General features: G+C 58.1%; 218 protein-coding genes, 7 tRNA genes and 1 pseudogene (1 of these 226 running past the window's edge). 119 read left to right on the top strand and 107 right to left on the bottom strand.

The features are described from left to right. Nucleotides 1–86 precede the first annotated feature (86 nt). The gene (locus tag ACR0IP_RS03640) at nucleotides 87–986 is read right to left on the bottom strand and encodes a MurR/RpiR family transcriptional regulator (protein WP_170373567.1); all 900 of its coding nucleotides are present in this window, start codon (nucleotides 984–986) and stop codon (nucleotides 87–89) included. An 89-nt stretch (nucleotides 987–1,075) separates the two neighbouring features. Here ACR0IP_RS03640 and ACR0IP_RS03635 point away from each other — a divergent pair, with 89 nt between their 5' ends. From ACR0IP_RS03635 to ACR0IP_RS03625, 3 genes are all read left to right on the top strand, one after another. Then, nucleotides 1,076–1,828, top strand: coding sequence for a beta-keto acid cleavage family enzyme (locus ACR0IP_RS03635; protein ID WP_170373568.1), 753 nt, complete (start codon nucleotides 1,076–1,078; stop codon nucleotides 1,826–1,828). Continuing rightward, nucleotides 1,825–3,141 carry an aspartate aminotransferase family protein gene (locus tag ACR0IP_RS03630; RefSeq protein WP_170659444.1) on the top strand — a complete coding sequence of 439 codons (1,317 nt, stop codon included), beginning with the start codon at nucleotides 1,825–1,827 and terminating at the stop codon, nucleotides 3,139–3,141. Before ACR0IP_RS03635 ends, ACR0IP_RS03630 begins: the two co-directional genes overlap by 4 nt. Nucleotides 3,142–3,214: 73 nt before the next feature. Next, nucleotides 3,215–3,604, top strand: coding sequence for a hypothetical protein (locus tag ACR0IP_RS03625; RefSeq protein ID WP_480523841.1), 390 nt, complete (start codon nucleotides 3,215–3,217; stop codon nucleotides 3,602–3,604). 54 nt (nucleotides 3,605–3,658) lie between these two features. On the opposite strand, the gene infC is transcribed toward ACR0IP_RS03625, so the two are convergent. The 7 genes and pseudogenes from infC to cobA all read right to left on the bottom strand — a co-directional run. After that, nucleotides 3,659–4,120: a translation initiation factor IF-3 gene (infC, locus tag ACR0IP_RS03620; protein WP_475216281.1), complete on the bottom strand. Its 462-nt coding sequence runs from the start codon at nucleotides 4,118–4,120 to the stop codon at nucleotides 3,659–3,661. Nucleotides 4,121–4,365: 245 nt separating this feature from the next. Beyond that, nucleotides 4,366–5,217, bottom strand: coding sequence for a ferredoxin--NADP reductase (locus ACR0IP_RS03615; protein ID WP_480523839.1), 852 nt, complete (start codon nucleotides 5,215–5,217; stop codon nucleotides 4,366–4,368). 105 nt (nucleotides 5,218–5,322) lie between these two features. Then, nucleotides 5,323–5,730 carry a DUF934 domain-containing protein gene (locus tag ACR0IP_RS03610; RefSeq protein WP_170373572.1) on the bottom strand — a complete coding sequence of 136 codons (408 nt, stop codon included), beginning with the start codon at nucleotides 5,728–5,730 and terminating at the stop codon, nucleotides 5,323–5,325. Beyond that, the gene (locus tag ACR0IP_RS03605) at nucleotides 5,727–6,488 is read right to left on the bottom strand and encodes a phosphoadenylyl-sulfate reductase (RefSeq protein ID WP_480523837.1); all 762 of its coding nucleotides are present in this window, start codon (nucleotides 6,486–6,488) and stop codon (nucleotides 5,727–5,729) included. The genes ACR0IP_RS03610 and ACR0IP_RS03605 overlap by 4 nt, the downstream gene beginning before the upstream one ends. Continuing rightward, a complete protein-coding gene (locus tag ACR0IP_RS03600; RefSeq protein WP_480523835.1) occupies nucleotides 6,478–8,142 on the bottom strand; it encodes a nitrite/sulfite reductase in 1,665 nt (554 codons plus the stop codon). Before ACR0IP_RS03600 ends, ACR0IP_RS03605 begins: the two co-directional genes overlap by 11 nt. Before the next feature lie 65 nt (nucleotides 8,143–8,207). Beyond that, complete coding sequence (locus ACR0IP_RS03595) at nucleotides 8,208–8,522, bottom strand: DUF2849 domain-containing protein (RefSeq protein ID WP_480523834.1); 315 nt, start codon at nucleotides 8,520–8,522, stop codon at nucleotides 8,208–8,210. Then, nucleotides 8,522–9,268: pseudogene (gene cobA / locus ACR0IP_RS03590) on the bottom strand (uroporphyrinogen-III C-methyltransferase); the annotation flags it as partial. The gene ACR0IP_RS03595 and the pseudogene cobA, both read right to left, overlap by 1 nt. 171 nt (nucleotides 9,269–9,439) lie before the next feature. Here cobA and ACR0IP_RS03585 point away from each other — a divergent pair. The 7 genes from ACR0IP_RS03585 (at nucleotide 9,440) to ACR0IP_RS03555 (ending at nucleotide 17,139) form a co-directional block, all read left to right on the top strand. Then, nucleotides 9,440–9,919, top strand: coding sequence for an Lrp/AsnC family transcriptional regulator (locus ACR0IP_RS03585; RefSeq protein ID WP_480523832.1), 480 nt, complete (start codon nucleotides 9,440–9,442; stop codon nucleotides 9,917–9,919). A gap of 268 nt (nucleotides 9,920–10,187) precedes the next feature. Then, nucleotides 10,188–11,921 (top strand): sensor histidine kinase, encoded by a 1,734-nt coding sequence (locus ACR0IP_RS03580; protein ID WP_480523830.1) that lies wholly within the window; start codon nucleotides 10,188–10,190, stop codon nucleotides 11,919–11,921. Then, nucleotides 11,918–13,147, top strand: a complete 1,230-nt coding sequence (locus ACR0IP_RS03575; RefSeq protein ID WP_170373579.1) for a sigma-54-dependent transcriptional regulator — start codon at nucleotides 11,918–11,920, stop codon at nucleotides 13,145–13,147. The genes ACR0IP_RS03580 and ACR0IP_RS03575 overlap by 4 nt, the downstream gene beginning before the upstream one ends. A 355-nt stretch (nucleotides 13,148–13,502) precedes the next feature. Then, nucleotides 13,503–14,504, top strand: coding sequence for a DctP family TRAP transporter solute-binding subunit (locus tag ACR0IP_RS03570; RefSeq protein WP_170641417.1), 1,002 nt, complete (start codon nucleotides 13,503–13,505; stop codon nucleotides 14,502–14,504). A gap of 115 nt (nucleotides 14,505–14,619) precedes the next feature. After that, the gene (locus ACR0IP_RS03565) at nucleotides 14,620–15,297 is read left to right on the top strand and encodes a TRAP transporter small permease (RefSeq protein ID WP_170659452.1); all 678 of its coding nucleotides are present in this window, start codon (nucleotides 14,620–14,622) and stop codon (nucleotides 15,295–15,297) included. Further along, the gene (locus ACR0IP_RS03560) at nucleotides 15,297–16,673 is read left to right on the top strand and encodes a TRAP transporter large permease (protein WP_170549035.1); all 1,377 of its coding nucleotides are present in this window, start codon (nucleotides 15,297–15,299) and stop codon (nucleotides 16,671–16,673) included. Before ACR0IP_RS03565 ends, ACR0IP_RS03560 begins: the two co-directional genes overlap by 1 nt. A gap of 154 nt (nucleotides 16,674–16,827) precedes the next feature. Continuing rightward, nucleotides 16,828–17,139, top strand: a complete 312-nt coding sequence (locus ACR0IP_RS03555) for a DMT family transporter (protein WP_480523827.1) — start codon at nucleotides 16,828–16,830, stop codon at nucleotides 17,137–17,139. A gap of 6 nt (nucleotides 17,140–17,145) precedes the next feature. On the opposite strand, the gene tpiA is transcribed toward ACR0IP_RS03555, so the two are convergent. Continuing rightward, a complete protein-coding gene (gene tpiA, locus ACR0IP_RS03550; RefSeq protein WP_480523864.1) occupies nucleotides 17,146–17,895 on the bottom strand; it encodes a triose-phosphate isomerase in 750 nt (249 codons plus the stop codon). 127 nt (nucleotides 17,896–18,022) lie between these two features. Between tpiA and ACR0IP_RS03545 the strand changes: the two genes are divergently transcribed. Next, entirely contained in the window at nucleotides 18,023–18,934 is a 912-nt protein-coding gene (locus tag ACR0IP_RS03545; protein WP_480523825.1) for an isopenicillin N synthase family dioxygenase, read from the top strand. On the opposite strand, the gene ACR0IP_RS03540 is transcribed toward ACR0IP_RS03545, so the two are convergent. Beyond that, nucleotides 18,931–19,296 carry a HesB/IscA family protein gene (locus tag ACR0IP_RS03540; protein WP_170467154.1) on the bottom strand — a complete coding sequence of 122 codons (366 nt, stop codon included), beginning with the start codon at nucleotides 19,294–19,296 and terminating at the stop codon, nucleotides 18,931–18,933. The genes ACR0IP_RS03545 and ACR0IP_RS03540 overlap by 4 nt on opposite strands. 147 nt (nucleotides 19,297–19,443) lie before the next feature. Between ACR0IP_RS03540 and ACR0IP_RS03535 the strand changes: the two genes are divergently transcribed. Continuing rightward, nucleotides 19,444–19,842 carry a hypothetical protein gene (locus tag ACR0IP_RS03535; protein WP_480523822.1) on the top strand — a complete coding sequence of 133 codons (399 nt, stop codon included), beginning with the start codon at nucleotides 19,444–19,446 and terminating at the stop codon, nucleotides 19,840–19,842. 212 nt (nucleotides 19,843–20,054) lie between these two features. Here ACR0IP_RS03535 and ACR0IP_RS03530 read toward each other — a convergent pair whose 3' ends face one another. The 3 genes from ACR0IP_RS03530 to ACR0IP_RS03520 all read right to left on the bottom strand — a co-directional run bounded on the left by ACR0IP_RS03530 (nucleotide 20,055) and on the right by ACR0IP_RS03520 (nucleotide 21,676). Continuing rightward, complete coding sequence (locus tag ACR0IP_RS03530; RefSeq protein WP_170458085.1) at nucleotides 20,055–20,417, bottom strand: SUF system Fe-S cluster assembly protein; 363 nt, start codon at nucleotides 20,415–20,417, stop codon at nucleotides 20,055–20,057. Nucleotides 20,418–20,507: 90 nt separating this feature from the next. After that, nucleotides 20,508–20,786, bottom strand: coding sequence for an NfeD family protein (locus tag ACR0IP_RS03525; RefSeq protein ID WP_480523820.1), 279 nt, complete (start codon nucleotides 20,784–20,786; stop codon nucleotides 20,508–20,510). Next, the gene (locus ACR0IP_RS03520) at nucleotides 20,786–21,676 is read right to left on the bottom strand and encodes an SPFH domain-containing protein (protein WP_170373587.1); all 891 of its coding nucleotides are present in this window, start codon (nucleotides 21,674–21,676) and stop codon (nucleotides 20,786–20,788) included. Before ACR0IP_RS03520 ends, ACR0IP_RS03525 begins: the two co-directional genes overlap by 1 nt. Nucleotides 21,677–21,851: 175 nt before the next feature. Here ACR0IP_RS03520 and ACR0IP_RS03515 point away from each other — a divergent pair, with 175 nt between their 5' ends. The 3 genes from ACR0IP_RS03515 (at nucleotide 21,852) to lon (ending at nucleotide 26,569) form a co-directional block, all read left to right on the top strand. Continuing rightward, the gene (locus tag ACR0IP_RS03515; protein ID WP_480523818.1) at nucleotides 21,852–22,763 is read left to right on the top strand and encodes a nucleoside hydrolase; all 912 of its coding nucleotides are present in this window, start codon (nucleotides 21,852–21,854) and stop codon (nucleotides 22,761–22,763) included. Between the two features lie 63 nt (nucleotides 22,764–22,826). Then, nucleotides 22,827–23,957 carry a tRNA guanosine(34) transglycosylase Tgt gene (gene tgt, locus ACR0IP_RS03510; RefSeq protein ID WP_480523816.1) on the top strand — a complete coding sequence of 377 codons (1,131 nt, stop codon included), beginning with the start codon at nucleotides 22,827–22,829 and terminating at the stop codon, nucleotides 23,955–23,957. A 203-nt stretch (nucleotides 23,958–24,160) separates the two neighbouring features. After that, complete coding sequence (lon, locus tag ACR0IP_RS03505; protein ID WP_170373590.1) at nucleotides 24,161–26,569, top strand: endopeptidase La; 2,409 nt, start codon at nucleotides 24,161–24,163, stop codon at nucleotides 26,567–26,569. A gap of 38 nt (nucleotides 26,570–26,607) precedes the next feature. Here lon and ACR0IP_RS03500 read toward each other — a convergent pair whose 3' ends face one another. From ACR0IP_RS03500 to ACR0IP_RS03490, 3 genes are all read right to left on the bottom strand, one after another. Then, nucleotides 26,608–28,194 carry an APC family permease gene (locus tag ACR0IP_RS03500; protein WP_480523814.1) on the bottom strand — a complete coding sequence of 529 codons (1,587 nt, stop codon included), beginning with the start codon at nucleotides 28,192–28,194 and terminating at the stop codon, nucleotides 26,608–26,610. Nucleotides 28,195–28,283: 89 nt separating this feature from the next. Beyond that, a tRNA-Val gene (locus ACR0IP_RS03495) sits at nucleotides 28,284–28,358 on the bottom strand. Between the two features lie 89 nt (nucleotides 28,359–28,447). Next, a complete protein-coding gene (locus ACR0IP_RS03490; protein WP_480523812.1) occupies nucleotides 28,448–29,167 on the bottom strand; it encodes a porin in 720 nt (239 codons plus the stop codon). Nucleotides 29,168–29,456: 289 nt separating this feature from the next. On the opposite strand from ACR0IP_RS03490, the gene ACR0IP_RS03485 reads away from it, so the two are divergent. From ACR0IP_RS03485 to uvrA, 3 genes are all read left to right on the top strand, one after another. Further along, nucleotides 29,457–29,533 (top strand) — tRNA-Asp (locus ACR0IP_RS03485). A 45-nt stretch (nucleotides 29,534–29,578) separates the two neighbouring features. Beyond that, nucleotides 29,579–29,655: transfer RNA gene (locus tag ACR0IP_RS03480), tRNA-Asp, on the top strand. A gap of 174 nt (nucleotides 29,656–29,829) precedes the next feature. Continuing rightward, nucleotides 29,830–32,688, top strand: a complete 2,859-nt coding sequence (gene uvrA / locus ACR0IP_RS03475; RefSeq protein WP_480523810.1) for an excinuclease ABC subunit UvrA — start codon at nucleotides 29,830–29,832, stop codon at nucleotides 32,686–32,688. 79 nt (nucleotides 32,689–32,767) lie between these two features. Here uvrA and mmsB read toward each other — a convergent pair whose 3' ends face one another. The 4 genes from mmsB to ACR0IP_RS03455 form a co-directional block, all read right to left on the bottom strand. Next, complete coding sequence (gene mmsB, locus ACR0IP_RS03470) at nucleotides 32,768–33,640, bottom strand: 3-hydroxyisobutyrate dehydrogenase (RefSeq protein ID WP_480523808.1); 873 nt, start codon at nucleotides 33,638–33,640, stop codon at nucleotides 32,768–32,770. 3 nt (nucleotides 33,641–33,643) lie between these two features. Next, the gene (locus ACR0IP_RS03465; protein WP_480523806.1) at nucleotides 33,644–34,684 is read right to left on the bottom strand and encodes an enoyl-CoA hydratase/isomerase family protein; all 1,041 of its coding nucleotides are present in this window, start codon (nucleotides 34,682–34,684) and stop codon (nucleotides 33,644–33,646) included. Nucleotides 34,685–34,691: 7 nt separating this feature from the next. Then, entirely contained in the window at nucleotides 34,692–35,834 is a 1,143-nt protein-coding gene (locus ACR0IP_RS03460) for an acyl-CoA dehydrogenase family protein (protein ID WP_480523804.1), read from the bottom strand. A 106-nt stretch (nucleotides 35,835–35,940) separates the two neighbouring features. Beyond that, nucleotides 35,941–37,056: a carboxylate-amine ligase gene (locus ACR0IP_RS03455; RefSeq protein WP_480523802.1), complete on the bottom strand. Its 1,116-nt coding sequence runs from the start codon at nucleotides 37,054–37,056 to the stop codon at nucleotides 35,941–35,943. Nucleotides 37,057–37,195: 139 nt separating this feature from the next. On the opposite strand from ACR0IP_RS03455, the gene ACR0IP_RS03450 reads away from it, so the two are divergent. Then, complete coding sequence (locus ACR0IP_RS03450; protein WP_480523800.1) at nucleotides 37,196–38,047, top strand: class I SAM-dependent methyltransferase; 852 nt, start codon at nucleotides 37,196–37,198, stop codon at nucleotides 38,045–38,047. Between the two features lie 71 nt (nucleotides 38,048–38,118). Then, nucleotides 38,119–38,595, top strand: a complete 477-nt coding sequence (locus tag ACR0IP_RS03445) for a fasciclin domain-containing protein (protein WP_480523799.1) — start codon at nucleotides 38,119–38,121, stop codon at nucleotides 38,593–38,595. A 71-nt stretch (nucleotides 38,596–38,666) separates the two neighbouring features. On the opposite strand, the gene ACR0IP_RS03440 is transcribed toward ACR0IP_RS03445, so the two are convergent. Together ACR0IP_RS03440 and ACR0IP_RS03435 are read right to left on the bottom strand one after the other, a co-directional pair. After that, nucleotides 38,667–39,251 carry a L,D-transpeptidase gene (locus tag ACR0IP_RS03440; protein WP_170641445.1) on the bottom strand — a complete coding sequence of 195 codons (585 nt, stop codon included), beginning with the start codon at nucleotides 39,249–39,251 and terminating at the stop codon, nucleotides 38,667–38,669. 202 nt (nucleotides 39,252–39,453) lie between these two features. Further along, a complete protein-coding gene (locus ACR0IP_RS03435; protein ID WP_170467131.1) occupies nucleotides 39,454–40,953 on the bottom strand; it encodes a CoA-acylating methylmalonate-semialdehyde dehydrogenase in 1,500 nt (499 codons plus the stop codon). A gap of 103 nt (nucleotides 40,954–41,056) precedes the next feature. On the opposite strand from ACR0IP_RS03435, the gene ACR0IP_RS03430 reads away from it, so the two are divergent. The 3 genes from ACR0IP_RS03430 (at nucleotide 41,057) to coaD (ending at nucleotide 43,125) form a co-directional block, all read left to right on the top strand. Continuing rightward, nucleotides 41,057–41,959, top strand: a complete 903-nt coding sequence (locus tag ACR0IP_RS03430) for a LysR family transcriptional regulator (protein ID WP_480523796.1) — start codon at nucleotides 41,057–41,059, stop codon at nucleotides 41,957–41,959. Nucleotides 41,960–42,019: 60 nt separating this feature from the next. Further along, on the top strand, nucleotides 42,020–42,457 hold the full coding sequence (locus ACR0IP_RS03425; protein WP_480523794.1) for a CBS domain-containing protein: 438 nt from the start codon (nucleotides 42,020–42,022) through the stop codon (nucleotides 42,455–42,457). Nucleotides 42,458–42,633: 176 nt separating this feature from the next. Continuing rightward, nucleotides 42,634–43,125: a pantetheine-phosphate adenylyltransferase gene (coaD, locus tag ACR0IP_RS03420; protein WP_170548987.1), complete on the top strand. Its 492-nt coding sequence runs from the start codon at nucleotides 42,634–42,636 to the stop codon at nucleotides 43,123–43,125. Here coaD and gap (ACR0IP_RS03415) read toward each other — a convergent pair. The 3 genes from gap (ACR0IP_RS03415) to gap (ACR0IP_RS03405) all read right to left on the bottom strand — a co-directional run bounded on the left by gap (ACR0IP_RS03415) (nucleotide 43,117) and on the right by gap (ACR0IP_RS03405) (nucleotide 45,420). After that, a complete protein-coding gene (gene gap, locus ACR0IP_RS03415) occupies nucleotides 43,117–44,121 on the bottom strand; it encodes a type I glyceraldehyde-3-phosphate dehydrogenase (protein ID WP_480523792.1) in 1,005 nt (334 codons plus the stop codon). The genes coaD and gap (ACR0IP_RS03415) overlap by 9 nt on opposite strands. Nucleotides 44,122–44,203: 82 nt before the next feature. Next, entirely contained in the window at nucleotides 44,204–44,347 is a 144-nt protein-coding gene (locus tag ACR0IP_RS03410; protein WP_170458101.1) for a hypothetical protein, read from the bottom strand. Between the two features lie 71 nt (nucleotides 44,348–44,418). Next, nucleotides 44,419–45,420 (bottom strand): type I glyceraldehyde-3-phosphate dehydrogenase, encoded by a 1,002-nt coding sequence (gap, locus tag ACR0IP_RS03405; RefSeq protein ID WP_170467120.1) that lies wholly within the window; start codon nucleotides 45,418–45,420, stop codon nucleotides 44,419–44,421. A gap of 181 nt (nucleotides 45,421–45,601) precedes the next feature. On the opposite strand from gap (ACR0IP_RS03405), the gene ACR0IP_RS03400 reads away from it, so the two are divergent. Together ACR0IP_RS03400 and ACR0IP_RS03395 are read left to right on the top strand one after the other, a co-directional pair. Beyond that, complete coding sequence (locus ACR0IP_RS03400) at nucleotides 45,602–46,573, top strand: DUF808 domain-containing protein (RefSeq protein ID WP_170373605.1); 972 nt, start codon at nucleotides 45,602–45,604, stop codon at nucleotides 46,571–46,573. A gap of 77 nt (nucleotides 46,574–46,650) precedes the next feature. Beyond that, entirely contained in the window at nucleotides 46,651–47,451 is an 801-nt protein-coding gene (locus ACR0IP_RS03395) for a thioesterase family protein (protein WP_480523790.1), read from the top strand. 50 nt (nucleotides 47,452–47,501) lie between these two features. Here ACR0IP_RS03395 and tkt read toward each other — a convergent pair whose 3' ends face one another. After that, nucleotides 47,502–49,523, bottom strand: a complete 2,022-nt coding sequence (gene tkt / locus ACR0IP_RS03390; RefSeq protein ID WP_480523788.1) for a transketolase — start codon at nucleotides 49,521–49,523, stop codon at nucleotides 47,502–47,504. 236 nt (nucleotides 49,524–49,759) lie between these two features. Here tkt and ACR0IP_RS03385 point away from each other — a divergent pair, with 236 nt between their 5' ends. From ACR0IP_RS03385 to ACR0IP_RS03375, 3 genes are read left to right on the top strand one after another with little or no spacing between them, the layout of a single operon-like run. Then, a complete protein-coding gene (locus ACR0IP_RS03385) occupies nucleotides 49,760–50,611 on the top strand; it encodes a hypothetical protein (protein WP_480523786.1) in 852 nt (283 codons plus the stop codon). Continuing rightward, complete coding sequence (locus ACR0IP_RS03380; protein ID WP_170638781.1) at nucleotides 50,611–51,003, top strand: cell division protein ZapA; 393 nt, start codon at nucleotides 50,611–50,613, stop codon at nucleotides 51,001–51,003. Before ACR0IP_RS03385 ends, ACR0IP_RS03380 begins: the two co-directional genes overlap by 1 nt. Continuing rightward, nucleotides 51,000–51,347, top strand: coding sequence for an MliC family protein (locus ACR0IP_RS03375; RefSeq protein ID WP_480523783.1), 348 nt, complete (start codon nucleotides 51,000–51,002; stop codon nucleotides 51,345–51,347). Before ACR0IP_RS03380 ends, ACR0IP_RS03375 begins: the two co-directional genes overlap by 4 nt. A 7-nt stretch (nucleotides 51,348–51,354) precedes the next feature. Here ACR0IP_RS03375 and grxD read toward each other — a convergent pair whose 3' ends face one another. From grxD to ACR0IP_RS03350, 5 genes are all read right to left on the bottom strand, one after another. After that, the gene (gene grxD, locus ACR0IP_RS03370) at nucleotides 51,355–51,717 is read right to left on the bottom strand and encodes a Grx4 family monothiol glutaredoxin (RefSeq protein WP_170467108.1); all 363 of its coding nucleotides are present in this window, start codon (nucleotides 51,715–51,717) and stop codon (nucleotides 51,355–51,357) included. A gap of 249 nt (nucleotides 51,718–51,966) precedes the next feature. Continuing rightward, on the bottom strand, nucleotides 51,967–52,203 hold the full coding sequence (locus tag ACR0IP_RS03365; protein ID WP_170373612.1) for a BolA/IbaG family iron-sulfur metabolism protein: 237 nt from the start codon (nucleotides 52,201–52,203) through the stop codon (nucleotides 51,967–51,969). Between the two features lie 138 nt (nucleotides 52,204–52,341). Next, nucleotides 52,342–54,501: a phosphoribosylformylglycinamidine synthase subunit PurL gene (gene purL / locus ACR0IP_RS03360; RefSeq protein WP_480523781.1), complete on the bottom strand. Its 2,160-nt coding sequence runs from the start codon at nucleotides 54,499–54,501 to the stop codon at nucleotides 52,342–52,344. Between the two features lie 188 nt (nucleotides 54,502–54,689). After that, a complete protein-coding gene (locus ACR0IP_RS03355; RefSeq protein ID WP_170688601.1) occupies nucleotides 54,690–56,951 on the bottom strand; it encodes a mechanosensitive ion channel family protein in 2,262 nt (753 codons plus the stop codon). A 299-nt stretch (nucleotides 56,952–57,250) separates the two neighbouring features. Continuing rightward, entirely contained in the window at nucleotides 57,251–58,159 is a 909-nt protein-coding gene (locus tag ACR0IP_RS03350; protein WP_170373615.1) for a LysR family transcriptional regulator, read from the bottom strand. Nucleotides 58,160–58,328: 169 nt separating this feature from the next. Between ACR0IP_RS03350 and ACR0IP_RS03345 the strand changes: the two genes are divergently transcribed. From ACR0IP_RS03345 to ACR0IP_RS03300, 10 genes are all read left to right on the top strand, one after another. After that, the gene (locus ACR0IP_RS03345) at nucleotides 58,329–61,748 is read left to right on the top strand and encodes an indolepyruvate ferredoxin oxidoreductase family protein (RefSeq protein ID WP_480523778.1); all 3,420 of its coding nucleotides are present in this window, start codon (nucleotides 58,329–58,331) and stop codon (nucleotides 61,746–61,748) included. 80 nt (nucleotides 61,749–61,828) lie between these two features. After that, on the top strand, nucleotides 61,829–62,707 hold the full coding sequence (locus ACR0IP_RS03340) for a lysophospholipid acyltransferase family protein (RefSeq protein WP_170373617.1): 879 nt from the start codon (nucleotides 61,829–61,831) through the stop codon (nucleotides 62,705–62,707). 8 nt (nucleotides 62,708–62,715) lie between these two features. Next, the gene (locus ACR0IP_RS03335) at nucleotides 62,716–63,525 is read left to right on the top strand and encodes a glutamate racemase (protein WP_170373618.1); all 810 of its coding nucleotides are present in this window, start codon (nucleotides 62,716–62,718) and stop codon (nucleotides 63,523–63,525) included. 94 nt (nucleotides 63,526–63,619) lie between these two features. Next, nucleotides 63,620–64,648: an N-acetyl-gamma-glutamyl-phosphate reductase gene (argC, locus tag ACR0IP_RS03330; protein ID WP_170688604.1), complete on the top strand. Its 1,029-nt coding sequence runs from the start codon at nucleotides 63,620–63,622 to the stop codon at nucleotides 64,646–64,648. A gap of 7 nt (nucleotides 64,649–64,655) precedes the next feature. Further along, a complete protein-coding gene (ccmE, locus tag ACR0IP_RS03325) occupies nucleotides 64,656–65,102 on the top strand; it encodes a cytochrome c maturation protein CcmE (protein ID WP_170458116.1) in 447 nt (148 codons plus the stop codon). 151 nt (nucleotides 65,103–65,253) lie between these two features. After that, nucleotides 65,254–65,865 (top strand): holin-associated N-acetylmuramidase, encoded by a 612-nt coding sequence (locus tag ACR0IP_RS03320; protein WP_480523776.1) that lies wholly within the window; start codon nucleotides 65,254–65,256, stop codon nucleotides 65,863–65,865. Then, on the top strand, nucleotides 65,856–66,431 hold the full coding sequence (locus ACR0IP_RS03315) for a holin family protein (RefSeq protein ID WP_170548935.1): 576 nt from the start codon (nucleotides 65,856–65,858) through the stop codon (nucleotides 66,429–66,431). Before ACR0IP_RS03320 ends, ACR0IP_RS03315 begins: the two co-directional genes overlap by 10 nt. A gap of 75 nt (nucleotides 66,432–66,506) precedes the next feature. Next, a complete protein-coding gene (locus tag ACR0IP_RS03310; protein ID WP_170467087.1) occupies nucleotides 66,507–68,471 on the top strand; it encodes a heme lyase CcmF/NrfE family subunit in 1,965 nt (654 codons plus the stop codon). Continuing rightward, nucleotides 68,468–68,923, top strand: coding sequence for a cytochrome c-type biogenesis protein (locus tag ACR0IP_RS03305; protein ID WP_170467085.1), 456 nt, complete (start codon nucleotides 68,468–68,470; stop codon nucleotides 68,921–68,923). The genes ACR0IP_RS03310 and ACR0IP_RS03305 overlap by 4 nt, the downstream gene beginning before the upstream one ends. 74 nt (nucleotides 68,924–68,997) lie before the next feature. After that, a complete protein-coding gene (locus ACR0IP_RS03300; protein WP_170373625.1) occupies nucleotides 68,998–69,774 on the top strand; it encodes an enoyl-CoA hydratase-related protein in 777 nt (258 codons plus the stop codon). A 1-nt stretch (nucleotide 69,775) separates the two neighbouring features. Here ACR0IP_RS03300 and bmt read toward each other — a convergent pair whose 3' ends face one another. Together bmt and ACR0IP_RS03290 are read right to left on the bottom strand one after the other, a co-directional pair. Then, nucleotides 69,776–70,789: a betaine--homocysteine S-methyltransferase gene (gene bmt, locus ACR0IP_RS03295; RefSeq protein WP_480523773.1), complete on the bottom strand. Its 1,014-nt coding sequence runs from the start codon at nucleotides 70,787–70,789 to the stop codon at nucleotides 69,776–69,778. Between the two features lie 121 nt (nucleotides 70,790–70,910). After that, the gene (locus tag ACR0IP_RS03290) at nucleotides 70,911–71,228 is read right to left on the bottom strand and encodes a DUF1476 domain-containing protein (protein WP_170373627.1); all 318 of its coding nucleotides are present in this window, start codon (nucleotides 71,226–71,228) and stop codon (nucleotides 70,911–70,913) included. A 276-nt stretch (nucleotides 71,229–71,504) separates the two neighbouring features. Here ACR0IP_RS03290 and purC point away from each other — a divergent pair, with 276 nt between their 5' ends. The 7 genes from purC (at nucleotide 71,505) to ACR0IP_RS03255 (ending at nucleotide 78,389) form a co-directional block, all read left to right on the top strand. Further along, nucleotides 71,505–72,260, top strand: a complete 756-nt coding sequence (purC, locus tag ACR0IP_RS03285; protein ID WP_170467720.1) for a phosphoribosylaminoimidazolesuccinocarboxamide synthase — start codon at nucleotides 71,505–71,507, stop codon at nucleotides 72,258–72,260. Between the two features lie 235 nt (nucleotides 72,261–72,495). Continuing rightward, entirely contained in the window at nucleotides 72,496–72,726 is a 231-nt protein-coding gene (purS, locus tag ACR0IP_RS03280) for a phosphoribosylformylglycinamidine synthase subunit PurS (protein ID WP_170374301.1), read from the top strand. Nucleotides 72,727–72,730: 4 nt separating this feature from the next. After that, a complete protein-coding gene (locus ACR0IP_RS03275; protein WP_480523770.1) occupies nucleotides 72,731–73,774 on the top strand; it encodes a zinc-dependent alcohol dehydrogenase family protein in 1,044 nt (347 codons plus the stop codon). Between the two features lie 11 nt (nucleotides 73,775–73,785). Next, on the top strand, nucleotides 73,786–74,454 hold the full coding sequence (purQ, locus tag ACR0IP_RS03270) for a phosphoribosylformylglycinamidine synthase subunit PurQ (protein WP_170467079.1): 669 nt from the start codon (nucleotides 73,786–73,788) through the stop codon (nucleotides 74,452–74,454). A gap of 69 nt (nucleotides 74,455–74,523) precedes the next feature. Next, nucleotides 74,524–76,266, top strand: coding sequence for a sensor histidine kinase (locus ACR0IP_RS03265; RefSeq protein WP_170373630.1), 1,743 nt, complete (start codon nucleotides 74,524–74,526; stop codon nucleotides 76,264–76,266). Between the two features lie 14 nt (nucleotides 76,267–76,280). After that, nucleotides 76,281–77,615, top strand: a complete 1,335-nt coding sequence (locus ACR0IP_RS03260; protein ID WP_170373631.1) for a sigma-54-dependent transcriptional regulator — start codon at nucleotides 76,281–76,283, stop codon at nucleotides 77,613–77,615. 255 nt (nucleotides 77,616–77,870) lie between these two features. Continuing rightward, on the top strand, nucleotides 77,871–78,389 hold the full coding sequence (locus tag ACR0IP_RS03255; protein WP_170373632.1) for an outer membrane beta-barrel protein: 519 nt from the start codon (nucleotides 77,871–77,873) through the stop codon (nucleotides 78,387–78,389). A gap of 6 nt (nucleotides 78,390–78,395) precedes the next feature. On the opposite strand, the gene ACR0IP_RS03250 is transcribed toward ACR0IP_RS03255, so the two are convergent. Together ACR0IP_RS03250 and ACR0IP_RS03245 are read right to left on the bottom strand one after the other, a co-directional pair. Beyond that, a complete protein-coding gene (locus ACR0IP_RS03250; RefSeq protein WP_480523767.1) occupies nucleotides 78,396–79,583 on the bottom strand; it encodes a pyridoxal phosphate-dependent aminotransferase in 1,188 nt (395 codons plus the stop codon). A 57-nt stretch (nucleotides 79,584–79,640) separates the two neighbouring features. Further along, nucleotides 79,641–79,985: an MmcQ/YjbR family DNA-binding protein gene (locus ACR0IP_RS03245; RefSeq protein ID WP_170688614.1), complete on the bottom strand. Its 345-nt coding sequence runs from the start codon at nucleotides 79,983–79,985 to the stop codon at nucleotides 79,641–79,643. A gap of 206 nt (nucleotides 79,986–80,191) precedes the next feature. Here ACR0IP_RS03245 and cysS point away from each other — a divergent pair, with 206 nt between their 5' ends. The 3 genes from cysS to ACR0IP_RS03230 are packed head-to-tail and all read left to right on the top strand — an operon-like array spanning nucleotide 80,192 to nucleotide 84,054. Further along, nucleotides 80,192–81,583 (top strand): cysteine--tRNA ligase, encoded by a 1,392-nt coding sequence (cysS, locus tag ACR0IP_RS03240; protein ID WP_480523765.1) that lies wholly within the window; start codon nucleotides 80,192–80,194, stop codon nucleotides 81,581–81,583. 57 nt (nucleotides 81,584–81,640) lie between these two features. Continuing rightward, nucleotides 81,641–83,275: a citramalate synthase gene (gene cimA, locus ACR0IP_RS03235; RefSeq protein WP_480523763.1), complete on the top strand. Its 1,635-nt coding sequence runs from the start codon at nucleotides 81,641–81,643 to the stop codon at nucleotides 83,273–83,275. Further along, nucleotides 83,272–84,054, top strand: coding sequence for a squalene/phytoene synthase family protein (locus ACR0IP_RS03230; protein ID WP_480523761.1), 783 nt, complete (start codon nucleotides 83,272–83,274; stop codon nucleotides 84,052–84,054). The genes cimA and ACR0IP_RS03230 overlap by 4 nt, the downstream gene beginning before the upstream one ends. Here ACR0IP_RS03230 and ACR0IP_RS03225 read toward each other — a convergent pair whose 3' ends face one another. Beyond that, a complete protein-coding gene (locus tag ACR0IP_RS03225; protein WP_170688618.1) occupies nucleotides 84,055–85,281 on the bottom strand; it encodes an MFS transporter in 1,227 nt (408 codons plus the stop codon). A gap of 97 nt (nucleotides 85,282–85,378) precedes the next feature. Between ACR0IP_RS03225 and ACR0IP_RS03220 the strand changes: the two genes are divergently transcribed. From ACR0IP_RS03220 to ACR0IP_RS03205, 4 genes are read left to right on the top strand one after another with little or no spacing between them, the layout of a single operon-like run. Further along, nucleotides 85,379–86,011, top strand: a complete 633-nt coding sequence (locus ACR0IP_RS03220) for a DNA glycosylase family protein (protein WP_170688619.1) — start codon at nucleotides 85,379–85,381, stop codon at nucleotides 86,009–86,011. After that, on the top strand, nucleotides 86,008–86,673 hold the full coding sequence (locus tag ACR0IP_RS03215; RefSeq protein ID WP_170688620.1) for an alpha/beta fold hydrolase: 666 nt from the start codon (nucleotides 86,008–86,010) through the stop codon (nucleotides 86,671–86,673). Before ACR0IP_RS03220 ends, ACR0IP_RS03215 begins: the two co-directional genes overlap by 4 nt. Nucleotides 86,674–86,675: 2 nt before the next feature. Further along, entirely contained in the window at nucleotides 86,676–87,179 is a 504-nt protein-coding gene (locus ACR0IP_RS03210) for an N-acetyltransferase family protein (RefSeq protein WP_480523759.1), read from the top strand. Then, a complete protein-coding gene (locus ACR0IP_RS03205; RefSeq protein ID WP_480523757.1) occupies nucleotides 87,173–87,475 on the top strand; it encodes a putative quinol monooxygenase in 303 nt (100 codons plus the stop codon). Before ACR0IP_RS03210 ends, ACR0IP_RS03205 begins: the two co-directional genes overlap by 7 nt. A gap of 5 nt (nucleotides 87,476–87,480) precedes the next feature. On the opposite strand, the gene ACR0IP_RS03200 is transcribed toward ACR0IP_RS03205, so the two are convergent. Both ACR0IP_RS03200 and ACR0IP_RS03195 read right to left on the bottom strand, forming a co-directional pair. After that, on the bottom strand, nucleotides 87,481–87,906 hold the full coding sequence (locus tag ACR0IP_RS03200) for a VOC family protein (RefSeq protein WP_480523862.1): 426 nt from the start codon (nucleotides 87,904–87,906) through the stop codon (nucleotides 87,481–87,483). 32 nt (nucleotides 87,907–87,938) lie between these two features. Then, nucleotides 87,939–88,544, bottom strand: a complete 606-nt coding sequence (locus ACR0IP_RS03195) for an rRNA large subunit pseudouridine synthase E (protein WP_170548882.1) — start codon at nucleotides 88,542–88,544, stop codon at nucleotides 87,939–87,941. Between the two features lie 213 nt (nucleotides 88,545–88,757). Between ACR0IP_RS03195 and ACR0IP_RS03190 the strand changes: the two genes are divergently transcribed. Then, the gene (locus tag ACR0IP_RS03190) at nucleotides 88,758–89,345 is read left to right on the top strand and encodes an HNH endonuclease (RefSeq protein WP_170458136.1); all 588 of its coding nucleotides are present in this window, start codon (nucleotides 88,758–88,760) and stop codon (nucleotides 89,343–89,345) included. Here ACR0IP_RS03190 and ACR0IP_RS03185 read toward each other — a convergent pair. Next, nucleotides 89,342–89,809: a disulfide bond formation protein B gene (locus tag ACR0IP_RS03185; protein ID WP_480523755.1), complete on the bottom strand. Its 468-nt coding sequence runs from the start codon at nucleotides 89,807–89,809 to the stop codon at nucleotides 89,342–89,344. The genes ACR0IP_RS03190 and ACR0IP_RS03185 overlap by 4 nt on opposite strands. Next, complete coding sequence (locus ACR0IP_RS03180; RefSeq protein ID WP_170373645.1) at nucleotides 89,806–90,384, bottom strand: YqaA family protein; 579 nt, start codon at nucleotides 90,382–90,384, stop codon at nucleotides 89,806–89,808. Before ACR0IP_RS03180 ends, ACR0IP_RS03185 begins: the two co-directional genes overlap by 4 nt. A 145-nt stretch (nucleotides 90,385–90,529) precedes the next feature. On the opposite strand from ACR0IP_RS03180, the gene ACR0IP_RS03175 reads away from it, so the two are divergent. The 4 genes from ACR0IP_RS03175 (at nucleotide 90,530) to ACR0IP_RS03160 (ending at nucleotide 95,130) form a co-directional block, all read left to right on the top strand. After that, nucleotides 90,530–90,615 (top strand) — tRNA-Leu (locus tag ACR0IP_RS03175). Nucleotides 90,616–91,018: 403 nt separating this feature from the next. Beyond that, on the top strand, nucleotides 91,019–91,987 hold the full coding sequence (locus tag ACR0IP_RS03170; RefSeq protein ID WP_480523753.1) for a TAXI family TRAP transporter solute-binding subunit: 969 nt from the start codon (nucleotides 91,019–91,021) through the stop codon (nucleotides 91,985–91,987). A gap of 102 nt (nucleotides 91,988–92,089) precedes the next feature. Further along, the gene (locus ACR0IP_RS03165) at nucleotides 92,090–94,702 is read left to right on the top strand and encodes a TRAP transporter permease (RefSeq protein WP_480523751.1); all 2,613 of its coding nucleotides are present in this window, start codon (nucleotides 92,090–92,092) and stop codon (nucleotides 94,700–94,702) included. Next, nucleotides 94,699–95,130 (top strand): universal stress protein, encoded by a 432-nt coding sequence (locus ACR0IP_RS03160; RefSeq protein WP_170641507.1) that lies wholly within the window; start codon nucleotides 94,699–94,701, stop codon nucleotides 95,128–95,130. The genes ACR0IP_RS03165 and ACR0IP_RS03160 overlap by 4 nt, the downstream gene beginning before the upstream one ends. Before the next feature lies 1 nt (nucleotide 95,131). Here the strand turns inward: ACR0IP_RS03160 and ACR0IP_RS03155 are convergent, their stop codons facing one another. Genes ACR0IP_RS03155 through ACR0IP_RS03145 form a run of 3 tightly spaced genes read right to left on the bottom strand, consistent with a single transcriptional unit; the run spans nucleotide 95,132 to nucleotide 99,211 of the window. Continuing rightward, the gene (locus tag ACR0IP_RS03155) at nucleotides 95,132–96,172 is read right to left on the bottom strand and encodes a lipocalin-like domain-containing protein (protein WP_480523749.1); all 1,041 of its coding nucleotides are present in this window, start codon (nucleotides 96,170–96,172) and stop codon (nucleotides 95,132–95,134) included. Continuing rightward, entirely contained in the window at nucleotides 96,162–98,567 is a 2,406-nt protein-coding gene (locus ACR0IP_RS03150; protein WP_480523747.1) for an FtsX-like permease family protein, read from the bottom strand. The genes ACR0IP_RS03155 and ACR0IP_RS03150 overlap by 11 nt, the downstream gene beginning before the upstream one ends. Further along, a complete protein-coding gene (locus tag ACR0IP_RS03145) occupies nucleotides 98,564–99,211 on the bottom strand; it encodes an ABC transporter ATP-binding protein (RefSeq protein WP_480523745.1) in 648 nt (215 codons plus the stop codon). Before ACR0IP_RS03145 ends, ACR0IP_RS03150 begins: the two co-directional genes overlap by 4 nt. 159 nt (nucleotides 99,212–99,370) lie before the next feature. On the opposite strand from ACR0IP_RS03145, the gene ACR0IP_RS03140 reads away from it, so the two are divergent. After that, on the top strand, nucleotides 99,371–99,805 hold the full coding sequence (locus tag ACR0IP_RS03140; RefSeq protein WP_170373652.1) for a potassium channel family protein: 435 nt from the start codon (nucleotides 99,371–99,373) through the stop codon (nucleotides 99,803–99,805). Here the strand turns inward: ACR0IP_RS03140 and cls are convergent. The 3 genes from cls to ACR0IP_RS03125 form a co-directional block, all read right to left on the bottom strand. Next, nucleotides 99,802–101,214 (bottom strand): cardiolipin synthase, encoded by a 1,413-nt coding sequence (gene cls, locus ACR0IP_RS03135; protein WP_480523743.1) that lies wholly within the window; start codon nucleotides 101,212–101,214, stop codon nucleotides 99,802–99,804. The two genes, ACR0IP_RS03140 and cls, sit on opposite strands and share 4 nt — an antisense overlap. A gap of 24 nt (nucleotides 101,215–101,238) precedes the next feature. Beyond that, complete coding sequence (locus tag ACR0IP_RS03130; RefSeq protein ID WP_480523741.1) at nucleotides 101,239–102,213, bottom strand: HAD family hydrolase; 975 nt, start codon at nucleotides 102,211–102,213, stop codon at nucleotides 101,239–101,241. A gap of 72 nt (nucleotides 102,214–102,285) precedes the next feature. Continuing rightward, entirely contained in the window at nucleotides 102,286–103,896 is a 1,611-nt protein-coding gene (locus ACR0IP_RS03125) for an arylsulfatase (RefSeq protein WP_480523739.1), read from the bottom strand. 198 nt (nucleotides 103,897–104,094) lie between these two features. On the opposite strand from ACR0IP_RS03125, the gene ACR0IP_RS03120 reads away from it, so the two are divergent. Further along, on the top strand, nucleotides 104,095–104,775 hold the full coding sequence (locus ACR0IP_RS03120) for a Crp/Fnr family transcriptional regulator (protein ID WP_170373655.1): 681 nt from the start codon (nucleotides 104,095–104,097) through the stop codon (nucleotides 104,773–104,775). A gap of 1 nt (nucleotide 104,776) precedes the next feature. On the opposite strand, the gene ACR0IP_RS03115 is transcribed toward ACR0IP_RS03120, so the two are convergent. From ACR0IP_RS03115 to ACR0IP_RS03085, 7 genes are all read right to left on the bottom strand, one after another. Further along, on the bottom strand, nucleotides 104,777–106,000 hold the full coding sequence (locus tag ACR0IP_RS03115) for a hypothetical protein (protein WP_480523737.1): 1,224 nt from the start codon (nucleotides 105,998–106,000) through the stop codon (nucleotides 104,777–104,779). Then, nucleotides 105,997–107,493 carry a VWA domain-containing protein gene (locus tag ACR0IP_RS03110; protein WP_480523735.1) on the bottom strand — a complete coding sequence of 499 codons (1,497 nt, stop codon included), beginning with the start codon at nucleotides 107,491–107,493 and terminating at the stop codon, nucleotides 105,997–105,999. The genes ACR0IP_RS03115 and ACR0IP_RS03110 overlap by 4 nt, the downstream gene beginning before the upstream one ends. Nucleotides 107,494–107,495: 2 nt before the next feature. Further along, nucleotides 107,496–108,479 carry a vWA domain-containing protein gene (locus ACR0IP_RS03105; RefSeq protein ID WP_480523733.1) on the bottom strand — a complete coding sequence of 328 codons (984 nt, stop codon included), beginning with the start codon at nucleotides 108,477–108,479 and terminating at the stop codon, nucleotides 107,496–107,498. Then, nucleotides 108,479–108,952: a DUF4381 domain-containing protein gene (locus ACR0IP_RS03100; protein WP_170373659.1), complete on the bottom strand. Its 474-nt coding sequence runs from the start codon at nucleotides 108,950–108,952 to the stop codon at nucleotides 108,479–108,481. Before ACR0IP_RS03100 ends, ACR0IP_RS03105 begins: the two co-directional genes overlap by 1 nt. After that, a complete protein-coding gene (locus ACR0IP_RS03095) occupies nucleotides 108,949–109,896 on the bottom strand; it encodes a DUF58 domain-containing protein (protein WP_480523730.1) in 948 nt (315 codons plus the stop codon). The genes ACR0IP_RS03100 and ACR0IP_RS03095 overlap by 4 nt, the downstream gene beginning before the upstream one ends. 20 nt (nucleotides 109,897–109,916) lie before the next feature. After that, nucleotides 109,917–110,894, bottom strand: a complete 978-nt coding sequence (locus ACR0IP_RS03090; protein WP_480523729.1) for an AAA family ATPase — start codon at nucleotides 110,892–110,894, stop codon at nucleotides 109,917–109,919. Nucleotides 110,895–111,060: 166 nt separating this feature from the next. Further along, on the bottom strand, nucleotides 111,061–112,167 hold the full coding sequence (locus tag ACR0IP_RS03085; RefSeq protein ID WP_480523727.1) for an AI-2E family transporter: 1,107 nt from the start codon (nucleotides 112,165–112,167) through the stop codon (nucleotides 111,061–111,063). A 118-nt stretch (nucleotides 112,168–112,285) separates the two neighbouring features. Between ACR0IP_RS03085 and ACR0IP_RS03080 the strand changes: the two genes are divergently transcribed. The 3 genes from ACR0IP_RS03080 to ACR0IP_RS03070 all read left to right on the top strand — a co-directional run bounded on the left by ACR0IP_RS03080 (nucleotide 112,286) and on the right by ACR0IP_RS03070 (nucleotide 115,328). After that, entirely contained in the window at nucleotides 112,286–113,152 is an 867-nt protein-coding gene (locus ACR0IP_RS03080; RefSeq protein ID WP_170373662.1) for a YihY/virulence factor BrkB family protein, read from the top strand. After that, a complete protein-coding gene (locus ACR0IP_RS03075) occupies nucleotides 113,149–115,038 on the top strand; it encodes a cytochrome c3 family protein (RefSeq protein ID WP_480523725.1) in 1,890 nt (629 codons plus the stop codon). Before ACR0IP_RS03080 ends, ACR0IP_RS03075 begins: the two co-directional genes overlap by 4 nt. A gap of 152 nt (nucleotides 115,039–115,190) precedes the next feature. Then, entirely contained in the window at nucleotides 115,191–115,328 is a 138-nt protein-coding gene (locus tag ACR0IP_RS03070) for a hypothetical protein (protein WP_170373664.1), read from the top strand. On the opposite strand, the gene ACR0IP_RS03065 is transcribed toward ACR0IP_RS03070, so the two are convergent. Both ACR0IP_RS03065 and ACR0IP_RS03060 read right to left on the bottom strand, forming a co-directional pair. Next, nucleotides 115,325–116,047: an RlmE family RNA methyltransferase gene (locus ACR0IP_RS03065; RefSeq protein ID WP_170373665.1), complete on the bottom strand. Its 723-nt coding sequence runs from the start codon at nucleotides 116,045–116,047 to the stop codon at nucleotides 115,325–115,327. The genes ACR0IP_RS03070 and ACR0IP_RS03065 overlap by 4 nt on opposite strands. After that, on the bottom strand, nucleotides 116,047–117,159 hold the full coding sequence (locus ACR0IP_RS03060; protein WP_170373666.1) for a Ppx/GppA phosphatase family protein: 1,113 nt from the start codon (nucleotides 117,157–117,159) through the stop codon (nucleotides 116,047–116,049). The genes ACR0IP_RS03065 and ACR0IP_RS03060 overlap by 1 nt, the downstream gene beginning before the upstream one ends. A 180-nt stretch (nucleotides 117,160–117,339) precedes the next feature. Here ACR0IP_RS03060 and ACR0IP_RS03055 point away from each other — a divergent pair, with 180 nt between their 5' ends. From ACR0IP_RS03055 to ACR0IP_RS03030, 6 genes are all read left to right on the top strand, one after another. After that, nucleotides 117,340–119,226 carry a PhoX family protein gene (locus ACR0IP_RS03055; RefSeq protein ID WP_480523722.1) on the top strand — a complete coding sequence of 629 codons (1,887 nt, stop codon included), beginning with the start codon at nucleotides 117,340–117,342 and terminating at the stop codon, nucleotides 119,224–119,226. Between the two features lie 246 nt (nucleotides 119,227–119,472). Beyond that, nucleotides 119,473–119,769, top strand: a complete 297-nt coding sequence (locus ACR0IP_RS03050) for a virulence factor (RefSeq protein WP_170373668.1) — start codon at nucleotides 119,473–119,475, stop codon at nucleotides 119,767–119,769. A 26-nt stretch (nucleotides 119,770–119,795) separates the two neighbouring features. Further along, nucleotides 119,796–120,722: a methylenetetrahydrofolate reductase gene (locus ACR0IP_RS03045; RefSeq protein ID WP_480523720.1), complete on the top strand. Its 927-nt coding sequence runs from the start codon at nucleotides 119,796–119,798 to the stop codon at nucleotides 120,720–120,722. Between the two features lie 9 nt (nucleotides 120,723–120,731). Next, entirely contained in the window at nucleotides 120,732–121,793 is a 1,062-nt protein-coding gene (locus tag ACR0IP_RS03040) for a methyltetrahydrofolate cobalamin methyltransferase (protein ID WP_170373670.1), read from the top strand. A gap of 177 nt (nucleotides 121,794–121,970) precedes the next feature. Next, complete coding sequence (locus ACR0IP_RS03035; protein WP_480523718.1) at nucleotides 121,971–122,747, top strand: polyphosphate kinase 2 family protein; 777 nt, start codon at nucleotides 121,971–121,973, stop codon at nucleotides 122,745–122,747. Nucleotides 122,748–122,811: 64 nt separating this feature from the next. Further along, nucleotides 122,812–122,885, top strand: a tRNA-Gly gene (locus tag ACR0IP_RS03030). Between the two features lie 10 nt (nucleotides 122,886–122,895). Here ACR0IP_RS03030 and ACR0IP_RS03025 read toward each other — a convergent pair. Both ACR0IP_RS03025 and ACR0IP_RS03020 read right to left on the bottom strand, forming a co-directional pair. Then, nucleotides 122,896–123,753: a class I SAM-dependent methyltransferase gene (locus ACR0IP_RS03025; RefSeq protein ID WP_480523716.1), complete on the bottom strand. Its 858-nt coding sequence runs from the start codon at nucleotides 123,751–123,753 to the stop codon at nucleotides 122,896–122,898. Between the two features lie 22 nt (nucleotides 123,754–123,775). After that, nucleotides 123,776–125,821, bottom strand: coding sequence for an ASKHA domain-containing protein (locus ACR0IP_RS03020; protein WP_480523714.1), 2,046 nt, complete (start codon nucleotides 125,819–125,821; stop codon nucleotides 123,776–123,778). 219 nt (nucleotides 125,822–126,040) lie between these two features. On the opposite strand from ACR0IP_RS03020, the gene guaB reads away from it, so the two are divergent. The 3 genes from guaB (at nucleotide 126,041) to ACR0IP_RS03005 (ending at nucleotide 131,123) form a co-directional block, all read left to right on the top strand. Next, nucleotides 126,041–127,489 (top strand): IMP dehydrogenase, encoded by a 1,449-nt coding sequence (gene guaB / locus ACR0IP_RS03015; protein WP_170659772.1) that lies wholly within the window; start codon nucleotides 126,041–126,043, stop codon nucleotides 127,487–127,489. Between the two features lie 75 nt (nucleotides 127,490–127,564). After that, a complete protein-coding gene (locus tag ACR0IP_RS03010; RefSeq protein ID WP_480523712.1) occupies nucleotides 127,565–128,722 on the top strand; it encodes an RsmB/NOP family class I SAM-dependent RNA methyltransferase in 1,158 nt (385 codons plus the stop codon). Between the two features lie 109 nt (nucleotides 128,723–128,831). Continuing rightward, nucleotides 128,832–131,123 (top strand): ATP-binding response regulator, encoded by a 2,292-nt coding sequence (locus tag ACR0IP_RS03005; protein WP_480523710.1) that lies wholly within the window; start codon nucleotides 128,832–128,834, stop codon nucleotides 131,121–131,123. Nucleotides 131,124–131,126: 3 nt separating this feature from the next. Here ACR0IP_RS03005 and ACR0IP_RS03000 read toward each other — a convergent pair whose 3' ends face one another. Beyond that, complete coding sequence (locus ACR0IP_RS03000; protein ID WP_480523709.1) at nucleotides 131,127–131,720, bottom strand: sulfotransferase family protein; 594 nt, start codon at nucleotides 131,718–131,720, stop codon at nucleotides 131,127–131,129. A gap of 192 nt (nucleotides 131,721–131,912) precedes the next feature. On the opposite strand from ACR0IP_RS03000, the gene recA reads away from it, so the two are divergent. The 4 genes from recA to ACR0IP_RS02980 all read left to right on the top strand — a co-directional run bounded on the left by recA (nucleotide 131,913) and on the right by ACR0IP_RS02980 (nucleotide 137,085). After that, nucleotides 131,913–132,980 carry a recombinase RecA gene (gene recA, locus ACR0IP_RS02995; RefSeq protein ID WP_170373677.1) on the top strand — a complete coding sequence of 356 codons (1,068 nt, stop codon included), beginning with the start codon at nucleotides 131,913–131,915 and terminating at the stop codon, nucleotides 132,978–132,980. A gap of 179 nt (nucleotides 132,981–133,159) precedes the next feature. Then, entirely contained in the window at nucleotides 133,160–135,832 is a 2,673-nt protein-coding gene (gene alaS, locus ACR0IP_RS02990) for an alanine--tRNA ligase (RefSeq protein WP_480523707.1), read from the top strand. Nucleotide 135,833: 1 nt separating this feature from the next. Continuing rightward, nucleotides 135,834–136,121: a DUF1330 domain-containing protein gene (locus tag ACR0IP_RS02985; protein ID WP_170638730.1), complete on the top strand. Its 288-nt coding sequence runs from the start codon at nucleotides 135,834–135,836 to the stop codon at nucleotides 136,119–136,121. A gap of 340 nt (nucleotides 136,122–136,461) precedes the next feature. Next, a complete protein-coding gene (locus ACR0IP_RS02980) occupies nucleotides 136,462–137,085 on the top strand; it encodes a transglutaminase-like cysteine peptidase (protein ID WP_170688642.1) in 624 nt (207 codons plus the stop codon). Between the two features lie 122 nt (nucleotides 137,086–137,207). On the opposite strand, the gene ACR0IP_RS02975 is transcribed toward ACR0IP_RS02980, so the two are convergent. The 6 genes from ACR0IP_RS02975 to ACR0IP_RS02950 all read right to left on the bottom strand — a co-directional run bounded on the left by ACR0IP_RS02975 (nucleotide 137,208) and on the right by ACR0IP_RS02950 (nucleotide 142,693). Further along, nucleotides 137,208–137,747, bottom strand: a complete 540-nt coding sequence (locus tag ACR0IP_RS02975) for a hypothetical protein (protein WP_480523704.1) — start codon at nucleotides 137,745–137,747, stop codon at nucleotides 137,208–137,210. A gap of 289 nt (nucleotides 137,748–138,036) precedes the next feature. Beyond that, entirely contained in the window at nucleotides 138,037–139,854 is a 1,818-nt protein-coding gene (gene typA / locus ACR0IP_RS02970; protein WP_480523702.1) for a translational GTPase TypA, read from the bottom strand. A gap of 76 nt (nucleotides 139,855–139,930) precedes the next feature. Next, entirely contained in the window at nucleotides 139,931–140,266 is a 336-nt protein-coding gene (locus tag ACR0IP_RS02965) for a DMT family transporter (protein WP_480523700.1), read from the bottom strand. A 374-nt stretch (nucleotides 140,267–140,640) separates the two neighbouring features. Continuing rightward, on the bottom strand, nucleotides 140,641–141,798 hold the full coding sequence (locus ACR0IP_RS02960; RefSeq protein ID WP_480523698.1) for an HD domain-containing protein: 1,158 nt from the start codon (nucleotides 141,796–141,798) through the stop codon (nucleotides 140,641–140,643). Next, the gene (locus ACR0IP_RS02955) at nucleotides 141,795–142,040 is read right to left on the bottom strand and encodes a hypothetical protein (protein ID WP_170373684.1); all 246 of its coding nucleotides are present in this window, start codon (nucleotides 142,038–142,040) and stop codon (nucleotides 141,795–141,797) included. Before ACR0IP_RS02955 ends, ACR0IP_RS02960 begins: the two co-directional genes overlap by 4 nt. Next, nucleotides 142,040–142,693 (bottom strand): alpha/beta hydrolase, encoded by a 654-nt coding sequence (locus ACR0IP_RS02950; protein ID WP_170373685.1) that lies wholly within the window; start codon nucleotides 142,691–142,693, stop codon nucleotides 142,040–142,042. Before ACR0IP_RS02950 ends, ACR0IP_RS02955 begins: the two co-directional genes overlap by 1 nt. 175 nt (nucleotides 142,694–142,868) lie before the next feature. Between ACR0IP_RS02950 and iscR the strand changes: the two genes are divergently transcribed. The 9 genes from iscR (at nucleotide 142,869) to ACR0IP_RS02905 (ending at nucleotide 150,488) form a co-directional block, all read left to right on the top strand. After that, complete coding sequence (iscR, locus tag ACR0IP_RS02945) at nucleotides 142,869–143,327, top strand: Fe-S cluster assembly transcriptional regulator IscR (protein ID WP_170373686.1); 459 nt, start codon at nucleotides 142,869–142,871, stop codon at nucleotides 143,325–143,327. A 51-nt stretch (nucleotides 143,328–143,378) separates the two neighbouring features. Continuing rightward, nucleotides 143,379–144,422, top strand: coding sequence for a cysteine desulfurase family protein (locus tag ACR0IP_RS02940; protein ID WP_170373687.1), 1,044 nt, complete (start codon nucleotides 143,379–143,381; stop codon nucleotides 144,420–144,422). 18 nt (nucleotides 144,423–144,440) lie between these two features. Next, on the top strand, nucleotides 144,441–145,961 hold the full coding sequence (gene sufB / locus ACR0IP_RS02935) for a Fe-S cluster assembly protein SufB (RefSeq protein ID WP_170764253.1): 1,521 nt from the start codon (nucleotides 144,441–144,443) through the stop codon (nucleotides 145,959–145,961). Nucleotides 145,962–146,033: 72 nt separating this feature from the next. Then, nucleotides 146,034–146,789 (top strand): Fe-S cluster assembly ATPase SufC, encoded by a 756-nt coding sequence (sufC, locus tag ACR0IP_RS02930; RefSeq protein WP_480523695.1) that lies wholly within the window; start codon nucleotides 146,034–146,036, stop codon nucleotides 146,787–146,789. Beyond that, nucleotides 146,789–148,069 (top strand): Fe-S cluster assembly protein SufD, encoded by a 1,281-nt coding sequence (gene sufD, locus ACR0IP_RS02925; protein ID WP_480523693.1) that lies wholly within the window; start codon nucleotides 146,789–146,791, stop codon nucleotides 148,067–148,069. The genes sufC and sufD overlap by 1 nt, the downstream gene beginning before the upstream one ends. A 1-nt stretch (nucleotide 148,070) precedes the next feature. Continuing rightward, entirely contained in the window at nucleotides 148,071–148,556 is a 486-nt protein-coding gene (locus ACR0IP_RS02920; protein ID WP_480523691.1) for a YIP1 family protein, read from the top strand. Beyond that, the gene (locus tag ACR0IP_RS02915; protein WP_480523689.1) at nucleotides 148,553–149,113 is read left to right on the top strand and encodes a Yip1 family protein; all 561 of its coding nucleotides are present in this window, start codon (nucleotides 148,553–148,555) and stop codon (nucleotides 149,111–149,113) included. The genes ACR0IP_RS02920 and ACR0IP_RS02915 overlap by 4 nt, the downstream gene beginning before the upstream one ends. Nucleotides 149,114–149,124: 11 nt before the next feature. Continuing rightward, complete coding sequence (locus ACR0IP_RS02910) at nucleotides 149,125–150,345, top strand: cysteine desulfurase (protein WP_480523687.1); 1,221 nt, start codon at nucleotides 149,125–149,127, stop codon at nucleotides 150,343–150,345. 66 nt (nucleotides 150,346–150,411) lie between these two features. Then, a tRNA-Arg gene (locus ACR0IP_RS02905) sits at nucleotides 150,412–150,488 on the top strand. 238 nt (nucleotides 150,489–150,726) lie between these two features. On the opposite strand, the gene mepK is transcribed toward ACR0IP_RS02905, so the two are convergent. Continuing rightward, nucleotides 150,727–151,296 carry a peptidoglycan L,D-endopeptidase MepK gene (gene mepK / locus ACR0IP_RS02900; protein ID WP_170688652.1) on the bottom strand — a complete coding sequence of 190 codons (570 nt, stop codon included), beginning with the start codon at nucleotides 151,294–151,296 and terminating at the stop codon, nucleotides 150,727–150,729. Between the two features lie 357 nt (nucleotides 151,297–151,653). Here mepK and ACR0IP_RS02895 point away from each other — a divergent pair, with 357 nt between their 5' ends. The 4 genes from ACR0IP_RS02895 to ACR0IP_RS02880 are packed head-to-tail and all read left to right on the top strand — an operon-like array spanning nucleotide 151,654 to nucleotide 155,895. Next, nucleotides 151,654–153,258, top strand: coding sequence for a L,D-transpeptidase family protein (locus ACR0IP_RS02895; protein WP_480523685.1), 1,605 nt, complete (start codon nucleotides 151,654–151,656; stop codon nucleotides 153,256–153,258). A gap of 37 nt (nucleotides 153,259–153,295) precedes the next feature. Continuing rightward, entirely contained in the window at nucleotides 153,296–154,387 is a 1,092-nt protein-coding gene (gene lpxD, locus ACR0IP_RS02890) for a UDP-3-O-(3-hydroxymyristoyl)glucosamine N-acyltransferase (protein WP_170548759.1), read from the top strand. A gap of 32 nt (nucleotides 154,388–154,419) precedes the next feature. After that, nucleotides 154,420–154,677, top strand: a complete 258-nt coding sequence (locus ACR0IP_RS02885; protein ID WP_170373697.1) for an acyl carrier protein — start codon at nucleotides 154,420–154,422, stop codon at nucleotides 154,675–154,677. A gap of 9 nt (nucleotides 154,678–154,686) precedes the next feature. After that, nucleotides 154,687–155,895 (top strand): beta-ketoacyl-[acyl-carrier-protein] synthase family protein, encoded by a 1,209-nt coding sequence (locus ACR0IP_RS02880; RefSeq protein WP_170479505.1) that lies wholly within the window; start codon nucleotides 154,687–154,689, stop codon nucleotides 155,893–155,895. Nucleotides 155,896–155,952: 57 nt separating this feature from the next. Here ACR0IP_RS02880 and ACR0IP_RS02875 read toward each other — a convergent pair whose 3' ends face one another. Beyond that, a complete protein-coding gene (locus ACR0IP_RS02875) occupies nucleotides 155,953–156,591 on the bottom strand; it encodes an invasion associated locus B family protein (protein ID WP_480523682.1) in 639 nt (212 codons plus the stop codon). 414 nt (nucleotides 156,592–157,005) lie between these two features. Here ACR0IP_RS02875 and ACR0IP_RS02870 point away from each other — a divergent pair, with 414 nt between their 5' ends. Next, nucleotides 157,006–158,553, top strand: a complete 1,548-nt coding sequence (locus ACR0IP_RS02870) for a helicase HerA-like domain-containing protein (RefSeq protein WP_480523681.1) — start codon at nucleotides 157,006–157,008, stop codon at nucleotides 158,551–158,553. Nucleotides 158,554–158,585: 32 nt separating this feature from the next. On the opposite strand, the gene ACR0IP_RS02865 is transcribed toward ACR0IP_RS02870, so the two are convergent. The 7 genes from ACR0IP_RS02865 to ACR0IP_RS02835 form a co-directional block, all read right to left on the bottom strand. Beyond that, a complete protein-coding gene (locus tag ACR0IP_RS02865) occupies nucleotides 158,586–158,843 on the bottom strand; it encodes a hypothetical protein (RefSeq protein ID WP_425082780.1) in 258 nt (85 codons plus the stop codon). Between the two features lie 184 nt (nucleotides 158,844–159,027). Then, nucleotides 159,028–160,341, bottom strand: a complete 1,314-nt coding sequence (locus tag ACR0IP_RS02860; RefSeq protein ID WP_170548748.1) for a branched-chain amino acid ABC transporter permease — start codon at nucleotides 160,339–160,341, stop codon at nucleotides 159,028–159,030. Then, nucleotides 160,338–161,348, bottom strand: a complete 1,011-nt coding sequence (locus ACR0IP_RS02855) for a branched-chain amino acid ABC transporter permease (protein WP_170458185.1) — start codon at nucleotides 161,346–161,348, stop codon at nucleotides 160,338–160,340. Before ACR0IP_RS02855 ends, ACR0IP_RS02860 begins: the two co-directional genes overlap by 4 nt. Then, complete coding sequence (locus ACR0IP_RS02850; RefSeq protein ID WP_480523678.1) at nucleotides 161,348–161,620, bottom strand: hypothetical protein; 273 nt, start codon at nucleotides 161,618–161,620, stop codon at nucleotides 161,348–161,350. The genes ACR0IP_RS02855 and ACR0IP_RS02850 overlap by 1 nt, the downstream gene beginning before the upstream one ends. A gap of 2 nt (nucleotides 161,621–161,622) precedes the next feature. Then, nucleotides 161,623–162,453, bottom strand: a complete 831-nt coding sequence (locus ACR0IP_RS02845) for an ABC transporter ATP-binding protein (RefSeq protein WP_480523676.1) — start codon at nucleotides 162,451–162,453, stop codon at nucleotides 161,623–161,625. Continuing rightward, entirely contained in the window at nucleotides 162,450–163,238 is a 789-nt protein-coding gene (locus ACR0IP_RS02840; RefSeq protein WP_170373705.1) for an ABC transporter ATP-binding protein, read from the bottom strand. Before ACR0IP_RS02840 ends, ACR0IP_RS02845 begins: the two co-directional genes overlap by 4 nt. Before the next feature lie 127 nt (nucleotides 163,239–163,365). After that, nucleotides 163,366–164,547, bottom strand: a complete 1,182-nt coding sequence (locus ACR0IP_RS02835) for an ABC transporter substrate-binding protein (protein ID WP_170458188.1) — start codon at nucleotides 164,545–164,547, stop codon at nucleotides 163,366–163,368. Nucleotides 164,548–164,698: 151 nt separating this feature from the next. On the opposite strand from ACR0IP_RS02835, the gene ACR0IP_RS02830 reads away from it, so the two are divergent. Further along, nucleotides 164,699–165,799 carry a PQQ-dependent sugar dehydrogenase gene (locus tag ACR0IP_RS02830; protein WP_480523673.1) on the top strand — a complete coding sequence of 367 codons (1,101 nt, stop codon included), beginning with the start codon at nucleotides 164,699–164,701 and terminating at the stop codon, nucleotides 165,797–165,799. 80 nt (nucleotides 165,800–165,879) lie between these two features. Beyond that, nucleotides 165,880–166,407: a GNAT family N-acetyltransferase gene (locus ACR0IP_RS02825; RefSeq protein WP_480523671.1), complete on the top strand. Its 528-nt coding sequence runs from the start codon at nucleotides 165,880–165,882 to the stop codon at nucleotides 166,405–166,407. Between the two features lie 6 nt (nucleotides 166,408–166,413). On the opposite strand, the gene ACR0IP_RS02820 is transcribed toward ACR0IP_RS02825, so the two are convergent. Then, entirely contained in the window at nucleotides 166,414–167,418 is a 1,005-nt protein-coding gene (locus tag ACR0IP_RS02820) for a GlxA family transcriptional regulator (protein ID WP_170548735.1), read from the bottom strand. Between the two features lie 168 nt (nucleotides 167,419–167,586). Here ACR0IP_RS02820 and ACR0IP_RS02815 point away from each other — a divergent pair, with 168 nt between their 5' ends. Then, complete coding sequence (locus ACR0IP_RS02815) at nucleotides 167,587–168,957, top strand: class II 3-deoxy-7-phosphoheptulonate synthase (RefSeq protein WP_170373710.1); 1,371 nt, start codon at nucleotides 167,587–167,589, stop codon at nucleotides 168,955–168,957. 54 nt (nucleotides 168,958–169,011) lie between these two features. Here ACR0IP_RS02815 and ACR0IP_RS02810 read toward each other — a convergent pair whose 3' ends face one another. Continuing rightward, nucleotides 169,012–169,698, bottom strand: coding sequence for a PAS domain-containing protein (locus ACR0IP_RS02810; protein WP_480523669.1), 687 nt, complete (start codon nucleotides 169,696–169,698; stop codon nucleotides 169,012–169,014). Between the two features lie 242 nt (nucleotides 169,699–169,940). Between ACR0IP_RS02810 and ACR0IP_RS02805 the strand changes: the two genes are divergently transcribed. The 12 genes from ACR0IP_RS02805 to ACR0IP_RS02750 all read left to right on the top strand — a co-directional run bounded on the left by ACR0IP_RS02805 (nucleotide 169,941) and on the right by ACR0IP_RS02750 (nucleotide 181,670). Then, nucleotides 169,941–170,831, top strand: a complete 891-nt coding sequence (locus ACR0IP_RS02805; protein WP_480523667.1) for a YicC/YloC family endoribonuclease — start codon at nucleotides 169,941–169,943, stop codon at nucleotides 170,829–170,831. A gap of 17 nt (nucleotides 170,832–170,848) precedes the next feature. Beyond that, nucleotides 170,849–171,490 carry a guanylate kinase gene (gene gmk / locus ACR0IP_RS02800; RefSeq protein ID WP_425082787.1) on the top strand — a complete coding sequence of 214 codons (642 nt, stop codon included), beginning with the start codon at nucleotides 170,849–170,851 and terminating at the stop codon, nucleotides 171,488–171,490. Beyond that, nucleotides 171,487–172,011, top strand: a complete 525-nt coding sequence (locus tag ACR0IP_RS02795) for a gamma carbonic anhydrase family protein (protein WP_170688660.1) — start codon at nucleotides 171,487–171,489, stop codon at nucleotides 172,009–172,011. Before gmk ends, ACR0IP_RS02795 begins: the two co-directional genes overlap by 4 nt. Nucleotides 172,012–172,032: 21 nt before the next feature. Continuing rightward, entirely contained in the window at nucleotides 172,033–173,079 is a 1,047-nt protein-coding gene (locus ACR0IP_RS02790; protein WP_480523664.1) for a sensor histidine kinase, read from the top strand. A 184-nt stretch (nucleotides 173,080–173,263) separates the two neighbouring features. Beyond that, complete coding sequence (locus tag ACR0IP_RS02785) at nucleotides 173,264–174,304, top strand: substrate-binding domain-containing protein (protein ID WP_170676049.1); 1,041 nt, start codon at nucleotides 173,264–173,266, stop codon at nucleotides 174,302–174,304. An 85-nt stretch (nucleotides 174,305–174,389) separates the two neighbouring features. After that, nucleotides 174,390–175,862 carry a phosphate ABC transporter permease subunit PstC gene (pstC, locus tag ACR0IP_RS02780; protein WP_480523860.1) on the top strand — a complete coding sequence of 491 codons (1,473 nt, stop codon included), beginning with the start codon at nucleotides 174,390–174,392 and terminating at the stop codon, nucleotides 175,860–175,862. Then, a complete protein-coding gene (gene pstA, locus ACR0IP_RS02775; protein WP_480523662.1) occupies nucleotides 175,859–177,190 on the top strand; it encodes a phosphate ABC transporter permease PstA in 1,332 nt (443 codons plus the stop codon). Before pstC ends, pstA begins: the two co-directional genes overlap by 4 nt. A gap of 13 nt (nucleotides 177,191–177,203) precedes the next feature. After that, complete coding sequence (gene pstB / locus ACR0IP_RS02770) at nucleotides 177,204–178,001, top strand: phosphate ABC transporter ATP-binding protein PstB (protein WP_170373719.1); 798 nt, start codon at nucleotides 177,204–177,206, stop codon at nucleotides 177,999–178,001. 16 nt (nucleotides 178,002–178,017) lie between these two features. After that, a complete protein-coding gene (gene phoU, locus ACR0IP_RS02765; protein ID WP_170373720.1) occupies nucleotides 178,018–178,725 on the top strand; it encodes a phosphate signaling complex protein PhoU in 708 nt (235 codons plus the stop codon). Nucleotides 178,726–178,737: 12 nt separating this feature from the next. Beyond that, nucleotides 178,738–179,427: a phosphate regulon transcriptional regulator PhoB gene (gene phoB / locus ACR0IP_RS02760; RefSeq protein ID WP_170458202.1), complete on the top strand. Its 690-nt coding sequence runs from the start codon at nucleotides 178,738–178,740 to the stop codon at nucleotides 179,425–179,427. Between the two features lie 125 nt (nucleotides 179,428–179,552). Then, nucleotides 179,553–180,782: an acyl-CoA dehydrogenase gene (locus ACR0IP_RS02755; RefSeq protein WP_480523659.1), complete on the top strand. Its 1,230-nt coding sequence runs from the start codon at nucleotides 179,553–179,555 to the stop codon at nucleotides 180,780–180,782. A gap of 120 nt (nucleotides 180,783–180,902) precedes the next feature. Further along, entirely contained in the window at nucleotides 180,903–181,670 is a 768-nt protein-coding gene (locus ACR0IP_RS02750) for an SDR family oxidoreductase (RefSeq protein ID WP_480523657.1), read from the top strand. On the opposite strand, the gene ACR0IP_RS02745 is transcribed toward ACR0IP_RS02750, so the two are convergent. The 4 genes from ACR0IP_RS02745 to ACR0IP_RS02730 are packed head-to-tail and all read right to left on the bottom strand — an operon-like array spanning nucleotide 181,667 to nucleotide 185,676. After that, nucleotides 181,667–182,536, bottom strand: coding sequence for an acyl-CoA thioesterase (locus ACR0IP_RS02745; RefSeq protein ID WP_480523655.1), 870 nt, complete (start codon nucleotides 182,534–182,536; stop codon nucleotides 181,667–181,669). The two genes, ACR0IP_RS02750 and ACR0IP_RS02745, sit on opposite strands and share 4 nt — an antisense overlap. A 51-nt stretch (nucleotides 182,537–182,587) precedes the next feature. After that, nucleotides 182,588–183,811 carry a serine hydrolase domain-containing protein gene (locus ACR0IP_RS02740; protein ID WP_480523653.1) on the bottom strand — a complete coding sequence of 408 codons (1,224 nt, stop codon included), beginning with the start codon at nucleotides 183,809–183,811 and terminating at the stop codon, nucleotides 182,588–182,590. A gap of 18 nt (nucleotides 183,812–183,829) precedes the next feature. Beyond that, a complete protein-coding gene (locus ACR0IP_RS02735; RefSeq protein WP_480523651.1) occupies nucleotides 183,830–184,855 on the bottom strand; it encodes a phosphotransferase family protein in 1,026 nt (341 codons plus the stop codon). Between the two features lie 2 nt (nucleotides 184,856–184,857). Further along, nucleotides 184,858–185,676 carry an SDR family NAD(P)-dependent oxidoreductase gene (locus ACR0IP_RS02730; RefSeq protein WP_480523649.1) on the bottom strand — a complete coding sequence of 273 codons (819 nt, stop codon included), beginning with the start codon at nucleotides 185,674–185,676 and terminating at the stop codon, nucleotides 184,858–184,860. 105 nt (nucleotides 185,677–185,781) lie between these two features. Between ACR0IP_RS02730 and ACR0IP_RS02725 the strand changes: the two genes are divergently transcribed. The 3 genes from ACR0IP_RS02725 (at nucleotide 185,782) to ACR0IP_RS02715 (ending at nucleotide 188,100) form a co-directional block, all read left to right on the top strand. Next, nucleotides 185,782–186,783, top strand: coding sequence for an NADPH:quinone oxidoreductase family protein (locus tag ACR0IP_RS02725; RefSeq protein ID WP_480523647.1), 1,002 nt, complete (start codon nucleotides 185,782–185,784; stop codon nucleotides 186,781–186,783). 115 nt (nucleotides 186,784–186,898) lie between these two features. After that, nucleotides 186,899–187,348 carry a type II 3-dehydroquinate dehydratase gene (gene aroQ / locus ACR0IP_RS02720; protein ID WP_170659561.1) on the top strand — a complete coding sequence of 150 codons (450 nt, stop codon included), beginning with the start codon at nucleotides 186,899–186,901 and terminating at the stop codon, nucleotides 187,346–187,348. Beyond that, nucleotides 187,345–188,100, top strand: a complete 756-nt coding sequence (locus ACR0IP_RS02715; RefSeq protein WP_480523645.1) for a LuxR family transcriptional regulator — start codon at nucleotides 187,345–187,347, stop codon at nucleotides 188,098–188,100. The genes aroQ and ACR0IP_RS02715 overlap by 4 nt, the downstream gene beginning before the upstream one ends. A 362-nt stretch (nucleotides 188,101–188,462) precedes the next feature. Here the strand turns inward: ACR0IP_RS02715 and tsf are convergent, their stop codons facing one another. From tsf to ACR0IP_RS02690, 5 genes are all read right to left on the bottom strand, one after another. Further along, complete coding sequence (gene tsf / locus ACR0IP_RS02710) at nucleotides 188,463–189,338, bottom strand: translation elongation factor Ts (protein ID WP_170373730.1); 876 nt, start codon at nucleotides 189,336–189,338, stop codon at nucleotides 188,463–188,465. Nucleotides 189,339–189,415: 77 nt separating this feature from the next. After that, the gene (gene rpsB / locus ACR0IP_RS02705) at nucleotides 189,416–190,198 is read right to left on the bottom strand and encodes a 30S ribosomal protein S2 (protein ID WP_170373731.1); all 783 of its coding nucleotides are present in this window, start codon (nucleotides 190,196–190,198) and stop codon (nucleotides 189,416–189,418) included. Between the two features lie 166 nt (nucleotides 190,199–190,364). Beyond that, the gene (gene olsA / locus ACR0IP_RS02700) at nucleotides 190,365–191,219 is read right to left on the bottom strand and encodes a lyso-ornithine lipid O-acyltransferase (protein WP_480523642.1); all 855 of its coding nucleotides are present in this window, start codon (nucleotides 191,217–191,219) and stop codon (nucleotides 190,365–190,367) included. Then, a complete protein-coding gene (olsB, locus tag ACR0IP_RS02695) occupies nucleotides 191,206–191,961 on the bottom strand; it encodes an L-ornithine N(alpha)-acyltransferase (RefSeq protein ID WP_170659564.1) in 756 nt (251 codons plus the stop codon). Before olsB ends, olsA begins: the two co-directional genes overlap by 14 nt. A 100-nt stretch (nucleotides 191,962–192,061) precedes the next feature. Continuing rightward, on the bottom strand, nucleotides 192,062–192,244 hold the full coding sequence (locus tag ACR0IP_RS02690; protein WP_170373734.1) for a DUF3553 domain-containing protein: 183 nt from the start codon (nucleotides 192,242–192,244) through the stop codon (nucleotides 192,062–192,064). 40 nt (nucleotides 192,245–192,284) lie between these two features. Between ACR0IP_RS02690 and ACR0IP_RS02685 the strand changes: the two genes are divergently transcribed. Further along, on the top strand, nucleotides 192,285–192,881 hold the full coding sequence (locus tag ACR0IP_RS02685; protein ID WP_170688672.1) for a histidine phosphotransferase family protein: 597 nt from the start codon (nucleotides 192,285–192,287) through the stop codon (nucleotides 192,879–192,881). On the opposite strand, the gene ACR0IP_RS02680 is transcribed toward ACR0IP_RS02685, so the two are convergent. The 9 genes from ACR0IP_RS02680 to ACR0IP_RS02640 form a co-directional block, all read right to left on the bottom strand. Then, entirely contained in the window at nucleotides 192,878–194,140 is a 1,263-nt protein-coding gene (locus ACR0IP_RS02680; RefSeq protein WP_480523640.1) for a glutamate-5-semialdehyde dehydrogenase, read from the bottom strand. The two genes, ACR0IP_RS02685 and ACR0IP_RS02680, sit on opposite strands and share 4 nt — an antisense overlap. 21 nt (nucleotides 194,141–194,161) lie before the next feature. Further along, nucleotides 194,162–195,268: a glutamate 5-kinase gene (gene proB / locus ACR0IP_RS02675; RefSeq protein WP_480523638.1), complete on the bottom strand. Its 1,107-nt coding sequence runs from the start codon at nucleotides 195,266–195,268 to the stop codon at nucleotides 194,162–194,164. After that, on the bottom strand, nucleotides 195,256–196,290 hold the full coding sequence (gene obgE, locus ACR0IP_RS02670) for a GTPase ObgE (RefSeq protein WP_170458227.1): 1,035 nt from the start codon (nucleotides 196,288–196,290) through the stop codon (nucleotides 195,256–195,258). The genes proB and obgE overlap by 13 nt, the downstream gene beginning before the upstream one ends. Nucleotides 196,291–196,327: 37 nt before the next feature. After that, entirely contained in the window at nucleotides 196,328–196,864 is a 537-nt protein-coding gene (locus tag ACR0IP_RS02665) for a GNAT family N-acetyltransferase (RefSeq protein ID WP_480523636.1), read from the bottom strand. Continuing rightward, nucleotides 196,861–197,469 carry a LysE family translocator gene (locus ACR0IP_RS02660; RefSeq protein ID WP_480523634.1) on the bottom strand — a complete coding sequence of 203 codons (609 nt, stop codon included), beginning with the start codon at nucleotides 197,467–197,469 and terminating at the stop codon, nucleotides 196,861–196,863. Before ACR0IP_RS02660 ends, ACR0IP_RS02665 begins: the two co-directional genes overlap by 4 nt. Nucleotides 197,470–197,565: 96 nt before the next feature. Then, a complete protein-coding gene (gene rpmA / locus ACR0IP_RS02655; RefSeq protein ID WP_039535512.1) occupies nucleotides 197,566–197,835 on the bottom strand; it encodes a 50S ribosomal protein L27 in 270 nt (89 codons plus the stop codon). Between the two features lie 11 nt (nucleotides 197,836–197,846). Next, complete coding sequence (locus ACR0IP_RS02650) at nucleotides 197,847–198,458, bottom strand: 50S ribosomal protein L21 (protein ID WP_480523632.1); 612 nt, start codon at nucleotides 198,456–198,458, stop codon at nucleotides 197,847–197,849. 209 nt (nucleotides 198,459–198,667) lie between these two features. Beyond that, a complete protein-coding gene (locus ACR0IP_RS02645; RefSeq protein ID WP_170764320.1) occupies nucleotides 198,668–199,468 on the bottom strand; it encodes a DUF2059 domain-containing protein in 801 nt (266 codons plus the stop codon). Next, nucleotides 199,468–200,310: a DUF2059 domain-containing protein gene (locus tag ACR0IP_RS02640; RefSeq protein ID WP_480523630.1), complete on the bottom strand. Its 843-nt coding sequence runs from the start codon at nucleotides 200,308–200,310 to the stop codon at nucleotides 199,468–199,470. The genes ACR0IP_RS02645 and ACR0IP_RS02640 overlap by 1 nt, the downstream gene beginning before the upstream one ends. A gap of 123 nt (nucleotides 200,311–200,433) precedes the next feature. Here ACR0IP_RS02640 and ACR0IP_RS02635 point away from each other — a divergent pair. Further along, nucleotides 200,434–200,523 (top strand) — tRNA-Ser (locus ACR0IP_RS02635). A 439-nt stretch (nucleotides 200,524–200,962) separates the two neighbouring features. Here the strand turns inward: ACR0IP_RS02635 and ACR0IP_RS02630 are convergent. Both ACR0IP_RS02630 and ACR0IP_RS02625 read right to left on the bottom strand, forming a co-directional pair. Beyond that, nucleotides 200,963–202,273 carry a glycosyltransferase family protein gene (locus tag ACR0IP_RS02630; protein ID WP_480523628.1) on the bottom strand — a complete coding sequence of 437 codons (1,311 nt, stop codon included), beginning with the start codon at nucleotides 202,271–202,273 and terminating at the stop codon, nucleotides 200,963–200,965. 212 nt (nucleotides 202,274–202,485) lie between these two features. Continuing rightward, nucleotides 202,486–202,620, bottom strand: a complete 135-nt coding sequence (locus ACR0IP_RS02625) for an Arm DNA-binding domain-containing protein (RefSeq protein ID WP_480523626.1) — start codon at nucleotides 202,618–202,620, stop codon at nucleotides 202,486–202,488. A 763-nt stretch (nucleotides 202,621–203,383) separates the two neighbouring features. On the opposite strand from ACR0IP_RS02625, the gene ACR0IP_RS02620 reads away from it, so the two are divergent. After that, nucleotides 203,384–203,938, top strand: a complete 555-nt coding sequence (locus ACR0IP_RS02620; protein ID WP_170548657.1) for a hypothetical protein — start codon at nucleotides 203,384–203,386, stop codon at nucleotides 203,936–203,938. Between the two features lie 175 nt (nucleotides 203,939–204,113). Further along, nucleotides 204,114–205,142 carry an alcohol dehydrogenase catalytic domain-containing protein gene (locus tag ACR0IP_RS02615; protein ID WP_480523624.1) on the top strand — a complete coding sequence of 343 codons (1,029 nt, stop codon included), beginning with the start codon at nucleotides 204,114–204,116 and terminating at the stop codon, nucleotides 205,140–205,142. A 58-nt stretch (nucleotides 205,143–205,200) separates the two neighbouring features. Here ACR0IP_RS02615 and rpsI read toward each other — a convergent pair whose 3' ends face one another. The 3 genes from rpsI to ACR0IP_RS02600 form a co-directional block, all read right to left on the bottom strand. Then, entirely contained in the window at nucleotides 205,201–205,686 is a 486-nt protein-coding gene (rpsI, locus tag ACR0IP_RS02610; RefSeq protein WP_039535473.1) for a 30S ribosomal protein S9, read from the bottom strand. A gap of 6 nt (nucleotides 205,687–205,692) precedes the next feature. Next, nucleotides 205,693–206,151: a 50S ribosomal protein L13 gene (rplM, locus tag ACR0IP_RS02605; RefSeq protein ID WP_170373746.1), complete on the bottom strand. Its 459-nt coding sequence runs from the start codon at nucleotides 206,149–206,151 to the stop codon at nucleotides 205,693–205,695. A gap of 162 nt (nucleotides 206,152–206,313) precedes the next feature. Beyond that, nucleotides 206,314–207,717: an aminotransferase-like domain-containing protein gene (locus ACR0IP_RS02600; protein ID WP_480523622.1), complete on the bottom strand. Its 1,404-nt coding sequence runs from the start codon at nucleotides 207,715–207,717 to the stop codon at nucleotides 206,314–206,316. Between the two features lie 99 nt (nucleotides 207,718–207,816). Between ACR0IP_RS02600 and ACR0IP_RS02595 the strand changes: the two genes are divergently transcribed. After that, nucleotides 207,817–208,044: a DUF1127 domain-containing protein gene (locus ACR0IP_RS02595; RefSeq protein ID WP_170659576.1), complete on the top strand. Its 228-nt coding sequence runs from the start codon at nucleotides 207,817–207,819 to the stop codon at nucleotides 208,042–208,044. Between the two features lie 63 nt (nucleotides 208,045–208,107). Here ACR0IP_RS02595 and ACR0IP_RS02590 read toward each other — a convergent pair whose 3' ends face one another. Further along, nucleotides 208,108–208,551: a PaaI family thioesterase gene (locus ACR0IP_RS02590; protein WP_480523620.1), complete on the bottom strand. Its 444-nt coding sequence runs from the start codon at nucleotides 208,549–208,551 to the stop codon at nucleotides 208,108–208,110. 58 nt (nucleotides 208,552–208,609) lie between these two features. Here ACR0IP_RS02590 and ACR0IP_RS02585 point away from each other — a divergent pair, with 58 nt between their 5' ends. From ACR0IP_RS02585 to gluQRS, 4 genes are all read left to right on the top strand, one after another. Further along, entirely contained in the window at nucleotides 208,610–209,395 is a 786-nt protein-coding gene (locus ACR0IP_RS02585; RefSeq protein ID WP_480523618.1) for an enoyl-CoA hydratase, read from the top strand. A gap of 256 nt (nucleotides 209,396–209,651) precedes the next feature. Then, nucleotides 209,652–210,992, top strand: a complete 1,341-nt coding sequence (gene trmFO, locus ACR0IP_RS02580; RefSeq protein ID WP_480523616.1) for a methylenetetrahydrofolate--tRNA-(uracil(54)-C(5))-methyltransferase (FADH(2)-oxidizing) TrmFO — start codon at nucleotides 209,652–209,654, stop codon at nucleotides 210,990–210,992. A 37-nt stretch (nucleotides 210,993–211,029) separates the two neighbouring features. Beyond that, nucleotides 211,030–211,644 (top strand): class I SAM-dependent DNA methyltransferase, encoded by a 615-nt coding sequence (locus ACR0IP_RS02575; RefSeq protein ID WP_480523614.1) that lies wholly within the window; start codon nucleotides 211,030–211,032, stop codon nucleotides 211,642–211,644. Beyond that, on the top strand, nucleotides 211,641–212,513 hold the full coding sequence (gene gluQRS / locus ACR0IP_RS02570; protein WP_480523612.1) for a tRNA glutamyl-Q(34) synthetase GluQRS: 873 nt from the start codon (nucleotides 211,641–211,643) through the stop codon (nucleotides 212,511–212,513). Before ACR0IP_RS02575 ends, gluQRS begins: the two co-directional genes overlap by 4 nt. Nucleotides 212,514–212,568: 55 nt before the next feature. Here gluQRS and hisI read toward each other — a convergent pair whose 3' ends face one another. Continuing rightward, nucleotides 212,569–212,958 (bottom strand): phosphoribosyl-AMP cyclohydrolase, encoded by a 390-nt coding sequence (gene hisI, locus ACR0IP_RS02565; RefSeq protein WP_170373754.1) that lies wholly within the window; start codon nucleotides 212,956–212,958, stop codon nucleotides 212,569–212,571. Between the two features lie 48 nt (nucleotides 212,959–213,006). Between hisI and ACR0IP_RS02560 the strand changes: the two genes are divergently transcribed. Continuing rightward, a complete protein-coding gene (locus tag ACR0IP_RS02560) occupies nucleotides 213,007–213,459 on the top strand; it encodes an iron-sulfur cluster assembly scaffold protein (RefSeq protein WP_170373755.1) in 453 nt (150 codons plus the stop codon). 59 nt (nucleotides 213,460–213,518) lie between these two features. Further along, a complete protein-coding gene (locus tag ACR0IP_RS02555) occupies nucleotides 213,519–214,157 on the top strand; it encodes a MarC family protein (RefSeq protein ID WP_170373756.1) in 639 nt (212 codons plus the stop codon). Nucleotides 214,158–214,343: 186 nt separating this feature from the next. Here ACR0IP_RS02555 and ACR0IP_RS02550 read toward each other — a convergent pair whose 3' ends face one another. From ACR0IP_RS02550 to sciP, 5 genes are all read right to left on the bottom strand, one after another. Next, nucleotides 214,344–214,466 carry a hypothetical protein gene (locus ACR0IP_RS02550; protein WP_419737977.1) on the bottom strand — a complete coding sequence of 41 codons (123 nt, stop codon included), beginning with the start codon at nucleotides 214,464–214,466 and terminating at the stop codon, nucleotides 214,344–214,346. Nucleotides 214,467–214,579: 113 nt separating this feature from the next. Then, nucleotides 214,580–216,670, bottom strand: coding sequence for an ATP-dependent DNA helicase RecG (gene recG, locus ACR0IP_RS02545; RefSeq protein ID WP_480523609.1), 2,091 nt, complete (start codon nucleotides 216,668–216,670; stop codon nucleotides 214,580–214,582). Beyond that, complete coding sequence (gene ligA / locus ACR0IP_RS02540; RefSeq protein WP_170373758.1) at nucleotides 216,667–218,919, bottom strand: NAD-dependent DNA ligase LigA; 2,253 nt, start codon at nucleotides 218,917–218,919, stop codon at nucleotides 216,667–216,669. The genes recG and ligA overlap by 4 nt, the downstream gene beginning before the upstream one ends. Before the next feature lie 125 nt (nucleotides 218,920–219,044). Beyond that, entirely contained in the window at nucleotides 219,045–219,761 is a 717-nt protein-coding gene (gene ctrA, locus ACR0IP_RS02535; protein ID WP_170373759.1) for a response regulator transcription factor CtrA, read from the bottom strand. Between the two features lie 84 nt (nucleotides 219,762–219,845). Continuing rightward, complete coding sequence (sciP, locus tag ACR0IP_RS02530; protein ID WP_170688687.1) at nucleotides 219,846–220,139, bottom strand: CtrA inhibitor SciP; 294 nt, start codon at nucleotides 220,137–220,139, stop codon at nucleotides 219,846–219,848. 128 nt (nucleotides 220,140–220,267) lie between these two features. On the opposite strand from sciP, the gene mnmA reads away from it, so the two are divergent. Next, complete coding sequence (mnmA, locus tag ACR0IP_RS02525) at nucleotides 220,268–221,413, top strand: tRNA 2-thiouridine(34) synthase MnmA (RefSeq protein WP_480523606.1); 1,146 nt, start codon at nucleotides 220,268–220,270, stop codon at nucleotides 221,411–221,413. A 99-nt stretch (nucleotides 221,414–221,512) separates the two neighbouring features. Here mnmA and ACR0IP_RS02520 read toward each other — a convergent pair whose 3' ends face one another. Next, nucleotides 221,513–222,058, bottom strand: a complete 546-nt coding sequence (locus ACR0IP_RS02520; protein WP_480523605.1) for a carboxymuconolactone decarboxylase family protein — start codon at nucleotides 222,056–222,058, stop codon at nucleotides 221,513–221,515. 80 nt (nucleotides 222,059–222,138) lie between these two features. Further along, on the bottom strand, nucleotides 222,139–222,454 hold the 3' portion of the coding sequence (locus tag ACR0IP_RS02515) for a hypothetical protein (RefSeq protein WP_480523603.1). It continues 260 nt past the right edge of the window; only the last 316 of its 576 coding nucleotides appear in the window; its start codon lies off the right edge, out of view; its stop codon occupies nucleotides 222,139–222,141.

The raw sequence follows: 222,454 nt of genomic DNA, 5'->3' as shown, positions 1-222,454 counted from the left end.
GTGATGACTAAACGCGCCGTCCAAGACTGCTCGTAAACACAGAAACAACAAACCCAAAAGCCCCGGGCAAAACCCCGGGGCTTTTGCTATGTTTTTCTAACTTTTGGGAGCTTTGCAGGCTGCCAATAGGCGCCGGTGTCTTCGCGTGTTTTCTCATAGTCTTCCACGCGGCGCAGGGCGTTTTCTCCACCGGCTGCAAAGAGGTGGCTGAGCAGGCATTCCAGAACGGCCATCGCTCCGGAAAAGCTGGAGAAGTGGTGCATCGATCGCGTGCTGATTTGCAGACTCAGGTCAGGTCGAATACCGGGTGCGATCATATCGCTGTCCGAGATCAGGATGATCTTCAAACCTCGGTCCGCGGCGAAGCGCATGGTTCGGATCGTCTCGGACGAATAGGGTCGAACGGTTATGGCCAGCAGACAATCATCCGGCCCCGCATCCAGCAGATCGTCAGTTGCGGACCCCATGTGACGCGGGATCAGTTGCAAACCCGGATGGGCCATGCGGCCCGCATAGTGGAAGTAATGAGCGAGCGCATAACTTGCGCGCGTCGCTGTTATGAAGCAGCGGTTAGCGTTTAAGATAAGCTGGATCACGGCGCTTGTTTTCTCCGGATCCATCAAACGTAGGGATCTTGCCACGACGTTCATTTCATTGCGTGCAAACCCCGCCTGAGCGGTGTCGAACGAAGGGTCTGTTCGCTCCTCGCTCAACCAATTCTGATCCAAGCGGGTCTCGCCATCCGTGACCAGGGCATGTCGAAAGGGGTTGCGGAAAGCGTTGAAGCTATCAAAGCCCATCCGTTGGGCGAGCCGAACAAGAACGTTTGAGCTGACACCGATCTTCGTCGCGGTCATGCGGATCGGGTCGAGGCCAAAGTCGCCCGGATGGTCTATCACATATTTGGCTGCCGCCTGTAGTTGCGGCGGCATTTGGTCGATTGTTTGCCGGAGGGCAGAGATCAGAGGGCTTAGGGCGTCGGTCATAAAACAGAAGAAAACATATGTTTTTAAGATAACCAATTGAAAACGAACTGTATGGGCGTAGATCGAACCCATACAGAACGGAGAGTTTCATGACGTCCGAAGCAGGAAAACCCTATGTGCTTGTTGCCCCCAATGGGGCGCGGCGCGGGCATGCGGATCATCCTCAGCTGCCGGTGAGCTTGCGGGAAACCCTTCAAACCGCGCATGACTGCCACGCGGCCGGAGCGGACGGGCTGCATCTGCATGTCCGGGATTCGGAGGGGCGGCACTCTTTGGATGCGGGGCTGTATCGTGAAGCCCTGGGCGAGTTGCGCCAGCAGTTGCCGGGTCTGGAGGTGCAGATCACGACCGAGGCCGCGGGGGTCTATGATGCAGAGGCTCAATTCGAATGCTTGCGGCAGGTGCGACCCACTTGGGCCTCGATCTCTGTACGAGAAGTCGCGGAGATAGCGGATTGGGTCTACGGCCTGTGCCATGATCAGGGGACGCGCGTTCAACATATCCTTTACGATGCTGAGGACGCGGCTTTGTTGGCGCGATTACAGGCTGAGGGCGTTGTGAGGGCCGGGCAGGTCGATCGCCTGTTTGTTTTGGGCCGGTATGCGACGGGGCAGGAATCCGCGCCCGAAGACTTGGATCAGTTTCCGCTAGAGGGTGGTCCGTGGATGCTCTGCGCGTTTGGGGCAAAGGAACATGCGTGTTTGCTGAAGGCCACGCGGCAGGGCGGGGATGTACGCGTCGGGTTTGAGAACAGCCTGACGGACTCCTCAGGCCAGACCTGGCCGAACAATGCAGCGTCAGTTGCAGCACTCGTGTCGTTGATCAAGGGAGAACAAGAATGAGCCATGTGTTTCCGCGCCATACCAAAGCCGAGTTGCCTATCGCGGCAGGCGGCGACGGGTGTTACCTGATTGATGCCGACGGCAAACGCTATCTGGATTGTGGCGATGCGGCCGTGTCTTGCTTGGGGCATTCTAATCGCGCTGTGATCGAAGCTGTTCAGCAGCAGGTTGAACAGATCGCCTTTGCACATAGCGGTTTCATGACCTCGGAACCGGCAGAAGAGCTGGCCGATCTGCTGATCCAGCATGCTCCGGGCGATTTGGAGCGAGTGTATTTCGTGTCCGGCGGCTCCGAGGCGACCGAGGCGGCGATCAAACTGGCGCGCCAGTATTTCCTTGAGATTGGTCAGCCTGAACGTCGCCATTTGATCGCGCGTCGTCAAAGCTATCACGGAAATACTCTGGGTGCATTGTCTGCGGGCGGCAATTCTTGGCGGCGGGCGCAATTCTCGCCATTGCTGATCGAGATGACCCATATCGCGGCGTGTTATGAATACGCGGAAAAGCCCGCGGATGAGAGCAGCTTTGACTACGGTCAACGCGTCGCGAATGAGTTGGAGCAGGAGATCCTGCGACTTGGAGCGGAGACCGTCATGGCGTTCATGGCGGAACCAGTAGTCGGGGCAACTCTCGGTGCCGTCCCAGCGGTCGAGGGGTATTTCAAACGCATTCGCGAGATTTGTGACCAATACGGGGTTCTGTTGATCCTCGATGAAGTGATGTGCGGGATGGGCCGAACCGGGCATCTGTTTGCTTGCGATCACGATGGCGTCGCGCCGGATATTCTGTGCATCGCCAAAGGGTTGGGGGCTGGCTATCAACCGATTGGAGCCATGCTCTGCACGGATAAAATCTATGATGCGATCCAACACGGCTCGGGCTTTTTCCAGCATGGTCATACCTATATTGGCCATCCGGTGGCGACGGCTGCGGCCTTGGCGGTGGTTCGTGAGTTGACCAGCCGAGACCTGCCCGCGCGAGCCAGTGTGATGGGGGCTAAACTTCAGTCAGCGCTGGAAGCGGCTTTTGGGCAGCACGCTCATGTGGGCGATATCCGAGGCCGGGGCCTGTTTCGCGGGATTGAACTGGTCGCGGATCGCGAAAGCAAAACTTCGTTCGATCCGAAGTTGGGGGTGGCTGCAAAGATCAAAAAGGCTGCGATGGCCGAGGGGTTAATCTGTTATCCGATGTCGGGGACGCGCGACGGCAAGGCCGGAGATCACATCCTTCTGGCTCCACCATTCATCATCGAAGAGGAGCAGATAGACGAACTTGTCGCTAAGCTGGGCCGGGCGATCGCCGCCGCGATCTGACAATCCCGTGACAGCCCTTTTTGCCCCAACCAAATTCAGTAGGTTTGACGCGAAATGAAAAGAGGGCGCGGCCATGGCGCAGGATATTTGGCATAGTTTCCGAGCGTTACCCCTTTGGGTGCAAATCTGGGTGGCCGTGATTTTGGTTCCGGTCAACCTGATGCCGCTGTTCTTTCTAGACCAGCCGCAGGGGGTATTGATTGCCGCTCTTGCGATCACGGGAATGGCGTTGAACCTGCCGATCATGATGGCCGCGCGCGGGATGAGCGGGGCGATGGCCCTTCCGCATCTCCTGTGCTGGGTTCCGCTGGTGATTGTAGTGGTGGGACTTCTGAGCGCTGCAGAAACGCTCAACCCCAACTATGTTCGGTACCTGTGGCTGCTGTTGATTGTCGATGTCATCTCGTTGGTTTTCGACGTGCGGGATGCGGCCCATTGGATGCGCAGCCGAAAGCCAGGATGAAATAAGCCCCTTCGGAGATCGAAGGGGCTTGGGCATTTGCGGTGATGGACCGAGTTATTTCTGCGGCAGCGGGCCGATCATCATGATCATCTGACGGCCTTCCATCTTGGGCATATTCTCAACTTTGCCCAGTTCCTTGATATCTTCGGCGACGCGCTCCAGCAATTCGCGACCCAGGTTCTGGTGCGCCATCTCACGGCCGCGGAAGCGCAGGGTGACTTTGACCTTGTCGCCCTTTTCCAGAAACTTATAGACGTTCTTCATTTTGACTTCATAGTCATGCGTGTCGGTGTTGGGCCGGAATTTGACCTCTTTCACCTCGATGATCTTTTGTTTCTTGCGGGCTTCGCTTTCGCGTTTCTGCTGTTCGTACTTGAACTTGCCAAAGTCCATGATCTTGCAGACCGGCGGGTTCGCATTGGGCGAGATCTCGACCAGGTCAAGGCCGGCATCGGCGGCAAGTTGCATGGCTTTGGCGGGATGAACCACCCCGACATTTTCACCTTCGGCACCAATCAGGCGGATTTCGGGGGCACGTATCTTTTCATTGACGCGCGGGCCAGTGTCTCTCTGCGGCGGCGCGTTGTGGGGTCTGCGAGCTATGGGTTCATTCCTTTGATGATTGCAGAATTTCGAGGTGGGAATTTAGACGGGTGCGCGCAGTGTTTCAAGCAGCATAAAGGCTTAAAGACTGGAAATTCCCACGATTGATCACTGGAAACTGCTGGCCGGGACCCGACGGACCCGGCCAAACTGGTTGATCAGCCGACAAATGCTTTTTCGATCACAAACTCTTTGGGCTCCGAGTTTGCACCTTCGCGCAGGCCGAATTCCTCAAGGATTTCCTTGATGTCCAAGTTGAATGCAAGCGAACCGCAGACCATCGCACGGTCGGTTTCCGGCTTGATACCGCCTTCGATCCCCAAATCGGCAAACACAGTGCCGTCTTTCAGCAGGTTGGTAATGCGGCCCATCTTCGGGCTCTCTTCCCGAGTCGTTGTTGGGTAGTACCGGATCTTGTCGGCAAAGCCTTCGCCCATCAGCTCGGCCAGCATTTCGTCCTGACGGATTTTCTCGATCAGTTGGCGGCCATATTCCAGCTCGGCCACTTCACGGCAGGTGTGGGTGATGATCACCTGGTCATAGTCCTCATAGGTCTGAGGCTCGCGCAGCAGCGAGGCAAAGGGGGCAAAGCCAGTGCCGGTGGCGAAGAACCACAGGCGTTTGCCGGGCAGCAGGGCGTCATGCACCAGTGTGCCCACGGGCTTGGGCCGCAGGATGATCTGGTCGCCGGGCTGGATGTGCTGCAGCTTCGAGGTCAGCGGGCCGTCCTGCACTTTGATTGAGTAGAACTCCAGCTCTTCGTCCCAAGACGGAGACGCAATCGAATAGGCGCGCAGCAGCGGTTTCTGCCGACCAGTTTTCGGATCAGGATCGCCCATCAGGCCGATCATCACGAACTCACCCGAGCGGAAGCGCAGCGTCGCAGGGCGCGACACCCGGAACGAGAACAGGCTGTCGGTCCAGTGTTTGACCTCGGTCACGGTCTGGGCGTCCGGCAGAACGGGGGCCTTTACGGCGGTTGCTTCACTCACGGGCTTCATCTCTGTCATCGTTTCGCTATCGGTCTGCTAAACCGACATCTCCGTTTAATCTTTGATCCAAGTCAGGAAAAGGGGCGAAATGCCCCTTTAGTTTCACAAGCTGGCGATGTGGGGTCAGCCCCGCAGGCGGGCCTGGTAGTTGTTTTCTTCCCAGTTGGCGCGCGCCAACCATTGATCTTCGGGCTGGCGAGAGGCGAGGGCATCGTCGATCTCGACCTCGTCAAAGCCGCTGCGGCGGGCCATGGCGTATTGATCGGCCAGAACGTGCCCTTTGGCGCGCAAACGGCCCGTATAGCCTTTCAGGCGCAGCACGCGGGCAATGGTGAAACCGCGACCATCTGCCGAGGACGGGAAGTCCACCCGCACCATCTGTGCATTGCCGAGACGCTCGACCAGCTCATCCGGGTCGGTGTCCGAGGCCACATCAAGCGCCACAACATCATTGGCCGCATCCTCAAGCGTGACAAAGCCGTCGGTCCAGTCATCGGGGGAAAACCCCTCATCCGATACAATTACGTTCATGTTTTTTCTCCAGCGCGCACCATTTTGCCGTCGACGAAATGGATGCCGCATTCTTCTTTGTTCTGGTTGCGCCAACGTCCGGCGCGAGGGTCTTCGCCTTCCTTGACCGGCGAGGTGCAGGGCGCACAACCGATGGAGGGATAGCCTTTGGCCACCAGCGGATGGCGGGGCAGGTTGTTTTCATCCATATAGGCGCGCACGTCCTCGGGCGCCCAATGGGCCAGCGGGTTGACCTTGATCCGGCCTGTGCCGTCCTCGACCTCAAAGAACTCGAGCGCAGCGCGGGTGCCCGCCTGAAACCGCTTGCGACCGGTGATCCAACCGCGATAGCCGGTCAGGGCCTGTTGCAGCGGGAAGGTCTTGCGCAGGTTGCAGCACGCATCCGTATCCCGCAGACGCAGCGCGCTATAGGGGTCCTCACGCTGAATGTCCTCATCCTCGGCGTGGATGATCTTGACGTTCTTCAGGCCGAGGCGCTCGCTGACATCCTGTTGATATTCAAGCGTTTCTGCAAACAGCATCATGGTGTCGACAAACAGAACCGGCGTCATCTGGTCGACAACGGCAGCCATGTGCAACAGAACAACCGACTCGGCGCCAAAGCTTGATACCAGAGCCAGATCGTCGATTTCCTCAATCGCTCCGTGCATGACGTCATGCGCCGAGTGATGGCGGAACCGGGCGTTCAACGCGGTGACCTTTTCGGTCAGTTCAGCGCGGTCTTTTCCCAGTTCCGTCTGGATCAGGTCAAGCGGCATTGGCCTGTACCTCGGGGTAGAGTGCAGCCTTGAAGGGCGCCATACCGACACGGCGGTAGGTTTCCAGGAAGGTTTCTTCAGCGCTCTCCCGCTGGTTCAGATAAGTGTCGACGATGCGCTCGACGGCGGGAACGATCTCATCATAGGCAAAGCCCGGGCCTGTGCGGTCGCCAATAGCCGCGGTCTCGGTGCCGTCGCCGCCCAGAGTGATCTGGTAGTTTTCGACACCCGCACGATCCAGACCCAAGATGCCGATATGGCCGACATGGTGGTGACCACAGGCGTTGATGCAGCCCGAGATCTTGATCTTCAGGTGGCCGATATCATGCTCCAGCTTCAACTCGTCAAAGCGGGTCGCGATCTGTTCCGCAACCGGGATCGAGCGGGCTGTGGCCAGCGCGCAATAGTCCATGCCGGGGCAGGCGATGATGTCGCTGATCAGGCCGATATTGGCTGTGGCCAGCTCGTGCTCTTTCAACTTGGCGTGGATCGCGGGCAGGTCCGATTTGTGGACATGCGGCAGGATCACGTTCTGCTCATGGCTGACGCGCAGTTCGTCATAGGCGAACTCTTCGGCCAGATCGGCCATCACACGCATCTGCTCGGCGGTTGCATCGCCCGGCGTTTTCCCGTGCTTCTTGATCGAGATCGTGACGATCGCGTGGTCCGCGTTCTTGTGCGGCGCGATGTTGGTGTCGACCCACGACCGGAAGACCGGATCGTTGGTATAGGCGGACTCAAAAGACGCAACCGAAGCTTCGCGGAAGGCTGGAGCCGCAAAATGGCCCTTGATCTCTTCCAGTAGAGCCATGTCGGCGCCTTTGAACTGCGGGCGAACCTGCAAGAAGCGTTCGTTGACCTTGGCGCGGATGGCGTCGATGCCATGCTCGTGCACTGTGATCTTAATGCGTGCCTTGTATTTGTTGTCACGGCGACCGATCTGGTTCCAAATGGAAACGGTGGCTTCTAGGTAAGCCAACAGGTCGTCGAAAGCGACGAACTCGGACAGTTCCTTGCCGATCATCGGGGTCCGGCCCAGGCCACCGCCCACGATCACGCGGGCGCCCAAAACGCCGTCACGTTCGACCAGTTGCAGGCCGATGTCATGTGCCTTGATCACGGCGCGGTCGTTCTCTGACCCGGTGATGGCGATCTTGAACTTACGCGGCATGAACTGGAATTCCGGGTGGTCAGTCGACCACTGGCGCAGGAGTTCGGCATAGGGGCGCGGGTCGGCGACCTCATCCGCAGCGGCACCGGCGAAATGGTCGGCGGTCACGTTTCGGATGGTATTACCCGACGTCTGGATAGCGTGCATGCCAACTTCGGCGAGCGCGTCCAGCATATCCGGCACGTCTTTCAGTTTCGGCCAGTTGTACTGGATGTTCTGACGGGTGGTGAAATGGCCATAGCCTTTGTCCCACTTCTCAGCCAGCAGGGCCAGTTGGCGTATCTGCGCGCTGGACAGCGTGCCATAGGGAATGGCAACGCGCAGCATATAGGCGTGCAGCTGCAGATACAGGCCGTTCATCAAGCGCAGCGGCTTGAACTCATCTTCAGTCAGTGAGCCGTCGATGCGGCGTTCGACCTGTGCGCGGAACTGACGGTTGCGCTCGGCCAGGAATGCTGTGTCAAACTCGGAGTAGCGATACATGTGTAGCTGTCCTTAAATGCAGCCCCGAAACCTTGGGGCCTTAATGGGGAGAAAGGGGCCGGAGGTCAGGCCCGGGGCTGCGACTGTGTTTCCTGCTTGCCATGGGCATAGTTCGAGGGTCCGGTGCGGCGGAACTCCTCTCGGAAATGGGTGGGTTCGGGGCCGTTTTCAGTTGCAACGGCATCGGCCAGATATGCGCCGACGATCTTGTTCGCTTGACGCGCGGCGTCCAGCAAACGGACCTGTGCATGGGCCTCATCGGTGATCAGCTCGGCCTCGGACAGTTCACGCGACCAGCGGTCATCTTCGGTTTGATAGATCACGTCACCTTCGAGCAGATCGTTGGCAGTGACAACTTTGGGGGTAAAAGCGCGGGCCATCAGGCATGCTCCTTTTTGAATTCAGTCAGGGCCAGGGCCGCTTGGCGCGGAGCGAGACCATAAAACATGAGGGCTGGGCCTTCCATCTCGGCCGCAGACAGATCTTTCGGCAAACGATCCAGATTGGTTTCCAGAATGCGTTGGTCAGGGCGCGAGGCGTTCTCGATCAGCGTCACAGGAGTATGGCGGTCGGCACCGTGCATGATCAGGCGGCCTTGAATGAACCGTGCTGATTTCTTGCCCATATAGACCGCCGCAACCGATCCCTCGCGTGCAAGGGCCGCCCAGTCGTGATCCGCGAACCCCTTCATATCGTGGCCGGTCAGAAACCGAACCGAGGAGTTGCGACCACGACGCGTCAGGCTTTGACCGATCCCAGCCACGGCGGCAGAGGCCGCAGTGATACCCGGCACGATCTGCCACGAGATACCTGCGGCCGCGACCGCCTCAATCTCTTCATCTAGACGCCCAAACACGGTCGGGTCGCCCGATTTCAAACGCACAACACGTTGGCCTTTGAGGGCGTGAGAGACCAACAGCGCGTCGATGTCTTCCTGTTTCCACGAAGGACCGAAACCGGCCTTGCCCACATCGACCAGAACGGCCGATTGACCAGCCAGTTTCAGAACCTCTGCACTGATCAGGCGATCATGCAGAACGACATCCGCCCGCTCAAAGGCTTTGACCGCCTTGAGCGTGAGCAAATCCGGATCACCGGGTCCTGCGCCGACAAAATCGACGTGACCTAGGATATGTTTTGACTCCGACTGCGTCATCTTCTGTTCCAGTTGGTTTGACTTGTCCTGATATATAGGAAATATTCCCGGTATGGCGCCATATGTCGTGCTAAATAAGAACATGCGTTCTAATTGATTTGAAATTTGGAACGCTGGTTTCGAAACGTAAGGAAAATTGGAATGTCGGTGCGAATAGACGACACAGATCGGAAAATTCTGGCTGAGCTGCAGCGTGATGCCAGCCAATCTCTGGACGAAATAGCGGCGCAGGTCGGCAGTTCCAAGACGCCTGTTTGGAATCGAATCCGCAAATTGAAGGGGGCCGGTATCATCGGTCAACAGACCGTTTTGCTTGATGCTGAAACGCTTGGTTTCGAGGCCACGTTCTTTGTCTTAATCCGAACGTCCGAGCATGAGGCCGAATGGCAGCGCAAGTTCCTGAAAGCCCTGCGTGATCAACCCGAAGTTCAAGAAGCCCATCGGCTGGCAGGGGACATCGACTACATCCTGAAAGTGAGGGTTAAGAATGCCCGCGCCTATGATCAGTTCTACCAACAACTGATCTCAGAGGTACGTGTTCACAATGTGACCGCCCTTTTGTCGATGGAAGAGATCAAGTCGACCACGATGCTGCCTCTCAACGCTTTGGTGGAGAGCTAGCAATAGATTGGGGGCGCTGCCCCCGCCGCCCCTGAAGGGGCGACCCCCCCCCGAGGTATTTTTAGCCAGATGAATAAAGCATCCCATGCTTCATCTGGCCCTAAATATCCCCGCCGGAGGCATCGTACGGTAGCGCGGTTTTCTTGAATCTTTTGCCCGCCCGGAGGCTGATTTATTTCGTCTTTGCGGCGGGATGCAGTCTGGCACGAAGCTTTTTGGAAGTTGTGCAGACTTGCCATAAGACGCCGCCAATGCAAGACCGTAGGACATGCAGCGTATTTTGGTCATTGCCGGATTTCTACTAATGGTCGGAGTTTTGTCTTCGACTGTATGGTCCTATGGCTACCGGCAGGCTGTGTTTCAACTCAGCGAGAAGGCCGAGGCGGATCTGGATCTGGCGGCGGATAGGTTGACCACTCAGTTGCAGGTATATCAGGAACTGGCGGTGCTGATGGCGAGCCACCCCGTGCTTGAGGATCTGGATACACTATCCGGACGCGCCACCGCGCAGGCGTTGCTGTTGGAGGTCGCGGATAAAACGGCGGCGGTCGAGGTTCTTTATGCCGACCGGTCCGGGGCGGTTCTGGCGGCGGCGCATGAAAGTGTCGCTGGCTCGGTCCAAGACAATCCAGCTTTCACACGCGCCATGCAAGGCGCGCTAGGGAGCGCGCATGGTATTCTGCCGGGGCCCGGCAATCGGATTTTCACCTATGCTGCGCCCGATTTCGATATCAGCGGAGCGGTGATTGGGGCTTTGATCGTGATTGCCGACGTCGAGGACATTGAGCAAACATGGCGTGGCAGCACCGAAGCGGTGTTTTTTGTTGACCACTCCGGTCTGGTTTTCATTTCGAACCGGTTGGAATTGTTGATGTGGCAACGCGTGGGCGCAGAGATTGGCTTGACCCCTCCGGATGGCCAGACGGTTTCTTTTCAGGCGCGGCGCTTGGGGCCATATGAACTCTGGACACTGGATTGGAGCCCATATCTGCCGCGACGGGCTTTGCATCTTGTCAAGGAATTGCCAGTGATCGGCATGACCGGCGAGGTCTTGATGGATGTCGCTCCGGCCCGGCGATTGGCCGGCTTGCAGGCCGCGACAGTTGCAGCCCTCTGTTTGGCTTTCGGCGCGTTGTTGTTTCTGGCGACCGAGCGTAGGCGCACGCTGACAGAGGCGAATGCCGTCCTGGAAACCCGTGTGGCAAAACGCACCAAAGATCTGACGAAAGCAAACGCCGCGCTGCGCCGCGAGATCACAGAGCGGCAGGAGGCCGAAGCCGCCCTGAAGCGCGCGCAGGCCGATCTTGTGCAAGCTGGTAAGTTAAGTGCACTCGGACAGATGTCCGCCGGGATCAGCCATGAATTGAACCAGCCATTGATGGCGATCCAGCAGTTTGCCGACAATGGCTCAGCTTTCATGGAGAGAGGGAAATCCGAGAAGGCCGCGGAAAATCTGGGTCGAATTTCTCAGATGGCAGCACGTATGGCGCGGATCATCAAGAACCTACGCGCATTTGCCCGCAATGAAAGCGAACCGATGGGGCGCGTGGATCTGGTGCAGGTTCTGAACGCTGCGGTCGAGTTGACCGAAGCACGGCTGCGTTCCGAAAGTGTCTCGCTGGACTGGTTCGCGCCCGAACATCCTGTCTTTGTCTGGGGGGGCGAGGTTCGGTTGGTGCAGGTTTTTGTGAACTTGATCAACAACGCAGCCGATGCAATGAGCCAACAAGAAGACCGCCGCATTCAGATCGCGATTTATCCGGGTGAAAAGCTATCGGTTATTGTGCGGGACATCGGGCCGGGGATCGAGAACACGGAAAAGCTGTTCGAGCCGTTTTATTCGACCAAGGCTGTTGGCTCATCCGAAGGGATGGGGCTTGGGCTTTCGATCTCATACGGTCTGGTCCAGAGCTTCGGTGGCAACATCCGTGGGATCAACACGGAAGAAGGGGCAGAGTTCACAGTCGAACTGGAGCCCTGCGAGAAGGAACAGGCTGCATGACTCGGGTCGTTTTGTTGGTGGATGACGACGCTGCGGTGCGCGAGGCGCTGGCCCAGACCCTCGAACTGGCCGAGTATCAACCGATTGCGGCGGGGTCTTTTGTGGCGGCCAAAGACCACATTCGAGCTGATTTTCCGGGTGTCATCCTCTCAGACATCCGGATGCCGGGGCGGGATGGGTTTCATCTGCTCAGCTACGCGCAAGAAATCGACCCGGAGTTGCCGGTGGTTTTGCTGACGGGTGAGGGTGACATTCCGATGGCGGTTCAGGCCATGGGGCAGGGGGCCTTCGACTTTCTGGAGAAACCCTGTGCCGCGGCGGACCTTCTGGCGGTTCTCGACAAGGCGTTTGATGTCCGTACGCATATCATTCAGCAGCGGGCGTTGAAATCCGAGCTGGAACGCGGAGACCCTGCGGCGCGACTTTTGTTCGGCCTTTCGCCTCTGGCCGAGACCTTGCGTGAGCGGGTGCGTAACGTCGCTCCGACCGGGGCCGAGGTTCTTGTTACCGGTCCGGCGGGCAGCGGGATTTCCAAAGTCGCCGAGGTTGTTCATCTGATGTCGCCCGTTGGGCAGGGACCGTTCGTCAAACGCGCGGCGGCCGGATTGAGCGTTCAGGAATTCGCCCAAGCCTGCGAAGATGCCAAGGGCGGATCCCTGTTTCTGGACGAGATATCGGTGATGCCGCAGGCTACTCAGTATGAAGCGCTGGAAATGATTGAGCGCGGCGCAGGGGCGCGGATTATTGCGGGCACGACCTCGGACCTGTCTGCGATCTCTGCAGAGGGCCGATTCAACGCCGATCTCTACTACCGTCTGGATGTGATGCGGGTGCGTATTCCATCTCTGGCGGAGCGTCCCGAGGATATTCCGACGCTCTTTCGTCACTATGTCGCGCAGGCCGCCGAGCAGGCAGGGATTCCTGAACCAGACGTGTCGTCCGAGCATCTTGCGGCGTTGATGGCCGGCGATTGGCCGGGCAATGCGCGCTCTTTGATGTCGTCGGCCATGCGGTTTGTTTTGGGAATGCCCGAGGAGGTTGCACAGGCGACGGATCTGGGCTTGAACGAGCAGATGGCACGGGTGGAACGATCGTTGCTGATCGCTGCGTTGGGGCGGCACAACGGCAAGGCCTCGGACGCGGCGAAGGCGCTGAAGCTGCCGCGCAAAACGTTCTACGACAAACTGGCGCGGTATCAGATTCGGCCCGAGGATTACCGGCGATAGGAGGCCCTCCCGCCAGCTTTACCCGCATTTGCATGCGGTTAAAGCTGTTGGGCCAAGCAGTCCGCCAAGGCGGACTGCGGGTGGTGCTAGAGCGATTCGGGGGTGATTCGAAAAACTGTGCGGGATTCCGCACAGCGTCGTAGAGAGATGTGCGGGATTTCGCACATGTGCGATCATGGTCAAATTCCGTGTTTTAAATTTAGGTTTTAATACGCTGTTTTAAAAAGATAAATCCTGACATCCCAAAGTCTGTTACAAATTGTTGTTTCACCGTGAAGCAGTCTGTTCACTGCCGTCCATACGGTGCCGAGATGGGGCCGATGAGACAATTCGAGGAAGTCTGGGAGGAAAACAGATGAAATTCCTAACAACAGCAGCCACAGCGCTGGCTTTGACGGTAACGGCGACGGCGGGCATGGCTGCGTGTGACGATGGTGAGATCGTCGTAAAGTTCGCGCATGTGACGAACACAGACAAGCACCCCAAAGGTATCGCTGCCTCGCTGCTGGAACAGCGCGTCAATGACGAGATGCAGGGCGTTATGTGCATGGAGGTCTATCCGAACTCGACGCTCTACAATGATGACAAGGTTCTTGAGGCGATGCTTCAGGGCGACGTCCAGCTGGCCGCACCCTCGCTGTCCAAGTTCGAAAAGTTCACCAAGCAGTTCCGCCTCTTCGACCTGCCGTTCATGTTCAAGAACATTGACGCAGTAGATGCCTTCCAGGCCTCGGATGCCGGTCAGGCAATGAAGGACAGCATGCAACGCCGCGGTCTGCAAGGGCTGGCGTTCTGGCACAATGGCATGAAGCAGATGTCGGCGAACAAACCGCTGGAAACGCCTGCCGATGCAGATGGTCTGAAATTCCGCGTGCAGTCCTCGGACGTGCTGGTCGCGCAGATGGAAGCCATCGGTGGCAGCCCGCAGAAAATGGCGTTCTCTGAAGTCTATGGCGCGCTGCAACAGGGCGTTGTCGACGGGCAGGAGAACACCTGGTCCAACATCTACGGCAAGAAGTTCTTTGAGGTGCAGGACGGCATCACCGAGACCAACCATGGCATCATCGACTATCTGGTCGTGACCTCGGTGGACTGGCTGGACAGCCTCGACCCCGAAGTGCGTGACCAATTCCTGACCATTCTGGCTGAGGTCACCGAGACCCGTAACAAAGAAGCCTTTGCCGTGAACGAAGCCGCCAAGGCCTCGATCACCGAAGCGGGTGGCATCATTCGTCAGCTGACGCCCGAACAGCGTCAGGCCTGGGTCGACACAATGAAACCGGTTTGGGACCAGTTCGCGGATGACGTCGGTCAGGACAAGATCGACGCCGCTCAGGCCATTAACGCTGGGTTCTGATCCCGGTTCAGGCCGCGCGCTGGGGACTGGGGAGTAATCTGCGCGCAGGCCGGGCGGGCCAAACAAAGGCCCGCCCCAACACTCTCATCATCATAAAAAATGTGGGGACAGATAGATGTCTGGTGCGAAATCCGGCCCGACTGGGCTGGTCGACCATATCGAAGAAACCCTGATCGCGGTGTTGCTTGGCCTGATGACGGCCGTGACCTTTGCCAACGTGATCGCGCGGTTCTTCTTCAACTCGAATATCCTGTGGGCGCTTGAGCTTACGGTCTTCCTGTTTGGATGGCTGGTGCTTTTGGGGGCGTCCTACGCCGTCAAGAAACACGCCCATCTGGGCGTTGATGCCATCCTGAACATGCTGGCCCCTGCGCCGCGTCGGATTCTAGCGCTGATCTCGGTAGCCTGTTGTCTGGCGTTTTCGCTGCTGTTGCTGAAGGGGTCATATGACTATTGGGCTGTCTTCGCGGATCTGCCGCCAACCTCGGGACGCTGGTTTCCCACGGGTCTGAACTTCGACGCGCGCAGTCAGAGCTTTTACGAGGTTGACGATATCCCGATAATCGCGCCTTTCCGCTTTCTCGAGGACTTGATCAACTACGGCGAATATTACGAAAAGCTGCCCAAAGTTGTTCCTTACTTCATCCTACCGCTGTCGATGTTGCTGCTGGTGATCCGCTTTGCGCAGGTCGCTGTGCAGATCTGGCGGGGTGAGGCGGACCGTCTGGTCGCCAGTCACGAGGTTGAGGACGAGATCGAAGAGGTTCGTGCGCAGCAAGGAGAGCATGACTAATGGACGTTGTACTTCTATTTTCCATGGTCATCGGCCTGCTACTGATCGGGGTTCCGATTGCGGTGGCACTTGGCCTCAGCTCGACCCTGTTCCTGCTGATCTATTCCGACAGCTCTCTGGCTTCGGTTGCGGGCACATTGTTCGAGGCGTTCGAGGGGCATTTTACCCTGCTGGCAATTCCGTTCTTCATCCTCGCGTCGTCCTTCATGACGACCGGAGGTGTCGCGAGGCGGATCATCCGTTTCTCGATTGCCTGTGTGGGACACCTTCCGGGAGGTCTGGCGATTGCGGGCGTCTTCGCTTGTATGTTGTTCGCAGCGCTTTCAGGGTCGTCCCCTGCGACTGTTGTGGCCATCGGCTCAATTGTCATCGCAGGGATGCGTCAAGTGGGCTACTCAAAGGAATTCGCCGCTGGTGTGATCTGTAACGCCGGTACGCTGGGTATCCTGATCCCGCCTTCGATTGTGATGGTTGTCTATGCGGCCGCCGTTGAGGTCTCGGTCGGGCGTATGTTCCTTGCGGGGGTCATCCCTGGCCTGATGGCTGGTTTGATGTTGATGATCACCATTTACGTCATGGCCAAGGTCAAGAACCTGCCCAAGGGCGATTGGAAGGGCTGGGGTGAGATCTTTGTCTCCGCCCGTGAAGCCGGTTGGGGCCTGTTCCTGATCGTGATCATCCTCGGTGGTATCTATGGGGGCATCTTCACCCCGACGGAGGCTGCTGCAGTGGCGGCTGTCTATGCCTTCTTTATCGCGAGCTTTGTCTACAAGGATATGGGGCCGCTCAGCACCGAGGAAGGCACGCAGAACCTGTCGCTGCTGAAAAAGCCCTATGCGTTGCTCACGGCTTTCTTCCACCCTGATACCAAGCACACGCTGTTCGAGGCCGGCAAGCTGACCGTCACGCTGTTGTTCGTGATCGCCAACGCGCTGATCCTCAAGCACGTGCTGACGGATGAGCAAGTGCCGCAACATATCGCCAGCGCCATGCTGTCCGCAGGGCTGGGTCCGGTGACCTTCCTGATCGTGGTGAACGTGATTTTGCTGATCGGCGGTCAGTTCATGGAGCCTTCGGGCCTGCTGGTGATCGTGGCGCCTCTGGTGTTCCCAATTGCGATCGAGTTGGGCATCGATCCGATCCATCTGGGCATCATCATGGTCGTCAACATGGAGATCGGGATGATCACACCTCCGGTCGGGCTGAACCTGTTCGTGACCTCGGGCGTAGCCGGGATGCCGATGATGGGCGTTGTGAAGGCCGCGCTGCCGTTCCTGGCTGTGCTGTTCGTCTTCCTGATCATGGTGACGTATATCCCGTGGATATCCACCTTCCTGCCCAACACCTTCATGGGGCCGGAAATCATAACCAACTAGGGGTGATAAACGAGTGTGAACCGGGCGAGTTTTCTCGCCCGGTTTTTTCATGTCTTGAAGACGGGTGCAGAGTACTTACCTAAGGCGCCAGAGGACGACCTCCCCATAAAGGGCGATCATTCGGGACGACCCGAAAATCCTAAAGGGGGCCGTGATGTCCTGGATTCTTCTTCTACTTGCCGGCCTGTTGGAAATTGTCTGGGCCGTTGCCATGAAGCAATCGGCTGGTTTCACGCGGCTGTGGCCCACGGCTGTAATGGGCGTGTCAATGATCGGGTCCTTCGCCTTGCTGGCGCTTGCGATGCGAACCCTGCCTCTGGGGACGGCTTATGTGATCTGGACGGGCATTGGCGCGGTGGGCGCGTTTTTGGTTGGCATCATGTTTCTGGGCGAGGCTGTCACCGCCACGCGTATCTGCGCAGCGGTTCTCATTGTCGCAGGCCTAATCACGATGAAACTGGCCTGAGGGTCCTTAGGCGGTTTCCAGCGCTTCAACGATGCCTGAGAAATCGGCCGCTTTCAGGCTGGCCCCACCGACCAACGCGCCATCCACATTGGACACGCCGAAAATCTCGGCCGCGTTGGACGGTTTGACCGAACCACCATAGAGCAGACGCACCGAGCGCCCGACGCCCTCGCCAAAGCGGCGCTCAAGCCTGGCGCGGATGAAGTCATGGACCTCTCCGATCTCATCCAAAGTCGGTACCTTGCCGGTGCCGATGGCCCAGATCGGTTCGTAGGCGACAATCAGGTTCTCACCGGTGGAGCGGTCCGGGATCGACCCCGACATCTGACCTCCGATGATGTCCAGCGTATTGGCGGCCACGCGCTGCTCAAGGCTTTCGCCGACGCAGATGATCGCCTGGAGGCCAGCCTCCATCACGGCGTTGGCCTTGGAGCGCACATCTTCGTTCTGTTCGCCATGGTCTTCGCGCCGTTCGGAATGCCCCAGAATCACGGCCGTTGCTCCGGCGTCTTTCAGCATCTCGGCGCTGGTGTCGCCGGTATGCGCGCCTGAAGTTGCGGCGTGGCAATCCTGTCCACCGACGGTCACGCCCGTGCCTTGGGTGCGTTCCGCGGCCCGGTGCAACAGCGTGGCGGGGGGGCAGATCAGGACATCGACGCTGGGCGAGGGGTGTTTCGCGGCCAAGGCGTCCAACTCGCTCAGCGCCGCGCTGGTTCCGTTCATTTTCCAGTTTCCAGCCGCCAGTTTACGCCGCATCTCCGCGTCTCCCTTGTCGCTATCTTGAGGTTTTTCCATGCGATATCACCCTTGGTCCGGCCTTACAATTCCGGTTGAAGTTCCGGTACCGGAAAGGCAGGGTCCGCGCAGCGATTCCGAGGGCGCCATGATCGACAAACTCAACCTTGAAAAATTGGACAATCAGGACATTGATGAGCTTGCCAGATTGCTACGGGCCGTCGGTCAGGTGGGGTTTCTGACCGTTGGCAACACTGGGCTTGGCGCTGAGCGGGTTCAGGACGTGATTGAGGCCTACAGCGCCTTTTTCCATTTGCCTGAGCAGGAGAAAAAGTCGGTTGATATGGCGTCAACTGGCTCGAACCGGGGTTGGGGCGCGCCGAAATCCGAACAGGTCGATCCAAACGCAAATCCCGATTTCAAGGAAGTGTTCGATTGCGGCTTTGAGTTGCCGCCGGAAAACCCATATCGTGCTGAGAATCTCAGCGTCTATGCGCCCAACCTTTGGCCTGCAAAGCCTGAAGGGTTCCGAGAGGCTGTTCAGTCCTACTACACCGACGCCTGCGATGTAGCGATGCGCGTTCTGCGCGCAATTGCGGTTGCTCTGGGGCGCGGCTCGGACAGTTTCGACGACGCTTTTGACACGCCCATGGCGTTGCTGCGTGGCAACTATTACCCTCAGCGTCCGGATTGGGCTGGGGAGAAGGATTTTGGCATCGGCGCGCATACCGATTATGGCTGCGTGACCCTGTTGGCGACCGATGGCACTGCGGGGCTTGAGGTGCGGATGCCCGATGGCAGCTGGGAAAAGGTCGAGGCCGAACCGGGCGTGTTCATCATCAACTTTGGTGAGATGCTGGAATTCTGGACCGCTGGCCGCGTCAAAGCGACCGAGCATCGGGTGGTTGGTGGCACGAATGAAAGGATCTCGGTCCCGCTATTCTTTAACCCGTCCTACCACACGAACGTGGCCCCTCCGACGTCAGACCAGGTGATCACAGCCGGAGAGCACCTGACACGGCGTTACAACGAGACCTACGTTCACTTGAACGCAAGTTAGGATTGCTGGGCGAGGGTTTCGTCGAACTTGATGGATTCGCCGCAACCGCAGGCGTCGACAACATTGGGGTTCTTGAACTTGAACCCGGATTCCAGCAGCGAAACCTCGTAGTCGATTTCGGTGCCGAACAGGAACATCTGCGCCATTGGAGCAATCATGACGCGTGCACCGTCTTGTTCCACGACCTCGTCATGGGGATCGGCCTCATCCACGTAGTCCATGGTATATTCCATGCCCGCGCAACCACCTTTTTTCACGCCGATGCGCAAACCGGCATGTCCGCCGGACTTCATCAGGCGGGTGATCTGCTCTGCCGCTTTGGGCGTCATGGTCACGGCTTGTTTGCCGGGGATGCCGAACATCTGAGTCTCCGTCGTCGCGCGATAGATTTAATTTAGGGTCGTCTTTCAGCAGGCTCAAGTCAGAGCGCCCTTAGAAAATGAAATTTGATACCTAAAGCACAATTGTGTCCATGTTGCTTTCGCATTGAGGATAGGCTTAGCCTGTTTTTGGGTGATCGCAGCCACGCGCTTGAGATCAGAGATCTCTTTTGGGGAGAATATATTAAAATGAATAGGTTAGAAGGTAAAGTGAAGGTGTGTTTAAGGGCTTTTTTGGTTGGCGGGAGTCTTGTGGCCCTGTCGGTTCCAGCTACTGCCGATGAAACTCTGAAACGACATCCTATCAACTGCGCAACCGCCGAAGGCGATCTGCGTGCGATTGCAGCTGAGAAGAAACATGCTGAGGACAAGCAATTGGAAAGCGTCGCGGCCATCACACCTGCTGGCGCTTTGCTGGGTTTGGTGACCGGGACCGAGGGCAAGCGGTTGCAGATGCTGTCCGGTGACTACATCAAGCAGCTCGATGCGCGATCGGATGAAATCAAGGCCAAGTGCGGGGTAAGCTAGGGCTAAAAAAAAGACCGCCCTCGGGCAAGGGCGGTCCAATTTCGGGGCCGGTACCATGGGGGGCGGTGTCTTCCAGTCAGGCCCATTTGCAAGAGCTTTTGGGAATACAAACACTTGCGCCGCATGTGTCCCGCAGTACTGTGACAGTAGCTCTACACTTTGGTAACAGAAGGGTTAACCTTTTGTGACAAAGGCTTAGCTAGGTGCTGATGTTACATAAAGCCCAGCTCTAGCCGCGCTTCGTCTGACATCATCTCCATGCCCCAGGGCGGTTCCCAGGTCAGTTCGACGTCGACTTCTTTCACGCCAGCGACGGGTTCGATGGCTTCCATGATCCAGCCTGGCATGTCTCCGGCGACGGGGCAGCCCGGGGCGGTCAGAGTCATGATCACCTTGACGGCGTTGTCGTCCTTGATGTCGATCGTATAGATCAAACCCAAGTCGTAGATATTGACCGGAATTTCCGGGTCAAAGACCGTCCGGCACGCTTCGACCACCTGATCATACAGGGGGTGTTCTATGCTCGATGGCGCAATCAAGGGTGTGCCTTCTAACTGTTCACTCGGGTGAGTCATCTTTGCCTCGGGTCAGTTGCCTGAGTGTTTATATAGGGAACAGGTCTGGCAGCGTCCAGTCGTGCAGTGACTCTTGGGCGCTGCCGGTGCTTAGTCGTTGATATCTCGCTCAAAGGTTTTCACCTGCCCATGCGGGTGCGCGAAGGTCTTACGCAGGGCCAGCCATGCGACCAGCGACAGAACCGCGAAGATTAGCATCAGAACCGGCAGAGAGGGCGTAAGACCCGGGATCATAAGCAGCAGGCCAGTGCCCGCTGCCCCGATAGCGAATCCTAGAAAGATGAACCCGGGCAGGACGATCTCGAGAATGCCGAGCGCCAGAGCGCCCGCCATCCAGATCCACCACGTCATCCAAAACGGGTCAGCCATCATTTAACCCCTTTGAGCATTTTAAACGCATCGCCAAAGGCCTCGAGCGCATTGGCCGGCACGACAATCGTTTGCTTACCCGTACCATTACCCAGAGCGTTCAGCGATTCCACCTGTTTCAGAGCAACCTGGTACTGAGCGGCCTCGATGCCGTTGTCCTGAATGGCCTTTGCAACAACGCCGGTTGCGTAGGCTTCGGCTTCGGCCTCAATGCGGCGGGCCTTTGCGGTTTGCTCGGCCGCGTAGAGTTCGGCGTCCGCCTGCAGCTCGACCGCGCGTTTCTGACCTTCAGCCTCAGTGACTTGAGCGCGGCGCGCGCGTTCCGCGTTCAACTGCTGCAGCATCGCATCGCGAGTGGCCTGATCGAGGTTCACATCCAGAATCTCGGCCCGGGTCACTTCGATACCCCAGTCGTCGACAGCGGTTTCTACGCTGGCCTGAATTTGCGCAATCAACTGCGCGCGGTTCGATTGGACCTCATCCAGGTCCATCTTGCCGATTTCAGCCCGCACGATACCCGCGACCGTGGTCGCAATCGCGCCGTCCACATCACGGATACGGTAGACAGTCTTTTCCGGCTCGAGAATGCGATAGAAGACCGAGGTATCGATCTGTACCAGCACGTTATCCTTGGTAATCGCGTCCTGCGTTGCGTTGGGCAACTGGCGCTCAAGAATGGATATCTTGTGACGTGCAACATCCAGAAACGGAACGATAAAGTTGATCCCCGGCCCAAGGACCGAGTGCAGGCGCCCGAACCGCTCCACCACATACTTCTCAGATTGGGGAACGATTTTGATACCTTTGAAAATGACGACCACCACCAGAATGGCGGCCAACAGGTAAATGATATTCGACGAAAGCAATCCGATGATCTGCTCTTCTGTCATAACTGTCCTCTTTTATTGTGTACTATAGTATACATTTGGGGATTGAGTCGCCCGATTTCAACTCTGATATGGCGGGAACCGGGGTGGTTGCAAATCCAGAATACCCGAAATTTACGGCTGAACCTAAAGTCAGTGACCGCTTTGCATCTGTGAATGCTTGCGCTATCGGGTGAGGATGAAACTGATAATCGACACAGACCCCGGCATCGACGATGCAATGGCGATTGCCTACGCTGCGGCCGCACCCGAGATTGACCTGATCGGGCTAACCACCGTTTTCGGAAACACCCATGTCCATCAATCCAGCCGCAACGCGCGCTATCTGGTTGATAAGCTTGGACTAGCTGTCCCGGTGGCACAGGGCGCCCCCTTTGCTCAAGGCGAGGACGACCATCGCCCATCCGAGCATGTGCATGGGCCGGAAGGCTTTGGTGATCTGACCGAAATCCCAGAGATCGGGCAGAACCACGACCTGAGCGCGGCCGCGTTTCTGGTTGAAACGGCACGCCAACATCCGGGTGAGCTTGTCGTGTGCGCGGTCGGCCCCTTGACCAATATCGCGGATGCAATGGCTCTGGATCCCGAATTCGCCTCGAATCTTAAACGCCTGGTGATAATGGGCGGCGCAGTCTATTGCCCCGGCAACATCACGGAACATGCCGAAGCGAATATTTACCACGACGCCAAAGCCGCCGACGCGGTGTTTTCGGCACCGCCTGAGACTGTTCTGGTTGGTTTAGATGTGACGCTGAAAACGCTCTACAAGAGTGCTGATTTCGAGGATTTGGCCCTGAGATCGCCTGATATGGGGGCATTTCTGCGCGATATCTCTCGGTTCTATCTGAAGTTCTACAAAGAGATCGGAGGGTTGGAAGGCTGCGGCCTTCACGACTCGACCGCCGTCATCGCCTGTACCCATGATCATATGTTCGACTCCGTTCAGACCGGATTGAAGGTGGCAACCGAGGGAGAGGCAATCGGAGCCACAGTCCCGGATGAGGGGCGGCCCCCGGTTTGGGTCTGCCGGGACGTTGACGGGGCAGGGGTTGTTGATCTGTTTACGGCCCGCGTGGCCTCTCTGCCCTGACGGGTTGCAAAGACCCGGCGGATCGGGCAAATCCTGCCCGGTTCCGCGATCCGAGATGATGACATGACCCAGCAGTTTTCCTTTGACCTCAAAGCAACCGACGGCAAAGCCCGCACCGGCGTGATTAACACGCCACGCGGCGAGGTTCGTACGCCTGCGTTCATGCCGGTTGGCACTGCAGCAACGGTCAAGGCGATGATGCCCGAAAGTGTGCGCGCCACCGGGGCCGATATCCTGCTGGGCAATACCTACCACCTGATGCTGCGCCCCACGGCCGAACGGATCGACCGTTTGGGAGGGCTGCACAAGTTCATGAATTGGGAACGTCCCATCCTGACCGACTCGGGCGGTTTTCAGGTCATGTCTCTGGCAGGGTTGCGCAAACTGACCGAGAAGGGCGTGACCTTCAAATCTCATATCGACGGCTCCAAGCATGAGCTGACACCGGAACGGTCAATGGAGATTCAACGCCTTCTGGGGTCGGACGTCGTGATGTGTTTCGATGAATGCCCTTCACTGCCTGCGGACCGGAAACGTATAGCCGAGTCGATGCAGCTGTCGATGCGTTGGGCGCAGCGGTCGCGCGATGCGTTTGGGGATCGCCCCGGGCACGCGCTGTTTGGGATCATGCAAGGCGGGTTGGAACAGGACCTGCGCGAAGAAAGCGCCGAGGCACTGAAAGCGATCGGGTTCGAAGGCTACGCTATCGGCGGTCTAGCCGTTGGTGAGGGGCAGGAGGCGATGTTTGACTGCCTTGATTTTGCCCCCGATTTCCTGCCCACCGACAAGCCGCGCTACCTGATGGGCGTGGGGAAACCGGATGATATCGTAGGCGCCGTGGCGCGCGGTGTAGACATGATGGATTGCGTTTTGCCGTCCCGGTCCGGACGCACCGGTCAAGTTTTTACACGCCACGGCGTGGTGAACATCAAGAACGCGCGCCATGCCGATGATCCACGTCCGTTGGATGAAGAGTGCACATGCCCTGCCTGTTCGAACTACTCGCGCGCCTACCTGCACCATGTCTTCCGTTCGAACGAGATGATCTCGGGCATGCTGTTGACCTGGCACAACCTGCATTACTTCCAAGAAATCATGCAGGGCATGCGCGACGCGATCTCCGCTGGAACATTTGAGGCTTGGCAGGCCAATTTCCATGCGCAGCGCGCGCAGGGTGATATTGAGCCGATTTAGCAGGCACCGGCACAATTTCGGTGGATATCTTCCCGGCGTGCCTTGCGGTCCGCAGAACCTTTGGTCATGCTGCGAATTGAGACACGGTGGTGAGGTTGAAATAGGGCGGTAACAGCCCCACCTTAAACCATCCAAGACAGGAGACGGCCAGCGGTTGCCTCAAGCAGGGACCAGAGCCGTCTTGCCAATGATAAGGATAGAGCATGCAAGAGCCTCTGAATTCCTCATACCCCGTCCTGCCGCTGCGCGATATTGTGGTGTTCCCACATATGATCGTGCCGCTCTTCGTGGGCCGAGACAAATCGGTCCGCGCGTTGGAAGAGGTGATGCAGGATGATAAGCAAATTCTGTTGTCCAGCCAGATCGACCCGAGTGTCGATGATCCGGATGTGGATGGTATCTATCAGGCCGGCGTTCTGGCCAATGTGCTGCAACTGCTGAAATTGCCCGATGGCACCGTCAAGGTGCTGGTTGAAGGGCAGGCGCGTGTGCAGATTACGGAATTCCTTGAAAACGATCAGTTTTTCGAAGCCCGTGCCGAGTATCTGACCGAAATCCCCGGCGATGTCACTACGACCGAAGCGCTGCTGCGCACCGTTGCGGATGAGTTCGAGCGCTACGCCAAGGTTCGGAAGAACATCCCCGAGGAAGCCTTGGCTGCTGTGGGTGAAACCACCGAGCCTGCCAAATTGGCCGACCTCGTGTCGGGTCATCTGGGCATTGAAGTCGAGCAAAAGCAGGAACTGCTTGAGACGCTCTCGGTTAGCGAGCGGCTCGAGAAGGTCTATGGCCTGATGCAGGGCGAAATGTCGGTTCTGCAGGTCGAGAAAAAGATCAAGACCCGCGTAAAATCCCAGATGGAGAAGACGCAGCGCGAGTATTATCTGAATGAGCAGATGAAGGCCATTCAGAAGGAGCTTGGCGATGGCGAGGACGGCTCGAACGAAGTCGCCGAGCTGGAAGAAAAGATCAACGAGACCAAGCTGTCGAAAGAGGCGCGTGAAAAGGCTGAAGGCGAGCTGAAGAAGCTGCGCAACATGAGCCCGATGTCGGCTGAGGCCACTGTCGTGCGAAACTATCTCGACTGGATCCTGTCGCTGCCGTGGGGCACCAAATCCCGCGTCAAAAAGGATTTGGGCCGCGCGCAGGATATTCTGGATGCCGATCATTATGGGCTTGAGAAGGTCAAAGAGCGGATCGTTGAGTATCTTGCTGTTCAGCAGCGTTCGAAAAAGCTGAAAGGCCCGATCCTGTGCCTTGTTGGCCCTCCAGGTGTGGGTAAAACTTCCTTGGGTAAGTCGGTTGCCAAAGCCACGGGGCGCGAGTTCATTCGCATCTCGCTGGGCGGCGTACGCGACGAATCCGAGATCAGGGGTCACCGCCGGACTTACATTGGCTCAATGCCCGGTAAGATCATTCAGGCGCTGAAAAAGGCGAAAACCACGAACCCGCTGATCTTGTTGGATGAAATCGACAAGATGGGGCAGGATTTCCGTGGTGACCCGGCCTCGGCGATGCTTGAGGTGCTCGACCCAGAGCAGAACAGCACGTTCATGGATCACTATCTTGAGGTCGAATATGACCTGTCCAACGTGATGTTCCTGACCACGTCGAACAGCTACAACATGCCTGGCCCTCTGCTGGACCGGATGGAGATCATCCCGCTGGCCGGTTACACCGAAGAGGAAAAATCCGAGATCGCCAAGCAGCACCTGATCAGCAAGCAGGTCAAAAACCATGGCCTCAAAGCCAAGGAATTTGAACTGACCGATGAGGCGCTGCAGTCGATCATCCGCACCTACACGCGTGAGGCGGGCGTTCGGAACCTTGAACGTGAAATCGCCAAAGTTGCGCGTAAGTCGCTGACCAAGATCATCAAGAAAGAGGCCGACTCGGTTACCGTGACGCCTGAAAATCTGGATGATTTTCTGGGCGTGCCGAAGTTCCGTTATGGTCTGGCCGAACAGGACGACCAGGTTGGTGTTGTCACCGGACTGGCGTGGACGTCGGTTGGTGGAGACCTGCTACATATCGAGGCGCTGAAACTGCCCGGCAAGGGGCGGATGAAGACCACCGGTAAGCTGGGCGACGTGATGAAGGAATCCATCGACGCGGCCTCGTCCTATGTGCGGTCGATTTCGCCTCAGATCGGGGTGAAGCCGCCGCAATTCGACAAGATCGATATCCACGTGCACGTGCCGGATGGCGCAACGCCCAAGGATGGCCCGTCGGCTGGTTTGGCGATGGTGACTTCGATTGTGTCCGTGCTGACCGGCATTCCGGTGCGGAAGGACATCGCTATGACCGGCGAAGTCTCGCTGCGCGGGAATGCGATGCCGATTGGTGGTTTGAAGGAAAAACTGCTGGCTGCTCTGCGCGGTGGCATCAAAACGGTTCTGATCCCGGAAGAAAACGAAAAGGACCTGGCCGACATTCCGGACAACGTGAAGGAAGGGTTGGAGATCATCCCGGTCAAACACGTCTCGGAAGTGCTGAAACAGGCACTGGTAGAAGAGCCTGAGCCCATCGAATGGGACGAAGCCGCAGAAGAGGCTGCGGCTGCGGCTGCGAAAGCGGCTGAAAGCTCTGGGCCGTCTGCTACGGCACACTAAGACACACCGAAAAAGGCGGGGCTGGTCCCCGCCTTTTTCTATAGCCCGATAACGGGTTGTTTCGGGTCCAAAATTTCCTCTTCTTCGATGTATTTCTGAAACTTTTCGTCTGCTAAGGACGACCGGACAGCGATCATGAAGATTGCCGTCGAGAATAGAATGCAGACCAGAATATCCCAGCCGAACGGGATGAGCTTCAGAGCACCTTCTCCGAACTGGCCGAATAGTGAGATTACACCGATGCCGGCGAAATAGGGCATCAGCCAACGCGCTTCGACTGCATCCATTTCATCCAGGCGATTGCGAAAGCGGATTAGCAACAAGATCATGCCGATGATCAGCGCGATGCCTAAACGCCATACAGTGTCCCATCCGCTCCAATAAACGATCAGTGTGGCGATGGCGAAGGCCAGTGCGCCCACGAAGCGCACTGCGGGAATTCGGATCGAGCGTGGGTGATCTGGCATCAGCTTTCTGAGGCATACGACAGCGATCGGTCCGACCGCGAAGGACAAAACTATGGCCGCCCCGTTCAATGCGATGACCGTGGTAAACGGGACTGTAAGCAGGAACAAAACTCCAATCCCGAAATTCAATGCAAGCGCCCAAAGGGGTACTCCGAACGAGGACAACTGCATGATGCGTTGAGGAAGAAAACCGTTCTTTGACAGGGCCATGGCGATCCGAGCATTCGAACCCGTTGCAACAAGCCCATTGCCGAACGGTCCGATGACAGAGCCGACATTCAATACGCTTAGGAACCAGACAAGGCCGACAGACATAATCACGGCATCCAACGGCCCTTCACCGCCGAAGCTGAGACTGGACCAGCCTTGTGCAAGGGAAGTTGGATCAAGGGCGCCGATGAATGCGATCTGTAGAGCTAGATAGATGGCCGCACACATCACGATTGAAAGGACCAACGCGGCTGGGATTGCGAATTTCGGGTTGCGGACCTCGCCCGCCATATCGACGATGTGGCGAAATCCGATGAATGAAAAGATCACGCCTCCGGTTGATACTGCAGCCATGATGCCTTGCAGACCGTATGGGGCGAACCCGTCGGGTTGTTTGAAGTTCTGAAACTCAAACCTGCTTGCGATCAAGAGTGCTGAGAGAATGACCGGGATCGCTATTTTCGCCCAAGTTAGTGTGGCGTTGACACGCGTGAAGAATTTCACGCCCAAGGCGTTGACGACAACGAATAGCAGCATGAAGGACAGTGCAACCAGCACACCTGCGCTCGTCAGATCTCCGCTCTCGGAAGTGTGCAACCACGGCGCGTAGGGGGCTAAGTACTTCAACATCGCCTCAACCTCGATGGGCGCAGTGGTGTTGTAGCCGATCCAAGCTGTCCAACCCATTGCCATCGCGACGATGTTGCCATGCGAGAATTGGGGAACCCGAGCGATGCCGCCCGGGATAGGCAGCATGGCCGAGATTTCAGCGAAGGTGATGGCCAGAACAAACATGGCCACCGCGCCGATGATCCAGGACAGAACCGCAGCTGGTCCTGCGTGTTGCACAGCCAAGAGCGGGCCGAACAACCATCCAGAGCCTATAATGCCGCCAACGGAAATGAAGGTCAGACCCAGTAGGCCAATGTCACGCTTCAATTTGGCCATCCGCGTCAACCCTTTACACTGCGTATATCAAGGATACGCAGGCGGCTTCTGACCTGACAAGCGTTGTCTGGAGATGAAAAAATTGGAGGTGGTGGGTGATAAGAGATTTGAACTCCTGACATCTTCGATGTGAACGAAGCGCTCTACCACTGAGCTAATCACCCATTGCCCGGCGTCTTATCGCAGCTCATTCCCGGCTGCAAGACTTATAGGGCGGGACCCCGGCCAGTATGCAAACCGGGGTCTGATGTTCTTAGAGGCCGGGCAGCTTGTCCAGAACGCCACGGCGACCGAAGGTTGTGCCGCGCTCGTTGCCCAAATTGATACGGACACCTGCGCCAAGGAAGGGTTCGGTGCTGCTGCCGCTGCCGATAGATAGGTGGGCCGCGCCGAATTCGCCGTAGACCTGTGCGTTGGTGCCAACATTATAGGTCGCGCCAATCGAAAATGCGCTGACGTCTAAAGCACCTTCAATGTCGTTCAGGTAGTCGTATTTACCGATCACAGTCCATTTATCATTAACGGCCCCTCCGGCCGAAAAGCCCAGGATCGCGCCATCCGCGCCAGAGGCTTCTTTCAGGTCTTGAAAGCCCAGGTACCCTTCGATCTGCGCAGGGCCTGCGCCGAAACCGGCCTCAACGCCGTAGAATTGGAACGTCTCGTCTTCGATATGGTCCTGCCCGTAGAACGCGCCGAACGAGGCGGTTTGTGTGTGCAGGATGGCGTGCAGGGTGACGTTTGTGCCGCTATAGTCCTCGTCCTCGAACCGGTAGCCGCCCGCATCCAGTTGCAGGCTAAACGCACGGGAAAACGCCAACTCGCCCGCGCCGTTAAGGTTGTAGACGTCGCCAAGATCGCTGTCTGTGAAGGTGGAATAGCCCAGGTCCACATATCCGCCGGTTACCTCGACGGCATATGCCGTACCGGTCAGTAGAAGGCTGGTCAATGCACTGGTGGCAATGGTTTTTTTCACGTTTCTGCTCCGAATTGTGTTGTAATTGGCGCGGGTCGAAATGAGACTTCAGCGCATGAATGACCCTCTAGTTTTTGTCGCTTCGGATGAGTAGGGGGTCGGCGCGATTTCAATATGCTGTTGCAGGTGGGGCACAAATGCGCGGTCGTATAGGCCGCGCCTCGAAGGATGGCCGAGGAGTGGCTGCAAACAAAAATCAGGCTTCAGGCAAAAAACTTCAAAACGCCGCTTGACGATGCCCGAGCGTAGCCATAATACACCCCAACGTTCAGCAACGAACGGGCAGCGGGCGGTTGTAGCTCAGTTGGTTAGAGTACCGGCCTGTCACGCCGGGGGTCGCGGGTTCGAGCCCCGTCAACCGCGCCATCGCTGCCAGACTTGGTCCAGTTTAAAGGCCACGAAAATAGATGCGCGGTTGTAGCTCAGTTGGTTAGAGTACCGGCCTGTCACGCCGGGGGTCGCGGGTTCGAGCCCCGTCAACCGCGCCATTTTCCCTTAAAAATTAGAAAATCACTGGTTCTTGGCGCAAGGCTGGCGTTGTTTCAGTATGATGTCAGTATGTGTCGGTAATAATCGGTGCGTTCACAGTTTGTTCTAATTTTTCTGTTGGAGACTCAGCGCCGCTCGCCTATCTCTGAGGGACGTGTTTGTTGGGGGCCAGAATGGCTGAGCTGAAGAATATCGAGGTGCGCGGCGCGCGCGAGCATAACCTCAAGAGCATTGACGTGGATATCCCGCGCGACCAGCTGGTGGTGATCACCGGGCTGTCTGGCTCGGGTAAATCCTCGTTGGCCTTCGACACGATCTATGCCGAGGGGCAGCGTCGCTATGTCGAAAGCCTCTCGGCCTATGCGCGGCAATTCCTCGATATGATGGAAAAGCCGGATGTGGACCATATCAGCGGACTGTCTCCGGCGATTTCGATTGAACAAAAGACCACGTCAAAGAACCCGCGTTCGACCGTTGGAACGGTGACCGAGATTTATGACTACCTGCGACTGCTTTTTGCACGTGCGGGGACACCTTACAGCCCTGCGACTGGTCAGCCGATCGAAGCGCAGCAAGTACAGGACATGGTCGATCGGATCATGACAATGGAGGAGGGGACGCGCGGCTACCTGCTGGCCCCCATCGTGCGCGACCGTAAGGGCGAATATAAGAAAGAGTTTCTGGAACTGCGCAAACAGGGCTTCCAGCGCGTCAAGGTGGATGGTGAGTTCTACGAACTGGATGAACCGCCAACGCTGGATAAGAAATTCCGCCACGATATCGACGTGGTCGTGGATCGTCTGGTCGTGCGCGAGGGGATGGAGACGCGGCTGGCCGACAGCCTGCGCACCGCTCTGGATCTGGCCGATGGGATCGCGATTTTGGAAACCGCGCCGCGCGAAGGGGATCCTGAGCGGATTACTTTCAGTGAAAACTTTGCCTGTCCGGTCAGTGGCTTTACGATTCCCGAAATCGAACCGCGCCTCTTTTCATTCAACGCCCCGTTCGGGGCCTGCCCGGATTGTGATGGGCTGGGGGTTGAGCTGTTCTTTGACGAACGCCTTGTGGTGCCGGATCAGACACTGAAGCTGTATGACGGGGCCTTGGCGCCGTGGCGAAAGGGGAAATCTCCGTATTTCCTGCAAACCATCGAAGCCATCGCGCGCCACTATGAGTTCGACAAGAACACGCCGTGGAAAGACCTGCCCAAGAAGGTGCAGCAGGTGTTTCTGCGCGGCTCTGGGGATGAGGAAATCCAGTTCCGCTATGATGAAGGTGGGCGTGTCTATCAGGTGACGCGCAACTTCGAGGGCGTGATTCCGAATATGGAGCGTCGCTACCGCGAGACCGACAGCGCCTGGATTCGGGAAGAGTTTGAGCGCTACCAGAACAACCGTCCGTGCGGCACCTGCGAAGGCTACCGCCTGCGCGCGGAAGCCTTGGCCGTGAAGATCGCCGGCCTCCATGTGGGTCAAGTGGTCGAGATGTCGATCCGTGAAGCTCTGGCTTGGGTCGAGGACGCGCCGAACCATCTGAGCGTTCAGAAAAATGAGATCGCGCGGGCGATTTTGAAGGAGATTCGCGAACGCCTCGGATTCCTGAATAACGTTGGTTTGGAATATCTTACGCTGTCACGTTCAAGTGGTACTTTGTCCGGTGGTGAAAGCCAGCGTATCAGGCTTGCCAGCCAGATCGGATCGGGTCTGACCGGGGTTCTTTATGTTCTGGACGAGCCGTCAATCGGCCTACACCAACGGGACAATGATCGCCTGTTGGGCACGCTGAAAAACCTACGAGATCAGGGTAACACGGTGATCGTTGTCGAACACGATGAGGAAGCGATCCGTGAGGCCGACTATGTGTTCGATATCGGCCCCGGAGCGGGTGTTCATGGCGGGCAGGTCGTCAGCAAGGGAACGCCGGCCGAGATCACGGCCGATGCGGCCTCGGTCACGGGGCAATATCTGGCCGGTACGCGAGAGATTGCGGTGCCGACCGAGCGACGCAAGGGCAACAAAAAAAAGCTGACCGTGGTGAAAGCGACGGGCAACAACCTCAAAAACGTGACCGCCGAGTTCCCTCTGGGCAAATTCGTCTGTGTGACCGGCGTGTCGGGTGGGGGCAAGTCGACGTTGACGATTGAGACGCTGTTCAAAACCGCCTCGATGCGCTTGAACGGCGCGCGCCAAACGCCTGCGCCCTGCGAAACGATCAAAGGGTTGGAGCATCTGGACAAGGTAATCGACATCGACCAACGCCCCATCGGGCGGACTCCGCGTTCGAATCCAGCGACTTACACCGGGGCGTTTACGCCGATCCGGGACTGGTTTGCAGGATTGCCCGAGGCTAAAGCGCGCGGCTACAAGCCCGGGCGGTTCAGTTTCAACGTCAAGGGCGGCCGGTGCGAGGCGTGTCAGGGCGACGGTGTCATCAAGATCGAGATGCACTTTCTGCCCGATGTCTACGTAACCTGCGAAACCTGCAAGGGCGCGCGGTATAACCGCGAGACGCTGGAGATCAAATTCAAAGGCAAGTCCATCGCCGATGTGCTGGATATGACGGTCGAAGACTCGCAGGAGTTCTTCAAGGCCGTGCCGTCGATCCGCGATAAGATGGATGCTCTGGCGCGTGTTGGGCTGGGCTATATAAAGGTAGGCCAACAGGCGACCACGCTGTCTGGAGGTGAGGCGCAGCGGGTCAAACTGTCGAAGGAGTTGTCGAAGCGCTCAACCGGGCGGACGCTGTATATTCTGGATGAGCCGACGACGGGTTTGCATTTCGAAGATGTTCGTAAGTTGTTGGAAGTTCTGCATGAACTGGTCGATCAGGGGAATACGGTTGTCGTGATCGAACACAATCTGGACGTTGTGAAAACCGCGGACCACATCATTGATATCGGCCCGGAAGGTGGCGATGGCGGTGGCGAGATCGTTGCCACCGGAACACCGGAAGAGGTGGCCGAGGTCGAGCGGAGCCACACGGGGCGTTACCTCAAGCCGATGCTTTCAGGCACCCGTGTCGCGGCTGAATAGGCTGCGACACGGTTTTTTGCGAGGCTCTGCCTCGCGCTCCGGGATATTTTTAGCCAGATGAATGAAGGATCATTGTGCCTTATTCTCGGCTGCGTTTTTCAAATCTGGGCAGCATGGCTGAGAAATCCTGGCCCAAACCACCTTCGGCTTCAACGAACTGCTGATAGAGCGCAGTTGCGGCTTGGCCCATCGGGGTGTCGGCATCGGCGCTTTCGGCAGCTTGCTGGCTGAGGCGCAGGTCCTTCAACATCAATTCGGCAGCGAAGCCCGGCTGATAGCCATTATCCGCAGGGCTGGTGGGACCAACACCGGGAGCGGGGCAATAGGCGTTCATAGTCCAGCTATAGCCGGAGGACGTGCTGACCACGTCGAACATCTTTTGCCGGTCCAGACCCAGTTTGTCGGCCAGCGCGAAAGCCTCGCAGGTTGCGATCATGGTGACGCCGAGGATCATGTTGTTGCAGATTTTTGCCGCTTGTCCAGCACCTGCCTCACCGCAATGCACGGCTTTTTGACCCATGATCTCGAACAGGGGGGCGGCTTTGGCAAAGGCGTCGGATGATCCGCCAGCCATAAAGGTCAGGGTACCGGCCGAGGCCCCTCCGATCCCGCCGGAGACTGGCGCGTCCACGGACAGAAGTTGCGCTTCGATGGCTTGCTCGGCCACCGCTCGGGCGCTGTCTACGTCGACGGTCGAACAGTCTACTAACACCGCGCCCTGTTGCATGGCCGGGATGATCTGGTTGGCAACCACGCGCAGGATGTCGCCATTCGGCAGCATGGTGATGACGGCATCAGCGCTTGAGACGGCATCTGTTGCGGATCGCGCTTGCGTCACGCCATCAACGCTTACACCCGCCGTGTCGAAACCTGTCACCTGATGCCCGGCCTTCGCAAGGTTGGCCGCCATTGGCGCGCCCATATTGCCCAAGCCGATAAAACCGATTTGCATCTCTTATTCCTCCTGAAAAGTCAGTGCGTTCGCGCCAAGCGGTTGCAGCATTTTCGAGACCGCAACAGCGGGTACTTTCATATCCGGGTACTGCCAGCTTGGGCTACGATCCCTATCTATGATCAGTGCGCGGATACCTTCGATGAGATCTCCGTGTTCCTGCGCGCGATAAGTGAAGCGATACTCCATATCCAATGCACGGTGCATGGTCAGGGACGGGCCGCGCAGACGGTGGATCATCTCGACCGTGCAGGCCATGGAAAGCGGTGAATGCTGGCCCATCATGTCCATCGCTTTCGACGTGAAATCAGTATCTTCTGAGCGAAGGCTGATGAGGATATCCTCGAGTGTCTCGCCTGCAAAATACTGGTCGATCTCTGGTTGCATCTGTTGCAATTTCCCGTCGGGCGCGGGTTGGGCGTGATCGGTGACCAGTTCGGCATTGCCCGACGCCTCAAGCAATTCGATAAGGTCTGGCCAAGTGGCTTGAGGGATGAAGTGATCGGCGAAACCGGCGTAGATGGCATCCGCTGGCCCCATCCGGAAGGCGGTGAGGCCTAGATATTCGCCAAGCCGCCCAGGCGCCAATGCCAACATCAACGAGCCGCCGACATCCGGAACCAGCCCGATCGCGCATTCCGGCATCGAGATTTTCGAGGTCTCTCCGACTACGCGATGGGTTCCGTGGCAGCCGATGCCGACTCCGCCGCCCATTGTGAAACCCTGCAGAAAGCTGATGATGGGTTTGGGGTACGCGAAGATCAGCGCATTCAGGCGGTATTCATCGCGCCAGAAGGTTTGCCCGTGTGAGAAATCCCCCGCGAGACCGGTTTCATAGAGTTTGGCAATGTCGCCGCCTGCGCAAAAGGCTTTGTCGCCCTCGGCGTCGATGATGATCAGGTCGACCTCGTCGTCTTCGCGCCAGTTGCGCAGGGCGGTGTCGATGGCCAAGCACATCTCATAGCTCAGGGCGTTCAAAGCCTTTGGGCGGGTCAGGGTGATGCGCCCGGCGCGACCGGTCGTGCGAATGTCGATGTCAGGCATGATCCCCTCAGGTTCCGGCCAGCAGGTGGCGCGCCACGATCACGCGCATGATTTCGTTTGTGCCTTCGAGTATCTGATGCACCCGTAGGTCGCGCACAAGCTTTTCGATGCCATAGTCGGCAAGATATCCGTAGCCGCCATGAAGCTGCAGGCATTGATCCACGACATTTGAGCCGGTCTCGGTTACGAATTTCTTCGCCATTGCGCAGAATTTCGACGCATCCGGCGCGCCTTGATCCAGTTTCCAGGCAGCCTGCCTCAGGAAGGTGCGCGCGGCCTGCAATTCGATCTCCATATCGGCAAGGCGGAATTGCAAGGCTTGAAATTGGTCGATGGATTGCCCAAACGCCTTACGCTCGGACATGTATTGCAGGGTCATGTCCAACCCGGCCTGCGCAGCCCCAAGCGAGCAGGAGGCGATGTTCAGACGCCCTCCATCAAGGCCCATCATGGCGTATTTGAAGCCGTCGCCTTCGGAACCGACCAAATTGCCCGCGGGGATGTTGCAATCGTCGAACTGGACCTGCGCGGTGGGTTGGCTTTTCCAGCCCATCTTCTGTTCCAGCGCTCCAAAGCTCAGACCCGGCGTGCCGTCTTCGACATAGACGGTCGAGATTCCTTTTGGACCTTCCGCGCCCGTGCGGACCATGCAGACATAGGCATCCGAGTATCCGCCACCCGAGATGAAGGCCTTGGTACCGTTCAGAGTGTAGCCCTCGTTCGTGCGCTCAGCCCGCGTCTTCAACGCGGCGGCGTCCGAGCCGGAGCCGGGTTCGGTCAGGCAATAGCTCAGCACTGTATTCAGGCTCAGTACATCGGGCATGACCCGTGATTTCAGCTCATCACTGGCGAAACTGTCCAGCATCTTGGCGCACATATTGTGGATCGACAGGAACGCCGCGACCGAGGGGCAGGCCATGGACAGCGCCTCGAACACGAGGGTTGCGTCGAGACGGCTGAGATCGGCTCCGCCGCTGTCTTCCGAGACGTAGAGCGCGCCAAAGCCAAGCTCTCCGATACGGGGCCAAAGCTCTTTGGGGATTGTGCCTTCTGCCTCCCACTGGCGGGCGAATGGGGCAATGTTGTCCTGCCCAAATCCATAGGCCATATCGAAAATGGCCGTTTGTTCCTCGGTCAGCCCGAACTCCATTGCGCACCCTCCCACAGGCAAAGAATTGAACGATTGTTTATTTAGTAATCGTTACAGAACTATTTCAGGATGAGCAATCCTGAGAGCTGTTTGAGTGTAGGGTTCGCTAGAGGTCCGCGTGAAACTCCTCGATCAGATGGCGGACAACGGCCTGGCCGGGGTCTTCGCCCTTCGCGACAGCTTCAGCATGGACGCGCCGCTGGCGGGTGGCCGAGGTGCCTGTTTCTGCGATCTGACGCAGTCGGGCCAGTTCGGTCATGGTTCCCAAAGCCTCGGCATCTTCAGCCAGCATCCCCATGAGTTCGCCGATCAGCTCGGCCATGGGTTTGATCGACCGATCCCCAAAATCAATCAGCCCTTCGCCGACCCCATAGCGTTGCGCACGCCAGCGGTTTTCACCGATCAGGAAGCGGTCATATTGCCGCCAGCGCAGATTGCGGGCCTTCAGGCGACACAGCATACGGGTCAGGGCCTGCACGAGCGCGGCCAGAGATAAGGTGTGCTCAAGCCGCGGCTGGACGTCCATGATGCGCGTTTCCAGCGTCGGGAATCGATGGGAGGGGCGTAGATCCCACCATATTTTCGTGGTGTCCTCGATCACGCCAAGCTCGACCAGGACGCCGGTTGTGCGTTCGTACTCGCTCCAACTGTTGTAGACCGGCGGCAATCCCGTGCGCGGCAGGTTGTCGAACACGGTCAGGCGGTAGGAGGAAAGCCCCGTATCCTCGCCATTCCAGAAAGGGGAGGACGCCGAGAGCGCCAATAGATGTGGTAGGAAATAACTAAGCTGCGGCATCAAGTCCGCCCGTAGGGCCGGATCCTCAACCCCCACATGCACATGCATCCCGCAAATCAGCATCCGCCGTGCAACGCCTCCCAACGCGTGTTGCAGCGCGTCGTAACGTTCTTTCCGTGTGTGGTGCTGTTTTTTCCAATCGGCGAACGGATGGCAGGACACGGCGATCGGGCTGAGGTTATAGTCGGCGGCCCGTTTGGACACACAGGAGCGCAGACGCCTGAGATCTTCGCGCGCGCTTTTGACGGTCGTGTGGGGGCGGGTACCAACTTCGATTTGACACTGCAGAAATTCAGGGCTGACCTGTCCTTCGAAATCGGCCTGGCAGGCTTCCATCAATGCGGATGGGGCTTCGGCCAGATGCAGGCTGTCGCGGTCGACCAGCAGGTATTCTTCTTCAATGCCGATCGTGAAATCTTGTTGCATGGGCCTACCTGCCGTTTTCCAATGCAATCAGTGAATACGTAAATCAACGTTTTGCCAAGGGTTTGCCGCTGCGCTGCTTGCAGAGCGACCGCAAGCAGCGCTAAGGAACGGGCAGCAATGCGATAACGGAGCCGGCCTCGTGAAACCCAGAAAATTCCCGCAGATCAACGCAGCCCTTGATGAGCTAGGGGTGAAGCTGGTCGACAAGGTGACCGAACAGGACGAACGCGCCCGGCTGGAGGCGTTCGAGCGGGCAGGCGGGCTGGAGCGACCCGCTTACGCGCTGTCACCGGGTATGGAAGGTTTCGACATCGCAGAACTGGTCGCCGCATACGGCCAACACAAGGATGCGCTGGAGGCCCTCAAGGACCCGGCCCGGAACCAGACGGGCTACCTGCTGGGCAACGGGTATTATGACAGCCCCGATGCTGACGCTCTGTATTTGATGATCCGCAGGTTCGAACCGAAACGCGTGATCGAGGTCGGCTGCGGCAACTCAACTCGCGTGACGCGGCAAGCCATCCTTGACGGAGGGTTGGACACGCAGATCACAGCCATCGACCCGTACCCGCGGGCGGATATCGCTCATGTGGTCGATGCGTTCGAACAAAAACGGCTGGAGGAGGTCGATCCGGCTCTGTTCGAACAGCTTGAGGCCGGGGATGTTCTGTTCATCGATTCCAGCCATGTTGTTAGGATGAGCAATGACGTCGCACATCTCTTCTGCCGCATCATCCCGACGTTGAAACCGGGAGTTGTCATCCACGTGCATGATGTTTTTTTACCTTACGAATATCCCAAGCGTTTTTTCTACGACTGTCCAGGTTGGGGTGAGCAGTACATGTTGCACGCCCTTCTGCAATCTGGAGCGTTTTCAATGCTTTGGCCGGGGTATTATCTGCAACAGGACCGCCCTGATGCGTGTGAGGCGCTGCCGTTTCTGAACGATGGTCGGGCACAGAGTATCTGGGTTCAGATCAAAGAACAGTGATCCTAAAGTGATCCGGTGGGAAACATGCGCCGTACCTCTTTCCATAACAAGCTGGAGAGGAGAAGACAGCCATGTTTCGTCGCACATTGATGGGCGCTGCCGCCGCCGTTGCACTTGCCATGCCGATCAAGGCCCAGGCTGCTGACATCGTTGACACCGCAGTATCAGCGGGATCGTTCACCACACTGGTCGCAGCCGTTCAGGCCGCCGGTCTGGTCGACACTCTGAAGGGTAGCGGTCCGTTCACCGTTTTCGCACCGACAGATGAGGCATTTGCTGCTCTACCCGAGGGCACAGTCGAAAGCCTGCTGCTGCCGGAAAACAAGGACAAACTGGTTGAGATCCTGACCTACCACGTTGTGCCTGCCAAAGTGATGTCGGGTGATATCGCTGGCAAGCGCGCGAAGGTTCTGACCGTCCAGGGCGATCGCCTGAGCGTCAACGCTAAAAATGGCGTCCGCGTGAATGGAGCTGATGTGGTGCAGGCCGACATCGAAGCCAGCAATGGCGTTATCCATGTAGTCGATGAGGTTATTCTGCCTGAATAACTTTGGCACCCCGCCAAACAAAAAGCCCCGGTCCTGATGGCCGGGGCTTTGCTGTTCCTAGGTTTTGAAACTCAGACCAAACGTACCTGCGTACCGATTTGGACCAGCGGGTACAGCTCTTCCACATGTTGGTTGTAAAGGCCTATACAGCCGGAGGAACTCTGCCGTCCGATCTTGCGGGTGTCGTGGGTTCCATGGACCAGATAAGCTGGCCAGCCCAAATACATCGCGCGCGTGCCCAGCGGGTTGCCGGGGTCACCACCCTCCATCCGAACGGGCAGAGACGGATCACGTTCCCGCATCGAGGCGGTTGGCGTCCATGTCGGGTATTCGGCCTTGCGGACGACCTTGGTGTAGCCGCGCCTAGTCAACTCTTCACTCATCGGAACCGAACTGGGGTACAGTTTGTACGTCCCGTCCGGTCCCCAATAGTGAACCGCGCGGCTGGTGATGTCGGCCAGCAGGCAGCCTGCACCCAGCTGATCAAAATGGTCTTGCCAGTTCTGCTGCGAAAACGACGAGACATTTCGGCGTACCGGCAGTTGCGTGCTGATCGCGTCTTCGCTTTGCGGGAACGCATCGGAACTTTGCGCGCGGACAAGGGCAGGGGTGGCCAGAACGGATGCAGCCCCCAAAAGGGCCGAACGGCGAGTCATATTGGATTTGGACAAGGCGACCTCCGGAGGTTCAATCTGCTCGAATATATAGTTGCGCCGAAAATATTTGCCAGACTCACAAATGGCCAGCCTTTACAGCTTGAATTTATCGTGAGAATCCGGGTTTCGGGGGGTTCTGGCGAAACCCTGCCAATGAAAAACCCGGCCAGGGCGGCCGGGTTTGAACAGAATTGGCTTTGGATCAGTCCATCGCTTTGAAGTTGAACTCGCCACCTTCCTTGATGCCCGACGGCCAGCGGGCCGTGACAGTCTTGGTGCGGGTGTAGAACTTGAAGCTGTCCGGGCCGTGCTGGTTCAGGTCACCGAACATGGATTTTTTCCAGCCACCAAAGGTGTGGTAGGCCAGCGGAACCGGGATCGGGACGTTGATGCCGACCATGCCGATGTTGATCCGGCTCGCGAAGTCGCGTGCAGTGTCACCATCGCGCGTGAAGATCGCTGTGCCGTTGCCGTATTCGTGGTCCATTGCCAGACCGATGGCCTCTTCGTAGGAGCCCGCGCGAACTGTCGACAGGACCGGGCCGAAGATTTCCTGCTTGTAGATATCCATGTCAGGCGTCACGTGGTCGAACAGGTGCGGGCCGACAAAGAAACCGTCCTCATAGCCCTGCAAGCTGAAATCGCGGTTGTCGACGACCAGCTTCGCGCCTTGCTCAACGCCCGAGTTGATCAGGCCGAGGATGCGCTCTTTTGCAGCTCCGGTCACAACGGGGCCCATATCGACGTCGTCTCCGGCCGTGTAGGGGCCGACTTTCAGCTTTTCGACGCGCGGGATCAGCTTCTCGATCAGACGGTCCGCTGTTTCTTCGCCCACAGGAACGGCAACCGAGATGGCCATGCAGCGTTCGCCCGCCGCACCGAAGCCCGCACCGACCAGCGCGTCTGCGGCTTGGTCCAGATCCGCGTCCGGCATGACGATCATGTGGTTCTTGGCACCACCAAAGCACTGCGCGCGTTTGCCGTTGGCCGTTGCGCGGCTGTAGATGTATTGCGCGATCGGGGTCGAGCCGACAAAGCTGACGCCCTGAATGATTTCGCTGTCGAGGATTGTGTCCACGGCCTCTTTGTCGCCATTGACGACCTGGAAGACGCCCTTGGGCAGACCGGCCTCAATGAACAGCTCGGCAAGCATCAGCGGAACTGAGGGGTCACGCTCGGACGGCTTCAGAACCACGGCGTTGCCGCAGGCCAGCGCCGGACCAACGTGCCAAAGAGGCATCATTGCCGGGAAGTTGAACGGCATGATCGAACCGACAACACCCAAAGGCTGGCGCATCGAGTACATGTCGATACCCGGACCTGCGCTGTCGGTGAACTCACCTTTCAGCATTTGCGGTGCGCCGATGCAGTATTCGATCACCTCAAGACCACGCTGCAGGTCGCCCTTAGCGTCGGGGATAGTCTTACCGTGCTCGCGGCTCAGCGCTTCGGCCAGTTTGTCCATGTCGCGGTTCATCAGGCCGACCATGGCCATCATGACGCGCGCGCGCTTCTGCGGGTTGGTCGCGCCCCACGCGGGTTGCGCGGCCGCGGCCGCCTCGATCGCGGCGGTGGTTTCGGCCGCGCTGGCCATTGGGCATTTGTACTGAACTTCACCCGTTGCCGGGTTGAAAACGTCATCGAACCGGCCTGAAGTTCCGGCCACGTTCTCGCCATTGATGAAATGAGTCAGATCTTGCATTGCAAACTCCTCCGATATGTTTGCGCGCAGAATAGGCTTGCAGAAATAACCTGAACAGAGGCAATGTCTCAAAAGAGCTTTGCAAAAATGCAAGAGGGACGGTATGACGCCAAATTGGGATGATATGCGCGTTTTTCTTGCCGTCGCGCGTGAGGAAAGCCTGTCGTCAGCGGGGCGGATCCTCAAGATCGACCCCGCTACGGTTGGCCGAAGGATCGCCCGGTTAGAGGGCAGCCTGGACGCACAGCTGTTCACCAAGTCGCAACAAGGATACATTCTGACAACCGCCGGGGAACGCCTGTTGGATCACGGCCTGCAAGCCGAGGAGGCGATGCGCGCTGCCGCTGGCGCAGTTGTTGGGTCGACCGAGTCGCTGAGTGGTCAGATTCGGATCGGCGCTCCGGATGGTTCGGCGAACTACCTGTTGCCTCAGGTCTGCGCGAAGATCAGCGATGCCAATCCAGATTTGGATATTCAGATCCTAGCGCTGCCCAGGATCATCAACCTGTCGCGGCGTGAGGCGGATATGGCTGTCACCGTTAGTGCTCCAACCGCAGGCAAGCTGCTGGTTCAAAAGGTCAGCGATTACAAACTGCATCTGGTTGCGGCGCAGGATTATCTGGACCGACACACCCCGATCCAGACGGTCGAGGATCTCAAAGCCCACCGTTTGATTGGCTATATTCCGGATATGATTTTTGATCGTGAGTTGGACTACCTCAACGATCTGGGGATCGACCGGGTGGCGCTAGCGTCGAACTCTGTACCGGTTCAGCTACGTCAGGCGGCGCTTGGCGCGGGGATCTGCGTTGCGCATGACTTCACGCTTCCGTTTCATCCGAACCTGCGCAGGTTGTTGACCGATCAGGTCAGTCTGACCCGCAGCTTTCATCTGGTTCGGCATCAAGGCGATCAGCGAAACGAACGCCTCAACCGCTTTGCGCAGGCATTGACCCGTGGGATTCGCGACGAAGTTGCACGGCTTGAGGCGGAAGCCGGAACTTGACACACATGACCATTCCGGCAACGCTTTGGAAAACAGTACGTTATTGCCGGAGGTTTTTTTATGCTCGTTCAAGCCATTCTGACATCCAAAGCCACCGATGAGGTGGTGACCGTCGCTCCAGCCGCGACTGTGTCCGAGGCGGCGAAGATACTGGCGGAAAGACGCATCGGTACAGTTGTTGTCTCAGAGGACGGAGGCAGCACGGCCGTCGGTATCCTGTCCGAACGCGACATCGTCCGAGAGCTGGCGGCCAGCGGCAGCGGCTGCCTGAACCAATCGGTCGATAGCTATATGACCAAGGACCTGATCACTGCGACACGACAGGAATCGGTCGAAGATATTCTGGCACGCATGACCGAAGGCCGGTTCCGCCACATGCCGATTGTCGAGGATGGCAAGCTTGTCGGCATCGTCACCCTTGGGGACGTGGTCAAGGCGCAACTGACCGAGCTAGCAATGGAAAAAGACGCCCTGCAGGGCATGATCATGGGGCATTAAAGCGCTTTGCGTCTCATCGAAAACCCATCGAAATGCGCGTTCGTACGCAGGGAGAGGCAGCATATTTCGATTCACATCAAACGCAAAGCTATACGGGGGCAGGGCATAACGCCCTCTTGCACCTGCAGCATGATTGTGTTTGCTGTCGCCGAGTTTTTTGAACGCAGGAGAGCGTGATGCGGGTTGGCCTTTATCCCGGAACTTTTGACCCGATAACTTTGGGGCATATCGACATCATCCGTCGCGCCTCGGCGCTGGTGGATAAACTGGTGATCGGCGTGGCCATCAACCGCGACAAGGGGCCTTTGTTTTCACTGGAAGAACGCGTTGCCATGATCGAGGCGGAATGCGCGCATTTGTCAGAACAGACCGGGACCCAGATCGTGGCGCATCCGTTCGAGAACCTGCTGATCGACTGCGCGCGGGATGTGGGGGCACAGGTCATCGTGCGCGGGCTGCGGGCTGTTGCGGATTTTGAGTATGAATTCCAGATGGTTGGCATGAACCGGGCTCTGGACGATTCCATCGAGACCGTGTTCCTGATGGCCGAAGCGCGGCATCAGGCCATTGCTTCGAAACTGGTGAAAGAGATCGCGCGTTTAGGCGGGGACGTGTCGAAATTCGTCACGCCCCGCGTGAATGTGGCCCTTAAAGAGCGGTTAGGATAACGCGCCCATCGCGGCGGCTGTGTCCAGCATCCGGTTCGAGAAGCCCCATTCGTTGTCATACCACGCCAGAACGCGGACCAGCGTGCCATCCGTGACCTTAGTCTCCGCCAGCGACACGGTCGAGCTATGGGCATCGTGGTTGAAATCAATCGAGATCAGCGGACGGTTTTCTGCGGCCAGCACGCCAGGGATTTTGGCAGCGGCCTCAACAAACATGGCGTTGACCTCGTCCTCGGTCGTCGGGCGCGAAACCTCGGCCACAAGGTCAACCACCGAGACATTCGGGGTTGGCACGCGGATCGCCTGACCGGTCAGCTTGCCCGCCAGCTGCGGTAGAACCAGCCCAACAGCTGCGGCAGCACCGGTGGTTGTCGGGATCATCGACAGAGCTGCCGCGCGCGACAGGTAGGGGTCTTTGCCTGCGGTGTCGTGCACCGGCTGGCTTGCGGTATAGGCGTGAACGGTGGTCATGTTGCCGTGCACGATCCCCAATCCGGCATCCAGCGCCGCAGCAACAGGCGACAGGCAGTTGGTTGTGCATGAGGCATTCGACACGATCGTGTCGTCGGCGGTCAGTTCGGAATCGTTCACGCCAAACACGATTGTCTTGACGCCGCCGTCTCCACGGGCCGGGGCCGAGATCAGGACTTTCTTGGAGCCGTTCTTCAGGTGACGCACAGCCGCTTCTCGGGTCCGGAATACGCCGGTGCATTCCAGCACGACATCGACATCCGACCAGTCCAACGCTTCGGGATCGCGTTCGCTGGTCAGACGGATCGGACCCGCGCCGACGTCGAGGCCGGCCTCGGACAGTGTGACGGGCTTGGAGTAGCGGCCATGAACACTGTCGAATTCGAACATGTGGGCGTTCATTTCCGGCTTGGCCAGATCGTTGATCGCAACGATTTCTACGTCGGTCCTTCCCGACTCCATAACCGCACGCAAAACTCCGCGCCCGATACGTCCAAATCCGTTAATGGCCAGTTTAAGTGTCATGTCCTGCTCCGTCAGAGTCTCTGCTCGAAATGAGTTAGCGCTAACAAAGCGAGATCGACGAGAAAGTCAAGTAAAACCTTGCTCAGCGCCAGAAGGCGAGCCAGTCGAGAAAGTCGTAAAGTTTCTTGCCGAGGAACAGAAAATGCTCGGTCCCAAACAGGGCATAGTCCAGCATGATTGCGCCAAGGATCAGCAGCGCCAGCCAGATGGCGATTTGATTTGTCATGAGGGCCCCGAACAAAAACGCCCGCTCAGATAACCTGAGCGGGCGAAGCTGTTCAAGCGATCATGGGGAAATCAGTTAAGGCGCCCCATGGCAACGGCGACATCGGCCATACGAACCGAGAAGCCCCATTCGTTGTCATACCACGCCAAAACGCGGACCATGCGGTTGTCGACCACGCGGGTCTGGTCAGGAGCAAAGATCGAGCTTTCCTCGGTATGGTTGAAATCGGTCGAGACCAGCGGCGCGGGCTCATAGCCCAGGACGCGCTGCATCGGGCCTTTTGCGGCCTCTTCAACGATTGCGTTGACCTCTTCGACGGTCACATCGCGCGAAGCGCGGAAGCTCAGGTCTACAGCTGAGACGTTCGGGGTAGGGACGCGGATCGCCGAGCCGTCCAGACGGCCTTTCAAATTGGGCAGAACCTCGCCCAAGGCAGCAGCTGCACCGGTCGAGGTCGGGATCATCGACATCGCCGCCGCGCGAGCGCGGTAAAGGTCGCTGTGGCGACGGTCCAGTGTCGGCTGGTCGCCGGTATAGGCGTGGATGGTGGTCATGATACCGTGTTCGATCCCAACACCTTCGTCCAGAACCTTGGCAAGCGGAGCAAGGCAGTTGGTGGTGCAGGAGCCGTTCGAGACCATGTTGTCATTCGCGGTCAGGGTGTTGTGGTTCACGCCGAACACGATGGTCTTGTCGACATTCTTGCCGGGGGCCGACAGCAGAACCTTTCGCGCGCCGCGATCCAAGTGGGTTTTTGCCTTGGTGCCGTCGTTGAACTTGCCGGTACATTCCAGGACGACATCGCAGCCTTCCCAATCCAGCTCGTTCATGTCGTAGGTCGAGAACATCTGCATCGGGCCTCGGCCCAGATCCATGGTGTCGCCTTCAATCGATACTTCGCGCGGGAAACGGCCGTGAATGCTGTCATATTTCAGCAGATGCGCCGATGTTTCGAGCGGGCCGGTGGCGTTGACTTTGATCACTTCGATGTCGTTGCGGCCCGAGGCGGCAATGTGCGACAGGGTACAGCGGCCAATGCGGCCAAAACCATTGATACCGACCTTGATGGTCATGTGACGTCTCCAAATGCGCTTGCGTTTGAGGCCATATAGCCTTGAAACCGGAAACTCAAAAGGGCAAAAACGGCATATTTTTAAGGTGTTAGCGCAAACCTCGGCAGATTGCGCTAACGCTTGCGCTAGCTGTTGGATCGGGTAGGTTCCGTTTGCGGCAGGTGACAGGAAAGGACACGCGATGAGCGGACTGTTGGCCCTTTTGGATGATGTGGCGGGGATCGCCAAGGTGGCTGCGGCCTCGGTGGATGATGTCGTGGCGGCTGCTGGCAAGGCAGGGGCCAAAACGGCCGGGGTGATTATCGACGACGCTGCGGTTACGCCGAAATACGTACAGGGCTTCGCGCCCGCGCGTGAGTTGCCGATCATTTGGCGCATTGCCCGTGGGTCGGTTTTCAACAAACTCATTCTGCTTCTGCCGGTCGCCTTGTTGCTTGCGAATTTTGCGCCGTGGCTGATCACACCTTTGCTGATGCTGGGTGGGTCATATCTGTGTTTTGAAGGGGCCGAGAAAATTTTCCATGTTCTGTTCCCGCATGGTAGCCACGCCATCGAAAAGGACATGGATGTGCGTGATCCGGGCCATCTTGAAGAACAGAAGGTCAAGGGCGCAATCAAGACGGATTTCATCCTGTCGGCTGAGATCATGACCATTGCGCTGGCCGCGATTGAGGCCCCGAATGTGTGGATGCAAGCGGCGACTCTGGCCGTTGTCGGGCTTGGGGTAACTGTGGCCGTTTATGGCTCGGTCGCCTTGATCGTGAAAATGGACGATGTCGGGTTGTATCTGGCCGGAAACGCTCCGACGCCGGTGGGCCGAGGGTTGGGGCGCGGATTGGTCAAGGCCATGCCCACGGTGATGAAAACCCTTTCGATCGTCGGAACGGCGGCCATGCTGTGGGTGGGCGGATCAATCGTCATCCACGGGATGGAGGTTCTGGGCTTTGGCTGGCTGGGGCATCATATCCATGACTGGGCTTATGCGGTTGGTCATTCGGTCTCGGCACAGTGGGAGGCCGCGGCGGAGTGGATCGCCAAGGCGACCATGGACGGCATCTTTGGTCTGGCCTGGGGGATGGTCTTGATCCCCCTGGCAACCAAAGTCATCGGGCCCGTGATGGGGGCGTTTTCAGGTTCATCCAAAGAACACTAGGCGGTGACGTTAGGTCCTGCTGGCCTCCGTCCGCGGTCAGATTATCCTCGACATGCCAATAGCTAAGTGGAATTCCCATGTCCGAGCCATCCCTGTTCGATGTCCTCAGCGCCGCTGAGGCGCAAGGCGATTGCCTCTGCTACTCGGTGCCGCAGAACTGGAAGCAAGGCCGCACAACATTCGGTGGGTTTTCGTCGGCCCTAATGCTGTCAACGGTTTACAATCGGCACAAAGATTTACCGCCCCTCAGATCAGCTCTGGTAAATTTCACGGCGCCGATCAGTGATCCGCCGCTAGTCAAAACGGAAATCTTGCGCGAGGGGCGCAATGTGAAGACCATCCACGCTCTTGCCGAAATCGGTGGCAGTGTTGCGGCGCAAGCGACATTTTCCTTTGGCCGCGCGCAAGACAGCCATGTCGCGTTCGATTGCCCGGCGAAGCCCGCAGATGCGCCCGAGATGACGGAGTATTATTTCTCTCCAGATTTGCCGCGACCGCCGATACCTTTCCTTACAAACTTTGACGTCAGAAAGGTCGAGGGTGAATTGCCTTTCATGGGGGCAGATCGCGGGTATCTTCGCCTTTGGGCCCGTCATAACGATCCTCGGATGTGGAATAAGACGGAGGGGTTGATTGCAATTGCTGACCTGGCACCGCCAGCTATCTACCCGACGCTAAAGAAACCAGGGCCAAATTCATCAATGAACTGGATTTTCAACGTGTTGTCCGAGGATATTCAAACACGCGACGGTTGGTTTTTACTGGAGCATCAACTGACCGCAGGCCGCGACGGCTATAGTTCGCAGGTCATGCGCGTTTGGAACACAGAAGGCGATTTGATCGTGGATGGAATGCAGTCTGTGATCATCTTTGTCTAGGAAAAATGCCCCGGCGTTGACCGGGGCTTTTCAATTTGTCGCGGGCTGTTTTAGCCCAGAAGTTCTTTGACCTTGGCAACGGTGGCCTCGACGGTAATGCCGAAATGCTTGTAAAGCTCACCAGCCGGAGCAGAGGCACCAAAGCTCGACATGCCGATGAAGCCAGCCTTGGCTTCACGTCCACGCTCACCCAGCAGCCAGCGATCCCAACCACCGGCGCGCACGGCGGCCTCGATTCCGACGCGGACAGCACCGGCAGGCAGCACGCGCTTGCGGTAGGCTTCATCTTGTTCAGCGAACAGCTCCATACATGGCATGGAGACGACACGGGTGCCGATGCCTTCGGCTTCAAGCATCGCTTTGGCTTCCATCGCCAGCGAAACCTCAGAGCCCGTGGCGATCAGGATCGCCTGACGCTTGCTCTCGGCTTCGGCCAGAACGTAAGCACCCTGAGCGGTCAGGTTCTTGGCTTTATGATCCTTGCGCACGGTCGGCACGCCCTGACGGGTCAGCGACAGGACCGAGGGGCTGTCCTTGAAGGTCAGCGCCAGTTCCCAAGCTTCAGCGGTCTCGACGGTGTCGGCGGGGCGGAACACATAGGTGTTCGGCGTCGCGCGGCTGATTGCCAGATGCTCGACCGGCTGGTGGGTCGGACCATCTTCGCCCAGACCGATCGAGTCATGGGTCATCACGAAGACCGACGGGATTTTCATCAGCGCGGCCAGACGCATGGACGGGCGGGCATAGTCGGTGAAGGCCATGAAGGTACCGCCATAGGGGCGGATGCCACCGTGTAGCGCCATACCGTTCATCGCAGCGGCCATGCCGTGCTCACGGATACCGTAGTGGATGTAGCGACCCTTGCGGTTTTCCGGCAGGAACACACCCATATCAGCCGATTTGGTGTTGTTCGAACCGGTCAGGTCAGCCGAGCCGCCCACGGTCTCGGTCATGATCGGGTTCACAACGTTCAGAACCTTTTCGGACGAGGCGCGGGTGGCCAGCTTGGGCTGGTCTTCCGACATCTGCTTCTTGAACGAACGGATCGCACCGGCCAGCTTCTTTGGCGCTTCAAACGCGTAGGCGCGGTTGAACTCGGCCTGTTTGCGCTCTGAGATTTGCGCAAAACGCTCTTCCCATTCCGCTCGTTCAGCGGCGCCACGGGCTCCGATGGCTTCCCAAGCCGATTTCACGTTGGCAGGGATCTCGAACGCGTCATGCGGCCAGCCATAGCCTTCTTTGGCGGCTTTCAGCTGCTCCTGATCTGTCAGCGCGCCGTGACCTTTCGAGGTATCCTGTGCGGCGTGACCCAGAGCGATGTGGCTTTTGCAAGCAATCATCGAAGGCTTTTTCGACTTTTTCGCCTGCGTGATCGCCGCGTCGATAGCCTGAGGATCATGGCCGTCGATCTCGATCACATGCCAGCCCGAGGCCGCGAAACGGCGCACCTGATCGGTACGGTCGGCGATATCCACTGTGCCGTCGATGGTGATGTTGTTGTCGTCCCAGAAAACGATCAGCTTGCCCAGCTCATGGCGGCCGGCCAGAGTGATCGCTTCTTGGCTGACGCCTTCCATCAGGCAGCCGTCGCCGGCGATCACGTAGGTGTAGTGATCAACGATCTTCTTGCCGTAATGCGCGCGCTGGATCTCCTCGGCCATGGCAAAGCCCACAGCGTTTGAGATGCCCTGACCCAGAGGACCAGTTGTTGTTTCAATTCCGTCGACCAGGAAGTTCTCCGGGTGACCCGCAGTTTTCGCGCCCAGTTGACGGAAGCTCTTGATCTCGTCCAGCGTCACATCCGCGTGGCCGGTGAGATAAAGCAGCGAATAGATCAGCATCGAGCCGTGGCCCGCCGACAAAATGAACCGGTCGCGGTCGGGCCAGTTCGGGGCCGAGGCGTCGAATTTCAGGTGCTTTTCGAACAGGACGGTCGCAACATCGGCCATGCCCATTGGCATACCGGAATGGCCGGAATTGGCGGCAGCGACGGCGTCAAGGGTCAGGGTGCGGATGGCCGCAGCTTTGTCCCAGTGTTCGGGGTTTGCATTGCGCAGCGCAGTCAGGTCCACGGGCGTTGTTCCTTTGGGTTTGAAGCAGATTGCGCGCTCAATAGCATTCAGCCCTCAAAGTGCAAGCAGAACCGGGCGAAACAAGGTCGCACCGGTTGAAGAGAGCTGTCCAAGCCTTTGAAACCAAACAGTGGGTATTTTCCGTCACATTCCGTTAGACTGGGGCCAAGCGGGACCGATTCTTGATTCGGACGGTTCGGCAACAGAATGAACCTTGGTTAAGAGGTGACAGGGGCATGAGCCAGATTGAAGAGTTACAGCAACGCATTCTCGCCGCGATGGAGCGTATTGGCACAGGCGTGACCGCACTGCAAAACGCGCCAGCGGGCGATGCAGATCATGGCTTGCAAGCAGCGCTGGATGATGAACGTGTTGCCAACGCACAGCTGCAAGAGCGCCTGACTTCGTTGAAGGAACGCCACGAGCAGGAGGTTGACGGTATGCGCGCCGATATGGAGGCGCTGCGTGCTGCTCCAGAGCCTACGGCCGATGTCGACGCGCTGCGGGCTGAGTTGGCCGAAGCTGCGACCAAGCTTTCAGCGGTCGAGGCTGCGCGCGCTGAACTGGCTGAGGCGAAGGCGGCACTGGAAAACACAGAAGAACTTGACGCTCTGAAAGCCGAAAACGCGCAATTGCGGGCCGATCTGGAAGGTCACGAAGACCCGGCCGCGCTGCGGGCCGAGATTGAAGAGATGAGGGCTGCTATTTTGCGGGCTGGAGACATCGAGGCCGAAAATAGTCGTTTGCGGGCCGAATTGGCCGATAGCGAAAGGGTGGCCGAGCTGAACGCGGAGCTGGAGATGTTGAGGGCCGAGCGCGCCAGCCACGGGGCTGCCATGTCACGTCTGGATGACGATCTGCAGAGGATGCGGCAGGCGAATGAGCAACTACGCAACTCGGTTGATGCCCTGCGCGCTGCGGCGCAAGAGGGAGTTCAGGACGCGGAGCTGTTGAATCAGGCGACTGTGGCGGAGTTGGAAGCAACGCGCGCGGCGCAAGCGACCGATGCGGCCGAGGCACGGGCTGTTCTGGCTCGCCTTGAGCCTCTGCTATCGCAGGCGAAACTGGCAGAAGGTGAGGTTGAGTAATGCCCGAAGTGACCATTCATATCGGCGGGCGCGGGTTTGACGTGTCTTGTCAGGACGGGGAAGAAAGTTTTCTGCAGGCCGCCGCGAAAATGCTGGATGACGAAGCGCAGGTGCTTTCGGATCAGATTGGGCGTATGCCCGAATCCCGCATGTTGTTGATGGCCGGTCTAATGTTGGCGGATAAAACAGCCGCGACCGATGACAAAGTCAAAGCGCTTGAGGCGAAGCTGGCCGAAACCGAGGCCGAGCTTCAAACGCTACGCAGCGCGCCGGCACCTGAACCCGAACGGATCGAAGTCGCTGTCGTGCCGCCTTCGGTTACGGATACACTGGCCGAATTGGCCGCACGGGCCGAAGCCCTGGCATCAGACATCGAGGAAAAAACAAAATGAAACGAGCATGCGGCTTGATCTGTGGGGCCGTGGCCCTTGTGTTTGCATCCAAGGCGATGGCTGAGATCGACATACTGACGGTGACGTTCAACTGCGAGAACGGTATTCCGCTGCCAGTGACGTATTTCAACGCATCGGACGGCTCGGGCGCCGCGGCGACGATGGTCGACAATTCTCTGGTCGCGATGCGACAGGTCGAGAGCGGTTCGGGCATTCGGTACGAATCCGTCGATACGAACGGAACCTATATCCTGCGATCAAAAGGGTGGAATGCCACGGTGAGCTTCCTGGCGACAAACGCCGCCAGTGAGCAGGTCATTTTTAAGGATTGCTCCAGCCGTTAAGGCCGGGTCAGGCGTTGGCCTCACGGATTTTGTCGGCTGCTTCCTTGTTGTAGCCGACATCATTTTCGTCAAACAACGTGTCCAATTCGCCCGACAGGGTCATTTCGGTGATGATATCGCAGCCACCGACAAACTCACCTTTGACATAAAGCTGCGGCACTGTCGGCCAGTCCGAATAGTCCTTGATGCCTTGACGGACTGCTTCGTCGGCCAGAACATTCACATCGGCATAGTCCACGCCCATGTAGTTCAGCACACCTGCCACACGGGATGAGAAACCGCACTGAGGCATCTCTTTGGTGCCTTTCATATACAGCACCACGTCATTGGCTTTGACGGTTTCGTCGATCTGGGTCTTCACGTCGGTCATTTCGCGTTTCCTTTGCTCTTCGGCATCATAGCTTTGGCGTAATCTTGCGTATCCTTGGGGATATGGGGCTCTGCCGAGCTGATTGTACTGTCATGTGATTTATAGGAGGACTGCAGTTGGTGTTTTCTCTGTCACGGCGGCGATCCTCGCCTCGTCTTGCGCTCAGTCTTTGATTTGTTCCGCGCCAACAGAGTGATGAGCAGAACAAAGACGGAAACCGCAATTGAGATTACAATCGCATGTTCCATCCTACTCCGGCACTTTGGTGGTCAGCGCCAGCGCGTGCAGGTCACCGTCCGGGCCGTCCATTTTGCCTTTCAAGGCCGCATAAACAGCGCGCTGTTGCTGGACGCGGTTCTTGCCGCGAAAGCTCTCGTCCACGACCATGGCGGACATGTGAACGCCATCGCTGCCGCCAACCTGAATTTCCGCGTTGGGAAAGCTCTCGCGCAGCAGGGTTTCAATCTCGTGGGCGCTCATCGGCATTTAGGCTTACTCCTGAAGGTCTTTCCCAAGATGTAGAGCGATGGGAAGGCGCGTGCAAGATGTGGAAGGTCTTTCAGATATGCAAATCCCGCACCGATCAGGGCGCGGGACTATTGGTTTGTAGAAAGAGTAGTGTGATCAGGCGACCGCGGTTGCAAAGCTTTGGCGGAAAACCTCAGTCAATTCGGCCAGAGGGGCTTCGGAACTGCCGATCTTTACAGTTTCGCCCGTAAAGCGACCGACTGAGGTCAGGGGAACGCCAGCCTGACCGGCTGCGATCATCAATGCCTCGGCCTGATCAAAGTTGCAGGCGACCAAATAGCGGGCTTGATCTTCGCCGAACAGTACCTCGGTCGAGGCATCGTCGAGGTGAACGCCAACGCCCGCTGCTTCGGCCAGTTCAAACGCTGCAAGCGCCAGGCCACCGTCGCTCAGGTCGGTACAGGCCTTGATCATCTCGCGGTTGGCGCGGATGAAGTCGCCGTTGCGTTTCTCGGCCTCAAGATCCACGTGGGGCGCATCGCCTTCTTCGCGGTTGAACACCTCGACAAGAAGGGCGGACTGGCCCAGGTGGCCTTTGGTTTCGCCGATCACGAGGGCAACGTGACCTTCACGCACCTCGTTTCCGATAATCTCATCGGTGTGGTCGAGCAGGCCAACGGCGCCAATGGTCGGGGTCGGCAAGATCGCCTGACCATCGGTCTCGTTGTAAAGTGAGACGTTGCCGGACACGATGGGCACATCCAGCGCGCCAACGGCGGCTCCGATGCCTTGAATCGCGCCAACGAACTGGCCCATGATCTCGGGCTTTTCAGGGTTGCCGAAATTCAGGTTGTCGGTTGTGGCCAGCGGTTTGGCCCCGACAGCGGTCAGGTTGCGATAAGCCTCTGCCACCGCTTGCTTACCACCTTCAACCGGGTTGGCGCGGACATAGCGCGGCGTCACGTCTGAGGTAAAGGCCAGCACCTTGTCGGTACCGTGAACACGGACCATACCGGCGCCCAGACCCGGGGTGCGGGCGCTGTCGGCCATAACCATGGTGTCATACTGCTCATACACCCACTGCTTGCCCGCATAGTTGGGCGAAGAGAGCAGGGCGCGCAGACCATCAATCGGGTCTATCTGCGGGACGTCGGCTAGTTCCTCAGCCTCAGGCGTCGCGACCCATGGGCGGTCATATTCCGGCGCGGTCGAGGAGAGCTTCGACAGGACCAGATCAGCCTTCACCTCTCCATTGTGCATGATCAGAAAACGGTCTTCGGCGATGGTTTCGCCGACGATGGCAAAGTCAAGGTCCCACTTTTCGAATACGGCGCGGGCTTCGGCCTCCAGCTCGGGCTTCAGAACCATCAGCATGCGTTCCTGTGACTCGGAAAGCATCATTTCATAAGCTGTCATGTTCTCTTCGCGCTGCGGGACGTTTTCGAGGTCCAAACGGACACCCAGACCACCCTTGTCGCCCATCTCAACGGCCGAGCAGGTCAGGCCTGCCGCGCCCATGTCTTGGATCGAGATTACAGCTCCGGTTTTCATCAGCTCCAGCGTCGCCTCCATCAGGCGCTTTTCGGTGAAGGGGTCGCCGACCTGAACGGTGGGGCGTTTCTCTTCGATGGTATCGTCGAACTCAGCCGAGGCCATGGTCGCACCACCAACGCCGTCACGTCCGGTTTTGGCACCGAGGTAAACGACGGGCATGCCGACGCCAGAGGCCGCCGAGTAGAAGATTTTGTCGCTATCAGCCAAACCTGCAGCGAACGCATTCACAAGGCAGTTGCCGTTATAGGCCGGGTGGAAGCGAACCTCACCTCCGACACAGGGCACACCGAAGCAGTTGCCATAGCCGCCGATGCCTTCGACCACGCCGTTGACCAGTTGGCGGGTCTTGTGGTGACCGGGCTCACCAAAGGACAGGGCGTTCATCGAGGCAATCGGGCGCGCGCCCATGGTGAAGACGTCGCGCAGAATGCCGCCAACGCCGGTTGCCGCACCCTGATAAGGTTCGATGTAAGACGGGTGGTTGTGGCTTTCCATCTTGAAAACAACTGCTTGCCCGTCACCGATATCAACAACGCCTGCGTTCTCACCCGGTCCGCAAATGACCTGAGGACCAGACGTTGGCAGGGTGCGCAGCCATTTCTTGGAGGATTTATAAGAGCAATGCTCGTTCCACATGGCCGAGAAAATGCCAAGCTCGGTGAATGTCGGCTCACGCCCGATGATCTCGAGGATCATGTCGTATTCCTCGGGCTTCAACCCGTGGGCGGCAATCAGATCAGGTGTGATGGCTGGCTCTTGCATCCTGTTTCGGTCCCCGAGATGGCAATGTTTGGCGCCTTTTAGGGGAAGGGACCGCCGGGGGGAAGAGAAAAGGCACTTTCCGCGCGCTGTCCTGTTGCAAACCGGACAAAGGTGCAAATTGCGGGGATCGGACAGAGCCACAAATAGGGTTCCGGCACGCGACAGAGACAGCTGCGTGCCGGATGAGTTTACTTCTGCTGGTCCTGTTGCTGCGCCTGCTGCGCGACGGCACCAGCGGCAGCGCCAACGGCTGCTTTTTGGTCTTCACTCAGGTGTTCCGCATCATCCAGACCGGGAATGGCGACACGCACTTCGCGGCGTGCGAAGTCGATGCCGTTTTCTTTGAAGGCGGCTTTGACGCGGTTGAAGATCTCTTTGCGCAGGGTGAACTGCTTGCCGGGTTTGGCCATGAACTTGCCCCGGATGATCATGCCGACATCGTCAAAGTCGAACACACCCTGAGACTTGAACGGCTGCAGGAAGCCATCCTTGTGGGTCTCGTCCTCCATCATCTCGGCGCCGATCTTCTTAAAGATCTTCTTCACCTTGTTGGGATCGGTGTCGAACGGCACGGTGAATTTTAGCTTCATGATGACCCAGTCGCGGCTGTAATTGGTCAGTTTCTGAATCTCACCATATGGAATGGTGTGCACCGGCCCGCGATGGTGACGCAGTTGCATGGAGCGGATCGAGATCTTCTCGACTGTCCCGGTGGTGCCTCCCACATCGACATACTCACCAACGCGGAATGCATCATCGATCAGGAAGAAAATGCCGCCAACGATGTCGGATACCAGCTTTTGCGCGCCGAAACCGATGGCCAGACCCAGGATACCTGCACCAGCCAGAAGTGGCGTGATGTCGAGCCCAAGGGCGCCCAATGCCAGCAAAACGAAGATCACGGCAATCGCCACCTGAGCCGTTACTCGCAGCAGCGGCAGAACCGTTGCCAGACGCGAGCCACCAGCACCGCCGCCTTCGCCAGCTTCTTCGTCCGGGCTTTGCGCGGCGGTCATCTCTTTCGCCAGTCGGCGGTTGATCCAGAGCGAGACGACCTCATTGAGGATGTAGCCAACGGCGATGATGATGAAGAACTGCACCAGTTTGCTACCTGAATCCGCATCCCCACCAGCGATTTCCTGCAGATCGAGATCCCATGCGTTGGCGATCATCAGGATGACCAGAATACCGGCCAGAACCCGACCGATACGGATGTAGCTGCGCTTGGTTGATTTATAGGCGCGTTCGGCCACCGAACCTTCGCCCTGCATCGGAGGTTGCAGATGACGGACAAGTCCTCGGATAAGAGTGTCGAGCGCCGGGGCGATCAACAGCCAGAACATGGTGGTGAAATGCGCCCCCTGAACCAGCAGAGCCAGCGATGCCGGGTTACGCTGCGCCACCAGAAACTCGACCAGAAGCCAAGTCGCAGCCGAGACCGCAATGGCGAAGTAGGGGTAATAATGTGCCACTTCCTCGTCGAACTTGGTGTGGTCCGGGTCCGTTCCCAACATCATCTGCGACAGACCTTCACGCGCATTCCATGCGATCAGGCCGATGTAGATGTGGATGCCTGCGTTCAGCCAGAAGCCGATACGCGTATCATCACCCGTGATGCCGTTTAGGCTGTTGAAATGCAGCAGGAACAGGGTGAAACCGATCAGGATCAGCAACCCGATCAGGTTGCGATGCAGGTATTTGGCCCAGTGATCGTCGATATTTACCAGACGGTAGTGGGGTTTGTTCGGTGCCAGCACAAAGCGTGAGGCGGCGGCACCCAGCCGTGGTATCCAGATCAGGTAGAACACAAACGGCCCGGCATAGGTGATTTGCTCGGGCGTCAGCAGGCCACGCCCAACCGCGCGGATGACCACGTAAAATACCACAAGCCCTGCGATTTCCCGACAGAAACGACCGAAAAGATACCGGGCAGCGCCCCAGAGATCGCCCTCGGCCTCGGCCTCGGTCTGGACATGCCAGCGGCGGGTCAGAATCTCGAATAGTTTTTCGGCGATGAAGCCCACAACCAGAACACTTGCAACCAGCCCCATCAGAACCAAAGCACCGAATGAGGTGAAGGTGGTTGCAAAATTCTTGATGGCGGTGGCTTGCGCGCTGAAGAGATTGGGGACGGTCGTTATGACATGCGTCCACGAGGCGACCATTTCGCTCCAGACTTCATTCAACTCGGTAATCGGATCCTCGCGATCCTCTGCAGCGGCTGCGTTTTTCTCTGCCACCGCGTCCAGACGCTCCAACAGGATTGAGCGGACCTGATCATCCGACATCCGTGCAACCAAGTCGTCAACCTGCTCAGGCGTTAGGTCTTCGGGGATGCTAACAGGGGCAGGCGCACTGGAGGTCGACGTGCCCGCAACTTGGGCATGCAGGGGTCCGACCAATAAAAATAGTGAAAAAATCGCCGCCAGAAGGCGGAGGGGGCTTATCATGGTTCTGTCCTCGAACACGAATTTTTAAACGTTTTTTCGGATCATAGGCAGGTGTCGGAGATTTTCCCAGAAATTTCATCGCTCTGGACGGTGAGTTTGGGGAAAACTAAAAAATGAATTTGGGAGAAGCCAAAAAAAAGGCCGAGCACTAAGCTCGGCCATAGTCCAACAGGGAGGTATGAAGATGATGAGCGTTTCAGCATCACCGCCTTCGAGTGCTCATTTAGGGGTCGGTTTGTGAACGTTCAAGAAGTTTTAATCTGATCGTTCAGCATTGCTGCTATGCTGCGAGTGCATAGCTAGAGTTTACCCATCATTTTCAGCTGTTTGCGTTGCGCGATGATCTCGTCCTGAACGAAGTCGCGGAACGCTCCGACCCGCTTGGAATGGCGCAATTCTTCCGGGTAGGCGAGGTAAACGGGAACGTCCGCGTTTTCGATTTCTGATAAGATCGGAACGAGGTGCGGGAAGTCCTGCGTCACGTAGTCGGGCAGGACGCCAATTCCCAAATTGTGCAACACGCCCTGAAGAACGCCGAAATAGTTGTTCACTGTCAGCAGGGACCCCGGATTGAAGGTCATCAGATGACGCACCATCGCCGCACTTGCGCCCACCTGCGGGGCCGACGGTGTCTGGCTGATCAGGCGGTGTTCCTTGATCTCTTCCAGAGATTTCAGCATCCCGCCATGGGATTCAAGATACTCCTGTGTGGCATATAGCTTCATCTGAACGGTCATCAGGCGTTTGCGGATCAGATCGGCCTGGCTTGGCTCCTTCATGCGTATGGCGACATCGGCCTCACGCATGGGCAGGTCCAGAACACGTTCCTCGAGCATCAGGTCGATGTTCAGATCGGGGTACTGCTCGTACAGTTTGGGCAGACGCGGAGCCAACCATAGCGTGCCGAAGCCGAATGTGGTGGTTACGCGTAGGACGCCGAAGACTTCCTCTTCGCTGTCGCGGATGCGCGCCGCGGCGGCGTCCAGACGTTTGGACATGGCCGAGGTCGCATCAAACAGCAATTCACCCTGTTCGGTCAGAATCAGACCGCGGGCGTGGCGGTGGAACAAGGTTGCATCGAGTGATTCTTCCAGCGCGCGGATCTGACGGCTCACGGCGGATTGAGATAAATTGAGCCTGTCCCCCGCATGGGTCAGGCTGCCGGCATCGGCCACCGCGTGAAATATTCTAAGCTTGTCCCAATCCATCGCCGCAACTTTCGTTATCCTCGTGAAGCCCTATATGAAATAGGTAACAAGTTCCACAATCAAACCATGAAATCCTTGGGATTCAGGGGATAGTGACTATACAGGTCAATATTTATGACCTAAAATGCGTGAATATAAAGCACACTGATCTGACGAGGGGAGACGTCTGATGAGTCAGCCACACATAACGCTGAACGACCGCTTCGATCTTGAAAAATCACCCATTCTGTTGAACGGAACACAGGCGCTTGTTCGCTTGATGCTGATGCAAAAAGCCCGCGATCAACACGCGGGGCTAAACACCGCCGGGCTGGTGACGGGCTATCGTGGCTCACCTCTGGGTGCGGTGGATCAGCAGATGATGCGCGCCCAGCGCTATCTGACCGAAAGCGATGTGACCTTTCAATACGGCTTGAACGAGGATCTGGCGGCAACCGCGCTTTGGGGCAGCCAGCAGGCGGGCCTCCGCGGCGATGGCCGGTATGACGGCGTCTTTGGTCTTTGGTACGGCAAAGGGCCGGGTGTTGACCGATCGGGCGATGTGATGCGTCACGCCAATATGGCAGGAACTGCGCAACACGGCGGTGTGCTGATGGCGATGGGTGATGATCATACCGGCGAAAGCTCAACCGTGTTGCACCAATCGGAGTGGTCTCTGGTCGATATGTATATGCCCGTGGTTAGCCCCGCAGGCGTGCAAGAGATTCTGGACTACGGCATTTACGGCTTTGCGCTCAGCCGGTTCGCGGGTGTCTGGGTTGGTCTGAAAACGATGAAGGACACGATCGAGGTGACCTCGGTCGTCGATGGCAGGCCCGACCGGATGGGCGTCGTGATCCCCGAATTCGACATGCCCGAAGGTGGGTTGAACATCCGTCTTGGCGATACGCCGCACCTGCAAGAGGCCCGCGTGATCGACTACAAGCGTTTCGCGGCTGAGACGTTCTCGCATGCCAACAAGCTGGACAAACGTGTCTGGGGCAAGCTGGGGGCCAAGATCGGCTTTGTTGCGGCGGGTAAAAACTGGCTGGACCTGACCCACGCGCTGTCTTTGCTGAACATTGATGAGGCCGAGGCGGAACGGCTGGGCATCACGACTTACAAGATCGGGCAGACGTTCCCGCTGGATATGGCCGGGTTCCATGATTGGGCTGAAGGACTGGACCTGATTGTGATCGTTGAAGAAAAACGCAAGCTGATCGAGGTGCAGGTCAAAGAGGCAATTTTTGACGACCGCCGGGGTCGCCGCGTTTATGGCTGGTACAAAGGCGGCGCCGGAACGCTGCATCGTGAGGAGTTGTTCCCCACACGCGGCGCATTGGACCCTATCATGATTGCCGAAAAGCTGGGTGACATCCTGATCGAAGAGGGGCGCGAAACGGATGGCATCCGCGCAGGCCTCGCCAAACTGTCTGAGGCGCGAAGGGCTGACAACGCACAAGAAATCGCGACGCGTTTGCCCTATTTCTGCTCGGGCTGTCCCCATAACAGCTCAACCAAAGTGCCCGAGGGCAGCCGCGCCTATGCAGGCATCGGATGCCACTACATGGTGCAGTGGATGGACCGTGAGACGACCGGTTTCACCCAGATGGGCGGTGAGGGTGCGAACTGGATTGGTGAGGCTCCGTTCTCGACCACCAAACATGTGTTCCAGAACCTGGGTGACGGGACGTATAACCACTCGGGCGTGCAAGCGATCCGGGCGGCGCTTTCGGCGGGCACAAACATCACCTTCAAAATCCTGTTCAACGATGCGGTTGCCATGACCGGCGGGCAGGGGAACGAAGGCGATCTGACGGCTGAAAGGATTGTCGCCGAGGTCAAAGCCATGGGCGTGCAGCATTTGGCGCTGGTCTATGATGAGAAGGAAGACGTGAACCTTAGCGCTCTGCCGTCGGGTGTGGAAAGCTTTGAACGTGCCGAGTTGATGAAGGTGCAGGACCGCTTCCGCGAGATCGAGGGCGTCTCGGTCATCGTCTATGTCCAGACCTGCGCGGCTGAGAAACGCCGTCGCCGCAAGCGCGGTGAGTTTCCGGACCCGGACAAGCGTGTCTTCATCAATACCGATATTTGCGAAGGTTGCGGCGATTGCGGGGTGCAGTCAAACTGCGTCTCGATCGTACCCAAGGAGACAGAACTGGGCCGTAAACGCGCGATTGATCAATCCAGCTGCAACAAGGATTTCTCGTGCCTGAACGGGTTCTGTCCGTCCTTTGTCACTTTGGAAGGGGCAAAGATCCGGAAAGAGGCGACCAAACAGCTTGATTTGCCCGATCTTCCTATACCCGATCTGCCGCAGATCAATGGCACGCATAACGTGGTTATCACCGGGATTGGCGGCACAGGCGTCGTGACCCTCGGGGCGATTCTGGCGCAAGCGGCACAGATTGACGGCAAAGGCGCGGGTATGATGGAGATGGCCGGCCTCGCCCAAAAAGGCGGCGCAGTTCACATCCATTGCCGTTTGGCGAACAAGCCAAAAGATATCAGCGCCATTCGCGTCGCAACCGGCGAAGCGCATGCGCTGATTGGCGGCGACCTTGTTGTTTCTGCCGGGGCCAAAACCCTGGGTCTGACACGGGCCGGACAGACCGGCGCAGTGGTCAATAACCACAGCACAGTGACCGGCGATTTTACCCGCGATACCGAATTCCGCATTCCGGGCGACCAGTTGGAGCTGGCGCTGAAAGCGCGGCTGAAAGACGGGGTGAGCCTGTTCGATGCGACCGATCTGGCCAAGATCGTGATGGGCGATTCGATCTACTCCAACATGATGGTTTTTGGCGCGGCATGGCAGCGCGGTACCCTGCCTGTCAGTCATGAGGCGATCATGACCGCGATAGAGCTGAACGGAACCGCCGTAGAGCGCAACAAGCGGGCCTTTGACGTGGGTCGCTGGGCGGTTCTGCACCCGGAGGAGGTAGAGGCGATGCTGGCCCCTTCCGTCTCGGAATTGCCGAAGACCCTGGACCAAATGATCGACTTCCGAGCGCAGCACCTGACCAACTACCAGTCGGCTCGATTGGCGAAACGCTACCGCAAGCTAGTGGACGGTATTGCAGATGAAACGCTGCGCGAGGCAGTGGCAAAAGGCTATCACAAGCTGTTGTCGTACAAAGATGAATACGAAGTCGCGCGCCTGTTGCTCACCAGTCGGGAAAAGGCTGCTGCCGAGTTCGACGGCGATTTCAACATGACCTTCCATTTGGCCCCGCCGATTTTTGGTGGGGAGGGCAGCAATGGCAGACCGCGCAAGCGTGCCTTTGGAGAATGGATGCTTGGGCCTCTTAAGCTGTTGGCCAAGTTGAAAAGTTTGCGTGGCACACCTTTGGACATCTTCGGCTACTCGGCAGAGAGACGGATGGAGCGCGCGCTGATCAAACAGTACGAACAGGATATGAAAGAGGTACTGCCTCTGATAACGGAAGACACGCAGGAGGCGATTGTTGCACTGGCCCGTTTGCCACTGGATATCCGCGGTTTTGGCCCTGTTTTAATGCAAAACGAAGCCAAAGCTGCCAAACGGCGCGAGGAGCTGCTGGCGACGATCCGCAGCGGAGGACCGGAGATGCGCGCTGCGGCGGAATGAGGCGTCACAAACCTGTCACCTTCGCTAGGCAAAATCTCCGCTCAACGTATAATGCAGGCAGTTAGTTCCGGAGTCCTCAGATGCCATCGCGCCGTCACGTCGTTCGAGACATTTCTTATGCCCATTCCGCCGAAACCAAGGGCGGTCGGATGGTCATCAAGCTGATGGAAAACACCACAGGCCGCATGCGCCTGATCAAGCGTGCGGACGGGTACGAACAAGACGTCGCCAAGGGGCGCGATTTCTGGGATGTCATGGTCGAACGCTACGGTTTGACGCTGGATGTTGTGGGCGGGGCGCTGTCGAATATCCCGAAGGACGGCCCTCTGATCCTGATTGCCAATCACCCTTACGGCATTCTGGACGGATTGATGATGGGGCATATCCTGTCTGAAACGCGCGGCGATTTCCGGATTCTGGCCCATCGCGTGTTCCGCAAGGCGGAAGATCTGAACCGCATCATTCTGCCAATCTCGTTTGATGAGACGAAAGAGGCGATGAAGCTGAACCTCGAAACCCGCAAAACCGCCTTGAACTATCTTGGCGACGGTGGGGCGATTGGAATCTTCCCCGGTGGCACCGTCAGCACGGCCCTCACGCCGTTCGACCACCCGATGGACCCCGGCTGGCGCGGATTCACCGCTCGGATGGTCGCCAAATCCCATGCCACAGTGGTGCCGGTTTTCTTTGACGGCCACACGTCTCGTTTGTTCCAGATCGCCAGCCATTTGCACAACACCCTGCGGATGGGATTGCTGATCAAGGAGTTCAAGAAACGCGTCGATACACCTGTGAGAGTGGTGATCGGCGAACCGATTGGCCGTGATGTTCTGGACCCACTCAGCAAGGATACGCGCAAGATGATGGATTTCCTGCGCAAAGCCACGTATGAGCTGTCTCCGACACCGCTGAAGTCATATGACTACGGCTATGAATTTGAGGAACGGCATCGCGCCTGAAGGGGCTAATGGCAGTAGGTATCTTTGATTCCGGTTTGGGCGGTCTGACCGTCCTGAACGCCGCGCAGCAACGGCTGCCTGACGTGGATTTCCTGTATTACGCGGACAGTGCGCATGCGCCTTACGGCGTGCGCGATGCCGAGGATATCTATCAGCTGACCCGCAAGGCGGTCTACGACTTGTGGGATCGCGGCTGCAATCTGGTGATTCTGGCCTGCAATACCGCCAGCGCGGCTGCCCTGCGCCGGATGCAGGAAGAAGGCGTGCCCGAAGGCAAACGGGTTCTTGGGGTCTTTGTCCCTCTGATCGAGGCGCTGACCGAGCGGCAATGGGGCGACAACTCGCCTCCGCGGGAAGTGGCGGTCAAGCATGTGGCCTTGTTTGCAACGCCCGCCACAGTCTCCAGCCGCGCCTTCCAGCGGGAACTGGCGTTTCGCGCGATTGGTGTGGATGTCGAGGCACAGGCCTGCGGCGGCGTGGTGGATGCCATTGAAGACGGTGATTTGATTCTGGCCGAAGCTCTGGTGCGCAGCCATGTGGATGCGTTGAAACGCAAGATGCCCGAACCTCAGGCGGCGATTCTGGGCTGCACGCATTACCCCTTGATGGCCGAGACGTTTCAGGCTGCTCTGGGCGCGGATGTTCAGGTGTTCAGCCAGGGCGATCTGGTGGCTGAAAGCCTGGCCGACTATCTGCAACGCCACCCGACCATGCTCGGTGAGGGAGAAGGCGGCTATCTGACCACCGGCAAGCCCGGTTTTGTCAGTGATCGGGCGACACAGTTCCTCCGACGACAAATCTCGTTTGAGGCGGCCTGATTTAGGTCAAGGACGCCACCCCTCCGATTTTCTAAATCCAAGACCGTCACAGTGGCGGTCATGATATGTGACACATGCAAAGAAGAGGTCTGACATGACCCATAAAATCGCAATTCTGGGCGCCTCAGGCTATACTGGCGCTGAACTGGTGCGGCTGATCGCCGAGCACCCGAACTTGGAGATCGTTGCGCTGGCGGCGGAACGTAAGGCGGGCCTGTCGATGGCTCAGGTCTTCCCGCATCTGCGCCACATGAACCTGCCGGATCTGTGTAAGATTTCTGAAATCGACTTTTCCCAGATCGACCTGTGTTTCTGCGCTTTGCCGCATAAAACCAGTCAGGAAGTAATCCGGGACCTGCCGAAGAATCTGAAGATCATTGATTTGTCTGCTGATTTCCGGCTGCAGGACGCCGATGAGTATGAAAAATGGTACGGCAACCCGCATAGCGCGTTGGAGCAGCAGGAAGAGGCGGTTTATGGCCTTACCGAGTTCTATCGTGACGACATTCGGACCGCACGGCTTGTGGCCGGTACGGGCTGCAACGCGGCAACCGGACAATATGTGCTGCGGCCGCTGATTTCGGCTGGGGTTATTGATCTGGACGACATCATCCTCGACCTGAAATGCGCCGTGTCGGGCGCTGGCCGGTCGTTGAAAGAAAACCTGCTGCATGCCGAGCTGAGCGAAGGCGCAAATGCCTATGCCATCGGTGGTACGCACCGCCATTTGGGTGAGTTCGATCAGGAGTTTTCTAAACTGGCCGGTCGTACGGTGCATATCCAATTCACGCCGCACCTGATCCCGGCAAACAGGGGTATTCTGGCGACCTCCTACGTGAAGGGCGACCCGCAGAGCGTTTTTGATACGCTGGCAAAAGCCTATGCTGACGAGCCTTTTATTGAGGTTCTGCCGACGGGCGAGGCGCCCTCGACCCACCATGTGCGGGGATCGAATTTCTGCCACATAGGTGTTGTTGCGGACCGGATTGAACGGCGCGCGATTGTGATCGCCGCTTTGGATAACCTGACAAAAGGTAGCAGCGGGCAGGCCTTGCAGAATGCCAACCTGATGTTAGGTGAGGATGAAACCCGAGGGCTGATGATGGCCCCCTTGTTCCCGTGAGGACGGTATGAAAACGCTCAAGAAACGTCGTCGAGTTCAGATCATTTTGGTGGCCGTAGCGGCCCTGGCGGTGTCGACGGCGTTGATTGGGTATGCAATGCGCGATGGCATCAACTTCTTCCGCTCGCCCAGCCAAGTGATCGCCGAGCCGCCTTCGCCGACCGAGGTGTTTCGTATTGGTGGTCTGGTCGAAGAGGGCTCGATCGTCCGGGGGCAGGGTGAAACGGTGCGCTTTGTGGTCACTGATGGCGGAGAGAGCGTTCCGGTGGCGTTTACCGGGGTTCTGCCGGATCTGTTTTCGGAAAATGAGGGTATGGTTGGGACGGGTCGCTATGTGAACGGTGTGTTTGAAGCGACTGAAATTCTTGCAAAACACGATGAGACCTATATGCCGAAAGAGGTCATGGACGCCTTGAAGGAACAGGGCGTTTACAAAGATCCCGGCGAAAGCTGAACGCAGCTGCGCTGCGTGCCTCCGGCGGAGGTATTTTTGAACAGAAGAAGAAGGGGCGTTGCGTGCGGATGGCAGGCGGCGCTCTGTTTCGTTTGGGGTTGTTAAGGAGTTTGCAGGATCGTTCCCTCGACTGATGCAGGTGGGGGTCGTGATGCAGACTGTTCAACAGATTGCCGAAGAGATTGTGCGTCGGGAAGCCGGGTTTGTGGATGATCCGGATGATCCGGGAGGAGCCACCAATTTCGGCGTGACCATTCACACGATGCGGCGTTTGGGGCTGGATTTGACACGGGACGGGGTGGTTGATGTCGCCGATGTTCGAGCGCTCAGCAGCGCGCAGGCGGTTGATATCTTTGTGCAGCATTATTTTGAGAAACCGGGGATCGCCGCTTTGCCCGAGGCGCTGCAGGCCAGTGTGTTCGACATGTATGTAAACGCGGGCGCGCAGGCGGTGCGCATTTTGCAATCGCTTTTGGTGAAGATGGGTTTTTCTGTTGTGGTGGACGGGGTTATCGGCCCGCAGACCATCGGCGCCAGTCAGGACGCGGCGCGCCCGAATCCGGTTCAGTTGCGGGACGCCTATGGGGTGGCGCGGCGGAATTATTACTTTCGGCTCGCAGATCGGCGGCCTGCATCGCGAAAGTATGCCCGTACCCGTGCAGGCGGGAAAGGCGGTTGGATCAGGCGGGCGGAAGAATTCCTGTCGGATCGCTATCACCTGAGCAATGAGGCGTTTCAGAGGAGGGTTTCGGGATGGGATTGATCTCGGGCGTTTTGGGGTTCTTGTTCGGTGGCGGGCGCAACGTGGTGCGCGAAACCGCAGAGGTTTTTCGGGAGAACGCCGATGCGGGTGCCCAGCGTCGGTTGGTGGCGCAAACTCAGGCCATGACGCAGTTCGGAGCCGAGTTTCAAAGGCCGCCCAAAGGCATGTTCGACCGGTTTATGGACGGGTTGAACCGTCTTCCGCGTCCGGCCTTGGCGTTGGGAACGTTGGGCTTGTTTGCTGCCGCCATGATCGATCCGATCTGGTTTTCGGCGCGAATGCAGGGGATTGCGCTGGTGCCAGAACCTTTGTGGTGGTTGTTGGGCGTTATTGTCTCGTTCTATTTTGGGGCACGGCATCAGGCGAAATCGCAGGATTTGCAACGCGAGATCTCGGCCGTGATGGCGCGGACTCCGACAGTTCTGGCCAACCTTGATGCGCTTGGAAATATGCGCAGCGACCGACCCGGTGCGGCAGATACGGGGCCGGATGCGCGCTTGTCACAAGAGAGCCTGCTGGCCGACGCGAACCCGGCTTTAGAGGATTGGCGACGCGAAAGGGGCTGAGTTGCGACACTATGTGCCCCGAAATCAAACGAAAGTGGTTGGCGATTACCGTGCCTCCGGCATATATCCTGCCCTATGGTTACAGAGCTAGGTCACTTCGCGCTAATCCTCGCCTTTTTCGTCGCTATCGTGCAAAGCGTGGTGCCCCTGATCGGGGCGTCGAAACGCTGGGCTGGATGGATGGCGTTTGCGGAACCGGCGGCAATCTCCCAATTCCTGCTGACTGCATTCTCCTTCGGAGCGCTGGTTTGGGCGTTCACCACGTCTGATTTCTCGCTGAGGATCGTGGTTGAGAACAGCCATTCGGCGAAGCCGATGATCTACAAGATCAGTGGGACATGGGGGAACCACGAAGGCTCGATGCTGTTGTGGGTGCTGATTGTGACCCTGTTCGGCGCAATGGCCGCGTTTTTTGGCGCTGGCCTGCCGCCCACTTTGAAAGCACGCGTGTTGGCTGTGCAGTCGGCTGTGGCCGTGGCGTTCTTCGCCTTCATCCTGTTTACCTCGAACCCGTTCGACCGGCTGGCGATTGCTCCGTTCGATGGGCGCGACCTGAACCCGCTGCTGCAAGACCCGGGCTTGGCGTTCCATCCGCCGTTTCTGTATCTGGGCTATGTCGGTCTGAGCATGGCGTTCAGCTTTGCCGTGGCCGCGTTGATCGAGGGCCGTATCGATGCGGCCTGGGGCCGGTGGGTGCGACCGTGGACTCTGGCCGCCTGGGTGTTTCTGACCATCGGGATCGCTCTGGGGTCGTGGTGGGCCTATTATGAGCTGGGCTGGGGCGGTTTCTGGTTCTGGGATCCGGTCGAGAATGCCTCGTTCATGCCATGGCTGCTGGCGGCTGCATTGTTGCACTCCGCCATTGTCGTGGAGAAGCGCGAGGCGCTGAAGAGCTGGACAATCCTGCTGGCGATCATTGCCTTTGGGTTCTCGTTGATCGGGACTTTCATTGTGCGCTCGGGGCTTCTGACCTCGGTTCATGCCTTCGCAACAGATCCAGAGCGGGGCGTTTTCATTCTGTTGATTCTTGTGTTCTTTATCGGTGGCGCGCTGACCCTGTTTGCGGCGCGGGCGCAGGCGATGGAGGCGAAGGGCGTCTTTGGCATGGTCAGCCGGGAAAGCGCGCTGGTCGTGAACAACGTGCTGTTGGCCGTCAGCTGCTTTGTTGTATTCGTCGGTACCATGTGGCCGATGGTGGCCGAGATGATGTTTGACCGGAAACTCTCGGTCGGACCTCCGTTCTTTAACGCGGCCTTCACGCCGTTCATGGTGCTGTTGGGGCTGGTCCTGCCGGTTGGCGCAATGTTGCCGTGGAAGCGCGGCAAGCTGGGCAAGACAGCGTGGTCGCTGCGCTATGCGTTTGTGCTGGCCGTCGCCCTTGGCGTACTGGTCTGGGCCATGCAGACAGGGCGTAGCGCTTTGGGGCCTGTGGGTCTGTTTCTGGGCGCATGGATCACCTTCGGCGCCGTTCTCGATTTATGGAGCCGGACTGGACGCAACGGCAGCCTGAAACGTCTATTCCGCCTACCGGGGGCCGATTGGGGCAAGGCGGTTGCCCATACGGGGCTGGGTGTGACCATCTTCGCCATCGCCGGTCTGACCGCGTGGGAGGTTGAGGATATCCGCGTCGCCCAGCCGGGGCAGCCTTTTGAGGTTGGTCAATTCACCTTGACGCTTGAGGATGTCAATCGCGTGCAAGGGCCGAATTATTTCTCGACCATGGCGGATGTGAAGGTGGAGACCAACGGGCGCATGATCGGGACGTTGCATCCCGAAAAACGCGACTATCCGGTTGCTCGTATGCCCACCACCGAGGCGGCGATTGACTACCGGGTCATGCGCGATCTCTATGTGGTGATCGGGGATCAACAGGCGGATGGGGGCTGGGTCTTGCGCACCTATATCAAACCCTTCGCCAACTGGATCTGGGCCGGATGTCTCATGATGGCGTTGGGCGGCGTCCTCAGCCTCTGCGATCGTCGGTTCCGGGTGGCGGCTGGCGCACGCAAAGCCCCTTCCGCCGGAGTACCCGCAGAATGAAACGTCTGATCCTGATCCTCATGCTGTTGGCGGCACCGGGCTTTGCAGTGCAACCGGACGAAGTGCTGGACGATCCGGTGCTGGAACAACGCGCCCGCGACCTCAGCACCGGGTTGCGCTGTCTGGTTTGTCGAAACGAGAGCATCGACGAAAGCAACGCCGATCTGGCGCGCGACTTGCGCTTGCTGGTGCGCGAAAGGCTGGTGGCCGGGGATACAGATGAAGAGGCGATTGCCTTCATCGTCGACCGCTATGGTGAATATGTGCTGCTGAAGCCGACGGTTACGGGCTCGAACCTGATGCTATGGCTGGCCGGGCCGATCATGTTGCTGATTGCCGCCGGTGTGGGCTTGGTCTTTCTGCGCAACCGGGCCAAGGCGCAAGCGCTGGGTGAAAGCGACGGGCTGAGCGACGCTGAAAAAGAGCGCCTGCGCCAAATTCTGAAAGACTGACGCGTGGTTCCGCTTTTCCTCGGCCTGTGAATGCGGCAGTGTCCGCTCACGCACAGGCGCGAGGGAGAGCTTTAATGGACTACGAAACGATCCTGCTGGACATCACGGACGGGCTGGCGGTGCTGACGCTGAACCGCCCTGACAAGATGAACGCGCTGACCACGCAGATGCGGGCTGAGATCACCCATGCGATGAAGCATGCGGCTCGAAATGCGCGGTGCATCGTGTTGACCGGGGCCGGACCGGCCTTTTGTTCCGGTCAGGATCTTGGTGATGCGTCCTCAACCGGAAAGATCGACCTGGAACGCTCGCTGCGCGATGAATACGAGCCGATGCTCGAGACCATCCATGACAGCCCGGTACCTACCATTGCCGCCGTCAATGGACCGGCAGCCGGGGCAGGGGCCAACCTTGCGCTCTGTGCAGATGTGGTGATCGCGACCGAGAGCGCCTATTTCCTGCAGGCCTTTTCCCGCATCGGCTTACTGCCAGATGCTGGTGGCACATGGTTCATGCCGCGTCAGATGGGGCTGGCCAAGGCCATGGGGGCCGCGTTGTTTGCTGACAAGATCACCGCGCGTCAGGCCGATGATTGGGGCCTGATCTGGGAAGCGGTCGCTGATGATGCGTTTGATGCCCATTGGCGCAGCCGGGCCGCACATTTGGCCCAAGGTCCGACGGCGGCCTATGGCGCGATCAAACAGGCGCTCCGCGGTACTTATGAGAAGACCTTGCCACAGCAATTGGCGACCGAGGCACATTTGCAAGGTGAATGTGGACGCTCACGTGACTTCGCCGAAGGCGTGGTGGCCTTCATGGAAAAACGCCCCCCGAAATTCGAGGGGCGCTAACTCAGGCGCGGCGGCGGCGGCGGGTGCGCCGCTCGGGCGCGGCATCGTCGTTGGTGCCGTCCGAGGCGGACGAGAAGGGCCCAAGCGCATCCGTGATCTGATCAAGCGTCGGGCGCGCGCCACGTTCTGTGCTGTCCAGCGCTGCGCGCATTTTTTCAAGATGCGCGGGCATGGTGCCACAGCAGCCACCGATGATTTTTGCACCTGCGTCGCGGGCCATCACGGCATAGTCTGCCATCAGCTCAGGCGTGCCGTCATAGTGGATGTGCCCGTCGACATATTTCGGAATTCCGGCGTTGCCTTTCGAGATCAAGGGCCGCTCGGTCCCTTGCGCGGTGAACCCAAGTACAGTGCGCAGGATGTCCGACGCTCCGGTACCGCAATTCGCTCCAAACGCAATCGGAGGGTTGGGCAGCGTTTCCACCAGTAGGGCCAGATCAGCCGAGGTGACGCCCATCATGGTGCGTCCGGCAGTGTCAAAGCTCATGGTGCCGCACCAGGGCATATCCGCCAATGCGAAGGCCTCGGCTGCGGCGTGGAATTCCTCGGGGGCGCTGATTGTTTCGACCCACAGAACATCTACGCCGCCGTCTTTGAGGGCCTCAGCCTGTTCGTGGAACATCTCGACCGCCTCGGAATGCGACAGGCTTCCGACCGGCTCCATGATCTCACCGGTGGGGCCGACCGAGCCGGCAACCACGATGGTGCGTCTGGATTTGTCCGCGACCTCACGCCCGAGTTCAGCGCCAATGCGGTTCAGCTCACCCACGCGGTTTTGCGCGTCATGCAGCTTGAGCCGGGCCGAGGTGCCGCCGAAGGTGTTGGTCAGAAACAGATCGCTGCCCGCATCGACCGAGCCTTGATAAAGCGCGCGGATCCTATCTGGCGCATCCACATTCCAAAGCTCAGGCGCATCGCCGGATTGCAGACCCATGTTGAAGAGATTGGTTCCGGTAGCACCATCGGCCAGAACGGCCTCTTTGGTCTCGAGAAGCTGGGTCAGCGCGTTTGTCATGGGCTTGGTCCGACGTGTTTGGCGCAAAGCGCCAGTATGAATATGAGACGCCCCGTGTCTCATGACCGGGGCGGCAAATCAAATTCATATTACTCATGAAGATCATGAGGTGACCGGTGGCTTAGTCAGTCTCGCTCATGACCTGAGCTTTGGCTTCGGGCAGAAGCTCGGCCATTTTGGCGCGAATTTCGTCATCCGAGGACAGACCGCCCAGATCGGCAGAAACCTTGCGCACGACATCTTCGTGGCCTGCCTCTTCCATATCGGCGATCACGACGGTTTTGGCGTAGTCGTCCGCGTCAGAGCCGGTTTTCCCAAGCTTTGCCGCCGCCCAAAGGCCCAGCAGTTTGTTGCAGCGGGCCTGGGCCTTGAACTGCATTTCTTCGTCATGGGCAAACTTGGCTTCAAAGGCGTTTTCGCGTTCGTCGAACGTGGTCATTTTATTGGGACCTCATAGCGTGGACATTCCTCATCTAGATAAGAAACGAATTTCGGAATGTATAGCGAAAATGGGCTTTGCGCGACCAAATGCGCTGTGTTGCTGCACGCAGGCTTTCTTGGCAGGTCTTAAGTGTGCTCAATACCGTATGAGGAACCGTTGAAAAGCGGATGCTTCGATGGAATACAACGAGGCAACTTGCGGGTTGGAGCGGGCTGCTCTATGAGGGCCGCAGCCGCGCGAACTGCGCGTATTGCCGATATGGAAGGGGCCCCGATGGCGCGTCGCAAGAAAATCTACGAAGGCAAAGCCAAGATTCTGTATGAAGGCCCCGAGCCGGGCACTATCGTGCAGTACTTCAAGGATGACGCAACCGCGTTCAATGCCGAAAAGAAAGACGTGATCGATGGCAAAGGCGTTCTGAACAACCGCCTGTCCGAGTTCTTCATGAATGGCCTGACCCAGATCGGTGTTCCGAACCACTTCATCCGCCGCCTGAACATGCGCGAGCAGTTGGTGCGGAATTGCGAGATCGTCCCTCTGGAAGTGATCGTGCGCAACTATGCGGCCGGTACGATGTCCAAACGTCTGGGCATTGCCGAGGGCACGCAGTTGCCGCGTCCGATTGTCGAATACTGCTACAAGGACGACTCTCTGGGTGATCCGCTGGTCACCGAAGAGCATATCGCGGCCTTTGGCTGGGCTAGCCAGCAGGACATGGACGATATCCTCAGCCTCGCACTGCGCGTGAACGACTTCATGAGCGGTGTCATGCTGGCCGTGGGCATCCGACTGGTAGATTTCAAAATCGAGATCGGCCGCGTATTCGACGGTGACTACCAGCGTCTGATTGTCGCTGATGAGATCAGCCCCGACAGCTGCCGCTTGTGGGATATCGAAACCGGCCAGAAGCTGGATAAGGATGTCTTCCGCCGCGATCTGGGCAACCTGACCGACGCTTATTCCGAGGTCGCGCGCCGCTTGGGTGTTCTGCCGCAAAGCAATGTGACCAAGCCGACGCTGATCAACTGATCTCGGCCTCCACCTAAGAGATTTGCAAAGCGCCGCCCCGATCTGGGCGGCGTTTTTCGTGCGAGCGCAGGGTATGCCGTTCGACCCGCATCACCCGTCCGGTCCGTTTTGGGTCACGCCCTTTCATAGCTTTTCAATCTTCGCCGCAAACAGGGTTGTCCCAAAGGCACAACCGCGCTATCCCCCGCGCAACGAAATGGGCCTGCGATCGTGGCCCTCAGGTGGAGTTGCGAAGATGAAGGCACGGGTGCATGTGATGCTCAAGAACGGGGTGCTGGACCCTCAGGGTGAGGCGGTCCGCCACGCATTGGGTGCCATGGGCTTTGATCAGGTCGAAGGTGTGCGCCAGGGCAAGGTCATTGATCTGGAACTGGCCGAAGGCGCGACTGAGGCGGACGTGACCGAGATGTGCGAAAAGCTGTTGGCCAACACCGTCATCGAACGCTACGAGATCGAACTGGTCTGATTGGATGCGGGCAGCGCGTCTGATCACCTATCGCCAGCCGCTGGAGCTGACCACCATTCCCGACCCTGAACCGGCCGAGGATGGCGTTGTCGTCCGAGTGTTGGCCTGCGGCGTCTGCCGGTCAGATTGGCATGCGTGGTCGGGGTCGGACCCGGATGTGATCCTCCCGATGACACCCGGCCACGAATATTGCGGCGAGGTGGTTGCGGTGGGCAGCCGCGTCCACCGCTGGAAAATCGGTGATCGGGTGATTGCGCCTTTCATTCTGGCCTGTGGTCATTGCCAGGACTGCGCCCAAGGCAATCAAACCACCTGCGCCGACCAGGTCGTGCCGGGGTTTACCTGTGATGGTGCGTTCGCCGAGTACATCGCGGTTGCGCATGCGGATGCCAATCTGACGGAACTGCCCGAGACACTCGCGCCCGAGATCGCGGCGGCGCTGGGATGTCGGGTTACGACCGCGTGGCAGGCGCTGGTTGGTCGCGCTCAACTGCAGGGCGGAGAATGGCTTGCCGTGTTCGGTGGGGGCGGAGTAGGGATCTCGACCCTGTTGTTGGGCAAAGCGCTTGGCGCACGGGTGGTGGTCGTCGATATCTCGGACGACAAGCTGAGCTACGCTAAGTCTCTGGGCGCGGATGCGGTTGTGAACGCGGCGACATGCGATGCGCCTGAAGCGGTGAAAGATATCACCGGCGGTGGTGCCCATGTGGCGATCGAGGCGCTCGGGATTGAAGCCACGACCGTGGCGTCGATGCGTTCCTTGCGCAAACTCGGCCGGATGGTTCAGATCGGCATGCCTGCGGGCGATCACGCGGCTATGACGCTGCCGATGGATGTGCTCTATTCCGGTCAACTTTCTGTATATGGAACACGAGGGATGCCCAGTTGGCGCTACCCGTCGTTTCTGTCGTTGATCACGGGTTCGGATCTTGATCTCAGCCTGCTCGTGACACGACACGTGTCTTTGAACCAGGTAAGTGAAGAACTTGCCGCTTTCGACGCTCCTGCACCTCCGGGTGTGGCGGTTGTCACTGATTTTACTTGCTAGGAGGGTCCGCCATGCGCGCAGCCGTCATCGTATTCCCCGGATCAAACTGCGACCGGGACCTTGCCGTAGCCTTTGAGCAGGCCGGCTTCGCCGTTGACATGGTCTGGCACAAGGATGCAGCGCTGCCTGAGGGGGTCGACATTGTCGGCGTTCCCGGAGGCTTCTCGTATGGCGACTATCTGCGCTGTGGGGCCATCGCAGCACAATCGCCGATCTGCAAGGCCGTGGTCGATCATACCGAGCGTGGCGGCTATGCCGTTGGTATCTGTAACGGATTCCAGATTCTGACGGAGACCGGAATTCTGCCCGGCGCGCTGCTGCGCAATGCCGGTCTGAAATACATCTGCAAAACGGTTGGCCTGAAGGTCGAAACCAGCGACAGCGCCTTTACCCAAGGCTACAATGCAGGAGACGTGATCGGCATTCCGATCGCCCACCATGACGGCAACTATTTCGCCGATGACGCCACCTTGTCCGCGCTGAAGGATCAGGACCGGATCGCGTTCACCTATACCGAGAATCCAAACGGGTCGGTCGGGGATATCGCGGGCATCTTGTCGGAAAACCGTCGCGTTCTTGGCATGATGCCGCACCCCGAACGCGCAGCGGATGAGGGGCATGGCGGTACCGACGGGACGGCATTGTTCCGCGCATTGTCCGGCGTTCTGGCCCCGGCGTGACTTGAGGTCGCCGCTCAGCCCGCGTAACTTTCGGGAATGAGTTCAGGCCTTCACTCGATCAAGGACAAAATGACCCGTCCATTTCGCGGCGCCCCTTTGGGGTGGCGGCTGCGTGTGGCTGTTATTCTCGTCCTTTTGACCGCCGTTGCGACGATCTGGGTGACGAACCGGTTGCTGACTGACCGGTTCACCGAGTCGACCCGCAACCGTGCTGAGCTGCGCCTTGCCCTGTATTCCGGCAACCTCCTCAGCGAATTGCGACGCAACGCGATTGTGCCGCAGCTTCTGTCACGGGACCCGACCCTGATCTCAGCACTGCAATCCAGTGACTACCTATTGTCCAGCCAGCGTCTGATCTCTTTCGTTGAAGAGATCGGGGCCGCGTCATTGATGCTGATGGACGGGGATGGGGTGACGGTGGCAGCCACTGACCGAAACCGCTTGCTCGAAGGGCATCGCAATGCGCCCTATTTTGTGGACGCAATCCGCTCGAACGCGACGATTTTCACGGTCAGCCCGCGCGAAACTGGCGACTACAGCTTTATCTATTCCCGCAGGATCGAGGCGAATTCCGAGATTCTCGGCGTGATCGTAGTTGAGGTCGACCTGCAGAAATTCGAACGCGCCTGGGCGGGGATTTCTGATGCCGTGCTGGTGCGGGACAGCACCGGCAACATCATTCTGTCGACCGAGCCGCAATGGCGTGGGCTGGACGAAAGCTCGGCCATGCTGCGGCAGACGCCGGAAAGTGCGATCCAGCGCGCGCTGAGGGCGACGGCCGACTGGTCTGCATTGCCGCCGGATGGTTATCTGGAAGGTGAGGCCGTCATTCGGCTTGAGACACGCATACCGTTCCGCGGTTGGCAAATGGCCTCGTTCACCACCTATGACTCAATCCGCGAGAAGGTGAACAGTGTCCTGGCGCTGGAAATCATGGGCTTTGCGATTCTCCTGGCGGCGGCGTTCTATCTGCTCAGTCGCCGCGCCGCTTCGCGCGTGGTTCTGTTCCAGCGCGAGTCGGCAGAGCTTCGCGCATTGAACGCAAGGCTACAGCGGGAAATCGCTGAGCGCGAACGGGTTGAAAAGACGTTGGATTTGGCGGAACAGACGCTTGCGCAAAGCTCGAAACTGGCGGCCTTGGGTGAGATGTCGGCGGCGGTAAGTCACGAGCTTAATCAACCTCTGGCTGCAATGAAAACCTACCTTGCCGGGGCGCGTTTGCTGCTGCGTAGAAACCGACCGGAAGAGGCCCTTGCCAGCTTTGGTCGCATTGATGGTCTGATCGAACGGATGGGCGCTATTACTCGGCAGCTGAAGTCTTACGCGCGTAAGGGGGCGGATGCGTTTTCGCCAGTAAACCTTGGCGAAGCGCTGGCCTCGTCGCTGTCGATGATGGAGCCTCAGCTGCGGCAGCGCCATGTTAAGATCACGCAGATCCTCCCCGAAGACCCTGTCATTGTGATGGGGGACCGGATGCGGATTGAACAGGTGATGGTCAACCTCTTGCGCAACGCGCTGGACGCCACCAAATCTGTAGCAGAGCCGGATGTCGAGATCATCCTGGCGGCGGGCGATATGGCGGTGCTGACCGTGCGCGACAACGGGTATGGTATTAAGGATATCGAGAGCCTGTTTGAGCCCTTCTACACCACCAAGCAACCTGGTGACGGGGTCGGGCTGGGGCTTGCTATCTCGTCGGGGATCGTAAACGACCATGGCGGACGGCTAACCGCACGTAACGGCCAGAAGGGTGGCGCGGTCTTCGAGATGCAACTGCCACTGGGAAGCGACGGCCTCCAGGCCGCTGAATAACACGAGGGAATAATATGGCACAGGCCATGAAAATCGCCATTGTCGATGACGAACAGGACATGCGCCAGTCGATCAGCCAATGGCTGGCACTGTCGGGATATGACACCGAGACCTTTGCCAGCGCAGAAGACGCGCTCAAGGTTCTGGGGCCGGATTATCCGGGGATCGTAATCTCGGACATCAAGATGCCGGGCATGGATGGCATTCAACTGCTGAAAAAACTGATGGGGGCCGATAGCACGCTGCCCGTTATCATGATCACCGGTCACGGCGATGTGCCGATGGCGGTTGAGGCGATGCGCGTTGGCGCATTTGATTTCCTGGAAAAGCCCTTCAACCCAGATCGCATGTCGGAACTGGCCAAACGCGCCAGCAACGCGCGGCGTCTGACGCTGGACAATCGCGCCCTGCGGCGCGAGTTGTCGGGTGGTACGCAGATCATGAACAAACTGATCGGCGCAAGCCCGGTGATGGAGCGTCTGCGTGAAGATATCCTCGATCTGGGACAGGCGGACGGCCATGTGCTGATCGACGGAGAGACGGGCACCGGAAAGACGCTTGTCGCACATGCTCTGCACGCGGTGGGCAGCCGCGCGGGCAAGAAATTCGTTCTGGTGTCCTGCGCGGCGCTTGAAGAAGAAGTGCTGTCGAAACGCCTGTTCGGCCCGATGATGCCCGAGGATGCGCAGCTTCCCGCGATTGAAGAGGCGCGCGGTGGCACGCTGGTGCTGGAAGACGTTGAAGCGTTGAGCGACACGTTGCAGGCCCGCTTGCTAAGCGTGATGAACGAGCAGGGCACCCCTGCGGAAACGCGAATTGTCGCGATCTCGAACTTGCAAGAGGCCGGTAAGACCTCCGAGGACGTACTGCGCCCGGACCTGTTCTACCGTCTGGCCGCCCTTCGGATCACCATGCCGCCGCTGCGACAGCGGGGTGAGGATATCCTGACCCTTTTCACCCGCCTCAGTGAGCAATTCGCCGAGGAATATGGCTGTGATGCCCCGCAGGTCAGTGCGCAGGAAGCGGCGCAGCTGTTGCAAGCCCCGTGGCCGGGCAATGTGCGGCAGTTGATCAACATCGCCGAGCGCGCGGTGCTGCAATCGCGACGTGGTTCCGGTACGATTGCATCCTTGCTGATGTCCGATCATGAGGAAATGCAGCCGGTCATGACCACCGAGGGCAAACCACTGAAGGAATATGTTGAAGCGTTCGAGCGGATGTTGATCGACAACACCATGCGTCGCCACAAGGGCTCAATCGCGTCGGTGATGGATGAGCTTTGCCTGCCGCGCCGGACTCTGAACGAAAAGATGGCCAAATACGGTCTGCAGCGGTCCGACTATCTTTAAGAACCATACAGGCGCTTATTCAACGCTCCGATCACTCAGGTGGTCGGGGCGTTTTTTATGGTGAAAAGGCCCGCGCTGGGTTTTTGAACGTATCTTAAAGAGATTTTAACCCGTTATAGGGGAAATCTGTTATACTGCATTCACTTATCATTGATGCAGATTTGAATTTAGCAGTGGCGTTCCTAGGTTAAACACTCAAATACGTGGGTGTTTGTTTGGCAAAAACCCGGCGGTTCGCCTGATTTGGAGACGTTTATGAAGCCCCTCTCAGCCCTTATTGTCGCTGCGACGATAGCGATAACCAGCCCGGCCTCGGCCGAGGACTGGACGGGGGCCTATGCGGGGTTCAGCTTTGGCTATGCGGATGCGGACGGGTCCGGCGGCGCGGGTGGCAACGATACCGTTTTCGGACCTCATGTCGGGTATGACCGCGATTTCGGCGCCTTCGTTCTGGGCGGTGAGCTGGAGTATAACCGGCTTTCTCTCAATCTTGGTCAGGATCAGGGCAGCGTAGACAGTATAACCCGGCTGAAGTTTCGCGGCGGGTATGATTTTGGCGCGGCAATGGGTTATGTCGTGGTCGGCGCTGCGCGTGTTGAAACCTCGGAAGAGAACGACACAGCGGCGGTTTATGGAATCGGCATTGCCTATCCCATCGGCGACAACTTCGTGATCAGTGGCGAAGCGTTGCGGCAGGATTTTGACGATGTCACACGCTCGGGCGGTGGGTTGGACACGAATATCTTCAACCTGCGGACAACGTTCCGGTTCTAAGCGCCTTCACTCGGCGGCTTGCTGACCTGCCATTTCGGATGCGAAGGTACAGATCGTCTTCAGAGCCGTTTCGAAACGATCGTCATCGACAGTCATGGCAACGCGGACGTGTCCCGCAGCGGCTGTACCGAAGCTCTCTCCGGGCATGACGGCAATCGTGTGTTTATCGAGAAGGGCATTTGCAAACCCCTCACCGGTCAGACCGGTCGCACGGATATCCAACATCAGGTACATCGCGCCATCCGCGGGGACGAGGCCGATGGTATTCTGTTCGGCCAGCACCTCTAGCGCGCGGGCCCGGCGACGACGGAAGGGGGCTGCAATTTCATCTTCGAGCGTTGTGCCCGCGTTCAGGGCAAAGCTTGCGGCATCCTGAATGAAGCCTGGGACGCCATAGGTGGTGTGGGTGGCGAGATTGATGAGGTGGCTGATGACCTCTTCCGGGCCAATAATCCAGCCGCAACGTGATCCGGTCATGGCATGCGATTTGGACATAGAACCGACGACCAGCGTGCGATCGGCCATACCGGGCAGAGCACGCGGAGACAGATGCGCGCCGTTCCATATCTGCGTGTCGTAGACCTCATCTGAGATCAGCCACAGCTCGCGCTTCTGGCACAGCTCAGCGATGTCCTTCAGTGTCTCGGGTGAATAAACCACTCCGGTCGGGTTGTTCGGCGTGTTGATCAGCAATGACACAGCGCCATCGGCCTTGGCCTCGATCTGTTCGGCACGCGGTTGAAAGGCATCTTCAGCCGAGGTCTGAACCGCCCGCGCCACAGCGCCGGTTCCGCGAATGGTGCCGGGATAGGTGGCGTAGTAGGGGTCAAGGAACAGCCCGACATCGCCGGGGTTGCACACAGCCATATGAGCCGCAAACAACCCCGCCTGTCCGCCCGGAGTGATCAGGACATTGTTTCGAGTGGTTGATACTCTGGTCCGGGTCTGAACCCGCGCGGCGACCGTGTCGCGCAGCAGATCGGTGCCGGGCACCATGGCGTAACCGGTGTGGCCATCGCGGGCCGATCGGTTCATCGCATCCAGAATCGAGGCATCGGTGCCGATGTCATGTTCGCCAATTGTCAGCTGCGTTACAGCGTGGCCTTCGGCGACCATGCGGCGCGCGCGATAGAACACTTCCCATCCGTCGCTGCCGCCTCCAATGATCTGCGTGATGCGATCTGACAGTTTCATGATCTTGCCTCGGTTTGTCTTTGTGGCGACAGGGGCAGAGCGATCCGAATTTGTCAATCAGCTTCGCGCAGGAAGGGTGGCCTGAACCTTTTTCGTGAGCGATGCACGCACCAGATCGTAAGAGGCGGCAAGGCGGTAGCGCATTTCATCCTCCTCCGCGTCAAAGGGCAGGCGAACCCAGCTGCGGTGGAAATATGGGGCTTTCACACCGACACCCGCATCAATCAGCATCTGCGCGGTTTCGATATCGGGTGTTTTGACCGACACGCCATCATTGGCGGTCCCGATACAGGCGAACATCTTATCGCCGACCTTCCACGCATCATGCCCGCCGCCCCAGGGGTCCGACCATTCGGCCCCCGGCAGGTCGCGACAAATAGAGTTGACGAAATCCCGGCTCATGCGCGCAGAGTGCTGGAGAAGACGCGCGAACTCAAGCCTTGGCTTGGCGCGTGACGCATGTTATGCCCAGCGGATGGACCGGATGATCTGCACCATTATCTGCTGCATTACCTGCTGAATTCTCAAGCGGGCCGGTTTCTTTCGTTTTCATCCCTGAGACAAGTTGCTAAGCCCGCGCCAACGCGCAAGCTTTAGGAGCCCGAGTGATGACGACAATCAAGCTGCACAATACACGGACGCGGACGAAGGAAGACTTCGTTCCGATCGATTCCGACAACGTGCGGATGTATGTCTGCGGGCCCACTGTCTATGACCGGGCCCATCTGGGAAATGCTAGGCCCGTGGTGGTTTTCGATGTCCTGTACCGGTTGCTGCGCCATGTCTACGGTGCGGATCAGGTTACTTATGTACGCAATTTCACCGACGTGGATGACAAGATCAACGCCACCGCTCTGGCCCGCAAACAGGCTGGCGCCGAGGGGTCCTTGGAGCAGTTGGTGCAGGAACGATCTGATGAGACTATCGGCTGGTATCTGCATGACATGGGCGCGCTTGGGGCGTTGGAGCCGAACGCGATGCCGCGCGCGACCGAGTATATCGCGCAGATGATCGAAATGATCGAGGGGCTGATCGCGAAGGGCCATGCCTACGCCGCGGAAGGTCATGTGCTGTTTGCTGTCGATAGCTGGAAATCGGGGTATGGCAAGCTTTCCGGTCGCTCGGTCGATGACATGATTGCCGGAGCGCGGGTTGAGGTTGCGCCTTACAAAAAGAACCCGATGGATTTTGTGCTGTGGAAGCCCTCGACCGATGAGCTTCCGGGGTGGGATTCGCCTTGGGGTCGGGGCCGTCCGGGGTGGCATATCGAATGCTCGGCCATGAGCCACGAACTGCTTGGGGCAAGTTTTGACATTCACGGCGGCGGTAATGATCTGATGTTCCCGCACCATGAAAACGAGATCGCTCAGAGCTGCTGCGCCCATCCAGAGGGTGAGTTTGCGCGTGTCTGGTTGCACAACGAGATGCTGCAGGTCGAAGGCAAAAAGATGTCCAAGTCTCTAGGCAATTTCTTCACCGTGCATGACTTGCTGGAACAGGGTGTCCCCGGTGAGGTGATCCGCTTTGTTTTCCTGCAGACCCATTATCGCAAACCGATGGACTGGACCGAGAAGAAGGCACGTGAAGCTGAAGCCACCTTGCGAAAGTGGCGGGCGCTGACAGCGGGCATAGAGCCCGCAGCCAGCGCGGCCCCCTCGGTCATTGAGGCGCTGGCGGATGACCTGAACACGGCGGGTGCCATCGCCGAACTGCACCGTTTGGCTGCGGAAGGAGATGCGGCTGCTCTGCTGGCCAGCGCGCGGGTTCTCGGGCTTTTGGGCGACGATATGGGCGCTTGGGCCGAAGCGGCGGATCTGAGCACTTTCGCTGCCCGGTTGGCTGAAGCACGGGCCGAAGCGATGCAAAGCAAGGACTTCTCGGAAGTGGACCGTTTGAAATCCGCTTTTGTTGCCGCAGGTCTGGAAGTGCGCATGAGCAAAGAAGGCGTTGAACTGGTTCCGGCTGCGGGATTTGATGCGTCGAAACTGGAAGATGTTTGAAGGAAATCCGCGCGCCACGTGGAAAGATCGACTACTCTGGGCCAGCGGGAGCAAGCCATGACCAAGGAACGCCTCTATCTTTATGACACGACCCTGCGTGACGGGCAGCAGACGCAGGGTGTGCAGTTCTCGACGGCGGAGAAAGTGCAGATCGCGCAGGCTTTGGACGCGCTTGGGGTGGACTATATCGAAGGCGGGTGGCCCGGGGCGAACCCCACGGACAGCGCGTTTTTCGAGGTCGCTCCGAAGACCTCTGCCCGGTTGACAGCCTTCGGCATGACCAAACGCTCCGGACGGTCGGCCGAGAACGACGATGTCCTGGCGGCCGTTATGAATGCCGGGACGCAGGCCGTTTGTTTGGTGGGCAAATCGCATGACTACCACGTGACCCATGCGCTTGGCATTTCACTGGAGGAGAATGTCGAGAACGTCCGCGCCTCGGTCGCGCATCTTGTGGCGAAGGGGCGTGAGGCGCTGTTCGATGCGGAGCATTTCTTTGACGGCTACAAGGACAACCCGACCTATGCGACCGAGGTCTGCCGGGCCGCTTTGGATGCGGGCGCGCGTTGGGTAGTGTTGTGTGACACGAATGGTGGCGCTTTGCCATCCGAGGTCGGGCGCATTGTGTCCGAGTTGATCTCCGCAGATCTGCCGGGGGATCGGCTGGGTATTCACACCCATAACGACACCGAAAACGCCGTCGCGTGTTCACTGGCGGCTGTCGATGCGGGCGCGCGCCAGATTCAGGGCACTCTGAACGGTTTGGGAGAGCGATGTGGCAATGCCAACCTGACCGCTCTGATCCCGACATTGCTGTTGAAGGAACCCTATGCCTCGGGGTTCGAGATCGGTGTGAACCCGAACGCGCTGGCCGGTTTGACGCGGGTGAGCAGGATGTTGGACGATATCCTGAACCGGGTGCCGAGCAAGCAAGCGGCTTACGTAGGGGCCTCGGCTTTTGCGCACAAGGCGGGGCTTCATGCGAGTGCGATTCTCAAGGACCCATCGACCTACGAACATATCGACCCGGCGACGGTAGGGAACACGCGGATCATCCCGATGTCGAACCAGGCCGGGCAATCGAACCTGCTCAAACGGCTGACCGACGCAGGCCTGATGGTTGAAAAGGGCGATCCCGCCCTTGGCCGTATCCTCGACCGGATCAAACAGCGCGAGGCTGAGGGGTATTCCTACGACACCGCTCAGGCGAGTTTTGAGCTGCTGGCGCGTGATGAGCTGGGGCAGATGCCCGAGTTCTTTGAGGTCAAGCGCTACAAGGTCACCGTTGAACGCCGCAAGAACAAATACAACAAAATGGTCAGCCTGTCCGAGGCCGTGGTTGTGGTGAAAGTGGACGGTGAAAAGAAGCTCTCGGTCAGTGAATCGGTGGATGATCAAGGCAGCGACCGAGGGCCGGTGAACGCGCTCTCCAAGGCGCTGGCTAAGGACCTGGGGCAGTATTCGCAGGTGCTGTCGGATATGCGTCTGGTCGATTTCAAGGTGCGGATCACCCAAGGCGGGACCGAGGCAGTCACGCGCGTCATCATCGACAGCGAAGACGGGCAGGGGCGGCATTGGTCGACCGTAGGTGTAAGTGCCAACATAGTTGACGCCTCGTTCGAGGCGCTGCTGGAGGCGATCCAGTGGAAACTAGTCCGCGATAGTGGGCATCGGAAAGCGGCGGCCGAGTGACTGCCGTCTTTGACGACGACGTAAAGGCTTGCGCGGCCCTTGTACAAAAGGCCGATCCGGACCGGTTTCTTGCCACCATGGCGTCCCCCGTCGAAGCGCGGGCCGTTCTGTTTCCGATCTATGCGCTGAATGCCGAAATCGCGCGCGCACCGTGGGTTACGCAAGAGGCGATGATTGCCGAAATGCGCCTGCAATGGTGGCGCGATGCGCTGCAGGAGATTTCCGAAGGGCAACAGGTGCGGCGGCATGAGGTGGTGACCCCTCTGTCCAGGGTGTTGTCGCCACATCTGGCCGGTTTGCTGGATGAATATGTGGCTGTCAGGCGGTGGGATATCTATCGAGATCCGTTTGAAGATACCGCGCATTTCGAGAATTACATCGACCAAAGCGCGGGCACGCTATTGCTGGTCGCGGCCCAATCCCTCGGGGCTGCGGATGAGGGCGTTTTACGCGATTTCGGCTACGCAGTCGGCGTCGCAAATTGGTTTCGGGCCATTCCGGAACTGGAGACCCGAGGGCGGATTCCCTTGCTTGACGGCACTGAAGACGGAGTACGCGCGTTGGCGGACACTGCGCTGAGGCGGTTGAAATCGGCGCGCAGCAGGCGATCTGAGGTATCCAGCGCCGCTCGCCCGGCGCTCTATGCCGGATGGCAGGCCGAGTGGATTTTGCGGAAGGTTCTGGCCAATCCCGCACGGGTCGCGTGCGGGGATCTGGCGCAGGGGGAACTCGGGAGCAGGATCTCTCTGATGTGGACGGCCAGCACTGGCCGTTGGTGATCAGGCGGTGTCCGGCTCGGCCGGGCGCATGACCAGCCACAACAGTGCGCCTCCTGCCAATGTGAGCAGGGGAACCATGGCAAGGTTCACTGCCGTCCATCCCTCGACCGGGGACCCACCCGAACAGTTCATCAACCCGCCCGAGGCCAGTGAGGCAAAGGTCACGCCGCCAAACAACAGAAGGTCGTTCATGCCCTGCATCCGGCCACGCTCGCTGACGTCATGAGAATCGGCCAGCATCGAAGTCGCACCAATGAAGCCGAAGTTCCAGCCGATCCCAAGCAGGATCAGCGCGATGAAAAAGTTGCCAAGCTCTACCCCTTGGAGGGCGACAACGCCTGCGGCGCCGAGAATGGCAAGGCCGAGCGCTACGATCTTTTCAACGCCGAAACGGGCGATCAGGTGGCCGGTGAAAAAGCTGGGGATATACATGGCAAGCACGTGGCCGGTCACTACATCTGCGGCATCATTGGCCGTGTATCCGCACCCGACCACAGCCAGAGGGGTCGAGGTCATCACGAGGTTCATCAGCGCGTAGGACACCATGGCGCAAATAATGGCGACGGCGATCCGAGGGGTCTTCAACATCTCGATCCGCGACCGGCCTTTGGGGCTGTCTTCGCTCGCGCGTGGCGGCGTGGGGATGTCGAGAAATAAGAACAACGCCGACCCAACGACATTGATTCCGATCACAGCCAGATAAGTGCCCAGGAACGGAATGACATAGGCCGTCGATGTCAACTTGACGATCTGCGGGCCAATAATGGCAGCCGCCAGCCCGCCCGCCATCACGTAAGAAATAGCCTTGGGCCGAAACGCGTCCGATGCCGTATCCGCCGCCGCAAAACGGTAAAATCCGTGCGCGCTCATGTAGATGCCGGTCAACAGGCTGCCGATCAGGAAGACCGGGAAAGAGCCCAGATACAGACCATATGCACCGATCAAACCGCCAAGTGCACCGGCGGTTGTTCCGACCAGAAACCCGGCGCGGCGGCCCCAGCGTTGCATGATCGCAGAGATAGGCGTGGCCGCCAGCATCGATCCCAAAACGATCAGCGAAATGGGCAGCGTCGCAAGGCAGGCGTTTGTGGCCAGCGATTGCCCGGCCAGCCCTCCGACAATGAACATCATCGGCATTTGCGCACCCAGAACAGCTTGTGCTGCCACAAGGACTGCAACGTTGCGCTTGGCCTGATAGTCGTTCGGGGTCTCTGAAATCACAGTCATGACGCCATGCGTATCGGCGATCTGCGGCTTGCACAAGCGGGTTGCATACGCGGCAAAGCGCCCTAACGTGCAAGTGACTAAGAACACCGGAGCGCACATGTCCGTCGGACGCATCATCGAAACCAACGCCTGTGTGTCCGAAGGGGCCGAGTGGCTGGCCCAATCTTGTCCACGTATGGCCTATGCGATGGAACAGACGGGGCCGCTGCCTCTGCGTCGTAAACCGGATGGTTTTGCGCAGTTGTTGAGCGCAATCGTCAGTCAGCAGGTCAGCGTGGCCTCGGCCAATGCGATCTGGAAACGGATGCAGGGCGCGAAATTGACCGGCCCGCGCAAGATCATGTGGGCGACAGATGAGGATTTGCGGGCCGTCGGGCTAAGCCGACAGAAGATCCGCTATGCCCGTGCTCTGGCCGAAGCCCGTATTGATTACAAGGCGTTACGGGACGCGCCTGATGCAGAGGTCATCTCGACCCTGACCGAGGTGTCCGGCATCGGTGTCTGGACCGCCGAGATTTACGCCATGTTCTCGCTGGGCCGCGCCGATGTGATTGCTCCGGGTGATCTGGCCCTGCAAGAGGCGGCGCGGGTTCTCTACGTCTTACCCAAACGTCCAACGGACAAAGAGCTGCGGCAGATGGCCGAGGCATGGTCGCCATGGCGGTCGGTTGCGGCGCGGGTTTTGTGGGCCTATTACCGGGTGGCCAAGCAAAGAGAAGGGATCAGATGACACGGGTTTTGAACGCGCTCAGGAAAGAGCCGGTTTCGGGCGACACACGCTCGGTCGTGGTGTTCGTACACGGCTATGGGGCGAACGGGGCCGATCTGTTGGGCCTTGCCGACCCATTGGGCGAGCATTTGCCCGATACGCTGTTCGTCGCCCCCGATGCGCCGGAACAGATCCCCGGAATGCCAAACGGGTTTCAATGGTTCCCAATCCCGTGGATCGACGGCTCGTCAGAGGAAGAAGCGCGACGCGGCATGGAGATGGCAAGCGACGACTTCAACGCCTTCCTCGACGCGCTGATGGTGGACGAAGACGTACTGCCCGAGCAGGTCGTATTGTTCGGGTTCAGCCAGGGCACGATGATGAGCCTGTACGTCGCCCCGCGCCGTGAGGACCCTGTGGCTGGGATCGTCGCGTTCTCGGGCCGTTTGCTGGAACCTGATTTGTTGCCTGACGAAACCGTCAGCCGGATGCCGATCCTGCTGGTCCATGGGGATGCGGATGACGTGGTGCCTCCGCAATCCCTGCCCGAGGCGGCCGAGGCCCTGCAAGCGGCGGATTTCAAAGAGGTCTACGCCCATGTCATGAAAGGCACCGGCCACGGCATCGCGCCTGATGGCCTGAGCGTTGCGCTGGCCTTCATGCGCGACAAGCTGAGCCTCTAGGCGTGATTGCGGTTCGCGCCATGATGCCCGAGGATGTGGCCGACGCCTGCCGCATCCTCAACGATATCATCGCCGCAGGTGGGACAACCGCACATGAAATTCCGTTTTCGGAGGCGTTGTTCACACAGAGCTATCTGACCGGGGCCGACATGATTTGCTGCCATGTCGCTTTGGACGACCAAGGCGCGGTGGCCGGATTTCAGTGGTTGGGTACTCATGATGCATTGCCTGAGGATTGTGCGGATATCGCCACCTTCACACGGCGCGATCCTCCGTTGCGCGGCGCAGGGCGTACATTGTTTCAAGAAACCTCGAAAACTGCGGCGGCCTTGGGGCTCAAGGCGATCAATGCCACCATACGCGCTGACAATTCGCCGGGCCTTAGCTACTACGGAAAAATGGGGTTCGTAGACTATTCTGTGGACTATGGCCGCCCACTACGGGACGGAACACCGGTCAATCGAATTTCGAAACGCTTTCATCTTGGAAAGGGCAGCGCATGTTGATTGTCACTGGAACCGTCGAAGTCTCGGCCGATCATGTGGAAAAGGCGGCCGAGGCTGCAAAGTTGATGGTCGCAGAAACGGTGAAAGAGCCAGGCTGCCTGATCTATGAGTTCAGCCAGGTTCTCGGCCATGCGAACCTCTTCCGGGTTTATGAAGAATGGCAGGATCAGACCGCGTTAGAGGGGCATTTTGCCACCCCACATATGGCGACGTTCCAAGCCATATTGGCTGAAGTCGGTGTGATCTCAAGCGAGATCTATCGCGTTGTGGGTGGGGAAAAGCAGCCCTTGCTCTGACGGTTTCAGGCCCAAAGGTGCCCTTCGGCAAATTCAACTGAGTTGCCAGAAGGATCGCGCACATAGAGGGATCGCGCGCCGTTTGGCCAATCGAACTCGGCATCCAGGGGGATGTTCCAATCCAGCAGATGCTTTCGCATTGCAGCCATCTCATCCCGCGTCAGGACGAGGCACACATGCCCCGGCCCAAGCGCGCCGTGCGGAGGGACAGGCAGGTCCGGGTCTAGCGGCGGCTGCTGGGTCTTTTCAGGATTGAATATCAGCAGAACAGAGGCTCCGACCCGATAAAACACGTGGCGGTCCTCAATGCGCTGTATCTTTTCCAGCCCCAGAACCTCACCGTAGAACCGTTCAGCGGCGTCCAGATCATGGACATATAGCGCCGCTTCCAAGATGGCAGAGGGGGCCGGTATCTCGGGTGTCACCTTCATGCGGTTCAGTTTAGCCCGGCCCGTGTGGTCTGTCACCGTCGGGGGCGTCGATCCCGTTTGCGCTGAGCCGTGGCCTGTATCTGCGGCATCGGCAGGCTGTCCCATTTGCCCGTCTCTAGCCCTTCAAGCGTCCAGTCTCCGATGCGACAGCGGATCAGGCGCAGGGTCGGCAGACCAACCGCCGCTGTCATCCGGCGCACCTGCCGGTTTTTACCCTCGCGAATAGTCAATTCAATCCAGCTGTCCGGCACGGTCTTGCGTTCGCGGATCGGAGGGGTGCGAGGCCAGAGGTCTTCGGGCTCGTCAATTTCCCGCACCTTGGCGGGGCGGGTCAGGCCATCCTTCAACTCGACCCCATCGCGCAGAGCCTTGAGGGCCGCCATATCCGGCTCGCCTTCGACCTGCACCCAATAGGTTTTGGCCATCTTGTGTTTCGGGTCTGATATCTGCGCCTGCAGCTTGCCATTGTCGGTCAACAACATCAGCCCTTCGCTGTCACGGTCCAACCGACCGGCGGGATAGACGCCGGGCAGATCGATGAAATCCGACAGGGTGCTGCGCGGCGACTCGGCGTTTGCGCGGTCGGTGAACTGCGGCAGCACGTCAAAGGGTTTGTTGAATCGAATGAACCAGCTCATACCTCCGCCATAGCCTGCAAAACACGCTGTGTGCAACCTGTGGATAACTGTCATCTGTCTGTTACGGATTCGGCTTACCCAGTCTGCGACATATTGTGGAAACTCAGGGCTTGTCAGAGTTTTAACACGATATATAGTTATCTTAAGGCCGGGGCGGGTGCTCCCCGCTCTGGTGTCACAAACGGGCAGCTGAGAGCGAGGAGCGATTCTGTGATGGACGGAGACTTCAGGACCGATTTTGTAAGAGAGCCGGGTATGCTCAAACAGCATCCGGCCTTGGTTTTGAATGCCGATTACCGCCCTTTATCCTACTACCCCTTGTCTCTGTGGCCGTGGCAGGAGGCGGTCAAAGCGGCCTGGTTGGACAGGGTCGACATCGTGGCTGAATACGACGAAGTGGTCCGTAGCCCGAGTACCGAGATACGAATACCGTCGGTGGTTGTCCTCAAAGACTATGTAAAACCCAGAAAGCGCGTGGCCTTCACGCGCTTTAATTTATTTCTGAGGGATGAATTCCGCTGCCAGTATTGCGGAAGCCGGGACAACCTGACCTTTGACCATGTGGTGCCGCGCGCCGCTGGAGGGGTAACGAGCTGGCAGAACGTGGTTGCGGCATGCAGCCCGTGCAACCTGCGCAAAGGCTCCAAATCGCTACGTCAGGCAGGAATGAACCTGCGCAAACCACCGCGTCAGCCCGATGCAGAGGCCTTGCGCAATATCGGACGGAAATTCCCGCCGAACCACCTGCATGACAGCTGGATCGACTTCCTCTATTGGGACGCGGAACTGGACGAGGCTTAAGCCTTCGCCCGCCACGCGGCCAGCCAGAGCAGAACCAGAACGGCGGAAATGGCTGCGTTCCAACCGGCCATGGACAAGCCAAACATTTCCCACGGAATCTCATCGCAGCGCACCAGCGGGGCGGCCATGATCTGGTTCATCAGCTCTTCCGCCGACAACCCTCCGATATCGCCCGAGGTGCAGGTTGAGGGACCTTCCCACCATCCTTGCTCGACGCCCGCGTGGAAGAAGCCAATTCCGGCCGTGATCATCGCGGCTAAGGCTCCAATTAGCGGCATAGGGTTGAGTTTTGGCAGCGCCAGGGCCAAAGCGCCGATCACGACCGCAGCAGCATGGGGATAGCGTTGCCAAATGCACATTTTGCAGGGCGCGAGACCGCCAAGATACTGAAATCCCCAGGCGCCAAACAACAGGGCCGCCGACCCTCCGGCTGCGAGGATCACGTAAGTCGACCGTTTTGTCATAGGTATTTAACCGCCAGAAACCCACCAAACAGCAGGATGATGAACAAGGTGAACATAAGCCCGAGGCGCTTTTCGATGAAATCCCGGATCGGCTCTCCGAACTTCCACAGAAGGCCTGCCACTAGGAAGAACCGCAACGCGCGCGCCAGAATGGATGTTGCGATGAAGGTGCCCAGCGGCATGCCGGTCCAGCCGGACATGATGGTGATCACCTTATAGGGGAAGGGGGTCACACCGGCGGCCAGCACGGCCCAGAAGCCGAAATCGTTGAAGCGGGTGTTGAACTCTTCCATCGCGTCGGCCTTGCCCATGGATTCGAGAATGGGTTGTCCGATGCTTTCATAGGCAAAGGCGCCAATCGCATAGCCCAGCATGCCGCCCAGAACCGAGGCCACCAGGGCCACGCCTGCAATCAGCCACGCCTTCGAGGGGCGCGCCAGAATCATCGGGATCATCAGGACATCGGGTGGGATTGGAAAGAATGAGCTTTCGATAAAGGCCACGACGGCAAGCGCCCATAGGGCATGAGGATGCTCGGCCAACCGAATGGTCCAGTCATACAGGGATCGCAGCATCACACTCTCACAGTCGCGTCTCAGGTCGTGACAGGCAAACCACGGGCGTGCGGAAGGGTCAACTGCCGTGCGGCCAACAATCGACGGGGCAGTGTGTTTTTGCCTCTGGACCTTCCCAGTCAGGGACGCTAATCCAATGTCCGTGGCCCAAGTGGCGGAATGGTAGACGCAGGGGATTCAAAATCCCCCGGTAGTGATACCGTGCCGGTTCGAGTCCGGCCTTGGGTACCAAAGTAAAAACAGAGAGTTAGGGGAACCTGCTCTCTGTTTTTTCTTTTTCAGGTGATGTCTTGCTAGGCAAGTGCACCCTAATTGGGCATTTAACCCGCGATCCTCTCAATAAAATGCGTTTTACCTCGCTGCGGGTCCAATGGCTCAGAAGCTGCCGCGCGATGGGGAAAGATTTGAAAACAACCTCATATCTGACGCGAGAGGCGTTCTGTTGACGGGCTGGCCTTGACTTTCAGCGTATCTGAATGAAACCTCGGACCTGTTGGGAGATATCGGAAAATCTATACAGCTGGCCCTGTTGCAATGCGGATTGATCTGACCTATCGGCACAATCCCCAATGCGGGTCCCGAAAGGGAGGCGTCAGCCTTTTCCCGCCCAAGTCATAATAATGGGAGTTCTTAAATGAAAAACAGCAGCAAGCTTAGCCTCGGCGCGTTTGTGACCGCTGCAATGATGGCGCCTGCCGCCTATGCGGAAGAGTTCATCACCATCGGTACAGGTGGCGTAACCGGCGTGTACTATCCTACCGGTGGTGCAATCTGCCGTCTGGTCAACAAAGGGCGCAAGGAACACGGCGTGCGCTGCTCGGTCGAATCGACCGGCGGCTCGGTCTACAACATCAACACCATCCGCGAGGGTGAGCTGGAGTTTGGTGTGGCCCAGTCCGACTGGCAGTACCACGCATATAACGGCACATCGAAATTCGAAGAGGCTGGCCCCTTCGAAAACCTGCGCGCCGTATTCTCGGTACACCCCGAGCCCTTCACCGTTGTGGCCCGTGCCGATTCCGGCATCTCCAGCTTTGAAGACCTCAAAGGCAAGCGCGTAAACATCGGCAACCCCGGTTCCGGTCAGCGCGGCACCATGGACGTTGTTCTGGAAGCCATGGGCTGGACTCTGGACGACTTCGAACTGGCATCTGAGCTTAAAGCGGCCGAGCAGTCGGCAGCTCTGTGTGACAACCAGATCGACGCGATGATCTACACTGTTGGTCACCCGTCGGGTTCGATCCAGGAAGCAACGACAGCATGTGATTCCGTTCTGGTGAACGTCACTGGCGACGCGATTGACGGCCTGATCGACGGCAACTCGTACTACCGTACCGCGACCATTCCGGGTGGCATGTACCGTGGCTCGGACGGTGACACCACTACCTTTGGTGTGGGCGCGACGTTCGTTACCTCGGCAGATGTGTCGGAAGATGCTGTGTATGCAGTTGTCAGCTCGGTTTTCGAGAACTTCGACGACTTCAAAAAGCTGCACCCTGCATTTGCAAACCTGAAGCCGGAAGAGATGATCGCGGACGGCTTGTCGGCTCCGCTGCATCCGGGTGCTGAAAAGTACTACAAAGAAAAAGGTTGGGTTCAGTAAACCAGACCTGAAGCAGGGTGCCCCAGGGCGCCCTGCGACCCAAGCCCGGATCGAACGGGCAAAAATAAGGCCAAAAAGGCCACATGACGGGGAGACATTTATATGAGTTCCGACACGCAATCCAACCGACCGCTATCCGAAGAAGAGCTGCAGGAGCTTGTAGCCTCCTCCGATGCGGGCGGTCGTAACCCGGTCGGTAGTGTCGGGGTATTTCTGGCGATTGTCGCCGCGCTTTGGTCGGTGTTTCAGGTCGTTTTGGCCTCGCCCGTATCAAACGTCGTTTTGCCCGGTAGCGTGGTCAACAACTCGCGCCAGATTCACCTGGCCTTTGCGATGTTCTTGGCATTTGCGGCTTATCCGGCGCTGAAATCCAGTCCTCGGAACTATATCCCCGTGCAGGATTGGATCATGGGCTTGCTGGGCGCGTTTGTGGCGCTCTACGGCTACTTTTTCTACGACAAGATCGTGAATGCAGGCGGTCTGGCGGACGACACCGATAAATGGGTCGCACTGGGTGGGTTGCTGTTGCTGTTCGAGGCCGCGCGTCGCGCGCTTGGCCCGGCAATGGCGATTATCGCGACGATCTTCCTTGCCTATGTGTTCTTCGGCTCGTCCGAATGGGTGCCTGAGGTGATCCGTTGGAAAGGCGCGAGCCTGAAAAAGGCCATGAGTCACATGTGGATCACGTCCGAGGGCGTGTTCGGTATCGCGCTTGGAGTCTCGACGAAATTCGTCTTCCTGTTCGTGCTATTCGGGGCGTTGCTCGATAAGGCCGGGGCAGGGAACTACTTTATCAAAATGGCCTTCGGCGCCCTCGGCCACCTGCGAGGTGGTCCGGCCAAGGCGGCCGTTGTGGGGTCTGCGGCGACCGGTCTGATCTCTGGCTCGTCGATTGCAAACGTTGTGACTACCGGTACTTTCACCATTCCGCTGATGAAGCGCGTCGGTTTCTCAAGCGAACAAGCGGGCTCGGTCGAGGTTGCCTCATCGGTGAACGGCCAGATCATGCCGCCCGTCATGGGGGCCGCGGCCTTCCTGATGGTGGAGTATGTGGGTATTTCCTACGTTGAGGTCATCACTCATGCCTTCCTGCCGGCTGCGATCTCTTACATCGCGCTGGTCTATATCGTGCATCTGGAAGCCGTGAAGCGGAACATGCCGACGCTGGGCAACCGTGAGGTTCACCTCGCGCGGACCGTGGTCGGGATGCTGTCCTTCTTCATCGTCTTTGCTGGCTTGTGCTACGGCTCGCAATTCCCGGTCGAAGCGGTCACCAGCATGGTGCCAACCGCCGCTGGCATGGTGCTGAGCCTGATCGTCTGCGCGGTCTATGTGGCGCTGCTGTTTCTGGCGGCGCAGGTCCCGGACCTTGAGCCGGATGATCCCAACGCCAAAGAGGTCGAACTGCCGGTCATCGCAGACATCTACAAGGCCGGTCTGCACTATCTGCTGCCGATCATCGTGCTGGTCTACTTCCTCATGATCGAGCAGAAATCACCCGGTCTGTCCGCCTTCTGGGCAACGGCGCTGCTGTTCGTGATCCTGCTGACGCAGAAGCCGCTCAAGGCGATCTTCCGGGGAGAGAGCGAGGTCTACAACCGCTTCATCGACGGTGTTGCCGACCTCTGGCAAGGCCTGATCGACGGCGCGCGCAACATGATCGGGATCGCTCTGGCTACAGCCACGGCGGGCGTGATCGTGGGCACCGTGACCCTGACCGGTGTGGGCCAAGTGATGGCCGATCTGGTCGAATTCCTGTCGGGCGGCAACCTGATCCTAATGCTGGTGATGGTTGGTATCCTCAGCCTGATCCTGGGTATGGGCCTGCCGACAACGGCGAACTACATTGTCGTCAGCTCACTGATGGCAGGCGTTGTGGTCGAACTGGGCGCGCAAAGCGGGCTGATCGTTCCGCTGATCGCGGTTCACCTGTTCGTGTTCTACTTCGGGATCATGGCGGACGTGACGCCTCCGGTCGGGTTGGCGAGCTTTGCGGCGGCCGCCGTGTCCGGTGGTGACGCGATTCGTACCGGCTTCACGGCCTTCTTCTACAGCCTGCGGACCGTAGCGCTGCCGTTTGTGTTCATCTTCAACACAGACCTGCTGCTGATCGACGTGACATGGGTCGAAGGGATCACCGTCGCCATATTCGCTACGATTGCGATTTTGGTCTTCACAGCGGGCACAATGGGTTATTTCCTGACCCATAACCGCATTTACGAAAGCGTTGCCCTGATCGCGGTAGCCTTTGCGCTGTTCCGGCCAGACTTCTTCATGGACCGCATCTCACCACCCTTTAACTCAGTCGAGCCAGCCGCCTTCGTGGAAACCATCGGAGAAACGCCTCCGGGCACCGAGGTCCGCGTTGTTGTCAGCGGTCCTGACTTCGACACGCTCGAGATGACCGACACTACCGTTGTCGTTACTGTCGGCGACGAAGAGGGCGGAGCCGCGCGTGTTGACGCCATGGGTCTGCTGCTGTTGGAAGAGGACGGATTGGTCAAACTCGAAGAGCCGCTTTTCGGTTCGCCCGTCACGGATGAGTTGGGCATTTTCGACTATTACGGCGATGACGCGGTGCGTCTGAGCTCGGTCAGCCTGCCGTCCGGTCAGCCTCCGAAACAGCTGATCTATATCCCGGCGATGCTCTTGTTGGGCCTGATCGCCTTCCTGCAACGCGGCCGGGCCGCCAGACAAGAAGAGGTGGCGGCATGACACAATCGGTTCTCTGCGCCGTAGATATCAGCAATGGTGATCTGGACAGCCCTGTATTGCAGAAAGCGGCCGCACTGGCGAATATGGATGGCGCGCAACTGGATGTGGTGACCGTCCTGCCGGACTATGGTGAAAGCTGGGTCTCAGGGTTCTTCGAGGCAGACCACCACGAAAAGGCGTTGGAACAGGCACAGGTTGAGTTGACCGAGCTATGCGTGGCGACCTTGGGCGCTGAGCGTAATGCCTCCGTCCGGCATGTCGTCGCCACCGGGACCGCCTATCAGGAGATCCTGAAAACCGCAGAAAGTGCGGGATCGGACCTGATCGTTATCGGTGCGCACAAGCCGGATTTGAAGGACTATCTTCTGGGGCCGAACGCCGCCCGCGTGGTGCGGCACGCAAATGTCTCGGTCTACGTCGTGCGGTAGATCAGTATCCGGTCATCTCCAGATAGCCGCGCCCGGCGTGGCTGCCTGAGACGGTGACCGGACCTTCCCAGTACTCAAATCGCGTTCCCATCCATGCATCGGGTATTAAACCCGCAACCTCAACGTCCAAGTCATATTCTGGTAGTGCGACGTTCCAGCGTATCGGCACGTCGCGCCCGGCAACCGGCGCGGTTTCAAGCGGCTTGAACGAGGCCGACCCATCAGGCAACGCTCGCGTGGTGCCATCGGCATTGATCCATGTGGCGGCTGTAAAGTCCTGACGATCGCCACGCAGGCGAAAACCCATCAGCTTCTCGCCGGTATCAAAGCTGAGCGAGAACCAATCCCAACCGCTCTGATCCTCGGCCAGCGGTTGCGAGGACCACTCACGATCCAACCACGCCTGACCGGTGACCGTGACGTCCCGGTCCGGCAGATGCAATGTGCCTTCCACAGCGTAGAACGGTTGCGAGTAGTAGTAGCTTGCCTGTCCGTCGGCGGATTTTACCGAATAGCCATCGTCCCCATGAAAAACCAAAGGCCCTTGGGCGTTCAGCGCAAGGTCATAGCCAAAATCTGCGCCATGGGCCGTCAGGGACAGAGTATCAAAGTCAGGTCCACTCATCCGCCACTCGTCGATCCATGCCGCAAAAGGCTGCGCCGTGACACCGGCCTGGCCCACGCCACCGCGCGACAGGCGTTCCGCAAAGAAATGGCGTTCGGGCGTGGTGACGGCCGCATGGCCCATCCAGATCTGAGGGCTCTGCCAGCCTTCGGTTTCAAAGGGTTTCAGGGCTGATCGGAACAAGGTCCATTGAATGCCATAGTCTTTCCCGTCATCGCCCTTCAGGTTGGCCGTCAAATACCACCATTCGATCCGATACGCGGGATGAGGGCCGTGATCTGCGGGGAATTCGAACGTGTAGCCGCGCTGAGGGACTTCGAATCCTTCGGCGGAACCGCCAAGCCCTGCATACCCCTGAGCCAATGCGCCAAAGGGGAAGAGAAGCAGCAGGGCTATCAAAAGGGCCTTAACGTTCATTGGCAAATACTCTCAGCAGGTCAGCGGGTGGCAGCCGTAGCAGACGCAGGGCGGGCAGGGCGGCTGCAGCCAGTGCGGCAACGAGGGTCAGCAGGAAGAGAACTAGCCAGTCCCATGGGAAGACATACATCGGAAGCCGCCAACCGAAGGCCTCAACATTGATCACAGCGAGCAGCACCCAGGCGAGGACCAGCCCAAGCGGCAGCGCAAGGCAAGCCGTCATTGCGGCCAGAATGGCGCTGCGCGATAGCTCCAGCCGTGCCAATTGCGCTCGGTCTAGTCCAAGCGCCCATACTGGTGCGATCTGGGGCAGGCGCTGTGTCCAGAGCGTCAGGAGGCTGGTGAGGATGGCAAACCCGGCGACACCAAGCGTCAGGACATTCAGGGCCGAGGTCACCACAAATGTCTTCTCAAAAATCGCGCGGGATTGGGCCTTCATCGCGGCTTGTTGAACAACGGCCTGAGGCGCAAGACCGAACCGCTCGCGCAGGGTCTGCGCCAACTCGGTTGCGCGGTTTGGGTCTAGCCGAATGCCGAACCGGCGCGCCTCTTGCCCCGGTGCGATCAAGTCCAGTTGCGCCATCGAAACGATCGCCTGTCCGGTCGGGTTCCCGTAGTCCGAGTAAACCCCTGCGACTGGCAATTGGTGGTTTGGGCCAAGGCGCAGCACGTCACCGGGCCAAAGGTCGGCGCGTAGTGCAAGCTGTTCGTTTATCAAAACCGCATCACCCGACATGACCCGATCCCAACTATCATCTGCGCGCGCGATCAGTGGCCAATACTGGCGGTAGGTCGGGTCGTCGACCACGCCATAAAGAAACAACGGCCCGGTTTCATGCGCCAGTTCCACGTTGCGGATGGGGAGGATTGCGGTGACTTGCGGCTCTAGCCACAGGGTGATCTCACGCCCTTGTTGGTCGCTTTCGGCGGTCAGGTATAGCTCGGAGGTCAATCGTTGATCCAGCCAGCCGACAAAGGTGAGGCGGAAGCTGGAGACCATGGTTCCCACGCCGATATTCGCCGCCAAGGCCAGCAGCAGCGCCATCAGAGCGAGCGACAGACCGGGCAGTTGCGCGCGCATGTCGGCCCAGACCCACTGTGCAACCGGGCCGCGGGCGCGACGGGCGCAGAGGTTGAGTGCAATGGACAGGCAAAGTGGTAACAGCAAGGCTGCACCGGTCAACAGACCGGCCAAGAGTGTGAAACCGCCGAGGAGGCCTCCGACCGTGGTGTAGGCGAGGCCCCCGAAGACAAGCAGCGCCAAGCCGCAGTAGGCCGCCAGCCGTTGGCCTTGCCCGCTGCCGCGCCAAGCCTGCACGCCTGGACCCGCCAACAGTGGCATGCGTGACAGGCGCCAAAGGGTTTGCGCGCTGGCGATCAGGGTGCCTCCGAGCGCCATTCCTAGTCCGGCCAACGCCCATGCGGGTTGGAGCGTCAATTGCCCGGTAACAGGTGCGCCATAGAGACCGCGCAATGTGGCGGCCACATCTGGCAAAAGTGCTCCGGCGAGGAAGAATCCCAGGATCAGGCCGATGATGCCTCCGATCAGGGCCAGCAGGGTAAGTTCAGCCAGGATCAACCACACCAGCCGACGCATCGAGACACCAAGCGCGCGCAGTGTTCGGATCATGCCGCGACGCTGCGCAAAGGCCAAACCGACCGTGCCGTTGACGATAAACAGCCCCACGGCAAAGGACAGCATTCCAAACGCCGTCAGGTTCAGGTGGAAACTGTCGGTCAGCTGCGCGGTATCGACTTGTGAGGCGGGGTTGACCCGCTCCAACTCGGGTGCGATTTCCGAAAGTGGAGGAACCGAGCGGGGCTGGTTCGGCAGAACCACAAGGCGAGAGATCTGGCCGGGCGCCTCGAGCAAGGTTTCGGCAACTCCAATGTCGGTCAGTATGACATCGGGTGGAAGTTCGGTTGTGATCAGGACCTGCGGCAGATCGTCTTGTGCCTGCAATAGGGTGGCCAACTCAGCCGAGGCCAGCAAGCGACCTGGCGCCGTCAGGATATCAGCGGGATCCGTTTCGGCCTCAGCCTCGGTGATCGCAGGGAGGGCCGGATAGGCGACCATGTCGACGCCTAACACGCGCAGCGTTCGGCCGTGGATGCGATAGGGCCCCTCGAGAACCGCTGCGACCTGCCAACCGGCGCGGCGCAGGTCGGCATATCGGGCCAAAGGGATCTCGCCCGAAGGATCGCGCAGCTCATCAAATTGACCCAAAGCAAGCTGCGCATTGGCACGGGCATAGCTGGCGCGGGCCTCAGTATTGATCGCCTGAACCGCCGACCAAAGCCCGGTTGCCAACGCGATCCCAATTAGAAGCGTTGCAAGCTGCAACCAATGGCTTCGCCAATGAGATAGCAGCGCCTGTATTATAGCTGCCGTCATTGAATGCGTCCGCCTGCTAGGTGAACTCTGCGATCCAGTTGGCCTGCGATGTCTTGCGAATGTGTCACGAGCAGCAGCGCGGCACCTGTTTCGTCCACGAGGGACAGCATCAGATCGAGAACGACTGCACTGGCGGTTTCGTCCAGATTGCCCGTCGGCTCATCCGCGAGCAGCAGCTTGGGCCTCACGGCCATCGCGCGACCGATGGCGACGCGTTGCTGCTGACCGCCGGAAAGTCGCTCAGGGAAGCGGGACAGAAGATCGCTCAGGCCAAGGCGATCTGCCAGATGCGCCTCCCAGTCTGGATCATGACACCCGGCCAGCCGCGCGTGGAAGGAGAGGTTCTGGGCAACCGACAACGACGGGATCAGGTTGAACTGCTGAAACACCAGCGAGACGTGTTTCCGTCGTAGCCCGGCGCGCCCGGCGTCATCCAGACCCGACAGAGCAATACCATCCAGCGTGATCTCTCCGGCATCGAAATGATCCAGCGCGGCCGAGAGGTTCAGCAAGGTGGATTTGCCGCTGCCGCTTTCACCGGTCAGCGCCAAGGTTTGGCCGTGGTCCAGCGACAGCGAGACATCCTGCAATACAGGCCGTCCACCGGGATAGGTCTTGTGAACATGTTCAATCGACAACAGCATGATCCGCCTCGCTTTTCGTCCTAGATGTGCAACTGTTTGACCCGCTGTCCAGTGCCGACTGGGTCTTGATACCTGACATCGGCCTGTGCCCTTGTGCTTGCGGGCCGCAAAGGCCATGCTGAGACGACCTTACCGCAGCTTGATTCAGGACGTAAAAACATGACCTTGCTACATCAGATTGTCTGGGGAAGCACGTTTCTGGGCCTTTGTTTTCTGGTCGAAATCCTGCTTTTGACATGGTGTACCGTGGTGATCATGAAGATGGAAACCAATCTGGAAAAGAGAGGCGTGTTTATGGGCACGGCGATGCCGATTGCGGTGGCTCTCGTTTTCATTGTCGCGATCCACACCATTCAGGTTTGGATTTGGGCGATCGTCTGGGTGTTGCTCGACGTTCTGCCGGATTGGAACACCGCGATTTACTTTTCCTTGGTTACCTTCACGACCCTGGGCTACGGCGACATTGTTCTGGGTGAGGCACTTCGGATTTTCGGGTCTTTCGCTTCCGTGGCGGGGCTATTGGCCTTTGGCCTGTCGACCGCTTACATGGTTGCCATGATGACACGGGTATTTCAGGACCGAATTTTCTCTTAAAGAATAGGGGCAAAGAGCCGCGCCAGAGGGGCACCAAAACGGATATGGGCTGGTTGCTGGGGCATTGATCGCGTTAGCTCGTAACAGTTCTCGAAATCGGCTGACAGCATCTCACTGACGGCTTCCGCCGCGCGTGGGTCGAAGAACAGCGCCATCGCCTCAAAATTCAGCCGGAATGAGCGGTTGTCCAGATTTGTCGTTCCAACCGCAGCCAGGGCATCATCAACCACAAACGCTTTTTGGTGCATGAACCCGTCAGTGTACCGGAACACGCGCACGCCGCAGTCTCGAATCTCATCGAAATAGGCGAAGGCGGCCAGCCAGGGCAGGCGGTGGTCGATCACGTCTGGTAACAGAATACGGACGTCGACGCCGCGCATGGCCGCGTGCTGCAGGGCAGTCATGATGTCGATGTCCGGCACGAAATAGGGTGAGGCGATCCACAGTCTTTCCTTGGCCTCTGCAATGGCGGCAAAGAACAACATGGCGCCGGTTTCAGTATCATCTCCCGGCCCGGTTGCCACCAATAGGGCGTTCATGTCCTGTTCGGCCTCGCTTCCTGCCCAATCAAGGTGATCAATCAGATCCTCGTCGCGCGCCCAGTGCCAGTCTTCGCAGAAAATCAGCTGTAGCTGCCGCACTATATGGCCGGTCATCTTCAGGTGTGTGTCACGCCAATGGCCAAATTTGTCGCTTTGGCCCAGATACTCGACCCCTACATTGTGGCCGCCAATGAATCCGGTTTCGCCATCAATGATCACCGTTTTGCGGTGATTGCGATAGTTCAGTTGAAACCGGAAGTTCGGGCCGCGTTGTTCTTTGGGGTCGGCTACATCTATCCCAGCATCGCGCATCGTTTCGAGATACGTTGGTGGAAGACCGTAACTGCCGACGGCATCCGTCATGAACCGAACGTGTACCCCGCGCTTGGCTGCGGCGATCAGCTTTTTCTGCAGCTCTTGCCCAAGCGCATCATCCCGGACGATGTAGAACTGGATCAGGATGTAGTTTTTAGCGGTGTCAATGGACTTGAAAATCGCATCAAACGTGGCCTGCCCATCGACCAGCAACTCAGCCCCGTTCCCACGCGAGACGGGCAGGTGGGCCAGAACCTCGAACGGGCGCGGGTTGAGTGTCATGGTCGAGGGATCGGGTTTCGAATAGTCGGCAAAGGTCTTGATGCCTTCGACGACGCGCTCGCTTTCCTGCCGCGCGATGCGGTAGCCGCGAAAGCGATGGTGGCCCAAAAACAGATACATCGGCACCGCAAAGAAGGGGGCCGAAATCAGGAAGACCACCCAGCCCACGGCCCCCTGAGGGGTACGCGCGGTTTGTGCCGCGCGCAGCGAGAACACGCCTGCTGTCACGTAGAGACAAAAAACGAGGGCAGAAACAAGCAATGTCCACATAGGGTTGAGGGCCTCCGGCGCAGGTCAGTTAGCGCCAGTGTAGATGCGAGACCAATCCCGCGCCATATCCACAATGACCCAGCCCATGTCGGGGCCTTTATCCAACCCATCAACCAAGCGGCCAATATCGCTTTCGCGGTCATAGGCCCATTCCCGTTCCGCATCCGTGTGGTGGACAAGGACCCCAAGACGCGGACCATCACCGGTCGTGGTCCACTCCATCATAGCGAAATCGCCGTCCGAGTTACCCCCGGCCAGAATGGGGCGTTTGCCGAGCGTGCGTTCGATGTTGATCGGCTTGCCCTCCTTGTCGTCGATAAAGGCGATGCCCGGTTCCTTGACGATGGTTGGAACACCATCGACCTGCGCATAGCTGGTGGTGCCATAAGTGCCGAGGATTTGCTCGGGTGGGATGCCATAGGCCTGTTCGGCAAAGACCCGCATGAAATGAAGACCGCCGCCTGAGACAATGTACGTCGTGAACCCCTCATCACGCAGGTAACGCAGCAGCTCGACCATTGGTTGGTAGGTCATCTGATCAAAGGGTAAACCGGTCTCGGGGTGCTGTGTCGTTGCAAGCCATTCTGCTACGGCTGCCTGAAACGCCCCGACGCTGACGCCGGAATGCGAGGCATTGACGACCTCGATCAACGCGTCGTGACCGCCCTCCAGGATGGTAGTAAGATCACCCTCTGCGGCAGCTTTCAAGGTCGGAGTCGTCAGGATGCTTGGGTCCTGCTCAGCCATCTCGGCCAGCCGGTCCATCGCAAAGATGAACTGGAAATAGACGGGCTGTTCCGCCCAAAGCGTGCCATCATTGTCAAAGACCGCGACACGGTCTGCAGGAGTGACATAATCCGGGCCGTCAGGGTCGGTCACGGCCTCAACAAACTCTACAATCGCGGCTTTTGAGTCACTTTGCGTCCAGCTGGGCAGAGGGTCCGCCAGCAACGCAAAAGGGGCGACGGACAAAAGGGCGCTTAGAACAGCGTGTTTCATGAAATTCTCGGTGGTTTTTGAATGGAAAAGGGCCGCCCATGACGGGCGGCCCGGTATATTTGAACGCCGGTATTAGTTGTTGGTCGGCGTTGTCAGCTTCTCCATAACCTGATCCAGGTTGAAGCTTGCCGCTTTCTGACGCGGTGGGAATTCCTCAAACGTACTCAGGAACGTACCGACATATTGCTGGGCAGGAACCAGGAAATAGGCCCGATCTAACAGCCAGTCATAGTAGGTGTTTGAGGTGCGATAGGCGCGCTCATACGGGTCGCGGCGCAGGTTGATAATCAGCGGGATGCGCAGCTCGGTCCAGGGTTCGATCCAGGCGCGCAGGGTTGCCCATGCTTTTTGCTCCAGGAAGATCAGCTTCCAGTCCTCAAAACGAAGCGCTGTCAGGTCACCATCATCCGAGAAGTAGAAGATCTCTTTCCGGGGGCTTTCGGTGGACTCACCGGTCAGCAAGGGCAGGATGTTGTAGCCATCCAGATGCACCTTGTAGTCACGGCCCATACCAGACGAGCTATAGCCCGCTTTCAGCTTTTCCTTGATGTCTGGATCGCCTGCAACTGCAAGGTAGGTGGGAAGCCAATCCATGTGGTGGACGATCTCGTTGGTGACAGAACCGGCCTCAATCTGGCCCGGCCAGCGCACCATCGAGGGCACACGCCATCCGCCTTCCCAGTTGGTATTCTTCTCACCCCAGAAAGGTGTCGCGGCGGCATCCGGCCACGTGTTCATGTGCGGACCGTTGTCGGTGGAGTAGTGAACGATCGTGTTGTCAGCGATGCCAAGCTCGTCCAGCAAATCTAGCAGTTGCCCGACATGCATGTCATGTTCGATCATGCCTGCCGTGTATTCATCGGCTACACGACCCGAGATTTCGTTGGCCTTGGTGCGCATTTCGTCTTTGACGTGGGTCCGGAAGTGCATACGCGTACCGTTCCACCAGACGTAGAAGGGCTGACCCTGCTCATGTGCGCGGGTGATGAAGTCGATGGCGGCGGCCACGGTCTCATCGTCTACGGTTTCCATGCGCTTGCGGGTCAGAGGGCCGGTGTCCTCGATCGTGCCATCTGATTTGGATTTGATCACGCCACGCGGGCCGTACGCTTCGCGGAAGGTGCGGCCATCGGCCAACACGCGATCACCGGGATAGTCTTCGTTTTCCGGCTCTTCCTCGGCATTCAGGTGATAAAGATTCCCGAAAAACTCATCAAATCCATGGTTTGTCGGTAGGTGCTCATCCTTGTCACCCAGGTGGTTCTTGCCGAACTGACCGGTCACATAGCCGTGGTCTTTCAGTAGGCCGGGAATGGTCGGATCCTCGACCTGCATCCCCAGATCAGCACCGGGAAGGCCAACCTTGGACAGACCGGTCCGGAACACGGACTGACCCATGATGTAGGAGGACCGGCCCGCGGTACAGGATTGCTCACCGTAATAGTCGGTGAAGATCATGCCTTCTTTGGCGACGCGGTCGATATTGGGTGTCTGATATCCCATCAGGCCCATCGTGTAGGCCGAGATATTCGACTGACCAATGTCATCGCCCCATATCACAAGAATATTGGGCTTTTGATCCTGCGCCCAAGCCGGCAGGGCAAGGGCAACGGCTACAGTGGCAACAGCGACCCTGCGCACTGCACTGCGCCAATTGTTAGCAAACATTCGTGGAGGTGACATGTAGTACTCCTCAGTAAACGGGAATTAATGGCCCGGTAATTTTATCGTTAATGGCAGCGGCCGACTTAAGGAAAAGACCGCGAGCAAGGTGTTGATTGTCAGACAAAAAACTATCTATTGGTCCGAGAATCGAACAGAACTAGATTAGGCTATGAAACGTATCGAAAACTTATCATATGATCGCTTTGAAAGATACTAATGTTTGATGTTGATGAGGATATCCGAACGCTGACCCAGTCGGATTGGTTTGGCGCGCGCGGCCACAAATTTCAGAGCGATCTTATGACCTGCGCCGTGCGAAAAACCTTTGATGCGGGGGAAACGCTTTATCTCTACGGCGATGAGGCAAATGGAATTCACGCGGTTCTCAGCGGCGCTGTTCAGATCACCGCCCCGGCCGATGACGGGCAGGAATTTGTCGTTCATCGCGATGGGCGCGGGTTTTGGGTTGGTGATTTGGCGCTGTTTGCCGAAGCGCGACGCCTGATCAGTGTGATGGCGACCCAAAAAACCCGGGCCTTGTTCTTTCCCACCTCACGGGTCGAGAGGCTGGTCCAGGACAACCCGGAATACATACGCGATTTCTACGCATTGACGCGCGAGAACATGAAAACATCCCTGCGCATCATGGCCAATCTGGCCGTCACGGGCACCGAGAAACGCCTCGTTTTGCGTCTGTTGCATCTGGACGAGGGTGCTGCGAAAGCCGACGGATGGATCATCGTATCGCAAGAGGAGCTGGCCGCGATGGTCGCGGTTTCTCAACCGACCTTGCATCGCAACCTGCATCGTTTGGTGGATCTGGGTCTGGTCGAACTCGGCTATGGGCGCCTTCGCCTGATCGACCGCAGCAAACTGATTGCCAATTGCCAGAGTTAATTTAGGGGTTCAGCGGCGGCAAAGCATCCTTGTCGCGCGCGACCGCATCTTTCATTGAGGTTAGGCTTTGCAAGGCGGAACTCCAGTTTTCAGATTGATCGCGACCGGAGTACCGGGCAGCGCCGATACGGGTCAGGCATTCCTCTAGCTGGGCTGCATTCTTAGAGTTGCCGCCACGCGATCTCCAAAGCTCCAATGCGGTATAAGTGGCATTTAAATCATGCGCTTGAACGGCGGTCTTCAAGGCGTCCACCGCATATCTCGGCGACGCCAGATAGCGATCACGGCGTGCCTTTCTCAGATCGCGGATGCGTGGGGAAAGAAAACGCCACAAAGCACCAATCGCAAAAAGGGCGATCGCGGCGAAGGCAGCGATCTTCAGAGCTTCGTCCAGACTGGGTGGTTGCCATTTTGGTGGCGCAAGCGTCAGGTCCGTCGCGGGAACTGAGGCGGTTTCGACCTGGTTGGTCTGCAGGTTGAACCAGTCGATGGAAACCTCGGGCAACTGCGCGACACCTTCTTGCTGCGCGATATACACGACCTCCTCCTGACGTTGGCCGGACAACACTCCACGTTCCTCGGATTCTGAAATCCGGGGTTCCTTGGGATAGGTGCGCAGCAGTGGGCTTTGCTGTTGCGGTGTCAGAACCGGGATCAATAGCGGCGTTGTACCAGAGATATGCCCAGTCAATTCACGCGTGATGGCGTCACCGGCCTGCATGTCGTTCGGGCCTTCGAGTTTCTGCTCAAGGGTAAACCCAGTTGCGATGATCAACGGGTCGAGGCCTTCCGCGCCAGCCGGTATTTCGGCCGTGATCTTGACCGGAGGCAGGTCGACCGTGACTTGAACCGGAGCATTCGTGTTGGGATCGGCATACGTCACAGCAACTGACTGCGCGTCGAAGCTGATGTCGCCGGTGATCAACGGATACACACGATAGCTGCGCTGAACGCCCGACCATGTCTCTCCGTCTACCGTCTCGCTGACCGGCCCCGAGGCCCGTTCGGGCAGGCGCACCAAGAGGTTTTGTTGCTCTAGAGAGGGAAATTCCGGCGGTTGCGGCATGAAGGTCGACACCAGAACCTTGATCCGAACAATCGCTGGTTGGCCGACGATGACGGGCTCCTCCGGAGCCTCCACGGTGATCTGCGGGGCGGTTTCTTCGTTGCCTTGCGCGAAGACGGAAATGGGGAAGAGAAGAATGAAGAGGAGCGCGTATCTCATTCTGTTCGCTCCTGATTTTCCAGCAGAAAGCGATTGCGCAGGAAATCCTGCATGTCGGTATCAATGGTGCTGATCCATTGCTCCGCATTCAGCGTTTGCGGTCCGTCCTTGGGGGCTTGAACCGTAGTTTCGCTACCGCGCGCGTCGTCATTGTCAAACACTGTATCGTCCGCGCCGATGCCAGCTTCTTCGCCTGTGTCCGACTGTTCCCGAGTCGTTTCGACATAGTCCAAGATGCCCTTGGAGACCTCAAGGTTATGTTGCGCCTCTGGCCAATCCGGGCGACGTTCCAGAGCGGTTTCGAACGCCGCGATTGCCGGGCGGTATTCGCGAATTCGGATACGGGCCATACCTTCGGCAAAGGCAGCCTCGGCCGTATTCAAACCGGCGAAAATCTCAGAGGCCTGTTCATATTGACCGTCTTTTAGATAGGCATAGCCCTTGTGATATGGGTCCTCAAACAGCTCGGCCGCGTCTCCAAACCGCTTCTGGTTCATCGCAATTTGCCCCTGCTGATCCGGTGTCAGGAACCAATCCCGCCATCCCTCAGCACGCACGCCCGAGGGCGGAAGGACGAGCAACGCCAAAAGCGCCCAACGGATCACCCAACCCTTGCGGAACCACAAAAGCGACAGAAGCGCAGCGGGCCAGGCCAGCATCCAACCCTTGTCTTGCCAGTCCAAACGATCGTCATCGTCCAGGGCTGCGGTATAGGCCGACTGAATTTGGCGTTGCAGCCGAGAGATATCCCGGTCGTCATCCGTGAACGCAACAGTCGAAGCAGCTTGGACATTTCCCAGCTGCGCAATCCGGTCGCCGTCGGGCAGCATGGTCAGGAAGAAAAGATCATGGGTTGAGTTGCTTAGAGCAGGAACCTGAGACGGATCGAGATCGTCCAGAACAAACAAAACTGCGCCCGGGCTCTCGCTTTCGTCCAAGATGGATTGTGCTAGCGCTAGGGCATCAGCGGCGGCGTCACCTTGTTTGGGCATTACGGCTGGCGTCAGACCCTCAAGCAGTGGGCGAAGGATGTTGGCATCCTCGGTCAAAGGCGCGACGCGGTGTGGGCTACCTGCATAAGCGATCAGGGCGGTGCGTGCTCCAGCGCGTTTGGTGATCAGGTCGGCGACTTTAAACTTGGCCCGGTCCAGGCGCGAAGGCGCAAGATCGGTGGTCTCCATACTTTCGGTGACTTTGAGGGCGATCACCAACGGCGCGGTATCCGCGATCAACGGGTTGGGCGCGCGCGACCACGTTGGCCCCGCCGCCGCGAGAGTGACAAGCGTGGCGATGATCATGGCGACGTCGATGGGGTGAATTCGACGGTTCTCCTCCGCGCCCAATTGCAGGGCGGCAGCAAGATGTGGTGCGATCCCGACCGCCTGAGCAGATTGACGGGTGGGCTTGGGTCTGATCCTCCACCACAGGAACGCCATGGGGATGAGGAGCAACAGGTAATACACTCGAATAAAATGGAAATCCGTAAGGTCCATTGTCAGATAACTCCCTTTTTTCGGTGGGAGAAATGGAACCCGGCTGTGCTGATCAGAATGGTCATCAGCGCCAGCAGCAAAGGAATATGGGACAAGCTTTGACGGGGTCGATAGCTTTGGGTTTCAACGGTTCGTGGGTTCAACTCATCAATGCGCGCGTAGGTCTGCGCCAAAGCTGTTGTATCGTCGGCAAAGAAATACTCTCCGCCCGTCCGGTCGGCTATGTTTTGCAGGGCCTGCAGGTCGACGCGATCTTCGCCAGAGGCGTTCGGGTCTCCGACGCCAATCGTGTAGATGACCACGTTTTTCTCGGCAGCAATGCCTGAGGCGTTTACCGGCGTCATGCGGCTTGACGTATCGGCCCCATCGCTGAGAACGATCATCAGGCGCTGGTCAACCTCGCTTGACTCGAACGTGCGTATTCCAAGGCCAATAGCATCGCCAAGCGCCGTGTTTGGACCAGCCATGCCGACTTGCGTTTGATCCAAGAACCCATTCAAACTATTGAGGTCTTCGGTGAACGGGGCTTGAATGAATGCGCGGGTTCCAAAGATGATCAGGGCAATCCGGTCGCCATCTCGTTCGGCAATAAACTGCTTTAGAACGCCTTTAACGGCATCCAGTCGTTGCATCGGCGCGCCAGAGTCAGTCTGAAAGTCGCGCTGATCCATCGAGCCTGAGATATCCAAGGCAAGAACAACATCCCGCGCGGATTTCTCGATCACAATTGGCTCGCCCAAACGCTCCGGTCTGGCGAGGGCCAAAACCAGAAGCACCCAGATAGTGATGATACTGGCTGTTTGCAGTCTGGCGCGCTTTCGGATCACGGAGCCGGATTTTGGTTCAACACCAGCGGCTTGCGCGACTCGGCGAAAAAAGGGAATGCGGACTGAGGCCGTCTTCACACGCCGAGGTGGGGCGAGGAAATACACGGCTGCGGGCAACGGCAGCAGGAGAAAGACCCAGGGAGCAGCGAAGGAAAACATCATGCGCTCCGATACGGTTTATGAGACTTGACCCAGTGCCGGGCCATTTGCCTCAGGTCTTCGTTCGAGGGTGTTGCCTTGTATGGCGCTTCGGTCAACGCATGACTTAACTCTTGATTTAATGTCTGTATATCAGAGGATTGGTTAAGAAATTTAATCCAATCCCCACCATATAGACCTGCGACCTGGTCCCTCGGGTATGCGGCCAAAGCCGTCCGCCGTAGCACCTCGGCAATCTTTGCTGCCGGGATGTCTGGCACCGACAGCTCTGCCAGAGCAGCCCGGCGATAGGCGTTGGCGCGTCTATGTTTGCGAACGACCGAGACCGCGGTGAATAAGACGATCAGCAACAAGATCGCCAAAGCAGCCCATCCCCATGTCTGGGGCGACATTGCAATGGGCAAAGGCTCGGGCGCGGGTTCGAGCATGTTCAGCAAGTCGACCAGAGATTTCCCGGTGGTGTCGATGCTCATCGCCGTGCTCCGCCATGTCCAAACAAGCGCAGCAACTGATCCAGTGCCGGTTCAGAGGTCGTCAGGGGAACCACAGGGAACCCGTATCGGCGCGACCATTTGTGGAGCTGCGAAAGGCGGTCCTCCATGGAGGCGCGGATTTTCGCGGAAAGCTCGGGATCGGAGCTGTCGATTTCGATCTGCGCGTCACCGTCCGAGACGGTCAGTTTGAGGTCAGGTGCCAAGCTGCGCGATGTCGGATCCGCGACGTTGAACACGATCAGGTCGTTCGACACTGCAAGACGACGGAGCAGGGCTTCCGACCGGTCATCCAGCCCGTCGCAGTCGGAGAAAAGGCAGATCAAACCGCTGGTTTGGCAGACACGCGCGGCTTCGGTCAGCATATCGTTCAATGATACGGTCGGTTCCGGCGTCAGGCCCGCATGCAGGGCAGAGTTCGCTGCCGCTATGGAAGACAACAATCGCGTCAGGGCGGTCGCGCGGCGCTGAGGGCGATGTTCGGCAACGCTGGTATCGCTGAATACAAGGCCGCCTACGCGATCTCCCTGGCCCAATACGCGATGCGCTGCAATCGCCGCGGCCTCGGCGGCGACGACGGATTTCATGTAGGCAACGGTTCCGAAGAACATCGAAACACGCTGATCGACCAGCAACAGAGCCGGGCGGTCGCGCTCTTCGGCATAGACCCTCACATGGGGGTCTCCGGTGCGGGCGGTAACCTTCCAGTCGATGGTCCGGATGTCGTCACCGGGCAGATAGCCGCGCAGTTCTTCAAAGTTCAGGCCACGTCCGCGCAGACGCGAGGCATGGCGGCCATTCAGGATCGACCGCGCAGGTTGACGGGGCAAAAGGCTGAGCGCTCGGGCGCGGGGGCCAAGACGCACAAGCTGGTCGGCATCCACGTGGATGCGCGGGTCTTTGGAATATGGCGCAGTCTGACTCATGCGGCCGGTATCCTTAAGGGTCAGGGCAATGCAACCAAACGCAACAGCTCGTCGATCACGTCATCTGCGGATTTGCCGGATCCTTGCGCCTCGAAGCTGAGGGTTACGCGATGGCGCAGCACATCATGGGCAATGGCACGGATATCGGCGGGGTCGACATAGCCGCGTTCGTTCATCCACGCATGGGTGCGCCCGCATTTGTCCAACGCAAGTGAGGCGCGGGGGCTGGCGCCGATCTCGATCCAACTGGCCAATTCGGGGCTGAGTGCCTCGGGCGTGCGGGTGGCCTGCACGATATCAGCCATATAGCGGTCCATCGCATCCGAAACGTGAATCTGTCCGATCTCAGAACGGGCGTCAAAGATGGCGTCTTGCGGGATCGCTGGCGGATGCTCTTTAGGGGCATCTTTGCCTGCGGCGATGTCCTCACCGCGGACCAGACGGATGACCTCAACCTCATCCTCGACCGGAGGGTAGGTGATCTGCACATGCATCAGAAACCGGTCCATCTGCGCCTCGGGCAGAGGGTAGGTGCCCTCTTGCTCGATCGGGTTTTGGGTGGCCATGACGATGAATAGCGGCTCCATCTTGTGGGTGGTGCCGGACACGGTGACCTGGCGTTCCTCCATCGCCTCAAGAAGAGCGGCCTGCACCTTTGCGGGCGCGCGGTTAATCTCGTCGGCAAGGACGATGTTGGCAAAGATGGGGCCAGGTTCGAATTTGAATTCGCTGCCTTTATCCGTCTGTTGATAAATCTCGGTCCCTGTCACGTCCGAGGGCAGCAGGTCCGGCGTAAACTGAATGCGGCTGAACTGAGCATCCATGTTCTTGGCCATGGCCTTGACCGCGCGCGTTTTTGCCAGACCCGGAAGTCCTTCGATCAGTAGATTGCCGTTGGCCAAAAGACCGATCAAAAGGCGATCAATCACCTCGGTCTGTCCAATGATCGACTGCGCCATGCGGGATCTGAGATCCATGATCTGATTGAGTGCGCTCATAAAAATATCCCGTTCCGGCCCGAAAGGCAGGCCGTGCAGCCTAGTACCTGCAGGGACCCGGATTCGGGATTTTCAAGTAATGAGAACATGTTATCAGCGCGACACCGCGCAGACCAACAGGAATTCCGACTTCCTTATATTTGATTGTTTTCGCGCGGCGGCGAAACTAGCCGGAAACCGCGCCGTTGCTGTCATCCCCAAGCCTGCCATCCAAAGACATCAGGATCGCAACAGGTCTTAACGCCGGAATGTGGCTGAAGACGATTAGGATACAGACGGTTAGGGGGACGCTCAGGAAGGCTCCGATCAGGCCCCATACGGTGGTCCAGAACATCAGGGCGAGGATGACCAGAAAAGTCGACATGTTCAGCGACCTACCCAGCAACGCCGGATCGAGGAAATTGCCGATCAGGAACTGGATGGTGCCGCAGCCCAAAACCACCACCAGAAACGGTGCGATACTTTCGAATTGTACCAGGGCAATCATTGCGGGGAAGATGACGGCAATGATCGACCCGATCGAGGGGATGAAGTTCAGCGCAAAGGTCAGCACCGCCCATGTCTCGGCATATTCAAGGCCCAGCAAGCGAAAAATGCTGTAGCTGATGCCAGCAGTGATCAGGCTGATCAGGGTTTTGACCCCGACATAGCGTTGCAGACTGATCGAGATCGCATCCAGCATGGCCGCGAATTCTCGACCAGTTTGAGGGTTGCCGGCGGCCATCTGGATTTTCTTTCGAAACGCCAAACGCTCGGCCATCAGAAAGGCCACGTATAGGCTGATCAGGAAGAATTGGTTCAGCAGCGAGGTCGCGCTGCCCAGCAGGATGCGGGCGACATAGGACATGTCGATGCTGACCAGATTGTCCCGGATAAAGCGCGTCACGTCGCTGCCGACCAATCCGGCGACGCGGTTCACGGCATTGTCGAATTGTTCCTCATAGGTGCCGACGGTGCGGGCGAACTGTGTGGCCTGACTACCGAGGATATACATAATCATGAAAAGGCCAGCCAGAACGACGGTGACACCCGCGATGTTGGCGAGCCAAACGGGGACACGCGTCAGGGCGGCGATCCGGTCACTCAGCGCGATGATCAGGACGTTGACCAGAAGGGCCATGGTCAGTGGGATCAGGAACGCAGCCCCGGCGTATAGCCCCAAAACCAAAAGGGTAGCGACAATACAGGTATCACGCACCACAGGCAGTGTGGCGCGGGGTACATCCGTGGTGGTTTTCGGGTCCAGAGGCATGTGCAAACCTGATTGAGCCATAGTGCTTGATACGATCCTGCACAGGGCAAAGAGTTTATGCAATGCGCTCAATTATTTATATGATTGATTTTCCGCTTGGGTGGCTTCTACCTGTAAGGTGCGCAGGGTAGAGTTCTGTATGTCCAGTGCTGCGAATCCCATATCAAGCCGTTTGATAAAGGCGCTTTTCCTGGCCGTTCGACGCTTTGGCGAGAAGAACGGCTTTGTCATGAGCAGCCATGTCGCCATGTCGATGATGATGGCGCTTTTTCCCTTTGTTCTGTTTACCGTGGCCCTGGCGGGCGCCTTGTCTCAAGGCTATGTGAACGATGAATTGATCGAGCTGATTTTTGGCGCGTGGCCTCAGGATGTGGCTGAGCCGATCGTCTCTGAGCTGCGCGCGGTGTTGCAGAGCTCCAGCTCGGGCGTGATTACCATCGGTGGTCTGCTGGCGGTCTATTTCGCCTCGAACGGGGTGGCTGCGGTGCGGGCAGCGATGAATCAGGCCTATCATGATCAGGACAGCTGGCCGTTCTGGAAAACGCGGCTGCTGTGCATTGGCCTAGTCATTCTGGGCGGCGCTGCGATCCTGATCATCGCCGCGGTCGAGGTTGTCTTGCCCGTCTATACTCAGCTCGTGTCCGAGCATACGGATGTAGATGTCTCGAACTGGTTGTCGGTGGACCGCCTGCGCTGGACCTTCACCATTGCGGTTCCGGCGGGCACGATCCTGCTGGCGCATCTGATCCTGCCGACCGGTCGCCATCGGGTGACGCAGATCTTGCCCGGCGTTGTGCTGACCCTTGTTCTGCTGGGGGCCGGAGGGTGGGGGTTTTCCATCTATATCGGCCAGTTCGCCAGCTACAGCGCCACCTATGCCGGGTTAGCGGGGGCCATGGCGGCGCTGATTTTTCTATACCTGTGCGCGGCGATACTGATCCTCGGCGCGGAGTATAACGGCGCTCTGATGGATTTGCAGCGCGACGAAGAAAGCGCTCCGGCATGAGGTGGGTTTTGCTCTTTGTCGCATTTGCCGGGGCCGCAAATGCGCAGTCCTATGTCGGTTCGGATCAATGCACTGACTGTCACGTGGACGAGGCCAAGGCCTGGGCAAACTCTCACCACGCGCTGGCCTGGACCGAGGTCGGGGCAGGGAAGATGGTTGCCGATTTTGATGGCACCCGCTTTGAGCATGACGGGATGTCCGTCCTGTTCGACCATAGTGGAGGGGTCCCATCTGCTCAGGTCACAGAAAAAGACGGTGTGATGACCGAATATGACGTCCACTCAGTCGTCGGCATAGAACCCTTGCAGCAATACCTGTTCGAAACCGATCCCGGTCGATTGCAGAGTTTCGACGTGGTCTGGGACACGGAAAACGAACGCTGGTATCACCTCTATCCGGATCAGGATTTGCCCCCCGATGACGGGCTGCACTGGACCGGGCCTTACAAAAACTGGAACGCCCGGTGCGCCGAATGCCACGCAACGGGATTTGAAAAGAACTACGACGCGCAAACCCGCAGCTACCAGTCTCGCCAAGCTGAGATCGGCGTCGGGTGTGAGGCCTGCCACGGCCCCGGCTCGGCACATGTCGATTGGGTCAATGGCCGTGTACTGCCAGAAGGGGTAGGTGAGGCCGGTTTCGCAATGTCATGGGGCAAAGGCCAGACCGAGGCGGAAATTCAGCAATGCGTAGGGTGCCATTCCCGTCGCGAGGCGCATGAGCAGGGCAACCCTCTGCCCGGAACGCCCTATCACGACGCCTACAATCTCGCGCTTCTGCGACCGGGGGCCTATCACCCCGACGGCCAGATTCTGGATGAGGTCTATGTTTACGGGTCCTTCCTGCAGTCCAAAATGTACGCGCAGGGCGTGGGCTGCATGAACTGCCACGAACCCCATAGCGCGAAGCTGAGGGCGGAGGGCAACGGAGTTTGTACGCAATGCCATTCACCGGCGGGTAATCCGGATTTCCCGACCCTGTCTCGCAAGGAGTATGACACCCCTGATCATCATCACCACCCCGAAGATAGCACAGGCGCGCAATGCAAGACCTGCCACATGATCGAGCGTGTTTATATGGGCGTCGACGGTCGGCGGGATCACAGTTTCCGTGTGCCGCGCCCTGATCTGGGGCTTGGGCAGGATGCCTGCACCGATTGCCACACCGACAAAGACCAGCCATGGGCCGCGGCGCAAATCGAGGGCTGGTTTCCGACTTCAACCCATCGCGGCCCGCATTTCGGTTCGGTGTTCGCTCCAGCGATGGCGGGGCAGGCGGGCAGTCCCGACGGGTTGCTGGCGATTGCCACCGATCCGTCTCAGGCTGGGATCGTGCGCGCAACAGCGGCATATCTGCTGCAACCCTTCGGCTCCCGTCAGGTGGCCGACGCAACAGCAGAATTACTGACGGATGCCGACCCGCTGGTTCGGGCCAACGCTGTGACGTTGCAGCGTCAGGCCTCTCCCCGAGATCAGGTGAAGCGGTTGGAGCCGCTGCTCTCAGACCCGCTGCGCAACGTTCGGATTTCGGCGGCGAAAGAGGTCCTGACAATCCCGCCCGAGGCGATGACCAAGGAACAGCGGGTTCTGGCAGGGCAGGCCACTGCCGAGTGGCAAGGGGCAATCACAAACCGTCTGGATTTCCCTGAAACCCACATGGTGCTAGGCGGTATGGCACTGACCTTTCGCAACGCATCCGCCGCCGAGCGTGCCTTTCGCGAGGTCGTGACCCTCGACCCTCAACGCGCCGAAGCCTGGCCGATGCTGGTGCAGCTGGCACAGATCAATCGCGGGCCGCAAGCTGCGCGTGAAATCGTACAGGAAGGCCTACAGCGCATTCCAAATGATCCGAACCTTCAAGAGCTGTCCCGGCAACTCGGGCCATAAGAACGGCCTTTACGCGCCCGTTTCCCGCCATCATCCCGGCAGATTTGACCGCTAGACCTGTGTCCGAGGGTGTCAGGCCATTAGGTCGTAAAAGGTGTCACATGTCGGAACATGTTTTGAAACAGCCTGCCTCAAGGGGCAGGCAGGTCTCAATGGATCAACGGATCGCGGAGCTTCGGGACCGCAAGCCGATTGATCTAAACCATGGTGAGGGGCTGATGCTGCAAGGTATCGCAGCCGCGTCGCTTCGCGAACAGCGGCTGGCTGGTCAGATCGCGCTCGAGGACTAGGCGCCGCCCCTGAACCCGGTCGCAACCACGAATTTCTCGGAACTGTCCGAACGCGATGCAGGCGGTTTGACGTTTGCAACTTTCTCGAACTTCTGCTTGAGCAGCTTTTGCAGATCGCCCTCGGCGCCACCGGCCAGAACCTTGGCCACAAACGTGCCGCCATCCTCCAGCACGTCAAAGGCAAAATAAGCGGCGGTTTCGCACAATGCCATGATCCGCAAGTGGTCGGTCTGCTTGTGACCCGAAGACGCGGCAGCCATGTCCGACATCACAACGTCAGCCTTGCCGCCCAGCCACTCTTTGACCTTGAGGTCCGCGTCATCTTCCATGAAATCCAGCACATGAGCCGTCGCGCCTGCAACAGGTTCGACCTCCTGCAGGTCAACACCCAGAACGGTGCCAATACGCTTGCCGCTTTTCTCGCCCAGTGCATTTACCCGCTTGACGGCGACCTGCAGCCAGCCACCGGGTGCACAACCCAGATCAACGACGCGCGCGCCGGGGACCAGAAACCGGAATTTGTCGTCCAGTTCTAGGATCTTGAACGCAGCGCGCCCACGATAGCCTTCGGCATTCGCGCGCTTGACATAGGGGTCGTTCAACTGCCGCTCGAGCCACCGGGTCGAGCTGAGCTTGCGCCCACGCGCCGTCTTCACCTTAACCTTCAGGTCGCGCTGTCCGCGGCCTGAGGTGTTTTTTCCACTCGGTGTTTTCGCCATCAGAACGGTCCGTCTTCCAATACGCCGTCCGCGCTCATCTGCGCATAAAGCAACCCTTCACGCAGCCCCCGGTCCGCCACAGACAGGCGGTCGGTGGGCCAGCAACGCAAAAGGGCCTGCAAAATGGCCGAGCCGGACATGATCAGGGCCTGCCGGTCATCCCCAATCCGAGGGTCCCGGCGTCGCCCGTGAGGGCCGAGTTCTAAATACCCGCGTATGACTTTGTCAATCTGATCGCTGGTCATGCGCAAACCGTCCACCTTGGTCCGGTCATAGCGCTTCAGGCCCAGATGCGAGGCGGCTACGGTCGTGACAGTACCGCTTGTACCGACGATCTGAAAACCCGCTCGGGTCTGTTCGTCCTTGTAAGGGGCGAAGTCGGCGAGGTTTTCCTCGAAAAACCAGCTCATGAGCGCAAACCGGGCCGAGTCATCCTCAACGTCATGAAACTGGTCGCGCAGGGTTGCGACGCCCAGCGGGACGCTGATCCAGTCCACGACCTTGGCGGCCGGGAAGGGGCTGTCGGCGGTGTGAAACCCGTTATGCAAACGCATGATCGCCGCAGGCCGATCGCGGCGTGGCACGGAAGAGATGTCGATCCACACCAATTCCGTCGAGCCGCCACCGATATCCACGACCAGCAACTGCTCGGTCTTGGTCGACACCAGAGGCGCGCAGGAGATGACGGCCAGACGGGCCTCTTCTTCGGGCTGGATGATTTCAAGGTTCAGGCCGGTTTCACGCCGTACTTGCCGGATGAAATCGCGTGAGTTCTTGGCGCGCCGACAGGCCTCGGTTGCGACCAAACGCATCCGTTTGACCTTGTTTCGCTTCAGCTTTTGCTGGCAGATTCGCAGCGCCTGAACAGTGCGCGACATGGACGCCCGGGACAGGCGTCCCGTGCGTTCCAAACCCGCGCCCAACTGCACGGATTTGGAGAAACTGTCGACCACATGGAACCCGCTCCCCTTGGGTTGGGCTATCAACATGCGGCAGCTATTTGTCCCCAGATCCAACGCCGCATAGAGTGCATCTGGATCGGGTCTTGCCGGCGCGGGGCTTTCGACCGCCTTCGGGAACGCGCCCGCACCTTTGGGACGCTTGGGCGCCATTCGTAACGCCCTCCGATTTTCGAGTTAAGTTGACCCTAGGCGGGGTCTCGCCGACGCGCAAGTGATTTCAATTTTGAATTTAACGTGAGTGTCACACAGCGTTCATACTGAAATGCAATTCCCGTGCCGATCCCCATTTCGGGATTCTCTACAAGCTTACAGCCAGATACGGAGACTGCCATGAAAGATGAGCGCACCCTGTCCTTCGATGAATTTGATGAAGTCGTAAATCCGCGCCCCGAGGAATGTGAATTCGACCGCGTGGTCGAGCGCGCCTTGTCGCGACGTGGCTTTCTGGGGGGCGTTTTGGCCATGGGCAGCTTTACCGCAGTAGGCGGCTCGCTTCTGCCCACAGGTGCGCGCGCGTCAGCTGATCGGTTCTCGTTCGAAGCGATTCCGGTCTCAACTGCCGATGAGGTGGTCGTGCCCGCAGGCTACAAGGCCGAAGTCATGGTACGCTGGGGCGATCCGTTGTGGTCCGACGCACCTGAATTCGATCCTGCGACTCGTGGCACCGCCGCCAGCCAGGAACGCGCCTTTGGCGACAACACCGACGGTCAGGACGTTTTCTTCCATGACGGTCACGTCCTGCTGGTTGTGAACAACGAATACACCAACCGCGATATTCTGTGGGGCAACAACCCCGATGCAAAGGCGGCCTCGGACGATGATGTCGCCAAGGGCATGATGGCCCATGGTGTGACTGTGGTCGAGATTGCCAATACCGACGGCAAATGGGGCATCGTCAAGGACAGCCCATATAACCGCCGCATCACGCCGCAGACCGACATGACCATCACAGGACCGGCTGCGGGCCATGACCTGATGAAAACCGCCGCTGATCCGACCGGCACGACCTCTAAGGGGACGTGGAACAACTGCGGCAACGGCATGACACCTTGGGGTACCTATCTGGCCTGTGAAGAGAACTTTAACGGCTACTTCTCGGCAGAAGACGAAGCGCACGAAGTCAGCGCTGAACTGAAGCGCTATGGCGTCTCGTCCAAGGATTGGGGCTATGGCTGGGCCAAGATCGACGAGCGTTTTGACGTCTCGAAGAACCCCAATGAACCGAACCGCGCCGGTTACGTGGTTGAGATCGACCCGACCGACCCGACCTCGACCCCGCGCAAACTGACTGCTCTGGGCCGCTTCAAGCACGAAAATGCCGAATCTGTGGTCAATAATGACGGTCGCGTTGTTGTCTACATGGGCGATGATGAGCGAGGTGAGTTCCTGTACCGCTTCGTGTCGGACGGTGTCTATGCGGCTGGCGTCGATACCAACGCTCTGCTGGAAAACGGCACGCTGTCGGTTGCCAAGTTCAACGATGACGGCACCGGTGAATGGCTGGACCTGACACCTGAAACAACCGGTTTGGCTTCGCAGGCTGAGGTCAGCATCCACACCCGTCAGGGCGCGTCTGCTGTTGGTGGAACCACCATGGACCGCCCCGAATGGGTTGCTGCCAACCCGAACGTGGCCGAGGTATACTGCTGTCTGACCAACAACAAGAACCGGGGCGTCAAGCCGAATGCCGGTGGAGATGACACCTCGGTCAATGGTCCGAACCCGCGTGAGGCCAACAACTATGGCCAGATCGTGCGCTGGCGTCCGGAAGGAGGCGATCACACCGCGTCCGGCTTTGCCTGGGATCTGTATGTGCTGGCGGGCAACCCGAATGTCCATCAGGACACCTATGGCGGGTCGGACAACGTCAATGCCGATAACATGTTCAACTCACCCGATGGTCTGAAATTCGACAGCAACGGCCTGCTGTGGATCCAGACCGACGGCAACTATGGCAACGAAGGTGATTTCGAAGGTCAGGGCAACAACCAGATGCTGGCAGGTGACCCGGTCACCGGTGAAATCCGCCGCTTCCTGGTCGGCCCGAATGAGTGCGAGATCACCGGCCTCAGCTGGTCGCCGGATCGCCGCACCATGTTCGTGGGCGTCCAACACCCTGGTGAGGACGGCAACAGCCACTGGCCCGAAGGCGGCGATGCCGTGCCGCGCTCGGCCATCATCGCGGTCACGCGCGACGATGGCGGTTTGGTCGGCTAAGGCCAAAAACGCCCTTAAAAACAAGCCCCGGACGGTGTTACCGCCCGGGGTTTTTGCTTGTGTTGAGCCATCCTCATACAAGCGTTGAAAGTTTTGATATCTGGTTTTCTGTGAATCCCGGCTAAAACCACTGTACACCGTCATAGGCAAAAAGGTCGCTTGGAAGGCGCTGGGTGTCGAAAACCGACCTCCTCAGCCCAATATAGACGTTTAGAACCGCCCCATTGGTTAGGAGGAATCACAGCTATGCCTGACGTCACCATCGTGTACTGGCGCGACATTCCCGCTCAGGTCATCGTCGGCAAAGGCCGTCGTGGCGCAAAGCGGCAGTTGGAAGAACGGTTTGAACAGGCCATCGACCGCGCCGCCATGAAGGTGAATGCCAAGGACAGCGATGCCTACCTGGCCGAATGGCGCAAGGCTGAGCCTTTCGCGGTTGAGGGCGACCCGTCCGAGATTGCCGAAGCGCAGGCTGTGCGTCTGGAAACGGAATACGATCAGGACCGCATCAAGGCACTGATCGCGAATGACGGTTGGGCATGAGCCCGAAATCTATATGGGAGGCCGCAATGGCTTTGCTGAACTTCAAGAAACGTGATGCCGCCGAAAACGGCCCTGTAAACCCGACCGTCGAAGCCTTTCTGCAGGGCTACTCGATCGAGGTAATGCCCCGGACCGCCGAAAAGGTCGAAGATTTCCGCGCGCTGCTGCCCGAAGGCACCCGTGTCTACATCGCCCACATCGAAGGCACGCCGATCGAAGACATGGTGAAAACCGCCAAGCGCATCTCCGCCGAAGGTTACCCGGTCATGCCGCACTTCCCGGCGCGCATCATCAAGGATGCCGTGACGCTGGAGAACTGGATCTCGATGTATCAGGGCGAAGCGGGCGTTGATCAGGCGCTGCTGCTGGCTGGCGGCGTGGCCAAGCCCCATGGTGATTTCGACAGCTCGATGCAACTGTTGGAGTCAGGCCTGTTCGACAAAGCCGGTTTCAAGCGCCTGCATGTTGCCGGTCACCCCGAGGGCAACAAGGACATCGACCCGGACGGCTCGACCAAGAACGTTGATGACGCGCTGCGCTGGAAAGAGAAATTCAGCGAAACCACCGACGCCGAGATGGCGCTGGCCACTCAGTTCGCGTTCGACGCAAAGCCGATCATCGAATGGGCGAACGGTCTGAAAGAGGCGGGGATCGACATCCCCGTCCATATCGGTATCGCGGGTCCTGCCAAGCTGCAAACCCTGATCAAGTTCGCTATCGCCTGTGGCGTTGGCCCGTCGCTGAAAGTTCTGCAAAAGCGCGCCATGGATGTCTCCAAACTGCTGCTGCCCTATGAGCCAAATGATGTGATCACCGAGCTGGCCGAATACAAAGCTGCCAACCCGGATTTCAACATCACCAACGTACACTTCTTCCCCCTTGGCGGCATCAAGACCAACGCCAACTGGGCCATCAACAACGGCGGCGCTTCGGCGAAGCCGGTCAACGCTTAAGGAACGGACATGACCCGTACAGTCGTAGAATCAAAAACAAAAACCGCCGTTCTTGGCTTTGACGAACCGTTCTGCGTGATTGGCGAGCGGATCAACCCCACGGGCCGCAAGAAACTGGCCGCTGAGCTTGAGGCAGGCGACTTTTCAACCGTTGAGAAAGACGCCCTGGCGCAGGTCGCCGCTGGCGCGACCGTTCTGGATATCAACGCAGGCGTTGTCTACAATTCGAACCCCAACCCGAACGAGACCGAGCCGCCGCTGATGCGCCAAATCGTTGAGCTGGTTCAGGGTCTGGTTGACGTCCCGCTCTGCATCGACTCGTCGGTTCCCGGTGCGCTGGAGGCCGGTCTCGAGGCGGCTGAAGGCCGTCCGCTGCTGAACTCGGTCACCGGCGAAGAAGAGCGACTGGAGCTGGTTCTGCCGCTGGTCAAGAAATACAACGTTCCGGTTGTTGCGATCTCGAACGACGATACCGGCATCTCGGAAGACCCCGATGTGCGTTTCGACGTGGCCAAGAAGATCGTTGAGCGCGCTGCCGATTTCGGCATTCCGGCGCATGACATCGTGGTTGACCCGCTGGTTATGCCGATCGGTGCGATGGCAACCGCTGGCCAGCAGGTCTTCGCTCTGGTCCGTCGTCTGCGCGAAGAGCTGGGCGTGAACACCACCTGTGGTGCGTCCAACATCTCGTTCGGTCTGCCGAACCGCCACGGCATCAACAACGCGTTCCTGCCGATGGCAATGGGTGCGGGCATGACGTCCGCGATCATGAACCCGGTTGCTCTGCCGACGACGCAGAAGAAAATCGCTGAGAAGAAAGAAGCCGTTGCCGCAGCTGGTATCATCCTGCCCGAAGGCATGGACGATGAGGCCTTTGTTCAGATGTTCGGTCTGGGCTCGACCCAGCCGCGTGCCGGCAAGGAGATGGAGGCCATCCGTGCCGCCAACCTTCTGACCAACAACGACCCGCACGGCGGCGCATGGATCAAGTTCAACAAATCGCCTGAAGAAGCGGCTGCGGCCGGGGGAGCAGGCGGTCGTCGCGGCGGTGGCCGTCGCCGTCGCGCTTGATTATCTGAACTATCAGATCAAAGGCCGGGCCCCGCGCCCGGCCTTTTTCGTTTGACCCTGATCAATGCATCAAGCGTGATATCGTAGAGACTGGGGTGGTCTTTTCCGCAACGATCAGGTGCTTTCATGTCCAAACATCACCCACCAAAACTGGCCGACGCGGACCTGAGTGAGAAGTTGGGCAAGAAGGACTATTTCGACAAGCTGATCGATCTGCAGGCGAAACTAGCACGTATTCAGCAAGCTTTTCTCTTCCATGGAACCAAGGGCGTAATCGTCTTTGAAGGTTGGGATGCCGCTGGCAAAGGTGGCACGATCCGCCGTATCAGCCAGGCGCTTGATCCGCGCAGTTTCAAAGTCTGGCCGATCGGCGCACCGCGCAACTACTATCTCAACCGCCACTATCTGCTGCGGTTTTGGGAACGCTTGCCGCCAGAAGGTGCAATCTCGGCTTTTGACCGTAGTTGGTACGGGCGTGTTCTGGTGGAACGGATCGAGAAGTTCACACCTGAGAAACGGTGGCGGGCGGGATATCGAGAGATAAACGACTTCGAGCGCATGCTTGTTGACGACGGCACACGGATTGTAAAGCTGTTCTTTCATATCTCACAAGAGGAACAGATGGCACGTTTCACGGAGCGCCTGCGCAACCCATTGAAGCGCTGGAAGCTGACTTATGAGGATTTTCGCAATCGCGAGCGTTGGGACGAAGCAGGGATCGCGGTCGATGAGATGCTGGCGCGTACATCAACGGAGATTGCACCGTGGCACGTTATTCCGGCTAACAACAAAAAATCTGCGAGAATCAATGCAATGCAAACCATCGTTGATGCATTCTCAAAGGACATAGATCTAAACCCACAGCATTTGGACAAACGGACTTTGGACGCGGCGTGCGAGGCATTGGATGTTGACCAATCATTGATCGACTCTCTGCGGGCGAGGACAGAGTAATCCATAAACCTCACCGAAAGGCGCTTGCAGTTCCTCAGGTGGCGATGGTATCTCAAATTTCGCGGCGGGTATGATGTAATGGTAGCCTGTCAGCTTCCCAAGCTGAACGCGCGGGTTCGATTCCCGCTACCCGCTCCAACTTCAATGTCTATTGTGAACGGCGTGCTTGCAGCAGGTTAATAGCGGCCGGGACACGCGTTCCTTCCGAAGTGAGGTACTCCTCGAACTGTAGCACAACAGTATCGACGATCGCGCGCACATCCTCTTCGGTGCCGTTGAAATGCGCGATCACACGCGCAGCAGGTCCCACACGGGTGCAGAGCAGGGCTGCGTCTTCGACAGATAGTGGCCCGTTTAGCACCAGCGAAACCGTCGTGACCTGAACATCAACCAGCCCCGCATCGCGCATCAGGCCAGCGACTCTGTCCTTGTCATGGAAGGCGAGCGGCCCAGGGGCATTCCGGTCAACTTTAGGCGGCTGACCCAACCGCGCTGTGGCAGCGATATGCGGGGTTTTGAACCAAGGGTTGTCAGACAGACCGCCCCAAGCGGCAAAGGTCATCTGCGCACCGGGCTTCAGGGCGCGAGCCATGTTGGCGAAGGCGACGGTCGGGTCGGCAAAGAACATGACGCCGAACCTTGAGATCATCGCGTCAATATCGCCCTGCGAAAGCTCTGTGGTCTGAGCGTCGGCATATTGAAACGAAAGATTGCCCAGACCAGCATTGCTGGCCCGCTGGCGCGCGCGCTCTAGAAACTGTTCCGATATGTCGATGCCGCGCACCGCACCCTCAGCCCCAACAAGCTGCGCAGCGGCCATCGCAGATGCGCCAGTGCCACAGCCGATATCAAGAATCCGCATGCCCCGTGACACGCCAGATCGTTTCAGGACCAGTTCCAGGACGGGCTGAAACAAGGTGTCCAGCTGATCTTCAAAGGTCAGCCAGCGGGTACCCATTTCAGACTTGCCCCAGAACTCTTCCTGATCCCCGTTGATGTTCAGCATCGCAGCCCCCTTTTGAGGGGAACTATGACCTCCGGCGGCGACGGCGGCCAGTCTTTTCCTCATCGCCGCCACCGGTGTTGAAGGACGGTGCGGGCAGGGTGACGACCTGTGCGAGTTCCGGGAATGGGTCCGTTTTGTGCGGGATCGCGTTGGCGGCAACGAAGTGGTCCTGGAACTTCGGCTCGATGGCGGTTTCGATCTTGGTGATCTCGCGGACGACACGCTCGATCTCGGCGCGCGAGCCGATGTTGCACAGTGCAATCCGGGCGCCGGTACCAGCCGCGTTGCCCGCGCTAGAGACCTTATCGAGCGGTGCATCCGGGATCATGCCCAGAACCATCGCGTGCTTGGTCGAGATATGCGCACCGAAGGCCCCGGCCAGAACCACGCGATCCACGCGGTCGACCTCCATCTCGTCCATCAATAGGCGCGCACCCGCATAAAGTGCCGATTTCGCCAGCTGGATGGCCCGGATATCGCCTTGGGTGACCGTGATCCGAGGGCCACCTTCCGCGCTGGAATCATGGATCAGATAGGCGTGTGTGCGCCCTTCAGGAACGCAGCGGGGCGTGCCGGTTTGCTCGGCCGATCCGATCAGGCCGCTTTCGTCCAGCAGGCCAGCGATGCGCATCTCGGCCACCGCCTCGATGATGCCAGAGCCGCAGATGCCGGTGATGCCAGTGGTGGCGATGTCCTGATCAAAGCCGTCCTCATCGGACCATTTCTCGGATCCGATCACGCGGAAGCGGGGTTCCTTGGTGACGGGGTCAATCTCGATCCGCTCAATCGCGCCGGGGGCAGCGCGTTGGCCGGAACTGATCTGCGCGCCTTCGAAGGCAGGGCCTGTGGGCGACGAGCAGGCCAGAACGCGGCTGGTGTTGCCCAGCAGGATTTCGGCATTGGTGCCCACGTCCACGATCAGCACCAGATCTTCGGATTTGCCGGGCTCTTCCGACAGGGCAACGGCGGCACAGTCGGCACCCACGTGACCGGCGATACAGGGCAGGATGTAGATCTGCGCGCGCGGGTTCATCGTGGTCAGGTCCATCTCACGCGCGGGCAGGGACATGCTCTCCGATGTCGCCAGCGCAAACGGAGCTTGCCCCAGTTCGACCGGGTCCAGACCCAGCAGCAGATGGTGCATGACCGGGTTACAAACGAACACCGTCTCAACGATCAGGCTGGCGTCAATGCCCGCTTCTTCAGCGATCGAGGTGGTCAGGTCATTGATCGCCTCACGCACGGCCTTGGTCATCTCCTGATCTCCGCCGGGGTTCATCATGGCGTAGGAAACGCGGCTCATGAGGTCTTCGCCGAAGCGGATCTGGGGGTTCATCAGGCCCGAGGATGCCTTGACCTCACCTGTCTCCAGATCGGTCAGATGCGCCGCAACCGTGGTCGAGCCGAGGTCGATGGCCAAACCATAGAGGCCCCCTTCGTGCAGGCCGGGCCAGATTTCGACGATGCGTGCCACCGGGTCCTTATGACCTTTGTGAACGGCGACAGTGACTTCCCATTTACCTTTGCGCAGAACCGGTTGCAGCTTCGACATCAGGGACAGATCTGCGGTGACGGCCTCGATCTTCCACTGCTCGCGCAGGGCACGTTCCAGACGCTCCAGATCGCCGGTGGGCGAGTGCATGTCGGGTTCCTCGACTACGACGAAATAAAGCCGCGTGGCCGGGTCCATGGTGATGGCGCGCGCCGCTGCGGCCTTTCGGACAACCTGACGGTGGACCTGGCTTTCGGGCGGCACGTCGATCACCACATCACCCTGAACCGAGGCCTGACAGCCCAAACGACGACCGGGTTTCAGGCCACGTTTGTCGTCATAGCGCTGCTCGACCGCGTTCCATTCGCTCAGCGCGTCTTCCGAGACGGTAACGCCGTGCTTGGGGAACTCGCCGTAGCTGGGTGTAATCTGACATTTCGAGCAGATGCCGCGCCCTCCGCAAACCGAATCCAGATCGACGCCCAGCTGTCGGGCGGCGGTCAGAATCGGGGTGCCAACGGGAAAGTGCCCGCGTTTGCCCGAGGGGGTAAAGACGACAAGGGGGTCGGTGGTCATGGTCGGCCTGCCTAAATTGTGTTCGCGCGTATGCCGGGGAAGATATGAGTTTATTCACAAAGGGAAAGCCCTGACAGCGGCACGTTTTGTACAACGAGCGTCGTTTTGTGACGTGCTATTCCCAACCAAGGGCAAACAACTTGGGTTCTAGGGCTTTTCCTTCGGGTCAATCCATGCAATAGGGTCACCGCCAAACGGGCTTTTGCATGGGGTTTGATGATGCAGATTCGTGAGGCACTTACCTTTGACGACGTACTTCTTGTTCCGGGCGCATCTTCAGTGCTGCCGGCAACGGCGGATACGACGACGCGCGTGACGCGTCAGATTTCCATGAACATCCCGCTGCTCAGCTCGGCCATGGATACTGTGACCGAGGCGCGTATGGCCATCGCCATGGCGCAGGCCGGTGGGATCGGCGTGATCCATAAGAACCTCTCGGTCGAGGAACAGGCCCGCGAGGTCCGCCGTGTGAAACGGTTCGAATCCGGCATCGTCTACAACCCGGTGACGTTGCGTGCCGATCAGACGCTAGCAGACGCGCAGGCGCTGGTGCAGCGCTACAACTTCACCGGCTTTCCGGTTGTGGATGAGAAGGGCCGCGTTGTCGGCATCGTGACCAACCGGGACATGCGCTTTGCCACGTCGGATGACACGCCGATCAAGGCAATGATGACCTCGGACAATCTTGCGATGCTGCAAGAGCCCGCCGATCTGGAAGAGGCCAAATCCCTTATGCGCGCCCGCCGGATTGAAAAACTGCTGGTTGTTGATGGTGAGGGCAAGCTGACCGGTCTGCTTACCCTGAAAGACACTGAACAAGCCGTTCTGAACCCAACGGCCTGCAAGGACCACCTGGGCCGTCTGCGCGTCGCCGCCGCGACCTCGGTCGGGGATGCAGGGTTTGAGCGCTCGGAACTGTTGGTCGATTCGGGTGTCGATATTATCGTCGTCGATACCGCTCACGGCCATTCCGAAGGTGTTCTTGAGGCGGTCAAACGCGCCAAAACGCTGTCGAACGAAGTTCAGATCATTGCGGGCAATGTCGCCACCGCGGATGCTACTAAAGCGCTGATTGATGCGGGTGCGGATGCGATCAAGGTGGGCATTGGGCCAGGTTCGATCTGTACCACTCGGATGGTGGCCGGTGTCGGTGTGCCTCAGCTGACGGCAATCATGGACTGCGCCTCAGCCGCCGGAGATGTGCCGGTGATTGCCGATGGTGGTATCAAGTTCTCGGGCGATTTCGCCAAGGCCATCGCGGCGGGTGCGTCCTGCGCCATGGTCGGTTCGATGATCGCGGGTACGGATGAGAGCCCGGGCGAGGTGATCCTTTATCAGGGCCGTTCGTTCAAATCCTATCGTGGCATGGGCAGCTTGGGAGCCATGGCCCGCGGCTCGGCGGATCGCTATTTCCAGAAGGATGCCGCCAATGACAAGCTGGTGCCGGAAGGTATCGAAGGGCAGGTGCCCTACAAAGGCTCTGCCGGAGCGGTTGTTCACCAACTGGTCGGCGGTCTGCGCGCGGCCATGGGCTATACCGGCTGTGCCACGGTCGAAGAGATGCGCAAGAACTGCAATTTCGTCAAAATCACCGGGGCGGGTCTGAAAGAAAGCCACGTTCATGACGTGCAGATCACGCGTGAAAGCCCGAACTACCGGGTTATGTGATCTGGTGATCTGTTGCAGGCGGCGCCCCGACGCGGGCGCCGTTTTGCGTTCTTGGAAAACCCGACGGAGGGAAAGATGACCCCGGCAGCCCGTGTTCAGACCTCAATCGAGATCCTTGACCAAATTCTGGACGGCGCGCCCGTTGAAAAAGCCCTGACTGGGTGGGCGCGGCGCAGCCGGTTCGCAGGTTCCAAGGATCGCGCAGCGGTGCGGGATCACGTTTTTACGGCCTTGCGCTGCAAACGGTCCTTTGCGGCGCTTGGGGGGGCTGAGACGGGTCGCGGCCTGATGATCGGAGCGATGCGTGCTGCGGGGAAGGCGCCTGACACTCTCTTCACTGGCGAACGCCACGCGCCTGAGCCGATTGAAGCGTCTGAGCAGGGTCGCGGTTTCGTGTCACTGGCCGAACAGTTTGATATTCCGGACTGGCTCTGGCCCCGGTTTTCGGCGTCTTTGGGCGATGCAGCCACGGAGGCCGCGGCGGCGCTGCAAAACCGCGCTCCAGTGCATCTTCGGGTCAATTTGCGCAAGACAGACGTGGAAGGTGCGACTCGTTCTTTGGAGACAGACGGGGTTCAAACTAAACCCCATCCCTCCTGTGAAACGGCTCTGACCGTCGTCGAAGGAGCACGCAAGGTGGCACAAAGCCGAGCTTACCTTGACGGTTTGGTCGAGTTGCAGGATTCGGCCAGTCAGGCGGTTGTGGCGGCTTTGCCCCTTAAACCCGGTTTGCGCGTTCTTGACTATTGCGCTGGTGGTGGCGGAAAATCGCTGGCGCTCGCAGCCCATAAGGGGGTCGAGGTGTTTGCGCATGACATCAACCCGAAGCGCATGCAGGACCTGCCGAACCGCGCCGACCGCGCGGGCGTCAAAGTGACCTGCGTTGAGACCGCGGAACTAGCCGGTTTCGCGCCCTTTGACATCGTACTGGTCGATGCACCTTGCTCGGGCAGTGGCTCTTGGAGGCGCGCTCCGGCCGGAAAATGGGCCCTGACCGAAGAGCGTTTGATCGAATTGACTGAGCTGCAACGTGCGATTCTGGGTGAGGTCGCGCCACTGGTTCATCGCGAGGGCCTTCTCGCGTATGCAACCTGTTCGATGCTTCAGGACGAAAACACACAGGTTATTGGAAGCTTTGTGTCGGAGAACCCCGATTGGACGGCGAAGCTGCAACGGAATTGGCGTGTTACGGATGGCGTCGACGGGTTTTTCACGGCGCATCTGATAAGATAGGAACCCATTAAAACAACCTCAGGTAGTTTTCTTAGCCCCTTAACTCTGTTAAGCGGGCATTAACCATTTTGGATCGTTATTGCTCTCAAAAAAGCTACCCGGGTCATTCATGTCCGATTCAACATATTCGTTCTCCTATCCCCGCTCGCGGAGAACGCCGTCTGTTGCACGTGTTTTAGCGCTGGTTGGACTGGCCGCCCTTTTATATGTCGCGCCATATACGGGTCGGGTGCCGGCGGACTGGACGCAAGGCATGATCGTCGTCGGAGTCTCGGTCCTTTTTGCGACACTCTGGATTCTGATCGATGGCCTCTTTGCCGACAAGGCCGCTCATCAAACCTTTGATATGCTGGCAGTTTTTGTGGATCAGGACGATTGCGCAAGCGTTATTGCCGATGAAGAGGGCACTGTTCTGGTCGCCAATCCAATTGCGCGCGAACAGTTGAAAGCCAAGCCGGAGGCAACGCTGCCCGAGGTCCTGCGCTCGGTCTTCGCCAACCCGTCGAGCCTTCTACTGAGGTTGCAGACACTGGCCCAAGCAAATGGCTCAGCGGATGAGGACATCATCACAGTTGGCGAGAATGTCCCGGTTTCGGTTGTTCGATTGGCAGACCACCTGTTCGGCTGGCGGTTCAAACTTGGTCGCCAAGGGCAGTGGGATAAAATCGCCCTTCCCGTACTGACCATCGGTCGGGGTGGGCGCCTGTTACACCTTAATACCGCCGCAAGGGCTTTTTTTGACACGGTACCGGGTTCGATCGACAATATCTTTCCGAACGGATTGCCTCATGATGGTCAAATCTGCTCGGTCCCTGCTTATGAGGGGGAAAGGCGCGTCGCGGTCACTGGCGTATCGGCGTCGGGGGCGGAACGGCACCTCGTTTTGATGCCGGTTTCTCAACCCGTTCATCCGGAGCATGGATCCTCACTTGCTGAACTGCCGGTACCGATCCTTTGCATGACGCCTGAGGGGATCATACTGCGGGCAAACCAAATGGCGCGGGCGCTTTTGGGTGATCTTAATCTGAACGAGACCAATATCGACCAGATCCTGCAGGGGCTGAACCATCCGATTCTGGAGTGGCTGGCGCAAACGGCATCGGGCGAAGAAGTTGCTCGATCTGAATTCCAGCGACTAACTCGCGATGACAAAGAGCTGTTCGTTCAGGTCACTCTGGACCGGGTTCAGATCGACGGGAAATCCCACCTCATCGCGGTTCTAAACGACGCCACGGAGTTAAAAACACTTGAGGCGCAATTTGTTCAGGGACAGAAGATGCAGGCTGTCGGCCAGTTGGCTGGAGGTGTTGCACATGATTTCAATAACCTTCTGACCGCGATATCAGGTCATTGCGATCTGCTGCTGCTGCGCCATGATCAAAACGACCCTAACTATGGTGACCTGGTTCAGATTAATCAGAATGCCAATCGCGCGGCGGCTCTGGTCAGCCAGCTTCTGGCCTTTTCGCGCAAACAGACCTTGCGGCCCGAGGTTCTGGACGTACGCGATACTATCTCGGACCTCATCCATCTGTTGAATCGATTGGTCGGTGAGAAAGTGCAACTGACCCTCAGCCACGATCCTGTCCTCAAGCCTGTGCGCGCGGACAAGCGGCAGTTGGAGCAGGTGTTGATGAACCTCGTCGTCAACGCGCGCGATGCGATGCCGGACGGCGGTGAGATTCGCATCGAAACCGAGGTGCTGAGCCTGACCGAGCCCTTGCGCCGCGACCGGGCCACGGTTCCGCCAGGCGATTACATGACCGTCAAGGTGATCGACAGTGGCATCGGTATTCCTGCCGATAAATTGCAAAAAGTGTTCGAGCCGTTCTACACGACAAAGCGCACGGGCGAGGGCACGGGGCTAGGCCTTTCGACCGTCTACGGGATCGTCAAACAGACGGGTGGATTCATCTTTGTCGACAGCGTTGTTGGTCGCGGCACCGAGTTCTCACTGCTCCTCCCAGTTTGCGTCGAAGCGAAACCCGCCGAGGTGCAGACCGAAGATGTGCCGGACTCTAAAACGGCGCGCCAAGGCGAGGGCGTGGTGCTACTGGTCGAAGACGAAGCGCCGGTACGCGCCTTCGCGACCCGCGCTTTGCGCCTGAAGGGCTATACGGTGCTCGAGGCCGAGTCCGCCGAGGACGCCCTGACCTTGCTGGAAGATGTCAAACTGAACGTGGATGTGTTCGTAACCGATGTGGTCATGCCCGGAATGGACGGCCCGACTTGGGTTGCCAAGGCCATGGAGACGCGGCCGGATGTCCGAGTCGTGTTTGTCTCGGGTTATACTGAGGGCGCGTTTGGCGACTCGGGCCCTCAGGTTCCGAATTCGACCTTTTTGCCAAAGCCCTTCTCTTTGACCCAACTGACCGAGGCAGTGTTTCAGCAGATGAATTGACGGCTATTGCGCCGCCTCATAGACCGCAAAATCGGCCTTAGAATGCTTGCGGAATGCAGCTTCGGTTGCAGAAGACAGAGTTGTTTCTGCGGGCGGTGAGACGTTCTCGCTTTGTAGTGTGAAATCGAAATTCAACCGGCTTTGCAAGAATTCGACGATTCTGTCCTGATGGTCGTATTTGAAAACATGGCTGGCCCCGACACCGTTGTTGCGGGTGCGGAAGAACTGGCTCTGACTGCCGACATCGGCAAATTCGGGCTGTGGGGTCTGCATATAGGCCTGTACGAAGGCGTCAAAGCTGAGATCCCGCGTCGAATGCGGATGCCCAATGCGATCTTCGCGCCGACGAAACCTGTACCAGCTGCCCAGCCAGTCGATGGGTTCGCGGACAACGGCCATGATCTCCATCTCGGTGTCGTACATTTTGCGGAACATGTTCTGAATAAAACGGTCATATCGGCGCACCGGCGCGTGTTTCAGCTCAGGCGGATGGGTGATCACAAGGTCCGCGCGAGTACGCAATGCAGAGTGATATGCGGTGCTTCCGGTTTTGGGAACAGATAAAAACGCAAGGCGTTCCTTATAGAAAACAAGCATTTAGTGTTCCCATGTCGATGATAATTCGGAAGACAGATTGGCGTAAACGGATCTTTAACACAATTGCCCAAGAGTAGGATCTGTAAGTTTTAGTTGAAATGTTCTCTTTTTGGTCCCATAAGGAACAAGAGGCGAACAAAGCAGCGATTGCCGCCCGGCAAAGGGTGTGACAAAAGGGAAGGCGACAGGACAATGGCGGATCTTCTGACGATGAGCGACAAGAAAAACGCGGACAAGCAAAAGGCGCTCGATAGCGCGCTGGCCCAGATCGAACGGCAATTCGGCAAAGGCTCGATCATGAAGCTGGGCGAGGATGCCAAGCAGGATATCGAGGCAAGCTCGACCGGGTCTCTGGGTCTTGATATCGCGCTGGGAATCGGCGGTCTGCCGATGGGCCGGATTGTTGAGATTTACGGGCCTGAGAGCTCAGGCAAAACAACGCTGACCCTGCATTGTATTGCCGAACAGCAAAAGCGCGGCGGTGTCTGCGCGTTTGTCGACGCAGAACATGCGCTTGACCCGCAATATGCCCGCAAGCTGGGCGTTGATCTGGACGAACTGCTGATCTCGCAGCCTGACACCGGCGAACAAGCGCTGGAAATCACCGACACACTGGTTCGGTCTGGCGCGGTGAACATGGTCGTGGTCGACTCGGTGGCGGCGCTGACGCCGAAATCCGAATTGGAAGGCGACATGGGCGACAGCAACGTCGGCGTTCAGGCCCGTCTGATGAGTCAGGCGATGCGCAAACTGACCGGCTCGATCAGCCGTTCGAATTGCATGGTAATCTTCATCAACCAGATTCGGATGAAGATCGGCGTGATGTTTGGCAGCCCGGAAACCACGACCGGTGGCAACGCGCTGAAGTTCTACAGCTCGGTTCGTCTGGACATCCGCCGTATCGGCGCAATCAAAGATCGAGATGAAGTGGTCGGTAACCAGACCCGTGTCAAAGTCGTTAAGAACAAGGTGGCCCCTCCGTTCAAACAGGTGGAATTTGACATCATGTACGGCGAAGGCATCTCGAAAATGGGTGAGCTGCTGGATCTTGGCGTCAAGGCCGGTGTGGTCGAGAAGTCGGGTTCGTGGTTCAGCTACGGGGACGAACGGATCGGGCAGGGTCGCGAAAACGCCAAGCAGTATCTGCGCGATCACTCTCGGATCGCTTTGGATATCGAGGACAAGATCCGCGCGGCCCATGGTCTGGACTTCGACATGCCGCCCGGAGCGGCCGAGGATGACGATATCCTCGAGGCCTAAGGAACGCGCGAGAGGGAACACCAGAAATCTCCCAGCGCTCCGACAGTGCTGAGAATAACTTAAACAGGGCGGTCCGTCGGGGCCGCCTTGTTTCGTTTGGAAGGTCAATGCTGTGGACACTCTGCAGGCACGGCGATAAACCTGCGCAGACCATTATGATTGCGCGCTGAGAGAGCCCCATGCCAACGTTGAACGACATCCGATCGACCTTTCTGAACTACTTTGCCAAGCAGGGGCACGAAGTGGTGGCGTCCAGCCCTCTGGTGCCGCGCAATGATCCGACTTTGATGTTCGTGAACTCGGGCATGGTGCAGTTCAAGAACCTGTTCACCGGTGTCGAAACCCGCGACTATCAGCGTGCAACCACCGCGCAGAAGTGTGTGCGAGCTGGCGGCAAGCATAATGACCTCGACAATGTGGGCTATACGGCGCGCCACCACACCTTCTTTGAGATGCTGGGGAACTTTTCCTTCGGTGACTATTTCAAGCACGACGCGATTCCCTTCGCGTGGGAGTTGATCACCAAGGAATTCGGCATCGACAAAAACCGTCTGCTGACCACGGTCTATCACACCGACGACGAAGCCTTTGAAATCTGGAAGAAAGTCGGCGTTCCGGAAGATCGCATCATCCGCATCGCGACCAGCGACAATTTCTGGCAGATGGGGCCGACCGGACCCTGCGGGCCATGTACCGAAATTTTTTATGACCACGGCGATCACATCTGGGGCGGCCCTCCGGGATCGGCCGACGAAGATGGCGACCGGTTCATCGAAATTTGGAATATCGTTTTCATGCAGAACGAGCAGTTCGAGGACGGCTCGATGGTGGAACTCGACATGCAGTCGATCGACACCGGCATGGGGCTGGAGCGGATCGGCGCGCTGTTGCAGGGAAGCCATGACAACTACGACACCGACCTGTTCAAAACACTAATAGAGGCCTCGGCGGACGCGACCGGCGTTGATCCTTATGGCGATCAGAACGTCCACCACCGCGTGATCGCAGACCACCTACGGTCTACTTCATTCCTGATTGCTGATGGCGTGATGCCCAGCAATGACGGGCGTGGCTATGTTCTGCGCCGGATCATGCGCCGCGCCATGCGTCATGCGCATCTTTTGGGCGCGAAGGATCCGGTGATGCACCGGCTGGTGCCCTCACTCGTACAGCTGATGGGCGCTCAATACTCGGAACTGGGGCAGGCGCAGGCCTTGATCGAAGAGACTCTGCTGCTGGAAGAAACACGGTTCAAGCAAACGCTGGATCGCGGCCTGAAACTGCTGGATGACGAGGTCGCAGGCTTGCCCGAAGGCGCGGCCCTCCCTGGTGATGCGGCGTTCAAGCTTTATGACACCTATGGTTTCCCACTCGATTTGACCCAGGATGCCCTGCGGGAAAAAGGCCGGACCGTCGATACTGACGGGTTCGATGCGGCCATGGCAGAGCAGAAGGCCAAGGCCCGCGCAGCATGGGCCGGGTCGGGCGAAGCCGCCGATCAGGCGGTCTGGTTTGACGTGGCTGACAGCGCTGGCGCGACCGATTTCCTGGGCTATGATACTGAAAAGGCTGAGGCTCAGATTGCAGCGCTGATCGTCGATGGCGCTCTGGTCGACAAGATCGAACAGGGTGGCAGTGGCTGGGTCGTCGTGAACCAAACACCGTTCTATGGCGAGGCTGGTGGTCAGGTCGGCGACAGTGGTGAGCTACGCCGCCTCGATGCGCGCGAAGAAATTGCGCGCGTTGAAGACACCAAGAAATTCGCCGATGGCAAAGTCTATGCACACAAGGTGACCGTGGATCATGGCACCCTATCCAAAGGTGACGCGGTTGAGCTAGAAGTGGATCATGCGCGCCGTTCGGCCATTCGTTCCAACCATTCTGCCACGCACCTTTTGCACGAAGCGCTACGAGAGACTTTGGGCAATCACGTAGCTCAGCGGGGTTCTTTGAATGCCTCGGATCGTTTGCGGTTCGATTTCAGCCATTCCAAGGCTCTGACGCTGGAGGAAATCCAAAAGGTCGAGCGTGAGGTGAACGATTTCATCCGCCAGAACTCGAGCGTAGAAACCCGGATCATGACGCCGGACGACGCACGTGAACTGGGTGCTCAGGCTTTGTTTGGTGAGAAATACGGCGACGAAGTTCGCGTTGTTTCGATGGGTAAGGCGCCGACCGGCAAGGGCCAGGATGGCGAGACCTGGTCGATTGAACTTTGCGGTGGCACGCATGTCCGTCAGACCGGCGATATCGGCACGTTTGTTGTGCTGGGAGACAGTGCAAGCAGTGCGGGTGTTCGGCGGATTGAGGCTCTGACGGGCGATGAAGCCTTCCGCTATCTGTCCGCGCAAGATCACCGCTTGGCACAGATCGCGTTAGAGCTGAAGGCGCAGCCGGATGACGTGGTTGCCCGCGTAAAATCGCTGCTGGATGAGCGGAAAGCCTTGCAAAACGAAGTCTCTCAACTGCGCCGGGATCTCGCTATGGCAGGCGGAGCCGGGCAGGGCGGCGGCGCGGAAGAGACTGAGGTCAATGGCGTCAAGTTTCTGGCCCAGGCACTCAGCGGTGTGTCCGGCAAGGATCTTCCGGCCTTGATTGACGAGCACAAAAGCCGACTGGGATCTGGCGCGGTTCTGTTGATCGCGGATACAGGCGGCAAAGCGGCTGTCGCGGCTGGGGTCACCGCGGACCTGACCGATAGGGTTTCTGCCGTTGATCTTGTCAAAGCCGCAGTGGTTGAGCTGGGCGGCAAGGGCGGCGGAGGTCGCCCGGATATGGCTCAAGGTGGCGGCAAGGACGCGACCAACGCAGATGCGGCAATCAAAGCCGCCGAACAGGTATTGGAGAGGTAAGATGGCTGCTCTTTGGATTGCACATGTCACGGTAACTGACACTGAAGCTTATGGAAAATACGCCGAGCTGGCGGGACCCGCGATCGCACAGCACGGCGGAGAGTTCATCGCGCGTGCGGCGCGTTACGTTCAGCTCGAAGGGAAGGAGCGTCCGCGCAATGTGGTCGCACGTTTCCCTTCAGTTGAGGCCGCGGTCGAGTGCTATAACTCCGCCGCATACCAAGAAGCGCTCGATCACGCCCGCGGGGCAAGCGAGCGTGAATTGGTCGTTGTCGAGATCACCGACTGAGAATCAGCTGTTGCAGCCGGGTCGGTTTGACGGTCTCGGCGAAAATCAGCACATGAAACATTGCGTGGCTTCCATTTCGTTCTTGGAAGCCGAGTTCGCGTTGAAAGTTTATTAAAAAACAATACATTGTAACGATTAAACATTCTAACCCAGTCGTAAATGTGGCGGATTGCCCTCAATTCTTGCCCGAAATTGCCGCGGATTGTGACGAATTTCCGCCTTTTTTACCCCTGATCTTCAACATTGATTGCGTCACCAAAGCCAGTTGCGGTTAAAGTCGGAAAACTTCGACACCCTGATTGGCCGGACTCACGCGGGCAACATGGATTGAGGAACGGGTATGAAATATTCGGCAGTAGGTTTTTCGGCGGGTCTTCGGTCGGTCGCCAGATTTTCAGGGCGCTCCGTTGGGATTTGCGCTTTGGTCCTGACGTCGTTCTTCACTGCTTCTGTGGCGCAAGCGTCCGAGGGGGCGTTCATCACTGCGATTTCAACCTCTCCGCCGCCGTCTGGAGCACAACAACTTTGCCGTCAGTACAGCTGGGCCTGTTCAGGCCAACGAGCGGCGTCGTTGACGAGCAAGCAGGAAATGCAGATCGTCAAGAAAGTGAACTTGCAAGTCAACGCGTCCACCCGTGCAATTACAGACCAATCTCAATACCGACAGCGTGAGTTTTGGGCCTTGCCGACGACACGGGGCGGTGATTGCGAAGACTTTGCCTTGTTGAAAAAGCGCAATCTGATCAAAGCAGGAATAGATCCTAGCAAGCTTTTGATTGCCACGGTACTGGATACGCGTCGGAACGCGCATGCTGTGTTGGTGTATCGATCAGCTCAGGGCGATCTGGTTCTGGACAACTTGACCAACAGCATCAAACCGTGGAAAGCGACTCGGTATCTGTTTCTGAGGATGCAAGACCCAAAGCAGCCGCGCCGTTGGGTCGGGGTTTACGGGAATAGTTGACCAAATCTACAATCTGAATAGGTAGGGGCGCCTGCTTGGGCGCCCTTTTTGATTCTCGCAGTGTACAACAAACCTGCAGCTGGAATTGTGTTCTAAGCAGGATCAGAAACCTCAGAACTTTGTTATGTGACGTCGCCGCCTTTGCCGTCGTCGCCACCTTTGCCGTCGTCGCCGCCTTTGCCGTCGTCGCCACCTTTGCCGTCGTCGCCGCCTTTGCCGTCGTCGCCGCCTTTGCCGTCGTCGCCACCTTTGCCGTCGTCGCCGCCTTTGCCGTCGTCGCCGCCATTGTCATCGGGACCGCCGTCGTCACCCGGAGGATTTCCAGACGGACCACCCGTAGTACCGGGATTTCCATCAGGTTTGCCATCTCCGGATCTTTGATCAGCGAACCCTGTGGATGCGGTCGGTAAGTCCGAAAGCAGCGCGGCCAGTTGCGGGCATTCCGCACCCGTACGGGCCAGGAAGTTGCCGAAATCTGCGCGACGCTGAATGTAGCGGATCATACCCGATGTGACGGCGTCACATTCGCAGAGGATCTCGGGCGAGCTTGCAGCCTGACGTGCCGTTGAGACGGTACATGCGGCTTGTGCGGCTGTAACGCCTACCATTTGAACGGCAACAGCTGCGGCGATTACTTTTAATTTGCTGGAATGGATGCCCATGATGGAACTCCTCGGTACTCGTTAATCTCTGCGTCGAACTTATGCACCAAAACCAAATGGGCTTGTATGAACGACGTCACACTTTGGACAAGATTACACCTTTTTAAGGTCGAACTTGCAAGTTGCCGCCCACTTGGCGAGATTGCCAAAAGACCGGAAAAATATCAAAAATCATGTAAAACCAATAAGAAAGGCCAGCCGATGGCTGGCCTTTCCTAGAATGCCATTTTTTAGGATTGAGGAAATAATGTCACAAAAATGGCATTGTTTCCCAATCGAGAACGGCGATTTATCCGGCTTTCGCCATCCGTTTCCGCTCATGCGGGTCAAGGAATCGCTTGCGAAGACGGATCGCGTTGGGCGTCACCTCGACCAGTTCGTCGTCATCAATATAGGCGATGGCTTCTTCAAGCGAGAACTGGATGTGGGGTGTCAGACGCACCGCGTCGTCCGAGCCGCTGGCCCGCACGTTGGTCAGCTTCTTGCCTTTCAGCGGGTTCACTTCCAGATCGTTGTCGCGGGAATGTTCACCAATCACCATGCCCTGATAGACATCGGTCTGAGGTCCAACGAACATGCGGCCACGCTCTTCGAGGTTCCACAGAGCGTAAGCAACGGCCTGGCCATTCTCCATCGAGATCAGAACGCCTGCGCGACGGCCTGGGATCTGACCTTTATGTGGGGCCCAGCCATGGAACACGCGGTTCAGAACGCCGGTCCCGCGGGTATCGGTCAGGAACTCTCCATGATAGCCGATCAGGCCACGGGACGGCACATGCGCGATGATCCGGGTCTTGCCGGCGCCGGCGGGGCGCATCTCGACCAGTTCGCCCTTACGCGCACCGGTGATCTTTTCGATGACTGCGCCCGAGTATTCGTCATCCACGTCGATCGTGACCTCTTCGACGGGCTCCAGCCGTTGACCGTCTTCCTCGCGGAACAGAACCTGCGGACGAGAGATGCTGAGCTCGAACCCTTCGCGGCGCATGTTCTCGATCAGAACGCCCATCTGCAATTCGCCTCGACCGGCCACTTCGAACGCCTCGCCGCCGGGCGTGTCAGTAATGCGGATCGCGACGTTCGACTCTGCCTCTTTCATCAGGCGGTCGCGGATGACGCGGGACTGCACCTTTTTGCCGTCACGACCAGCCAGAGGCGAGTCGTTGATGCCGAAGGTCACGGTGATGGTCGGTGGGTCGATGGGCTGCGCAGGCAGGGGCTCTTCGACCTGAGGGGCCACCAGCGAGTCGGCAACGGTGGCTTTGCTCATGCCTGCGATAGTGACGATGTCACCGGCCTCGGCCACATCGATGGGCTGTTGGGCCAGACCGCGGAAGGCCAGGATTTTCGACGCGCGGAAGTTTTCGATCAGCGAGCCATCGCGGCTGAGCGCCTTGAGGCTGTCGCCCGCTTTCAGAGTACCGCTTTCCACACGACCCGTCAGGATGCGGCCGATGAACGGGTCGCTGCCCAAGGTGGTGGCCAGCATGCGGAACGGCTCGTCCTTCTTTTCGGCCTGTTTCGGCGCAGGCACGTGATCGACGACCAGATCGAACAGCGCGGTCAGGTCCTTGCGCGGCCCGTCCAGCTCCATATCCGCCCAGCCCGAACGGCCCGATGCGTACATGGCCGGGAAGTCCAGCTGATCATCATCTGCGCCGAGGTTGGCGAAGAGGTCGAAACACTCATCCAAAGCACGGTCGGGTTCGGCATCGGGTTTGTCGACCTTGTTCAGGACGACGATGGGACGCAGGCCCAGTGCCAGCGCTTTGGAAGTCACGAATTTTGTCTGAGGCATCGGGCCTTCAGCCGCGTCAACCAGCAGGACGACACCGTCCACCATGCTGAGGATACGCTCGACCTCGCCGCCGAAATCGGCGTGACCGGGGGTATCGACGATGTTGATGCGCGTGCCTTTCCATTCGACCGAGGTCGCCTTGGCCAGAATGGTAATGCCGCGCTCGCGTTCCAGATCGTTGCTGTCCATGGCGCGTTCCGCCACGGCCTGATTTTCCCGGAACGCGCCGGATTGTTTGAGCAGCTCATCCACCAGGGTCGTTTTACCGTGGTCCACGTGAGCGATGATTGCGATATTGCGCAGGTCCATGAGAGGTCAGCCTTTGAACGGGAAGTTGCCCGGCGCATAACGCGGCTTGACCCAATATACCAGCCCAAACCGGCGTTCAGTGGCCTGCGGTCTTTGAAAACAGATGAATGATCAGGATTCCGGCCAATATCAGGGCCAGCCCCAGAACTGCCCACAGGTCGAGCTTCTGCCCGAACACCACAAAGCCGATGATGGCGATGAAGAAAATCCCGAGCCCGGACCAGATCGCATAGACGATGCCCACGGGCATGTATTTCAACGTCAGTCCCAACAGGTAGAACGCCACGCCATAACCGATTACGACCAGAACCGAAGGCCAGAAGCGCGAGAATTGCTGACTGGCCTGCAAGGCCGTTGTGCCTACGGTTTCGGCAAAGACGGCCATCAGCAGGATCAGGTAGGCTTTGGGCATGATCTCAACCTTTTGCATGCAAATCACGCGCGAATTCTCAACATGAAAAAGGCTGCCCCGGCAAGCACATTCGGTTGCTTGGGTGCGTGACACCACAAGATAAAGGTCGGGTATACCTGACTACGATCTGATCACAATTTATGTAAATAACAGAGCAGTATTTGTTGATTTGTTTTCGAGTTTTTCGATGACTGTGTTTATTAAATACGTCGTTTTTGCTTCGACTCTTATTGCGGCGCTAGGGTGGCTTGCAGACGGGGGGTCCGTCAGTTCTGATGCAACCCAATTGTTAGTTGGTTTCTTTGTTTTGTAGTTTTGGCGTTAATCAAGATCCAAGCAGGGAAAAGGGCCGTTTTTGGCCCTTTTTCTTTTGCCTAGCCCCTCGCTGAAACCGTGAAGTAGTCCGCCAAGTGCGGTTGCAACCAATCCCAAAGACCGGGCGCGCCGCGTTCGATGGCGGGCCGTACCCGCGCTTCGATCTGAGGGTAGGTCACGGCATAGTCCACCCACGAGCCGCCGCCCGTTTCAAGATTGGCAATTGGAGTCTGAAACCGATCAACAGCCTTGGCGAACCGCGCATCTGCCGAGTTGGCGCTCTCAAACTCATGCCAGAGATCCGAAAACGCCTGCGTTTGATCCTGGGGCAATAGTCCGAACAGGCGTCGCGCTGCGGCCTCTTCCTTTTCGGCTTGGGCGGCGTGATCGACCTGACCGTGGATCGGGTGATCTCCCGCGTCGATCTCGACAATATCGTGAAGCAGCAGCATGTGCAGGACGCGGTTCAACTGGACCTCAGCGTGGGAATGTTCGGCCAGAACCCACGCGTACAGCATGATGTGCCACGAGTGCTCGGCCGAGTTTTCGAACCGATCAGCCGCCATCAGGCGCGACGCGCGCATGACGGATTTCAACTGATCCGCCTCAACCAGAAACGCCAGCCGTTGGATAAAACTGTTGTCCTCGGTCGGCGCATCCGCCAATAACGCAACCGCGTGTTCATAGGCCTGAGGCAGCGCCTCACTCAGATAAGCCGCGCGCCCGGTCGCGAGGTTCTCACGGGCGATTTCAATATGGTCGGGCCGTTTAGGAGAAGCATACAGCACCTGAAACAGAGGCTGACACCGGTCGAGCATTTTGGCGAACTTGGCGTCGGGCGTCTGATCGGCTTCGAATTCCGTCCATAGGTCCAGAAAACTCTGGGTCTGGTCCGGCGGCAACAGGCCGAACAAATCCAAAGCTGCTGCGTGTTCGGCCTTGGCAACGCTCTGCCAGTCGGTCTCGAGGTGGATTGGATGGTCGCCTACGATGATCTCGACAATATCGTGAAGCAACAACATGCGGATGACGCGATCAATTGACACATCCGGCCTGGCCAGAGGCCCCATGACCAGCGCCCAAAGCGCCAGATGCCAGCTATGTTCTGCAGAGTTTTCCGGGCGAGACTGATCCAGCAGGGTGTTTGCCCGATCCACCGTCTTCAACTTGTCCGCTTGTTTCAGAAACGCAATTTGCGCGGACAGTCGATCATTCATTGTTTTTCAATCGCTTTCAGCTTGGAGCGGTGATCTGTCAGGCGTTTGATCACGAATTGGCGGGCTTGACGTTCAGACAGGCGCACACGGATCTCGGTCAGAAAGGCCTCTTCCAGAGACTGGGAGGAGGCCGCCAGCAAGTTGCCGACCTCCATGTAAAACCGGTCATCGCCGGTTTCGTCCATGACCTTCAATGTATCCTCGGCCAGTTTCGCAGCGAGGGTATTGATGGTGTCTGTCATCAGCGCGTGTTCTCGGTCAGGCGGCGTTTCACATAGTCGCTGACATCGGTGATGAGCGTATCCATGTGCTGATCCTGGAAGAAGTGATCCGCGCCTTCGACCTCATTATGCGTGATCGTGATGCCCTTCTGCTCATGCAACTTGTTGACCAGCGCGGTTGTATCCGCCGGAGGCGCCACGCGGTCGGACGAGCCATTGATGATCAGACCCGAAGACGGGCAGGGCGCAAGGAACGAGAAGTCGTACATATTCGCCGGGGGCGACACGCTGATAAAACCGGTGATTTCCGGGCGGCGCATCAACAACTGCATTCCGATCCAGGCACCGAACGAGAAGCCGGCAACCCAGCAATGCTTGGAGTTGTTGTTCATTGACTGCAGGTAATCCAGCGCCGATGCCGCATCGCTCAACTCGCCTACGCCCTGGTCATACTCGCCCTGGCTGCGGCCTACGCCGCGAAAGTTAAACCGCAACACGGTGAAGCCCATGTTGTAGAACGCGTAGTGCAGATTATAGACCACCTTGTTGTTCATGGTCCCGCCGAACTGAGGATGCGGGTGAAGCACGATGGCGATCGGTGCGTCTTTTTCCTTTTGCGGGTGGTAGCGGCCTTCCAGGCGGCCTTCGGGTCCGGGAAAAATCACCTCGGGCATGTGTGCTTTGGTCCTGTCTTTATCTTGGGCGCCGGGAAATACTTGACTGTATTCGTTGGGCACCTTAGAACGGTTCTAAATGTGATATCCTGCGCAACGCGCTGTCAGTCGGAGATACGCACTGGCGGCGGCGGCGTCAATGATTTCGCGTCCAACTTGCCGAAGGGAAATGACAATGAAGCTGTCGACAAAGGGCCGGTATGCCATGGTGGCGCTGGCGGACATTGCGCTGCAGCCCTCGGACAAGATCGTGACACTGGGCGAAATCTCGGAACGGCAGGATATCTCGCTGCCGTATCTTGAGCAGTTGTTCGTCAAACTGCGCCGGGCCGAGCTGGTGACCTCGACCCGTGGTCCGGGTGGAGGATATCGCCTTGCCCGGCAGCCGTCGGAGATCCGCGTTGTCGAGATTCTGTCTGCCGTAGATGAGACGGTGGATGCAATGGCCAAGGGCGCCGGAGCTTCGGGCGCGTCCTCGGGCAGCCGGGCGCAATCCCTCACGAACCGGCTTTGGGAAAGCCTCAGCGCACATGTCTATGTGTTCCTGCATCAGACCCGCCTGTCTGATGTGATCAAGAATGACCTCGCGCCCTGTCCGGCGGTTCCGAACCTGTTTGCTGTTGTGGACGAGTAATCCGTAGCCTCTGAGTACAAGTTTCAGAAATATCTGGGAAAAGATGACTCCATGAATCGTGTTTATCTCGATCATAACGCCACCACGCCTTTGCGGCCCGAAGCGCGGGACGCGATGATCGCGGCAATGGATGTCTGCGGGAACCCATCGTCGGTCCATGCCGAGGGGCGCGCGGCGAAGGCTTTGATCGAACGCGCACGGGCGCAGGTGGCATCGGCTTTTGGGGCTGATGGTGCGGATATCGTATTTACCTCAGGCTCGACCGAAGGCGCCGCTTTGGCTTTGGCGGGTCGAAATCTGCACGGTGCATCAATTGAGCATGACGCGGTAAGAGCATGGATTGCCGAGGATATCTTGGTTTCTTCGGACGGGATGGCCACTGTGAGCGATCCAGCGAATGCGACGCTGCAGGTTGCCAACTCGGAAACGGGTATCGTGCAGACACTGCCCAAGGGGCTGTCGGTGACTGATGCGACCCAGGCGTTTGGCAAGCTGCCGATTGCGTTCAATTGGATGGACGTTCAGATGGCGCTAGTGTCTGCGCATAAACTGGGCGGGCCGAAAGGGATCGGAGCTGTCGTTATGAAACGCGGCACGGACCTGCCTGCTCAGATCAAGGGCGGCGGGCAAGAGATGGGCCGGCGCTCTGGAACCGAAAATGTCATTGGGATCGTGGGGTTCGGGGCCGCTGCTGAAGCAGCAGCCCAAGATCTCGCCAATGGTGTTTGGGAGCAGGTCGAAGAATTTAGAAATATTCTAGAAAACGCCCTTGAGGCTGGTGAAAGATCACCTATTTTTGTCGGGAAAGACCAGACACGCCTGCCGAACACGTCATGTTTCGCATCGCCCGGTTGGAAGGGTGAAACGCAGGTCATGCAGATGGACCTGTCTGGTTTTGCGGTCAGTGCGGGCTCGGCCTGCTCAAGCGGAAAGGTCCGCGCCAGCGCTGTTCTGACTGCGATGGGATTTGATGAGGGGACAGCAGCCAGCGCAATCCGCGTGTCGCTGGGACCTCGGACTACCAAGGAAGATGTGCTGCGTTTCGCCGAAACGTGGCTTGAGAAAGAGAAAAAGCATCGCGCGCGGGCCGCGTGATCTGACGGAGGGTAAACAATGGCCGCTTTGGACCAGACCCAGGTAAAAGAGGGTGTCGATCAGGAAACCGTGGATGCGGTACGCGAGGTCAGCACTTATAAATACGGCTGGGAAACCGAGATCGAGATGGAATACGCGCCCAAAGGCGTGAATCCAGATATCGTTCGACTGATCTCGGAGAAGAACGAAGAGCCCGAATGGATGACCGAATGGCGTCTGTCGGCCTTCGAACGCTGGACCAAGATGGAAGAGCCTAAATGGGCCATGGTCAACTACCCTGAGATCGACTTTCAGGACCAGTATTACTATGCCCGTCCGAAATCTATGGAAGAGAAACCCAAATCTCTGGACGATGTCGACCCCAAGCTTCTGGCTACTTACGAAAAGCTCGGTATCCCTCTGAAAGAACAGATGATTCTGGCGGGAGTGGAAGGCGCCGAGGATATGCCCGCCGAGGGTCGCAAAGTGGCTGTCGACGCCGTGTTTGACTCGGTTTCTGTCGGCACAACTTTCCAAGCCGAGTTGAAGAAGGCCGGCGTGATCTTCTGCTCGATCTCGGAAGCGATCAAAGAGCATCCTGAGCTGGTGAAGAAATATCTGGGCACCGTGGTTCCGGTGTCGGACAACTTCTATGCCACGCTGAATTCGGCTGTGTTCTCGGATGGCTCGTTCGTCTACATCCCGCCGGGTGTCCGCTGCCCAATGGAGCTGAGCACCTATTTCCGTATCAACGCGGAAAACACCGGCCAGTTCGAGCGTACTTTGATCATCGCTGACAAAGGCTCCTACGTGTCTTATCTGGAAGGCTGCACCGCGCCTCAGCGCGACACCGCGCAGCTGCATGCAGCCGTGGTCGAGATCATCGTCGAAGAAGACGCCGAGGTGAAATACTCGACCGTTCAGAACTGGTTCCCCGGGGACGAGAACGGCAAGGGCGGTATTTATAACTTCGTGACCAAGCGTGCCGATTGCCGTGGGGATCGCTCCAAGGTGATGTGGACGCAGGTCGAGACCGGCTCGGCCGTGACTTGGAAATACCCGTCCTGCATCCTGCGTGGAGAAGAAAGCCAGGGTGAGTTCTACTCGATCGCGATTGCCAACAACTATCAGCAGGCCGACACCGGCACCAAGATGGTTCATCTGGGCAAGAACACCAAGTCACGCATCGTTTCCAAGGGCATCAGCGCGGGCAAGGCGCAGAACACCTATCGTGGTCTGGTCTCGATGCACCCGAAGGCCAAAGACAGCCGCAACTACACCCAGTGTGACAGCTTGCTGATCGGCGACAAATGCGGGGCGCACACAGTGCCGTATATCGAGGTCAAGAACAACTCGAGTCGCGTCGAACATGAGGCGACGACCTCGAAGGTGGACGACGATCAGCTGTTTTACTGCCGTCAACGTGGCATGGACGAGGAAGAGGCCGTGGCGCTTGTCGTCAACGGGTTCTGCAAGGACGTGCTGCAGGCGCTACCGATGGAATTTGCGATGGAGGCCCAGCAGTTGGTGGCCATCAGTCTCGAAGGGTCTGTGGGTTAAACCCAAGCTTCTCTGAAATCAGAATTTACGCGGGGGCCGTGCGCCCTCTTGCGATACGCAAAAGGACAAAACATGCTGGAAATCAAGAACCTGCACGTGCAGCTTGAAGAAGAAGACAAGCAAATTCTCAAGGGTGTCGACCTGACGGTCGAGGCTGGCAAGGTGCATGCGATCATGGGGCCAAACGGCTCGGGCAAGTCCACGCTCAGCTATGTGCTGTCGGGGCGCGATGGCTATGAGGTCACCGACGGCTCGGCCACTCTGGACGGCGAAGACCTGTTGGAGATGGAGCCGGAAGAGCGCGCCGCGGCTGGCGTGTTCCTCGCGTTCCAATACCCGGTTGAGATCCCGGGCGTCGGCAACATGACTTTCCTGCGCACCGCAGTGAACGCGCAGCGCAAGGCGCGCGGCGAAGAGGAGCTGTCGGCCGCTGACTTCCTGAAACTCGTTCGCGAAAAGGCGAAGTCCCTGAAGATCGACGCGGATATGCTGAAGCGTCCGGTCAATGTCGGCTTCTCGGGCGGTGAGAAAAAGCGCAATGAAATCCTTCAGATGGCGATGCTGGAGCCCAAAATGTGCATTCTGGACGAAACCGACTCGGGCCTCGACGTGGATGCGATGAAGCTGGTCTCTGAAGGCGTGAACGCGCTTCGGAATGAGGGCCGTGGCTTCTTGGTCATCACCCACTACCAGCGTCTGCTGGACCACATCAAACCGGATGTCGTTCACATCATGGCCGATGGCCGCATCGTGAAATCGGGTGGTCCTGAGCTGGCGCTGGAAGTTGAAAACAACGGCTACTCCGACATTCTTGCTGAGGTGAACTGATGGCCTTACCGCAAGCAAAACAGACCGCAACTGAAGAGCGTCTGGCCTCACTGACGATGCCTGACCCCGGCTGTACCAAGGCCGCGCGCCAAGGGGCTTTGGCCCGGGTACGTGAAATGGGTCTTCCAAGCCGTCGCGATGAATACTGGAAATACACGCGTCCGGATACGCTGGTCTCGGCCGATGCGCCCAAGGCTGCCATTTTCGACTCGGGCGAGCCGATGGTGTTCAACAATGTCGATCGGCTGCAGATCGTGTTCGTCGATGGTGTGTTCGATGCCGAAGCCTCGGATGATCTGAGCCTCGAAGGTGTCAAGATCGACCGGCTGGAGGATATCTGCTGCAAGGATATCCACTGGGCCAAAGATCTTTACGGCAAGCTCGAGGAGCGGGGCCAAAGCCAGGTTCAGCGCCCTCTGGCTGCTTTGAACACCGCATTCGCGACCGACGGTGTTGCCATCCATGTGACCGGCAAGCCCTCTAAGCCAATCAATCTGGTGTACCGTCACGAGTCGGAAGACTCGGACGCGATCCTGCACCACGTTATCCGTGTTGAAAGCGATGCCGAGGCCACGATCCTCGAAAATGGTCCCGCCGCGTCGCGCTTCAACAAATGCATGGAGATCGACATCGCCGATAACGGGACCTTGCACCATGTCCGGGCACAGGGCCGGGATCATGAACGCCGGGCCGCGACCCATATGTTCACGCGGCTTGGTCAGGAATCGACCTACAAGTCGTTCACCCTTACCGCCAATGGCGTGCTGACCCGCAACGAGCAGGTGGTTGAACTGACCGGTGACGACGCCGTAGCACATGTGGCCGGAGCCTGCGTCGGGGACGGTGATTTTCACCACGACGATACCGTTTTTGTAACTCACGACGCGGTGAATTGCGAAAGTCGTCAGGTGTTCAAAAAGGTCCTGCGAAACGGCGCGACAGGCGTTTTCCAGGGCAAGATCCTTGTGAAGGAAGGCGCGCAGAAAACTGATGGCTACCAGATCAGCCAGTCGCTTTTGCTGGACGATGACAGCCAGTTCCTCGCCAAACCCGAGCTAGAAATCTACGCCGATGACGTCGCCTGTTCGCACGGGTCGACCTCGGGCGCGATTGATGAGACGGCCTTGTTCTACCTACGCTCGCGCGGGGTTCCGACGAAGGACGCCACCAACATGCTGACGCTGGCTTTCCTTGCCGAGGCGGTGGATGAGATCGAGGACGAGACACTGGCCGAAGAGATCGTGACCCGTCTGGAAGGCTGGCTTTCGCGTCACAGCTGATATGCCGGTCTCATCAGATATCGTCGCCACATACCGGGGGCCGGGGCGCGTTGTGCGCCGGCTTCTGGATATGGGGCCGCGCGAAGACCGAGCGCTAATCTTCGTCATGGCCTTTTGCGTGGTGGCGTTCATCGCGCAAATGCCCAGCCTAGCGCGCCGCGCGCATCTTGAGCAGGTCGAGTTGAACATGCTTCTGGGCGGAGCACTTTTGGGCTCGGTCTTCATCCTGCCGCTGTTCTTCTACACGCTGGCTTTGGTGTCTCATTGGGTCGCGCTACTGGTGGGCGGGCAGGGCAGTGCCTATGGTGCCAGATTGGCTTTATTCTGGGCGCTCTTGTCCTCAGCACCTTTGGTTTTGCTAAACGGACTGGTTGCCGGGTTCATAGGCCCTGGCCCGACTCAAACTTTGGTCGGATTGATTTGGGTTGCCGTTTTTGTCTGGTTCTGGTTATCCGGATTGCGACAAGCACAAAGGTCGGCTGAATGACTATACCCCCCCTGGGCCCGCTGGCGAACCTGACGCTCAGAAAACCTGCCGAAGCGGCGCGACAGATTTTGGCCCTCAACCCCGGGCGAGAGGTTCTGTGGTTGGCATTCTTTCTGGCCGTTGTCCTCAATTGCATCGCGCAGATGGGCATAGATATGTCGATCGCCGCATCGGGTGGCCCGACTGTATCCCAGTCGATTCCGGTTGTGCTGATACGATCTGCCGGAACCATGTTGTTCAGCATTCTGGCCTTTCTCTATGTCGGGCGTTTTCTGGGCGGAACGGGGCGTTTTGAAGATCTGATGATCCTGACGATCTGGCTGCAGTTTTTGCAAATTGCAGCACTGGTCGCGACCCTCGTGCTGAGCTTGATCGCGGTAGCTTTTATGGCCCCTCTGATCCTGGCGACGGCCATCTACAGCCTCTACATAACGCTTCATTTTCTGAATGAGGCACACAAGTTTGGATCTCTGGGCAAGTCCTTTGGTGTCATTTTGTTGACGGCGTTGCTGGCGGTACCTTTTGTCCTATTTCTCAACCCGTTGGGTCCTGTCTAGAAAGATCTCTCATGTATGATGTGCAGAAAATCCGGTCTGATTTCCCGATCCTGTCGCGGCAGGTGAACGGCAAACCCCTGACATATCTGGACAATGGCGCGTCGGCGCAGAAACCTCAGGTCGTGATTGATGCCGTTACGCGCGCCTATGCCGAGGAATACTCCAACGTGCATCGCGGGCTTCACTACCTCTCGAACCTCGCGACCGAAAAATATGAATCCGTGCGCGGCGCTGTTGCGCGCTTTCTAGGTGTTGCGGATGAGGATGAGATTGTTCTGAACTCCGGCACGACCGAGGGGATCAATCTGGTCGCCTATGGCTGGGCCATGCCTCGGCTTGAAGCGGGGGATGAGATCGTCCTCAGCGTGATGGAGCACCACGCAAACATCGTGCCCTGGCATTTCCTGCGTGAGCGTCAGGGCGTGGTGCTGAAATGGGTCGATGTCGATGCGGATGGCGGGCTTGATCCGCAGGCCGTGATTGACGCGATCAGCCCCAAAACCAAACTGGTCGCGGTCACGCAATGTTCGAACGTGTTGGGCACTGTGGTCGATGTGAAGGCCATCACCGAAGGCGCGCATGCAAAGGGTGTGCCGGTTCTGGTTGATGGCAGCCAGGGTGCGGTTCACATGCCGGTCAACGTGCAGGATATCGGTTGCGATTTCTATGCCATCACTGGGCACAAACTCTATGGCCCCTCCGGTTCCGGCGCGATCTTTATCAAATCCGAGCGTATGGCCGAAATGCGCCCCTTCATAGGCGGCGGCGACATGATCAAAGAGGTCAGCAAGGATCAGGTTATCTACAATGATCCACCGATGAAGTTTGAGGCTGGCACGCCGGGCATCGTCCAAACCATCGGTCTAGGCGTCGCGCTGGACTACATGATGGATCTGGGGATGGCGAATATTGCCAGTCACGAGGCAGGTCTGCGCGATTATGCTATGCAGCGTCTCACCGGTCTGAACTGGTTGCAGGTTCAGGGGACACGACCGGACAAAGCCGCGATCTTCAGCTTCACGCTGGATGGGGCGGGACATGCGCATGATGTTTCGACGATTCTGGACAAGAAAGGCGTTGCGGTTCGCGCCGGTCACCATTGCGCCGGTCCTTTGATGGATCACCTTGGGGTGACGGCCACCTGTCGTGCCAGCTTTGGCCTCTATAACACCACGGATGAGGTCGACACCCTGATCGACGCGCTTGAACTGGCGCATGATCTCTTTGCCTAAATCTCGGCCGAGCCGGTCCGTTTTCCAGTTGCACCCGGCTCGGAACAAGGTTAGCTAACGGCCAAGGCACCTGTAGCTCAGCTGGATAGAGCGCTGCCCTCCGAAGGCAGAGGCCAGAGGTTCGAATCCTCTCAGGTGCGCCACTTCCAACAATTTCGATGATTTGTTCAGCCTAGCCGTAGCGGTCTTCGAAACCGCTAGATGATGGATTTAGAAAAACACCTTTGGCTACAGTAGGCTAGAGAGACTCACAATGACTGCCTCTTCAAAGGGCAAAAGCCGCCGATGCCCGTAGCTCGTTTCAGCAAAATTCGAGTTTTGCAACAACGTGCAGGCAGACCTAATGGCCTGCCAAGTCCATCTCAATAAACGATAGTATGATTAACCGCGCCAACTGCGAACAACTCCGCAATCCATATGGACGAAGTTCGAACGGTAGTATTGTCCAACACCGCCTGCACGACAGGACATGGCCGCTTTGGCCATCTGCGAAACCGAGCGGGATGCAAGGCGCAGGTCAGCCGCCTGTCCCTGCATATGGAGCGAGTTCCGCGCTACCCGGCGCGATTTGGACCGCAGCATGGCGTTGGTTTGCGGCGAGCGATACCCCGACAGGAGCATATAGGGCTCATCGGCGTCCAGAAGGTTGTGAGACGCCGCCATGATGTCGATTGTGCGCAAATCCATCGCTTTCGACTGATCGGTGCGCCAGTCGCGCATGAAGTGGTTCACTTCTTTCACGGCGTCTTTGATGTATCTGCCGTCGACCCAATAAACCATATCAATCCGCTCACCCGTGCGACCGGAATACATGCGGATACGGCGAATATCACCACCACCACGAAGGAAACCTGCTGCATTGGAATAGGTCGGTGCTGCCGCCACGGCAGTTGCCGCGAATGCGCCCAGAAGGGCACGACGGGTAATACCCGAAGTACTGCTCTTGGTCATTTTTGTTTCGTCCCGTACTGTTCCTGCCTGCGCACGATGTTACGCGCGCTGTATTAATATTTTCCCATCCCAGATGGCGAATGTATGGCACAGTTGGAATCGTCGGCCAAGAAGTCTTTGGAATGCACCTTTGTTAGGGGGAATTTTCGGCAGTTTTTTGCGCAGGTGATGCAAATGAGTCATTTTATTGAGCAACTGAGTGTTTTCGGCATCGGGTAGATGCAAACGCGCATCAGGGTGCAAGAGAAGAAAAAAGGTAAGGTATTTGTGAATAGACAAGCCCAATGGCTGAAAACCATATATAAAATAAAGCTTCGGCAGACATCGCATAAGTTATTGAAGAACCAAGGCCATCCCATGCTCTCAGTGTTACGGACCATTACCAGTTTTGTTTTCACCGCCTGTTTTCTGGCGACGGCTTCTATGGCGAACGCGTCATCAGGCGAAGGTTCGAACACTGCGTTCCGGATGGCGGTTGCCGAGAATACCTCGCCCTCTGATCAGATTGCCGAATTTTACCGCAGCAATGGCTTTGCCCCTCTATGGGTCGGCGATACACCAGAACACGCCAAACGTCGTGCGGCGCTGATCAAAGCACTTTCCGAGATCCAGCGCCATGGATTGCCCGCTGCATTTGATGTGCAGGCCCTGGTCGATCAGATGGCCGACGCGCGATCTGTTCGCGATTTGGGTACGGTCGAGGCTGAGCTGTCCCGTGTCTTCCTGACCTACGCAAATGACATCTATTCCGGCGCCTTGCGGCCAGCCAGTATTGACGACGGCCTTGTGCGCGAGGTTAAACGCCGTGATGCAAACCAGCATCTTGAGGCACTCAATACCGAAGGTGCGGCGTATTTTGAAACTCTGATCCCGCAGACTGCCCAATATCGCGCCTTGATGAAGCAAAAGATCGCGTTGGAGAACCTGATCCGCCAGGGCGGATGGGGGCCGACCGTTCCAGTGGCTAAACTGGAATACGGTGATACCGGTCCGAATGTGATCAAACTGCGCAATCGGCTTGTTGCGATGGATTACCTTAAGCCCACGGCCAGTCCAGAATTTGGTGACGATCTGCTTGCGGCCGTTCAGGCGTTCCAAACAGCACATGGACTGGAATCGGACGGTGTGGCCGGACAAGGTACCATCACAGAGCTGAACCGACCGGCTTCGGATCGGTTGAAAGCCGTCTATGTTGCCATGGAGCGGGAACGTTGGCTGCCGCGCGATCGGGGCCAGCGGCATATTTTGGTCAATCAGGCCGACTTCTCGGCAAAGATCGTGGATGACGGACTGGTCACCTTTGAGACCCGCGCCGTGATCGGCAAAAACGTACATGATCGCCGCAGCCCGGAATTCTCAGACGAGATGGAACATATGGTGATCAATCCCAGCTGGTATGTGCCACGCTCGATCATCACCAAGGAATACCTGCCCAAGCTGCAATCAAATCCGAACGCGGTGGGCCATATCCAGATCACGGATCGCAGTGGTCGCCAGGTCAATCGAGGGGCAGTCGACTTCACCCAATTCACCGCACGCAACTTCCCGTTCGCGATGCGTCAGCCGCCCAGCAAAAGCAATGCGCTTGGGCTCGTGAAGTTCATGTTCCCCAATAAGTACAACATCTATCTCCATGATACGCCTCAGAAATCTCTGTTTGCGCGTGAGGTTCGGGCGTTCTCCCACGGGTGCATCCGACTGGCGCAACCTTTCGAGTTCGCCTATGCGCTGCTGTCTAAGCAGGAAAAGGACCCCAAGGCGTTCTTCCACCGTGTGTTAAATACCGGCAAAGAAACGACGGTGAAGTTGGACAAAAAAGTGCCCGTCCACCTGATCTATCGCACTGCCTATATAGGCCCGAAAGGTGAAGTTCAGTATCGCCGCGACGTCTATAACCGTGATGCCAAAATTTGGGACGCGCTGCAAAAGGCAGGGGTGGCCCTGCCGGACGTTCAGGGGTAAGCACTCAGGGTACATCCTGCCCAAGAGGACGCCCGCTATGCAGTTCACCATCCAACAGATCGCCGACAGCCTTGGGGCCGAGTGTCAGGGTGAAACAGACCTGACAATTCTTCGGGCCGCTGAACCGGGTGATGCCGGACCAACCGATCTGGCGATGGCAATGTCCCCCAAATATGCCGAAACGCTTTCGGGCGGTGAGGCCCGCGCGGCAATGCTGTGGGAAGGCGCGGATTGGCAAGCAATGGGCCTGCGCGCTGCGATCTTTGTTACGCGCCCGCGCATGGCGATGGCTGGTATCACGACAATGCTGGACCGGGGGCAGGGTGTTGAACCGGGGGTTCACCCCTCGGCTGTGATCGACCCGGCGGCCGAGATCGGTGAGGGCGTTTCGATCGGCCCGCTGGCCGTTATCGGCGCGCGGGCGAAGATTGGCGCGGGATCGGTGATCGGTCCGCACTGTACAATCGGAATGGACGTGGTGTTGGGTGAGCAATCCCATCTGCGCGAAATGGTCAGCATCGGCGCGCGTGCGCAAATCGGAGACCGCTTCATCGCCCAACCCGGCGCGCGTATTGGTTCCGACGGGTTCAGCTTTGTTACTCCTGAGATTTCAGGTGTTGAAAACGCGCGCAAGACGTTGGGCGATCAAGGCGATGCAAAAGCGCAAAGCTGGCTGCGCATCCATTCTCTGGGCGCAGTGGAAATCGGGGACGATGTCGAGGTCGGCTCTAACTGTACGATCGACAATGGCACGATCCGAAACACGCGGATTGGCGATGGTTCGAAGCTCGATAACCTTGTGCATGTGGGGCATAACACGCGCATAGGGCGCGATTGTCTGCTGTGCGGTCAAAGTGGATTGTCCGGCTCAGTCGATGTGGGAAACAACGTGGTTCTTGGCGGTCAGACTGGCGTGGCCGACAATATCTTCGTCGGCGATGGCGTGATCGCGGGGGGCGCCACCAAGATCCTGTCCAACGTACCGGCCGGACGTGTGGTCATGGGCTATCCGAGCGTCAAGATGGAAACCCATACCGAGATCTACAAGGCTCAACGCCGCTTGCCGCGCATGGCTCGCGACGTCGAGGCATTGAAAAAGGCTGTTTTCAAACAGTCTCCGAGCGATTAAATCATCCTCAGATTGATAGCCAGGGGATCAACATGAGCATCAGCGACCGCGTCATCGCAATCATTGCAGAGCAGGCCGTTCTGGAGCCATCGGATGTCACACCCGACAGCACACTTGCGGATCTGGGCATCGACAGCCTGGGTCTGGTCGAAAGCATCTTTGCCATCGAGGAAGAGTTCGATATCTCAGTTCCCTTCAACGCAAATGAGCCCGAGGCGAATGATTTCGACATCTCGAACGTGGCCGCGATCATTGCCGGCATCGAACAGCTTGTGTCGGAAAAGGTCTGACCCGAAACAATGAAACGGGTTGTCATTACCGGGGCGGGTACCATCAACTCGCTGGGTCATTCGGTCCCCGACACGCTCGAGGCCATGCGCGAAGGGCGTTGTGGTATCTCGGACTTGGAATTCCGCGATGTTGACCGTCTGGCGATCAAGATCGGCGGTCAGGTGCGGGGATTTGAAGCCGAAGGGCGCTTTAACCGCCAGCAGATGTCTCTCTATGATCGGTTCACGCAGTTCACCCTAACGGCCGCGAAGGAGGCGATCGACCAGTCGGGCATTCAGTTCCACGGCGAGCTCGCGGCACGATCCGGAGTGGTTCTGGGCACGGCGGGTGGAGGCGTCTCGACCTGGGATGACAATTACCGCTCGGTCTATGAGGACGGCAAGAACCGGGTGCATCCCTTTGTGGTGCCCAAGCTGATGAACAACGCGGCTGCCAGCCATGTCTCAATGGAGCATAACCTGAAAGGCCCCAGTTTTACGGTTTCGACGGCCTGCGCGTCGTCGAACCATGCTATGGCGCAGGCGTTTCAGATGGTGCGCAGCGGTGCCGCACCTGCGATGATCACGGGTGGTTCCGAATCTATGCTATGTTTCGGCGGTGTTAAGGCCTGGGAAGGTCTGCGCGTGATGTCCAAGGATGCCTGCCGCCCCTTCAGCGCCAACCGCAACGGGATGGTGCAGGGCGAGGGTGCCGGTGTCTTTGTGTTCGAGGAATACGAACATGCCCGCGCCCGCGGCGCTGATATCCTGTGTGAGGTTGTGGGATTCGCCATGTCTTCGGACGCCTCGGATATCGTGATGCCCAGCAAGCAGGGTGCCGCACGAGCGATGGCGGGCGCGTTGGCGGATGCCAAGCTGAACGCCAGCGATGTTTGCTACATCAACGCGCATGGCACTGGCACTGCGGCGAATGACAAAACTGAATGCGCCGCCGTGGCGGATGTGTTTGGACCGCATGCGGATGATCTGATGATCTCATCGACGAAATCCATGCACGGCCACTTGATCGGAGGCACCGGAGCGGTGGAGCTTTTGGCCTGCATCATGGCGCTGCGGGACGGCGTTATCGCGCCCACCATCGGTTATGAAGAACCTGACCCGGAATGTGCGCTGGACGTGGTGCCAAACGTCGCGCGTGAAGCTAAGGTCGACGTGGCGCTCAGCAATGCGTTTGCGTTTGGCGGGTTGAATGCGGTCTTGGCGCTCAAAAGCGTCTGAACTGCAAAGAAAACCACCGCCACAAAGCTGCGGCGGCGATCTCTATTCGCAGCTGACTTAGTTGACGTTAACGGCCAGCCCGTCAAAGCCCGAAGTGAAGCCCGACAGGGACATATCCATTGTTATGACCTGATCGGGGAAGCGTGCGGGAACCAGCGAGAAGGTCGCTTTGCTGCCCGCTTTCATCGCGTCAATGTCACCCTGGCTGAGGCCCAGCTGCGCGACACAGCCAACAGGCAGACAATGGTGGTAGTTGTAGAGCTTGCGCGGTGCGCCGTCGATCGACAGGGCCAGTTGCGCTTGTAGCAGGGTCTCCAACGGTACGATCACATTGGCCCATGCAACAGCCGCTCCGCCTTCGGGCAGCTTGCCGATGGACACTTCTGCAATCGGATCACCCTGAGGGCCGTTCAGAACCTGCACGATCGCACAAGGATCTTCGCCTTCCGGCGCCTTGATGCAGGAGACATCCCAATCGCCGGATTCTTCTTTGACAAATTGCTCACCCGCACGCGGGCCGGATTGGCCCAAATCGAGGCCCGCGCCCGCATCGGCCCCAGTGCCTTCAGTGGTCGTGCCTTCGGAGGTCGTTTCCTGCGCGCTAACCGCTCCACACATCAGAACGGCTGCCAGAGTATTAAACGAGAGGAGTTTCTTGAACATGAATGCCTCGGTTTGCTGTTTGTTTTGCCTCATCTAGCATCCTTCGCCGCGGCTGTCAGTCGTTAACCGAATGGCTGAGATCAATGTGAGCGTTTTCTTGGGCCAAACCACGCTCAAGAACCAATACAGGCAAAAGAAAAGAGGGCTGGTGGAGCAGCCCTCTTCCCAAAATTTTTCTCCCCGTCGGACTGGCCGACTTAGTTATGCGCAGACGTTACGAAAGGGGGGAGCAGGGGTCAACCGCTAACAGAAAAATTTAATGCACTAATCAGCACAGTTTTATTCGCCCACTTCCGTGAAAAAAACCGTGCCCGAAGGCACGGCCAGTCGACAGGGAGGAAGTGTCCCCTTCGCAACCCGGGGCCACAAAGGGAACGAATAGACTATGGCAGCCAAAGGTTAAGTTTGTATGCTGGTTGCGGATCAGTGAAAAAAGGCTGCAATTACATGGGTAAAGAGATTTTTCTGGGCGGTGCTGGAGACGGATACGGAACGCCGCAAGGTTTGACGCTGAAATATGCGAACCGCCACGGGCTGATCGCAGGGGCCACGGGGACGGGCAAGACGGTCACTCTCCAGATCCTGGCCGAAGGTTTTTCGCAAGCGGGCGTGCCTGTTTTCCTGTCGGACGGCAAAGGAGACCTGTCCGGCTTGGCTCTGGCAGGCAGCGAAACCCATAAGTTGCATCAGGCGTTTACCGAGCGCGCAGAACGAATTGGCTTTACTGATTTCTCCTACGCCGCATGTCCGGTCACGTTCTGGGACCTGTTCGGTGAACAGGGGCACCCGGTCCGTACCACCGTGACCGAAATGGGACCTCTGCTGTTGTCGCGCCTTATGGAACTGAGCGAAGCGCAGGAGGGGATTCTTAATATCGCGTTCCGGGTCGCCGATGAAGAAGGGATGCCGCTTCTGGATCTCAAGGATCTTCAGGCGCTTCTGGTGTGGATCGGTGAGAACAGGGCGCAGCTGTCTCTGCGTTATGGCAATGTCTCAACGGCCTCTATTGGAGCCATCCAGCGCCGTCTTCTGGTGTTAGAAAACCAAGGCGGCACCAAGCTGTTCGGAGAACCCGCGCTGGATCTGGCAGATCTGATGCGAACGGATGAAAACGGGCAGGGGATGGTGAACATACTGGCCTCGGACAAGCTGATGGGCGCGCCTCGGCTCTATGCCACGTTCCTGTTGTGGCTGCTGAGTGAGCTGTTCGAGGAACTGCCCGAGGTCGGAGATCCGGAAAAGCCCAAGCTGGTCTTCTTTTTCGACGAAGCGCATCTTCTGTTTGATGATGCGCCCAAGGTTCTGGTCGACAAGGTCGAGCAGGTCGCACGCCTGATCCGCTCCAAGGGGGTTGGGGTCTATTTCATCACGCAGAACCCCGCTGACATTCCCGAGGATATTCTGGGGCAGTTGGGCAACCGGGTACAACACGCGCTACGCGCCTTTACCGCGCGGGACCGAAAGAACCTTCGTATGGCGGCGGAAACCTACCGCGAGAATCCCGCCTTCGATACCGAGGCCGCGATCCGAGAGGTGGGCGTTGGTGAGGCCGTGACCTCGATGCTGCAGAAGAAAGGCGTGCCGGGGATTGTCGAGCAGACTTTGATTCGCCCACCGGGATCGCAGCTTGGGCCAATTTCGGAACCTGAGCGTCAGGGTATCCTGCAAGCCTCTCCGATGGCGGCGAAATATGACACGCCCGTCGATCGCAAATCGGCCTTTGAAATCCTGCAAGCCCGTGCGGAGGCTGCCGCCAAAGAGGCCGAGGCCGCGGAGGCGGAAGAGATCATCGAACAACAAACCCCGATAGAGCGCGAATACAGCTCGGCGCGCCGGTATTCAGGTAGCCGGGTTGGGCGTTCAACGTCTCGGGTGGTGCGTAAGAAAGACACATTTGCAACGGCGATGAGTGAGGCCGTCATCAAGGAGCTGAAGGGAACAACCGGCCGTCGCATCGTGCGGGGTATTCTGGGCGGGTTGTTCCGAAATCGCTGATCGGAGGCGCCCAGCACAGGGCGCCAACCGGCTTACTTCAGGCGGCGCTGGCCTTCCTGACGGCAATAGGCATCAGCTTGTTTGACCGACATCTTTGTGGCCGGGAAATCAATTGCTCGGTCCCAGGTCACACGATCATGTCGGTAAAGCTGACAGGTTACGACGCCCTGCGGAGTGTTGACCTGAACAGGAGTGGTCTCAAGGTCTTCGGGCGACGGAATACAAGCCGTCAGCGCGGCCAGAACCGGCAGCATGACAACGGCTTTGGTGATCAGTGTTTTCTTGGTCAAGTCTGATACTCTCATCAATTGAGTGCGAATGATCGTAGAGATCGGTCGGGTTTCTTCTGAGCATAGGCCGGACCCCAAAAGTCCGAACAACGAGCGGTAGTCTCGTGTACTCAGAAACCTCTTTAAAAATCAAGAAGCCGCGCCGGTTGAGGGGCGCGGCTTCTGGATTGTGATCGCGATGCGACTATTTCTCGGGGATTAGCCCTCGGGGGCTGAATCTGAGAACAATCAGCAAGACCAGACCCATGGTGAACAACCGCATATGCGCCGCGCTTTCGATCAGATGCGCCTTCAGCGCGCTGCCATCCGGCATGCCCGAGGTAATCAGGTTCATCAGCCACAGGCCCATCGGTTCGACCTGGACCCACAAAAACCAGATCAGGAACGCACCCAGCACGGCGCCGAAATTGTTGCCCGACCCACCGACAATTACCATTACCCAGACAAGGAAGGTAAAGCGCAAGGGGTTGTAGGTGCCCGGCGTCAGCTGACCGTCCAGCGTGGTCATCATCGCACCGGCGATACCGCAGATGGCAGAGCCAAGCACAAAGATCTGTAGGTGGCGGCGGGTGACATCTTTGCCCATCGCCTCAGCCGCGACTTCATTGTCACGAATGGCGCGCATCATCCGGCCCCATGGGCTTTTGAGCGCCATCTGCGCCATCCAGAGCAGAACCAGCAGAACGATCAGGAACAGCAGCGAATAGCCCAGCTTGACCGAAAGGGTCGAGGCGATCACCGGATCAAGCCCCAGCCAGTCCGCCCGCGCAAGGAATGAAGGGTCTTGCTGCAGCTCAACTTCATAGCCCACCACGGGCGAGGGGCGCGGGATGCCATAGACGTTCTTGACGCCACGGGCCAGCCAGTCCTCGTTCTTCATGACGGCAATGATGATCTCGGCAATACCAAGGGTCGCAATCGCCAGATAGTCCGAACGCAAACCCAGAGCTGTCTTGCCAATTAGCCATGCCGCCCCTGCGGCCAGTAACCCTCCGGCAGGCCAGGCAAGCAAGACCGGCAGGTTCAGACCACCGATATTGCCGGCAACGGCAGGATCAATCGCCTCAATCGCGGCGACGTTCGGGTCAAAGATCGCACGGTAAACAAAGAAGCCGACGATGAGGATTCCGACGATAGCCAGTGTCCGCGCGCGCCCTTTGGGCATCTTCTGAGCGACCATGACGGTCGCAACAACAGTCGCGGCCCCCAGAAGCAGCGCCAGAATGACGCCATAACCGCCCTCGGACCATGCCCCGGGCGTTGGCGGGGTCGAGATCAGGACAACGGCCAGCCCACCCAAAGCCACAAAGCCCATGACGCCAACGTTGAAAAGGCCCGCAAATCCCCATTGCAGGTTCACACCAATCGACATGATGGCCGAGATCAGCCCCATGTTCAGGATCAGGATCGCGGCGTTCCAACTTTGCGTGAATCCCGTCAAAAGGATCAGCGCGCCAACTGTGACGAAAAGCAGGGTGTTCTTGGTAACCTCGCTCATACCGATTTTCCTTTGAACAGGCCTGTGGGCTTAAACAGAAGCACGATCAGCAGGATGGCAAAGCTGACGGCGAATTTGTAATCGGTAGAGAGGAACTGAACCAATCCCGACGGTTCCAGATTTTCCGGAGCCAGATAGGTCAGCACCTTCTTCCAGGCGTATGTGATGGTCACCTCGGAAAACGCGATGATGAACCCACCCGCGATGGCGCCCAGAGGGTTGCCCAAACCGCCGACAATGGCCGAGGCAAAGATCGGCAGCAGAAGCTGGAAATAGACGAAGGGTTTGAAGCTCTTGTCGAGGCCGTAAAGGACGCCCGCCGTGGTCGCCAGCGCGGCCACGATGATCCAGGTGATCATCACCACACGCTCGGGGTTGATGCCGGACAGCAGCGCCAGATCCTCATTGTCTGAATAGGCGCGCATCGACTTGCCGGTCCGGGTTTTGTTCAAAAACCAAAACAGAGCGGCCACGGCAATCACTGCGACAACGACCGTTATGGCCTGAGAAGTCTTGATAGCGAGACCTTCGTTAAGCCCTGTCCAGGCCTTGAAGTCCCGCGCCTTGATCAGGAAACGAGCACCGTCCGAGAATCTCTGATCATCCGGCCCGATGATAAACCGGACGATACCGTTCATGATGAACATCACGCCCATGGACACGATCACCAGAATAACAGGTTTGGCTTTTTGTTCGCGGTAAAAGCGATAGACCAGCCGATCGGTGATCAGCACCAGAACGATACAGCCCAAAATAGCGAAGGGCAGGGCGAGCAGAGCCGTCGGCAACGGCCCAAAGCTGACCCCTGCGGCTTGCAAGCCCCACGTAACCAGAACGGCGATCATCGCGCCAAAGGCCATCGTGTCGCCATGCGCAAAGTTCGAGAACCGCAGGATGCCGTAGATCAGCGTCACCCCCAAAGCACCAAGCGCCAACTGGCTGCCATAGGCGATTGCGGGAACAAGAACGAAGTTGGAAAGCGCCACAAGGGCGTTGAGAAAGTCCATTAGTCTTCTCTTGCTGTATAAAGTTCCGGTTGAGGCGAGTGTTTTCGCCGACCAGCAATATGCGCCAACAAACCGACTACAACACCAATCACCAAGGTAATGAGACCTTGGTCGATCGCGTCACCCGATGTCTCTACGCTTCCGAGATAGCGAGCGATTGCATCGGCGTGCCCGTCATTTTGTGTTGCCACAAAAAGCCCCATTGAGATACGTATCAACCCGAGAGCAATTGCAAGCCAAGCGATGACCTTGCCAGCATAAACAAAGAACATCCTCACCCTCCCAAGAAACTCTTACGCACTTCGGGATCGGCCAGAAGTTCCTTGCCCGTACCAGTATAGGCATTCCGCCCCTGAACCAGCACATATCCCTTATCTGCGATCTCCAAGGCCTGACGGGCATTCTGTTCGACCATCAGGATCGGCAACCCGGTGCGCGAGACCTCGATGATCCGGTCAAACAGCTCATCCATCACGATGGGCGAGACACCGGCGGTCGGTTCATCCAGCATTAGTACTTTCGGCTGTGTCATCAACGCGCGGCCCACGGCGACCTGCTGGCGCTGACCGCCTGACAGTTCTCCGGCCGCCTGATGGCGTTTGTCGCGCAGGATGGGGAACAGCTCATAGACCTGCTCCATCGTGTCGGAGAAATCGTCTCGGCGGATAAAGGCACCCATCTCAAGGTTCTCTTCCACCGTCATCGAGGTGAAGATGTTCGAAGTCTGCGGCACAAACCCCATCCCACGCATCACCCGGTCCTGCGGCGTGAGCGCGGTGATATCCTCGCCGTCCAACCGAACAGCGCCCGAGCGCACATCCAGCATGCCGAACACGGCCTTCATCGCGGTGGACTTGCCCGCGCCGTTGGGCCCAACGATGACCGCAATCTCGCCCCGGTCGACGGCGATGGTGCAATCGTGCAGAATGTCCGGCCCTTTGCCGTAGCCACCTGTCATCGTGTCGCCGATCAGAAACGGCCCACCAACGACCTTTTGAGTTGCGCCGCTTTTGCGATGGGCCGGGGTCATTGTGCCGACGCCATGCGTGTTCGTGATAGACGCGTCCTTGTTGCCCTTGTCGTCGTGATAAGGATTATCGCTCACGCCCCGGCCTCCAGCTTGTCTTTGTTTTTCAGGCCGGTGCCCAGATAGGCCTCGATCACGTGTTCATTGGCTTTGATCTCGTCCAGGGTTCCCTCGGCCAGCACCTTGCCCTCGGCCATACAAATGACGGGGTCACAAATCTTGCCGATAAAATCCATGTCATGTTCGATGACGACGAAGGTATAGCCACGTTCTTTGTTCAGACGCAGGATCGTGTCGCCAATGGTCATCAGCAGGGTGCGGTTCACACCCGCGCCGACTTCGTCCAGAAACACGATCTTGGCGTCGACCATCATGGTGCGACCAAGCTCCAGTAGCTTCTTCTGCCCGCCCGAGACCTGACCAGCCTTGTGATCGGCCAGATGCTCGATGGTCAGGAACTCCAGCACCTCATCAGCCTTGGCCCGCAGCGCGCGCTCCTCATCAGCAATCCTTTTGCGACCGAACCATGTGTTCCAAAGCGATTCCCCGGATTGCGCACCGGGCACCATCATCAGGTTCTCGCGACAGGACATCGACGAGAACTCATGCGCGATCTGGAAGGTACGCAGCAGGCCCTTGTGAAACAGCTCATGTGGGGGCAGGCCGGTGATATCTTCACCATCCATCACCACCTTACCGCTGGTTGGAGGCAAGACACCCGCGATCACATTGAACAAAGTGGTTTTTCCGGCCCCGTTCGGTCCGATCAGACCGGTGATCGAGCCCTTTTGGATTTCCAGCGATGCCCCGTCCACCGCATGAAACCCGCCGAAATGCTTATGCACGTCTTCGACGACGATCATCTTTTCCCCTAGCCGCCGTTTTCCGGCGTTGTTGCCACATCCCTGTGCGAATGGTGCGGGCTTTTGTCATTGAAACAGCCCGGACACAAGGCCCGGGCTGCTTGTTTTTATGACTGTTAACCTTGGATCAACGGAAGTTGACGGTTTTGTTCTCGCCGTCGGTGACTTCGATCTCACGGTAAGAACCCGCGCTTTCACCGGGGCCAATCAGCTCAACACCAGAGGCACCGACATAGTCGATCTCCTGACCGGCAGCGAGCAGTTCCAAACCCTTGGCCAGCTCACCCGGATAAATCTTCTCACCAGGTTCGTTGGCGACGTCCATGATCTTGGAGCCATAATCTGCCGGGTTGGTCGAGCCTGCGGCCTGCATGGCCAGCATGAACAAGGCAGCGGCGTCATAGGACTCAGGTGAATAGGGCGACGAGCCGTCAAAACCGGCAGCTTCGGCCATGGCAAAGTACTTCTCAGCACCTTCGCCACCCGAACCGGCGATCTGACCGAACGATCCGTTCAGGTCCGGACCGACATTGGCAGGCAGCGAGTCCCCGATCATGCCGCCAGGCAAACCGAACGTATCAAACGCACCGCTGTCCAGAGCCGACTGGATGATGCCCAGGCCGCCTTGATCCAGATAGCCCGCAACGACCAGAATGTCGCCACCGGCTGAGGCCAGCGCGCCAACTTCAGCTGAGTAGTCGGCCTTCCCGTCTTCGTGCGCTGCGACGATGGTGACTTCGCCACCCGAGGCCTCGAACGACGACTGGATCGCATCCGCCAGACCCTTGCCGTAGTCGTTGTTGGTGTAGGTCAGAGCGATCGAGCTGATGCCGCGATCGTTCAGGATGTCGGCCATCACCTGACCTTCACGCGCATCCGACGGCGCGGTGCGGAAGAACAGGCCGTTGTCTTCCATGGTCGACAGACCGGGCGAGGTGGCCGATGGCGAGATCATCACCATGCCATTCGGAATCGCGACGTTCTGCAGGATCGCGCCGGTGACGCCCGAGCAGTCACCGCCGATGATGCCAGCAACACCGTCTGCGATCATGCGCTCGCCGTTCGACGTGGACAGGCCGTTATCGATGCAGCCGGTATCTGCGCGTGTCGCGGTCACGGTTGCTCCGTCCAGCAGCTTGCCGGATTCGGTGACTTCAGCCATCGCCATCTCGGCGCCCGAACCCATGGCAGGCGCCAGCGATTCAATCGGACCGGTGAAGCCGAACAGAACGCCCAGCTTGACGTCTTCGGCCATTGCGGTACCCGCCAGCAGAGCGGAGGCTGCAGTTGCAGTCAGCAGCTTTTTCATATGGTTACTCCCTATTGTGAACGTATTCGTTCTGCGCATGACCCTAGGCAAGCAATCCGGAAAAGAAAAGTCCTAACGCAATCGTGTTTTTACGCTCCATAATCCTATTTGTTCTCATGGTGATAACGCTGTCAGTCTGAAAGGAAGTCCCATGACGCCCAGACCCTTTGCGATTCTTGCCTTGATGATCAGCGCAGGTCTCGCCTCCGCTGAGGAGCTTGAGACATCCCAAGGTCCGGTTCGGATCGAGCCGATGATCGAGGGACTGGATGCGCCTTGGGCCGTCGGCATCCTGCCCGATGGATCGTTTCTGGTGACCGAACGGGATGGCGATGTGCTCTATGTGTCTGACGGGAAATCTCAAAAAGTGAAGGGGGTTCCGAAAGTGGCCGCCAGAGGGCAGGGCGGCTTGCTTGACGTGACCATCGCGAGAGATTTCCCACAGACGCGTGAGGTCTTCCTGACCTTCTCGAAACCTCAGAGCACTGGGGCTGGCACCGCGCTGGCCGTCGCGCGACTGTCGGAGAACGGCAAACGCCTGACCAACACGCGCATCCTGTTCGAGGCCACGCCCGGAGGGTCGGGCGGGCGTCACTTTGGCTCTCGGGTGGTCGAGGCCGAGGACGGCAGTTTGTTTGTCACCATCGGGGATCGGGGGGATCAACCGGAGGCTCAGAACCGCTCAAACCCTATCGGGTCGATTATCCGCATCAACCGCGATGGCTCGGTTCCTGCAGACAACCCGTTTGTCGGGCAGGCGGATATTCGGCCCGAGATCTGGTCCTACGGGCACCGCAACCCTCAGGGTGCCGATCTGGACGCGCAGGGGCGTCTTTGGACATCCGAGCATGGCGCGCGCGGAGGGGACGAGGTTAACCTCGTGCAACCGGGGCTAAACTACGGGTGGCCCGTCATTTCCTATGGCAAGCACTACTCGGGCAAGACGATAGGCGAAGGCACTGCCAAAGAAGGGATGGAACAGCCGCGCCACTATTGGGACCCTTCCATCGCGCCCTCGGGCTTGATGGTCTATTCCGGTGCGCTCTGGCCGGAATGGAGAGGCGACATCTTCGTGGGATCGCTCAAGTTTGACTATATCGCCCGACTGGACGGCACGCCGCTGTTTGAGGTCGAACAGATCAAAGGCCCCGAAACTGAACGGGTCCGGGACATCGTTGAGGCCCCGGACGGGTCAATCTGGTTCATTTCCGTAGGCAATGGCGCGGTTTTCCGGCTTTCCCCGGATAGGTAGATCAGTGCTCGCCCTCCTTGACTGTTGCCGACTAACCGAGCTTGATCCTGTGTCAAGAAACCATCTGAAGGTACGGTCCATTGTCCGACTTTTCGATTGAAATGTGTGACACGCTGCCAGACCAGGATGAGTTGAACGGCATCCTGTCCCAATATTACGCGTTGATTGTAGAGCGCATGACGGCCATGGGGTTTGACATCGATCCGGCTGCGCCGCAAAGCGCGCTGGCCGAATTTTGGGCACACTCAGAAGACTATCTGCCGCCAAACGGGTGCCTGGTTCTGGCGCGAGACAGCACGGGTAAAATCATCGGCTGTGGCATGATGAAACGGCTGGATCAGCACACCGGCGAATTGAAACGCGTGTTCGTGACCGAAACCGCGCGCGGCACAGGTGCGGGGCGTGCCATGATACAAGCCCGAGAAGACGCAGCCCGCGCTCTGGGGTTAAAGCGCCTTGTAGCTGACACGCTTACTCCGAATGTCGAAATGAGGGACCTGTATCCGAAACTGGGATTTGTCGAAATGTCCGAACCCATTGAGACGACGACCTATCTGGATCAGCCCATGCTCAGGCCCCATCTGCACTATTTTGCAAAAACTCTTTAGCCCGCGTCAGACGGACAGCCGCCCCGATTGAGCCCCACGCTCACGGTAAGGCGTGGTGTTGTAATGCGCCCGGTAGCATTTCGAGAAATGGCTCGGAGAGGCAAATCCGCAGGCCAGAGCTACGTTGATCACGCTCATATCCGTCTGCATCAGCAGGTTGCGGGCTTTGTGCAACCGCAACTCCATGTAGTACCGCTTGGGTGAGCGGCTCAGGTAGCGACGGAACAGACGCTCCAGTTGACGGGTCGACATGCCGACATCCTTGGCCAGAATCGAAGGCGAGATCGGCTCTTCAATGTTCTTTTCCATCATCAGAATGACCTGGCTCAGCTTTGGATGCCGGACCCCAATTCGGGTGGGCGTAGACAAGCGCTGTGTGTCCTGATCTGTGCGGATCGAAGAATAGATCATCTGATCGGCCACCGCGCTGGCCAGACCCTCGCCATAGTCATTCGCGATCAGCTTCAGCATAAGATCGATGGATGAGGTGCCCCCCGCGGTGGTCATCCGGTTGCCGTCGACCTGAAACACGGATTTGGTCAGTTCCACATTGTCGAACTCTTCAATGAAGCTGTCCGAGTTCTCCCAGTGGATCGTCGCACGCTTACCCTCCAGCAGCCCCGCCTTGGCAAGCGAATAGGCTGCCGTACACAAACCACCGATCCGCAGCCCCTTGCGGGCCTCGCGCCGCATCCAGTTCAGAATCTTTTTGGTGGTTGCGGTTTTTACCTCGACCCCGCCGCAGATCAGAACGATGTCATCACGCTGCAGCTCAATCAGGTCCTGATCCAGCTTGAAAGTCGTGCCTGCCGAGCAGGTAATTGTATCGCCACCTTCACCGATCAAAGACCACGTATAGACAGGCTTATCAGCCATACGATTGGCAATGCGCAGGCTGTCCAGAGCCGACGCAAAGGACAAAAGCGAAAATCCATCCAATAAGACGAATACAAAATTGATCGGCTTGTCGACGTTACCGTCGACTTTGACAACTTGGCGTTGTTCTTGCATGGGTTTTTGTCCTTGATTCGGTGGCCGATGCGCCTTGGGCGCGCATGATTTGACAGATACCATGATCAAAGCTTGTTTACGACGTCAAGAGCCGCAAATCGGATATGGTCTCTCTTCCCGGCTTTTTGTATAGAGACCACCTGAATACTATCAGCGGAGATCAAGGCTATGACCGAATGGCAAAAATCGAACTGGCGCAACAAGCCCCGGGTTCAGATGCCAGACTATACCGACGCGGCCGCGCTGGCCAAAGTCGAGGCGCAGCTTTCGCAGTATCCCCCGCTGGTCTTTGCCGGTGAGGCGCGGCGTCTCAAGCAACATCTGGGTGCCGCCGGTCGCGGCGAGGCTTTCCTGTTGCAGGGCGGGGATTGTGCTGAAAGCTTTGAACAATTCAGCGCGGATGCGATCCGTGACACGTTCAAAGTGATGCTGCAAATGGCGATGGTTTTGACCTATGGCGCCAAGGTGCCGGTGGTCAAAGTGGGCCGTATGGCTGGGCAGTTTGCCAAACCGCGTAGCGCACCGACCGAGGTTGTGGATGGCGTTGAGCTGCCCAGCTACCGTGGCGACATCATCAACGAGCTGGACTTCACGCCCGAGGCGCGGATTCCGAATCCGTCCAAGATGCTGCAGGCCTACACACAGGCCGCCGCCACGCTGAACCTGCTGCGCGCGTTCTCGACCGGTGGTTTCGCCGACATGAGCCGCGTGCATTCTTGGACGCTGGGCTTCACGGATGAACAGGACGTTCAGAAATACTCCGAGATTGCCGACCGCATTCAAGACACGATCGACTTCATGGGCGCAGCGGGTATCACCGCTGAAACAACGCATGAGTTCTCGACCGTTGAGTTCTACACCAGCCACGAAGGGCTGCTGCTGGAATATGAAGAGGCGCTGACCCGTTTGGATTCGACTTCTGGCAACTGGCTGGCAGGTTCGGGTCATATGATCTGGATCGGTGACCGCACCCGTCAGCCTGACGGCGCGCATGTGGAATTCTGCCGTGGCGTGCAGAACCCGATTGGTCTGAAATGTGGCCCGACCACAACGGCCGAGGACCTCAAGGTTCTGATGTCCAAGTTGAACCCCGAAAACGAAGAGGGTCGACTAACACTGATCGCTCGCTTCGGTGCAGGCAAGGCGGGCGAGCATCTGCCGCGTCTGGTGAAAGCAGTCAAAGAAGAGGGCGCCAAGGTCACTTGGGTCTGCGACCCGATGCACGGCAATACGATCAAATCGGCCACCGGGTACAAAACCCGCCCGTTCGATTCGGTCCTGCGCGAAGTGCGGGACTTCTTTGGCGTGCATCAGGCCGAAGGCACCATCCCCGGTGGTGTGCATTTCGAGATGACCGGTCTGGACGTCACCGAATGCACCGGCGGCGTGCGTGCCGTGACCGAAGAGGACCTCTCGGACCGGTACCACACGGCGTGCGACCCGCGTTTGAACGCGTCGCAATCGTTGGAACTGGCCTTCCTGGTCGCCGAAGAACTGACCAACCTGCGCCGCGACCGCACCAAGCGCGAAGCAAGCTAAGGTTCAATCAATCAAAGAAAACGGCGGGTCCTTAGCCCGCCGTTTTTCTTTGGATCAGTCGTCGCGCGATGCAACCAGCCTGAGGTGCCCTTTGGGGCGTTTGAACTCTGCCTTGCCCTCGGCAAAGCCCTCAGCAAAACCGTCCGTGACTTCCAGCTTTGGCTTGGCCGGCGCCTGAACCTCGCTCACCGGTTTGATCCGGCTGTCTTGGATCGAGAAGCGGCGCGGTGTCGCTCCGATCGCGCCGTCACTGACCATGACGCCCATGACGCGGCTGACATCCCCCAGATCGCTTTTCAGCGGCAAAAGCAGCATATGCGCCTGCATCCGGGCGCGCCCGAACGCGCCGCTGGACACCATATCCAATTCGGCAATTGCGGGGTTGGCAAAGACCTGCTCTAGAGCATTCGTGGCGGTCTTACGCGCCTCGGGGTCGAAAAACGCGGTCAGAGGCATGCCGCGCACTTCCATCCCGGCCAGCTTGTTCAGGTGGCTGCCCGCGAGGCGAAACCGGGCCAGGCCGGGGGCAATCCGCTCGAGGATGAAGGTGTATTCCAGAATATTCTCAAGCCCGCGCGGATCAATCTGCGACCGCATAGGCACCTCATTGCCGTCAAGCAACGCGGTCCAGTAGGCCTCGGCCTGGCGGATCGGTGAGAGGCTGCGCCCGCTGTCAAAGCGATCCATTGCGACAATCTTTCCAAGTTTGGACTTCGAGCCAGTCTCGAAAAAGGTTCCCATTTTCATAACCCTAGCGCCTAATCACCGTCATTTTCATAAAATGCAACATATCGGAGGCATTTTCGGCCAAACGACCGAGCTAGAGACATGATTGACACGGGTTGAGTCAATTTTGGAGTAATTCTTTAACGAATGGTTAACTTCTGTCGGAGAGCTGCCGTCTAAGCAAACTCTTGCTCTGCACCGGGCAATGGCATTAGGTGCGGCAGACACGAAGACTGACAGCGATGGAAAGGGCAGTGATGATCAAATCCATGACCGGGTTCGCCTCGGGCAAGGGAGAGTTCGGCCCCCATAGCTGGACATGGGAGCTGCGCAGCGTGAACGGCAAAGGGCTGGACATGCGCATCCGCGTCCCCGATTGGCTCACTGGCCTTGAGGCCGCGTTGCGGGCCGTTCTGTCCAAATCGCTGAGCCGGGGCAATGTGACCCTGTCATTGCGGATTAGCCGAGATGAGTCCCAGCCGGATCTTGCTTTGAACACGGTTGCGATGTCGGCGGCCTTGGATGCCTTGCAACAGACACAAGCCATGGCCGAGGCAAGGGGGATGGAACTCGCCCCCTCCAAAGCAAGTGATCTACTGACCCTTAAAGGCATGCTGGATGCAGGTGCCGAGGCCGACGATCCGGCGCCGCTGGTCGCGCAGATGACCACCGAGTTCACTCCGCTTTTGGCAGCGTTTCTCGAGATGCGTCAGACCGAAGGCGAGGCTCTAGCCGCGATCCTGGCGTCTCAGTTAGATCAGGTTGCGGCATTGACGTCGAAGGCCGCCGAACTGGCCGAACAGCGCAAGGACAAGATGGCCGAAGCGCTGCGCGAAAACCTCTCCCGCGTGCTGGACAACGCCCAAGGGGTCGAACCTGAGAGAGTGGCGCAGGAACTCGCCCTGATCGCCGTCAAGGCCGACATCACCGAAGAGATCGACCGCCTCAGCGCCCATGTCACCGCCGCGCGGGACCTTCTGGCGCAGGATGGTGCGGTTGGCCGCAAGCTGGATTTCCTGATGCAGGAATTCAACCGCGAAGCAAACACCCTTTGCTCCAAGGCACAAAGCGCCGATCTGACCTCGGTCGGGTTGGAATTGAAGGCGGTGATCGACCAGATGCGCGAGCAGGTACAAAACGTTGAATAACAGTAGGAAGAACTGACATGGCAGATCGCCGCGGCCTCCTTATCATCCTGTCATCCCCGTCGGGCGCGGGTAAATCCACCTTGGCCCGCAGACTGATGACCTGGGATACCGAACTCGAATTCTCGATCTCAGCCACAACCCGCGAACCACGTCCGGGTGAGGAACATGGCCGCGAATACTACTTCTTGTCGGAAGACGAGTTCAAACAGCAGGTGGCCGATGGGCAAATGCTGGAACACGCGCATGTCTTCGGCAACTTCTATGGCTCACCAGCTGGACCTGTGCGCGAATCCATCGAGTCCGGCAAGGACGTGCTGTTCGACGTGGACTGGCAGGGCGAGGTGCAGATCCGTAACTCGGACCTCGGCAAACACGCGCTGTCGATTTTCATTCTGCCGCCCTCGATCCCGGAACTACGCCGCCGGTTGGAAAGCCGGGCTCAGGACAGCGCCGATGTGATCGGCAAGCGCATGCTGAAAAGTTGGGATGAGATCAGCCACTGGGGCTACTACGACTATGTATTGGTGAATGACGATCTGGATTCGACAGAGGAAAAGCTGAAGACCATAGTCAGCGCCGAACGGATGCGACGCATACAGCAACCGAAACTGCAAAACCACGTCCGAACCCTGCAGATGGAATTCGAGGAGCAGTCATGACGATCTACGCGCTAGGAGATCACACGCCCCAAATCCACGAAGACACCTGGGTTGCGCCGGACGCCAATCTGATCGGCAAGGTGGTGCTCGAAGAGGGCGCCTCGGTCTGGTTTGGCTGCACGATCCGGGCGGAACACGAAGAAATCCGCGTCGGCGCGGGCAGTAATGTGCAAGAGCACTGCGTCATGCATGTCGACCCTGGTTTTCCGCTGACCATCGAGGCGAACTGTACCATTGGGCACAAAGTGATGCTGCATGGCTGCACGATCGGTGAGAACTCTCTGATCGGGATGGGGGCGATCATTCTGAACGGTGCGAAGATCGGCAAGAACTGCCTGATCGGGGCAGGGGCGCTGATCACGGAAAACAAAGAGATCCCCGACAACTCGCTGGTCATGGGGTCTCCGGGTAAGGTGGTTCGTCAGCTTGATGAGGCCGCAGCCCAGCGGAACACACTCAGCGCGCTGCACTATCAGCAGAACATGCGCAAATTCAGGGACACCCTGAAACCGTTGGCTTAAGCGGCAGGAAATCAATCGGACATGGCTGAAAACCTTCTGGAAGAATATGTGTTGGCCATTCCGATGCCCGCGCTTCTGGTCGACCAGACCGAACGGATCATCGCCGCCAATACCGACGCCAAAACCCTGCTGAGCCAGAACATCACGGGCCGTCATTTTGCGACGATCCTCAGGCAGCCTCAGGTCATTGAAGCGATTGAACAAAGCCTCCGCAGTAAGGGTCCGGCCAAGACGCGGCACCTTTCAAATGATGGCGCGCAGGATACGACCTTCGAGGTGATTTGCCGCTATATGAACGGCATCGGTGCGGTGTCGGGCGGGGCGGTGCTGACAATCTTTCAGGACATCACGCATCTGGAACAAGCCAGCCAGATGCGTCGCGATTTCGTCGCCAATGTCAGTCATGAACTCCGCACCCCTCTGACCGCTTTGATGGGTTTCATCGAAACCCTGCGGGGTCCGGCTCGAGATGACGACGCTGCGCGTGAGCGCTTTCTACAAATCATGACGGATGAGGCAAACCGCATGAACCGCCTTGTAGGCGATCTTTTGTCGCTCAACCGGGTCGAAAGCGAGGAACGCGTGCGCCCGAAAGAGGAAGTGGAACTGACGGGCCTGCTGCAATCCACACTGAACTCTATGCGCCCTCTGGCCGATGATGCTGAGGTGGTGCTGACGCTTGATGCGCCTGAGGATCCGGTGACCATGACCGGTGACAGCGATCAGTTGCGTCAGGTGTTTACCAACTTGGTCGAGAACGGCATCAAATATGGCGGCAGCGGCGGCAGTGTCGAATTGCGCGTGACCACCTCAGAGAGGGACACAGCCATGCGCGGTCCGGCAGTTCGGGTTCAAATCATCGACCGGGGGCCTGGCATTGATTCCGTTCACCTGCCGCGACTCACCGAACGGTTCTATCGCGCCGACAGTCACAGATCGCGCCAATTGGGCGGAACCGGGCTTGGACTCGCGATTGTGAAGCATATCGTCAACCGTCACCGCGGGCGCCTTCGGGTGGAAAGCGATTTAGGAAAAGGCACTGTTTTTACGGTGATTTTACCACGCTAGAGAGCGGGTTTCCGCAAAGCCAACATGGCCGTGCCAAAAGATTTATGACAGCAGGACACAAGAAAAACCCCGCTTGTCATAAAACTGTTACGTACCTGTCACAAAAGCCTTACGCACGGGGCCTAGTGGTTCGCGCAAGATCATCATGGGGGTGATCGAAAACCCAATCCTCAGGGAGACTGAAATGTCCTTTGTAAAACTGTCGGCTTCTGCGCTGGCTATCGCTGCTGTCTCGGCCACTGCTGCTGCTGCGCGTGACAACGTTCAGGTTGCCGGTTCGTCGACCGTTCTGCCTTATGCCTCGATCGTTGCGGAACTGTTTGGTGAAAACACCGACTTCCCGACACCTGTTGTTGAATCCGGCGGTTCGTCGGCTGGCCTGAAGCGTTTCTGTGAAGGTGTTGGCGAAAACACCATCGACGTTGCAAACGCATCGCGCGCCATCCGTGAAAAAGAGATCAAAGCCTGTGCCGAAAACGGCGTGACCGACATCATGGAAGTCCGCATCGGCTATGACGGCATCGTGTTCGCCAGCCAGCAGACCGGCCCGGCCTTCAACGCATTTGAGCCTTCGGACATCTTCAACGCTCTGGGCGCGAAGGTTCTGAAAGATGGCGAGATCGTCGACAACCCATACAATACTTGGGCCGAATTCAACGGCGACCTGCCTGACGTTGAAATCGCGGGCTTCATCCCCGGCACCAAGCACGGCACACGTGAAGTGTTCGAAGAAAAAGTTCTGCTGATCGGCTGTGAAGCAACTGGCGCCATGGAAGCAATGATCGCTGGCGGGATGAGCGAAGATGACGCGGAAGATGCATGCTTGGCTGTTCGTACCGATGGCAAATCAGTCGACATCGACGGTGACTACACCGAGACCCTGGCCCGTATCGACACCAACCCGAACGGCATCGGCGTCTTCGGTCTGGCGTTCTACGAGAACAACACCGACAAGCTGAAAGTTGCGACCATGTCGGGTATCGCACCATCGACCGAGACCATCTCGACCGGTGAATACCCTGTATCGCGTCCGCTGTTCTTCTACGTAAAGAAAGCCCACATCGGCGTGATCCCTGGTCTGAAAGAATACGCTCAGTTCTTCGTCGCTGACGAAATCGCTGGCCCCTCGAGCCCGTTGGCCAACTATGGTCTGGTTGCCGACCCTGAGCTGGCAAAAACTCAGGAAGCGATCAACAACGAAGTGACCATGGGTTCGGGCAGCTAAGCCTATCTATGGATGAATGTTTGGGGCGGCGGAATTCGCCGTCCCTTTCTGCGACTTTCGCCCAGTCTAGAATAGTGGGGATATGATGCCGATATTTTGGCTTGTTCTGATCGTTTTGGCGATCGCTGTGCTCGGCTATGTTCTGGGACGGGCCCGCGCAATTCAAAGCGCAGGAGGCGAACCGCGAGACTTGCATTCGCTGCCAGCCTATTACGGCGCAAATGTTCTATTGAAAACGATTGTCCCGGCTTTTGGCCTTCTTATTATTTGGCTGCTCGTTCAGCCGTTGTACATTAATTCCAAGGTCTCGGGCATGATCCCCGATACAAGTGTCAAAGAGGGTTCTTCCCTTAGCTTGGTCATGGCCGAGGTGCGTCGCACGGCAAGCGGCCTGCAAGCCGCTGTTTCGCAGGGCAATATGACCGAAGCAGCTGCTAGTGACCCCCAAGCCGATCTGACCGAAGTGACTCAGAATTTGAAAGATGCGGGTCAGGTGGTTACATCCGATATCACCCAACCGGTGCTGAACGCAGCGCAGAGCCATCGCGCGTTAAATGCAACCGGATATGGAATCATGACCGTCGCGGTTCTGGTGGTGGCACTGATTGGCGCCGGGGCAGGCTGGATGCAAACCAAGGCGGACTATCGCGCCCGCAACGTTGTTGAGCAGGGTGTACGCTTTCTACTCCTAGCAGCGGCCTCGATTGCTATTCTGACCACCGTTGGCATTGTTTTGTCGCTGGTTTTCAATACGTGGGAGTTTTTTAAGCTCTACCCCGCGCCAGAGTTCTTTTTTGGCCTGACCTGGTCGCCCAGCTTTTCGGGCCGGGGCGGGTTGTCGGAACTTGGGATCATCCCACTGCTTTGGGGCACGCTCTATATCTCTATCGTTGCTCTACTGGTGGCTGTGCCGATTGGGCTGTTTGCTGCGATTTACCTCAGCGAATATGCATCGCCCGCCGTGCGGTCTGTTGCCAAGCCGTTGCTGGAGGTTCTGGCGGGCATTCCAACCATCGTATACGGCTTGTTCGCCCTGCTGACCGTCGGTCCTCTTTTGTTGGACGTGTTTGGTGATAACGGATTGGGCTGGATGAAGGCAGGTACGGCCGTGATGACAGCTGGTCTGGTGATGGGCATCATGCTAATCCCCTTTGTGTCTTCGCTATCCGACGACATCATCAACGCCGTGCCACAAGCGATGCGTGACGGGTCCTATGGCCTGGGCGCTACGCAGTCCGAGACCATTCGTCAGGTGGTTCTGCCTGCCGCGCTGCCGGGCATCGTAGGTGCGATCCTGCTGGCGGCCTCACGTGCTATTGGTGAGACCATGATCGTGGTTCTGGGGGCAGGGGCAGCCGCTCGGCTTAGCCTGAACCCGTTTGAGGCGATGACAACCGTCACCGCAAAAATTGTAAGCCAGCTGACCGGCGACGCAGACTTTGCCTCGCCAGAAGCGCTGGTTGCCTTTGCGCTTGGCATGACACTGTTCGTTGTCACGCTGGGCCTGAACGTCTTTGCCCTTTACATCGTGCGTAAGTACCGGGAGCAGTACGAATGACCGACGCAAGCATGCAAAACCCAGAAACGGGTCGCCAAGCTGTTTCCCTGACTGCATATGATGTGCGGACCCGAAAACGCGCAAAGGCAGAAAAACGCTTCCGTGCCTATGGTATCGTTGCCATCGCGACCGGTCTGTTCTTCCTGATCGTCCTGTTCGCATCGATCCTGTCCGAGGGTATTCCGGCCTTCACACGGACCGTTGTCAGCGTAGAGTTCACCCTGACCCAGCAAGAGCAGGAAGAGGCCGAAGGCACGCTGTTCAAAACCAAAGCCTATTCGGACCTATTCATCGCGGCACTGAACAAAGAGCTCGATGAAAGTGGTCTCCAAGTTGATTTCGACGAAGCAGCAATCGAGCGTCTGCTGGGTAAGGTTGGCGGAACCATCCGGACCTTCTATGCAGACAACCCGGACAAACTTGGAGAGCCCATCGAGTTTGATCTAGCGGCCTCAAGCCGCGTTGATGGATACTTTAAGGGCCGGGTGTCGCGTGACACCATACAGGATAGTCGCTTCCTCCAGAAAAGCGATCTGGATCTGGTCGATGCACTTAAGGAAGCTGGAATCATCAAACAGGTCTTCAACTGGCCGTTCATCACAGGGGCAGACTCGGGCGTGGACAACCCTGGCGGCGCCGGCATTGGTGCTTCGGTTGTAGGATCGTTCTTCATGATGCTGGTGGTTCTGGCGCTTTCGCTGCCAATTGGCGTAGCCGCGTCGATCTATCTGGAAGAATTCGCGCCGCAAAACAGGTTCACCGATCTGATTGAGGTGAATATCTCGAACCTGGCTGCGGTTCCTTCGATCGTTTTTGGTATCCTTGGTCTGGCTGTCTTCATTCAGTTCATGCACTTGCCCCAATCGGCCCCACTGGTCGGTGGTCTGGTGCTGACCTTGATGACCTTGCCGACGATCATCATCTCGACTCGGGCGTCGCTGAAAGCGGTTCCGCCGTCGATCCGTGATGCCGCGCTTGGGGTAGGGGCTTCCAAAATGCAAGCCGTTTTCCACCACGTTCTGCCGCTGGCCGCGCCCGGTATCCTGACCGGCACAATCATTGGTCTGGCGCAGGCGCTGGGGGAAACCGCTCCGCTTTTGCTGATCGGGATGGTGGGCTTTGTTGCCCGTGGCTACCCAGACGGATTCCTTGCCGGATTCACGGAACCAAACTCAGCCATGCCTGCTCAGATTTACACTTGGGCTGCGCGCGCAGACGTTGGGTTCTACGAAAAAGCTTGGGGCGGGATCATCATCCTTTTGATTTTCCTGCTGACAATGAACATCATCGCAATCATTCTGCGCCGCCGCTTTGAACGCCGCTGGTAAGAAGGGCAGACCCATGAACGACATGTCACGAGTGGAGAGACAAGTGGATACCAATGAAATCAAGCTGGAGTGCCGGGACTGCCAAGTCTTTTACGGTGACACTCACGCGATCAAAGATGTGAATGTCGATATCGAAGACAAGACTGTCACAGCCTTCATCGGTCCTTCGGGCTGCGGTAAATCCACGTTCCTGCGCTGTCTGAACCGGATGAACGACACAATTGATGTCGCACGTGTTGAGGGCAGCTTCAAACTGGACGGCGAAGACATCTACGACAAACGCGTTGATCCGGTTCAGCTGCGCGCCAAGGTCGGGATGGTGTTCCAGAAACCCAACCCGTTCCCGAAGTCGATCTATGACAATGTGGCCTATGGCCCGCGCATCCACGGTCTTGCCAAGAACAAAGCGGAACTGGATGAGATCGTCGAGAAATCCCTGCGTCGCGGTGCGATCTGGGAAGAGGTCAAGGATCGTCTGGACGCTCCGGGCACCGGCCTGTCTGGCGGTCAGCAGCAGCGCTTGTGCATTGCCCGCGCCGTGGCGACAGAACCTGAAGTTCTACTGATGGACGAGCCTTGCTCGGCGCTGGACCCGATTGCGACTGCCCAGGTCGAAGAGTTGATTGACGAACTTCGCGCTCAGTATTCGGTGGTAATCGTGACTCACTCAATGCAGCAGGCCGCGCGTGTCAGCCAGAAAACAGCCTTTTTCCATTTAGGTAACCTCGTCGAGTTCGGCGAAACAGGACAGATTTTCACCAACCCGGTGGACCCGCGCACCGAAAGCTACATCACTGGCCGGATCGGCTGAGCACAGGTATTCCGACATGAACGATTCAGAACAACATATTGCCTCTGTCTTCGACCGCGATCTCGAAGCGATCCAAGCACATATCATGAAGATGGGCGGTCTGGTCGAAGCCGCGATCATGGGTGCCGCCCGCTCGCTAGAAACGCGGGACGAGGAACTCGCCCAGCAGGTGCGTCAGGGCGATAAAGCCATCGACGCGCTCGAGGACATTATCAACGAGGAAACCGCCCGCCTGATCGCCCTGCGCGCACCCACGGCAAGCGACCTGCGGCTGGTGCTGTCGGTACTGAAGGTCTCGGCCAACCTGGAACGGATTGGCGACTATTCCAAGAATATCGCCAAGCGGACCACTGTGCTGGTGAATTCGGGCGAGATCAACGGGAGCGCCTCGGCGCTGCGCCGGATGGCGCGCGAGGTTGAGGTCATGCTGCGCGATGCGCTGGATGCCTATATTCAACGGGATGCCGAACTGGCCGCAGATGTCATCGACCGCGATGAGGAGGTGGACCAGATGTATAACGGATTGTTCCGCGAATTCCTGACCTTCATGGCCGAGGATCCGCGCAGCATTTCGTCCTGCATGCATCTGCATTTCATCGCCAAGAACATCGAGCGCATGGGCGACCACGTGACCGCGATTGCCGAGCAGGTCGTGTATCTGGTCACCGGCGAGCGCCCGACCGAGTCGCGCCCCAAGGCCGACACAACGTCGCAAACCGTCTAGGAGACGCCTCCCATGTCTGCAGATCAACCAACGGTTCTGGTGGTCGAAGATGAGCTCGCCCAGCGTGAAGTGCTGGCCTACAACCTCGAGGCCGAAGGCTTTCGTGTCTCGAAAGCCGCCAGCGGTGACGAGGCGCTGTTGTTGGTAGACGAGGACAGCCCGGACATCATCGTTCTTGACTGGATGATGCCCAATCTCAGCGGGATCGAGGTCTGCCGACGCCTGAAAACACGGCCCGACACCCGCTCTATTCCGATCATTATGCTCTCAGCGCGATCTGAAGAGGTCGACAAAGTGCGAGGGCTTGAGACGGGCGCAGATGACTATGTGGTCAAGCCGTACTCAGTCGTGGAACTCATGGCTCGTGTGCGCACCCAACTGCGTCGCGTGCGGCCGGCCACGGTCGGCATTCGCTTGGAATTCGACGATATTGTGCTGGATTCCGAGACCCATAAGGTCAGCCGCGGCAGTCATTCGCTGAAACTGGGGCCGACCGAGTTCCGCCTTCTCAGCACCTTCATGGAAAAACCCGGCCGGGTCTGGAGCCGCGAGCAATTGTTGGACCGGGTCTGGGGCCGAGACATCTATGTCGACACCCGAACGGTCGATGTCCATATCGGCCGTTTGCGCAAGGCGCTGACCCAGCATGGCGGCAATGATCCCGTGCGGACGGTGCGCGGGGCAGGGTACGCATTGGGGTAAAAAGGGAAGGGAGTTCCGGCCCCCTACCTATGACATTTACTCATAATCGGGTGTCAAACTCTTGCTGTTTTTCCGCGAAGTGCCACGTTACTGTGCAGCAACTTCAGACAGAGCGGAGACACCCGATGAACGCCCCTGCCACCAAACCGACTTTGCGCGCAAAAGATGCGCCGGATCTGGGTAAGTTTGCCTGGGACGATCCGTTCCGTCTGTCCGATCAGCTGTCAGAAGACGAACGTATGATCGCCGACAGCGCGCGCGCATACGCGCAGGAAAAGCTGCAGCCGCGCGTCACCGCCGCATTCCAGAACGAAGAAACCGACCCTGAGATCTTTCGCGAAATGGGCGAGATGGGCCTTCTGGGCACCACGATCCCCGAGGAATATGGCGGCCTAGGCGGCGGCTACGTGTCCTACGGCCTAGTCGCGCGCGAGGTTGAGCGCGTGGACTCGGGCTATCGCTCAATGATGTCAGTGCAAAGCTCGCTGGTGATGTACCCGATTTACGCTTACGGGTCCGAGGAACAGCGCCGCAAATACTTGCCGAAACTGGCTTCGGGCGAATGGATCGGCTGTTTCGGCCTGACCGAAGCTGACGCCGGGTCTGACCCCGCAGGCATGAAAACACGGGCCGAGAAGATCGACGGCGGATACCGCCTGACCGGCACCAAGATGTGGATCTCGAACGCGCCGATTGCGGATGTATTCGTGGTCTGGGCCAAGTCTGATTCCCATGACGGTAAGATCCGAGGCTTCGTTCTGGACAAGGGTCAGCCGGGTCTGTCTGCACCGAAGATCGAAAACAAACTCAGCCTGCGGGCCTCGATCACCGGAGAAATCGTGCTGGATGGCGTCGAGGTGGGCGAGGGCGCTTTGCTGCCTCACGTGCAAGGACTGAAAGGCCCGTTCGGCTGTCTGAACCGCGCGCGTTATGGAATCAGTTGGGGCGTGATGGGTGCAGCCGAACACTGCTGGCACGCGGCTCTGCAATATGGTCTGGACCGTAAGCAGTTCAACAAACCGCTCGCGCAAACGCAGCTGTATCAACGCAAACTGGCCGACATGCAGACCGAAATCGCCTTGGCTCTGCAAGCAAGCCTGCGCGTCGGTCGCCTGATGGATCAGGCCGAAGCGGCGCCTGAGATGGTCTCAATCGTCAAACGCAACAACTGCGGCAAAGCACTGGACATCGCGCGCATGGCCCGTGACATGCACGGCGGCAACGGTATCTCGCTGGAGTTCGAGGTTATCCGCCACATGGTCAATCTGGAGACTGTGAACACCTATGAGGGTACTCATGACGTTCACGCTCTTATCCTCGGACGTGCCCAAACCGGGCTGCAGGCTTTTTTCTAGGTCTATAAGGCGGTTAGGTGTAGGGTTTGATCTAGGGCCGCAGTAATCTGTAATACGTGTAATTGGTATTATGGTAATTATTTCGACCACTGATCAAACTCAACCACCGAGGATAGCGATTTGGAACTGAGCGGAAAGACAGTTGTCATAACCGGCGCAGCTGGCGGTATTGGCAAAGGTCTCGCTGAAAGGTTCTCGGCAGATGGCGCCACCGTTGTTTGTTCCGACATCGACGGAGCAAATGCGCAAGCCTTGACGGACGAGATCGGCGGGCACGCATTTCCGTGCGACGTCGCCAGCGAAGCGCAGATCAAAGCGCTTATCGAGCATGTCGAGGACGAGATTGCTCCGATCGATCTGTTTTGTGCAAATGCCGGAATTCTGACACTCGGCGGTTTGGACATGCCAGACGAAGACTGGAACCGCATTTGGGACATCAACGTGATGTCTCATGTTTGGATGGCGCGTCACCTTGTTCCACGGTTCGTCAAGCGCGGCCACGGCTACATCATGATCACGGCGTCGGCTGCCGGGCTTTTGAACCAACCCGGCGCGGCGCCGTATGGCGTCACCAAACACGCGGCCATCGGTTTTGCAGAATGGTTGGCGTTGACCTACGGCCATAAGGGTTTGAAGGTTTCGGCACTATGCCCACAAGCTGTCAAATCCGAGATGACACGCGGTCATGAAACCTCGGTCGCGGCAATTGACGGCATGCTCGAGCCGGAGGATGTCGCACAGGCCTGTGTGGACGGTATTCGAGCCGAGCAATTCTTGATCCTGCCGCATCCCGAAGTCCTTCAATACATACGTCATAAAACTGCCGACTATGACCGATGGCTGCTCGGCATGAATAAATTAAATCAACAGTTTATAGGCGACCCTTAAGAGCGGCCATTTGGTCGCCGCATCAATCCCTCTTGCGCAACTGACGCCACCAGAACGCCATCCTCGGAATAGATGGAGCCGCGATTGAAAGACCGCCCCTGCCCCGTCCACGGTGATTCCATCACATAGAGATGCCAGTTTTCAAAACGCACCGGCGCATGAAACCACAGCGCGTGATCCAGGCTCGCTGCGTTTACCTGACCCGTGAACCAGCTCAGCCCATGCGGCCGCATGCCGGAACTCATTAGGCTCATGTCTGATGCGTAGGCCAAGATCAGATGCTGCGTTCGGGCATCAGTTGACGCCGCTCCGGGCATCCGGAACCAGATATTGTTCTGATCGTCGGAAATTTCAGGTCGAAATGGGTCGAGATGGTCTACTTCGCGCACTTCTATTGGCCGCTCGCGCAACAGCTCTTTTTTAATCTTTTCAGGGACTTGGTCCACATACTTATGGCGCAATTCGCTACGCGATGGATGGGTTTCTGGGCTCTCAGAAGACGGCATCGGATGCTGATGAGACCACCCCTCGTCCTCAACATGAAAGGACGCGGACATGTTCAGGATCTGCTTGCCATGCTGGATCGCAACCACGCGCCGCGTGGTAAACGACCCGCCGTCTCTGGCCCGATCCACTTGATAAACAACGGGAATACTGGGGTCACCCGGACGAATGAAATAAGCATGCAAGGAATGGCAGAGCCTGTCATCAACCGTTCTGTAAGCCGCTGCTAGCGCCTGCGCGATGACCTGACCGCCAAAGATACGCGTCGGTGTCTCACCGCCGGACCCAGTACCCCTGAACAGGTCAACCTCAAGCCGTTCAATGTTCAGAAGGTCCAGAAGAATACGCTCAGCTTCGGTCATGGGTTGCTCGATCTTGTTCATTTGGGGGATGAGGTACCAACACCCGCGCCATCAATCAATCACCGCACCCAAGACCAGAGCTTTAAGTTCCGCGCGGGACGGATAAGAGCTGGACGGCGACAATTGAGTGAAGAACACAGCCGTCAAATCCAAGGACCGGTCAATCCAGAAATAGGTCGAGGCCATGCCGCCCCAGCTGAAGTCCCCGACAGATCCCGGCACTCCGGTACGACCCGGGTTCAGCACGACTGAGCCGCCCAATCCAAACCCCATACCTTCCATCGGTTGTTCCGCAAAACTACTGGGGCCCATTGAGGCAATATCGCCGGGTAAGTGATTGATCATCATGAAATCTACTGTCTTCGGACCCAATAGCCGTTCGCCACCGGCCTGCCCTCGGTTCCGCAGCATTTCAGCAAACCGGCTATAGTCATCTATCGTTCCGACCAGGCCGCCACCGCCCGAGAATGTAGTGGTGGATTCGAACGGAGAAGATCCCGCTTGATCCACCAGCCTGAGCGTATCCTCGGACTGTTCGGCCGAGTTTAGATCCATCGCATCGCCGGCCAGAGGCGTATAGAGCGAAGCAAATCTATCGCCAGCATGTTTCGGGACCGAAAAGCTGGTCTCTTGCATGCCGAGCGGCTCAAAGATCTCCTGTTGGAAGAACTGGTCCAACGTCTTTCCCGAGACGACTTCGACTACGCGTCCAAGGACGTCGGTACTGACCGAATACTCCCACCGGCTGCCCGGTTGAAACGCCAAAGGCAGCGTTGAAAGATCATCTACCCTATCCTTCAGAAGCCCTTGATTAGGTTTGAAGATCATATCCCGCTCGTCCATCGCCGATGGCAGAACACCGGGATTGAATGGGTAACTGAACCCGCTCGTGTGGGTCAGAAGCTGATGAAGAGTCGGCGGCGGCGCAGCTTCGGTCTGATCCAACCGTTCGGCATTTGGAACCAACGCCTGAGGCGCGGCAAATTCGGGTAGATACTCGGACAATGGCGCGCCAAGGTGGATCAATCCGCGCTCGACCAGCATCATAACGGCAACTGAGGTGATCGGTTTGGTCATCGAGTAGATACGGACCAGCGTGTCACGCTCGAAAGGGAGTCCTGCTTCGATATTGCGTAGGCCGCAGGCGTGGAAGAAGACCTCCTGCCCTTTGTGTTTCAGAAGAAGCGAGCTGCCGGGATATTTTCGTTGATCTACATAGAGTTGCATCCACGGGCGAATGCGATCCAACCTGTTTTTATCCCACGCAACCGGCATTCCAAAGTTCCCTCTGCCCTAGGCGTCCAAAGCCGACAAACCATGCTGCGCAAACAGCGGCACGTAGTCACCGAACAGTTTCGCCCGGCCCGGGTCCGAGGCGTTGCCGTCCAGCGCGCGTTTGTAGACGCCCTGCAGAATGGCGGCCATTCGAAAGAAGTTAAAGGCCAGATAGAAGCCAAAATACCTGATTTCCGACAGCCCACGCCGCGCGCAATATTGCTCGATATAGTCTCTATCACTGGGCAATCCGAGGGTTTTGCGGTCAATCCCAGCCAGCCCCCGCCCTTCTGGACCCGGAGGCAGCTGCCATTGCATGATCACTGCGGCGAGGTCGGCGTAAGGATGGCCGATCGTCGACAACTCCCAATCCAGCACGCCGATGCACCGCGTGCCGCCGCGTTCAAACATCAGGTTGTCGATCCGGTAGTCGCCATGCACAAGACTGCGCTGACCATCGTCTTCGGGCAAAGCCGCCTCCAACCCTGTGATCAGCGCATCCATCTGAGCGATCTTGTTTGTCTCGGACGCGCGGTACTGCTTCGTCCAGCGCGCGATCTGACGTTCGAAGTAATTGCCGCTCGGGCCATAGTCGGCGAGGCCCACTGCTTCGATATCGACGGAATGCAACGCGGCCAGCACCCGGTTCATTTCATCCATGACGGCGGTGCGCGTCTCATTGCTTTCACCGGTCAGGGTTGGTTCCAAGAAGACACGGCCCTCCAAGTGTTCCATCACATAGAAACTGGATCCTATGACTGAGGTGTCTTCACATAGAAGAAACATTTCAGGCACAGGGACATCGCTGCCTGCAAGCGCCTGTTGCACACGAAACTCACGCTCCACTGCATGCGCAGATTTCAGAAGCTTTCCCATTGGCTTACGACGCAGAACGTAAGTGCGATCCGGCGTCTCAAGTGCGAAAGTCGGGTTGGATTGCCCGATATCGAACTTGCGGGCCTTCAGAGGGCCGTTGTACCCGGAGAGGTTTGCGGCAAGGTAGGTATCGACGGCGTCCAGATCCAATGGGCTTTTCGTATTCATCGTCAAAACGCTTCGGCAAAGATGTTGCCTGCTGTGACCACGTTGATGCCTCCGGACACGGGGATGACGGCTCCGGTCACATAGCTGCCCCCTCGCCCACACAGAAACAGCATGCAGCCAGCGATGTCATCATCACGCCCCACACGGCCCAGAGGAACCGATTTGCCGACCTTCTCGCGCGTTGCCTCATCCGCAGTTGCAAAGGCTGTCATGCGCGAGACGAACGGGCCGGGTGCCAGAGCGTTGACGGTGACGTGGTAAGGCGACAGTTCCTTGGCCAGGATTTTGGTTAGATGCAGGACGGCCGCCTTGGAGGCCGAATAGCTGTATGCCCCGTCCCCCATGGGAACCTCACCCATGACCGAGCCGACATTGACCACCCGCGCCGGGTCTTCGGCGGTGCCGGACTTCATAAGCAAGGGCAGTAGTTTCTGCGTCAGCTCAAATACACCCGCGACGTTGACGGACATCACTTTGCCCCATGCGTCATGAGGGAATTGACCTAAAGGCGCACCCCAGGATACACCCGAATTATTCATCAAAATATCAAGGCGTTCCGTCCGTTTATTGATCTTGGCAACGACTTCGTCGATTCCGTCTTTACTGCCCAGATCCCCGGCAAACCCCTCGGCACTGCCGGTGGCATCCAACGCGTTCAGCTCCGCCGCGACGGCTTCGCAGGCGTCACCTTTGCGGGAGGCGATCAGCACATGCGCTCCGGCCCGAACAAGCGCTTCGGCGGCCATGCGGCCAATTCCGGTGGCACCGCCCGTGACCAGAGCCACCTTTCCATCCAAAGAAAACAGGGTTTCCGGGGTCATGCCGCACTCCTTGCTTGTCGTAGGGGAAAGAGGGTGCGCCGTTGACAGCGCGCGATCCCGCCCCAAAATTCCATCTGCAAGAATAACAGGAACAATGAGGGCAACATGCAAGCATTACTCAGCGTCGCAGCGGGTGGACCGGAGACTCTGGAATTGACCACCCTGCCCGATCCGACCCCGGGCCGTGGAGAGATTCTGGTTGGAATAAAGGCCGCCGGGGTGAACTTCCCCGATACGCTGATGATCCGCGACCTCTATCAGATGAAGCCGCCGCGGCCCTTCGCCCCTGGTGGTGAAATCGCAGGTGAGGTGCTTGCGCTTGGCGACGGCGTAGAGGGGTTCGCGATCGGAGATCGCGTTCTGGCGCTGACCGGTCATGGCGGCTTTGCCACGCATCTTGCGATCAAAGCCAAGGACGCAATCAAGTTTCCCGACACCATGCCCTTTGATGAGGCGGCGTGTTTTATCTTCACTTACGGCACGTCCTACCATGCCCTAAAGGATCGAGCGGCCCTCCAACCGGGTGAGACGCTGTTGGTTCTGGGGGCCGCGGGTGGTGTCGGATCGGCGGCAATCGAGTTGGGCAAAGCCATGGGCGCGCGAGTCATCGCTGCGGTTTCCACGCCAGACAAAGCTGAATTCTGCCGCTCGATCGGTGCGGATGAGACGATCCTGTACCCCAAGGATCCTGACAAAGACGCGCAAAAGGCGTTCTCGAAAGATATCAAGGCACTGGCGGGCGCCGAGGGTGTCGATGTCATCTATGATGCAGTGGGCGGAGCCTATGCGGAACCCGCGTTGCGAAGCATTGCATGGAAGGGGCGATATCTGGTTGTCGGGTTTCCGGCTGGCATCCCCAGCGTACCGCTCAATCTCGCGCTGCTGAAAGGGTGCCAGATCGTTGGCGTCTTCTGGGGGGCCTCCGTCTTTCGGGAGCCTGACGCTCACGCTGAAAACCTAAGCGAATTGTTTGACTTATACGCCGCAGGTAAAGTCAAACCCCGCATCACGGCGCGCTTCCCCCTTTCCGAGGGCGCGGCGGCAATCGAGCTGCTTTCTCAGCGCTCCGTTCTCGGAAAAGTTGTGGTCACAATGGACGATACCTAACTGGAACGGGTTGCATCAAAAGCATCTTTGTCAGCCCACTCGCCTCATTGGAGCATTGTCCGGTAGACATCCCCACCAAATGCCGTTTAAGAAACGAATATGGGGACGGAGATTTATGAATAAAATTCTTGTGTTGAATGGCCCGAACCTCAATCTTTTGGGCACCCGACAGCCTGAGGTTTACGGCAGCACCACCTTGAAAATGGTGGAGGAGCAATGCGTTGCTCATGGCACGTCTATCGGGCTTGAGGTTTCGACATTTCAATCCAATCACGAAGGAGCGCTTATTGACGCCATCCATCAGGCCCGTGGCACGCAGAACGGTTTGGTTCTGAACGCAGGCGCTTATACCCATACGTCGATTGCCCTGATGGATGCGATTGCCTCGGTGGAGCTGCCTCTGGTCGAGGTTCACCTGTCCAACATCCACGCGCGGGAAAGCTTCCGCCACAAGTCCTACATCTCGTCGGTTGCCCTTGGGCAGATCTGCGGTTTTGGTGCGCAGAGCTATGTTTTGGCGCTGGATGCCTTGGCGGCTCATCTGAAATCAGGGGACGTTGCATGAAGCTGAAGGAATATCTTCGCTTTGTCAGCTATTCCAGAACCTTGGAAGAGCTTTGGGATGCCCATTGCCGACAGATGGCCATATACGGGTTTGACCGTCTAATTTATGGCTACACTCAATATCTTACTGCCACATCCTTGGGCGACCCTGAGGATTTTGTCATCCTCAGTAATCATCGGCGGGAATATGTTGATGGTTTTCTTGGTGACAGCAGGTATTCCAACGCTCCGATGCTGCAATGGGCTTTGAACAACGATGGCGCGGCAAGCTGGGGGTTGATTCAGGATTTGGCCTTGAACGGGGAACTCACGCCCGAGCAGCAAAAGGTTGTGGATTTCAACAAGTCGCACAACGTGCTTGCTGGATATACTGTCAGCTTCAACTCGGTCTCGGTGCGGTCCAAGGGAGCGATCTCGCTATCGGCCGAAGAAAACCGCAACCAGGACGAGATTGACGACATGTGGGAAGAGCATGGCGAGGATATCCTTCTGATGAACAACATCGCTCATCTCAAGATCCTGACCCTGCCCTACACACCGCCGAATCGGTCGCTCACCAAACGTCAGCGAGAGGCGCTGCAATGGGTCGGTGATGGCAAAACGACTCAGGATATAGCCCTGCTGATGGGGCTGACGGCGGCGACAGTAGAAAAACACCTGAGGCTGGCACGCGAATCGCTTTCGGTCGAGACGACGGCCCAGGCCGTTCTGAAAGCCGCCCTACACAACCAGATGTATGTTATGGAAGCCTGACCACAAGAGATTGACGCCAAACCGCGTCAATTTACCTTAGGTAAGGAAATCATGACTTCCCATCTTCACGAGAAAATTGCAGATTGATACCGTTCCGTGAGTGGTGGCTTTAGCCAAGGAACATTCGATTGGATCTTTGCAATACCAGAGCTCTCCAATCACTCTGACTTTTGGAGCGCCTATTCGTCCGCGTACCGACGTCGGAATTTTGGAGGGTCCCGACCATCCCCATCATGCGGGGCCCTCCATTCACCTTCTGCTTGAACAGACAAATCCATCTCTGGCACAAAAAAACCGGCCACGTTCGACGTGACCGGTTCTGAATGTCGTCAGGCCCCGCAACCGGGGCCTGGAGCAAAGGCTTAGCCTTGTGCCGCTTTGGCAACTTCTGCAGCGAAGTCTTCTTTTTCGACCACGATGCCTTCGCCAACTTCCAGACGGATGAAGCCGGTGATGGTTGCGCCTGCTTCTTTTGCCGCTGCTTCAACGGTCAGGTCAGGGTTCACAACGAAGGACTGGTTCAGCAGAGTTGATTCAGCCACGAATTTCTTCATACGGCCTTCGATCATCTTCTCGATCACCTGCTCCGGCTTGCCGGATTCGCGGGCGATGTCCATCTGAACTTGCTTTTCTTTCTCGACAACAGCCGGATCCATGTCGGCCTCGGACAGAGCTGCCGGGTTCACAGCGGCGATGTGCATCGCAACCTGCTTGCCGATCGCTTCGTCGCCACCGGTCAGAGCAACCAGAACGCCGATTTTGCCCATGCCGTTGGTGGCTGCGTTGTGAACGTAGGACACAACGGTGTCGCCCGACAATTTCGACATGCGGCGCACCGACATGTTTTCGCCGATGGTGGCGATCTTGTCGGTGATGGTGTCTGCAACGGACTTTCCGCCCAGATCAGCAGCCAGCAGAGCTTCGACATTGTCGACGCCTTCAGCAGCGTAGGTGATCTTGCCGACCATTTCCTGGAACTCAGCGTTCTTCGCAACGAAGTCTGTTTCCGAGTTCACTTCGACGGCAACACCGTTGCCACCGTTGACGTGAACAGCAACCAGACCTTCTGCTGCGGTACGGCCCGATTTCTTAGCCGCTTTGGCCAGGCCTTTGGTGCGCAGCCAGTCAACGGCCTCGTCCATGTTGCCGCCGGTTTCGGTCAGGGCTTTTTTCGCGTCCATCATGCCTGCGCCGGTTGCGTCGCGCAGTTCTTTAACCATTGCTGCTGTGATTGCCATCTTTTGGCTCTCCTCAATTCAAACGGAATTGGGGCAGGTCATACCCTGCCCCATGTGTCAATTACGTGACGGGCAGCTTACGCTTCGGCCGGAGCTTCGGCGGCTTCTTCTGCAACGACTTCTTCAACCGGTGCTTCTTCGAAGGCACCCAGGTCAACGCCTGCAGCACCCATCTGAGCGGTCATACCGTCCAGAGCGGCACGTGCGGCCAAGTCACAGTACAGCGAGATCGCACGGGCTGCGTCGTCGTTGCCTGGGATTATGTAGTCAACGCCGTCGGGCGAGCAGTTGGTGTCGACAACAGCCACAACCGGGATACCCAGTTTGTTGGCTTCTGCGATGGCCAGTGCTTCTTTTTTGACGTCGATGACGAACAGCAGGTCAGGAACACCGCCCATCTCGCGGATACCGCCCAACGATGCCTGCAGCTTCTGCTGGTCACGCTCCATGCCCAGACGCTCTTTCTTGGTCAGGCCTTCTGCGCCCGATTCCATGGCTTCGTCGATCTGGTTCAGACGGTTGATCGACTGGGAAACGGTTTTCCAGTTGGTCAGAGTGCCGCCCAGCCAGCGGTGGTTCATGTAGTACTGAGCCGACTTTTCAGCCGCTTCAGCGATCGGGCCAGCAGCCTGACGCTTGGTACCAACGAACAGAACGCGGCCACCTTTTGCGACGGTGTCACGAACAGCCTGCAGAGCCTGATCCAGCATTGGAACGGTCTGGGTCAGGTCCATGATGTGGATGCCATTGCGCGAGCCGTAGATGAACGGGCCCATGCGGGGATTCCAACGCTGTGTCTGGTGACCAAAGTGAACGCCAGCTTCCAGCAGCTGACGCATGGAGAACTCGGGAAGAGCCATGCTATTTTCCTTTTCCGGTTTACGCCTTGGCGGGGGTGAAAGAAGCGGATGCTCCAACCGGCGGTCTTGATGAGGATGTCTCCCTCAAAAAGCCCAAACCCCGCCTGCGGGTTTGAATGGCGCGCGTATACGGCAGGTTTGGATGCAGCGCAAGGGCCAATCGCCCTTATTTTTCAAGCCGCGCCAAGCTGTGCGCGTGACGGACAGCCTCTTCGCAATGCGCGGCCAGCGCCTTGCGGTTTTCAAAGTCGCTGACCTTGGCAGGTGCATGATAAATCAGCTCGACCGCCCCCTGCCTGCGCGCGCCGAGCGTCTTCAGCAAATGCGGGCCGAAATCCATGTCGCCCCACCAACCGTAAAACCGGTCCGGTTCACCCACAGGAGCGTGAAACACCACCGAGACCGGCTGCACATACATGAAATCTCTCAACTCATCCGCGAAGAACGCGGCAAAGAGCGTTGTTTTAAATTGCAAAACCCTGAGGCCGTCGGTCGAGGTTCCCTCAGGAAAAAACAGCAGCTTATGCCCCGCTTTCAGGCGGGTTTCGAACACCTGCGTTTGTTCTTTTGCCTTCTTCCGGTCCCGTTCGATAAAAACCGTTCCGGTCGCGCGCGCCAACCAGCCGATACCGGGCCAATTCGCCACTTCGGCCTTGGAAACGAAATACACCCTTTTGCGCGCGTTCAGCGCAAAAATGTCCAGCCAGGAGGTGTGGTTGGCCACCACTGCACCACGCTCAGCCATCAGATCTCCGGAAGTGCGAAAACCTATGCCAAGAATGCGAAAGGCGTTGCGGCAAACAAATTGGGTGATGAACGGAGTTATTGGTCGGCGAATACCGAATAAGGGGAGTTCGATCAGGCGTATCGCCAGCAAGATGATCAAGCCACCAAAGACCAGCAGCGCCAACGGCACACCGCGCAAGAAAACCAATACCCACCCCAGAACGCCAAGGTGAATCGCATCCGGCGCGTCTTCACTGTTCCAAAGCGGATCACTCACGGGATTAGGCTCCGCCATAGATGCGCTTTTGCCGCTCGTTCATCCGAGCGGTATCTAGGATCAAGCAGACATCTGTGGTGTTAAAGCTGTGGTCGATAAAGGCCCCCTCGCCCACGAAACCGCCCAAACGCAGATAAGCTTTGATCAGCGCGGGCACCTGCACCATTGCCGCCCTGCGATCGAGGTCTTCGGGTGCCACGAGGTTCATGGATTGAAACACATCAGGCTGCGCACGGACCCTCAGATCGGCAGGCGCCAGGTGGTTGTGATGCAGCATCGACAAGGGCTGGGCGAGCGCTGTGACATCGGTGCCGTGAAAGCTGGCAACACCGAACAAAACCTCGATCTCACGCTCGTTGACATAGGCCGCCAAACCGTTCCACAGGTGATACATGGCCGTGCCGCCGCGATAGTCCGGATGCAGGCAAGACCGGCCAAGCTCTAGCAGCTTGCGACTGCTTTGCTTCAGAACTGTCAGATCATACTCGTCCTCGGAGTAAAACTGGCCTAACTCTGCCGCACGTTCGCCCGGTAACAGCCTGTAAACGCCGACAGTTTCCCCGGTTTGATCGTCGATCGCCAACATGTGATCGAAATACGGATCGAACTTGTCTTGCTCTAGACCGGCATCGTGATCGACCATCTCTCCGCCACCACCTAATTCGCGTACAAACACGTCGTAGCGCAAGCGTTGCGCGGCGCGCAGGTCCTGTTCGGTTTCAGCGAGTCGGATGGTGAAAGAAGGGCCTGAATCCGGCATGTCGTTCCTTGAAGTTGCCTCCGGCTGATACCGCAGCTTTTCCCCCAAAGGCAATACGGGTCCCATCTGATGACTGGCGTTAACCTTTCCTAAACCAGTTTCACGGATCAAAGACCGGCATCAAGGCGATACGCGATCCGTCGATTACCACTTTCCCCTGCTCGCGGAAGTTCACGGTAATCTTGCCCCCGATATTGGACTGCACCTGTCCAACGCCCCAATCGGGGAAATCGGGGTGGCGGACGAACATGCCCGGTGCAAGAATGGCATTGAGGTCTGTCATGGGGGCTCCGGTCTGGTGGCAGATACAGCAGGAGGTACGCATGGGCGCCACAGACGTCAACCTGGCCGAGCTCATTGGCTCGCGCATCTGTCACGATCTGATCAGCCCGATCGGGGCCATCACCAACGGGCTGGAGCTGTTGGATATGGTTGGCGCGGTACAAGGCCCCGAGATGGAGCTTATCTCGGGCAGTGTCGGCAGTGCTGGCGCGCGCATTCGGTTTTTTCGCGTGGCCTTTGGCTCGGCCAGCGACCAGCCATTGGGGCGCAGCGAGGTCGCCGAGTTGCTAAAAGACGTGGAACGAGCAGGTCGTGTGCGGGTCAACTGGAACCTGACCGAGGCTGTGCCACGCAATCAGGTCAAACTGGCCTTTCTGGCCCTGATGTGCTGCGAGAGCGCGATGCCGTTTGGCGGGCAGGTCGATATATCGACCTCTGACATCGGTTGGCAGGTAACAGGCACAGCCGATAAGCTGAACATTGACAATGACTTGTGGAAGAATGCTGCCACGGGCAACTTCGCCAACAAACTCACCCCTGCGCAGGTTCAGTTTGCCTTGCTGCCGGAAACGGCGGCGGCCATGGGGCGGCGGGTTGCGGTCGAAACCGCCACAACCCGCGTCGCCCTAAGGTTTTAGGTACGGGTCGTTCCGTTACCGCGCACCAGATATTGGAAGCTGGTCAACTGCGCCGCGCCGACCGGACCACGTGCGTGCATTTTACCCGTGGCAATGCCGATCTCAGCGCCCATCCCAAACTCACCGCCATCCGCAAACTGCGTTGACGCATTGTGCATCAGTATGGCGCTGTCCAACCGCTGGAAGAAGCGGGCCGCAGCCGCGTCATCCTCGGTCATGATGCAATCGGTGTGGTTCGAGCCAAAGTGCTGGATATGCGCAATGGCGGCATCGATATCGGCGACAGGTTTGGCGGCAATGATGCTGTCCAGAAACTCTTTGCCCCAATCCTCAGAGGTGGCTTGGTTTGTTCCGTCGACGGCCAGAACACCTTCGGCATGAACCTCGACCCCGGCGGCCATAAGCGCGGCAATCACGTCGCGCCCAAGGGTTTCGGTCACGTCCTGATGGATCAGAAGACACTCTGCCGCGCCGCAAATACCGGTACGCCGGGTCTTGGCGTTCAGCACAACGTCCAGAGTCTTTTGCGGGTCAGCGGCCTTGTCGATGTAGATATGCACGATGCCTTCAAGATGGGCGAAGACCGGCACGCGCGCCTCTCGCTGAACCAGCCCAACCAGTCCTTTACCACCACGCGGAACGATGACGTCGACATAGTCGGTCATGGTCAGCAATTCCTGCACCGCCGCGCGGTCACGGGTCGGCACAAGTTGAATAGAATCCTCAGGCAGGTTCGCGGCCTTCAGACCCTCGACCAGACAGGCGTGAATGGCGGTGGAGGAGTGAAAACTCTCGGATCCACCGCGCAGGATCACGGCGTTGCCGGATTTCAGACACAACGCGCCCGCATCCGCTGTCACATTGGGACGGCTTTCGTAAATCACCCCAATGACACCCAACGGCGTGCGCACACGCTGAATATTCAGGCCCGAGGGCATGTCCCACTCGGTCATCACCTCGCCCACTGGATCGGCTTGATCAGCCACTGTGCGCAGGCCGTCGACCATGCCCTGAATGCGGTCCTCATCCAGCATCAGACGGTCCATCATGGCAGGGCTCAGGCCCTTTTCGCGTCCGAACTCCAGATCTTTCTTGTTGTCTTCGATGATCTGAGCGCGATTGGCCCAGACGGCCTCAGCCGCCGCGATCAGGGCTGCATGTTTGCGCTCGGCCGAGGCAAAGGCCAGCTCGCGCGCTGCAGCTTTCGCGCGTTTACCCAGATCGGCCATCAGAGCGGGAATATTGTCGAGATCCTTCATAATCTTAGCCTTTCTGCGCCGTTACAGCGCCAAATCGTCCCTGTGAATCAGCGCTGCACGACCAGGGTAGCCCAGCGTAGCCTCAATCTCTGAGGATTTTCGCCCTTTGATTGCGTCCGCCTCTTGCGCAGTATAGCGGCTGATGCCCTGCGCCAGTCGACGCTCTTGCAGGTCAAGAATGGCAACCGGATCGCCGCGTCCGAAATCACCGGTCACTTCGACGATACCCGCAGGCAACAGGCTTTTGCCATTTGAAAGCGCCTTTGCGGCGCCGTCGTCAATCGTTATCTCTCCGCGCGGTTTCATAGCCGAGATCCAGCGCTTGCGCGCCGCATGCGGATCAAGCGTCGCCGTAAACCACGTGCTGTTCGCGCCATTCTCAAGCGATTGCAATGGGTTGAGCGTCGATCCTTCGGTGATCGCCATGTCGCAACCTGCAGCCGTCGCCATCTTGGCCGCCATCAGCTTGGTCTTCATACCGCCCTTGGAGAGGCCTGAACCAGCGTCTCCGGCCATCGCCTCAATCTCGGGCGTGATCTGGTCGATCGTGTCGTAGCGCGTGGCCGAGGCATCTTCGTTCGGGTTGCCGGTATAGAACCCGTCCACATCCGACAGAAGGATCAACTGGTCCGCACCAACGGTCACCGCGATCTGCGCGGCCAGCCGGTCATTGTCGCCATAGCGGATTTCATCCGTGGCGACAGTGTCGTTTTCGTTGACGATGGGAACAGCGCCAAGGCCCAATAGCGTCTCGAGCGTTGCGCGTGAGTTCAGATAGCGGCGGCGATCCTCGCTATCCTCAAGCGTGACCAGCACTTGGGCCGTGGTGATCTGATGCGGGGTCAGCGCCTCTTCATAGGCGCGCGCGAGACGGATTTGCCCCACGGCTGCCGCAGCCTGAGACTGCTCCAGAGCCAACGCCGCCGCAGGCAGGCCCAAAACACCGCGCCCCAAAGCGATCGAGCCAGAAGACACCAAAATCACATCCGTGCCTTGCCCTTTCAGCCAGGCCACGTCCTGAGCCAGCGATTTCAACCAATCTGAGCGCAGTTGTCCCGTGTTCCGATCCACCAGCAAGGCGGACCCGATCTTGACCACCAGCCGACGGGCTGCGGTCAGGGTTGCCACGGCGCGGCCTCCTCGGCGGGTTTCTGGCGCAGGCGGTTTTCGTCGATCTGAGCACGCAGGGCGCGCAGCACCTCGGTCACGCCCAGATGCGCAACGCCCGACATTGTCATGACCGGGCCACCGACGGCCTCTTCCAGTTCGGCCTTGGCCAGATCACGTTCTTCGTCATCCAGCGCGTCGACCTTGTTCAATACCGTGATCCGAGGTTTCTCGGCCAGTTCTCCGCCATAGGCCTCAAGCTCATGGATGATGGTGCGGTAGTCGTCGGCCACGGTTTCCGAGGTGCCATCGACCAGATGCAGCAACACCGCACAGCGCTCAACGTGGCCGAGGAACCGGTCGCCGATCCCGCGCCCTTCATGAGCGCCTTCGATCAGGCCGGGAATATCGGCCACGACAAATTCCACATTGTCCACGCCGACCACGCCCAGATTGGGGTGCAGCGTGGTAAACGGATAATCCGCGATTTTGGGCCGCGCGTTAGAGGTTGCAGCCAGAAAGGTCGATTTGCCGGCATTGGGCATGCCCAACAGGCCAACATCCGCGATCAGTTTCAGCCGCAGCCAGATGGTGCGGTCAATACCAGCCTGCCCCGGATTGGCTCGACGCGGTGCCTGGTTGGTGGCCGATTTGAAGTGGAGGTTCCCAAAACCGCCATTGCCGCCCTTGGCCAGCAGAACCCGCTGCCCGACCTCGGTCAGGTCGCAGATCACGGTCTCTTCGTCCTCATCGAGGATCTCAGTCCCGACCGGCACACGCAAAATGATGTCGTCACCATCTTTGCCGGTGCGTTGCTGACCGCGGCCCGGTTGGCCGTTCTTGGCAAAGAAGTGCTGCTGATAGCGGAAGTCGATCAGGGTGTTCAGCCCGTCCACGACCTCGGCCCAGACAGAGCCGCCTTTGCCGCCGTCCCCGCCATCAGGTCCGCCGTATTCAATGTACTTTTCGCGTCGGAAGCTGACGCAGCCGCCACCTCCGGCCCCGGACCGGATGTAGACCTTTGCTAGATCGAGAAATTTCATGAGTGTCCCCTACTGCAAAGGCCCCATCGGCCACAAGTCAGAGTTTCTTTGTATAGGTCCAGGTGGGCACATTCGCGTCGCGTGCCACCGAATAGCTTTCTGCATCGCCCAGATACTGGAACCCGCAATGCGTCAGTACCCGCGCTGAGGCCGGATTGTCCTGGAAAACGCTGGCGAACATATTGGCGTTCTCAAGCGGATTGGCACCGACCAATGCCTCAACCGCCATCGAGGCAATGCCCGTGTTCCAATAGACGGGCGCAACCCAATAGCCAACCTCGGACTGGTTGCGATCAAGCCGCTGCAATGAGATCAGGCCGATCAGCTCAGGCCCGCCGTCCTTTGTGGCGTCCATCGCCCAGACGTCCTCATCCCGGTCTTCCGCCATCGAGCGGTTCACGAAGGCCTCAATCGAGCCCGGCGGCAACGGGTGCGGGATCGATGTGGTCATACGCGCCACACGCTCATCACCTGCGTAATGTTCGATAAGCCCCATATCCGACCGACGCAGAGGGCGCAGATCGAACCGCTCGGTTTCGATGACCGGCTGATTTATGATTGCTTCAAGTTTCATGAGTGCGTTCCTCCTCCGAACAACACAAAAAGTACGGACGCAATAGTCAGACTGGCGAGCGTCCACATCAGATATTTTTCCGCAGGCCGACCTTCAACCATATGGGCGATCCGGTCCCCTGCAAATGTCCAAATCGGGTGCAAAACGATCTGGCAGAACAACAAACAAAGAGCGATCGTGAGCGTCGCCTCAAAACTGGACGTGCCCGCCGCAACAAACCCCGTGAACCCCGCAATGATCATCGCCCAGGCCTTGGGGTTCAGCGGATGAACTATGAGCCCAGACAAAAAGCCCGGTGCTTTCCCATCCGCCGTTGCACGAGACAGCCTGAGATTGGCAATCTTCCAAGCCAGCCAGCAAATATAGGCAGCAGAAGCGTATTTCAGCACCTCAAACGCCAGCGGAGCCTGATCGGCAACCTGCATCAGGCCAAAGCCTACGGGCCAGATGATCAGCTGCTTGCCCAACACGACGCCGGCCACAAAGGGTAACGCGGCACGAAAGCCGTAGCGCGCACCTGTTCCCATCAGGACCATGTTGGCCGGTCCCGGCGTGCCGACCTGTGAGGCGGCAAAGATGAGGAAGCTTGTGGTTGCGACGGGCATTGCTGTTCTGGATCACGACTGCGTTAAAACGAAAAAGGGACCGGCATTTTCTGCCGGTCCCCCATGAATTTTTTATTAAACCTTCTGGGTTTCGGCTTACTCTGCGGCCTCCGCCACTGGCAGGACCGAAATGAAGGTGCGGTTTTTGAGTCCCTTGTGGAACTTTACGGCGCCATCGGTGGTTGCAAAGATTGTGTGGTCTTTGCCCATGCCTACGCCTTCGCCCGGCCAGAATTTGGTGCCGCGCTGACGTACGATGATGTTGCCTGCGATGGCCGCCTGGCCACCATACAGTTTCACGCCAAGGCGGCGACCAGCTGAGTCGCGACCGTTACGGGAGGAACCGCCAGCTTTTTTATGTGCCATTCTCTCTCTCCTTAGCCTTGAGCCAGCTCTTTGGCTTGCTCAACCCATTCGGGTTTCACTTTGATGGTGTCGATAGCAGCAATCTGCTCGTCCGACAAGGCGGCCAGAGCGGCAAAGCTCTCGATACCGGCTTCAACCAGCTTTTTGGCAGCGGCAGGGCCAACACCGTTCAGCTTGGTCAGATCGTCAGCGGCAGCAGCGGCGGGTGCCTCTGCTTTGGCTTCTGCTTTCTTGGCAGGTTTTACAGCAGGTGCCGCTTCGCCAGCCGGAGCAGATCCGGTTGCAGCTTTGATGCCCGACTTGTCAGCGCCCGACGACAGGATGTCGGTGATTTTGACCAGTGTCAGCTTCTGACGGTGGCCAACGGTGCGCTTCGAGCTGTGCTTACGACGGCGCTTGACGAATTTGATGACCTTGTCACCTTTGATCTGTTCGATCACTTCGGCCTGTACGCCTGCGCCTTCAACGAAAGGTGCACCAACAACCGGAGCGTCGCCGCCCAGCATCAGAACATCGTTGAATTGAACTTTTTCACCTGCGTCGGCAGCCAGTTTTTCAACGCGGAGCACGTCGCCCGCCTGAACCTTGTACTGCTTGCCGCCAGTCTTGAGGACCGCAAACATGCGTCTTTCCTTTTCTAACCCGCGTTCTGTGGTCCCCTACCGGGCGTTTTTGGCCTGAAAGCCACCTCGAACAGCGCGCCCTGTTTGGGCTGTGTGGAAGACCCCGCGAAGTTTCGAAGGGTCATATAATAACGACACCCGGCGCGGAGAACCGGCCGGGATGCGCGCTTATCCACATAATGAAAGGCAAAGTCAACACCCAAGACCGGTCAGAGATCCGAGGATTGCCACACCTGCGCCACCGCCGCACCCAGACGGTACGAGATCCCATCAAACATCTCGTCAAACCCCTTGAACAGGGCAGCGTTCAGGGCCTGCCCGGTCTCGGTTCTGGAAAACGCGATATTCTCGCGCATCTCGACCTCATCCAGCGGCTGATAGGCCAGAAGCAGAAAAGAGTACAACCACGTGGTCGTCTCTGCCGTCACAGTGTCTTTCTGCGCCAGCAACCCGTCCAGAACCTCTTCGTATTCGGCCAAACTGTCACCGTAGAGACCCAGGAAAAAGTTGTAGTCCGCACTCAGCGAGCCTTGGACGTTCTGGTCAATCAGGTCGTTCGCGCGGATGTATTCCTCGACCAGTTCGAACCGGGGCGAGTCAGGTTCGGTGCCCTCATAGGCCTCATTCGCCATCTCTTCGATTGCCTCATCGGCAAAGGCTTTGCGGGCCGAGTTCTCCAGCGTCACGATCGTCTGCCCCAGATCGCTTTCGAAGAAAACGATTGCCTGGTCCATCTGCTCTTTCGTCATGCCTTCGGCGAAAGCTTCGGTCAGACGGGATTTCATCCAGGAGTGGTTATAGATCTCTTGAACCTGATCGTGAAACAGAGGGCCTCCGTCACCGTCCAACAGGCTCTCTTCGAGTTCCTGCTGATGGACCATGCCCTCGTCGATCAGAATGCCTACAACCTGATCCAGCTTCATGGCATGCGCCAGCCGATTGGCCCGTTCATTCGCGACAGCTGGCAGTGCGCAGAGAATCGTCACTACTAAGGCAAGTGCCAGACGCATCAGATATCCTGAGCCGGATGAAGGTCTGCCATGCGGACAGCCAGAACCTCAAACCGCATGGCCATGATCTCATACTGGATCGCATTCAGAAGCTCATAAACCTCTTGCATCAGAGGCTGTTCAAGCGCCTCGGCATAGGCCTCGACCTCGGCGTCCGAGAAATCCTGATAGGTATAGGCCGCCCCTGCCAGCGCCGAAAGCTGCAGGGCCTGGCGCATCCCGGCCTCATTCTGTCGCAGCATCAACCGCAGCTCATCCGCGTCCAGTTGCAGGTCGATCACGCCAGACGCACTAGCCGCCAGAAGAAACCGCAATTGGATCTCCTGCAAAGCGCGCAACGAAGTCCCGCTGGCATCAATCGCATCGTTCATCCGCTTGAGCTGTTCAACCCGGGGCGAGCCATCCTGCACAAGTCCAGCAACAATTTCCTGCCCCTCTTGCTGCTTGGCCTCTTCATCCTCATTCAGATGCGCCGCGTTTTCGACCTCTACCAGCCTTTGCCCCAGATCCGAGGCATAAAACTCCACCGCATGGGCCAACGCCTCATCGCTCAGCGTCTCTTCGAGAATCGAGACCGCCGTTTCATGCATGAGCTCGGTATCGAACACCTCTTCGGTCAAGCGGGTCCAGTCTGATCCGAACCCATCGGGATCAATGCCCAGCATTTCAGGGGCAGAACCGGACGCTAGCGCGATACTCTCCAGCGCCACATCAAACCCGGTGGTATTGAGGAAGGCTTCGATCCGGTCGCGGTTGGCCGCAGCCGAAGAAACGGGGACCAAAACAAGCGCGACAAGCAGCGCGAGCAATGGGACAATAGAACGCTCAACTCGATTTTTCATGACTATCAGCCTAGGTGTTTTGTTGCGGCAGGCAATGGAAAATCCAAGGAATGTGAATTCTGGGAATTTTCTGCTTGCACCCCTGCGCGTTCCTCACTAAATCCCCCCCTCACAGACCCCCGCGGAGAGGTGCCGGAGTGGTCGAACGGGGCGGTCTCGAAAACCGTTGTGGGTGCAAGCCCACCCAGGGTTCGAATCCCTGTCTCTCCGCCAGAAACCATTCATTTTACTTTCTTTCCCCAAGTTCGGCCCTATGCGCCAAAATAGGTGTCAACGTGAAAACGGTGATTTTTCGCCCTGTTTTTCGCGCCTATCAACCGATTTTGATGCGGTTTTGGCTGGGGTATCAGGGGCATGGATTGCACCGGCTCGGCGGCTTTGCCCAAGCTCAAGGCCCTGAGGCACGGCAACACGCCCCCGGTCCGCTTGGTCCTGATTTTGCTGCGATCCTAACACGCCCAATTTACGGCAGGACTGGGTTTCAGCAGTATCCCTCGCGGTTCACTAGTGATCGAGCCGTTAGGGATTCAAGGCTCTTATACCGTCCACCTGGGTACCGGCGACAATCCACTGCATGGCAGAGGTGGCCTGAAAAATATCAAAAGTTGAGTTGGGTGGATTTCCCGTTTCTAACCGAAATCTTTCTGGTGGATCAATTGAGTGCTTCTTCGAGGGCTCTGGCAAAGGTGGATTGAGATGATTTCAAGTCGTGATTGCGATGGATTGCCTCCGCGTTGGCCTCTGCGTGCGATCGTAGACTCTCGACCCCCGAAAGCGATTCGAGGAAGCTACTGACCTGTTCCATGTAATCGTCATTGGGTAGATCATATGAGGTATAGTCTTCACTAACCCAACCGGTTTCCTCCTCAAAATAGTGTCGATCGCGGACCCCTTTCATCTGATACAGCCAAAGATTCGCATCCTTTTCCCGAAAGAACTCTTCGTATCCAAGCGCGTCCGAAATGATCGGGATGCTATAGGAACGTATTGCTTCAAGCAGGCTGTAGGAGTGTAGGCCAATTGCTGGCATAGCAAAGATGTGAGCCTGATCCTTGAGGGCTTTCATCTTCTCAAAGGGCACAAATGTGCCGTACCAGGTGATTTGCCGCAAAAGCTCGGGTGAAAACCGGTCTTTGATTTCGTCGTCAATGGAAGAAACGATTGTCAGCTCAAAACGATCTTGCCAGTTTCCAAGATTTTCGAGCGCCGAAAGCAATAGATGCCCACCTCTCTTGAAAAACGATGCCGGTTGATTGTGTAGGGAATTCGTGAATAGAATCTGTATCTTTTGATCGGGCGAAAACTTTTGATCAAGCTCGTCTTGCGTCATGGACGGCGCTTCTATTCCAAGTGGAATATATATGCATTTCCTGCAAATGTCCGGATAATCATGGAAAACACGATGAAAAATATCCACTGATGACTTCAGGTGACTGAAGATAAGGATGCAGGTTTCCTGCCTAAAACTATCCGCCAACATGGAGATAACTTTGTGCTGCAACTCTATTGGAATGCTGCGTGTTCCCGTCGGGCGTATCGGGGTGAAAAGTGTAGGAAAACTCTCAAAATGAAAAACATAGGGGCGAGTTCGTAGAACTGGAGGACTCGTATGATCAAAGGTGACAACGGCCGGAAAATCGTCAAAATCCGCCAAACACTCACCAAAATAATATGAAAACTGCCCATAATATGATGCCAGGCCGTATTGCTCGAGGAGAGAGTGCAAGCGTTTCTTCTGCCTTCCCAATTCAGTCAAAGGCTCCATGCGCTTTCTTATTAGTCTTTTGACTCTTCCTGGTACTACCGCATCTATCTTTACTGTGTTGAACCTTTCGGCGTCTTTGATAAACGAGCGCACCAGCGGGTGTGCGCCATTTCGGTATCTGTAGAAATCGTTGTGCCAGAATGTGCCTAAGTTGATCATTGACGCCTGTGTTTTATTGGCCGGTTGCGTGTCCTTCAAGGCCGCGCGCGACTGAATGGTCTATCTCAACTTTCCGCTATGTGGAACCAAGAGTAAAGGCAGCTTAGTCCGCTCAGCGGCTACATAAGGGTCTAAATTTAATGGTAGTTTTGAGGCGTGGCGGCCTTCTGGCGTCAAGACACTGACACTTACGCCTAGCACTTCGATTGCCTGCAACGCATTTTCTTGCGCCTCTGCCTTGGCCTCCGCCCTCACGTGTTCACCTGATCTATTTGATCAATGCCGACGCGGACCTGCGCCTTGACCTCGCGGGCGGCGTTGCGAGCATCAGAAAACCCAATTTCAGGAAGGGAACCGAGGCGCGTCTTCCGCCGCTTGCCGGTCAATCGCTGGCGTATCGAACCATCCTGCTTTTGGCGTTCTCAGGTTTGATCCGTAGATTGGACGGCCAACACTGCCCACCGCATGAAAGAAGGGTTAGTCTTTGTCGCCGGGATGAGTGAGTTTCCGAGCCTTGGCTGATGATAGCTCATTGACTTTTTTGGGCACCGAAAAGACTCTCCGCCATAAATTCTAATTGGCTTCTTTGCTTTCTCAGGCCGACAGGTCTATCTTTTCGCGCAAAGAGAGGGGCTGGCCAAGACCCCCTCATCCAGCCCCCCTCACACCGCCCCTCACATTCAACCACAAAGTGAGAGATCAGTGCCCCTTTTGGCCCAATAGGCCTATTCAAACAAAAGACGTTACTCGTTAATTTGGGGACCGAACCCGAGCGCGACCCCCACAATGTCTCTTTTACCCCGTCTGACTGCAGTGTCGGTCATTTTGGGGTCAAAGGCAGTGAAGTCCTTCACATAAGACCAAAAATTCGACCGAACAGTAAAGTGCGAGCATCGTCGCAGGTTTCGCTCGGCACCACGTTCTCTTACAACGCCTATACCTCAAACGCCGGGCTCAACGCGGTAATGCGACATCATCGAAATTCAATGCAAAGCGCAAAGCGGTGGGCGCTTTGTCGCCGGATCAAGTCGCCCAATCAGCGTAGCTTGGCCCAAACCCGTATTCTGCTGAGAAATCACAAGAATTCCCCTTTGAGTCGTCCTAGATTTGGATCATCCCAGCGGCACAAATTTCCAAAGGAGACACATAATGTCGCGTACTCTTCTTATCATCATCGTCCTCGTCGGTCTTGGCGCAGGCGGGTATTTCTATCTCAACCAACCTGAACCGACGCCGGCCGAAAGACTTGAAGCCGCTGCCGAGGACGCGAGCGATGCGGTCAGCGAAGCGGCCTCAGCCGTGCAGGACGCCGCAAGCGAAGCGCTGGAATCGGCCACGGAACAAGCCAGCGAAGCGGCGTCATCTCTGACCGAACAGGCCTCTGAGGCCGCGTCATCTGTTGCGGATCAAGCCACTGAGGCAGCCAACTCAATTGCGGATCAAGCCTCCGAAGCTGCAGACCAAGCCGGTGATCAGGTTGCCTCGCTGGCAGATCAAGGTCAGGAATTGTTCAACTCTTGGGTTGAAGAGGGCATGCTGACAGCTCAGAACTTCGACTATGACGCCATGGTCGCCTCGGTCCAAAACAGTGAGATGGCACAGGGTGTCAAAGATCAGGTGATTAAGATCCTGGATGAGATCAAAGCCTCGCCCGAGGCCGTTCTGACTAAGCTTCAGGACCTGCAAAATGCGATGAGCCAATAAGGGTCAGGCCTTCCACTGTTGGTCATCTCTACATGCCGTGACGTTAGATTGCGGCTGAATTGACGCGGCGCGGGGCTTTTGTTTGGCTTGACCCAACAAGAACCCCGCGCCGTTTTTCTTTGCCGTCAGGCTGACGCCTGATCCGGTGGCCCCGGCGCAACTCAAGGACTGACCAATGACCGACTTGCCCTCTACCATGCGCGCCGTTGTCCTGAAACACGATGGCTATTCCGGCACCATGACAGGCCCCACGATCACAGATGCGTCTGAGTGGTTGGCAGACGCCGAATTGCCCGTCCCTACCCCCGGCCCCGGACAGGTTCTGATCCGGCTGCGCACCGCCTCGGTCAATCCGTCAGACATTCACTTCATCAAAGGCGAATACGGCCAACCCCGTGTCAAAGGCGCCGCTGCGGGCTTTGAGGGGTGTGGAGATGTTGTGGCAACGGGCAAAGGAGCGGAAGGTCTACAAGGCCTGCGCGTCGCCTTTGTTGCCGCCGGATCAGGGGCGTGGGCCGAATATGTCGTGACCCAGATGCAAATGTGCATCCCTCTGCGCCCTGACATCTCGGACGATGACGGGGCTGCGCAGATCGTCAATCCGCTAACAGCGATGGCCATGGTCGATATAGCCAAGAAAGACGGCGATGCGTTTGTTGTTTCAGCCGCAACCAGCCAGTTGGGTAAGCTGATGTGCAGCCTTGGGCGGGATCTGGGCTTAAAGCCCATCGCCATGGTGCGGCGCGCTGAGGCCGCTCCGATGCTGAAAGAGCTTGGGGCTGCGGAAGTTCTGGTCACAACGGACCCTGACGTTGCGCACCAATTTGCCGAACTGAGCGCCAAGCTGAAGCCCCGCGTCTTTCTCGACGCTGTTATGGACCCTCTGTCCGAGCAGATATTCTGCGCCATGCCCAATCGCGCGCGCTGGATTTGTTATGGCAAACTCGGCAGCGACGCCCCGACCCTGACCCAAACCGGGCAGCTGATATTCATGGGCAAACGGATCGAGGGGTTCTGGCTGACCAACTGGATGATGACCACCCCTCCAGCCGACCAGATGCGCGTTGTGACCGAGGTTCAGGCGCGCTTTGCCGACGGGCGCTGGAAAACGGACGTATCCGAGCGTCTGGCGCTGGGCGATCTGATCGCCAACCTGGCGGACGCTTTGAAAACGAGTGACGGGAAGGTGATGATCACGCCCTAACCCTATGAAAAAAGGGCCCGCACTTGCGAGCCCTTTTGAATTTCGTTGTTCGCAGCGATTAACGCTTCGAGAACTGGAACGAACGACGCGCTTTGCGCTTACCGTATTTCTTACGTTCCACAACGCGGCTGTCGCGGGTCAGGAAGCCAGCGGCTTTCAGAGCACCACGCAGCGACGGATCGTACAGCTGCAGCGCTTTCGAGATGCCGTGCTTGACCGCACCGGCCTGACCGGTCAGGCCACCGCCTTTGACGGTTGCAACAACGTCGAACTCACCTTCCACACCGGCAACCTGGAACGGCTGGCGCAGGATCAGCTGCAGAACGGGACGTGCAAAATACTTGTCCTGGTCTTTGCCGTTCACGGTGACCTTACCGGAACCCGGCTTGATCCAAACGCGGGCGACAGCGTCTTTACGCTTGCCGGTGGCGTAGGAACGGCCCAGTTCGTCACGTACGGGTTCACGTACGATGACTTCTTCGGCCACGGTTTCAACGCCTGCGACGGCGCTCAGCTCTTCGAGAGTATTGATCTGATCAGCCATCGGTCATTAGCTCCGGGTGTTTTTCTTGTTCATGGACTTAACGTCCAGAACTTCGGGGGCCTGGGCTTCATGCGGGTGCTCGGCACCGGCATAAACGCGCAGGTTGGTCATTTGCTGACGCGCCAGACGGTTGCCCGGCAGCATGCGCTTGACAGCCTGAACGACAACGCGCTCAGGATGGGCACCTTCCAGGATCTGCTGTTTGGTGCGCGACTTGATGCCGCCCGGGTGGCCAGTGTGCCAGTAGAAGTTCTCTTCGCGCTTCTTGCCGGTCATTTGGATTTTGTCAGCGTTGATCACGATGACGTTGTCGCCCATGTCCATGTTCGGGGTGAACGACGCTTTGTGCTTGCCACGCAGGCGCATGGCGACGATCGAAGCAAGACGGCCCAGAACAACGCCCTCGGCGTCGATCAGGATCCATTTCTTGTCGATGTCTGCAGGTGTTGCAGAAAAGGTTTTCATGGCAGGATAGTCCTGTTTGATGTGAAAGACCGCCCCAAAACAGAGCGGTCCGAATTCGATGGAGGGGGTTTAGACCTGCTTAGAATGCACGTCAACACATGCAATCAAGTTTTTATTGTGCGTTTTTAATAGTTTATAAAATAGGTATTATTTTACCCCATCCTACACGCTGATTTGCTCAGGCGGATTGTCCAGCAAAGCCCGAAGGCGGAGCATCGCGTCCTCGAACCTTTGTAGCGAGACATGCCCGTTCATCGCAATGCGCACAGCGTTCGGGGCGCGCCCGTCCCGTAGCGCGAACTCATCCGCGGATCTCAGTTGAATTCCTTCTCGCTCTGCCGCGCGGCTGAACGCAGCGGCCCGCCAACCCGACGGCAAAAGCAGCCAAACAAACGGCACATCAGGCGCCCAGTTTAGATCGAACCCGCCCAGAGCATTAACTGTCACCCGCACATACTCTCCCATCCGCGAGCGCACATCCCGCGCGATTTGGCGCGTGCGAGGGTCAGAGAGCAGCAGTCTGGTCAGTTCAGCCAGCGGCTGTGCCAGACCAAAGTATCCGTATTCGGCTGATCGGCGCAGATCCACGCTCCGGTCTCTGGGCGCAATAGCGAAGCCGACGCGCAAGGACGGTGTCAGCACTTTCGAGATCGAAGACACGTGCCATCCCCGCTCAGGGGCCAACGCGCGGAAACTGGGTTCTTTTGCGTCTCCCATCCGGTAACAGTCATCCTCGACAATCTGCACATCGAATTTCCGCGCGATTTCCACGATTTCCTTGCGCCGCTCCAAAGGGGTGTGCAGCCCGGTCGGATTTTGAACCTCGGGCGAAACACAGACTGCCTGCGCTGGTGTCTGACGCAGAACATGCTCCATCGCTGCCGGGTCGATGCCCCATTTGTCCATTCGGATACCAACCACATCGGCCCGCATCAACTCTGCCGCGCGACGGAACCCAGCATAAGAAAGGTCTTCGACCATCACGATCGGTTTGGGACCTTGCAGAATGGTCTGGAATACAAGGCACAGGCCGTTCTGACCTCCGTGTGTCAGTACGATATCGTCGTCGCTCAACTTGCCAAGCGGCAGGTTCGACAACCATTCAACCACCGCCTGACGCATGGGTTTATACGCATCGCGTGTCGGATAGTTCATGAACAAGGCCGGATCCGACTGCGCGACTTTCTGTAGACACTCGCGGATCAGAGACACCTGCCCCATATCCGCAAGCCTCGGGCTGAACAGGCTGACTTGATTGGAATTCTGAGCTTCGGCCAGATGAAGCTGCCTTGACCAGACATCGTCCAGAATCGGAGATTTCGGAGGGGCGACAAATGTACCACGTCCGACCTCAGCTTGTAGCAAGCCCTCTTCGGTCAGAATCGTATAGGCCCGCGCGACGGTTCCCGGAGTGATCTGGAGTCGATACGCGAGTTCGCGCACAGGGGGCAGTTTGGCCCCGATATCTAACGTCTTAGTTTCAATCGCTTTTCGTATTGTATCAGCCACCAGGGTGTATTTGGGCCCTTTGGATTTTGGCAGCGTCTCCGGCCAAATTGTATCCATTACAATTCTTCCTTTGCATTTGACACAATTGCGAATGTATCAAACACATGTACCGAACATTACCACTTTGTGTCAATACAATTTGAAAGGAATACTGAGATGACACGCACAATGCACACTCCCGCCCTTACACTGCTGAACGCCAGCCCCCGGCTGCCGCTGATCGCTGTGCTGGCCGTGCAGTTTGCAGCGGCGGTCACTCAATGGGAACGCCGTCGTCGCAGTCGCGTCAATCTGGGAAAGCTGGATGACAGGTTACTCAAGGACGTAGGCCTTACCCGTCTGCAAGCCGACCGCGAAATCAAGCGCTATTTCTGGCAGTTTTAACCCATCCCCAGTCCCAAATTCATTTGGGACCTCTTCCCTGGCCGGGGTTCGCCCCGGCCCTTTTTATCCAAATTTTGCAGCCAAAGACCCGGCAGGCGGGATAGAATAGGTCATACTGGCCCGCGCAACCGGCTGATCTGACCCGACCGAGTAAATCAACACATCGCCAACGGCCAGAGTGCGCCCCAGTTTCAGCAGGCGGCATTCGGCAATCAGATCTTTGCCCCCTTCAGGTTTACGCAAAAAGTCCAAAGAGCTATTGGTCGTCACCGCCAAGGACTGACGCCCCTTGCGCGCCAACACCATGGCATAGACACAAACATCCGCCAGACCGAACATGGACGGTCCTGAAACCGTACCGCCGGGGCGTAAATGACGGTCTTCGACCACGAGGCGCATGGTAATCGTCTCCTCGGTCAGGTTCTCAACCACGAAATCGCGATGAACCTGTGGGAATACCTCCTTAAGGTACTGCGACAGCTCGTCTTTGCTTAACGCCAATCCCATGCTTCCCCTCCTTCACTTCTCACCCTAGAGTTGGCCCAACAGCCAGCGGGAGGGCAAGATGGCAATTTTGGAACGTAACGACACAGGTGCCATCGCGCGGCTGCACATGAACGCACCTGAAAGGCTGAACGCGCTGAGCGACGAGATGCTGGCCGCCCTTCAGGCCGAGTTCGACACGCTGCGCGATGACCGCTCGATCCGGGCCGTTGTCCTGTCGGGCGAAGGCAAGGCCTTCTGCGCCGGGCATGATCTGAAACAGATGACGGCAGGTCGTCAGTCCGAGGATGGCGGCAAGGCCTATTTCCAGGACCTCTTTAACCGTTGTGCGCGGATGATGATGTCAATTCAGTCCCTGCCCCAACCCGTTATTGCGCAGGTCCACGGCATTGCCACGGCTGCCGGTTGTCAATTGGTCGCCACCTGCGATCTGGCCGTCGCAGCCGAGGGCACGCGCTTCGGGGTGAACGGAGTGAATATCGGCCTGTTCTGCTCAACCCCCATGGTCGCGCTCAGCCGCAATATCCCCAGAAAGCAGGCATTTGAGATGCTGACCACCGGAGGTTTCCTCTCAGCCGAACGCGCTCAGGAACTGGGGTTGATCAATCGGGTTGTTCCCGAAACTCAACTCAACGACCAAGCCCTCGCCTTGGCCGAACAGATCGCAGACAAGCTGGGCGTCGCCGTCAAAATCGGGAAAGAGGCGTTTTATCAACAGCTTCAGATGCCGCTGGATCAAGCCTATGCCTATACCGGAGAGGTAATGGTGCAGAATATGCTGCATCGCGATACCGAAGAAGGCATTTCTGCGTTTATCGAAAAACGCCCCCCGAATTGGTCTCAATAAGACAATTATTCCGAACATTTTTCACTACTGTCATCATTTTTGCACTTTTCAAAAGGGCAACACTGTGGCAATGCTGGGACGAGGCTAAGGCCTCAGCTACACTTTTGGGTCGCCGTGGGCGGAAGGTCCCTCCAAGCTGGTTTCTCTCACTGGCGTTGACATTCCCGCAGCGGCGACCCCAAGACCCCCCTAAAATCTGAAGCATTTGACGGTTGCTCAGTTGCGCCTGCTTGGGCTCTGCCCTATGTGGCAGCGCATGACACAAGCATTGCATATCGTGGGCGGCGGCATGGCCGGGTCCGAGGCCGCATGGCAGGCGGCGGAAATGGGCGTGGATGTTGTGATCCACGAAATGCGCCCCACCGTGGGCACCTTTGCGCACCAGACCGGCAATCTGGCCGAGATGGTGTGTTCCAACTCGTTCCGCTCGGACGACGATGAACAGAACGCCGTGGGCCTGTTGCATTGGGAAATGCGCGCCGCCAATGGCCTCATCATGACGACTGCCGATGCCCACCGCCTGCCCGCAGGCGGGGCGCTGGCTGTTGACCGCGATCCGTTTGCCGAGGCGGTCACTGCCAAACTGCGCGCGCATCCCCGGATCACGGTGACGGATGAAGAGGTTACCTGTCTGCCCGACGACGGTCAGTGGATCTTTGCCACCGGTCCTCTGACCTCGGCCAAGCTGGGTGAAGCCATCCAAGCCGAAACCGGTTCGGACGCGCTGGCGTTTTTTGATGCCATTGCGCCGATTGTCTATGCCGAGAGCATCGACATGAGCAAAGCCTGGATGCAGTCCCGCTATGACAAAGGCGAGACCGAGGAAGAGCGCACCGCCTATCTGAACTGCCCCATGGACCGCGACCAGTACGAGGCTTTCATTGATGCCCTTCTGGCCGCTGATAAAACCGAGTTCCACGAAGGCGAGACCGCAGGCTACTTCGATGGCTGCTTGCCGATTGAGGTGATGTCTGAACGGGGTCGTGAGACCCTGCGCCACGGGCCGATGAAGCCCGTCGGCCTGACCAACCCCCATCAGCCGGACGTGAAACCTCATGCCGTTGTGCAGCTGCGCCGCGACAACGCGCTTGGTACGCTGTTCAACATCGTGGGCTTCCAAACCAAGATGAAATACGGCGCCCAGACCGAGGTATTCCGCATGATCCCCGGTCTGGAGAACGCAAGTTTCGCACGCCTTGGCGGGATACATCGCAACACATTCATCAACTCTCCGACCCTGCTGGACGCGCAGATGCGGTTGAAATCAAAGTCTAATATCCGCTTCGCCGGTCAGATCACCGGTGTCGAGGGATACGTTGAAAGCGCGGCCATGGGGCTTTTGGCAGGTCGACTGGCGGCAGCTGAAATTCTGGGCCTTACCCTGCCCGACGTACCGCAGGACAGCGCCATGGGCGCGTTGATCCACCACATCACCGGCGGTGCAGAGGCCAAGACGTTTCAGCCTATGAACGTCAATTTCGGCTTGTTCCGCCCTGTGGATGGCCTGAAAGGTGGCCGCCGGGGACGGAAAGACCGCTACAAAGCCTACACCGACCGCGCCAAGGCTAAGTGGACGGAGTGGCTCGCGCAAAGCTGACTGGACGATAGACGATCCAACGGCTTAACATGCGGTTATGAGTGACAAGTTTTTCAAGGACACATACGGATCGAAATCTCCGCAGGACACCCAAGCGCACTACCAGAAATGGGCCGCAACCTATGAGGATTCTGTCGCAGAACAGGGTTATGCCACGCCGGGTCGGGTTGCCAAGGCGCTGTGGTCCAAGAGGCCCGAAACACAAACACCCATTCTCGACTATGGCTGTGGAACGGGCTTGTCTGGTGTTGCGCTGCGCTCAGTCGGGTTTGAAGTGATCGACGGAATGGACCCCACGCCCAATATGCTTGAAGAAGCCAAAGCCAAGAACGTCTATCGGGCGCTGATCGGCTTTGACATCTCTGAACCCGAACCCATCGAACACGGTGCTTACTCAACCATTTCAGCCATCGGAGTGATCGGCGCCGGAGCAGCACCGCCTGAAACTCTGGACCTCCTCATGCACGCGCTGCCTAAGGAGGGTCTTTTGGCGTTCTCTTTTAACGATCATACACTTGCCGACCACTCTTACACCACACGCCTGAACGACTGGCTCGACATGGGGGCCGCGCGCCTGCTGTTTAAGGAATACGGGCCACATCTGCCTGGAATGGACATGAAATCTGACGTGTATGTACTCGAAAAGACGTGACTTTTAAGACCCGCTTTGCGCCTTCTCCAACAGGTCCCTTGCATCTAGGCCACGCCTATTCTGCAATGTTGGCCAGTGACATGGCTGCCTCTGAAGGAGGCACATTCCTGCTGCGGATCGAGGATATCGACCAATCCCGCGCACGACCACAGTGGGAAGAACAGATCTACGTAGATCTCGAATGGCTGGGCCTCAGCTGGCCGACACCGGTTCTGAGGCAATCTGAGCGCATCCAAATCTATGAACAGGCCCTCGATACCCTATGGTCGAAAGGTCTTTTGTACCCCTGCACCTGCATTCGCAAAGATATCGCCGCGGCGGCCAGCGCCCCGCAGGAAGGGGCACCTCTGCACGGGCCGGATGGGATCATCTATCCCGGCACCTGTCGGCATAAAGCCAGCCGAAACAGCGTGGAACGGCCTAAAGACACGCCGCTGAGACTTGATATGGCTATGGCGGCACAATCCGTTCTGCCACATGGGACCGGCAGTTTTCTCGAACTGGGCACTGGCCCAAATGGGGAAACCGGACGGATTTCCTTCGACAAAACCGAATTGGAAACAACGATTGGTGACGTCGTCCTTTCCCGCCGAGGTATGGGCACCTCTTACCACCTGTCTGTCGTCCTCGACGATGCGGCGCAGGGTGTGACCCATGTCATTCGCGGTCAGGACCTGTTTGAAGCAACGCGTATCCACACCCTGCTGCAGGCTCTGCTGGGCCTACCCACGCCCGAATACTTGCATCACCGCTTGATCCGCGATCCGAGCGGGAAGCGCCTTGCCAAACGAGACGACGCCCGCGCCATCGCAAAATACAGGGTCGAAGGCGCAACCTCTCAGGACATCCGCGCCATGGTCGACCTCTGACCCCGCTTTGTCGCTTCAAAGATACTCAGACCGAATGTAACGACATCTGCGCCACTCACTCCATCGGTTTCATCAACTCGACTTCTTCTCCGTCGCGCACGGCCGTGTAGAAGCACGACCGGCGGTTGGTATGACACGCCGCGCCGGTCTGACGGATCACGACCAAGATGCAATCCCGGTCGCAATCAAAGCGGAAATCGACCAGCTCCTGAATATGCCCGGACGTCTCGCCCTTGATCCAGAACGCCTGGCGCGAGCGCGACCAATAGGTGACGCGCCGCGTCTCCAACGTGCGCTCAACCGCTTGCTGGTTCATCCAGGCCATCATCAACACCTCACCCGAGGCGTGATCCTGCGCAATTGCGGGGATCAACCCGACTTCATTATATTTCAGATCAGATGGATCGAACGTGACTGTGTCAGACATGACAAAAACCTTTTGCATCCCGAGGGCTGACCACTATGTATGGGGAACACGGAACGAGGGAAAGCCATGAGCGGCGAGAACGACCTGATAAAGCTGTACTCCGGACGCATTCTGGCGCTGGCGGCTGATATCCCGCATCTGGATCGGCTGGATCAACCCGATGCGACGGTCAAGAAACGCTCGCCCCTTTGCGGGTCGACCGTAACCGTCGACGTGACGATGAAAGACGGTCGCGTCAGCGATTTCGGGCAGGACGTCAAAGCCTGCGCCTTGGGACAGGCCGCTGCTTCGGTAGTTGGCGATGCAGTGGTTGGTGCCACGCGGGCGCAAGTTGAAACCGCCCGAGATCAGCTGAAGACCATGCTAAAAAAGGATGGCCCTGCCCCGGATGCCCCGTTTGACGGGCTTGAGGTTCTGATCCCCGCCCGTGAATACAAAAACCGCCATGCCTCAATCATGCTGGCGCTTGAGGCAACGGCCGAGGCAATGGAACAGGCCGAACAGTCGAACTGCGCCTAAGCTTGGTGTTTTGGCCTAAACCTGTTTAATTTCACCCAAACTTCGGTGGAGGAATGGGCTTGAACAACCTTCTCGAACACTTCGTGACGTTGTGGGTTGTCATTGACCCGATCGGAACAATCCCTGTTTTCATCGCCGTCACTGCGGGCCTCGAAGCCGCTGCACGGCGCAAAACGGCGATGCTCGCGTCGTTGATCAGTGCTGGCGTGCTTCTGTTTTTCCTCGTCTTCGGACAATTGCTGATCGAGGCGCTGGATATCGGGTTGAACTCGTTCCAGGTTGCCGGAGGGATCATCCTGTTCCTGTTCGCGCTGACAATGATCTTTGGCGAAAGTAAACAGGAGATCGAACAACGCGCCGCCGAAGACGACAAGGAAGATAAGGTCCATAAGCACAACCCAGCGATCTTCCCTCTGGCTGTACCATCCCTAGCGTCACCCGGTGCGATGCTAGCGATCGTGATCCTGACCGACAACCACCGCTACAGCGCCGCCGACCAAGGGATTACTGCGCTAGTCATGCTGTCGGTCGTGCTTATCGCCTTTATTCTGATGCTGTTGGCTGAACCGATCATACGCCTGATCGGCCATTCCGGCGCGGCAATCATCAGCCGGGTGATGGGGATGATCCTGGCCTCGGTCGCGGTGAATTCCGTTCTGTCGGCCATGTTGGAAATCATCAAAACCGGTCAGCTATAAAAAAACCGCCGCTCCTTCCGGGCGGGAAGGGCGGCGGCAGGCAATGCGTTTCTCGTGTGGGGTCCGGGACACCGCGCGGGGCCGAGGCATGGCCCCTCAAGGGGTTTGGGACAGGCAGGTCACCCTTGATTTCACTGGGGATGACAGGCGCGGGCTATTCGGCACGAGATCGCAGGCAAAAAAGGGTTAGAAACCAACCGGAAGGTGAAGAGCCACCATCAGCATAACGACCAGAGACGCAACACCCGCAGCATCTTGCAGGATGGTCGAGTGCGAGCGCGTGAATACGGTCTTGATCTGGGTCAGCATGGGTCACCTCCGGGTCAGGGATTTAATCCTTTGTTGACCTTTTGTTCTCATATTTCCCCGAGTCGGTAAAGAACTTTTTGAGAACATTTGCGAACTTTATGGATACTTCGTTACTAACCCACTGAAATCAAACGGATCGCTTGATCCTGTTTCATCAGCCAAAGCAGAACACGCGCAGCTTTGCCTCTATCTGTGGTCAATTTGGGATCGGTATTCAGCAAGGCTCGTGCATCAGTTTGGGCAACGGCCATCAATCCGGCCTGCCGTTCCAGATCCGCAATGCGAAACTTGGGCAGGCCCGACTGGGCCGTGCCAATCAGATCGCCCGCACCACGCATCTGTAGGTCAGTCTCAGAAATGCGAAAGCCGTCCTCGGTCTCACGCAGAACCTCCAACCGTTTGCGGCCACCCTCACTGAGAGGCGCCTGATACATCAGCAAACAGGTCGAATCCGCATCCCCTCGGCCAACGCGTCCGCGTAATTGGTGCAGTTGAGCCAGACCGAAAATCTCAGCCCGTTCGATCACCATGATCGAGGCATTGGGGACGTTCACGCCCACCTCGATCACGGTCGTCGCCACCAGAACCTTGGTTCCACTTGTCTGGAACGCGGTCATGGCGGCATCTTTTTCGGCAGGCGGCATTTGACCGTGGACCAGACCAACGGTGCCCTCTCCCAAGATAGCGCGCAGGCGCTTGAACCGCTCTTCCGCCGCCGTTAGGTCGGACACCTCGGACTCATCGACAAGCGGACAGACCCAGTAACACTGCCGCCCTTCCTCAATGGCGCGGCGCAGATGGGCGACGACTTCTTCCATCCGCCCTGTGCTGACAATCGCGGTCTTGATCGGTTTTCGCCCCGGCGGCTTTTCATCCAGAACCGAGACATCCATATCGCCATATTGCGCCAGGGCTAGACTGCGCGGGATCGGCGTGGCCGTCATGACCAAAACATCAGCACCCCGCCCTTTTTCCGACAGCTCCATCCGCTGGCGCACGCCAAAGCGATGCTGTTCGTCGACAATCGCCAGACGCAAGGCCTTGAACGCCACATCATTTTGGAACACCGCATGGGTGCCCACAAGTATCTGGATATCGCCAGCCTCCAAAGCGGCAAGCTTGGCCCGCCGCTCTGCCCCCTTGTCGCGTCCGGTCAGGATTTCCAACACAACGCCGGCCTCTTCCGCCAAGGGACGCAACCCCTCAAGATGCTGGCGTGCCAGAATCTCGGTCGGAGCCATCATGACCCCCTGCCCCCCGGCCTCCACCGCGACCAGCAGAGCCATGAACGCCACCAGCGTTTTGCCTGCGCCCACGTCACCCTGAAGCAACCGGTTCATGCGCGATTCCGAGGCCATATCGCCCACGATTTCATCTATCGCCCGTGTCTGCGCACCAGTTGGCCGATAAGGCAGGCTCGCCAGAACCTTCGATTGCAACTTGCCCGAGCCAACACTGACAATCCCGCGTGCTTTGCGTTCCCGTTGCCGCGCCAGAGCCAGCGTCAACTGATGCGCCAGCAGCTCATCATAGGCCAAACGCTCGCGCGCCGGGGCGAATGAAGCTACGTCATCCGCGCCTTGAGGGTTGTGTGCGGCCTGAATTGCCGCGTGCCATGAGGGCCAGTTTTGACTGCTGATCTGCGCCGGATCAGCCCATTCGGCCAAGACCGGTGCGCGCGTCAAAGCGCTGCGGACGGCCTTGAACATGGTCTTCTGCGTGATCCCCTGCGTCAGATGATAGACCGGCTCAAACTCCGGTATTTCCGAGGCTTGATCTACGGGCAGCATATGATCGGGATGCACCATCTGCGCCATGCCGTCGAACAGCTCCAACTTGCCCGAGATCACACGGCGCGATCCCTCCGGCAGGACTTTCTTCAGGTAGTCGCCACGCGCGTGAAAGAACACCAGTTGGAAATCGGCCTGACTGTCCTCGACATGGACCCGATACGCACCGCCCCTGTTCCGAGATGGGCGATGCGGGCCGACCGTCACCTCAACCGTCAGCGTCGACGGTAAATCAACCCCTTGGATCGTGTCGCGCCTGCGTCGATCAATCACGGCATAGGGCAAGCCAAAAAGAACGTCTCGCGGGCTTTCCATCCCGGCCTGCGCCATCGCCTGAGCGGTCTTCGGGCCGACGCCCTCCAAGGTTTCGACCCCAGCAAACAGGGGAAACAAGGATTCTGGCCGTCCGCTCATGCGCCGTCGATCAGCTGCAACCAGCCATCCTCATCCAGGGTTTCGATCCCCAGCTCTGCCGCCTTTTTGGCCTTCGAACCAGCGCCCGGCCCTGCAACCAGTATATCGGTCTTCTTACTGACCGAGCCTGAAACTTTGGCCCCCAACGCCTCGGCCCGCGCCTTGGCTTCGGCGCGTGTCATCTTTTCCAGCGTGCCGGTGAAAACTACCGTCTTGCCCGCCACCGGGCTTTCTGAGGCCGGCGCATCAGGTGGCACGACAGTCAAATGCGCCTTGAGCGCATCAAACGCCTGTCGCTCCTCTACATTGGCGAAGGCGTCGGACAGAGCCAAACCAACCGTCGCGCCGATCCCGTCAACCGCAATCAAATCCGACCACGCGGCCGAGGCATCCTCGGGCACGGACAATTCCGCGATGGCGGCGGTTCGGCTTTCCTTGATCCGCGCCCGACGCCCGTCAGAGGCGGCGGCCAACCGTTCAGCCTCTTCCGCTTGATCCGCGGCGCGATACGCAAGCGCCGCCGGGCGCGCGGAATCGACCGCTTGGGACATTGCCTCCCAGTCGCGGTAGTGCAGCGCAAGATCTCGTGCGACGACCTCACCTACATGGCGGATGCCAAGACCAAACAGCAAGCGCGCAAAGGGAATGGTCCGTTTCTCATCAATGGCTGCAAACAGATTACTGGCCGAGGTGTCCCCCCATCCTTCGCGATTTTTCAAACGGGACAGAGCACTTGAGTCCCGCTCTTGCAGATTGAAGATATCGGCAGGCGTTTTGATCGGCAGGACGGGATCTTCATAGAACATCTCGATCTGTTTTGCGCCCAAGCCTTCGATATCGAAGGCTTTACGAGACACGAAATGCTTTAACTTCTCAACGGCTTGCGCCGGGCAGATCATACCGCCCGTACAGCGCCGCACCGCGTCACCTTCTTCGCGCACCGCCGCACTTCCACACTTCCCACACGTGCGCGGGAACTCATAAGGAACCGCATCTTCAGGCCGTTTCGACAGGTCGACATCGGCGATTTTGGGGATCACATCCCCGGCGCGGTAGACCTGTACCCAATCCCCCTCGCGGATGTCCTTTCCATCCCGGATGGTGCCCCCCTTGGCATCGCGCCCGGCGATATAGTCTTCGTTGTGCAGCGTTGCATTCGAAACCACAACTCCGCCAACTGTGACCGGATGCAAACGCGCAACAGGGCTGAGCGCGCCGGTGCGACCGACCTGAATGTCAATCTCCTCAAGCCGGGTCCAGGCCAACTCGGCAGGGAATTTATGCGCGATGGCCCATCTGGGCGTCGTTGATCGAAACCCGAGACGGGCTTGCAGCCTAAGATCATCCACCTTGTAAACCACGCCGTCGATGTCATAGCCCAGCGTCGCGCGTTGTTCTTCGATCGACCGGTAATGCGCCAACATGTCCTGAGTTGTCTTGCACAAACGTGTCAGCGGATTGGTCGAGAACCCATAGCTTTTCAGACGCTCAATCGCCCCATCTTGCGTCTCAGCCAGAGGGGCTGACAGCTCTCCCCACGCGTAGGCAAAGAACTTCAGCGGTCGCGCGCGGGTGATTTCGGCATCCAGCTGTCGCAACGAACCGGCCGCAGCGTTTCTGGGGTTGGCAAAGGGTTTGCCACCAGCTTGGGCCTGACGTTCATTAAGCGCTTCGAAATCCGCGTGAGACATGTAGACCTCACCACGCACTTCTAGAATATCGGGGGCTCCTTCGATTGTGTGCGGAATATCAGAGATCGTTCGGGCATTCGCCGTCACGTTCTCTCCCACTTCTCCATCGCCCCGTGTGGCGGCTTGGACCAGTTTTCCCTGCTCATACCGCAGGGACAATGAAAGCCCATCGATCTTGGGCTCAGCTGTATAGGCCAAAGGCGCATCTGCAGACAGGCCCAAATACTTCCGAATCGAGCGGTCAAAATCCGCGACATCCTCATCGTCAAAGGCATTGCCCAAAGACATCATGCGCTGTGCATGCGTGACTTTGGAGAACCCGTCCGCTGGCCGCGCGCCAACTTGATCACTTGGACTGTCAGAGCGTTTTAGATACGGAAACTTCTCTTCTATTTCGACATTTCGCCGTTTCAGCGCATCGTATTCGGCATCCGAAATCTCGGGCGCGTCTTCCCCGTGATACAGCCTGTTGGCCCGCGACAGCAGGTCTGCAAGACGCGCGAGTTCGGCGCGTGCCTCATCCTCTGTCAGGTCTGCTATCGAGATGGAATTGCTCATGGCCTCGCCCTGTCACTTTATTCTGGACCTCAGTGATAGGGCGAGGTCATGGCTAGGTCCAGACGTGCTGAGCCGTGAGTGGAAATGCGACCCTCTGGACCATAGGGGGCAAGTGTCTTCGAACGTCAGGCGTTGACCGCCATCCGCGTCTCATTGAGGGAGTTGCTTTGCGGATCCCGCAACACATAGCCGCGTCCCCATACGGTTTCGATGTAGTTGTCACCGCCTGTCGCGTTGCTCAGCTTCTTGCGCAGCTTGCAAATAAACACGTCGATGATCTTCAATTCAGGTTCGTCCATGCCGCCATAGAGGTGGTTGAGGAACATCTCTTTCGTAAGGGTTGTGCCCTTTCGCAAGCTCAACAGTTCGAGCATCTGGTATTCCTTGCCGGTCAGATGCACCGTCTGACCATCAACCTCGACAGTTTTCGCATCCAGATTGACCGCCACCCGACCGGTATGAATCACTGATTGCGAATGGCCCTTTGAGCGGCGAATGATGGCGTGAATACGGGCCACAAGTTCTTCGCGGTGGAACGGTTTGGTCAGATAATCGTCTGCCCCAAACCCGAATCCCTTGATTTTGCTTTCGGTGTCATCGGCACCGGACAGGATCAAAATCGGCGTTTCCACCCGAGCGATACGCAGTTGGCGCAAAACCTCATGGCCGTTCATATCCGGCAGGTTCAGGTCCAAGAGAATGAGATCGTAATCATAGAGTTTCGCTAGGTCGATCCCTTCTTCCCCAAGGTCCGTCGCATACACATTCAGATTGGCATGCGTCAGCATCAATTCAATGCTTTTGGACGTGGTAGGATCATCCTCGACAAGAAGTATTCTCATTTCACTGCTCCAATTCGGGTCAAAACTTCCAATTAAAAATACACCTGACCAAGAATGGTTAATCTTGCGTTACCGTTGAATCATTTATTCACTTTCGCCTTTAGGTTGTCGATAATTTTTTAGCGCGGTAACTTTCAGAGCATCAACGCCATGCTCTGCCACGGCAGAGACCCAGATGTTGAATTCCTCATCGCTGATGCCGTAGCGTTTCTTGGCCTCGGACAAGGTGATCAGGCCATACAACACCCCGCGCACGACAAGGATCTTACGCGACGCCACCCAACGCCGCGTGTCCGGCGGCGGCAGATCGGCCTGCGACAAAATCGTGCCATCCGGCAGGGTTACAGACCGCGGACCTTCAACTTTGTGCAAATACATCTCTCAACCCTTTTCTGCTGCGACAAAGCTGACACCAGCCTACTTAATGCCGCGTGAAACCGCCCCTTGAGAGTGTCTAGAATTTTCATATATTCTGCCGGTCTTTCTTAACCCGGACTGGAATCGCCATGGCCCTCGCCGCCGAGACCCAACTCAATTCGCTTGGCTTTGCCAAACCGCCCTCGGAAACGCGGGTGGTGGTTGCTATGTCGGGCGGTGTCGACAGCTCCGTCGTGGCCGCGTATCTGGCGGATCAGGGCTATGATGTCGTGGGCGTCACGTTGCAGCTGTATGACCACGGTGCGGCGCTGGCCAAAAAAGGCGCGTGCTGTGCTGGGATCGATATCCACGACGCGCGCCGTGTGGCCGAAGAGCGTGGTTTCCCGCACTACGTTCTGGACTATGAGAACATCTTCAAGGACGCGGTGATTGACGAATTCGCCGACAGTTATCTGGCGGGCGCGACACCTGTGCCCTGCATTCGCTGCAATGAGCGGGTGAAGTTCAAAGACCTGCTGGAAACGGCCAAAGACCTAGAAGCTGATTGCATGGCGACCGGGCACTACATCCAGCGGAAGATGGGACCCAACGGGCCGGAGCTGCACAGCGCCGAGGATGCGAACCGCGATCAGTCTTATTTCCTGTTCTCGACCACGCCCGAGCAGCTGGATTTCCTGCGCTTCCCTCTGGGCCACCTGCCCTCGAAGGATGCGACCCGCGAAATGGCAGCGCAATACGGGCTGGCGGTGGCGGACAAGCCCGACAGTCAGGACATCTGCTTTGTTCCCAACGGTAATTATGCCAGCGTCATCGAAAAGCTGCGCCCCGGTGCCGCCGAACCCGGTGAGATTGTCCATGCCGATGGCCGCGTTTTGGCTAAGCACAACGGCGTGATCCACTACACGATCGGTCAGCGCCGCGGGCTTGGTATCGGAGGCTTGAGTGAGCCGCTATATGTGGTGAAGCTCGATGTCGACAAGAAGCGGGTCGTCGTCGGCCCGAAAGAGATGCTAGCCACGCGAACCGTTCCCGTGCGCGAGATCAACTGGCTGGGCGATGAACCCTTCACGTCACGCGACGAATGGCATGTTTCGGTCAAGGTTCGCTCGACCCGCCCCCCGCGCGAGGCGATCGTTCGACCATTATCTGAAACCACAGCCGAGGTCGAACTGCTGACACCCGAGGAAGGCATTTCGCCCGGTCAGGCCTGCGTGTTCTACGACCCAAACAGCAGCCGCATTTTTGGTGGCGGCTGGATTTGGCGCGGTTACTGATGCGTTTCGGGTTTCACTAAGTTCATCCTGCGGCACGAATGGCCCGACAAGGCCGTAGGCCTGGCAGGGTATTCGCGCCTCGGGCAAAAACGCGAAAGGCTAGGCCGAGACCGGCGTAACCTCAGGTTCGATCTGGATCTGAAGGGCGTCGTTGAACCGGTTGAACGCGCCGCAAAGGGCAATGCGCCATGTCAGCTCAACGATCTGCGCCTCGGTGAACCACTCTTTCAGGTCCGAGACCTCAGCATCGCGCATCCGGCCTGACCGGGTGGTCACCGCCTCGGCATAGCGGACCACCGCCTTGTCACAGGCGTCCAGCTCGGGGTGATCTTCGACCTTCGGTAACCGCGCTACGCCTTCCGCGCTGAGACCCGCCACAGTCAGCAAGGGCGTGTGATGCGACACGCAATAGTCACAGGCATTCAGTTTGGAAACCGTGACCATCGCCAGCTCCAACGCACGGCGCGGAAGGGTTGCCTGCGCGCGCAAAGTGGTGAGCATCCCGCTGACATGTTCCAGAACCGGAGGGCAATGCGCCGCCACCCGCGCCCAATTGTCGAACGGCCCATATGCGCCCAATTCCGCATGCGCCGCACGCGCGGCCGGTGTCATGTCATCGTCGGTCAAGGCGGGAATACGGATCATCGAGGTTCTCCTTCTGCCGCAGGGTATCGCAAGCTGCAGGTCAAACTGCAACGCCGCTTCGTTCACAACACCGACACAGATCAGAGTATATCGGTCGGCGAGTTTAGCAGGATGTAGAGCCCGACGCAGACCATGATATAAGGCGCGATCCTTTCGAGCCGAGTGACGCGTGGGCCTAGTTTCTGCGCATGAGGCGCACCCCAGGCAGCAACGGCTGCCAAACTTGCCGAAGCACAAGCCGCGCCAATCAGAGCCGCCAGCCGGAACGCAGGACTGGAATCTGCCAGCAAGGGCGTCATCACGGCGAATGTATCGACCGACAGGCTGAGAAACAGGGTCACGACCGAGGTCACAGCGCCCTTTGGCGTGTCGTCTGTCTGCTCAACGCCTGAAATC

The sequence above is a fragment of the Ruegeria sp. AL11 genome, from assembly GCF_056540865.1.
Note: the sequence above shows the minus strand (reverse complement) of the source record. Positions and strands in the feature narration are given on the sequence as shown.

Bases quoted from the DNA above. Each gene is read 5' to 3' on its own strand.
- mepK (WP_170688652.1), bottom strand. From the start codon at position 151,296: ATGACCAAGAGCAGTACTTCGGGTATTACCCGTCGTGCCCTTCTGGGC.
- ACR0IP_RS03180 (WP_170373645.1), bottom strand. From the start codon at position 90,384: ATGCTGCGATCCCTGTATGACTGGACCATTCGGTTGGCCGAGCATCCT.
- ACR0IP_RS02980 (WP_170688642.1), top strand. From the start codon at position 136,462: ATGAAATATTCGGCAGTAGGTTTTTCGGCGGGTCTTCGGTCGGTCGCC.
- ACR0IP_RS03225 (WP_170688618.1), bottom strand. From the start codon at position 85,281: ATGACTGTGATTTCAGAGACCCCGAACGACTATCAGGCCAAGCGCAAC.
- ACR0IP_RS03265 (WP_170373630.1), top strand. From the start codon at position 74,524: ATGACCCGTCCATTTCGCGGCGCCCCTTTGGGGTGGCGGCTGCGTGTG.
- ACR0IP_RS03345 (WP_480523778.1), top strand. From the start codon at position 58,329: ATGAGTCAGCCACACATAACGCTGAACGACCGCTTCGATCTTGAAAAA.
- ACR0IP_RS02550 (WP_419737977.1), bottom strand. From the start codon at position 214,466: ATGCTGACCCAGATCAAGACCGTATTCACGCGCTCGCACTCGACCATC.
- ACR0IP_RS03140 (WP_170373652.1), top strand. From the start codon at position 99,371: ATGACCTTGCTACATCAGATTGTCTGGGGAAGCACGTTTCTGGGCCTT.
- gap (WP_480523792.1), bottom strand. From the start codon at position 44,121: ATGACACTTAAACTGGCCATTAACGGATTTGGACGTATCGGGCGCGGA.
- guaB (WP_170659772.1), top strand. From the start codon at position 126,041: ATGCAGATTCGTGAGGCACTTACCTTTGACGACGTACTTCTTGTTCCG.
- ACR0IP_RS03585 (WP_480523832.1), top strand. From the start codon at position 9,440: ATGTCGGTGCGAATAGACGACACAGATCGGAAAATTCTGGCTGAGCTG.
- ACR0IP_RS02685 (WP_170688672.1), top strand. From the start codon at position 192,285: ATGGGCGCCACAGACGTCAACCTGGCCGAGCTCATTGGCTCGCGCATC.
- ACR0IP_RS03555 (WP_480523827.1), top strand. From the start codon at position 16,828: ATGTCCTGGATTCTTCTTCTACTTGCCGGCCTGTTGGAAATTGTCTGG.
- ACR0IP_RS03425 (WP_480523794.1), top strand. From the start codon at position 42,020: ATGCTCGTTCAAGCCATTCTGACATCCAAAGCCACCGATGAGGTGGTG.
- grxD (WP_170467108.1), bottom strand. From the start codon at position 51,717: ATGACCGACGTGAAGACCCAGATCGACGAAACCGTCAAAGCCAATGAC.
- ACR0IP_RS02805 (WP_480523667.1), top strand. From the start codon at position 169,941: ATGATCAAATCCATGACCGGGTTCGCCTCGGGCAAGGGAGAGTTCGGC.
- ACR0IP_RS02690 (WP_170373734.1), bottom strand. From the start codon at position 192,244: ATGACAGACCTCAATGCCATTCTTGCACCGGGCATGTTCGTCCGCCAC.
- ACR0IP_RS03165 (WP_480523751.1), top strand. From the start codon at position 92,090: ATGAGTTCCGACACGCAATCCAACCGACCGCTATCCGAAGAAGAGCTG.
- ACR0IP_RS02820 (WP_170548735.1), bottom strand. From the start codon at position 167,418: ATGCAAGAACAACGCCAAGTTGTCAAAGTCGACGGTAACGTCGACAAG.
- rplM (WP_170373746.1), bottom strand. From the start codon at position 206,151: ATGAAAACCTTTTCTGCAACACCTGCAGACATCGACAAGAAATGGATC.
- ACR0IP_RS03115 (WP_480523737.1), bottom strand. From the start codon at position 106,000: ATGAGATACGCGCTCCTCTTCATTCTTCTCTTCCCCATTTCCGTCTTC.
- ACR0IP_RS03110 (WP_480523735.1), bottom strand. From the start codon at position 107,493: ATGGACCTTACGGATTTCCATTTTATTCGAGTGTATTACCTGTTGCTC.
- gap (WP_170467120.1), bottom strand. From the start codon at position 45,420: ATGACCATCAAGGTCGGTATCAATGGTTTTGGCCGCATTGGCCGCTGT.
- ACR0IP_RS02560 (WP_170373755.1), top strand. From the start codon at position 213,007: ATGAGCGGCGAGAACGACCTGATAAAGCTGTACTCCGGACGCATTCTG.
- ACR0IP_RS03050 (WP_170373668.1), top strand. From the start codon at position 119,473: ATGCCTGACGTCACCATCGTGTACTGGCGCGACATTCCCGCTCAGGTC.
- ACR0IP_RS03255 (WP_170373632.1), top strand. From the start codon at position 77,871: ATGAAGCCCCTCTCAGCCCTTATTGTCGCTGCGACGATAGCGATAACC.
- ACR0IP_RS03640 (WP_170373567.1), bottom strand. From the start codon at position 986: ATGACCGACGCCCTAAGCCCTCTGATCTCTGCCCTCCGGCAAACAATC.
- ccmE (WP_170458116.1), top strand. From the start codon at position 64,656: ATGAAAACGCTCAAGAAACGTCGTCGAGTTCAGATCATTTTGGTGGCC.
- ACR0IP_RS02975 (WP_480523704.1), bottom strand. From the start codon at position 137,747: ATGGGCATCCATTCCAGCAAATTAAAAGTAATCGCCGCAGCTGTTGCC.
- ACR0IP_RS03375 (WP_480523783.1), top strand. From the start codon at position 51,000: ATGAAACGAGCATGCGGCTTGATCTGTGGGGCCGTGGCCCTTGTGTTT.
- cimA (WP_480523763.1), top strand. From the start codon at position 81,641: ATGACCAAGGAACGCCTCTATCTTTATGACACGACCCTGCGTGACGGG.
- tpiA (WP_480523864.1), bottom strand. From the start codon at position 17,895: ATGCGGCGTAAACTGGCGGCTGGAAACTGGAAAATGAACGGAACCAGC.
- ACR0IP_RS03400 (WP_170373605.1), top strand. From the start codon at position 45,602: ATGAGCGGACTGTTGGCCCTTTTGGATGATGTGGCGGGGATCGCCAAG.
- ACR0IP_RS02875 (WP_480523682.1), bottom strand. From the start codon at position 156,591: ATGAGGCAAAACAAACAGCAAACCGAGGCATTCATGTTCAAGAAACTC.
- ACR0IP_RS03065 (WP_170373665.1), bottom strand. From the start codon at position 116,047: ATGGCGAAAACACCGAGTGGAAAAAACACCTCAGGCCGCGGACAGCGC.
- ACR0IP_RS03340 (WP_170373617.1), top strand. From the start codon at position 61,829: ATGCCATCGCGCCGTCACGTCGTTCGAGACATTTCTTATGCCCATTCC.
- ACR0IP_RS03380 (WP_170638781.1), top strand. From the start codon at position 50,611: ATGCCCGAAGTGACCATTCATATCGGCGGGCGCGGGTTTGACGTGTCT.
- mmsB (WP_480523808.1), bottom strand. From the start codon at position 33,640: ATGCAAATCGGTTTTATCGGCTTGGGCAATATGGGCGCGCCAATGGCG.
- ACR0IP_RS03440 (WP_170641445.1), bottom strand. From the start codon at position 39,251: ATGACTCGCCGTTCGGCCCTTTTGGGGGCTGCATCCGTTCTGGCCACC.
- recA (WP_170373677.1), top strand. From the start codon at position 131,913: ATGGCGGATCTTCTGACGATGAGCGACAAGAAAAACGCGGACAAGCAA.
- phoU (WP_170373720.1), top strand. From the start codon at position 178,018: ATGAACGATTCAGAACAACATATTGCCTCTGTCTTCGACCGCGATCTC.
- sufB (WP_170764253.1), top strand. From the start codon at position 144,441: ATGGCCGCTTTGGACCAGACCCAGGTAAAAGAGGGTGTCGATCAGGAA.
- ACR0IP_RS03070 (WP_170373664.1), top strand. From the start codon at position 115,191: ATGGATCAACGGATCGCGGAGCTTCGGGACCGCAAGCCGATTGATCTA.
- ctrA (WP_170373759.1), bottom strand. From the start codon at position 219,761: ATGAGAATACTTCTTGTCGAGGATGATCCTACCACGTCCAAAAGCATT.
- rpsB (WP_170373731.1), bottom strand. From the start codon at position 190,198: ATGGCTCTTCCCGAGTTCTCCATGCGTCAGCTGCTGGAAGCTGGCGTT.
- ACR0IP_RS02715 (WP_480523645.1), top strand. From the start codon at position 187,345: ATGAAGCTGAAGGAATATCTTCGCTTTGTCAGCTATTCCAGAACCTTG.
- ACR0IP_RS02755 (WP_480523659.1), top strand. From the start codon at position 179,553: ATGAACGCCCCTGCCACCAAACCGACTTTGCGCGCAAAAGATGCGCCG.
- ACR0IP_RS03610 (WP_170373572.1), bottom strand. From the start codon at position 5,730: ATGAACGTAATTGTATCGGATGAGGGGTTTTCCCCCGATGACTGGACC.
- recG (WP_480523609.1), bottom strand. From the start codon at position 216,670: ATGAGCGGACGGCCAGAATCCTTGTTTCCCCTGTTTGCTGGGGTCGAA.
- iscR (WP_170373686.1), top strand. From the start codon at position 142,869: ATGAAGCTGTCGACAAAGGGCCGGTATGCCATGGTGGCGCTGGCGGAC.
- ACR0IP_RS03595 (WP_480523834.1), bottom strand. From the start codon at position 8,522: ATGGCCCGCGCTTTTACCCCCAAAGTTGTCACTGCCAACGATCTGCTC.
- ACR0IP_RS03250 (WP_480523767.1), bottom strand. From the start codon at position 79,583: ATGAAACTGTCAGATCGCATCACGCAGATCATTGGAGGCGGCAGCGAC.
- ACR0IP_RS03365 (WP_170373612.1), bottom strand. From the start codon at position 52,203: ATGCCGATGAGCGCCCACGAGATTGAAACCCTGCTGCGCGAGAGCTTT.
- purS (WP_170374301.1), top strand. From the start codon at position 72,496: ATGAAGGCACGGGTGCATGTGATGCTCAAGAACGGGGTGCTGGACCCT.
- ACR0IP_RS02985 (WP_170638730.1), top strand. From the start codon at position 135,834: ATGGCTGCTCTTTGGATTGCACATGTCACGGTAACTGACACTGAAGCT.
- ACR0IP_RS03545 (WP_480523825.1), top strand. From the start codon at position 18,023: ATGATCGACAAACTCAACCTTGAAAAATTGGACAATCAGGACATTGAT.
- alaS (WP_480523707.1), top strand. From the start codon at position 133,160: ATGCCAACGTTGAACGACATCCGATCGACCTTTCTGAACTACTTTGCC.
- ACR0IP_RS02585 (WP_480523618.1), top strand. From the start codon at position 208,610: ATGGCAATTTTGGAACGTAACGACACAGGTGCCATCGCGCGGCTGCAC.
- ACR0IP_RS03120 (WP_170373655.1), top strand. From the start codon at position 104,095: ATGTTTGATGTTGATGAGGATATCCGAACGCTGACCCAGTCGGATTGG.
- ACR0IP_RS03105 (WP_480523733.1), bottom strand. From the start codon at position 108,479: ATGTTTTCCTTCGCTGCTCCCTGGGTCTTTCTCCTGCTGCCGTTGCCC.
- ACR0IP_RS03300 (WP_170373625.1), top strand. From the start codon at position 68,998: ATGGACTACGAAACGATCCTGCTGGACATCACGGACGGGCTGGCGGTG.
- coaD (WP_170548987.1), top strand. From the start codon at position 42,634: ATGCGGGTTGGCCTTTATCCCGGAACTTTTGACCCGATAACTTTGGGG.
- pstA (WP_480523662.1), top strand. From the start codon at position 175,859: ATGACCGACGCAAGCATGCAAAACCCAGAAACGGGTCGCCAAGCTGTT.
- ACR0IP_RS03190 (WP_170458136.1), top strand. From the start codon at position 88,758: ATGGACGGAGACTTCAGGACCGATTTTGTAAGAGAGCCGGGTATGCTC.
- ACR0IP_RS02835 (WP_170458188.1), bottom strand. From the start codon at position 164,547: ATGAAAAAGCTGCTGACTGCAACTGCAGCCTCCGCTCTGCTGGCGGGT.
- ACR0IP_RS03055 (WP_480523722.1), top strand. From the start codon at position 117,340: ATGAAAGATGAGCGCACCCTGTCCTTCGATGAATTTGATGAAGTCGTA.
- ACR0IP_RS02940 (WP_170373687.1), top strand. From the start codon at position 143,379: ATGAATCGTGTTTATCTCGATCATAACGCCACCACGCCTTTGCGGCCC.
- cysS (WP_480523765.1), top strand. From the start codon at position 80,192: ATGACGACAATCAAGCTGCACAATACACGGACGCGGACGAAGGAAGAC.
- purQ (WP_170467079.1), top strand. From the start codon at position 73,786: ATGCGCGCAGCCGTCATCGTATTCCCCGGATCAAACTGCGACCGGGAC.
- ACR0IP_RS03530 (WP_170458085.1), bottom strand. From the start codon at position 20,417: ATGACTCACCCGAGTGAACAGTTAGAAGGCACACCCTTGATTGCGCCA.
- ACR0IP_RS02850 (WP_480523678.1), bottom strand. From the start codon at position 161,620: ATGTTCTTTGTTTATGCTGGCAAGGTCATCGCTTGGCTTGCAATTGCT.
- ACR0IP_RS02740 (WP_480523653.1), bottom strand. From the start codon at position 183,811: ATGCCGGTTGCGTGGGATAAAAACAGGTTGGATCGCATTCGCCCGTGG.
- ACR0IP_RS03290 (WP_170373627.1), bottom strand. From the start codon at position 71,228: ATGACCACGTTCGACGAACGCGAAAACGCCTTTGAAGCCAAGTTTGCC.
- ACR0IP_RS02665 (WP_480523636.1), bottom strand. From the start codon at position 196,864: ATGAAACTTGAAGCAATCATAAATCAGCCGGTCATCGAAACCGAGCGG.
- argC (WP_170688604.1), top strand. From the start codon at position 63,620: ATGACCCATAAAATCGCAATTCTGGGCGCCTCAGGCTATACTGGCGCT.
- ACR0IP_RS03060 (WP_170373666.1), bottom strand. From the start codon at position 117,159: ATGGCGCCCAAGCGTCCCAAAGGTGCGGGCGCGTTCCCGAAGGCGGTC.
- pstB (WP_170373719.1), top strand. From the start codon at position 177,204: ATGAACGACATGTCACGAGTGGAGAGACAAGTGGATACCAATGAAATC.
- ACR0IP_RS03080 (WP_170373662.1), top strand. From the start codon at position 112,286: ATGTCCAGTGCTGCGAATCCCATATCAAGCCGTTTGATAAAGGCGCTT.
- ACR0IP_RS02795 (WP_170688660.1), top strand. From the start codon at position 171,487: ATGACGATCTACGCGCTAGGAGATCACACGCCCCAAATCCACGAAGAC.
- lpxD (WP_170548759.1), top strand. From the start codon at position 153,296: ATGCAGTTCACCATCCAACAGATCGCCGACAGCCTTGGGGCCGAGTGT.
- ACR0IP_RS02595 (WP_170659576.1), top strand. From the start codon at position 207,817: ATGACACGCACAATGCACACTCCCGCCCTTACACTGCTGAACGCCAGC.
- ACR0IP_RS03025 (WP_480523716.1), bottom strand. From the start codon at position 123,753: ATGCTGAACATCAACGGGGATCAGGAAGAGTTCTGGGGCAAGTCTGAA.
- ACR0IP_RS03020 (WP_480523714.1), bottom strand. From the start codon at position 125,821: ATGACCACCGACCCCCTTGTCGTCTTTACCCCCTCGGGCAAACGCGGG.
- purC (WP_170467720.1), top strand. From the start codon at position 71,505: ATGGCGCGTCGCAAGAAAATCTACGAAGGCAAAGCCAAGATTCTGTAT.
- ACR0IP_RS03170 (WP_480523753.1), top strand. From the start codon at position 91,019: ATGAAAAACAGCAGCAAGCTTAGCCTCGGCGCGTTTGTGACCGCTGCA.
- ACR0IP_RS03130 (WP_480523741.1), bottom strand. From the start codon at position 102,213: ATGAAACACGCTGTTCTAAGCGCCCTTTTGTCCGTCGCCCCTTTTGCG.
- ACR0IP_RS02745 (WP_480523655.1), bottom strand. From the start codon at position 182,536: ATGACCGAAGCTGAGCGTATTCTTCTGGACCTTCTGAACATTGAACGG.
- ACR0IP_RS03355 (WP_170688601.1), bottom strand. From the start codon at position 56,951: ATGATAAGCCCCCTCCGCCTTCTGGCGGCGATTTTTTCACTATTTTTA.
- typA (WP_480523702.1), bottom strand. From the start codon at position 139,854: ATGGACCTGCGCAATATCGCAATCATCGCTCACGTGGACCACGGTAAA.
- ACR0IP_RS03040 (WP_170373670.1), top strand. From the start codon at position 120,732: ATGACCCGTACAGTCGTAGAATCAAAAACAAAAACCGCCGTTCTTGGC.
- ACR0IP_RS03385 (WP_480523786.1), top strand. From the start codon at position 49,760: ATGAGCCAGATTGAAGAGTTACAGCAACGCATTCTCGCCGCGATGGAG.
- olsB (WP_170659564.1), bottom strand. From the start codon at position 191,961: ATGCCGGATTCAGGCCCTTCTTTCACCATCCGACTCGCTGAAACCGAA.
- ACR0IP_RS03570 (WP_170641417.1), top strand. From the start codon at position 13,503: ATGAAATTCCTAACAACAGCAGCCACAGCGCTGGCTTTGACGGTAACG.
- ACR0IP_RS03045 (WP_480523720.1), top strand. From the start codon at position 119,796: ATGGCTTTGCTGAACTTCAAGAAACGTGATGCCGCCGAAAACGGCCCT.
- ACR0IP_RS02955 (WP_170373684.1), bottom strand. From the start codon at position 142,040: ATGACAGACACCATCAATACCCTCGCTGCGAAACTGGCCGAGGATACA.
- ACR0IP_RS03445 (WP_480523799.1), top strand. From the start codon at position 38,119: ATGTTTCGTCGCACATTGATGGGCGCTGCCGCCGCCGTTGCACTTGCC.
- ACR0IP_RS03350 (WP_170373615.1), bottom strand. From the start codon at position 58,159: ATGGATTGGGACAAGCTTAGAATATTTCACGCGGTGGCCGATGCCGGC.
- ACR0IP_RS02960 (WP_480523698.1), bottom strand. From the start codon at position 141,798: ATGAATGATCGACTGTCCGCGCAAATTGCGTTTCTGAAACAAGCGGAC.
- ACR0IP_RS02725 (WP_480523647.1), top strand. From the start codon at position 185,782: ATGCAAGCATTACTCAGCGTCGCAGCGGGTGGACCGGAGACTCTGGAA.
- cls (WP_480523743.1), bottom strand. From the start codon at position 101,214: ATGTGGACATTGCTTGTTTCTGCCCTCGTTTTTTGTCTCTACGTGACA.
- pstC (WP_480523860.1), top strand. From the start codon at position 174,390: ATGCCGATATTTTGGCTTGTTCTGATCGTTTTGGCGATCGCTGTGCTC.
- ACR0IP_RS03310 (WP_170467087.1), top strand. From the start codon at position 66,507: ATGGTTACAGAGCTAGGTCACTTCGCGCTAATCCTCGCCTTTTTCGTC.
- ACR0IP_RS03260 (WP_170373631.1), top strand. From the start codon at position 76,281: ATGGCACAGGCCATGAAAATCGCCATTGTCGATGACGAACAGGACATG.
- ACR0IP_RS03125 (WP_480523739.1), bottom strand. From the start codon at position 103,896: ATGTCACCTCCACGAATGTTTGCTAACAATTGGCGCAGTGCAGTGCGC.
- ACR0IP_RS02645 (WP_170764320.1), bottom strand. From the start codon at position 199,468: ATGCGTCTGGCACTTGCCTTAGTAGTGACGATTCTCTGCGCACTGCCA.
- ACR0IP_RS03200 (WP_480523862.1), bottom strand. From the start codon at position 87,906: ATGAAGGTGACACCCGAGATACCGGCCCCCTCTGCCATCTTGGAAGCG.
- ACR0IP_RS03630 (WP_170659444.1), top strand. From the start codon at position 1,825: ATGAGCCATGTGTTTCCGCGCCATACCAAAGCCGAGTTGCCTATCGCG.
- tgt (WP_480523816.1), top strand. From the start codon at position 22,827: ATGACCCAGCAGTTTTCCTTTGACCTCAAAGCAACCGACGGCAAAGCC.
- ACR0IP_RS03500 (WP_480523814.1), bottom strand. From the start codon at position 28,194: ATGGCCAAATTGAAGCGTGACATTGGCCTACTGGGTCTGACCTTCATT.
- ACR0IP_RS03635 (WP_170373568.1), top strand. From the start codon at position 1,076: ATGACGTCCGAAGCAGGAAAACCCTATGTGCTTGTTGCCCCCAATGGG.
- ACR0IP_RS03460 (WP_480523804.1), bottom strand. From the start codon at position 35,834: ATGGAGTTCGGGCTGACCGAGGAACAAACGGCCATTTTCGATATGGCC.
- trmFO (WP_480523616.1), top strand. From the start codon at position 209,652: ATGACACAAGCATTGCATATCGTGGGCGGCGGCATGGCCGGGTCCGAG.
- ACR0IP_RS03145 (WP_480523745.1), bottom strand. From the start codon at position 99,211: ATGCTGTTGTCGATTGAACATGTTCACAAGACCTATCCCGGTGGACGG.
- ACR0IP_RS02680 (WP_480523640.1), bottom strand. From the start codon at position 194,140: ATGAAGGATCTCGACAATATTCCCGCTCTGATGGCCGATCTGGGTAAA.
- purL (WP_480523781.1), bottom strand. From the start codon at position 54,501: ATGCAAGAGCCAGCCATCACACCTGATCTGATTGCCGCCCACGGGTTG.
- hisI (WP_170373754.1), bottom strand. From the start codon at position 212,958: ATGCAAAAGGTTTTTGTCATGTCTGACACAGTCACGTTCGATCCATCT.
- ACR0IP_RS02520 (WP_480523605.1), bottom strand. From the start codon at position 222,058: ATGATCCGTATTCCCGCCTTGACCGACGATGACATGACACCGGCCGCG.
- ACR0IP_RS03000 (WP_480523709.1), bottom strand. From the start codon at position 131,720: ATGCTTGTTTTCTATAAGGAACGCCTTGCGTTTTTATCTGTTCCCAAA.
- ACR0IP_RS03205 (WP_480523757.1), top strand. From the start codon at position 87,173: ATGTTGATTGTCACTGGAACCGTCGAAGTCTCGGCCGATCATGTGGAA.
- ACR0IP_RS02650 (WP_480523632.1), bottom strand. From the start codon at position 198,458: ATGTTTGCGGTCCTCAAGACTGGCGGCAAGCAGTACAAGGTTCAGGCG.
- ACR0IP_RS03605 (WP_480523837.1), bottom strand. From the start codon at position 6,488: ATGCCGCTTGACCTGATCCAGACGGAACTGGGAAAAGACCGCGCTGAA.
- ACR0IP_RS03320 (WP_480523776.1), top strand. From the start codon at position 65,254: ATGCAGACTGTTCAACAGATTGCCGAAGAGATTGTGCGTCGGGAAGCC.
- ACR0IP_RS03075 (WP_480523725.1), top strand. From the start codon at position 113,149: ATGAGGTGGGTTTTGCTCTTTGTCGCATTTGCCGGGGCCGCAAATGCG.
- ACR0IP_RS02785 (WP_170676049.1), top strand. From the start codon at position 173,264: ATGTCCTTTGTAAAACTGTCGGCTTCTGCGCTGGCTATCGCTGCTGTC.
- ACR0IP_RS02810 (WP_480523669.1), bottom strand. From the start codon at position 169,698: ATGGGAACCTTTTTCGAGACTGGCTCGAAGTCCAAACTTGGAAAGATT.
- ACR0IP_RS03160 (WP_170641507.1), top strand. From the start codon at position 94,699: ATGACACAATCGGTTCTCTGCGCCGTAGATATCAGCAATGGTGATCTG.
- rpsI (WP_039535473.1), bottom strand. From the start codon at position 205,686: ATGGCTGATCAGATCAATACTCTCGAAGAGCTGAGCGCCGTCGCAGGC.
- ACR0IP_RS03335 (WP_170373618.1), top strand. From the start codon at position 62,716: ATGGCAGTAGGTATCTTTGATTCCGGTTTGGGCGGTCTGACCGTCCTG.
- mnmA (WP_480523606.1), top strand. From the start codon at position 220,268: ATGGCCCTCGCCGCCGAGACCCAACTCAATTCGCTTGGCTTTGCCAAA.
- ACR0IP_RS02915 (WP_480523689.1), top strand. From the start codon at position 148,553: ATGACTATACCCCCCCTGGGCCCGCTGGCGAACCTGACGCTCAGAAAA.
- ACR0IP_RS02815 (WP_170373710.1), top strand. From the start codon at position 167,587: ATGACCGAATGGCAAAAATCGAACTGGCGCAACAAGCCCCGGGTTCAG.
- ACR0IP_RS03305 (WP_170467085.1), top strand. From the start codon at position 68,468: ATGAAACGTCTGATCCTGATCCTCATGCTGTTGGCGGCACCGGGCTTT.
- ACR0IP_RS03435 (WP_170467131.1), bottom strand. From the start codon at position 40,953: ATGCAAGATCTGACTCATTTCATCAATGGCGAGAACGTGGCCGGAACT.
- ACR0IP_RS03430 (WP_480523796.1), top strand. From the start codon at position 41,057: ATGACGCCAAATTGGGATGATATGCGCGTTTTTCTTGCCGTCGCGCGT.
- ACR0IP_RS03625 (WP_480523841.1), top strand. From the start codon at position 3,215: ATGGCGCAGGATATTTGGCATAGTTTCCGAGCGTTACCCCTTTGGGTG.
- tsf (WP_170373730.1), bottom strand. From the start codon at position 189,338: ATGGCAATCACAGCAGCAATGGTTAAAGAACTGCGCGACGCAACCGGC.
- gmk (WP_425082787.1), top strand. From the start codon at position 170,849: ATGGCAGATCGCCGCGGCCTCCTTATCATCCTGTCATCCCCGTCGGGC.
- ACR0IP_RS02590 (WP_480523620.1), bottom strand. From the start codon at position 208,551: ATGGGATTGGCGTTAAGCAAAGACGAGCTGTCGCAGTACCTTAAGGAG.
- ACR0IP_RS02965 (WP_480523700.1), bottom strand. From the start codon at position 140,266: ATGCCCAAAGCCTACCTGATCCTGCTGATGGCCGTCTTTGCCGAAACC.
- rpmA (WP_039535512.1), bottom strand. From the start codon at position 197,835: ATGGCACATAAAAAAGCTGGCGGTTCCTCCCGTAACGGTCGCGACTCA.
- ACR0IP_RS02640 (WP_480523630.1), bottom strand. From the start codon at position 200,310: ATGAAAAATCGAGTTGAGCGTTCTATTGTCCCATTGCTCGCGCTGCTT.
- ACR0IP_RS02870 (WP_480523681.1), top strand. From the start codon at position 157,006: ATGGGTAAAGAGATTTTTCTGGGCGGTGCTGGAGACGGATACGGAACG.
- sciP (WP_170688687.1), bottom strand. From the start codon at position 220,139: ATGTATTTGCACAAAGTTGAAGGTCCGCGGTCTGTAACCCTGCCGGAT.
- ACR0IP_RS02830 (WP_480523673.1), top strand. From the start codon at position 164,699: ATGACGCCCAGACCCTTTGCGATTCTTGCCTTGATGATCAGCGCAGGT.
- ACR0IP_RS02910 (WP_480523687.1), top strand. From the start codon at position 149,125: ATGTATGATGTGCAGAAAATCCGGTCTGATTTCCCGATCCTGTCGCGG.
- ACR0IP_RS02790 (WP_480523664.1), top strand. From the start codon at position 172,033: ATGGCTGAAAACCTTCTGGAAGAATATGTGTTGGCCATTCCGATGCCC.
- ACR0IP_RS03315 (WP_170548935.1), top strand. From the start codon at position 65,856: ATGGGATTGATCTCGGGCGTTTTGGGGTTCTTGTTCGGTGGCGGGCGC.
- olsA (WP_480523642.1), bottom strand. From the start codon at position 191,219: ATGGCGGAGCCTAATCCCGTGAGTGATCCGCTTTGGAACAGTGAAGAC.
- ACR0IP_RS03515 (WP_480523818.1), top strand. From the start codon at position 21,852: ATGAAACTGATAATCGACACAGACCCCGGCATCGACGATGCAATGGCG.
- lon (WP_170373590.1), top strand. From the start codon at position 24,161: ATGCAAGAGCCTCTGAATTCCTCATACCCCGTCCTGCCGCTGCGCGAT.
- ACR0IP_RS03100 (WP_170373659.1), bottom strand. From the start codon at position 108,952: ATGAGCATCGACACCACCGGGAAATCTCTGGTCGACTTGCTGAACATG.
- ACR0IP_RS02860 (WP_170548748.1), bottom strand. From the start codon at position 160,341: ATGAGCGAGGTTACCAAGAACACCCTGCTTTTCGTCACAGTTGGCGCG.
- ACR0IP_RS02855 (WP_170458185.1), bottom strand. From the start codon at position 161,348: ATGGACTTTCTCAACGCCCTTGTGGCGCTTTCCAACTTCGTTCTTGTT.
- ACR0IP_RS03615 (WP_480523839.1), bottom strand. From the start codon at position 5,217: ATGACAGAGATGAAGCCCGTGAGTGAAGCAACCGCCGTAAAGGCCCCC.
- ACR0IP_RS03575 (WP_170373579.1), top strand. From the start codon at position 11,918: ATGACTCGGGTCGTTTTGTTGGTGGATGACGACGCTGCGGTGCGCGAG.
- ACR0IP_RS03220 (WP_170688619.1), top strand. From the start codon at position 85,379: ATGTCCGTCGGACGCATCATCGAAACCAACGCCTGTGTGTCCGAAGGG.
- ACR0IP_RS02880 (WP_170479505.1), top strand. From the start codon at position 154,687: ATGAAACGGGTTGTCATTACCGGGGCGGGTACCATCAACTCGCTGGGT.
- ACR0IP_RS02885 (WP_170373697.1), top strand. From the start codon at position 154,420: ATGAGCATCAGCGACCGCGTCATCGCAATCATTGCAGAGCAGGCCGTT.
- ACR0IP_RS02950 (WP_170373685.1), bottom strand. From the start codon at position 142,693: ATGCCCGAGGTGATTTTTCCCGGACCCGAAGGCCGCCTGGAAGGCCGC.
- ACR0IP_RS03540 (WP_170467154.1), bottom strand. From the start codon at position 19,296: ATGTTCGGCATCCCCGGCAAACAAGCCGTGACCATGACGCCCAAAGCG.
- ACR0IP_RS03600 (WP_480523835.1), bottom strand. From the start codon at position 8,142: ATGTATCGCTACTCCGAGTTTGACACAGCATTCCTGGCCGAGCGCAAC.
- ACR0IP_RS02600 (WP_480523622.1), bottom strand. From the start codon at position 207,717: ATGGATACAATTTGGCCGGAGACGCTGCCAAAATCCAAAGGGCCCAAA.
- ACR0IP_RS03520 (WP_170373587.1), bottom strand. From the start codon at position 21,676: ATGACAGAAGAGCAGATCATCGGATTGCTTTCGTCGAATATCATTTAC.
- ACR0IP_RS03410 (WP_170458101.1), bottom strand. From the start codon at position 44,347: ATGACAAATCAAATCGCCATCTGGCTGGCGCTGCTGATCCTTGGCGCA.
- ACR0IP_RS02620 (WP_170548657.1), top strand. From the start codon at position 203,384: ATGTCGCGTACTCTTCTTATCATCATCGTCCTCGTCGGTCTTGGCGCA.
- ACR0IP_RS02920 (WP_480523691.1), top strand. From the start codon at position 148,071: ATGCCGGTCTCATCAGATATCGTCGCCACATACCGGGGGCCGGGGCGC.
- ACR0IP_RS03090 (WP_480523729.1), bottom strand. From the start codon at position 110,894: ATGAGCGCACTCAATCAGATCATGGATCTCAGATCCCGCATGGCGCAG.
- ACR0IP_RS02615 (WP_480523624.1), top strand. From the start codon at position 204,114: ATGACCGACTTGCCCTCTACCATGCGCGCCGTTGTCCTGAAACACGAT.
- ligA (WP_170373758.1), bottom strand. From the start codon at position 218,919: ATGAGCAATTCCATCTCGATAGCAGACCTGACAGAGGATGAGGCACGC.
- ACR0IP_RS03395 (WP_480523790.1), top strand. From the start codon at position 46,651: ATGTCCGAGCCATCCCTGTTCGATGTCCTCAGCGCCGCTGAGGCGCAA.
- ACR0IP_RS02730 (WP_480523649.1), bottom strand. From the start codon at position 185,676: ATGACCCCGGAAACCCTGTTTTCTTTGGATGGAAAGGTGGCTCTGGTC.
- ACR0IP_RS03275 (WP_480523770.1), top strand. From the start codon at position 72,731: ATGCGGGCAGCGCGTCTGATCACCTATCGCCAGCCGCTGGAGCTGACC.
- ACR0IP_RS03095 (WP_480523730.1), bottom strand. From the start codon at position 109,896: ATGAGTCAGACTGCGCCATATTCCAAAGACCCGCGCATCCACGTGGAT.
- ACR0IP_RS02895 (WP_480523685.1), top strand. From the start codon at position 151,654: ATGCTCTCAGTGTTACGGACCATTACCAGTTTTGTTTTCACCGCCTGT.
- ACR0IP_RS03245 (WP_170688614.1), bottom strand. From the start codon at position 79,985: ATGAGCCGGGATTTCGTCAACTCTATTTGTCGCGACCTGCCGGGGGCC.
- ACR0IP_RS02735 (WP_480523651.1), bottom strand. From the start codon at position 184,855: ATGAATACGAAAAGCCCATTGGATCTGGACGCCGTCGATACCTACCTT.
- ACR0IP_RS03010 (WP_480523712.1), top strand. From the start codon at position 127,565: ATGACCCCGGCAGCCCGTGTTCAGACCTCAATCGAGATCCTTGACCAA.
- ACR0IP_RS03455 (WP_480523802.1), bottom strand. From the start codon at position 37,056: ATGCAACAAGATTTCACGATCGGCATTGAAGAAGAATACCTGCTGGTC.
- bmt (WP_480523773.1), bottom strand. From the start codon at position 70,789: ATGACAAACGCGCTGACCCAGCTTCTCGAGACCAAAGAGGCCGTTCTG.
- ACR0IP_RS03215 (WP_170688620.1), top strand. From the start codon at position 86,008: ATGACACGGGTTTTGAACGCGCTCAGGAAAGAGCCGGTTTCGGGCGAC.
- sufC (WP_480523695.1), top strand. From the start codon at position 146,034: ATGCTGGAAATCAAGAACCTGCACGTGCAGCTTGAAGAAGAAGACAAG.
- ACR0IP_RS03005 (WP_480523710.1), top strand. From the start codon at position 128,832: ATGTCCGATTCAACATATTCGTTCTCCTATCCCCGCTCGCGGAGAACG.
- ACR0IP_RS03465 (WP_480523806.1), bottom strand. From the start codon at position 34,684: ATGCCTGACATCGACATTCGCACGACCGGTCGCGCCGGGCGCATCACC.
- ACR0IP_RS03150 (WP_480523747.1), bottom strand. From the start codon at position 98,567: ATGACGGCAGCTATAATACAGGCGCTGCTATCTCATTGGCGAAGCCAT.
- phoB (WP_170458202.1), top strand. From the start codon at position 178,738: ATGTCTGCAGATCAACCAACGGTTCTGGTGGTCGAAGATGAGCTCGCC.
- ACR0IP_RS03185 (WP_480523755.1), bottom strand. From the start codon at position 89,809: ATGACAAAACGGTCGACTTACGTGATCCTCGCAGCCGGAGGGTCGGCG.
- sufD (WP_480523693.1), top strand. From the start codon at position 146,789: ATGGCCTTACCGCAAGCAAAACAGACCGCAACTGAAGAGCGTCTGGCC.
- ACR0IP_RS03525 (WP_480523820.1), bottom strand. From the start codon at position 20,786: ATGGCTGACCCGTTTTGGATGACGTGGTGGATCTGGATGGCGGGCGCT.
- ACR0IP_RS03560 (WP_170549035.1), top strand. From the start codon at position 15,297: ATGGACGTTGTACTTCTATTTTCCATGGTCATCGGCCTGCTACTGATC.
- ACR0IP_RS02660 (WP_480523634.1), bottom strand. From the start codon at position 197,469: ATGCCCGTCGCAACCACAAGCTTCCTCATCTTTGCCGCCTCACAGGTC.
- ACR0IP_RS03155 (WP_480523749.1), bottom strand. From the start codon at position 96,172: ATGAACGTTAAGGCCCTTTTGATAGCCCTGCTGCTTCTCTTCCCCTTT.
- ACR0IP_RS03195 (WP_170548882.1), bottom strand. From the start codon at position 88,544: ATGAGCTGGTTCATTCGATTCAACAAACCCTTTGACGTGCTGCCGCAG.
- uvrA (WP_480523810.1), top strand. From the start codon at position 29,830: ATGGCTGAGCTGAAGAATATCGAGGTGCGCGGCGCGCGCGAGCATAAC.
- ACR0IP_RS02575 (WP_480523614.1), top strand. From the start codon at position 211,030: ATGAGTGACAAGTTTTTCAAGGACACATACGGATCGAAATCTCCGCAG.
- obgE (WP_170458227.1), bottom strand. From the start codon at position 196,290: ATGAAATTTCTCGATCTAGCAAAGGTCTACATCCGGTCCGGGGCCGGA.
- aroQ (WP_170659561.1), top strand. From the start codon at position 186,899: ATGAATAAAATTCTTGTGTTGAATGGCCCGAACCTCAATCTTTTGGGC.
- ACR0IP_RS03085 (WP_480523727.1), bottom strand. From the start codon at position 112,167: ATGGCTCAATCAGGTTTGCACATGCCTCTGGACCCGAAAACCACCACG.
- ACR0IP_RS03565 (WP_170659452.1), top strand. From the start codon at position 14,620: ATGTCTGGTGCGAAATCCGGCCCGACTGGGCTGGTCGACCATATCGAA.
- ACR0IP_RS03580 (WP_480523830.1), top strand. From the start codon at position 10,188: ATGCAGCGTATTTTGGTCATTGCCGGATTTCTACTAATGGTCGGAGTT.
- ACR0IP_RS02840 (WP_170373705.1), bottom strand. From the start codon at position 163,238: ATGATCGTCGTCGAAGACGTGCATAAGCATTTCGGCGGGTTTCATGCG.